The sequence below is a fragment of the Gammaproteobacteria bacterium genome (assembly GCA_016716465.1).
Classification (GTDB): Bacteria; Pseudomonadota; Gammaproteobacteria; order SZUA-140; family SZUA-140; genus JADJWH01.
In genome coordinates, this window is the sequence record JADJWH010000005.1 from 57,672 (window position 1) to 282,984 (window position 225,313).

Here is a 225,313-nt window from a genome sequence, read left to right on the forward strand (position 1 = left end):
GCATGTTGAGGATGTGCGCCGAGCGGAACAGGCGGTCGGTATGCGCCTGCAGGCGGAAGATGGCCGTGCCGCGGGCCGCCTTGTAGGCGCGGACGCCCTCGAACACGCCGAGTCCGTAATGCAGGGTATGGGTGAGGACATGCACCTTGGCCTCGCGCCAGGGCACCAGTTTGCCGTCCAGCCAGATGACCCCGTCGCGGTCATCCATCGTCGCCATGTTCATGCGAAAGCTCCTGCATTCATTCTCAAGTGATTCGAGGGGAAACCCGCGTCCAGTGCCGGGCGGGGAGGGTCGATTGTAACGAATATCCCGCCGTTTTTCACCGTCTTTCCCCGTCCGCAGGGGCGTCCGAGGGTGGCAGGAGCCGGTTCCAGATGCGCGCGATCTCCGCCCGCTGGACCTCGAATTCCGCGCCATCCACCACGGTATCGTCGACCTCCTGCAGGGCCAGCCGGTGCACCACGGCGCGGTAGTTACGGTAGGCCTCGGTCAGCAGGCGGGTGTCCTCACTGGGGAGCAGGCCGAGGCGGGCCAGGGTTTCGAGCAGGCGGATGTTGTCGGTCCAGCGCAGCAGTTCCGGGTGTTCACCCGCCCAGCGCAGTACCGCGTACTGGACGATGAACTCGATATCGGCGATGCCGCCGCGATCCTGTTTGAGATCGAAACGGTCTTTTCCACCGCGGGCGAGTTCACGGCGCATGCGTTCGCGCATGTCGCCGACCTCGTCGCGCAAGCGGTCGGGATCGCGCGAGCGGGTCAGGGCTGCTGCCCGGATGCGGTTGAATTCCACCGTCACGGCGGGATCGCCGGCGACCACGCGGGCGCGCACCAGCGCCTGGTGCTCCCAGGTCCAGGCCGCGTTGCTCTGGTAGTCCTCGAAGGCGGACAGGGAGCTGACCAGCAGGCCGGAGCTGCCGCTGGGACGCAGGCGAAGGTCGACCTCGTAGAGGATGCCGGCCGGGGTATGGGTATTGAGCAGGTGGATGATGCGTTGCGCGAGGCGGGCGTAGCCCTGAGCCAGCGCGGGATCATCGTCCGCCGCATGCAGGAACACCAGGTCGAGATCGGAGCCGTAGCCGAGTTCGATCCCGCCGAGCTTGCCGTAGGCGATGATCGCGAAACCGCGATCGAGTGGGCGTCCGGCGCCGGATCCGCGCCGCGCCAGGTGACCCGCGGCCTGGTTCAGCACCTCCGCGAGAACGACCTCGGCGATCTCGGTCAGATGATCACTGACCACCATCAGGGGCATCGCCGCCATGACATCCGCGGCGGCGACGCGCAGCACATTCGATTGTTTGAAGTGGCGCAGGGTTTCCATCTGCTGTTCGAGATCGTCTGGCGCGATCGCGTCCAGGGCGATCCGAAGTTCACGCTCGAGCGCGCCGCGATCCAGCGGGGCATAGAGTGTGCGCGGATCGATCAGCTCGTCGAGCAGCAGGGGCTGATGGGCCAGCATGTCCGAGATCCAGGGACTGGCCGCGCACAGGCGGACCAGCTGGGTGAGTACTACGGAATTTTCCCCGAGCAGGGCCAGATAGGCGGTGCGGCGCGCGATCTGTTCGATCAGATCGAGCAGCCGGATCAGGGTGACATCCGGCCGTGGCGTCGCGGCGGCGGCATCGAGTAACGGCGCCATGACGCGATCCATGCGTGCGCGGCCGCGCTCGCTGAGCGCGCGATAGGTGTGGCCGTCGCGCAGCAGGCCAAGGCGGCGGCGAATCTCCCCGCCGTCCTGGAAGCCGGCCTGTGTCAGCAGCGCGATCCCCCGCGCCTCGTCGAGTGCGCCGGACCACAGGGCGGCGTAATCCGGCGTCTTCTGTGCTTTCTGCGCCGACGTATCCGCATCCTGTCGCGGCATGTTGAATACCTGATTGAAATGTCGCTGCACGCGTGCGCGATGCTGAGCGAGCGTGCGGGAAAACCCTTCCCAGTCCGGGTAATCCATCGAGCGGGCGAGGCGCAGGCGACCCGCCGCATCATCCGGCAGCTGGTGTGTCTGCCGGTCGGCCTCCATCTGCAGGCGGTTTTCCACCCGGCGCAGGAAATGATAGGCGCGCTCCAGTTCGGTCGCGGCCTCTTCCGGCAGGTGTCCGGCGCGGGCGAGCCGATGCAGAATGAGCAGGATCTGCTGTTCCTGCAGGGCGGGCTCGCGGCCGCCGCGGATCAACTGAAAGGTCTGGCCGATGAACTCGATTTCACGGATGCCGCCCGGCCCCAGCTTGATGTTGTCCTCCAGGTCGCGCTTCGCCACTTCCTGGTTGATCAGCGCTTTCATCTCGCGCAGGGACTCGAACACATTGAAATCCAGGTAGCGGCGATAGATGAAGGGGCGCAGGATCCGGAGCAGCTGACGGCCCTGCACCCGGTCTCCCGCGACGGGGCGCGCCTTGATCATGGCGTAGCGTTCCCATTCCCGGCCCTGGGACTGGTAGTACTCCTCCATTTGCTCGAAGCTCATGACCAGCGGGCCGCTGCTGCCGAACGGGCGCAGGCGCATGTCGGTGCGGAAGACGAAGCCTTCCTCGGTCGGCGTACTGAGACAGCGGATCAGCTGCTTGCCCAGTTCGGTGAAAAATTCCTCGTTATGCATCCGCGCGCGCCGGCCGCGGGTGGAACCCTCTTCCGGGTAGGCGAAGATGAGATCGATGTCGGAGGAGAAATTGAGCTCATACGCGCCGAGTTTACCCATCCCGAGCACGACCAGGCTTTGCGGGGCGCCGGTGCTCGCCCCGTGTGGCGCGCCGCGGGCGTGTGCGAGGTGCGCGTGCAGCCAGCCGGCGGCGCCATCGATCAGGGCCTCCGCCAGCCAGGACAGTTCCCGTAACGTTTCCTCCAGGCGGGCCCAGCCCGCGAGATCGCGCCAGGCGATGCGGGTCATTTCCCGGCGCCGCAGCTGCCGCAAGCCGCGATCCAGATCTTCCTCGCTGCGCAGCTTCGACAGCGTCCGCGCGGTCAGTTGCGCATAGCGATCGGGCGCGTAGCTCAGCAGCAGGTCGCCACTTTCCAGCAACTCCCGCAGCAGCCGCGGGTCTTCGATGCAATTGTGGGCCACGAAGCTGCTGTAGGACCACACCCGGCGCAGTACCCTCAGTGTTTCCGGATGCCGTGGCAACGGCAGGCCGGTTTCCCGCGCGGCAGCGGTGTACTGTTCCCAGAACAGTTCTACCCGCTGTTGCAGGGCGGCGGGTGGCGGGGTGTCGGTGGTGATGCGCTGATTAGAGGGGGCTGCGGGGTGGGACGAGTTCATTTGCACAGCATAAAAGACCGCCAGCGCCCCGGCAACCGGCGCCTGCCGACCGAAAAATGAGAACCCGATCGCTCAAGCCGGATTGCGATCCAGTCGATAGTAACAGCGGAGGAGTCGCCAAGTTTCTCATACCCGGTCCGGCGAAGAGGCGTTCATGGAATTCACCGATTATCTGAAGTTAATGGTCGCAAAGGAGGGATCTGACCTGTTTCTGACGGTTGGGGCCCCGCCTTCCATGCGTATCCACGGCCAGATCAAGCCGATCGACAAGTCGCCCATACCCCCGGGTGCCACCAAATTGATCGCATATAAATTAATGAATGCGGAGCAACAGGCGGTTTTTGAAAAGACCCCCGAGATGAATCTCGCGATCGCCGACCCGAATATCGGGCGTTTCCGCGTCAATATCTTCAAGCAGCGCAATCATATCGGGCTGGTCATCCGCAACATCAAGGTCAAGATCCCGAGCATGGAAGAATTGGGACTGCCCCCGATCCTGAGCAAGCTGGTGATGCAGAAGCGCGGCCTGATCCTGTTTGTCGGCGCCACCGGGTCGGGTAAGTCGACCTCGCTGGCCGCCATGATCGATTACCGCAACAGCACCAGCGCGGGGCATATCGTCACGATCGAGGATCCGATCGAATACGTGCACAACCACAAGCGCTCCATCATCACCCAGCGCGAGGTGGGCGACGACACCGCCACCTATGAGGATGCCCTGAAGAACACCCTGCGTCAGGCGCCGGATGTCATTCTCATCGGCGAGGTGCGCGACCGCGATACCATGGAGTATGCGATCTCCTTCGCCGAAACCGGCCATCTCGCCATCTCCACCCTGCATGCGAACAACGCGAACCAGGCCTTCGATCGCATCATCAACTTTTTCCCGGAGGATCGCCGCAACCAATTGCTGATGGACCTGTCGCTGAACGTGCGCGGCATCGTGTCACAGCGCCTGATACCGGCCCTGGACGGCAAGCGCGCCGCGGCCTTCGAGATCCTGCTGGGTACGCCGCTGGTCAGCGACCTGATCCTCAAGGGGGAGATTCACAAGATCAAGGAGATCATGGAGAAGTCGGAGAATCTCGGGATGCAGACCTTTGATGGCGCCTTGTACAAGCTGTACAAGGCCGGACGCATCTCCTATGAGGAGGCCCTGCGGAACGCCGATTCCCAGAACAATCTTCGCCTGCGCATCGACCTGGAGGAGAAGGATGTGGAGAAGAGCGCCGAAGTCAACGGGCTGCGCCTGGAGGACAACGAGGACGACGACAAGGGATACCGGGCGATCTCGCTTTCATAACGCGGCCATACCGGATAAAAAAAGCCCCGCCAGGCATCGCCCGGCGGGGCTTTTCACTTTCCAGCCAACCGGCTCGCGCCAGAGGCTGCTTACATCATGCCGCCCATGCCACCCATGTCCGGGGCGCTGACCGGCTTGTCGTCCTGCGGGATCTCGGCGACCATCGCCTCGGTCGTGATCATCAGGCCGGCGATCGAGGCCGCGTTCTGCAGGGCGGTACGCGAGACCTTGGTCGGATCCAGGATGCCGAACTCGATCATGTCGCCGAATTCGCCGTTGGCCGCGTTGTAACCGAAGCTGCCCTTGCCCTCGGCGACCTTGTTCAGGATGACCGACGGCTCATCGCCGGCGTTGGCGACGATCTGGCGCAGCGGTTCCTCCATCGAGCGGCGCGCGATGTTGATGCCGACGTCCTGATCGTGATTGTCGCCCTTGAGGTTCTTGATCGCCTGCAGGGCGCGCAACAGCGCAACGCCGCCGCCGGGCACGATGCCTTCCTCGACCGCCGCGCGGGTGGCATGCAGGGCATCTTCCACGCGCGCCTTCTTTTCCTTCATCTCGATCTCGGTGGCGGCGCCGACCTTGATCACGGCGACGCCGCCGGCGAGCTTGGCGACACGCTCCTGCAGCTTCTCCTTGTCATAGTCGGAGGTCGTTTCCTCGATCTGGGCACGGATCTGCTTCACGCGCGCCTGGATGTCGGCGGCCTTGCCGGCGCCGTCGATGATGGTGGTGTTGTCCTTGGAGATCTGCACCTTCTTCGCGCTGCCCAGGCTGTTGACCGTGGCCTTTTCGAGCGACAGGCCGACTTCTTCGGCGATGACCTGGCCGCCAGTCAGGATCGCGATGTCCTCGAGCATGGCCTTGCGGCGGTCACCAAAGCCGGGCGCCTTGACGGCCGCGACCTTGACGATGCCGCGGATGTGGTTGACCACCAGGGTCGCGAGCGCCTCGCCCTCGACGTCCTCGGCGATGATCAGCAACGGCTTGCCGGACTTGGCGACACCTTCCAGGATCGGGATCAGCTCGCGGATGTTGGAGATCTTCTTGTCGTGCAGCAGGATGTAGGGACTGTCCAGTTCACAGGACATGTTCTGCTGGTTGTTGATGAAATAGGGGGACAGATAGCCGCGGTCGAACTGCATGCCTTCCACGACCTCAAGCTCGTTGGCCAGGCCGGAGCCTTCCTCGACCGTGATCACGCCTTCCTTGCCGACCTTGGACATCGCCTCGGCGATGATGCCGCCGATGTCCTCGTCCGAGTTCGCCGAGATCGTGCCGACCTGGGCGATCGCCTTGTCATCGGTGCAGGGCTTGGAGATTTTCTGCAGTTCCTTGACCGCCGCGACGACGGCCTTGTCGATACCGCGCTTAAGGTCCATCGGGTTCATGCCGGAGGTGACGGCCTTCATGCCCTCGCGGAGCATGGCCTGGGCCAGCACCGTCGCGGTGGTGGTGCCGTCGCCGGCGATATCGGAGGTCTGCGAGGCGACTTCCTTGACCATCTGGGCGCCCATGTTCTCGAACTTGTCCTTCAGCTCGATCTCTTTCGCGACCGAGACGCCATCCTTGGTGATGGTCGGGGCGCCGAAGCTCTTTTCCAGAACGACGTTGCGGCCCTTGGGACCGAGGGTCACCTTGACCGCGTCGGCCAGGATGTTGACGCCGTTCAGCATGCGATGGTGGGCGTCGGTGCTGAATCTGACTTCTTTTGCTGCCATGATTTGAGTCCTCTTGAATGCTTGACTGAATAGGGGTGTGGGGCGGCGCTTAGCCTTCGATGACGGCCATGATGTCGTCTTCGCGCATCACGACCAGCTCTTCTCCGTCGACCTTGATCTCCGTGCCGGCGTATTTGCCGAACAGGACCTTGTCGCCGACCTTGACGTCCATGGGGCGGATGTCGCCGTTTTCCAGGAGCTTGCCCTTGCCGACGGCGATCACTTCGCCGCGGATCGGCTTTTCCGCCGCCGAATCGGGGATGACGATGCCGCCCGGGCTGGTGCGCTGCTCCTCCAGCCGACGAATCACGGCGCGGTCGTGTAACGGTTTGATTTTCATGTGGATGCCTCCATATTTATTTGTAAAACAATTGGTTGTTGTGGCTTAACGCGATGGAATCGCGACATTCCTGGCACTCATTCCCTGTGAGTGCCAGTAATAATAGGGGCGACTGCGCGGGAGTCAAGGGGTCGCCTCGACGGCAGGGCATGGGGAGGGCATTCCGGGGCCGGGACCCGGGGTGTCAATCCTTGATCCGTTCCTTCCAGTATTCTCCCTCGATCACGCGGGGGCCGTGCTCGCTGCGGGAACTTGCCGGGCGGTCATCAGGCCGGGGCGCGCGTCCCAGGATGCCGCTGACGAGCGCCCGGCGTAAGGCAGGGATCAGGCAGAGGATGGCGACGAGATCGGAGATGAAGCCGGGGATCAGCAGAAGCACCCCGCTGATCAGCACGAAGACACCGTCGAGCAGTTCCCGGGCGGGCAATTCGCCCCGGGCGAGGGTGGCACGGACCCGCTGCAGCGCCAGCCAACCCTGCCAGCGCAGCAGCAGGGTTCCCAGCACGGCCGAAAAAACCACGAGCGCGATGGTAGGGATCGCGCCCAGTATACCGCCAGCCTGGATCAGGACGTACAGCTCGAGCAGCGGAAACGCGATGATCAGGAGCAGGATCAGATAAGGCATGCCTCGCCACTATAACACCTTTGACCGCCGTTACCGATGGTGTATCGTGATGCGCATGGCGGCGGACCATTATCTTGTTCTCACCACCTGTCCGCATGAAACGGCGGCGCGCGAACTCGCCGGAGCGCTGCTCAATGAGCGGCTCGCGGCCTGCATCAACATCATCCCGGGTCTCCGGTCCGTCTATCGCTGGAAGGGTGAAATCGAGGAAGGGAGCGAAGTATTGCTCCTGATCAAGGCGGCGCGCGCGGTGTATCCACGGCTGGAGGAACGGATCCGCGCCTCCCATCCCTATGAGCTTCCCGAGATCATCGCGCTGGATATTGCCGCCGGATCGGCGGCGTATCTCGCCTGGCTCGCCGAGAACTGCCGCAAAGGCTGAGGGAGACGATGTGCGCCGGTTGGCAGAATCAGGGTGACATCATCAAGTTTTCATAGGCTTTTCCGACATTTTATGCGGGCCTCCGCGTTGTTCATCTGGTGTCCGGGGCGCGTGCCGGACATGTGCTAGTATGTGTGGCGTTTCGTGCGCCGCGTTTTGATACCACGCTGTGTTCCCGCAACCTGCGGGTGCCTGATCGTCGGTTGAGGTCCATTCGCTCCGGTCATTCTCCGGTCTCTAACGAGTCTCGTGCATACCATGATCAAGATTCCCGGGTTCAGTCTCCTTGTCTCGCTGCTGCTGAGTGCCTCCGCCGGTTTCGCTGCTGATGGCGGCGCCTCGTCCTCACCGCTCGCCTCCATCGGTGAGCGGCTTGGTCTGGGCAGGTCCGAGCCTGTCTTTCTCGAGCCGGACCGTGCCTTTGTTTTTTCCGCGGACGTTTCCGCTCCCGGTACGATCTCCGCGCGCTGGGAAATCGCGGACGGCTACTACCTCTACCGCGACAAATTCACGTTTCGATTGGTGGATCCTCCAGCCGGCGTGACGCTGGGGGAGCCCCGGTTTCCTCCGGGCGAGTTCAAGGAGGATGAATATTTTGGCCGCATGGAGGTGTATCACGGACCAGTGCAGGCCGAGGTGCCGGTGGAGCGGCGGGAGGCGGCGCCGATCCCGGTGATGCTGGAGGTGGGGTACCAGGGCTGCGCGGACCAGGGATTCTGTTATCCGCCAATGAAGCGGACACTGAGCCTGGAGTTACCGGCAGCGGATGCCGCAGCGGTTGCGCCCGCGAACCCGCTTGTGGCGGGCGGACTCGTGGAGGCCCCGCTGGAGGACCGGATCGCGCGTTCCCTGGCGGAGGGTAATCTGTGGCTGAACCTGGCCGGGTTCTTCGGTTTCGGCCTGCTCCTCGCGTTTACCCCCTGTGTCCTTCCGATGGTCCCGATCCTGTCCAGCCTGATCATCGGACAACGCACCCAGGTAACGACGCGCCGGGCCTTTCTGCTGTCCCTGAGTTATGTGCTCGCGATGGCTCTGACCTATACCCTGGCCGGAATCGCGGCCGGCCTGTTTGGCAGCAATCTGCAGGCGGCGTTTCAGAATCCCTGGATCCTCGGCAGCATAAGTCTCATATTCGTGCTGCTCGCCCTCGCCATGTTCGATGTCTACCAGTTGCAGTTGCCGCCTTCCTGGCAGGCGCGCCTGAACGAATTCAGCAATCGACAGTCCGCGGGAACCTATATCGGAGCCGCGGTGATGGGCCTTCTCTCGGCGCTGATCGTGGGGCCCTGTGTGGCGGCACCGCTGGCGGGGATCCTCCTGTATATCGGGATCAGCGGCGACGCCCTGCTGGGCGGGGCATCGTTGTTCGCGCTCAGCCTGGGCATGGGCCTGCCGCTGCTGGTGATCGGTACGTCCGCCGGCCGGCTTCTGCCGAAGGCGGGGGGGTGGATGACGACGGTCAAGTCGGTGTTCGGCGTGCTGATGCTCGCGGTCGCGGTCTGGTTTCTCGACCGGATCGTCCCGCCCCAGATCAGCATGATTTTGTGGGCGGTCCTGCTGGTTGGCACAGCCGTCTATCTGGGCGCCTTCGACCGTATGGAAGCCGGGGTCCCGGGCTGGCGGCGGTTATCGAAAGGCGCGGGTCTGATCGTGTTCATCTATGGTGTCCTGCTGATCATCGGCGCCGCCAGCGGCGGCAAGGATCCGCTGCGGCCCTTGCAGGGAACCTCGATCGCCGGCGGCAAGGTGCCGGCGGCGGAGGCGCTGGAGTTTGCTCCGGTCAAGGGCGTGGAAGGCCTGCGGCAGGCCATCGCGCGCGCGGCCGGCCGGCCGGTCATGCTGGACTTCTACGCCGACTGGTGCGTCGACTGCAAGATCATGGAGCGTCGCACCTTCACCGATCCCGGTGTGCGTGCCGCGCTGGCCGGTGCGGTGCTGCTGCGCGCGGACGTGACGGCGAATGACGAGATCGATCAGGAATTGCTCAGGCAGCTTGGACTTTTCGGACCGCCTGCGATATTGTTTTTCGGCGCGGACGGGAAGGAACTGAGATCGTTCCGCGTGATCGGCTACACCGGTCCCGAGGCATTTACACGCCATATACAACAGGCACTGATGTAACTCCCTGACCCCCGATGGCGGGCTGGCTGAAGCGTCCCAACCTGGTTTTACTGCTGATCGCGGTATTCGCAGTGGTCGCGGTCGCGGTGAACTTTTTCTATCGGCAGCACTTGCAGGACAAGCCCCAGGTAGCGACGGAATCCGGCACGTCTGCGAGCGCCGTTCTCGGCGAGAACAGGCCTGCATTTACCTTGCCGGATGACCTGGGCTTATCGCGCGACGTGGGCGAGTGGGACGGGCAGGTGCTGGTGGTGAATTTCTGGGCCACGTGGTGTCAGCCCTGCGTCCGCGAGATCCCGGCCTTCGTGGAGTTGCAGGGACAGTATGCCGGTCAGGGGGTACAGTTCGTCGGGATCGCCCTCGATACGCTGCCCCAGGTGCAGGCGTTTTTCGACAGGTTGGGGCTGGCGCTCAACTACCCGAACCTGATCGGCGGCACCAACGCGATCGCGGTAGCCGAGGCCTATGGAAACAATGTTGGTATCCTTCCTTACACCGTGCTGGTGGATCGGTCGGGCAAGATCGCCTATGCACAGTACGGCGAGTTGACGCGGGATTCCGCGGAGCAGATGATCCTGGAACTGCTGTGAGCGGCTGGTTTCAGTCGTTCACATTTCGCTGATCGGCCTCTAACTTCGTCGATCGGGTCGAGATTTCCAGGTCAGATAGACATTTCCCCGGGGACATTGCACAATAGCCGCCGTAATGGGCGACCGAAGTCCGGCTGAGCGGGCGGTTTTCGCATAATCCGTTCCGATCAGCGCTTATCGTGCCGGGAACGAACAGAATCGAATGGCGATGATCCTTGTACTCAACGGGCCGAATATGAACCTCCTCGGGCGGCGGGAACCCGGCCATTATGGCGGGCAGTCGCTGTCCGAGATCAACAAGCGGATTACGAGCCTGGCCAAGGAACTCGGCCACAAGGTGTCGTTCTTTCAAAGCAATGCGGAGCACGAACTGGTCGAGCGTGTGCACAAGGCTCCGGAAGAGTCGGTCCGCTTCATCATCATCAATCCCGCCGCCCTCACCCACACCAGCGTAGCCTTGCGTGACGCCCTCGCCGCCGTCGCGGTGCCCTTTATCGAGGTGCATCTGTCCAATATCCATGCGCGCGAGGCATTTCGCCGGACATCGTATTTCTCGGATCTCGCTGCCGGCGTGATCAGCGGACTCGGTGCTGCGGGCTACGAACTGGCCCTGCGGGCGGCGGCGCAACATCTAGACAAGCACAAGGATTCATAATTGCCGGTATGGATATTCGAAAGATAAAGAAGTTGATCGAGCTCCTGGAGGAATCCGATCTCGCCGAGATCGAGGTCCAGGAAGGCGAGGAGTCGGTACGCATCAGCCGCCACGGCAAGGCGGTGCAGACGGTCATGGGAGCCGCCCCGATGATGACCGCGCCCGCCCCGGCGGTTCAAGCTGCGGCCCCCGCGGCTCCGGCCGGCGAGCCGGCGGCGCCCCCGCCGCCCAAGGGGCACACCATCACCTCGCCGATCGTCGGCAGCTTCTATCGCTCGCCGGCCCCCGGTTCGCCGGCCTTCGTCGAAGTGGGCCAGCGGGTCAACGCCGGCGACACTCTGTGCATCATCGAGGCGATGAAGATGCTCAATCAGATCGAATCGGACAAGGCCGGTGTTGTGGCCGCCGTTCTGGTCGAGAACGGCCAGCCGGTCGAATACGGTCAGCCGCTGTTCATCATCGAATAGGCAACGGGTTTCATGTTCGAGAAAATCGTCATCGCCAATCGTGGTGAGATCGGGCTGCGCATCCTGCGCGCCTGCAACGAGATGGGCATCAAGACGGTGGCGGTGCATTCGTCCGCCGACCGTGATCTGATCCACGTCCGGCTGGCGGACGAGTCCGTGTGCATCGGGCCGCCCGCCTCGGCGGAGAGCTATTTGAATATCCCGGCCCTGATCAGCGCCGCCGAGGTCACCGACGCGGTGGCCATCCATCCCGGTTACGGGTTTCTGTCCGAGAACGCCGACTTCGCCGATCGGGTCGAGAAGAGCGGCTTTGTCTTCATTGGCCCGCGTCCCGAGACGATCCGCCTGATGGGCGACAAGATTGAGGCGATCAAGGCGATGAAGGCGGCGGGCATCCCCTGTATTCCGGGTTCCGATGGTCCATTGAGTGAGGATCCGGAGCGCAACCTGGAGATTGCGCGCAACATCGGATTTCCGGTGCTCATCAAGGCAGCCGGCGGCGGCGGCGGGCGTGGCATGCGGGTCGTGCACAGCGACGCTGCCCTGGCGAATGCCATCAGCATGACGCGTTCGGAGGCCGAGGCCGCTTTCGGAAACGCCACGGTCTATATGGAGAAGTACCTCGAAAATCCGCGCCACATCGAGATCCAGGTGCTGGCCGATGGCCAGGGCAATGCGATCCACCTTGGTGAACGCGACTGTTCCATGCAGCGGCGTCACCAGAAGGTCATCGAAGAAGCCCCCGCGCCGGGCATCAGCGAGGAACAGAGGGGCCGCATCGGCGCCCAATGCGTCAAGGCCTGCCTTGAGACCGGTTATCGCGGCGCGGGCACCTTCGAGTTTCTCTACGAGAAGGGCCGTTTCTACTTTATTGAGATGAATACCCGCCTGCAGGTGGAGCATCCGGTGACCGAGATGGTATACGGCATCGATATCGTGAAGGAGCAGATCCGCATCGCCGCGGGCGAGTTACTCACGCTCCGGCAATCCGACATCAGGCCGAACGGGCACGCGATCGAGTGCCGGATCAATGCCGAGGATGCGCGCACCTTCACGCCATCGCCGGGGACCATCGCCCAGTACCATCCGCCGGGCGGTCCGGGTATCCGCATCGATTCCCACATCTATAACGGCTACACCGTGCCGCCGTTCTATGATTCCATGATCGGCAAGGTTATCGCCCAGGGCCATACGCGGGATTCCGCCATCGCCCGCATGCGCATGGCCTTGACCGAATTCATCATCGAAGGGATCAAGACCAACCTCGCCCTGCATCGTGACCTGATGAACGACGCTGCGTTCCAGGCCGGAGGGACCAACATCCACTATCTGGAGAAAAAGCTGGCCGCCGCGGCGGCCGCGCGCGAGTGAGTCGCCGTCGACAGCGCACTTGTGACGCTTCAAAGCCTCTTGATGAGTACCTGGGAGTTGCGCTGATAGTTGTACATGGCCTGGCGCGCCACCGGCAGTTGGCCGCTTTCCCCCGCCTGAAAGCCGCGCTCCTGGAACCAGTGCGACGCGTGCGTGGTGAGCACGAACAGTCGGTCTATCCCCCGTTTCAAGGCCTCACTCTCGATCAGCCGCAGCAGGGCCTCACCGTGCCCGTTGTGGCGGTAATCGGGGTGCACCGCGAGACAGGCGAGCTCGCCGACCCGTTCCTCCGCGAAGGGTTGAAAGGCCGCGCAGGCGATCACCATGCCGTCGCGTTCAATGACGGTGAACTGACCGATTCCGATCTCCAGATGTTCGCGCGAGCGGCGTACCAGGATACCTTCCTGTTCCAGTGGCGCGATCAGGTTAAGGATGCCGCCCACATCCTCTATGGTCGCCTGGCGGGTCCCCTCGTAAAGATCCGTGGTGATCATGGTGCCGATACCGTCGCGGGTGAACAGCTCGAGCAGCAAGGCACCGTCACGGCGATGATCGATCAGGTGCGCCCGCCGCACGCCGGAACGGCAACACGCGATCGCATGTCGCAGCACCTCGACCATCGTCTGGGGCAAGTCAGGTTTGCCGGCGATTTCATGCTCGGCGGTGGAAGGGGTCAGTTCGCGCAACAGTCGCCCGCTTGAGTCTTCCAGTCCGTGTGCCTCGACCAGGCACAGCATCTTGTCGGCCTTGAGCGCGACCGCGGCCGCCGAGGCTACCTCGAGTGCCGTCAGATTGAAGATCTCCCCGGTCGGGGAGTAGCCGATCGGGGAGAGCAGCACGATGGCGCCCGCGTCGAGTTGCTGTTGTATCGCCTGATGATCGATGCGGCGCACCTTGCCGGTATAGAGATGATCGATGCCTTCCAGGATGCCGAGCGGTTGCGCCGTGACGAAGTTTCCCGAGGCGACACGGATGCGCGCCCCCGCCATCGGGGTATTGGCAAGCCCCATGGACAGCATCGCCTCGATCTCGACCGAGACCACCCCGGCAGCTTCCTTCACGCACTCGAGTGAATCCTTGTCGGTGATACGCAGGCCGTGCATGTACTGGATCCGCAGCTTTCGCTCACGCAGGCGCTGCTCGATCTGGGGACGGCTGCCGTGAACGAGGACCAGGCGAATGCCGAGACTGTTCAGCAGGGCGATGTCATGCGCGAGCCCCGTGAAGCGCTGTTCGGAGATGACCTCGCCGCCGAAGACGATGACGAACGTGCGGCCGCGGAAGGCATTGATGTATGGCGAGGAACTGCGAAACCAGTCGACGAACTGGGGATTGTCGGCATGCATCAGGCGAGTGTCTCCGAGTATTTTGTCTTCGCATTCTACGGCATCTAGGCGGACCGGTGATCTCCCCTGTGTCCGGCGCGTTTCATGCAGGGCGGGCGAAGCCTGACTGAAATGGTCGGAAATACCTTATTAAATATACAATTATAAAAATTGTAACTACAATGGGTGCCATGGCTGCATACGTCGGAAGTGAGTGACAACGGCCGTGTTTCAAACATCAAGATCCTAAACGAAGGGGAGAATCGCCATGGAGAATACAGTTTCAGTCCTGTTGAGCCTCGTGCTGATCGGCGTGTCGCTGGTACTGTTCGTCAGCCATATGTCCTGATCCGGTCATCGGATAAACATATTAAGAAAACAAGCACTTGATGCCAGGGATGGCGTCAGTTGCCCATCCCGGTCACAGCACGCCGGGTGCCCCTCCCGGGAGGGCGCCCGCAGTCGAGTCTCCCCCCGTTCCTATTTCCTTATTAATTTGCTAAGGTAAGCGCTCGCTTGGCCCGGAAATCGGGTGCGGGCGAATGCGTCTGGATACAGACTTAACGGGTCTAGGGGGAACTGAGAATGTTCGAGCAAAAAGTATCTGCCGTGCTGGGGGTGGTCGGGATCGCGGTTTCGGTGGCGCTCTTCGTCGCCCATCTCTGAGAGGGCAGCTCTCTGACGGTATACCCGCCTGCGGCGGGTGAGCTGTTGAAAAAAAGGCCGATCGCTGTGCGACCGGCCTTTTTTATCGCCTGACCGGCAGACCTGCGGGTTCAGCGCGCGGCGGTTTGAGACAGTCTCGTACGAATCAGGTGATCGAACGACAGTCTGCCCGGTCCGTGCACGAAGTACAACAGCAGCAATATTCCCCAGAAGTAATGATCCCGCAGTCCCGACTCGGAGAGTTCGGGGTAGGAAATCACTGCCGTGAGGTTCAGCATGAATAAAGCAGCGGCTCCCGCGCGGGCGCCCAGTCCCAGCGCCAGCAGCGCCGCGCCGCCGATTTCCACGGCGGTCGCCAGAACCGCAGCTGCTTCAGGGGGCAGCAGGGGCACCTGGTATTCGTAGTTGAACAACATCAGGGTGGTGGACCAGCTGCTCAGTTTGACGAGGCCGGATTTCCAGAAGACGTTCGCCAGCCAGAGCCGGACGAGGAGATCCGCTGCCGGACTGGCGCGATCCAGCATGCCGACTGTCCAGAGGCCAACACGGATGATGCGGGCAAATATGCGCATGATTTAGCCCTGTCTTGTGTCTGGTGGTAGAAACAACCCGATCAATACCCCGGCGCCGGACTGACGCGCCAGCGCAGCCGCGAGATCGAAATCCGGCAGGCCGTTGAGCGCCTGTTCCAGGCACATCCCCCGGCTCGACTGGAACAGCAGTTGCCATTCCGCGGGATCGAGACGCTCGATTTCGATTCCAGTGGACGTCCTGCGCACCAGCAGGGTATCGCTGCCTTGCGACAGGCTGACGGAGGGATCGCCATCGTAGGAGGACTGATTCTTCCGCCAGATGTCGAGAACCGGATAGGGGGATTTCAGCAAGCGCACGGCAGGATGCAGCCTCGGGACCAGGCGCCCGTAATCCTCCGGCGCGACGGTCGTCAGGTGGTCGAATGAGTCTTGACTCGCCTCGGGCGCGCCATGGACTTCGTGACAGGTCCACTCCAGGGCGGCCACATCGGCCAGGTATGGCAGCGCCGCCGCCGGCTGGAACGAGCGAAGGAATGCGGGGAATTCCGCTCCGTAGCGGTTGAGATCGCCACTGGTGGAGGGGGTAATGTCGATATGCTTCTCCGCGGCGAGTGTGAAGAATCCCGTCCCGACGAGCCGCTCGACGACCGGGTAAACCCCGCGCAGCGTATTGTGCAGGTTGGCGCGCGCGGTGTTGCAATAGGCCGCCAGGCCGCGGATGGCCCGCGCGCCCGGACGGATGAACGCAGGGATCTCCGCGTTTCCGCCCAGCGCCAGGACGCGCATGACTTCCTGTTGTATCTCACGCAGCGACGGCATCATTCGCCTCCAGCATCGCCGCCGCCTTGCCGGCCTCATCGAGCAGCACGTCCAGCGCGGGGAGATCGCTGTCCCATTCGATGAGGGTCGGCCGCGCGCCGAATCTGTTCAGCGCCAGACGATAAAGCTCCCAGACCTCGGTTCGTACCGGTCGGCTATGCGTGTCGACCAGCAGTCCGGCGCCTTCTTCGCAGCCCGCAAGGTGAATTTCACCGATCGAAGCCGGGTCGATGCTGCGCAGATAGACCGCCGGATCGTCACCGTGATTGATTGCGCTGACGTAGACATTGTTGATATCGAGCAGGATTCCGCAGCCGGTTCGGCGCGCGAGCTCCGAGATGAATTCCCATTCCGGGATCACGGAGCTGACGAACTGGAGGTAAGTCGAGGGGTTCTCGAGCAGGATCCGGCGGGCGAGATAGTCCTGGATCTGATCCACGCGTCGGCACAGATGGAGCAGCGCCTCTTCGGTATAGGGGAGAGGGAGCAGGTCGTTGGCGAAGCGTCCGGCGAAAGAGCTCCAGCTCAGATGTTCCGATACCAGGACGGGTTCGCTGCGGATGATGAGCTGCTTCAGTCGGCGCAGATGATCCGCGTCGAGCGGGTCGCAGGAGCCGGGTGACAGCCCGACACCGTGCAGGCTGAGCGCATAGTCGGCGCGGACACGTTCCAGCACGCGCAGGGAAGGACCGCCGTCGGCGAAATAATTTTCGCTATGCACCTCGCACCAGGCGATATCCGGCCGCGTGGCGAGGAATTCCGTGATATGCGGGGCGCGTAAACCGATCCCGGCGCGAGCCGGGATCGTATCGTGCCTGGATTGCTGCGCCGTCATGACGCGGTGGTTGAACCACCTGCGATCTTCTGGCAGGTGCCGGACGGTACATACACAAAGTCATAGGATGCCCGGTCCTGTGTGGATTGACCGGCGCAGGCATGGGGCGCGCTCTTGCCCGCACAGTCGTTCATTCCGGCCTTCGCGATGCCGAAACATTTTTCGGCCCCCTGCGGCATCTTGGCGGGCCCGGCCATTTTCATGGCCTCGTCCGCCATGGCCAGGTTTCCTGCGCCGGACAGGCCCAGGGCGATGAGACCGGCAACGGCGGAACGCAAAGCGGCTTGTTTGTTCATGGATGGCTCCCTATATGTAAGTGGTTTGAGAGTGGAAGCGTCGTCCGCCACAGGATGAAAAACGGTTCCGTGGCGGATGATGCCCCCGCGTCAGATAACGTGACGGCGTCACTGATCGCCGGCGTTACATCAGTTAGTCGGGAGGTGGTGCGAATACTTACAGCGGCGGCACAAACCGTCACGCGGTCCACGCCGGGGCATGCGCGGACCGCCGGCGCGGACTGGACGGTGGGGTGGATTTACCAGAGGGCCTGGGGGGATTCCTCGGAGCGGTGGGCCGGCGTCGTGCCATCGTCGTGCTCCATCAGGGATTCGAGCTCACGGAAGTTCCACAATGAGCGGTCCATGAGCTGGCTGACCTGAAGATTGCCCAAGGCATTGAGGATATTGCTCGGCACCTTCGGGTTGTCGCCGGCCAGGTCCTGGATCAGTTGCTTCACCTTGCGCCGCGTCATGTTTTCCTGCGAACCACACAGATTGCAGGGGATGAGCGGAAAGTCCCGGAGCTGCGCGTAGGCGAGGATATCGCGTTCCTGGCAGTAGGCGAGCGGCCGGATGACGATGTGCCGCCTGGTGTCCGTCAGCAGCTTCGGCGGCATGGAACGGATCTCGCCGCTGTAGAGTATCGACATCAGCAGGCTCTGGATCAGGTCGTCGCGGTGATGGCCGAGGGCGATCTTGTTGAAACCGTGTTCCGCCGCGAAGCGGTAGATGTTGCCGCGGCGCAGGCGTGAGCATAGTGAACAGTAGGTCTTTCCCTCTTCGATCTTGTCGATCACGACCGAATAGGTGTCGCGCGCCTCGATGACGTGGGGGATACCGCTGGCCTGCAGCCAGGCGCGCATGGCGCGGTCATCCCAGCCCGGCTGCCCCTGATCGAGGGTGTAGGAGAAGATCTCGAAACGACCGCGCGAACGCAGGCGCAGCTTGTTCAGCAGCGTGAGCAGGGTATAGGAATCCTTGCCGCCGGAGAGGCATACCAGGATGCGGTCGCCGCGCTGGATCATGCTGTAGTCGGCGATCGCCTTGCCCATGTAGTTGAGCAGCTTGCGTTCGAGCTTGTCCTCGTTCATGGCCTTTCCCCGGGATAACAATGGCTTGAAGTGACGTCTGAGCGGTGTCCGCGGGCCGCGCCGGTGCGGGAGGGCGGTCCGTACGCTGAGTTTCCGCATCACTCTTTGCTATGCTGTAGGGTCTGTATTATACGTTCAAATGTTTGCCCGTGGATTGGAGAAGACGATGTCCCGCAAGTTAAACACGTACAGCAGCCGTATCACCGCCCCGAAATCCCAGGGTGCCTCCCAGGCCATGCTCTATGGCACCGGTCTCCGCGAGGAGGATCTGGCCAAGGCCGAGGTCGGCATCGCCAGCGTCTGGTGGGAGGGCAATACCTGCAATATGCATCTCAATGACCTCGCGGCCTACGCGAAGGAGGGGGTGCAGGCGGCCGGGCTCGTCGGCATGCGTTTCAACACCATCGGCGTCAGTGACGGGATCTCGATGGGGACGGAGGGCATGAGCTATTCCCTGCAGTCACGCGAGATCATCGCCGATTCGATCGAGACCGTGATGGGCGCACAGTGGTATGACGCCAATATCTCAATCCCGGGCTGCGACAAGAACATGCCCGGCTGTATGATCGCGATCGGCCGCCTCAATCGCCCGGCGCTGATGATCTACGGCGGCACCATCAAGCCGGGACATATCGGCGAACGCACCCTCGATATCGTCTCGGCCTTTCAGAGCTACGGCGAATTTATCGCGGGTCGCATCGACGAGCCGACGCGAGAGGGTATCGTCAAGAACTCCTGCCCCGGCCCCGGGGCCTGCGGCGGCATGTACACCGCCAACACCATGGCCGCCGCCATCGAGGCGCTCGGGATGAGCCTGCCCTACAGTTCCTCGACGCCGGCCGTCGACCCGGGAAAGATCGAGGAATGCCGTCGCGCCGGCGCGGCGATACGCGTCCTGCTGGAGCGTGACATCACGCCGCGCGACATCATGACCCGGGCCGCATTCGAAAACGCGATGGTGGTGGTGATGGCCTTGGGCGGTTCGACCAACGCGGTGCTGCACCTGATCGCCATGGCCCGCGCCGTCGATGTCGGGTTGTCCATCGACGATTTCCAGGCCGTGAGCGACCGCATCCCGTTCATCGCCGACCTCAAGCCGAGCGGCAAGTACGTGATGGAGGATCTGCACAAGGTCGGCGGTACGCCGGCGGTCATGAAATATCTGCTCGCGCATGGACTGTTGGATGGCGGCTGTCTGACCGTTACCGGACGCACCCTCGCTGAAAACCTGGCTGAGGTCCCGGGGCTGGCGCCGGGACAGCAGGTGATCCTGCCGCTGGAGCACCCGATCAAGGAGAGCGGGCATATCCGCATCCTGAAGGGCAACCTGGCGCCGGGCGGCGCCGTGGCCAAGATCACCGGCAAGGAAGGCGTGCGCTTCTCGGGGCCCGCGCGCGTATTCGACGCCGAGGAGGACATGCTGGCCGCGCTCGAGCAGGGGAAGATTCTCAAAGGTGATGTGGTGGTGATCCGCTACGAGGGACCCAAGGGCGGGCCGGGCATGCCCGAGATGCTGACGCCGACCTCGGCGATCATGGGGGCGGGCCTGGGCAATGACGTCGCGATGGTCACCGACGGGCGGTTTTCGGGCGGCTCACACGGCTTCATCATCGGCCATGTCGTGCCCGAGGCCCAGGAAGGTGGGCCGATCGCGCTGATCCGCGACGGCGACCTCGTCACCATCGACGCCGCCGCAAACACCCTGTCGGTCGCGCTCGACGACGCGGAGCTGGCACGGCGCCGGGCCGACTGGCGCATGCCGCCCTACAAGGCGACGCGCGGCACACTGTACAAGTTCATCAAGAACGTGAAGGACGCCTCGCAGGGCTGCGTGACGGACGAATAGACGGGGCAGGGGGCGGATCAATCCCGTCCCGTTCATCATTTTCAGAAAATGGAAAATGGGGACAGATTTATTTTCCATCCATTTATGGATGTGTTTTCCCAGATGAGTGTGTAGCTATTAATGTCTGGGGACAGATTTGAAATCTGTCCCCAGACTGAATTTATTGCCGGTACCAGCGCATGCGCAGCGCGTCCAGTACCCGTTGCGGGTAGCTGTTCATGTTGATCAGCGGACTGCCGTTGTAGCGCGCCAGCGCGCGCCGGAGATCGCCGCGTTCGCGGTCGAGATAATGCCGCAGGATGGTACAGCCCAGGCGCAGGTTGATGTGCGCCTGCTGCAGGCTGTCGTCGGGGCGGCCTAGCTCGGACAGCCAGAACGGCATTACCTGCATCAGCCCCTGCGCGCCGGCGCTCGAGACCGCCCAGCGGTCGAAATTGCTCTCCACCTCGATCACCGCCAGCACCAGTTCGGGTGGTACGTTCACGCGGGCGGCCTCGTAGTGGATCATCTTCAGCAGCGCGATGCGTTCCTCCGTGTCCGGCACCTTCTTGCGCAGCCGGCTGGACATGTCCATCAGCCAGACTTCCGCCTCGAAACGATCTTCGAAGCTGTTGTTGTCCTGGATCGCCGCGAGCAGGGCGGTACGCAGTTCGGGGTCGTCCCGCTGCTCGACGACAGCGGCGTGCGCCGTGGCGGCCAGCAGGAGGGGGAGCAGCAGAATGGCAAGGTGTCGATACATGGCGAGGGTCGGGGCGCATGGGCCCGGTTACCGATCCGCCGCCCCGCCCGGTCTGGCGGGGCAGGGCGCGGATACCCTCTAAATATCGGTTGCGGCGCGCGCGGACTTGAGGAGGGGAATGAGCTCGGACAGGGGAATGTGTCGCACTTCCCCGCCGCGCCGGTGCTTGTATTCAATGGTGCCGGCGTCGAGGCCCTTCTCGGCCACCACCAGGCGGTGCGGGATGCCGATCAGGTCGGCATCCGCGAACATTACCCCCGGCCGCTCGCCGCGGTCGTCGTAGAGGGCCTCGATGCCCTGTTCCCATAACTCGCGGTACAGCCGATCCGCCGCCTCGCGCACGCGATGCGACTTGTGCGCATTGAGCGGGATCAGCATGACCGTGAATGGCGCCAGCGCCTCCGGCCAGACGATGCCGCGCTCGTCATGGTTCTGCTCGATCGCGGCGGCGACGATGCGCGAGACACCGATGCCATAGCAGCCCATGGTCAGCGTGACGCTGCGACCCTGCTCGTCCAGGCAGTCGGCCTGCATCGCCGTGCTGTATTTCTGGCCGAGCTGGAAGATGTGTCCGACCTCGATGCCGCGCCGGATGGCGAGCGTGCCGCGGCCGTCGGGCGACGGATCGCCGTCGACGACGTTGCGCAGGTCGGCGGTGCGCGGTTCGGGCAGGTCGCGGCCCCAGTTGACGCCGGTCAGGTGGAAACCGTCGCGGTTCGCGCCGCAGGCGAAGTCGGCGGCCTGCGCCGCGGCACGATCGACGATGACCGGAGCCTTGAGTCCGACCGGTCCGAGCGAACCCGCATTGCAGCCGGCGGCGGTGCGTATTTCCTCCGCGCTGGCGAAGGTCAGCGGGTCGGCCACTTCGGGCAGCTTCGCGGCCTTGATCGCGTTGAGCTCGTGATCGCCGCGCAGTACCAGCGCCACGACGCCCCCCTCTCGGCCTCTCACCAGCAGGGTTTTCAGGCACTGTCGTGGCGCGACGCCGAGGAAGGCGCTGATATCGGCGATACTGTGCTGGTCCGGCGTGGCGACCTCGCGCAATGCGGTCGCGGCCGCCGCCCTCGGCTGCGCCGGCGGCAGGGCCTCGGCCAGTTCGACGTTGGCCGCGTAATCGCCGTCGCTGGCGAAGGCGATGGCATCCTCCCCTGAGGTGGCGAGGACATGGAACTCATGCGAGTGGCTGCCGCCGATCGCGCCGGTATCGGCGCGCACCGCGCGGAATTCGAGTCCCAGCCGGGTGAAGATGCGCGTGTAGGTGCGATACATCTCGTCGTAGGTCTCCTGCAATGAGGCCTGGTCGAGATGGAATGAATAGGCATCCTTCATCAGGAACTCGCGCGCGCGCATGACGCCGAAGCGCGGACGGATCTCGTCGCGGAACTTGGTCTGGATCTGGTAGAAGTTCGCCGGCAGTTGCTTGTAGCTGCGGATCTCGCGCCGGATCAGGTCGGTGATGACCTCCTCGTGGGTCGGGCCGAAGCAGAAGTCACGCTGGTGGCGGTCCTTGATGCGCAACAGTTCCGGGCCGTAGTAGTCCCAGCGTCCGGATTCCTGCCACAGCTCGGCGGGTTGCACCGCGGGCATCAGGACTTCCTGCGCGCCGGCGCGGTCCATCTCCTCGCGCACGACGGCCTCGACCTTGCGCAGCGCGCGCAGGCCGAGCGGCATCCAGGTATACAGGCCGGCGGCGAGACGGCGGATCATGCCGGCGCGCAGCATCAGCTGGTGGCTGATGATCTCGGCATCGGCGGGCGTTTCCTTGACGGTGGCGAGGAGATAACGGGCGAGTTTCATGGGGTTCCGGTCGGGGGCTGGCGGCTATTCTGGCCGCCATTATGCAACGACCGGCACGTTTGCGAAAGCGCGCGGATCAGTCTTCCCGCGCGCGCAACTTGCGTTCCCAGCCCAGCGCCGTTTCGATGATGAAATCGAGGTTGTCGTAACGGGGTTCCCAGCCAATGACCTCGCGGATGCGGCGCGAGTCCGCGACCAGGGTCGGCGGATCCCCCGGCCGGCGCGGTGATTCGACGATGTCGAGCCGGGTTCCGGTGACGCGTTGCACCGCGTTCAGGACCTCGCGCACGCTATAGCCGTGTCCGTAGCCGCAGTTGAGCACGGTCGAGGCACCCTCGCCGCGCAGATAGTCGAGCGCCTTGAGGTGGGCGCCGGCGAGGTCCTCCACATGGATGTAATCGCGGATGCCGCTGCCGTCCGGGGTCGGGTAGTCGGTGCCGAAGACATGGACCTGTGCCCGCTTGCCGGTCACGGCCTCGCAGGCGATCTTGACCAGATGGGTACATTCCGGGGTGGACTGACCGATCCGCCCGCCGGGATCGGCGCCGGCGACGTTGAAATAGCGCAAGATGACGTAGTGCAGCGGGCTGATCCGCGCCAGGTCGCGCAGCATCCACTCGCTCATCAGCTTCGAGCTGCCGTAGGGATTGATCGGAGCGGTCGGAGTCTGCTCCGGAATCAGGTCAACCGGTGGCGTGCCATATACCGCGGCGGTGGAAGAGAAGACGAAATGCTCGATGCCGGCGCGCGCGCAGCACTCGAGCAGATTGCGCGTATTGGCGGTGTTGTTGCGATAGTATTTGAGCGGGTCCGCGACCGACTCCGGCACCCAGATGTGGGCGGCAAAATGCATGACCGATCGGATCCCGTTGTCGCGCAGTAAGCGCTCGACCAGCGCCATGTCCCCGCTGTCGCCCTGGACAAACTCGCCGTACAGCACGGAGTCGCGGAAACCGGTGCACAGATTGTCCAGCACCACAACTCTTTCGCCGCGCTCGCCCAGCTGTTTGACGACATGGCTGCCGATGTAGCCCGCCCCTCCGGTGACCAGGATTCCTGACTTGCTCATGGTGCTTCCACCCTCGTGAAGAAAAAAATGCCGCGCCGCCTGAACTGGCTTCCGCCCGGACGGTTTATCGACCAATCTAGCACGACACGGAGATGGTTTTCCGGCGATATGAGATGGGTAATGAGCGCACATCCCGTCATCTCGGTTGCCGCCCGGCGTCAACTCTCGTAAAATGGCGCACTTTGTTGCCTTTGCCGCCGGTCGATTAAAGGCCAGCGGATTCAAACACTTTTCCAGGTCTGCAAGCGGGGTCGCAAGCAATGCCGATACGCGTGGGCGTAGCGCGGGAGACCGTTCCCGGTGAGCGCCGGGTCGCCTTGGTGCCCGAGACGGTCGCCCGTCTGGTCAAGCAGGGCTTTGAGGTTCTGGTCGAGGCCGGCAGCGGGACGACGAGCTACTGCCCGGATCGGGCCTATACCGAGGCCGGCGGCCGCCTGGTGGCGGATGGCGCCGCGTTGTGCCGCGATGCGGAGGTGGTGGTCAAGGTCCAGGCGCCGACCACGGAAGAGATCGCGCAATACCGGCGCGGCCTGGTGCTGGTCAGCTATCTGCAGCCCCATCGCAACGACGAGACGATCCGGCGCCTGCGCGATCAGGGCGTGACGAGCTTCGCCATGGAACTGGTGCCGCGCATCACCCGGGCCCAGTCCATGGATGCGCTGTCCTCCCAGGGGACGGTCGCCGGCTACAAGGCGGCGCTAATCGCCGCGGACCTGTGCCCGCAGTTTTTCCCGATGCTGACCACCGCGGCGGGCACCATCCGGCCGGCCAAGGTCCTGGTCCTGGGCGCGGGTGTGGCGGGCCTGCAGGCGATCGCGACCGCGCGCCGCCTCGGTGCCGTGATCGAGGCCTATGATGTGCGCCGTGCCGCGCGCGAGCAGGTCGAGTCCCTGGGCGCCAAGTTTCTCCAGGTCGAACTCGACGCCGAGGCCGAAGGCGGTTACGCGCGCGAACTGACCGCCGAGGAGAAGGAGCGCGAACAGGTCCTGCTGCGGCGCGCCATTTGCCAGGCCGACGTCGTGATCACCACGGCGCAGATCCCGGGCCGCACCGCGCCGCAACTGATCGCCGCGGCGACCGTCGAGTCGATGAAGCCGGGTGCGGTGATCCTCGATCTGGCGGCGGAAAGCGGCGGCAACTGCGCCGTGACACGTCCGGGGGAAAAATTCGAGCATCATGGCGTGACGGTCTATGGGCCGCTGAACGTGCCGAGCATGCTGCCGGTGCATGCCAGCGCGATGTATTCGAAGAACATCCAGAACTTCATGGGCCTGTTGCAGGGAGAGGGCGGCGTGCTCCATATCGACTGGGCGGACGAGATCCTGGCCATGAGCGCGGTCACGCACGATGGCGCGATCCGTCATGCGGCAACCCGTGAACGCATCGAGGGAGGCGCGAAATGATCGAGGGTATCTGGGCGGCGCTGTTCATCTTCCTGCTGGCGGCCTTCACCGGCTACGAGGTCATCAGCCGTGTGCCGGTCATTCTGCATACCCCGCTCATGTCCGGGTCGAACTTCATCCACGGCATCGTGCTGGTCGGCGCGATGGTCGCGCTGGGGCATGCGGATACCGTGCTCGAGCAGGCGATCGGTTTCATCGGGGTTCTGCTCGCCGCCCTGAACGCGGTCGGCGGTTATGTGGTGACCGAGCGCATGCTGGAGATGTTCGAGGCCAAGAAGAAAGGCAGGGGGGCCTGACGTGGAGCATCTGATCCAGGGGGCCTATTTCCTCACCGTTTTTCTGTTCGTCCTCGGCCTCAAGCGGATGAGCTCGCCGGCGACGGCGCGCAGCGGTATCAAATGGGCGGGCGTCGCCATGGGGCTCGCCATCGTCATTACCATGCTGACGCCGGGCCTGCACAACATCGGGCTGATGCTGGTGGCGATCCTGATCGGCGCGGGCGTCGCGTGGTATACCGGCGGCAAGGTCGCGATGACCGACATGCCGCAGATGGTCGCCATCTACAACGGCATGGGCGGCGGCGCCGCGGCCGCCATCGCCGCCGTCGAGCTGCTGCGCGGCGAGATGGACCAGACCGGCATGATCCTGCTCAGCGTGATCGGCGGCCTGATCGGTGCCGTGGCGTTCAGCGGCAGCATGATCGCCTTCGGCAAGCTGCAGGGCCTGATCAGCGGACGCCCGATCACCTTCCCGGCCCAGCATGCGCTCAATCTCGTGGTGCTGATGGTCTCGCTGCTGCTCGGCGCGACGCTGCTCGGCGGCGATCCGATCACGATCATGATCGTGCTGTTCTTCGTCGCCGCGCTGGCCTACGGCGTCCTGATGACCCTGCCGATCGGCGGCGCCGACATGCCGGTGGTGATCTCGCTCTACAACGCCCTGACCGGCATGGCCGTCGCGTTCGAAGGCTTCGCGCTAGGTAACGCGGCGATGATCGTGGCGGGCACCGTGGTCGGCGCCGCCGGCACGCTGCTGACCCAGCTGATGGCCAAGGCGATGAACCGCCCGATCTCGAACGTCCTGTTCGGTGGATTCGGCAAGACCGTCGAAGGCGGGACAGGCGAGATCAAGGGCAGCCTAAAGCAGATCGAGACCGAAGACGCCGCGGTGATGATGCGCTATGCCTCCAAGGTGATCATCGTGCCCGGATACGGCATGGCGGTGGCGCAGGCACAGCACAAGATCCGTGAGTTGATGGACCTGCTCGAGGGACTGGGGGTTGAGGTGAAGTTCGCCATCCATCCGGTCGCGGGCCGCATGCCGGGTCATATGAACGTGCTGCTGGCCGAGGCCGGTGTGCCCTATGACCGGCTGCACGATCTGGAAGACATCAATGCGGAATTCAGTTCCGCCAACGTGGGTATTGTCATCGGCGCCAACGATGTGGTGAATCCCGCCGCGCGCACCGACGCCTCGAGCCCGATCTACGGTATGCCCATACTCAACGTCGACAAGGCGGAGAACGTGCTGGTGATCAAGCGCGGCCAGGGTACCGGCTTCGCCGGCATCGAGAACCAGCTTTTCTACAAGGACAACGCCCGCATGCTGTACGGTGACGCCCAGGGCGTGGTGAGCGAACTGATCCAGCAGTTGAAGCAGCTGGGCTGAGCGCGGGCCCGGCACTCGCCGGTATCATCGTCTACGAATCGTTCCCGGAGCCTTCTTGCCCGAGCGCGTGGCGGATGCGCACGGCCGCCGCGGGCGGCAAGTCCAGCTCCCCGGAGGCAAGCTGCTGCATTCGCATCACCAGCGCGCGCGCCATGTCCCGAATGATGACAGTCTGGCGGCGATAGGTGCGGCACATCGAGCAGGCGCACAGATGCAGGCCGAGGGCCAGCCGTTCGCGCAGGGCGAGCGGACGGTCCATCGACAGCGATATCAGTTCACTCGCCTTGCGGCAGGAAATCATGCGTCCCGGACCTCGGCCGTGTTGAACCAGTGTCGATCGAGACACTCGCGCAGGCGCATGCGCGCCCGTGAGAGCATCACCCACATATTATTAGTAGTCGAAATCTCCAGAACCTTACACACGTCCTGGCTCGGCAGGTCGTTGATTTCGCGCAGGATGAACAGGTCCGCCAGGTGCGACGGCAGGTTGTGGATACAGGCGCGGAAGACGCGCCAGAAGTCCTGCGACTCGAGCGCACCCTCCGGATTCGCCCAGGCCGCGGGCGGCTGGGCCCAATGACCCGAGGGCCCGAACAGGCCATCGACGAAGGCCGCGTCGTCCGCTTGCCCCTGTTCCGGGCGCGCGTTGGCCTGGCTGCGGAAATGATCGATCAGTTTGTGTTTCAGGATGCCGATCAGCCAGGTCTGTTCGGAGGACTGGCCGGAAAATCGCGCGCGGGCGCCGAGGGCGGCCAGGAAGGTCTCCTGTACCAGGTCCTCGGCCAGCGCCGCGTCCTGTGTGCGCAGCAGGGCGTAACGGTAGAGGACGTTGCCATGTCGTTCCACCCAGGTGGCGGGATCCGAGGTCGTCACGGTGGTGGCGCGGCCTAGAACACCACCGTGGCGGCGTCAAAGACCGGGCCGTCCACGCACACACGCTTCATCGCCGGTCCGTCCGCGGTCAGGATGCGTACCGTGCAGCCGGCGCAGCCGCCCACCGCGCAGGCCATGAATTCTTCCAGCGAGACCTGGCACGGGAGGGCATAGTCACGCGCCAGCCGTGCGGTCGCCTCCAGCATCGGATGCGGGCCGCAGGCGAAGATCTCGACTTCCTCGCGTTGCGCCGGCGTCAGCGCGTCGAGCCAGCGGCGGGCGAGATCGGTGACGTAGCCGTGAAAGCAGCCGGGGTAGCCCTGGAGCGAGGCGAGCCGGCTCGGGATGCCCCAGTCGTCCATCAGCGGCATCGCGGCAATGGCCCCTTCCGGCATGCCGGGCACGAGGATCTGCGAGGGGCGGGTGGTGAACGGGAACGGCACCTCCGAACCCATCAACACCAGCGGCGAGTGGCCGCCGCCGCGACGCATCTCCTCCACCAGGAAGATCATCGGCGGGATGCCTACCCCGCCGCCGAGCAGCAGCGCGCGGGGGCGCTCCGGGCGCGGCGTGAAGGGACGGCCGATCGGACCGATCAGGCTGAGCCGTGTCCCGGATTCGTGGGCGGACAGCAGGCGCGTCCCAGCGCCGAAGACCCGGTAGAGCAGTTCGATCCAGCCCGCCCGGGCATCCGCGCGCATGATCGACAGCGGACGGCGCATCGGCAGCAGGGGGTTGCACGTGAGGTGAACGAAGCTGCCCGCGCGCGCGCGCTGCGCGATGCGCGGCGCCTGCAGGCGCAGGATGAATTGTTCTCCGGGGTGTGCCTGGTGGCTGAGGATCTCCGCCTCTTCGACCAGCAGTGTGTCTCGATGGGTCATGGCGCTTGGTGCGGGATCAAGATTTGTATTCGAAGACCGGCACGCCGCCGAGCAGGGTGTGGGTGACCCGCCCCTTGAGCTCCCAGTCCAGGAACGGCGTGTTGTGTCCCCGGCTGACCAGGCGGTCCCGGCTCAGCACCCAGTAGTGGTCCGGGTCGAAGACGCAGACGTCGGCCCGCCGCCCGGGTCCCAGGTCGCCGGCCTCGACGCCGAGGATGCGTGCCGGGCGCAGGGTCAGGCTCGCGATCATCTCGTTGATGGTCAACACACCGTCGTCGACCAGGCGCAGGCTGAGCGGCAACAGTGTCTCGAGGGCGGAGATGCCGGTCGCCGTTTCGCCGAACGGGGCCAGCTTGGCGTCCGCTTCGTGCGGTTGATGATCGGAGCAGATCGCGGCGATGGTCCCGCGTGACAGCCATTGGCGCAGGCCGTCGCGATCGCGCAGCGTGCGCAACGGAGGCATGACGTGGCACTGGCTGTCGAAATCGAGCACGTCGTTTTCCGTCAGGTGCAGGTGATGGGCGCTGACGTCCGCGGTGACCGGCAGCCCGTCGTGCTGCGCGCGCGCGATCATCTGCGCCGCCCGCGTCGTCGAGAGCAGCGAAAAATGGGTGCGTACGCCGATCTGCTCGACCAGGGCGAGGCAGGACGCCACCGCCACCGTCTCGGCCGCCGCCGGGATACCCGCCAGTCCGAGACGGCCGGACACCGCGCCGTCATGCGCGGTGCCGTTGTTGGCCAGGTGTGGATCCTGCGCGTTGACGAACACGGTGAGATCGAAGGTGGCGGCATATTCCATCGCCCGGCTGAGGATCAGCGGATTGTCGAATGCGCAGAAGTCGTTGCTCACGCCGGTGCAGCCGGCCTGCCTGAGCGCCGCCATCTCGCTCAGATGCCTGCCTTCCAGTCCGCGCGTCAAGGCGCCGAGTGGGAACACGCGGGCCTGGCCGGCGATCTCCGCGCGACGGATGATCAGCGAGGCGACCGCCGGTGTGTCGACCGCCGGTGTCGTCGTGGGCGGACTGCACAGCGTCGTGACCCCGCCATGGGCGGCGGCGCGGGTCTCGCTCGCGATCGTGGCCTTGTGCTCCTGTCCCGGTTCGCGCAGGTGGGCGCGCAGGTCGACCAGGCCGGGGCAGACGACCCGGTTGGTGGCGTCGATGTCGATGTCGGCAGTGAAGCCGTCAGGGGCGCGGCCGAGCGCGACGACCTTCCCGTCCGCGATGAAGAGATCCTGGCGGCCGTCGACGTCGTTGGCGGGATCGATGACGCGGCCGCCGCTGATCCGCACGCGCATCAGTGCAACTCCCTCGCGGGCAGGCTCGGCAGCCGCTGCATGGCCTTGGCCATGATCGCCATGCGTACCGCGGTGCCGTGCGCCACCTGATTCAGGATCACCGAGCGGGGACCGTCGGCGACGGCGGAATCGATCTCCACACCGCGGTTGATCGGTCCGGGGTGCATGATGATCGCATCAGGTTTCGCGAGGTCGAGTCGCGCCTCGGTCAGGCCGTAGAGCTGGAAATATTCGTGTTCACTTGGCAGCAGCGCGCCGGTCATGCGTTCGTGCTGCAGCCGCAGCGTGATGATGACATCAATGTCGCGCAATCCGCTGCGCAGGTCGTGATGGACGTGCACACCCAGGGTGTGCGCCTCGAGCGGGATCAGGGTCTTGGGCCCGATCACGCGGATCTCCTCCACCCCCAGCGTCGAAAGCGCGTGGATCTGCGAACGGGCCACGCGCGAGTGGAGGATATCGCCGACGATCGCGACACGCAGCTTGTAGAAATCGCCCTTGTGACGGCGGATGGTGAACATGTCCAGCATCGCCTGCGTCGGATGGGCGTGGCGGCCGTCACCGGCGTTGATCACGCTGACGTGGGGGGCGGCATGGCGCGCGATGAAATGGGCGGCCCCGCTCACGGCGTGGCGCACCACGAACATGTCGCACTGCATCGCCTCGAGGTTGCGCTGCGTGTCGAGCAGTGTCTCGCCCTTGGTCGTGGCGGAGGCATTGACGTTGATGTTGAGCACGTCGGCGGAGAGCCGCTTGGCGGCGAGCTCGAAGGTGGTGCGCGTGCGCGTGCTGGATTCAAAGAACAGATTGACGATGGTCTTGCCGCGCAGCAGCGGCACCTTCTTCACCGTCTGTTCGGTCACGGACGTGAACGATTCCGCGGCGTCGAGGATGTCGACCAGCATCTGTCGTTTCAGGCCTTCGATGGTGAGGAAATGGCGCAGCTGTCCGTCGTCGTCCAGCTGGATGTTCCGCTTGTCCATCGGTCCTATCCCTTCATCGCGCGCCGCTGACCCGGCTCAGGCGCAGCGGCTGCGGTCCGTGCAGCTTGATGTGTTCGCCGGCGGCGAGATCGATCCGGGTGCCGACCACATCGGCCTGGATCGGCAGTTCGCGGCCGCCGCGGTCGACCAGCGCGGCGAGCAGGATGGAGGCCGGCCGGCCGTAATCGAACAGCTCGTTGAGGGCGGCCCGGATGGTACGGCCGGTATTCAGCACGTCGTCGACCAGGATCACATGGCGATCCTCGATGTTGACGGGCAGCAGCGAGGGTTTGACGGTCGGGTTCATGCCGACGCGGGTGAAGTCGTCACGGTAGAAGGAGATGTCGAGGGTGCCGAGCGGGTTTTCCAGGCCAAGCAGGCGGTGCAGACGCTGGGCGACCCATACGCCCCCGGTATAGATGCCCACCATGAGGGGGTCGGTGATCCCCTGGCCGGCAAGCAGCGCGCGCAGGGCCGCGGCCATGTCGGCGATGAGCTGTTCCGGGTTGAGGGAGTCGATATCCACGCGGGTCTTACCGTCGTCGGGTGCCTAATCTTACTATGATTCTTCCGCCGCGTCCCGGTGTGAAGCTGCATCCCGCGCCTGCTGGCTGAACCAGGTTTGCAGGATCAGATGCGCCGCCACCTCGTCCAGCTCGCGACGGCGGCGCGAACGCCGCGTGCCGGAATCGGTCGCGGACTCGCGCAGGAGCCGGCCGGCCTCGACCGTCGAGAGCCGTTCGTCCGCGAGATGCACGGGGAGCCGGTAGCGGCCTTCCAGACGGCGCGCGAAACGCCGCGCCGATTCGGTCATCGGCTGTTCCGTGCCGTCCATGTTGAGCGGGATGCCGACGACCAGCGCGGCGGGCCGCCAGGCCTCGATCAGCCGGGTGATAGCGTCCCAGTCGGGGTTTTCATTGCGGCTGGCAAGGGTTGCCAGCGGCGTGGAAGTGGCGGTCAGTTCCTGTCCGACGGCCACGCCGATCTGTTGGGTTCCATAATCGAATCCGAGCAGCGTGCGGCCGGATTCCGTCATGCGTGGCCGATGTGGCTGGAGATGCGGTTCAGATCCACGCCGGTGAGAGCGGCGGCCGCCTCCCAGCGCTGTTCATAGGGCACGTCGAAAAAGATGCGGTCATCGGCGGGGACGCTCAGCCAGGCATTCTCCCGCATTTCGCGTTCGAGCTGGCCGGGACCCCAGCCCGCGTAGCCGAGCGCCACCAGACACTGGTCCGGGCCCTCGCCCGCGGCGATGGCCTCCAGGATGTCGCGCGAGGAGGTTACCGCGATCTCGTCAGTCACCTTCAGGGTCGCCTCCCAGTCGCCGTGCGGCTTGTGAATCACGAAGCCACGTTCGCATTGCACCGGCCCGCCGAGGAAGATCGGCTGCTGGATGACGGCATCGATGCGGGTCTCGATGTTCATCTGGCTGAGGACCTCGCCCAGGCTGATGTCGAGCGGCCGGTTCACCATGATCCCCATCGCCCCCTCCGCGGTGTGCTCGCACAGGTAGGTGACGCCATGAAAGAAATTGGGATCCTGCAGCGCGGGCATCGCGATCAGGAACTGGTCGATCATGTAGGTCGATTTGGCCATGATGGTATTAGTATCGGTCGAATGCGGGCGTGTTTACAAGTGATCGGGCAGCACCGTTCAGCGCGAGGCATCGAGACGGTGGCTGTCGAGGAATTCCCACGTGCGGGTGATGTGAAGCACGTCGGTGTCACTGCGTAATTCATCCGGAAACTGCGCGAAGGGGGCGGCCAGCTTGACAATGCGCATGGCGGCGTCGTCGAGAACCTTGCTGCCGGAGGAGCGCAGCAGGGTGATGCTGTTCAGGCTTCCGTCCGAGTTGATGGCGACATCCAGCAACAGGCTGCCCGAGATGTTGCGCCGTTTGGCTTCCTCGGGGTAATTGAGGTTGCCGATGCGTTCGATCTTGGCGCGCCAGGCGTCGAGATACGCGGCGTCGCGGTACTCGCGTGCCTGGGCCGAGATGTAGCGGTGTTTGTCGCGTTTGGCATAGGCCTCCATCGACTGGCTGATCTCGGCGCTCAGGGTGGCGATCTCCATGCTGCGGGCCACCATTTCCTCCGCCGTCATGGGCTGACGCGGCCGTTCCGCCGGCGCCGTGTCCTTGTGAACAGCACGTGCGGACTCGCTCTGGGTCAGCGGGGTGTCCTGCGCCGTCTGCGGTGCGGGCGGCGGGGCGGCCGGGAGTGTGACCGCCATGCCGGCGCCGGCACTGGGCTGCGGCAGCGGGGTGTAAGAGGGGCTCTGCGGGCTGATCTCGTCCGCCGCGCTGCCACCACCCTCCAGATTGGCCTGGGCGAGGAGTTTGGCGTCCTCGGGGGCCTTGTCGCTGCGCTGATGCACCAGGGTGATTTGCAGCGGCGGGGATTGCTCCGGCATCGCGCGTTCGAGCAGGCCCGGGGTGAAGGTCACGCCCAGAATGACCACGGCGTGCAGGACGCCGGCCACCATCAGGCTCAGGCCGAGACGGTCCGACGCCAGTGCCGGTTCAGGCGGTGGGAGCGCCAGGGCTTGCATCGCGGTTGATGTGGGCCATCATGGCCTGGACCAGGAGACCGCTCGCCAGACCGAACCCGACACCCGCGGTCATCAGCACCGGCAGCAGGCCGAACAGCGCCTCGTGCGGGATGAACAGGCGGTAGGCGACGAAGAACTGCGCGGCGATGTGCGCCATCGAGGCCAGCAGACAGTAGCCGATCGGGCCCAGCCCCCGTCCTGGCAGCAGGCTGCCCAGGCCGATGACGGCGACGGCCGCCACTGCCCCGGAGAAGCTCAGTACGAAGGTTGGCGTGAGGAAGGTCCCGATCAATATGCTGCCGACCACCACGCGCAGCAGGGATACCCACACCGCGGCCCGCCAGCCGTACAGGAGCAGCGCCGCGATGGTGACGACGTTGGCGAGTCCGGGTTTGATCCCGGGCAGCGGGCTGGGCAGCATGCTTTCGGCGATGTGGATCGTGATGGCGAGCGCGGCCAGCCAGGCGACGCGATAGTCTTCCCGCGTCGCGGTGAATGTCAGGGTATGCTCGCCGGTGTCGTTGTGCATGGATGGATCAGAAATTGATGGTGTCGTAGCGCAACTCGGGTCCGACCACCGCCAGGCTGATGTGATTGGGCAGACAGGCGGTGAATTCTCCACCGAGGTGGAGCCAGCCGGCGTGCACGCAGAACTGGCCATGGCAGGGGGATGAGGCGAAGCGCGCCTTGCCGTCGCGGATTTCGATCACGCTGGTGCCGAGCGGTCCCGGAAGACGGATCTCGCGATCCTCGTGCAGGGACGCGAGGATTTCCTTGCCGTCGGCGTCGACGATGCGCACCTCCTCGCCGGCCCCGCCCCGATGCCAGTAGCTGGCATACAGGTAGGGCAGTAACAACAGGGCCCCCGCCAGGACGAAGTAGTCGGCCCGGGTCATTGGAGCGGTTCTACGACCATCTTCGGGGGCGGGTCGGTTTCCATGCGCAGGCGATCGGCCAGTTGCGGGGTGATGTGTACAGTCATATCGGCGTCGATGAGCATCACCTGAGTGACGCCCATGCGGCGCGCGACTTCCTTCCAGCCGGACGGGCCGGCGATGAACAGCGCGTCGTCGGCGGCGTCGGCGAGGGTCCCGTCGGGGTGTACCACCGTCACCGACAGTACCCCCTCGGCGGGGTAGCCGGTGCGCGGATCCAGGATGTGATGGTAGCGCTTGCCCTGGTAGTCGAAGAAACGTTCGTAATTGCCGGAGGTATGCACGCTCTCGTTGTCGCCCATCTCCAGCGAGGCGATGATGCCGGGCTGGGCGGGGTTGCGGATGCCGACACGCCAGGGGCGGTCGCCATGGGCGCCGATGGCATGCAGCCCCCCGCCGGCATTGACGATGGCATTCCCGATACCCAGGGCGCGCAGGGCGTCGATCGCCTTGTCGACGGCATACCCCTTGGCGGATCCGCCAAGGTCGAGCTGCACCAGCGGATTGCGGCTGTGTACCGCCGTGCCCTCGATCACCAGATCCTCCATACTGGGGTGGGCATCGACCAGTTCTTGGATGCGTTCGACCGCGGGCGGCGGACCTTGCGGCGGGTCATCGCTGTGAAATCCCCACAGCCCGATCAGGCGGCCGATGGCGGGATTGAACAGTTGCTCGCCCGCGCGCGCGAGTTCCTGCGTCCTGAGCAGCACGGCCGCGTCCTCGGGACTGACCGTTACGGTTTCTCCGGCCGCAAGCCGGGTATTGAGATCGGTGAGCATGCCGGGTTCCCAGGCATGCCAGTGGACATGGATCTCGTTCAGCACGTCCTCGACCGCCTTGACCGCCTGCTGGGCCTTCGGCTCATCGATGTTCCACAGGCTGATGTCGACAATGGTGCCGAGCGTCATCAACTGGGTCTTGTAGACTTCGGGGGAGTGCCTGCCGCATCCGGTCAGCGCCAGCAACAGGCAGGTCAGCAGTGCGCAGGCCGCGGAGCGCCGCCTCATGACAGCCTTTCCGCGATGCGATCCATCAGCAGCGCGCTGATATTGAGGCCGAACTGGGCGTCGAGTTCGCGGATGCAGGTCGGACTGGTGACGTTGATCTCGGTCAGATACTCGCCGATCACGTCCAGCCCGACGAACATGAGTCCGCGCCGTTTCAGTTCCGGGCCGACCTGGGCGCAGATCCAGCGATCACGCTCGCTGAGCGGCACCCCGACGCCCTGTCCGCCTGCCGCCAGGTTGGCGCGCGTCTCGCCCGGCGCGGGGATACGTGCCAGTGCGTACGGCACCGGCTCGCCGTCGACCATCAGGATGCGCTTGTCGCCCTGGCTGATCTCGGGAATATAGCGCTGTGCCATGGTCAGCCGCGTGCTGTGCCGGGTCATGACCTCGAAGATGACGTTGAGATTCGGGTTATCGGGAGTGACGCGAAAGACCGACTCGCCGCCCATCGCCTCCAGCGGTTTGACGATGATATCGCGCTGCTCCAGCAGGAACGCGCGCAGGCGGGCGCTGTCGCTGGTGACCAGCGAGGGCGCGCTGCACTGCGGGAACCATGCGATGGAGAGTTTTTCGTTGGTATTGCGCAGTCCCTGCGGGCGATTGACCACCAGGACCCCGGCCGCTTCGGCGAGCTCGAGCAGGTAGGTAGTGTAGACATATTCGATATCGAAGGGCGGATCCTTGCGCATCAGGACGACGTCGAGCTCTTCCAGACCGGCATCGCGTTCCGCGCCCAGCGTGAACCAGTCGCGCTTGTCGTCGCGCACGGCGAGCTGCCGCATGCGCGCGCGGGGGCGGGCGTCGCGCAGGTAGAGATCGCCCTGTTCCATGTACCAGAGCGGCCAGCCGCGCGCCTGCGCCTCGATCAGCATGGCGAGGGTGCTGTCCTTGCCGGGTTTGATCCCGGCGATGGGATCCATCACGACACCGAGTTCGATCATGTGAGCGGACAGCAGCGGCCAGGATGAATTGCAATCATGGATAGGCAAGCGGGTCGTTCTCGCCCAGCGCCGCTTTTTCGCGCGCGGCGGCCAGCAGGGCCAGCCGGGCGATCACGCCGTAGGCGTAGAACCGGTTCGGGTGCGCATCCGGCGCCAGATTGCGCTCGGGCATGGTGCAGCAATTGGCGAAGGCAAGCGGCTCGAAATGCATGCCGGGCGAGTTGAGATTCTCGTTGGGGCCGCGCCGCGTATGCACGCGATAGAAACCGCCGACCACGAAGTGGTCGATCATGTAGACCACCGGCTCGCTGACCGCCTGGCCGTCGCCCCAGGTCTCGAAGGTGTAGACGCCTTCCTGCAGGATCACCTTGGTGGTCTCGGCGCCGCCCTTGGTCGCCGCCATGCGCGTGCGTTCCTTGCGATTGAGCGAGCGCACATCCTCGGGCGAATGTACGGTCATGATGCCCATGCCGTAGGTGCCGGCATCGGCCTTCACCATCACGAAGGGTGGTTCCTTAACCCCGTATTCGTCGTACTTGCGCTGGATCGAGCCGAGCAGCGATTCGACGTTGCGCGCCAGGCACTCTTCGCCCTCGCGCTTCATGAAATTGATCTCCCCGCACTTGAGCGACAGCGGCGTGATCAGCCAGGGGTCGACCTCCATGATCGCGGCGAATTCCTCCGCGACCGTCTTGTACTGCGCGAAATGCTGCGACTTGAGACGGTTGGACCAGCCGAGTTCCAGCGGCGGGATGACCGGTTGCCGAAGGTTCTGCAGGATCGGCGGATGGCCGGAGGAGAGATCGTTGTTGAGCAGCACCATGCAGGGCGTGAACCCGTCGAGGTGGACCTTGTCGCCGCTGCGCTGCAGCGGTTCGAGCCGCAGGCGACGACCGGACGGCAGTTCAATGTCGCGCGCGCCGTCGAGATCCTCCAGCAGGGAACCGATGCGGGTCTCGAAGCCGGACTTGGTGATGATGTCCTGCAGGGTGGCCAGGCTCTCCATGTAAAACGGGTTGCGGGTGTGGCTCTCGGGCACCAGGATGATGCGGTTGGCGCTGGGGCAGACACGCTCGATCGCCGACTGCATGGCCTGCACGCAGAGCGGGATGAAGGCCGGATTGAGATTGTTGAACCCGGCGGGAAACAGGTTGGTGTCCACCGGGGCCAGCTTGAAGCCGGCATTGCGCAGATCGACCGAGGCATAGAATGGCGCCGCGGTCTTCTTCCATTCCTGCCGGAACCAGGACTCGATCTCGGTCTGGCGGTCGAGCAGGTGCTGCTCGATCAGCAGCAACGGTCCGTTCTGGACCGTGGTGAGATGGGGCACGGGTTGAAGATGCTGAATGGACATGAGTTCCCTGCTACCCGATGGGATCGACTATGGTAACTTAAAACCCTCTTTGAAAATAGAGGGTTAGATTCGACTGACTGCAGGGACGCTCAACCCAGGTCACCCTGCAGGGCCTGCAGCGCGGCGAGGGCCGCGATCCCGGCCGTTTCGGTGCGCAGGATGCGCGGACCGAGGCGCAGGCCGGCGAAGCCGGCCCGTCGGGACTGCTCGATCTCCCTGTCGCTGAGCCCGCCTTCCGGGCCGATCAGCAGTGTGACCCGTGTCGCCGGCGGAAGTTGCAACTGGCTCAGCCCGGTCTCGGCGGCGGGATCGAGCACCAGTCGCAGCCCCTCCGCGACCGTGGAGGGGGAAACCAGCCAGTTGCCCAGCGACGTGACGGGCAGCAGTTCAGGCAGGCGCGTGCGCCCCGACTGCTCGCACGCGCCCGCGATCACGCCCTCCCAGTGCCGGCGCCGGCGCTCGCGGCGCTCCCCTTCGAGGCGTACCTGGCTGAATTCGGTCTCCAGCGGAATGATGCGCGTGACACCGAGTTCCACCGATTTTTGCAGGGTGTAGTCCATGCGTTCTCCGCGCGAGATGCCCTGCGCCAGCGTGATGGACAGCGGGGATTCACGGCTGATGTCGATGAATGCGCCCACGGTGACGACCGCCGTACCCCGTTCGACTGCGCTCAGCGTCGCCTCGTACTCGCCCCCCGCGCCGTTGAAGAGGGATACGGGCGCCCCGGGCTTAAGCCGCAGCACGCGCAACAGATGATTCGAGGCGGTCTCCTCCAGCGCCACACGGGAACCGGCGGTGAGCGTCTGGGACAGGAAGATGCGGGGTATGCGCATGGCGTCAGTCCCGCGTGGCTGCCGCGAGTCCGTCCCAGGCGACCTGCGCCATGTATTCGATCTCTTCCGCCGTGATCACGTAGGGCGGCATGAAATAGATCACATTGCCGAGCGGGCGCAGGAGCACGCCGTGTTCCAGGGCATGGCGATAGACGCGCAGCCCACGCCGTTCCTGCCAGGGATAGGGTTCGCGGGTGCGCCCGTCACGGGCCATCTCGATCGCCAGGATCATGCCGCATTGACGCACCTCGGCGACATGGGGGTGGTTCACGAAGCGCGATCCGGCGGCGGCGAGGGATTCCGAGAGGGCGGCGTTCCGCTCGATGACGCGGTCCTGCGCGAAGATGTCGAGCGTCGCAAGCGCCGCCCGGCAGGCCAGGGGGTTGCCGGTGTAGCTGTGGGAATGGAGGAAGGCGGTCAGGCGGTGGTAATCGTCGTAGAAGGCCTGGTAGACCGCTTCACGGGTGAGCACCGCGGAGAGCGGCAGATAGCCCCCGGTCAGCCCCTTGGACAGACAGAGGAAATCCGGGCTTATGCCGGCCTGCTCACAGGCGAACAGCGTGCCGGTACGGCCGAATCCGACGGCGATTTCGTCGGCGATGAGGTGCACACCGTATTCGTCGCAGGCGGCGCGCAGCAGGGCGAGATAGACCGGATCGTACATGCGCATGGAGCCCGCGCATTGCACCAGCGGCTCGACGATGACGGCGCAGACTTCTTCATGGTGGCGGTCCAGGGTCTCGCGCATCGCCCCGAAAAGGCGCGTGGAGTGTTCAGCCCAGCTCTGGCCGGGTTCGCGCCAGAAACAGTCGGGCGAAGGCACGGAAATGGACTGCATTAAGAGCGGGCGGTAGGTTTTTTTGTACAGAGGGATGTCGCCCACTGACAGTGCGCCCAGGGTTTCCCCGTGGTAACTATTTGTCAGGTTTATAAATTTATTTTTACGTTCATGGCCGAGATTGCACCAGTAATGAAAGCTCATCTTCAGGGCGACTTCCACCGCGGAAGATCCGTTGTCGGCGAAAAAGCAGCGCGCCATTCCGGCCGGGGCGATCCGCACCAGACGTTCGGCCAGTTCCAGTGCGGGCAGATGGGTGAATCCGGCCAGCATCACATGTTCGAGTTCGGCGAGCTGATCGCGCACCGCGGCGTTGATGCGCGGGTTGGCGTGGCCGAACAGATTGACCCACCATGAGCTGATGGCATCCAGGTAGCGCCGGCCCTCGAAATCCTCCAGCCAGACGCCGGCGCCGCGCCGGATCGGGATCGGCGGCAGCGACTCGTGATCCTTCATCTGGGTGCAGGGGTGCCACAGGACGGCGAGATCGCGCTGCGCGATCGCGGCATTGCCTGCCAGCGGTTCCAGGGCGAATGTCATAATGCGTCGGGGACCCCGCTTGATGGCTGGTCAGGAATTCTGAAATCGTAAGGGTTTAACTGTCGTCTCACTTTAGTATTATGTTCGGCGTAACGAGCGGGTACTTGCAAGCCTCCCGGAATTCGTTAGACTAAATGAGATCGTTTCTCAATATCGAGATCTTCATCCGAAGGATCGATTCGGATGATAGCGGCTTAATTTTTGAAGGAGAGATGTAATGACCGTATTGGTGGCGAAACCGGCCCCAGATTTTACCGCGACCGCTGTGATGCCGGACAACAGTTTCAATGAAAGCTTCAAGCTGTCGCACTACCGTGGCAAGTACGTGGTGCTGTTTTTCTATCCGCTCGATTTTACGTTCGTGTGTCCGTCCGAGCTGATCGCCTTCGATCACCGCCTGGATAAGTTCCAGAAGCGCAACGTGCAGGTCATCGGCTGTTCGGTGGATTCCCATTTCAGCCATCTGGCCTGGAAGAACACGCCGGTCAACAAGGGCGGCATCGGCAACGTTCAGTATCCGCTCGTCGCCGATCTCACCAAGGGCATCGCCCGGGACTATGACGTACTGGTGAGCGATGCGGTCGCGTTGCGCGGTTCCTTCCTGATCGACAAGGAAGGCATCGTGCGGCACCAGGTGGTGAACGATCTGCCGCTCGGCCGCAACATTGACGAGATGCTGCGCATGGTCGACGCCCTGCAGTTCACCGAGAAGCACGGCGAGGTCTGCCCCGCGGGCTGGCAGGAAGGCAAGAAGGGCATGAAGGCCTCCACCAGCGGCGTGGCGGAATACCTGGCCGAGGAAGCCACCGAGCTTTAGATCATGCTGAACCGGGAGGCGGCCTCCGGCCGTCTCCCGCCCATCGCGGGCATCATCCGGTACTGCGGGTCTTCTCCTCGAAGATGAGGTCGATCTCCTCCACATTGAGATTCTTCAGGTGGTCGTCGACCTCTTCAGCATCCGCAGAGCGGTTATCCTCTTCCATGATCAGTTCGGGGGACGAGTCCTGGTATTGGCGCGGTCCCGCCGGGGGCGCCGCTTCCTCCAGGGTTTGCGCTGGCTCCGGTTCCATAGCATCCGCCTCCGTTTCTTCCGCGGCCTGCTCCTGTTCGGCTATGGCGACGTCAGGGTCCGGGGGAGTGGATTCCGCGGCAGTCGCCGCTTCGGCGATTTGCGTCACGATCGATGGCTTGGAGTTGTCGAACGGCGTGGGCGCGGTGTCCGCCGCGGTAGCGCTTCCCGCGGTAGTTTTATCTTCTGCCGCAAGTTTTTCCGGGGCGTCTCCTTCTACTGCCGCCGTTGATTCCGCGTTGTTGCCGAAGAGCTTCCGGTAAACCAGGTACAACGCGCCGCCGACGATCACATTCAACAGAGTCACGAGCGTGATGACCAGTATCCAGTTGACGGGAGCCGGTCCGTTGTCCGTCTCCGCGTCATCATCCACGGCATCCTCTTCGAGGATCGCTTCCCCGTCGTCCGATGGCGCCTCCGCCACGTCAGTGTCGGAGGCTTCCACGGACGGCGATACGGCGTGGCCGAAGTACAGCGGCCTGCCCTGATAATGGATCGGTTTTCCATTCGGGCGCTCGGCCTCGATGTCGAGCACGACCTGATAACGCCCGTCCGATGGATATGAATCGAGTCCCAGCCTCCACTCGCCGGGGCTGGTGCGTAGCATCTGATGGACCTCGGCCTGCTCATCCTCGCCGGTAATCGTGGCCGAGGCACGCAGGGTTTCCGGGTCGATGATCCCGGCGCGCGGAATCATGAACAGCGCGGTGCCGTTTTCGTCCGCGCGGATGTCGGCGATGACCGGGCTCTCCACGATCTCGACATCCTGTCTGTGCTGGCGCTTGAACGTCGTGCCGTCGACATCTACGACGACGCTATGCGCCCCGGGTTCATCAGTCCCCGACAGTTGCGTGCTGAATATTCCGTCACCCGGCATGATGTCGCCGTCGCGGCCGTTGTCGAGCAGCAACCGTTCTGACGCGACATCGTCTCCGGACGTCTCCTGGACCTTCACCGTGATGAAATGCAGGAACTCCTCGCGGGTGACGGGCTGATTCTGTTCCGTAAAGCGGATCAAGAGATCCTGCGTGTCTCCCGCCAGGATCTGGTTGGGAAGCTGGGTCGCCACGACCCGCAGGTTGCTCACCACCATCACGCGGTTGTCGGGATCGATTTCCGCGTTGACATGCCAGGTGCCGGTCGCCGGTTTCTCGAGGGTCACCAGATCGTAGTGTGCGTCGCTGTGCCAGCGCGCGTTGGGCGGCAGCCGTGTCGCGCTGAATGACGCGCCGTCCGGCGCGGTCAAGGTTGTCGCCGGGGCATTTTCCGCGCGAAAGACCAGCAGGGTGAGTTCCTCGATGCTGTCGTCGACCAGGACCTGATTGTCGATCAGCGGCAGGGTGTCGGGATTCGCCGCCTTCTCGAACATGCGCAGGAAGATCCGTTCGAGTTGATCCGCGTCATCGGCGCGCTCGAACCAGCCGCCGGTGGAGGCCGAGAGCTGCCGGAGGAGATGCTCATCCGCGCCAGTGGACAGGGCGATGGAATACACTTCCACCCCGGCGGCGTGCAGGCGGGGCAGGATCGCGTCGGTGATGCGCGCGCGGGACTTCCGGTCCGATTCCGCGGCGTCGGATACATCAACCAGTCCGTCGGTGAGCAGAATGATGCTGCGGCGGACGCCGGGTGCTGCTTCGGACCAGTTCCAGCTCGCCTTGTCGAGGGCTGACTCCATGTCGGTGAACAGCCCAGCCGAGCCGATCTGATCCGCCGAGTCCATGGCCTGTTCCCGCCAGGCGGAGTTTACCTCTCCATAGCGGACCATCATGTTCACGTAGCGTGCGAAGGTCCACACGCCAGCCTGTGTCCCGGACGGGAGCAGTCCGGTCAGCAACCGCAGCGCGGGTTTGCGCAGATTGGCCGGGTCGTTCTGCTTCATGCTGCCCGAGACGTCGATCAGGATGCGGATGTCATAGGCCGGAGCGGTCGTCTCGGGCGGCGGTGTCGACGCCACGGCGAACCCGGCCACGGACAGGAACGCAAGCAGGCTGAAAATGAAGTGGGATGTTTTCACCGTACGCGCCAGGACCTATTCGGGCTTCTTGTACCGGGTTATCGGAATTAACTGATTGATTCTTTAAGTGCGTTATAATCACGCGCGATTGGTGGCTAATATCAACATGCACCGGCACTTGAGCCGGCCGGTGGCGACAGGGAGGCGGGGATATGCAAGCGTTTTTCACCGGCGGCAAGGGGCGGCGCGCGCTCGATGGTGTCAAGCAGTTTACGACCCTGATCGGGAACGGCACCCATCTGACGGGGGCCCTGCGCGGGAGCGAAAACTGCATCGTCAACGGCAGCGTCGAGGGTAACTGCGAAATCGACGGTACGCTGGTGCTGGGCGAGACGGGGCGCTGGCACGGCAATATCACCGCCACGATGGCCATCATCTCCGGCGAGATCGTCGGCGATATCGTGACGGGCGAGAAGCTGGAATTGAGTGCGTCCGCCCGTATCACCGGCAACATCACCAGCCCGGTGGTGGCCATGGCCGAGGGCGCGATTCACCAGGGGGGTATCAAGATGACCCGTGGGGGCGGCGCTGTGTCCAATTTCCAGGAGAAACGCAAGGGATCTGCCGACCGCGAATCCTGATGGGCGGACCTGGCCCGGCTTGCCTTATTTCCCAGTTATTTGCTAGGGTATGTCAGTCAATACTTTCCGCCGTCGCACCGGTCCGGGAGGGTTGGCGTGGGGAATAATCTGCTTAAAACCAACGATAGCCACCCAAGCGGAGGTAGGCATGTCTGCTCGTGTCAAATCGGCAAGTGATCATGATGGAACCCTGGTAATCGCTCTCTGTGTCATCGTCCTGGCATTGGGTCTGTTCGCCAAATACGTGCTGGTGGGTTAAGCGCGGCGCGGCGCGGGTCATCCCGCGCCGTCTCACCTCAGTTGCAGCCAGAGCGTCTGCCCGCAGGACGGGGGTATGCTGGCGTGACCATCGACTCGCTTTCAGTTCCGGCGCATTCGCGTCGCTCTGAACCGCGGGTTTCTGAAGAAAGAGCGGCGGTGAAGGCTTTAAGGTCCTATCGCGCCGCCCGTTTGGCTCCGTTGACCCGCGGGGGCAAAGGACGCTCGATGCGTGCGAGCCTCGGGTTGATCGCGTCCTCGGTGATCATGATCGCCATCCCGAGCACATTCATCATTGCTTCGGTGTCCTCCGGATCCGCGAAATCCTGTTGCAGGTGTTCGAAGTGGAACCGGCTGAGATAGAGCACGTTCGGTCCCCGGCCATGCAGTCGCTCGAAAGCGTTCGCCAGGCGATAGATGAAACTCAGCATGGATGTGCTCCTGATTTTGTGGCTTCCGGGACTGATGCCGCTAGCGGCATGCCTGCCGCAGACCTTTAAATTCATTTCTCTTTTGTTGCCGGCAAGTCATCGGTCCGGCCGGCGGTTGCGCGGAGGCCAAGCTTATCAATTGAAAATATAAGGATTTTGTACATATATTGACCAAATACCTTTGTTTATATATGGTATTCGCGTAGTCATACTGAAACGGTGCGACGGCGTTTGAGTTCGGAATACCACATTTAAAGGAGGTGACGTATGGCCAGTCAGAGAGATGCGGCGACGGATGACGGAGTACTCTGCATCGGGATCGTCGTGATTACGCTGATCTGCGCGTTTGTCGCAGTGGCCTTGGCGGGTTGAAGACTCCCGTCCAATCGGAAGCCTGCCGACGGCGGTCGCGGCGGTAGGCGGGTCCGGAGGACTGGCCGGTTCCCACAAGGGACCGGCCTTTTTATTTGGATGAAATTGATCGCTCCGGTCGCGCGGTCGCTGCCATCGATGCCGGCTGTTACACTATCGCGATGCAAGGGAGCGCATTACTGAACATACTCGCCGACGGGCAGTTCCATTCCGGTGAGGTGTTGGGGCAGGTATTGGGAATCAGCCGTGCCGGCGTATGGAAGCATCTGCAGACGCTGAAGGCACGCGGTATCGAAATCGATTCTGTGCCCGGCAAGGGTCACCGCCTCGCCGTTCCGATCGAGCTTCTTTCCGAAGCGCAGATACGCGCCAGTCTGAGTGAGACTGCGCGTCAGTACCTGCACGGGCTGGAACTGCACCAGCAAATCGATTCCACCAACAGTGAACTGCGCCGTCGCGCGGCCGCCCTCCCATCTGCTTTCGCATGTATCGCAGAAGCACAGACCGCCGGACGTGGACGCAGCAACCGTGCATGGCTGTCTCCCTATGCGCGCAATCTCTATCTCTCGCTGCTGTGGCGTTTCGATGCGGGGCCGGACGCGCTCGCGGGCTTGAGTCTGGCTGTCGGCGTCGCCGTATTGCGCGCTTTGCGGCGCCTGGGCGTGGCGGACGCGGGACTCAAGTGGCCCAACGATCTGCTCTGGCGGGGGGCGAAGTTCGCCGGGATCCTGATCGAGATGAATGGTGAAGCATACGGCAATTGCAGCGTGGTGATCGGGATCGGAATCAACGTCCGGATGCCGCGGGCGCTGGGTGCGCCCATCGATCAGGCATGGACGGACCTCGCCACCATCATCGGAACGATTCCCTCGCGCAACCGGCTGGCCGGGACACTGCTGAGTGAACTGATCGAGATGCTCGCCGGGTTCGAAAGCAAGGGTCTTGCGCCGCTGCTCGAAGAGTGGCGGCGTTACGATATCCTGCGCGATAGCCTGGTGACGGTGACCACGCCGCATGGCGAGTTGAGCGGCATTGCACGTGGCATCGATGCCGGTGGAGCGCTGCTGGTTGAGGAGGGCGGCATCATCAAGCGTTATCTCTCCGGCGATGTCAGCCTGCGCGCCGCCCGTGGTGATCCGGCGTGCGGGACGCACCGCGCCAACGGTGACGTGCACGCATGATTCTGCTGGTGGACGCGGGCAACACCCGCATCAAATGGGCGGAACTGGGAAACGGTGCGCTGAAACCGGGCCCGGCGCTGCTGCGACGTGGTGGAACAGAGGATATCGATGCCCTGTCCGCGTCTTGGGGCGGGCTGTCCACACCCGCCCGGGTTCTCGTTGCTAGTGTTGCCGGCACGGAATTCGCCAGCCTGTTCACGGCCTGGTCACGGCGGACCTGGGGGATCGAGCCCGAATTCATCCTTTCCCGGCCGGAAGGTTTCGGTGTCACCAATGCCTATCTGGAACCCCAACGGCTGGGTGTCGACCGCTGGCTGGCACTGGTCGCCGCGCGCCGCGCCCTTGCGGGTCCGGTCTGTGTCATCGACTGCGGTACCGCGCTGACAGTCGACGCGATGGCGAAAGATGGCGTGCATCTGGGCGGGCTGATCATGCCGGGGCTCGGCCTCATGCGGCGCGCCTTGCTGGAGAATACCGCGGATATACGGGTGACGTTAGAGGATGCCGCGCCGCCACGGATAGCCGTGCTGGCGAAGGATACGCGCGGCGGTGTGATGGGTGGCACACTGTATGCTGCTGTCGCCACGATCGACCGTATCATGCGTGACCTCGAAGCTGGGACCGATGAGCGGCCCACCTGTCTGCTGACCGGCGGCGACAGCGGCGCGATACTGCCCCTGCTGTCTACGGATTTCGATTTCCATCATGAGCCCGACTTGGTATTGCAAGGGTTGGCCATTGTCGCGGAGGCCGGGCGATGAGATTGTTGTTCTTCGTCCTGTTGCTCGCCAATCTCGGTTTCTTTGCCTGGCAGTATCAGGCGCGTGGCGGGCTCACCGATCAAGAGGCCGTCTACGATAAGATCCCGGCCGTGGATCCAGGGGTGTCACCCCTTGTGCTGCTTAGCGAGCGCGAGGATGCTTCGCCGATGCAGCCGGCGACCGGCGCCGAGACGCTGCCCTTATCGCAGACACCATCGAGCGATGCAAGCGCCGACGCCATGCCGGAACCGGCGGAGGAGGCAATACAGCCTGAGCCTCGGGAGACCGAACTGGTCATCGAAGATGCGCCCGTGCCCGGAGAGGCCAGGGCCGCGACCGTGATCGCCCGATACTGTTTCGAGATTGGCCCATCCGAGGACCGGGCGATGATGGAGCGACTGCAACACGAGGCGCAAGAGTCAGGCGCACGCGCAGACCTCAGTGAGCAGACGAGGACCGTCCAGGACGGGTACTGGATACGCCTGCCGGAATATCTCTCCTACGATCAGGCGCGGTCCAGATATCGGGAGTTGCAGAAGAAGGGGGTGGATGACATCGCCATCGTGCCCCTGCCCGACAAGCGTTACTTCATCTCGCTCGGTGTCTACAAGCGAAAGGATACGGTGGAAGATCGTCGCAAGGAGGTCCTCGCCGCCGGGATTACCCCCATGATCGAGGATCGCATGGTCGACAGGGCGGAGTATTCCGTGACGGTCGAGTATGAGACACCCGATCCCGCGCAATTGCGCGAACTGCGGGGAAGGCTCACGACCCGGGCGCCGAAACTTCCCTCGCGCGAGACCGAGTGCCGCTAGGCGCGGTCCATGAATCGGATTCCAGGCGGGTTTGCTATAATGCGCCGAGTCCAACCGAACACGCTGGCGTAGCTCAGTCGGTAGAGCAGCTGATTTGTAATCAGCCGGTCGGGGGTTCAATTCCTCTCGCCAGCTCCATCTTGATTTAACCTCCGCAGTAACAACCCGTCTGGTGACGGGGGCTCAAACCGCTTCCGCGACCTGGTGGGCGCCGTCCCACATCATGTCGAGCGCGATATACAGGATGATGATCAGGCCGATGTAGCCGATCCAGCGATGGCGTACCAGCAGTCGCGCCATCACGGTGGAGGCGATACCCATCAGGGCCACGGACAGGGCTAGGCCGACGATGAGTACCCAGGTGTGTTCGCGGGCGGCGCCAGCGACGGCGAGCACATTATCGAGCGACATCGAGATGTCGGCCACGATGATCTGGGTGACCGCCTCGCGGAAGGTTTTGGGCTTCCCTCCGGCGACTTCCTTGCCTTCCAGGATCGCCTCGCCTTCCTGCTCGGCATGCGTCCGCGGCGCGCTCAGTTCCCGGTACAGCTTCCAGGAAACCCACAGCAGCAGGATGCCGCCGGCCAGCATCAGACCAATGATCTGGAGCAGTTGGGTGGTCAGGACGGCGAACAGGATGCGCAGTACGGTGGCGCCGATGATGCCGTAGAAGATGGCCTTGCGGCGCTGCTCAGCGGGCAGGCCGGCCGCGGCCATGCCGACCACGATGGCGTTATCGCCCGCCAGGACCACGTCGGTCATGATGACGGTGGCGAGCGCAGACAATTCCTGGGGGGAGATGAGTGAGAACAGATCCATGTGCGCGTTTTAATAGCACATTCACCGGGTGTTGTCAGCCAGAGAGGGTGTTGCGCGCTTAAAGTTCGTGGGTAAATCATCCGCTATTTCCATGGGATTCCATCCGAAGCGTGAAGCCGCAATATTGAGGCCGAACGATCATGCGGCAAATGGCCATGAGCAAACCTGGCGACTTTCCATACGACTTCAAATACGTCCGTTTTCTGATCGTGGACGAGTCCGCGGCCACCCGCGGGTTGTTGGAGTCGATGCTGGTGGAGAGCGGGGCGGAGCGGATCGATCAGGCGGCCTATGCGGCCGAGGCCATCCGGATGATGGGGCAGTCCGTTTATGACATTGTTCTGTGTGATTACCGCCTCGGGACCGGGCGTGATGGTCAGCAGCTGTTGGAGGAAGTGAGATACAAGGGAATACTCAAGGCGCACACCCTGTTCGTCATGGTGACGGCCGAGAGTACCGCGCAGGTGGTCATGGGCGTGCTCGAGTGTCATCCGGACGATTACCTTTCCCTGCCGGTCACGCGTCAGCGCCTTGCCGCGCGACTCGCACGCCTGCTGCGGCGGCGTGACGAGATTGGTACCATCGAGGAAGCGCTGGAGGAACAACGCTACGAAGAGGCACTGGCGCTGTGCGAAGAACGCATGACGGCGGGATGCACGGAGGTGCTGGAGCTGCTTCGCCTCCAGGCGGACGCCTTCGTCGCGCTGGGGAGGCTGCCCCAGGCGGAGGCGATCTACTCCCAGGTCTTTGCCCGCCGCAAGGCGGTTTGGGCGGGCCTCGGGAGCGGTCGGGTCTGTTATCTGCGCGAGGATTACGCGGGCGCGGCACATGCCTTTGAACAAACCCTGAAGGCCCATCCACGCCAGCTCGAGGCGTACGACTGGCTGGCCAGGACCCAGGTGCAGTTGGGCGATCACGATACTGCGCGCCAGACCCTGGGCACCGCGCTCGAGTTGTCGCCGCGCTCGATCCGCCGGCAGATGGTGCTCGGCGAACTCGCGTTGCGCGATGGGGAATACCGGGTTGCGGCGCGCGCCTTCGGCGCTGCGGTTGCCCTGGGCGGCCGTTCCATTTACCGCACCGCCACCAATTACATCATGCTGGCGCGGGCCCTCATGCATTTCGACACCGGTGGCGCCCTGCGCGTGCTGCACGACCTGCGTCGCGATTTCAGAACCGATCCCGAGGCACGTCTGCGCGCGGCGGTGGCGGAGTACATGGTGCATCGCCAGGCGGGCGAGGAGGCCGGGGCGCAGGCCTCTTATGATGAGGCTATGAAGATTTATCGCGGGATCGATCAGGGCATCTCGGCCGAGGCGATGGTGGAACTGGCGCGCATGCTGCTCGCGCGGGGTGAGCATGCGGCGGCCATCGAGCAGATGCGCAAGGCAATCGGCAACCGGCACGAGGATGAGGCGTTGTTGCAGGAGGTTCGCGCGGTCTTTCGCGCGGCCGGCAGGGAACGGGAAGGCGAGGAGATCATCGGACAGGTGCGGGCGGACGTGGTTCGGCTCAATAACGACGGCGTCCATCTGGCGGAGGCGGGGCGCCTGGATGAGTCCGCCGAACTGTTCCGCAAGGCGCTCGGTGACCTGCCGGAGAACCGCACTATCAATATGAACATGGCCAAGGTCCTGCTGCTGCGCATGAAGCGGGACGGAAACGACGAACACGATATGCATCAGGCGCATGAGTGCATCGAGCGCTTGCGTCGGCAGGATCCGGTCAGCAGCGCGGTGCAGCGTCTGGCCACGATGTATCGCGAAGCGGCGGAACGAGGGTGAAGATGCCCCATGATAAGGACCGCCACCATGGCACCATGCTGGTGCGTCGAGGCCGGATTATCACGAAAAAATCGATAGTTATATTCTAAAGATCCCCGAATCGGCTGCCGTTAACCAAGGACAAGGACAGCGGCGGCACGATGGCTATCTCATCTAATTTAAATCCTGTGCACTCAGCCACGGACGGCCTTTCCCAACGGGAAGAGCCGGCGGTGATGGAGTCGGCCATCTACCAGGACGCCGACCGTACCTATGCGATGTTCAACGGGCTCAGGGTGGACTCGCATTTTCAGCCGATCTTCAGTCTGGCCCATCAGCGCGTGATCGGATTCGAGGCGCTGATGCGCGCGACCGGTCCCGACGGGCGGCCGCATGGGCCACATGAAGTGTTCGCCGGGACACGCAGCTATACCGATACGGTGTTGCTCGACCGCCTGTGTCGCGCGACGCACCTGTACAACTTCGCACGCCAGGACACGGCTTCCTGCTGGCTGTTTCTCAACATCAATCCCCGCGTCATCGCCGAGGGACGGCGCTCCGGTTCCTTTCTGCAGTCGAAACTCGAGCAGCTGGGGTTCCCGCCGCAGCGGGTGGTGATCGAAATCGTCGAGGCCGCGCTGGCGGATGAGTCGCCGCTGGTGGATTCCGTCCACCATTACCGCGACCTCGGTTGTCTGATCGCGATCGATGATTTCGGGGCGGGCCATTCCAATTTTGACCGCATCTGCCGCCTGCGTCCGGATATCGTCAAACTCGACCGCTTGATCGTCGCCCAGGCGGCGGTCGATCCCGGCATCCGTTCCATCGTGCCCGGCATGGTGTCGCTGCTGCACGAGTCGGGTTCGCTGGTCGTGATGGAGGGGATCGAAACCGAGAATGAGGCGATGGTGGCGATGGATGCCGACGCGGATTTCGTACAGGGCTACTACTTTGCGCGTCCCGCTCCGCACGCGGCCGTGGTCCGGGAGCCCGGATTCGACCAGCTTTTCGATCAGTTCCGGGATCTGACACAGCGGGAGCGCACCGGCTACCGCACCGAGATTGCGCCCTATCTGAACAGCCTCGGATATGCCTCCGTGCTGCTGCAGTCGTCTCATCCGCTCGAGGTCGCCTGCAAGGGTTTTCTCGAGCTGCCGCGCGCGGAGCGCTGTTTCCTCCTCGACAGCGAAGGTCGCCAGATCGGGGCCAACATCAATTCGCCGACCTCCCAGATGGTGTCCAATCTGCGCTTCGCTCCGTTGCGCGCCGCGGACGGCGCCAACTGGTCGCGACGGCACTATTTCCGCCGCGCCATATCGCGGCCGGAAAAGGTCCAGGTCACGCGTCCCTATCTCTCGGCCGCCACCGCCACCCCCTGCATTACCGTCTCAATCGCCTTCAAGGTGCGTGGAGAGCGTCGTGTCCTGTGCGGTGATCTGCGCTGGGACGAGCGCCATGTACAGCCCTGATCTCGGCATAATTTCCCTGCAATATTGATCGTTAAGGGCGGCTTAAGCCCGATCTGTTCCAATTTCCCCCTGGGGACGATGTACAATCGGGGACGCGCGACGCCAGGTTGCGTGAGTATGGGGACGCATGCGCTTACTTCTCGTGGAAGACGATGAGCTGCTGGGCAACGGCTTGCAGGTCGGTTTGCAGCAAAGCGGCTATGCGGTGGATTGGGTCAAGGACGGACAGTCCGCCGAGCTCTTTCTGGGCGCCGGGACCTACGACCTGATGATTCTCGACATCGGTCTCCCCAAGCGATCCGGGCTGGAAGTCCTGAAATCGCTGCGTGGCGCGGGTGATCCCCTGCCCGTGCTGCTGCTGACCGCGCGCGATACCGTGGAAGACAAGGTCGCCGGGCTCGACAGTGGCGCCGACGATTATCTGGTCAAACCCTTCGATCTGGATGAGCTGGCCGCTCGCATCCGTGCCCTGCTGCGCCGGCGCAGCGGACGCAGCGAGCCGGTGATCCGTCACCGCGACATCGTCCTCGATCCCGCGTCCCATGCGGTCACGCACGCCGGTCGTCCGGTGGAGCTGGCGCCGCGCGAGTTCGCCGTGCTGCAGCAATTGCTCGAGAATCGCGGCCGGGTATTGTCGCGTGCCCAGCTGGAGCAGAACCTGTATTCCTGGAAGGACGAGGTAGACAGCAACGCGGTCGAGGTCCACATCCACCATCTGCGCAGGAAGCTGTGGCCCGAGCTGATCCGCACCATCCGCGGCGTCGGCTACGTCATCGACAAGGAAGCATGAATCCGTCCCTGCGTAACCGTCTGTTATTCACTCTTCTGCCCATCACGCTGGTGCTGTGGGCGATCGTGGGCATCGTCATCTATGCCGCCACCCAGAGCGAGGTGGACGAGCTGATCGATGCCCAGCTCGCGCAATCGGCGCGCCTGCTGCTGAATCTCATGGGACATGAGCTGGAAGAGGAAGAGATGAAGCCGGGGTACATGAGCGAGGACGACATCGCGGAGCAGTTCGCCGAGTTCTCTCACAAGTACGAGCAGCGTCTCGCCTTCCAGATGTGGATCCTGGCGGAGAATCGCATCTGGCTGCGCACCGACACCGCGCCGAGGTACCGCATGTCGGAGCGCAGTTCCGGCTTCGAGGACCGGACCATCGAAGGCGATCCCTGGCGCGTCTATGTTCTGACCGATCCCGCCGGCCGTCTCCAGGTGCAGGTTGGGGAAAGCTCCGCGCGACGGGAGGAGCTTCGCAACTATATCGCCTGGCGCGTGCTGATACCGATACTGCTGTTATTGCCCCTGCTTGCCGTCATGATCTGGTATAGCGTCGGCCGGGCGATGATGCCCTTGCGCAGGATTGCCGACGACGTCAAGAACCGGCGGCTGGATAACCTGCATCCGATCCCCGGCGTCGCGGTGCCGGTCGAGGCGAAGCCCCTGATCGATGCGCTCAACGCGCTGTTTCAGCGCCTGCACCAGGCTTTCGAGACCGAGCGCCGATTCACTGCCGATGCCGCCCACGAGCTGCGAACCCCGCTGGCCGCACTGAAGACCCAGGCCCAGGTCGCCCTGCGTGCGACTGCGGATGAGGAGCGTCGTCGGGCGCTACACCAGGTGATCACCGGCGTCGATCGGGCAACGCATCTGGCCCAGCAACTGCTCACACTGGCCCGTATCGACCCTACCCTGTGGGTCGGTCGCGACAAGGTGGATCTGGGCGATCTGGCCTCCGGGGTGCTGGCCGAGATCGCGCCGGTCGCGCTGGCCAAGGATATCGAGATCAGCCTGGATGCCGGTGTCGCTACTCCGGTCCAGGGTGATCGGGCAATGCTCGGCATCATGCTGCGCAATCTGGTCGATAATGCGATCAAATACACGCCGGCCGGTGGCAGGGTCGAGGTGCGTGTCGAACGGCGCGGATCCGCCACCGTGCTCAGCGTGGCCGACAGCGGTCCGGGGATACCGCCGGAGGAGCGAACCCGCGTGTTCGAACGATTCTATCGTCAGATCGGCGCCAGCGCGCCGGGGAGCGGTCTCGGTCTTTCCATCGTCAAGCGCATCACCGACCTGCATCAGGCGGAGGTGCGGCTGGAAACCGCGGAACTGGGTGGTGTGCGTGTCGAGGTGATCTTCGACGGTTCAGCCTGAAGTCCGGGGCCGGCCAGCTTCGTGCCGGTGCGCATGGCGCTTGCGCCGGCCTCGGGGCTAGTCGTCCGGACGCAGGGCGCGGACGCGGGAAGGCGACGCCGGGGTGCGCTTGGCCAGCCGTTTCTGCAGCTCCTTCATCGCGGTGGCCAGCACGCTCTCGCCGATGAGTTCGGCATTGATGTGATAGTAATGCAGCAAGCAGGGGACCACCTCGTGGATCGCCTGCCGCGCCGCCGGCCTGAAGTCGGTCCAGGCGATGACCGGCAGATCGTACAGGGTGCGATCCACGCATACCCAGGCCTCCTTGTCCACCAGCAGATCCATCCCGCGCAGTCCGGCGAGCGGCAGGCGCAAAGGACCTTTCAGGCGACGCAGGCCAAGCAGTACCTGATTGTAGCGGCGGCCGTCGACGACTGCGTCCTGCGTCTTCAGCTTGGGGACTTCGTCGATTCGTGATTTCATCGCGGATGCTTGCTTGTAGGGCTGCGGCTCGTAGCGTTGTTACCATGTTAGCGGCATGGGGGCCGGCTTCTGAAGCGGGCGGGGCCCCCGTTTTCCCGCCGGTTTCCGGCCCGAATGTACCATAATTCGGGCGCCCGTTCCGGCGCGAAACCCCGGCGGCGTATTCATTCCACCGACCCGTTGTGAGAGAATCAGGCGGGTTTATGAGAGAGCCTTGAAGCATATCACGGGATCCGGGGCGCATTCGTAATGACGTATCGTTTGGGCACGCCGCTGTCCCCGTCCGCCTTGCGGGTGATGCTGCTCGGCAGCGGTGAGCTCGGCAAGGAGGTCATCATCGCTCTGCAGCGACTCGGCGTGGAGGTGATCGCCGTCGACCGGTATCCCGGTGCGCCCGGACATCAGGTGGCGCATCGGTCGCACGTGATCGACATGACCGATGCGCGCGCGTTGCGCGCCCTCGTCGAACAGGAACGTCCCCACCTGGTCGTGCCCGAGATCGAGGCGATCGCCACCCCGGCGTTGCTCGACATCGAGTCCGAGGGACTCGCGGAGGTCATTCCCACGGCGCGCGCGGCCCATCTCACCATGAACCGGGAGGGCATCCGCCGGCTCGCGGCGGAGGAACTCGACCTGCCTGTCTCGCGCTACGCCTTCGCCGACGGACTCGACGAGCTGCGCCGTGCGATCGAGGACGGCGTCGGCTATCCCTGCATCGTCAAGCCGGTGATGTCGTCCTCCGGCAAGGGGCAATCCACCGTCGGTGACGCCGGTGATGTCGCCGCGGCGTGGGATTATGCCCAGAGCGGCGGGCGCGTCCGGCAGGGCCGCGTCATCGTCGAGGAGATGATCGACTTCGATTTCGAGATCACCCAGCTCACCGTGCGCGCGGTGGGCGCCGGCGGGGCTGTCGAGACCTTTTTCTGCGAGCCGATCGGTCACCTGCAGCAGCGCGGAGACTATATTGAGAGCTGGCAGCCGCAGCCCATGTCGGCGCTGGCGCTGGAGCGTGCCCGCGCGATCGCCGGTGCGGTCACCGCCAGCCTGGGCGGCCGCGGTATTTTCGGCGTGGAGCTGTTCGTCAAAGGGGACCAGGTCTGGTTCAGCGAGGTCAGTCCGCGCCCGCACGATACCGGTATGGTGACCATGGCCACGCAGCGCCAGAGTGAGTTCGATCTGCATGCGCGCGCGATCCTGGGCCTTCCAGTGGATGCCAGCCTGCTCTGTCCCGGGGCGAGCGCAGTCATCTACGGCGGGGCCGACGCGGTCGGCATTGCCTTCGACGGGATCGGCGAAGCCATGAGCGTGCCCGGGACCGACCTGCGCCTGTTCGGCAAACCGGAGGCCTATACGCGCCGCCGGATGGGAGTTGCACTCGCGCATGGCGGTGATGTGGACGACGCGCGCCGGCGCGCGCGCCTGGCCGCTTCCCGGGTGCGGCCAGTGATTCCTGCTTGAACGGACGGGACTTGCGGCCCGCCCGGGGGTACGCGGAACGCGCCCTGTCCTTCACCCCGATCGTCCAGCGCCGGGCGGAGCGGCGGCGATGAAGCCCGGCGTGCTCGAATCGGTCCTGGTGCTGCTCGTCGTATCCGTTCTCACCGTTTCCGTCTTTCGTCGCTTCAGGCTGCCGGCGATCCTCGCCTATCTGTGCGTCGGCGTCATGGTCGGACCGCACGGTCTGGCCTGGGTGCAGGACAGCGAGGCGACACGCCTGTTCGCCGAATACGGGGTGGTGTTCCTGCTGTTCACCGTGGGACTGGAGTTTTCGCTCCCGCGCCTGCTTGCCATGCGGCACGCGGTGCTGGGCCTGGGCAGCGCGCAGGTCGTACTGACAACCCTGGCGGCCGGTGGCGCGGCCTGGGCGCTGGGCCTGTCCAAGGCCGCCGCCTTCGTCGTGGGTGGTGCGGTCGCGATGTCATCCACCGCGATCGTGATCAAGCAGCTCACTGAGCGGCTCGAGCTGAATTCACGTCATGGCGGATTGTCGGTAGGTATCCTGCTGTTCCAGGATCTCGCCGTGATCCCGTTTCTGATCCTCATCCCCGTGCTGGCCGGAGGTGATCAGGATGCGGTGGTGTGGGAGTTGTTGTGGGCGCTGGTGAAAGGCATCGTGGTGGTGGTGCTGATGCTCGCGGCCGGGCACTGGTTGCTGCGTCCGCTGTTCCACGAGATCGCCTCCTCCCGATCTTCCGAGCTGTTCACGCTCACGGCCCTGTTGATGGCGCTGGCCGCCGCCTGGTTCACGCATTTCGCCGGGCTGTCGCTCGCGCTGGGCGCCTTTCTCGCCGGCATGATGCTCGGTGAGACCGAGTTCAGGCACCAGGTGGAGGCAGATATCCGTCCGTTCCGCGACGTGCTGCTTGGCCTGTTCTTCATCACCATCGGCATGCTGCTCGAACTTTCCGTTCTGCCTGGCATCCTGCACTGGACGGTGCTGGTCCTGGTCTGCATCGTTGTCGTCAAGCTGGCCGTCGTCGTGGTGCTGGCGCGAATCACGGGAGCGGAACCGGGCGTGGCGGTGCGCACCGGTATTGCCCTCGCGCAGGGCGGCGAGTTCGGACTGGTGCTGCTGTCTCTCGCCCTGGGCGCGCGCCTGCTTGATCATCACAATGCCCAGATCATTCTGGCGGCCGTGATCCTCAGCATGGCGCTGAGCCCGCTGATGATCAGTTACAACGGGGTGATCGCGAAGCGTCTCTTCGCCGGGAGTTATCTGCGCCAGCGCGAGCAGATTCTGCACGAGGTCGCGCAGGACGCGAGCGGTCTCAAGGGACACGTCATCATCTGTGGTTACGGGCGCATCGGACAGAACATCGCCCGCCTGCTGGCCAAGGAGGGTTTCGAACACATCGCGCTCGATCTCGATCCGGTGCGGGTACGTGACGCGCGCACCGCCGGCGAGCGCGTCTTCTACGGCGATTCGACCCATCAGGAGATGCTGGAGGCGGCCGGGATCGCGCGTGCCCGCGCGCTGGTGGCGAGTTTCGACGACGTGGCCGCGACCCTGAAGATCCTGCCGCAGGCGCGGCGCCTGCGGCCCGATATCCCGATCCTGGTGCGTACCCGCGACGATACCGATCTGGAACGCCTGCAGCACGCGGGTGCGACTGAGGTCGTGCCGGAGACGCTGGAGGCGAGCCTGATGTTGTCCTCTCACCTGCTGTTGCTGCTCAATGTGCCGGTATCGCGCGTGCTGCGTGAGGTGAAGGAGGTTCGTGACGGGCGTTATCGGCTGTTGCGTGAATACTTCCACGGCCAGGAAGACACTGAGGCCGGGCCGGAAACGGACGGTGGCGCGCGACGCCTGCAGATCGTCAAGCTTGAAGCCGGCGCCCACGCCGTTGCGCGGACGCTGGGCGAGATCCGGCTGGGGATGCTCGGCGTCGAGGTGACCGCGCTGTTGCGCGACGGCATTCGCAGAGAGGCGCCGGAACCGCTGACGCAACTGCGCGCGGGGGATACCCTGGTGCTGTTCGGTACGGCCGGCGCGATCGAGGCGGCGGAGGCGCGTCTGCTGCGCGGCTGAAACGCCTCAGACAGGCGCCGGATCGAAGCGGGCCGTGCCGTTCTCGATGCGCGGAATGAGTTGCCCCGCCATGAGTTGCAGCAGGCCGTCTCCGATCAGGTCTTTCTTCCAGCCCTGCAGGATTTCCCCGTCCCGCTCGCCGAGGATGAGGCGGGCCAGATCGTCGCGCGATGCCAGCATGCCCGGGTTGATCGCATGCTCCGCCCCGCGCACGCGGACGAGCGCCATCATGATATCGGCGAGCGCTTCCTGGCGCGGATCGAGCGGACCCGCGCGATCCGCGGGGGGCGCATCCGTCCCGGAGGCAGGAACGGCCTTGGCCTGGCGAACCCGCGCGAGGATCTCCCCGCCGTATTCCTGCGCGGTCTGGCGCTTGACCGAACGCAGGCTGGCGAGCTGTTCCGCATCGACGGGTCCCATGCGCGCAATGTCGATCAGCGCTTCGTCCGGCAGTATCCAGCCGCGTGGCCGATCCTCCGTCCGGGCGCGCTCCTCGCGCCAGGCCGCCAAGGCCTTCAGTATCTCCAGCCGCCGGCCCGAGAGTCTGCCGGCCGCGCGGATCCGGCGCCACGCCAGCTCGGGCGGGGTGTGATAGCGCGCCGGATCGGACAAGGTGGCAAACTGGTCCTGCAGCCAGGCGAGGCGACCGCGCTGTTCCAGTTCCGCCCGCAGCTTCAGGAACAGCGGGCCGAGGTAGCGCACATCGTCGAGCGCATAATCGATTTGCGCCGATGCGAGGGGGCGGCGCGACCAGTCAGTGCGCGTGTGGGATTTCGCCAGTGCTTTCCCCAGCAGTTCCTGCACCAGGCTGGCATAGCTCGCCTGGCTCGGCAGGCCGAGCAGCGGTGCCGCGAGTTGGGTATCGAATACCGGGCCCGGCAGCCGGCCGTGGTCGTGATAGAAAATTTCCATGTCCTGGCCGCAGGCGTGAAACACCTTGATGACGGCGGGATCGAACAGGATTTCCATGAGCGCATCGAGGCGGGTGATCGCGAGCGGATCGATGCAGGCGATGGTGTCATCGGTGGCGAGCTGAAGCAGACACAGGCGCGGATAATAGGTGCTCTCCCGGATGAACTCGGTATCGAGCGCGAGCCAGGGCTTCCCGCTGATGCGTCCGCACAGTTCTTTCAGCGCCTCTGCGCTGTCCACGTAATAGATCTTCTGGTCCATGAGGTCGTTTCCGGTTGGGTGGGGGCGGCGGGTTCAGGCGGGTGCCGCCTGCATTTTCCATACGGTGGCGAGAAACGGCTGCTGCGCGCGTGGCAGTCCGGGCGGGCGGTAGAAATGCTCGAGCTCCGTGAAGCCGGCATCGCCCAGGTAGCGGCGCCATTGTACGAGATCGTGATAGCAGCCGTAACGCTCCCCCTGCCAGCCTTCCTGATTGTCGCCATGAGGGTTGGAGCTGAACAGTACTCCGTGCGTGCGCAGGGAACGGCGCAGTTCCGACAGCACGCGCGGCAGCTCCTGTGCGGGGACATGGAACAGCGACGCGTTGGCGAACACCCCGTCGTAGGCGTCCGCTGGCAGGTCCAGCCGCAGCAAATCCTGGCATAGCACCTCACAGCCGGACAACCGGCGCGCGAGTGCGCACATGCGCGGCGCCCCTTCCAGTCCGGTCGGCTGGTGTCCGAGACTCCGGAAGGCGATCAGGTCGCGGCCGGGGCCGCAGCCGAGATCGAGCAGGCGCAGCGGCGGCGCCGAGCGGATGTGCCGCAGCAGCGCGGCGCGGTTCTGGCTGACATCGTGATCGCGGGTGCCTTCCCAGAATTGTTCGGCCCGTCCATCGTAATGACCCAGTGTGCGGCGGGAGATTTCGGCAAGCTGGTCAGCCCTCAGCATGGGCCCGCCCCGCCGTGCGGGAACCGCGTCATGGCGTCGGGACGGGCGGTTCCGTCCCAGGGTCGCCCCGGCCTTCGATTTCCTCGATGCGTTCCTGGATGCGGCGTTGTCGTTCCGCCACCTCCGCCGCGTCCGGATCACCGCTGTCCGTGCGTTCGAGCACCTCCGCGCGGGTGAGTACCGGGAAATCCGCCGGCAATGCGAGCAGCGCGGGCTGAGCCGGGGCATCGAGCCGGATCCGCACGATTTCATGAGTCGTCTTGCCGTCGTGATCGGTGCTGCGCAGGGGTATGCCGAGTTGCGGGTAATGATCGTCGATCAGATCGTCCGCGATGTCGCATAGCCGATCCGGCTCTGTCAGCAGGGTCAGGATGCGGTGATCGCGGTCCTCGGATGCGGCGGCCATCAGCTCGATGAAGCGGCGGATGCCGGGCTCGGCCAGGGGCGCGATGGCGAGATATTCATCGCGGCAATGCGTGCCCTCGACCATGACCCGGTAGCGCCGGGTCGGGTAGCCGGCGATAGCGGGACCGGCGCCGGCGTCATCGAATCTCACCTGCGGCTCGGTGATGCCGCCCGCGGTCGTGCGCGCGTGTTCAGAACGCTGGGGCCGGGGCGAGGCGAGGTCCATGGCGAAGCCGTCGTGCGCATTGACCGCGAGCACGCGGCGCGCCGCCAGATCGAGCAACATGTAAAGATCCGCGTCCTGTCCGTCGATCCTGGCCATGTCCGCGCCGATCGTGACGCGACTGGTCCGCCCGGCGGCGTCCGCGCCCTCGATGACGATATCGCCCTGCGCCGTCGTGCAGACCGCGCAGGCAAGGGCAATGGATAGCGGGAGCTGGGGGTTGCGCATCGAGCCTCCGGGAGGGATCTGCCGTGACAGCGGGCTTACAGCGGCAGGATCTCCATGCCGAGGTCGCCGCCCCGTCGCTGCGCGACGCCGGCGCTGCTGATGACCGCCACGCTGGCCCGTTCCGGTTTGAGGTAGGTTTCCCCGACCCGGCGCAGATCGTCCAGCGTGACCCGGGTCACGCGCATGCGGTAACGCTGGCGCTGCGCCGGGGTGCGTCCATAGAGATTGCTGTGGAAGGCCGACTTGGCCTCGCCGGCGGGCGAGCCCGGTTTGTCGATCGCGCCAACCACACCGAGGATCGCCTCTTCCAGCTGACGCGGCTCATGGCGCGTGTCCAGCAGCCAGTCGATCGCGCGGTCGAAATCCTGCAGCGTTTCCTCCAGGCGCGGATCGCGGTAGGAGTAGAACCGGAAGGCGGCGATGTCGGGGTCATGGCCGGCGCCACCGCCGTAGGCCCCGCCCTGTTCGCGCACCGCGCGGTGCAGGAAGCCGTTGCGCAGGAAACCGCCCAGGACTTCGAGCGCGGCGGCGTCCGCGTGCTCGATCGGCACCGTCGGGTAGGCCTTGGCGCAGAAATTCACCTCGGTGCTGGTGGTCCAGAGCTGTCGCACCGAACGGCGCACCGGGGGGCGTGTGAATGATACGGCACCGGCCGCCGTGGGTGCCGCGGGCGCGCCGTTCCAGACGGTCTCCAGATCGCGCCGCAGCTGATCGTGGCGCTCGCGTTCGCCGATCAGGACGAACTGGCGCGGCGCGCGCAGGATGAGCCCGTGAATGCGGGCGAGTCGCGCGGCGAAGCGCTCGAGTTCCTCCGCCGAATCGAGCGAGTCGTCGAGCCGTTTCAGCGCGCGTATACCGGCCAGTCCGCGCAGACGGTGATTGATGTCCGCGCCCGGGCTCATGCCGCTGGCGGCGGCGCCCATGGCGAGCGAGTGGCCGCGCCCGGTGACCCCCTGTTCCATGCGCGCCCGTTCCTGCGCGATGATCTCGCGCAGGCGACCGAGTTCGTCGAAATGGACGGTCTCGAGCGTCTCGCGCATGAGCGCGCTGAACTCGGCGTGCCGGCTGGCGAGGGCCTTGCCGGAAAGGATGAAATGGGCGCGGATGTCCTGTACGTCGTCGATGCGTCCGCGCAGGCTGGTGTAGGCGTTGATGTCACCGCACACCTGCGACTGCCGCAGCTGGGTCGCGAGGTAGTCGCGGCCGCCGCAGCCGAGTTCGGACAGCGCGCGCGTGTAATAGGGCAGACAGGCGAGCAGTTCGTCATCCAGTTGTGGCAGTTCGATCACCAGCTGCTGGTATACCAGTCCGTTCGTGCCCTGGGGATAGAAGGTCGTTTCCCATCGACCAACCGGCTCGCGCGCACCCTCCGGGATGTAAAGGTCGGCGGGGATGTCGTCGAGCCCGACCTTGGGCAGGATCGCCGGGTCGTCGTGGCGTGCCTGGCGCTGCTGCAGCTCGGCGGCGCGCGCGACGATACGCCGCTGTTCTTCGGTTGAAAGCGCGGCGCGGACCGCGTCAAGTCGCGCCGCTTCCGCGGCAGCGCGGCGGGCGCTCAGTCCGGCGTCGGGCTTCATGGTCAGGCGCACGCGATGCGGATTGTCGAGCAACAGGGCGCGCACCTGTCGTTTGATGAAGTCGGGGTCGCGGATTTCCGCCCGCAGACGTTCCAGCACCGGGTCGAGGTTGAGCACCGCGATGGGATCGCCGCGGTGGATAGCGGTCGGCAGCGCACCCAGGATCAGTTGCAGGCCGTAGGGATAGGAATCGCCGCCGATCTCGCGCTGATGCAGCTCGAGCTGATGCAGCGCGGCGTCGACCATTTCCTGCGGCACGCCGCGCTCGGCGACGTCGCGCAGCACGCCGAGGATCAACGCCTCCACCTCGGCGGCGTGTTCCGGCCGGCTGCCCTCGAGTCCGCACACGAAGGCCATCTCCCGGTTGGAATCCTCGAGCCCGCACAGGGGCGAGGGCGCGCTGCCGAGCTTCGTGGTTTCGAGCGCGTGGCGCAGCGGCGAGGCGCCGTTGTCGAGCAGGATGTTGGACAGCAGGTGGGCCTTGAGCAGGTCCTCCAGTTCGGTGCTGCGGCCGAGCAGCCAGCCCAGCACGATGTGCGTCTTGTTGGCCCCGGTATCGTCGTCCTCCAGCGCATAGCTGTCCTCGGCCGTGATCGGCCGGTCAAGGCGGGATTCGTCCGCTACGGCGATGACATCGTCGAGACGCTGGAATCGCGCGAGCGCGCGTTCCTCGAAACGGGCCTGGTGTTCGTGCGCCGGGATGTTGCCGTAGGTCAGGAACACCGCGTTGGAGGGGTGATAGTGCGTGCGGTAGAACTCTTTCAGCTGGGCATAATTCAGCTCGGGGATATGTTCCGGATCGCCGCCGCTGTTGTAGTGATAGGTGGTGGTCGGATAGAGGCGCTGGCTGAGGCCCTGCCACAGTGCGCTGACGGGAGAGCTCATCGCCCCCTTCATCTCGTTGTAGACCACGCCTTTGTAGACCAGACGGCTGTTTGGGTCGGCGGCATCCTCGAACTCGACGCGGTGGCCTTCCTGCGCGAAATCCAGCTCGTCCAGTCGCGCGAAGAAGGCGGCATCCAGGTAGACATCGAGCAGGTTGTTGAAATCCTTTCGGTTCTGGCTGGCGAAGGGGTAGGCCGTCCAGTCGCTGCTGGTGAAGGCGTTCATGAAGGTGTTGAGCGAACGCCGGATCATCATGAAGAAGGGGTCGCGCACCGGATAGCGCTCGCTGCCGCACAGCGCGGTATGCTCGAGGATATGCGCCACCCCGGTTGAATCCATCGGAACCGTGCGGAAGGCGACCAGAAAGACGTTCTCGGGATTCTCCGCGCTCAGATGGTAGTGGCGGGCCCCGGTGCGCCGGTGTTCATATTCCTCCACCGTCAGGTTGAGCGATTCGATGCGCTCGCTGCGGATCCAGGTGAACGTCTCGTGGGCCCGGGCGGATGCTCCCGCGTCCGCGGGGGCGCGGTGCTGGGCCGGCGTTGCAATCTTCATGTGTCTTTCCGATTTCCGCTGCTGATCAAGGGCATTCTACGTGTTCGCGCCGGCCTGCGCCAATGCGCGTCAGCCGGGGGTGAGTGATTGATATTGGGGGAGAAATGCCCGAATGCAAGCGTGGTGGCCAGTTGCAACCACGCGGCGAACGGCCCGGGGCGGTTCAGAAACCCAGGACGTTGACGGCTTCCCGGTACTGTTCCCGGGTTTCCTCACTGATCATGTCGAGCAGGTCGGGGGTGGGGGAGAGGCCGGTGGTTTCCCACACGTCGGCGTCAATGAACAGCTCCGTCGAAGGTTCGCCGCTGAAGGCGCCCTGCTCGCCGTGATTGGCCAGCGCGTCGGCGATATGCAGGATCGCCGCTTCCAGGCGTCCGTGTCCGGCGGCGGCCGGTTCGTGATGGTGGCGCACCGCCTGCTGCAGGGCGCCCGGCAGATGCCATTGGTCGAGCATGATACCGCCGAGTTCCGCATGGGTGAACCCCAGGGCCTTGCACTCGGTTCGATACAGGACGGCCTCGTTGCCGTGCGCGGCCAGGACCAGATCGCGTGCCGTCTCGGGCACCCGGTTGTAAATCAGCAGGCTGCCAATGTCGTGCAGCAGGCCGGCGACGAACAGCCGTTCCGGATGGAGCACCCCGCAGCGCCGGGCCAGCATGCGTGCGATGATGCCGCAGGAGATGCTGTGGCGCCAGAACGTGTCGATATTCACGACGAAGCTCGGGATACGCGAGAACGACTTGACCGCCGCTACCGCGATCACGAGATTGTACAGCTCGCTGATGCCGACCACGGTGATGGCGCGGGATACGGTATCGATGCGGCGTGAGAACTGGTAGAACGAGCTGTTGACCAGGCGCAGCAGGCGGGCGGTCAGGCTCGGATCGCAACCGATGATCTCTCCCAGTTTCTGCGCGGTGGCCGTGTTCGATTCGACCAGTTCGAAGACCCGGATGCAGATATCCGGCGGGGAGACCAGACTGGAGACATCCTGGACCCAGCGCAGCGCGGTATCCCGCGTCGTTTCGATCCGGTCAGTGGCGGTGTGCGCATTTGCTTTCATGGTCGGTTATGTACAGATCCGGTGACGGATAATCTTGTCCCCTTGTTAGCGCCCGCTCCGGACAATTGTTGAGTCGCCAGGGGGGCAGATGACAGCGTGCTAGACTCGGCATGCCCGTGATGGCGGGAGGAAAGGATGGTATGGGCTCGATGACGTGGTGGCAGCAGGTGGTGCTGGCGGGTGTGGTTCTGCTGGTGTTGTGGTGGACCCTGCCCGGGGTGAAGGCGGCCCTGGCACGGAGCCGTCAGGCGGAGCGGCGGGACTGGCGCGGTGTCCTGCTGCCGGTTGGCGTCGTCGTGATCTTCGTGCTGCTGCTGATCGCGCTGGTGCGCTAATCGATCCAGCCGATCTCCCGCGCCGTGGCGGGACCGACCACTACCAAGGGCAATCCGGGCGGGGTTTCCGCGCGGTTCGGCGCGAGCGGCGTGCGCCCTCCCATGATCTCGGCGCGAGTCTGCGGGTAGCGCGGTTCCCGCTCCGGTTCCGCATAACCGTCCGGATAGCGCGGGAGGTTGGTGGCCGGATCGTACTTGTCGCTGGCGCCCAGCGTGTGCAGCAGCTCATGGGCGATGATGACGTTGTTCTGCGCGTTCATCATGCGGGTGGCGAAGGCCTTGATCAGACCGAGGGCGCCCTTGGAGAGGCCGACGGAATGGTCCAGGCGCGGAAAGCGCTGGGGATCGTAATACTGCACGAACAGGCGCACCTGCGGCGCCGGACCCGGATTGTCGTCCGTCGTCCATGCCCAGTAACGCAGGCGCAGGCTCCACAGCATGATCTGCGGTACCTGGCGCTTCTGTGGCAGTTCCGGCGGCATGGAGGCGGGCTCCGACCCCAGGACGATTTCCACCGGCCGTGACCGGTCGCGGCCGTAGCGGCCGATTTCACGGCGGAAGAATTCCTCGATGGGGCGGAAGGTGTCCGCCTGCAGCCCGGCAATGTACTGTGCGGTCGCCGGACTCCGATCGGCGTTGATCGGATAGATCGCAACCCGCAGCGGCTGCTCCCAGGCGGTGATGTCCCGCTGCGAGAACCAGGTGTTCAGCGCGACCAGCAGCAGGATCAGGCTGAGCAGTGCTATGCGTAATCGTTTTGCCATCGAATGCCTGTATGGCCGGAATGCGCGGATGTGGCGCGAACGCCGTCTTCATATAGCGACCATGGCGATGGAATATTGACAGCCGGTGCCGGCTTCGGGCGGCCATCACGGCCGTGATATAGTGGCCCCGACGTCAGGAGGTGAATCATGCGCGCAAACTTCACGCCGGCCGTGCGGGCCGGAATTCTGCTGTTTACCCTGTGCGGGTCCGTGGCAGCGGTTCCGGCCGCGCAGTTCGAGGATGTCACGCGGGAAGAGCTGCGGGCGCAGCTCGACGGTCCCGCGCCCCCGCTGGTGCTTGATGTGCGCACGCCGGAAGAGTACGCGGCGGGCCATGTCCCCGGGGCCGTGAACCTGCCGCACGATCAGGCCGCCGCGCGCATCGAGGAACTGCGCTCCCATCAGGGTCAGACGATCGTGCTGTACTGCAAGTCGGGCCGGCGCGCCGGGATTGCCGCGGAGGTGCTGGCGCAGGCGGGTTACGGTCCACTGCGCCATCTGGCCGGCGACATGCCGGGATGGATTGACGCAGGTCTGCCGGTCGAGAAGACTGCGCCGGATTCGCCGCATTGATTCCGCGGTGACTCACGGACGAGAGGCGGCGGTCGGTCGCGCCGTACCCATGCGGTTGCGCCGGGCGGCGCTGCTCCTGACGGGTCTGGTCCTGTGCGGATCATCCGCGGGCGCTGGCTTCGTCCTGCCCGCGCCCGGGATGGACGTGGTCGGCGAAATCGGCAGCGCAATCGTCGCCGAGGGCGAGACCCTGCTCGATATCGCCCGCGCGCATGATCTCGGTTACAACGAGATTACGGCCGCCAATCCCGGCGTGGATCCCTGGCTGCCGCCGCCGGGCAGTACCGTCGTCCTGCCGACGCGATTCGTGTTGCCCGCCGCGCCGCGCCGCGGGATCATTGTCAATCTCGCCGAAATGCGACTCTATTATTATCCGGAGCAGGCCGGAGCCCCGCCGGAGGTGCTGACCTTTCCGATCGGCATCGGACAGGAGGGCTGGGGCACGCCACTTGGGGTCACTGAGGTCATCAGCAAGATCAAGGATCCGTCGTGGACCGTGCCGGTATCGATCCGGGAGGAACACGAACGCATGGGCGATCCTCTGCCGGGGATCGTGCCGCCCGGCCCGGACAATCCGCTTGGGGCCTATGCCCTCCGGCTCGGCATGAGCAGTTATCTGATCCACGGCACCAACAAACCGTATGGTATCGGGCGGCGCGCCAGTCATGGTTGTATGCGGCTGTATCCGGAGGACATCGAGACGCTGTTCCAGCGCGTGACCTTGTCCACGCCGGTGTGGATTATCGACCAGCCCTACAAGCTGGGGCGCAATGGTGCGGAGCTCGTGCTCGAAGCGCATGCACCGGTCGCCGATCCTGACCATCCGCCGGCGGACTACTTCAGTCCCCTGTTCTCTGCGGCCGCGGCGGTCAGCGCCGCGGGCGATCACGATCGCCTGCGCGATCGAGTCGCCGAAATCGTGAGGCGGGAATCGGGTATGCCCGAGGCGGTGGCGGAATTGGCGGCGACCCAAACCGCTCAGACACAGGGCTGGATGCTGCAGCTCGGGGCCTTCGCCCAGCGCGGCAATGCCGCACGGCTGGCGGAAGAACTGCGGCTCCAGGGCGCCACGGTAACGGTATCCGCCAATCTCAGTGACGGCTACTGCCACGTCCTGGTCGGTCCTTACTCCGGCCGGGAGGGGGCGCTGGCGGCATTGGAAGAGATCAGACAGGCCACCGGTTACACCGGCAGCGTCGTCGCGGCGGACCGCCCCGGCGCGCTGGCCGAGTGCCGGCCCTGAAGCGCGCGGGGCGGACGGATGTCCGGATTACTTGCTGACCGCCTTGGTGAACATACGCTCGGCCTTGACCTCGGCGCGCTCGGCCGCGTCGCGGGCGGCGGCGGCGTCTTCCTGGGCCTTGTTGGCCACGGCTGCGGCCTGGGACGCGTTGTCGAGCGCGTTGTGGGCCGTGGCGTTGGCATTGGCCGCCTCGCTGCGCGCCTTCTTCGCGGTGTCGAGCGCTTCCTGGGCGACGCCCATGGACTCATCGGCGCTGCGTTGCGCCGCCGCTACCGCGTCGGACAGGCGCTGCAGCTCCGCCGAATTGGTCGCGCAACCGCCGAGTCCGAGCAGGATCACACCCGGCAGGATGACAGCAAGGGATCTGCGAATAGTCATGTGAGTGAACCTCCTTTTCAATCGCGCCTACGGTTTGAGACGCTAAGGTAATGGATTGCGCACCGTTTGTCACGAGCGCGCGCTATTCCGGCCCGATACTTGCGCGGTGCGGGATACCCTTGGCCACTACCATTCGGACGGGCGCGATGTCACACTGCGCGGAATCGCCCGGGCCATCGGGGCGCATCGACCGCGGTGACGGGTTTGGCGATTCACTGGAAGGCGTGATCAACGGGATGTTGTCAGACGAAAACAGGCGCGGTTTGGGGTTCGGCAAGGCGAGTGTCTTGCCCGCGATGCAATGGCGATCACTCGGGGTGATGCTGTGTCTGTGCGCCGCCTTGCTGCATGGGCGGGCCGATGGCGCGGAACCTGTGGCCACCGACGGCACCGTTTCCGATGATGCAGGGGACTTCTACGACGATGCATATGAAGACGACGGCGAGATCATCGCGGATCCGCTGGAGCCATTGAACCGGGCCATCTTCGTCTTCAATGACAAGCTGTATTTCTACGTGCTCAAGCCGACGGCGCGCGCCTACCGCGTGTTGCCCCAGGGCGTTCGTGTGTCGGTGTCGAATTTCTTCTCCAATCTCGCCGCGCCGATTCGCATGGTGAACGCGCTGTTCCAGTTCAAACTGCTCGATGCCGGCGGCGAGCTGTTGAGATTCGGCGTCAACACCACCGTCGGGCTCGGCGGGCTGTTCGATCCCGCGCAAAAATATCTGGGACTGCGGGAAAAGGATGAGGATTTCGGGCAGACCCTCGGCAGTTACGGCATCGGCCAGGGGTTCTACCTGGTGTTGCCGGGGCTTGGTTCGAGCAGCGCGCGTGATGGAATCGGCCGTCTGGTCGACGGTTATTATTTCGATCCGGTCGTGATCGTGCCCGACGAGACCTCGGAAGTCGTGGCCCTGAAGGCGCTCGACATGGTGAATTTCATTTCGCTCGACAAGGATACCTACGAGATCATCAAGCGCGAGTCGCTGGATCCCTATACCTTCATCAAGAATGCCTATGCACAGAGCCGCGCGGGCAAGGTCGAGCGGTAAGCCGGCGTCTTCTCAACGCAGACGCGCGCCGAAGCGCAGCCCGCCGGGGGCGGGGAAGCGGTAGACCAACAGCGTCAGTGCCAGCGCGCCGAATCCGATGAAGGCCACCAGCGTCCAGCCCGGTATGCTCAAGCCGAGCAGGGTCCAATCGAGGGCGGCGCAATCGCCCGAGCCGCGCAGGATGATGGCGAACGCCTTGGAGAGGGGAAAGGTGTCCAATATGTAATCCATCCCGGGGCCGCAGGGCGGTACCTCCTCCGGCGGCAGATGTTGCAGCCAGATGTGACGTCCCGCCACACCGGCGCCGGCGGCGGCGATGACCAGGCAGACGGCGGCGTAGACGCGGCGTCCGAGGACGGCGGGATTGTGCAAGGCCGCGATCAGGAATACCGTGCCGAGCAATATGACGGCCACCCGCTGCAGGATGCACAGGGGACAGGGTTCCAGGCCCTCGACGTATTGCAGCACGAGCGCTGCCGTCATCAGGCCGACGCAGGCCGCGAAGCCGAGCAGATTGAGGACGCGGGGCGTGAGCAGGGACGTGAGCTTCATGGCGTATTCCGGATCGGCCTTTTCGGGTCTGGTGGGTGGCTGTCGTCGCGACGGATGCTCCGGCAGGGGTGTCCTTGCCTGTCCGCAGTGAAATCTTCAGGCATAGATGTCGTCATCGAGCACCGTGCCGGCGGGCGGACCGCCGTCCGTGTCCGTGCCGCGCCGGGGCGTCCGGCGATCCTCGCCCCGGCGCGCCGAGCGGCGCCGGTTGCCGACCGGGTTGCGCGTATCGAGCAGGACGGCCTCGCGCCGGCGCCGGCGCTCCTGCGTGCGCCGCTCGGGGCCGCGCAGCGACCGTGACTGGCGCGCGCCGTCGCGGGCCCGAGGGGGATCTTCCCGCTGTTCCGGGACGGCGCGCGGTGCGGGCTTGGGTGCACTGCGGCGCAGTTTGTCGACCGGCGCCGTGTCGGCGCGCTGCAGGCGCCGGCGCACATTGCCGTCGTCGTCACGCGGCGGGGTGATCGATGTCATACGGCGCGTTCCCGGGCATCCGTCGATTGTAACGCAATCTTCCCTGCCCGCGGATCAATCGTCCTCCATCAGCGGCGTCCAGCCGAGCGAACGCGCGCGCGCGATGGCGGCGCCGTGGATATGCTCGTGGCGTTGCGCCAGCTCCGGCGGCAGTCGGCTGGCCAGATGCCCGTAGGGTTCCCACGCGGTGTAGACCTGATCGTAAAGCTGCTGCATCTGCGCGGGTGTCCAGCCGACGCAGGTCTCCTGCTCGGGCAGCAGACCGAAGACCCAGGCGTCGCGAATGAGCGTCCCGGCCGGCGTCATGCCGCCGAAATTATCCTGGTCGATTCCGACGTACCTGTCTGCGCGCGGTGGTTTCATCTGTCTTGGCCTACCAGTAGTTTTCGGTTGTGATCTGTCCGGAGTCCGTGCGGCGGTTCTTCTTCAGGCCACGCTCCTCGAGCACCGCAGTGGTATCGCGCACCATGTCGGGGTTGCCGCAGATCATGACCTGACAGGTGGTAGCCGTGAGCGCGATACCCGCGCGCCGCTCCAGGCGGCCGTCGCGGAGGGCGTCCGGGATGCGCCCGCGCAAGGCGAAATCGGTTTCTTCGCGGCTGACGAACGGGATATAGACGAACTGTTCTGCGTAATTACCGGTGAAACGCGCGATCTCGTTCTGATAGGTAAGCTCGCCTGCCGTTCGTACGCCGTGTACCAGGATGACCCTGCTGAAGCGGCGCCAGGGTTCCCCGGTCTTGAGCTGGGACAGAAAGACGCCGAGCGCCGTACCGCTGGCGAACAGCCACAGGTGGCGCGCGTCGGGCACGGACGCGAGTGTGAAGAAACCGCCGGCGCGCGTGCCCACCCAGATCGGGTCGCCGACCTGCAGCTGGCGCAGACGGTCGGTGAGCGGGCCGTGCGGGATGGTGATGAAATAGAACTCGAGCGGACGCTCGTCCGGGGCGTTGACATAGGAATAGGGACGGCCGACCCGTTCGCCGTCGATATCGAGCGCGAGCCGGGTGAACTGGCCCGCGCGGAACGGTTCGACGGCGGCATCGATGCGGAGAGAATACAGTTCGTCGGTCCAGTGGTGTTTGCCGACCACGTGTCCTTGGATCCAATGACTCATGTTGTCTGCTTTCAGCTTGCGGATGTTTGATGATGGCCGCCGCGCGGGCGGGCCGGACCTGCCGCTTCCGCGTTTCCGCCGCCCGCCATGCCGTAACGGCGGGCGAACGTGTCCGGGGTGGAGCGCCGGGAAACCGGATATACTGACGATCTCGAAAGGCCGTGACGCGCGGCTGACGGCCAAGTATAACATCTAAACCACGGGCATGAAGGCAATGCGGCCACAGCGAACAGCGGGATACGGGACGCCATCCCGCCGGAATGCGGCCGGGTAGCCGGTGGTGAACCCTGTCATCATCGTCGGCACGGGGCTCGCCGGGTACTCCCTTGCGCGGGAATTCAGGAAGCTCGACGCCGCGACGCCCGTGACCATGTTCACGCGTGACGGCGGCGAATTCTATTCCAAGCCGATGCTTTCCAACGCGCTCGCCCATGACATGAGTCCCGCCCGGCTTGCCAGCGCGGATGCCGCCCGTATGGCCGAGCAGCTCAACGTGACGATTCGCGCCGGTGCCGAGGTCGCCGCCGTCGACATCGCCAATGGCCTGCTTCAGGTCGACGGTGCGTCGGTTCCGTATTCCAGGCTGGTGCTCGCGCTCGGTGCGCGGCAGCTGGCGCTGCCCGCCGAGGGCGACGGTGTCGCTGCCGTGCTCACGGTGAACTCATTGATGGACTATGCCCGCTATCGTGCCGCTGTCGCGGAGGCCGGGCATGTCGCCGTCATCGGTCCCGGCCTGATCGGCTGCGAGTTCGCCGATGATCTGCGCAGCATCGGCAAACGGGTGACGGTCATCGGGCCGGACGCGATCCCGCTCGGGCGCCTGTTGCCGCCGCGGGCGGGGGCCGCGTTCCGCGCCGCGCTCGAGGCGGCTGGCGTGGTCTGGCGATTGGGGACCACGGTGCGCTCGATCACGCGCCGGGACGGTGCCTGTTCGATCGCGCTCACCGACGGCACGGTGCTGGAGGCGGACGTGGTGCTCTCGGCGATCGGCTTGCGCCCGGAGACCGCTCTTGCCGCGGCGGCCGGTCTGGCGGTGCGCCGCGGCATTGTGGTCGATCGCTACCTGCAGACCAGTGCCGCGGGCGTGTACGCCCTCGGGGATTGCGCGGAGGTCGAGGGGCATGTGCTGCCCTTCGTGATGCCGATCATGCATGGTGCCCGCGCGCTCGCACGCACCCTGGGCGGCGACCCCGCGCCGGTCGTCTATCCGGCGATGCCGGTGCAGGTCAAGACGCCGTCCTGTCCGGCCGTGGTGTCGCCCGCTCCGTCCGACGCGGCAGGGGAGTGGCGGGAGGATAGCGTCGAAGGTGGAGTGCGGGCACGGTTTCTCGCGCCCGACGGTGCCTTGCTCGGTTTCGCCCTCATCGGCTCGGCGGTCGCCGAGAAGCAAACGCTGATCGCGCAGTTGCCGCCCGTGCTCGCCTGAACGCGTTCAGCGGCATTCGCTCACCGATCCGGGGCGACAGCGGCGCCGGTTGGTCCATTGCGCATCGTCGAGCACCGCATCTTCGAAACGCGCCTTGGAGATTTCCGCGTTGACGAGACTGGCCCGGGAGAGATCCGCTCCGCTCAGGTCGGCGCCCAGCAGATTGGCCTTCTCCAGGTTCGCGCCCCGCAGCACGGCCTTGCCCAGCTTCGTCTCCTCAAGGGAGGCCTGCTCAAGCGTGGCATCGGAGAGGTCCGCCGCAGCCAGATCCGCGCCGCTGAGATCGGCCTGGCTCAGATTGGCCTTCTGCAACTGGGCGCCACGCAGGGTCGCGTCGCGCAGATCCGCCTGGTAGAAGGAACTCGCGCGCAGCCGGCTGCCGTCGAGGTTGGCGCCGGTCAGGATCGCGCGATCGAAGGAGCTCCCGTCGAGGATGGCGTCCCCGAGATCCGCCCCGCCCAGGTTCGCGCTGACGAAGCGGGCCTTGTCCAGGCGGGCGTCATCGAGCTGCGCCGCGCGCAGGTCGGCGAAGTTGAACTCGGCGCCGGACAGACGGGCCCGGCTCAATTTGGCGCCTTCCAGGTTGCTGCGTGTGAGGATGGCACCGCGCAGATCGGTATCGCTGAGATCGGCCCCTTTCTTGTCGCAATTGATCCATATCACGTCACGGGCGGGCGGATCGTCACAGGCGGCCAGGACCGGCGCTGCGGGATTCAACAGCAGGAGCAGGAGTCCCATGTGGGGCGTCAGTGTTTTCATCGGTCACCGAATTCAGAGTTTGATCATGTGGATAGCAGGGCCGAGCGGGGCGATTGCGCCCCGGTGTTGTGCTTGCGCCGGGATCCGTCGGCTTGCGGAGCGACCGCGATTTGCAGTGAAATTCGCTGTCAACCCGGGGCAAAGCGTGGATAATAAGCCACGATATCACAGCGCCACAGTTGACGGAGGTTACCATGGAAACGATCCCGTATCTTGCGGGGTGGGCACCGGTTGCGGATGAGGCAAGCCGAATCCTCGCCGGTACTTGCGCGTCGGGAGTGTGCCACGTATGAGCTGGGAGGGCAGACCGGAAGGGACGAGTGGGGGCCAGGGCGGCGCGCCCTCTGCGCCTGGCCCGCGTGCCGGGGGCACGCCTGCCGCGGTGCCGATGACGGTCCGGCGCGCGGTCGAGATGAAGGAAGGTGCGGGCGTGGATGTGCGGCGCCTGATGCCGGTGCCGGATTGGCACAATTACGATCCCTTCGTCTTCTGGGATCATTTCGTCATCAACCCGGAGACCGGGTTTCCCGAGCATTCCCACCGCGGCTTCGAGGCGATCACCTACGTCTTCGCGGGCGCGCTGCGCCATGAAGACAATCTGGGCAATCGTTCGACGGTGATCGCCGGCGGCGCCCAGCGTTTCACCGCCGGACAGGGCATCACGCATTCAGAGCAGCCGGTGGGTCGCGGGACGATCCGCGGCATCCAGTTGTGGATCAATCTGCCACAGCGCCTGAAGGGGATCGCGCCGGATTACCAGCAGGTCGATGTGGACGCCCTCCCGGTGCATCGTTTCACGGGCGGTCACGCGGTCGAGATCGCCGGCAAGGGTTCTCCGCTGCGGCTCCACACACCCGTCGAATACCTTGCCGTGCATCTCGATCCCGGCGCCGTTCATCGCGCCCCGGTGCCGGCGGGCTATCGCGGCTTCATCTATGTCGTGGAGGGCGCCGCCGCCGTCAACGGCCGCGGACTCGATGTCGGAGAGGCCTGTTTCATGGCGGATCCCGGCAGCGTCCATGTGGAAGGGTGGCAGGAAAGCCTGCTCATGTTCTGTTTCGGCCGCCCTCACGGGGAACCGATCCGGCAGAACGGTCCCTACGTGGACTGAGCCGCGGCGGCGGTCAGTGCTGCGCGAGCTGGCGCAGGATCAGCGCGCCGGCGAGATACGTCCCCGAGGCGGCGCCGATCGAACTGAACAGGAACACCAGCAGGGTGCGCGCGACGCGATTGTGCCACCACCCCTTCAGGCGGGATACGTCCGCGCGCAGGCGCGAGAAATCGCCGATGCTGGGTCGCCGCAGCCAGGCCTCGACCGCCGCCGTGATCATGCCGACGCCGATCAGCGGATTCAGCGTCGTCAGTGGGGCGGCGAGAAACGCACTGCCGACGGTCAACAGATGTCCGCCCGCGAGCAGTGTACCGAGCGCCGCCAGGCCGCCGGTGATCAGGATCCAGTCGGTGACCATGCCCCAGCCGATGGCGGAATCCTGGGTGAAACCCACGGCGAAGCCCCCGAGGATCAGCGCGACGATGAGCCATGAGATCAGCGCCGGCCAGCGGCTGGGCGCGGGCGGGGTGTCGAGCTGTTCGATCAGGCTCGAAAGTCCCGCCGCAGGCGGGTGCTGGAGGTATTCGTCCAGATACCGCCGGATGCCCTTCAGGTGGCCGGCGCCGACCACGGCCAGCAGGTTGCGGTGGCCGCCGGCCGCGCCGGCCAGTCGTGCGGCCATGTAACGGTCGCGCTCATCGATCAATCCGATATAGAGGCCTTGCGCCTGTTCGGCGAACTGGGTGAAGGCGGACTCGAGCATGTCGCCTTCCTTCAGGCGCTCGATTTCCGCTTCGGTGACCTTGCGTTGCACGAGTACGCTGGCGACGAGGCCGGACAGCAGATGAATGCGCTGCCACCAGGAGACGCTGTGATAGCAGCGTTTGAGCGTCACCGCGATCTCGCGGTCGATGAGCAACACCGGCAGGTGGTGCTCACGCGCGCAGTCGATCGCCATGCGCATTTCCGCGCCCGGGGTAATGCCGAGCTGCTCCGCCATGCGCTGCTGGAAGGCGCCGAGCGCCAGATTCGCCGCGACCATCAGGACCTTGCCGCGGCGGATCACCTCGAACAGGTCCATCTTGGCCAGGGCGTCCGGATTGACGATGGCATTGTGCCGGCTCGGGCACAGCTCGATCGCGACAGCGTCGTAGGCCCCGCTCGCGATCAGCTCGCGCACGGCGTCCGCGCTGGCCCGCGAGACGTGCGCGGTGCCGAGCAGGGTGAGGCGGCACCCGTCGTGTTCGATGGTGTGCAGAGGTTCGCCGTCCGCGGCGGCGCGGGTCTCGGTCGGGTTCATGCTGATCCAGTCTGCGGTGGATTGACGGTGGCGCGGGGCTGTCGGGTCGGAGCGGCGGCAGCGAAACGGCCTCAGTCTAGCAACAAACCGCGCCGGGTGACAGCCTCGTGCTCAACCGGTCAGGCTGGCGAACAGGGCGGGGAGCTGTTCGGGCAGGCGCTGCACGTGGTCGATCACCGTGTAATTGCCGGCGCCGAAGATGCGGCGCACGTACCCGTCCGCCTGCGGGTCGAGCGAGAGGCAGTAGGTGACGATGCCGCGGGTGTGCAGTTCCTCGACCGCCTTCTTGGCGTCGTAGCGCAGGTACTGCGGATCGCGCTCGTCGATGTCGGCAGGTTCACCGTCGGTCACCAGCAGCAGGAGCTTGCGGCGCTGCGGCTGATGCAGCAGGTGTTGTCCCGCGTGGCGCAGCGCCGTGCCCATGCGGGTCGACAGTCCGCCGCGCATGCCGGCCAGGCGCGCCTTGGCTGTATCGTCGAACGGCTGCTTGAAATCCTTGACGCGGAAATAGCGCACGTCGTGGCGGCCGTCGGAGGCGAAGCCGTGCACCGCGTAGGGGTCGCCGATGCCCTCGATGGCGGTGGCCACCAGAGCGCAGGCCTCACGTGTCAGCGCCAGCACCGTTTTGTCGGCGCCGGTCACCGTCTCATTGGTCGACTCCGACAGGTCGAGCAGCAGCAGCACGCACAGGTCGCGCGTGTTGAGCACGTTGCGCAGCGTGATGCGCGGATCGGGCGACAGGCCGAGGCGGAGATTCACCATCGCTTCGACCGCCGCGTTGACGTCGATCTCGTCGCCGTCCTCCAGCTTGCGCTGGCGGACGACCCCGGCGGGACGCAGCAGGTCGACGATCTGGCGGATGCGCGCGGCGATCGGCCGGTGTTCGCGCAGGATGCGTTCGATTTCGGCCGGATCGCCGGCGGGGGCGCGGCGTTCATAGACCGTCGCCCAGTTCGGGCGGTGCAACTGGACCTGATAGTCCCATTCCTGGTAGTGGAAGGGATCGGAGACCGGTTCGCGGCCCTCGATCTGGTTCATGCTCACGCCTTCGGGGTCGCCATCGCGGAAGAATTCAGTCGCCAGCGCCCAGATCTCCTGCGCGTCGTCGCCCGCCAGCTCGCAGTCGACCTCGTTCACCATGTCCATCACCGAGACCTTGCGCCGCACCTGGCGCGTCGCGGCGGCGAGGGTGTCGGCCTCGGTCCAGGCGAACTCCTCGAAACTCCAGCTGTAGCGGTTGTCATCGCGATAGGGGATGCGGATGCCCTGCAGGATGCGCAGCGCGGGAACGGCGCGGCGCGTGGCGAACAGATGGAACAGCTCGAGCCCGATTTCCCAGGCCAGGCCGGTATCGCTTCGGCGCGCCTCGATCCCGGCGTGGAAACGCGCCGCCAGCGCGTCGAGTTCCGCATCGCCGCAGCGCGCGTCGCCGTCGAGCAGGCACAGCGCGAGGCGCTCCAGCAGGCCGAGCGCGGGGTGTTCAGCGGGCTCGTCGGCCTTCAGCGCATGCAGCGCGCGCCACAGCCTGAACAGGCCGGGGAACTCGCGCACCGCGCAGTATTCCACGCGCGCGTCCTCGACCAGGCCAATGAAGAACATCTGCGCTGGACTGAGCTGTTCCGCGCTCAGCGGGCGGTCGGTGTAGCAGATGTGCGCCGCCATGTGCGCGGCGATCGCGCGGTAGAGTTCGAGTCCGCCGACGCCGGCGAGGTCGTCGACCGCATCCGGAAGATGCAGCGTGCGGGCCTCGATGTAGGGGCGGAAGTCGGCGTGGTCGGCCGCCGTCGGACGCAGCTGGAAGTCGCGCGCCCACAGTGCGCGCAGGTAGAAATTGAGCTTACGCTGGCTGTCGATGAAGAGCGTGCCGCGGCGCTCCTGCTGCAGAACGGCGCGGCTGTCCTCGGTCGCCAGGCTGAAGTAGTTCACCAGCTTGTTGAGATCCTGCCGGTAGGCGTGCGCGCCGAAGTTGGCCCAGCGCCGCAGCCCGCTCAGCGTCAGCTTGGACAGCAGCTCGTCGATGTGGCCGAGCAGCGGGCGCAACCCGCGCGGCGCCTTGGCCGACATCTGGTGGAGCAGGTTGAGATAGCTGCGCAGCAGTTCGGGATCGCCCAGCCGCTGCGCCGCCATCGGCAGGCTGGCGAACAGCAGTGCGATGACTTCGCCCGAGGTCATCGACGATAGCTTGAGCGCGGCATGGACGCAGTCCGGAATGATGTCCTCGCCGCATTCCTGCACCACCGCCGGCATTTCCTCCAGATAGGAGACGATGAGGTCGTTGCCGCGGCCAAGACCGGCCAGGCCGCGCGCGCCGTCGAGATAGTTCTTGAGTCCCGCGGGAGACATGACGCGCGCCGCTTCCGGGAAGATAGCGTCGAGGGCGGTCGCCAGCGCGGGCGCCGCCTGCGCGAATCCCGCGCGGTATTCGTCGAGGTTGAAGCTCATGGCGGTGCCTTGCTGAGCTTGCGCCGCGCCGATGACGGCTTACGTTCCGGGCCGGTCATCCGCGGGCGCTCATCCGAAGAAGGTATGCACCGCGGCGTCGAGCGTGTCACGCATGTCGGGGTCGTCGGTGAGCGGCCGCACCAGCGCCATCCGGCACGCCGCCACCGGCTCGATGCCCTTGGCGATGAGCTGGCCGGCGTATACCAGCAGGCGGGTCGAGATGCCTTCGTCCAGCCCGTGGCCCTTGAGGTTGCGCGCACGCTGGGCGATCTGCACCAGCTTGCCGGCGATCGCCGCATCGACGCCGGTTTCATGCTGTACCACGCGGGTCTCGATCTCGGCGGCGGGATAATTGAAGTCGAGCGCGCCGAAGCGCTGCTTGGTCGACTGTTTCAGGTCCTTCATCAGGCTCTGATAGCCGGGGTTGTAGGAGATGACCAGATGGAAATCCGGGTGCGCTTCCACCAGTTCGCCCTTCTTGTCGAGCGGCAGCGTGCGGCGGTAGTCGGTCAGCGGATGGATCACCACGGTGGTGTCCTGGCGTGCCTCGACCACCTCGTCGAGGTAGCAGATGGCGCCGATGCGCGCCGCCGTGGTGAGCGGCCCGTCCTGCCAGCGCGTGCCGGTGACATCGAGCAGGAAGCGGCCGACCAGGTCAGAGGCCGTCATGTCCTCGTTGCACGCCACGGTGATGAGCGGGCGTCCGAGTTTCCATGCCATGTACTCGACGAAGCGCGTCTTGCCGCAGCCGGTGGGGCCCTTGAGCATGATCGGCATGCGGGCGGCGTAGGCGGCCTCGTACAGCCCCACCTCGTCGTGCACCGGCAGATAGTAGGGTTCCTTCTTGATCTGATACTGCGCGCTGTCGGTCTTGCTCATCGTTTCTCACTCCGGCCGGGGGATAAAGAGGAAAGGGCGCAAACGGGAACGCGGGATCGTCATGCCCGGCTGTGCGCTTTGCTCTGCATCAAAAAAAACCCCCTGCGCGGCGATCCCGGGCAGGGGGTGCTGGCTACAGCATACCCGCGGCGGGATCAGTTCATCGGGCCGCGGTAGATCACCATCGCGGTCCCCTGCGACTGGGCGTAGTTGTCATAGCCGACCAGGCGCACGTGGTTGCGCGGGTGCGCCTTGTGGCAGGCCTCGGCCTCGGCCAGGATCTTGTCGACGTTGGTCTCGCCGAACATCGGCAGTTTCCACATGTACCAGTAATGATCGAAGGCGTTTTCCGGCTCGCTGTGCTCGATGGCCGGGTTCCAGCCCTGCTTGACGATGTATTCCACCTGCTTGCGGATGTTGTCCTTGCTCATCTCCGGCAGGTAGGAGAAGGTCTCGAACTTGCGGCTCGAGAAGTCGGTCAGGCTCGACTTGTAATCTTGCATTTCGCTCATTGCACGCTCCTTAAAATTTAATCAGGTGAGGAGTCAGGCGTGAGGGGCGGGGCGGAACCCAGGGTTTAACACCCGGCTCCTTGCCCCTCACGCCTCACGGGTTCTTACTTGTGCGCCACGTCCAGCTTGTCCACGGTGTCGAACTCGAACTTGATCTCCTTCCAGGTCTCCAGCGCCATCTTCAGCTCGGGGCTGCTCTTGGCGGCGTTGAGGAGGATCTCCTTGCCTTCCTTCTCGAGGGCGCGACCCTGGTTGCGGGCCTCGACGCAGGCCTCGAGCGCGACGCGGTTGGCCGCCGCGCCGGCCGCGTTGCCCCACGGATGGCCGAGGGTGCCGCCGCCGAACTGGAGCACAGAGTCATTGCCGAAGATCGTGACCAGCGCCGGCATGTGCCAGACGTGGATGCCGCCGGAGGCCACGGCGAAGACGCCGGGCATGGAACCCCAGTCCTGATCGAAGAAGATGCCGCGCGAGCGGTCTTCCTTGATGTAGCGGTCGCGCAGCAGGTCGATCCAGCCCAAGGTCGCGGCGCGGTCGCCTTCCAGCTTGCCGACCACGGTGCCGGTGTGCAGGTGGTCGCCACCGGACAGACGCAGGATCTTGGCCAGCACGCGGAAGTGGATGCCATGCTTCGGGTGGCGGTCGAGTACGGCATGCATGGCGCGGTGGATGTGTAGCAGCATGCCGTTGTCACGGCACCAGTTGGCCAGGCCCGTGTTAGCGGTAAAGCCGCCGGTGATATAGTCGTGCATGATGATCGGCGCACCGATCTCCTTGGCGTATTCCGCGCGCTTGTACATCTCTTCCGGGGTCGGCGCGGTCACGTTGAGGTAATGTCCCTTGCGCTCACCGGTCTCTCGTTCGGATTTGTCGATCGCATCCATGACGAAATCGAAGCGCTGGCGCCAGCGCATGAACGGCTGCGAGTTGATGTTCTCGTCGTCCTTGGTGAAATCCAGACCGCCACGCAGACATTCGTAGACGGCGCGGCCGTAGTTCTTGGCCGACAGGCCGAGCTTCGGCTTGATGGTGCAACCGAGCAGAGGACGGCCGTACTTGTTCATGATATCGCGCTCGACCTGGATGCCGTTGGGCGGGCCGCCGCAGGTCTTCACGTAGGCGATCGGGAAACGGACGTCTTCCAGGCGCAGGTGACGCACGGCCTTGAAGCCGAACACGTTGCCAACCAGCGAGGTGAACACGTTGACGACCGAGCCTTCTTCGAACAGGTCGATCGGGTAGGCGATGAAGGCGTAGAAGGATTCGTCGTCGCCCGGCACGTCCTCGATGGCATAGGCGCGGCCCTTGTAGTAGTCGAGATCGGTCAGCAGGTCGGTCCACACCGTGGTCCAGGTCCCGGTCGAGCTCTCCGCGGCGACGGCGGCGGCAGCCTCCTCGCGCGGCACGCCGGCCTGCGGGGTGATCTTGAAGCAGGCGAGGATGTCGGTATCCGCCGGGGTGTACTCCGGCATCCAATAGGTTTCGCGGTATTCCTTCACTCCCGCTTTGTAGGTTTTCACTGCCATGGCCAGTTCTCCTGAGAGCTAGTTGATGATGTTATGCAGCTTGGCGCGACCGGATACCCGCGTGTTGGCGGCGCGGGTGCCTCTACCTTCCCAGCCGGTTGACGCCCCTCCCGTCGGCTGGATGGGATGATTATAGGAGGCAGACATATAATGTAAAATCAATATTATTAATTGATAGCATAAGTTAAATCTTATATATTGTTGCCATGCATGTGACCCTTCGCCAACTCAAGGTCTTCGCCTCCGTCGCGCGTCACATGAGCTATACCCGGGCGGCGGAGGAACTGCATCTCTCCCAGCCCGCGGTCTCCATGCAGATCAAGCAATTGGAGGAGAACGTCGGCCTGCATCTGTTCGAGCAGCTGGGGCGGGGTATCCATCTGACCGAGGCGGGTCACGAGGTATATCAGTGCAGCCGTGTGATCCAGCAGCAGCTCGACGACACCGAGGCGGCGCTCGAGCAGATGAGGGGGATGCAGCGCGGACGACTCAGCCTGGCGGTCGCGAGTACCGCCAACTATTTCGCCACGCGTCTCATCGCCACCTTCAGCCGGCGGGTGGAACACCTGACGGTCAGTCTCGATGTCACCAACCGCGAGGGCCTGCTGCACGATCTGGAGAATAACGTCACCGATCTGGTGATCATGGGGAAGCCGCCGGAAGAGCTGGATCTGGTCGCCGAGCCCTTCATGGACAATCCGCTGGTGGTCATCGCCGCGACGGAGCATCCGCTCATCCGCCGCCGGCATATCCCGTTGGCCGAGCTTCAGGGCGAGACCTTCGTCGTACGTGAGCCTGCCTCGGGTACGCGCATCGCCATGGAGCGATTCTTCGCTGAACAAGGCGTGCGGCTCAGAACGGGGATGGAGATGCGCAGTAACGAGGCGGTGCAGCAGGCGGTGCAGGCCGGCCTGGGCCTGGGCATCGTATCGATCCATACCCTCGAGCTCGAACTCGAGACGGGACGGCTCGCCGTGCTCGACGTCGAGGGGTTTCCCATCATGCGCCAGTGGTATATCGTCCACCGGGCGGGCAAGCGTTTCTCCCCGGTGGCCCAGGCGTTCAAATCCTTCGTGCTGGAGGAGGCCGCCACGTTGTGGCATCCCCCCGGTCAGGTGGCGGACGCGGAATCCCGCGCGGATTGACGAGGTGAGGCATGCCGATCGATGAATTCAGCTCCGGCTGTTCGCGCCGCTGCGGCGTGGTGCGCGGGGTGGCGTGATGAGCTGGTGGGGCAAGCTCCTGGGCGGGAGTTTCGGGTTTGTGCTCGGCGGTCCGCTGGGCGCCCTGGTCGGCGCGGCGCTGGGCCATACCATGGACGCGCACCGGTCCAGTTCCCCCAGCGTCCGCGAACGCACCCAGACCGCGTTCTTCACCGCGACGTTTTCCGTGCTGGGTCACCTGGCCAAGGCGGACGGGCGGGTCACGCGTGACGAGATCCGCCTCGCCGAGGCGGTCATGGTCCAGATGCAGCTGGGTGAAGAATTGCGCGACCTGGCGAAGAACCTGTATCGCCAGGGCAAGCAGCCCGATTTCGCGCTCGATGAGGTGCTCGATCAATTCAAGCGCGAATGCCACCGCAGCCGCCTGTTGCTGCGGATGTTCATCGAGATCCTGCTGCAGGCGGCCTATGTGGACGGCGTGCTGCACCCGGCGGAACGGAAAATCCTGCTGCATATCTGCGCCCGCATCGGTATCACACCCGCACAGTTCGAGCACCTGGACGCAATGGTGAGCGGAGCCCGCGGGCGCTTCCCGCGCGGCGGGCTGCGCGGGGACGAACTCGCCCGCGCCTACGCGGTTCTCGGGGTGTCCGCGGAAGCGAATGACGAGGAGATCAAACGCGCCTATCGGCGCCTGCTGAATCAGCATCATCCGGACAAGCTGGTGGCCAAGGGCCTGCCGGAGGAGATGATGAAGCTGGCGAGCGAGAAGACGCATGAAATTCGCAAGGCATACGAAAGGATACGCGCGGCGCGCGGTTTCTAGGGCGGCACCGGGCGGCACGTTCCGGGAAGTTCCCGGCGGCCGTCGGCTTTGTGACGCCCATCCGGCGGGTATGCTATATTTGGTCGGTCGGTCCCACCGCGTAAATCATACTGGGGAGATCCATCTTAATGGCGATATCAGCCGCGCGCAGGCCTGTGATGACTCTCTACTCGCGGGCCGATTGTCCGCTCAGTCATCGCGTCCGCATCGTTCTCTCCGAAAAAGGCATTACCGCCGATGTCGTGGATGTCGACATCAACAATCCACCGGAAGATCTGATCGACATCAACGCCTACAACACCGTCCCCACCCTGGTCGACCGCGATCTCGTGCTCTACGATTCGCTGATTATCATGGAGTATCTCGATGAGCGTTTCCCGCATCCCCCGCTGATGCCGGTGGATCCGGTGTCGCGCGCGCGTACCCGCATGATGCTGCACCGGATCGACGTGGACTGGTACAGCATGATCGCCGACCTCACCGGGGGCGAACGGGACAAGGCGGAAAAGGCGCGCAAGGCCCTGCGCGACGACCTCACCATGCTGGCTCCCATGCTGGTGAAGAAGCCCTATTTCATGAGTGACGAGTTCGGGCTGATCGAATGCAGCATGGGCCCCATCCTGTGGCGCCTGCCGCATTACGGCGTGGAGATACCGACGCAGGCGAAACCCGTCCAGCGCTATGCCGAGCGTATATTCAAGCGGGACTCCTTTCTGTCCAGCCTGTCCGAGGTCGAGCAGGAATTCGTCAAGTAAGACGATTCCGCCTTCTTCCCAATGACCGTCATGACTTCCAGTCGGCCCTATATCCTGCGGGCCATCCATGAATGGATCGTCGACAACGGATTGACGCCGCATCTGCTGGTGAATGCCGGCGTCGAGGGGATACGCGTCCCGGAGCAATATGTCGAGAACGGCAAGATCATCCTGAATATCAGCGCGCGCGCCGTGAGCGGCTATCATCAGGACAACGAGTGGATCATGTTTCAGGCGCGTTTCGGCGGACGCAGCCAGGAGATCGTCATTCCGGTGTCCGCCGTGCTGGCGATCTACGCGAAAGAGAACGGCAAGGGCATGGTATTCGGGCAGGAGGAGAACGGCGGGGAGGCCCCGCCGCCTCCGCAACCCCCTTCCGGCGCGCCCACCAAACCCGGCAAGCCGCGGCTGCAGGTGGTGAAATAGCCGGGGTCCCGATCAGGGTCCGGCGGACGGATCTGCAGTCGGCAGCGGAAACATCTTGTCCGGGTTGAGTATCCCGCGCGGATCGAATTCCCGTTTCAGGCGCCGCATCAGGTCCAGCGTGACCGGATCGATCTCGCGCCCGATGTAATCGCGCTTCTCCAGTCCCACCCCGTGTTCGCCCGACAGCGTGCCGCCGAGTTCCAGCACCAGATCGAATACGCGTGACAGGCAGGCATGCGCCTGTTCCATCTGGCGCGCATCGTCCGGATCGACGAGCAGATTGACATGGATGTTGCCGTTACCCGCGTGGCCGAAGTTGACGATCGTCACGCCGGACTCGATGGACAGCCGCTCCAGGCCGCCGATGAGCTGCGGGATGCGCGACACGGGCACCACCACATCCTCGTTGATCTTCTTGGGCGCCACCTTGCGCAGCGCCGGAGACAGCGCCTTGCGGGTCGCCCACAGCGCCGCCGTCTCGGCCGGATTCGCCGCCGCCTTGAAGGCGACCAGGCCCGGCAGGGTACAGGCGATCCGGATCGCCTCAATCGCGGCGTCCATCGCCACTGCGGGTCCGTCCGCCTCGATCATCAGCATGGCCCCGGCGCCCGCCGGCAGGTCGGCGCTGGAATAGTCGCGGATCATCTCGATGGCGCGCGCATCGATGAATTCGAGCGCGCAGGGCGTGACCGGCTGCGCCATGATACGCGAGACGGCCTGCGCCGCGGCATGAATGGAGTCGTATACGGCCTGCATGGTGCGGCGCGCCTCGGCGAGCGGGGTCAGCTTCAGGGTTGCTTCGGTGATGACGGCGAGCGTGCCTTCCGAGCCGATCAGGAGCCGGGTCAGGTCATAGCCCACGACCCCTTTGCTGGTGAAAACCCCGGTCCGGATCTCCTCGCCGGCACCGGTCACGGCACGCAGGCCGAGCACGTTCTCGCGCGGCGTGCCGTATTTCACGCTGCGCGGTCCGGCCGAGTTGTAGGCGAGGTTGCCGCCGATGGTGCAGTAGGCCGCGCTGGTGGGGTCCGGCGGCCAGAAGAAGCCCGCGGCGGCGGCGGCGTCCTGCGCCTCCTGATTGGTCACGCCAGGTTCGACCACCATCAGTCGATCCTCGGGTGCGACCCGCAGGATGCGGTTCATGCGTTCCAGCGACAGCACCAGGCCGCCACGCGTCGGTACCGTGGCCCCGGTGGTGCCGGTGCCGCGTCCGCGTGCCACCACGGAGACATCCGCGTGAATGCACAGACGCAGTATGTCCCGCACATGCGCGTGGGTAGTGGCGAAGGCGACCGCTTCCGGCGGATGGTGGCGACGGCTGTTGTCATAGCCGTAGGGCCAGCAATCGGCGGGATCCTGCAGGACGTTGCCGTCCCCGACGATGCGGGTCAGCGCGCTGATGAACCCCGGAGGCATCGTCCTCTTTAATCGAGATATTCGATGACGAGCACGACGCGCACGACGCCGTCGACCTGCTGGACGATGCGGGCGATGTACTGGGCGTCATTGCGCCGGGCGATGCCCATGAGATAGACCACGTTGTTCTCGGTGACCACCTTGACGTGGACCGAGGGCAGGCCCTGTTCGCCGAGCAGTCGGCTCTTGACCTTCGCCGTGGTCAGCGAGTCGATGCCGCGCTGCTTCATGCTGATGGAGGGGCCGATGGTCAGCTCGTCATGGATCGAGCGCACCTTGTCGACGGTGTTTACGTGCGCAATCACCCGGTCGCGCAGTTCCTGGGCGGGCACCTGGCCGGTCAGCAGTACTATGCGGTTGTAGCTGGTGATGGAGATGTGCGCGTCCTTGAGGGTGTCGTCCGCATTGACCTCCCCGCCGGCCTTCAACTCGATCGACTGGTCGTCGAGCACGGCGCCGGTCGTGCGTTTGTCGGTGGCCATCGCGGCGCCGGCCGCCGCGCCGGCGACCAGTACCGGCGCGACGCAGCCTGCGCACGGACCGAGGGCGAGCGCCGCCAGTGCCAGGGCCAGCCAGTTGCTTTTCATGGTGATGCGATCCTCCTGCCTTGAACCTGCGGCGGCCCTCAGGCGCCGAATGCGTCCCTGATCCATTCGATATTCGCCTCGTCCACGTCCGGTGTGACGGATATGACATCGAAGCGGGCGGAATGTTTTGTCGCGCGCGCACGGGTCTGCAGATAGTGCTGGGCCGCGACGATCAGCCTTTCCTGTTTCCTGCGGTCCACGCTTTCCAGTGCGCTGCCGTAGCGGGCGCTGCTGCGACAGCGCACCTCGACGAATACGATACAGGTTTTTTCCAGCATGATCAGGTCTATTTCCAGCTGGCGATGGCGGAAATTCCTTTCGAGCAGGGTCAGTCCCCGGCTGAGCAGGAAGCGGCACGCCGCTTCCTCGGCCATGCGCCCGAGCGCGTGCGCATCTGAGTTGCCGCGAGCGGTGCGAATGCGCGTCATCGGGGTTCAGTTATAGGGCCGGGGCAGTCCGTTGCTGAAGCGCGACCATTGCAGCTGCCGGAACAGGCGGTTGGTGTCGCCGAGCTGCAGCAGACCTGTTTCGCCGCTGTACTGTTCGTAACGGAACTGTCTCAGGTTGTTGAGATAGGGAATGATGTTATAGGCGTCGAGGCCCAGGGCATAGAAGCGGGTGTACTGCTGGAAACTTTCGGGCCAGAGCCGGGCGACCCGGGTCTTGACGGCATTGCCGCCTTCCTCCGCGAGCACCCACGGGATGTCGCAAAAGATCACGTCGTCCATGTCGCGATCCGCATTCTGGTTGCGCACGCCGGTGAAGACGTGAGAGGTGCTGTAGACGGGCAGGTCGCCGGCGTAGTGGAATTTCAGCTGTGGCCGGATCAGGCGGCCCTGGCGCGGGAATGCCGCCATGAAGATGACGTCCGCGTCCTGGCGCCGCCGTGGCTCGAATTTCACCGGCGACTGCAGGACCTTTTCCAGGGCCTGGCGTCGCCGCAGGCTCTGGTCCAGATCGAGCAGGGGCTCGATCTGGGCGGAGAAATCATTGTTGTCCGCCGGATAGCGCTGCGCCTCGAGCAGCACGCCGCCGTGTTGCTGCCAGTCCTCGGTGAAGGACTGCAATACCCGGTCGCCCCATTCGCCTTCCGGCACGATCGCGAGGGCATGGTTGTGTCCATCGAGCCAGGCCCGCTCCGATACCTGGCGCGCCTCGTCTTCCGGCGCCAGGCCAAACTGATAGAGACGGTCGCTGACCAGGCGGTCCGTGTCGCTGTAATTCAAGGTTAATGTGGGGACGGGGATGCGTCCGTTGCGGGCGATCCGGTTGACGGACTGCTTGATCAGGGGACCGACCACGAAGTCGCTGCCGTCCGCGATCGCCCGGCCATAGGCCTCGGCGGCGGTATCCGGTTCGGTGCCGGAGTCATAGACGCGGATGACAGGCGTATAGTCCATGTCCGTGCGTTGGTAATAGGCCGCGAAAAATCCGTCGCGCAAGGCCTGCGCGAGTTCCTGAACGCCGCTGCTCAGCGGCAACAGCAGGGCGATCCGGCTCGGGCGCTGGATCTCCTGCTGCCCGCGCGCCAGCACCAGGTCGACGATCTCCGTAGCGGCCGGATGTTCCGGGTAGAGTGAGCGCCAGTGGTCGATTTGCGCAGCGATGTCGCCCGGCGCCGTCGCCTTGGCGATCCGGGCCAGTTGCACCCAGCCGCCGTATACGTCCGGCGCCGCCTCGGTCCTGATCTTTGCCAGGCTTTCGACCGGCAGGCGGATGAGCGTCTGCCAGATGGTCTGCCGGTTGCGGTCCAGGATTTCCTGTTCAGAGGGGTCGATGAACGGTTCGCGCAAGACCCGCTGATAGGCGGATTCGGCCAGCTTGCCCAGGCGCTGGTAAGCGTCGGCGCGCAGCTCGTGCAGATCGGATCGCACCGCGGCCGGTGTATCGGCGGGGGGATCTTCCCGCAGCAGATCGAGCGCCGCCTGCGGCTTGTTGTCCGCCAGCGCGATGCGTGCCGCGATGATCCGGTACTGTACGCGCTGATGGGGGTTGAGCGTGGCGGAATCGATCCCTTCGAGCACCCGGCGCGCCTGCTCGATATGGTTGCCGCGCAGCAGCACTGCGGCCGCGCGCAGCAGATAGGCCGGGCGCTTCAGTTCCGAAAACTGCGCTGCGAGCGAGGTGTATTCCCGCGCCGCCGCTTCATAATCGCCGCCCTGCTCCGCGCGTTGCGCCCGCTGCAGCGCCTCGTGCTCGCCCGAGCGGACACCGCTTTTCTGCGTGTCCAGAGCGCATCCGGCAATGACGAGTGCTATGATCGCGGGTGCGAAACGGTACAGGGTGGGGGATCGGCGCATTACGATCTGCGTGGCGGTTCGGACGTATGGAGGCTCAAGTATCTCGATGAGGGCGTGTAGTGTCAATTGTTGAGGGCGCGCTGTATGTGGTGGCGACGCCCATCGGCAATCTCGGGGACATCAGCGCGCGCGCGCTTGAGATCCTCTCCGGCGTCGATGTGATCGCGGCCGAGGATACCCGCCATAGCCGCCAGTTGCTGCGCCACTACGGCATCGACAAGCCGGTTGTTGCGTTGCACCAGCACAATGAGCGCGCCCAGGTGGAACAACTGATCGAACGCCTGGGCTCGGGTCAGACGCTCGCCCTGGTGAGCGATGCCGGTACACCGGTCGTGAGCGATCCTGGGTATCACCTGGTGCGCGCGGCCCACGAGGCCGGTTGTCGCGTGACGGCGATCCCCGGTCCGAGCGCGGTGATCGCGGCCCTGTCCATTTCCGGCCAATCGGCCGAGCGCTTCGTGTTCGAGGGGTTCCTGCCCGCCCGCCCGGCGGCGCGCCTGGACAGGCTGGAGTCGCTGCGCGCTGAAAGCCGGACCCTGGTGTTCTTCGAGGCCCCGCATCGGGTGCTCGACACGCTGGAGGCGATGGTGCAGGTGTTCGGTGCGGACCGGGAGGTTACGTACGTGCGCGAGCTGTCGAAGCTCTTCGAAACCTCGCGCTTGACCCGCCTGGGGGAACTGCTCGACTGGGTGCGCGGCGACCCCATGCAGCAGAAGGGCGAAATCGTCATCGTTTTGCGCGGCGCGGCGGCGGGCGCCGCCGATCCGGGGCAGGCCGATGATGTCCTGAGACCGCTGCTGGAGGAGCTGCCGCTCAAACAGGCGGTGGGGCTGGCGGCGAAGCTAACGGGCCTGAGCCGTAACCAGCTCTACGAAGCGGCCCTGCGCCTGCGCGGCCCCTGATCCGCCCCAGGCCTCAGACCTTGCTTGTGGCCCCGTGCCGGGATCCTGTATCTTATGCGCGGGAGTCGGCCGGACAGTCGCTTTCCCTGCCGCTACGCGCGGCAGAGGGGGAGGAAAGTCCGGGCTCCATAGGGCGGGATGCCAGGTAACGCCTGGGCGGCGTAAGCCGACGGCCAGTGCAACAGAAAATATACCGCCCGCTGCCGCAAGGCGGCGGGTAAGGGTGAAATGGTGCGGTAAGAGCGCACCGCGCTGGTGGTAACACCAGTGGCAGTGTAAACCCCATCCGGAGCAAGACCAAATAGGGGAACATTGGTGCGGCCCGCACTGTTCCCGGGTAGGTCGCTTGAGGCACGCGGCGACGCGTGTCCCAGATGAATGACTGTCCTCGACAGAACCCGGCTTACAGGCCGGCTCCCACTCCTCTTTAAAATTTATCCCCCGCCCCATCCCGCGGTTGCACCGCACCCTTTTGTCGCATTGACCGCCTGCTGTTGATCGTCCGGTCGGTGATTCGTCACCCCTTTGCTTAGAAAGCACTGGACGATGTCCGGGCAACTCAATGATTTGCTGCATGTTCGCTGAATCACGGTTCGCCGAGGTTCGCTATCCACGTCTGTAAGTTACTGTGAGATAGAGAGAAAATTGTTAATCCGAGGGGCGGATTTCGGCTTGACAGTGGATTTGCGCGGTATATAGTGTCACGAAGTGGGAAATTGTGGGGCGTAGTGGGATATGGGCGCGGAGAGGGAGCCTACCTCGTTTCGCGGGGTCAACGTCTTGAGTCTGGATGCCAAGGGCCGGATCGTCATCCCGACCAAGTACCGTTCGATCCTGTCGGAAACCTGTCAGGGGCGGGTCGTGATCACGGTCGACAGTGATCCCTGCCTGCTGCTGTATCCGCTTCCGGAGTGGGACAAGATCCAGCAGGCCCTGACCCGCCTGCCGAATCTCGATCTGCAGACCCGGCAGTTGCAGCGTCTGTTGCTCGGGTACGCCTCCGACTGTGAGATGGACGGCCACGGCCGCATCCTGCTGCCGCCGGCGCTGCGCGGCGTCGCACGGCTGGAAAAGCGCATTTGTCTGATCGGTCAGGGCAACAAGTTCGAGCTGTGGGATGAGCAAACCTGGGATGAATTTCGCGCGAAATTATTGGCCCGTAACGAACATGAGCAACCCCTGTCGGAGCAATTGCGATCGTTCTCCCTATGACATGGCGGCGGTAGACGAGTATTCGCATCGGCCGGTACTGCTGGCCGAGGCGATCGATGCCCTGGCTGTCGTATCCGATGGGGTGTACATGGATCTGACCTTCGGGCGGGGAGGACACGCCTCCGCGATCCTCGCGCGGCTGGGTGCGGACGGGCGCCTGCTCGTCATGGACAAGGACCCCGAGGCGATTCGGGCCGCGCGGGAGCGGTTTGGACAGGACGATCGCGTGACCATCCTCCACGGCTCCTACGCCGGCGCCGCCACGGCGGCGGAAGCGCGGGGGTTGAGCGGCCGAATGAACGGCATCCTGATGGATCTGGGGGTTTCCTCGGCCCAGCTCGACGACCCTGGCCGCGGTTTCAGTTTCCGGAATGACGGGCCGCTCGACATGCGCATGGATCCGGCCGCCGGGGAGAGCGCCGCAGAATGGCTGGCGCGCGTTTCCGAGCACGAACTCATCCGGGTCTTGCGCGAATACGGTGAGGAGCGCTTTGCGGCGCGCATCGCGCGCGCGATCACGGCGGAACGCCGTCTCCACGCGATCGACACCACCGCCCGGCTGCGCGCGATCGTCGCCGCGGCCCATCCCGCCTGGGAGCCGGGCAAGGATCCCGCCACGCGCGCGTTCCAGGCCATCCGGATCCAGGTCAATCACGAACTCGAGGACCTGCGCCGGTGCCTCGACCGGCTGGTCCCGCTGCTTGCCCCCGGCGGCCGGCTCGCGATCATCAGTTTCCATTCGCTCGAGGATCGCATGGTGAAGCGGTTCATCCGCGACGAGTCGCGTGGGGATCCCTATCCCTCCGGACTGCCGGTGCCGGAAGCCATGCTCCAGCCGCAATTGCGGCCGGTGGGCGGAGCCATCCACCCCGGGGAGGAGGAGGTCGCGGACAACCCGCGCGCGCGTAGCGCGGTGCTGCGGGTGGCGGAAAGACTGCAATGACGCGCATGCGGCAGGGACTGGTTGCACTGCTGGCCGTGGCCGTACTGGCATCGGCCCTGGGGGCCGTTTACACCAAGCATCGCAGCCGTCAGTTGTTCGTCGGGTTGGAGGCGCTGAAGGCGGAGCGGGATGATCTGAACATCGAATGGGGGCAGCTGATGCTCGAGCAGGCCACCTGGGCCACGCCGACCCGCGTCGAGCTGATCGCGCGCCAGCGGTTGGAAATGACGGTGCCGCCCGCCGATACCATCGTGATCGTGACCCCATGAGCCGCGGCGCGCCCATTGCCTATCCGATGCGCCTGATTACGCTGCTGGCGCTGCTCGGCGCCATCGTTATCGCGCTGGTCTGGCGCGCGGTCGACCTGCAGGTCATGAACCGGGATTTTCTGCAGGACCAGGGTGACGCCCGGCATCTGCGCGCGCTCGCCTTGCCGGCCCACCGCGGCATGATCACCGACCGCGGCGGCGAACCGCTCGCGATCAGTACGCCGGTGGACTCGGTGTGGGTCAATCCGAAGGAACTGGTGCTCGAGCGCGAGGGCTGGCGTCCGCTGGCGCGTCTGCTCGGCATGGACGTGGCGGAGCTGCGCGACCGAATCATGCAGCGCGCCGACCGCGAGTTCGTCTATCTCAAGCGGCGCATCGATCCCGAGCTCGCCCAGCGGGTGATGGCGCTGGAGATCCCCGGGGTTTCGCTCCAGCGCGAATACCGCCGTTATTATCCGTTGGGCGAGGTGGCGGCCCATCTGGTCGGGATGACCAATGTCGATGACGCCGGACAGGAGGGCATGGAGCTCGCCTATGACAACTGGCTGCGCGGAACCTCGGGCTCCAAGTGGGTGCTCAAGGATCGCCTGGGTCATGTAGTCGAGAATGTGGCGGGTATCAAGGAGCCCGATCCGGGCAAGGATCTCGTCCTCAGCATCGACAACCGGATCCAGTATCTTGCCTATCGCGAGCTGAAGGCCGCCGTGCAGCTCCATCATGCGCACTCCGGTTCGGCGGTCGTGCTCGATGTGGCCACCGGGGAGGTGCTGGCGATGGTCAACCAGCCGTCCTATAACCCGAACAACCGCGAAGGCATGCGCGGCGAACTGCTGCGCAACCGTGCCGTCACCGATCTGTTCGAGCCGGGATCGACGATGAAGCCGTTTACCGTGGCGGCGGCGTTGGAATCCGGGAAATACCGTCCTGGCACCTTCATTGATACCGCCCCGGGGTATTACAAGATCGGCCGGCATCTGGTGCGCGATAAACATAATCTCGGATATATCGACGTCACGACGATCATCGAGAAATCCAGCAACGTGGGCATCAGCAAGATCGCGCTCGCGATCGAGCCGGCGCAGATGTGGAAGATGTTTTCCGGCGTGGGCTTCGGCCAGCCGACCGGCGGGAACTTCCCGGGCGAGGTCACCGGCCTGCTGGCCGATTACCGCGGCTGGAAAGAGATTGAGCGGGCCACGCTGTCCTTCGGTTACGGGCTTTCGGTAACCCCGCTGCAGCTGTGTCTGGCCTACACCGTGCTCGGCGACAAGGGTCGGCTGAAGCCGGTTTCCTTCGTCCCTATCGCGGGTGCGGTCGAGACCCGCGAGATCATGAGCGAGCGCACCGCGACTGAGATCATCCGCATGATGGAGACCGTGGTCTCGGAGCAGGGCACGGCGAATCTCGCCCGGGTGGCGGGTTACCGCGTCGCGGGCAAGACCGGAACCGTGCAGAAACTGGGCGCCGAGGGGTATTCGGACAAGCATTACGTCGCCGTGTTCGCCGGGCTCGCTCCGGCGAGCAACCCCCGCCTCGCCATGGCGGTGGTGATCAACGACCCGCAGGGGGATGAATATTACGGCGGGCAGGTGGCGGCCCCGGTGTTTTCCCGCGTCATGACGGGCGCCCTGCGCATGCTGGGCATGCTGCCGGATGAGCTGCCGCGCCAGTGGCGCGCGGACGCGGGTCGCGCCGGGCAGGCGGGCGGTCGGGATGCGGGTGCCCCCGCGAGCACGGTCGCCGAATCCTACGCGCGCCCGGTGCTGGCCGGCGACCAGGGGGTGATGTGATGCCGGGGCGGAACCTGGCGGTGAATCCCAGGCCGCAGCGGCTGAGCACGCTGCTGCAGGGGCTTGTCGCCGTCGACGCCGGGAATGATCCCGAGATCGCGGGATTGGAGACGGACAGCCGGCGGGTGCTGCCCGGGGATCTGTTTCTGGCCTGCGCCGGTGGACACGCGCACGGCGCGGAGTATATCGATGCCGCCGTGCGCGCCGGCGCCCGCGCCGTCGTATACGAGCCGGACGCGCGTGTCAGTCCGTCGCTGCTGGAGCCGCGCGGGGTGCCGTTGGTGGGCGTTGCCGGCCTGGGTCACCAGCTCGGGGTCATCGCCGCGCGATTTTACGAAGACCCGTCGCGCGACATGCTGGTGATCGGTATCACCGGCACCAACGGCAAGACCTCCGTTTGCCATTACCTGGCGCAGGCGCTGTTGAGGGACGGGGCGCCCTGCGGCGTGATCGGCACGCTCGGTTACGGCGCCTACGGCGCGCTCCGCGCGGGCGCCTACACCACCCCGGACGCCGTGACCCTGCAATCGGAGCTCGCCGCCATGCGCGCCGCGGGCATCCGTCGCGTCGTGATGGAAGTCTCCTCGCACGCGCTGGAGCAGGAGCGCACGCGGGGAGTCGCCTTCGACGGCGCGATCTTCACCAACCTCACTCGCGACCATCTCGATTATCACGGGGATCTTACCGCCTACGCGTGCGCCAAGCAGAAGCTGTTTCTGGTCCCCGGCCTGAGTTACGCCGTGATCAACGAGGACGATGCCTTCGGGCGCGAGCTGTTGGCCGGGCTGGCGCGCCCGATCGTCGGGGTGCGCTACGGCCTGGATGAGGGAGCCGGCCGCGAGGACGGGTTGCGTTATGTGCACGGGACCGTGGCGCGGCGCGACCTCGCGGGAATGGAATTGCGTATCCGTTCGAGCTGGGGCGACGGCGTGCTGAATACCGCCCTGCTCGGGGGCTTCAATGCCAGCAATCTGCTCGCGGTGCTCGCGATGCTGTTGCTGATGGAGCTGCCGCTCGAGGAGGCGCTGGCGCGGCTGGAAAACCTGCGCGCGGTGCCGGGGCGGATGGAGCGTTTCGAGCGCGCCGCCGGGCCGGGGCCGCTGGTCATCGTCGATTATGCGCATACCCCCGATGCCCTCAGGCAGGCGCTGCAAACCCTGCGCCCGCACTGCGCGGGCAGGCTGTGGTGCGTGTTCGGCTGCGGCGGCGACCGCGATCGTGGCAAGCGACCGCAGATGGGGGCCGTGGCCGCGCATTACGCCGATCGCATCGTCGTGACCAGCGACAACCCGCGCCATGAGGATCCACAGGCGATCATCGGGGAGATCCTGGCGGGCGTCGAGCGTGCGGAAGACGTCGCGCGCGTGCCGGATCGCGCGGCTGCGCTGCGGCGCGCGATCGAATCCGCTCGCCCCGAAGACATCATCCTGGTGGCTGGCAAGGGCCACGAGGATTATCAGCAGGTGGGGGACGAGCTTCTCCCGTTCAGCGATCGCGACCAGGTGCGCCGCCTGCTGGAGGAGACGGTATGACCGTGTTGCATGACGTGGCGCTGGAAGGCGGCATGATGCTGAGCGAATTGGCGCGTCTGGTCGACGGAGAACTGCGCGGTGCGGACCGGCGTTTTGATGCCATCGGCACGGATACCCGTACGCTGGGCGCCGGCACCCTGTTCATCGCCCTGCAGGGGCGCAACTTCGACGCGCATGAGTTCCTCGCGACCGCGGCGGCGCGCGGCGCGGTCGCCGCGCTGGTGCAGCGCGATGTCCCGACCGAACTGCCCGTCGTGCGTGTGGCGGATACCCGGCTTGCGTTGGGCCGGCTCGCCTCCGCCTGGCGCGACCGCTTTGCCATCCCGCTGGTTGCGGTGACCGGCAGCAACGGCAAGACCACGGTCAAGGGGATGCTGGCCGCCATCCTGGCGGCGCGGGGCGCCGTTCTCAGTACGCGCGGCAATCTGAACAACGACATCGGTGTACCGCTCACGCTGCTCAACCTGCGCAGCGATCACCGCGCTGCGGTGATCGAGATGGGCGCGAACCAGCCCGGCGATATCGAGTACCTGACTCACCTCGCGCATCCTACGGTCGCGCTGGTCACCAACGCCGCGCCGGCGCATCTGGCCGGGTTAGGGGATATCGCGGGGGTCGCGCGCGAAAAGGGGCAGATTTTTTCCGGGCTGGCGCCGGACGGTTGCGCCGTGATCAACGCCGACGATCCGCGCGAGGGGCTGTGGCGGGTCATGGCCGCGCCGCATCGCAGCGTCAGCTTCGGCCTGCGTTATCCCGCTGACGTGACGGCGCGTGATCTGCATCTCAACGCCGCCCTCGGCTGCTCCTTCACGCTGACCACGCCGGCGGGCGAGGCGGCGGTCGAGCTCAGGCTGTCCGGCCGCCATAATGTGATGAACGCGCTGGCCGCGGCGGCGGCGGCGCATGCCGTCGGGCTCGGGGTGGCGGACATCGCGTACGGGCTGGAATCCATGCGCGCGGTCGAACGACGCCTGCAGCTCAGGCGCGGGATCCGCGGGGCGCGCGTCATCGACGATACCTACAACGCGAATCCGGGCTCGGTGAAGGCGGCGCTGGAGGTGCTGGCGGTGGGCGGCGCCGACGGTGAGAAGATCCTGGTGCTGGGGGATATGGGCGAGCTCGGCAACGCCAGTCAGGCGCTGCACGAGCAGGTCGGACGCCAGGCGCGCGCGATCGGGGTCTCCCGTGTCTATGCGGTCGGCGAACTGGCGCGCACCGTCGCCGGCGCCTTCGGCAAGGGCGCCGCACACTATCCGGATCAGGCTGCGTTGATCGCCGCACTGGAGGCGGATCTCGCCACCCTCGCGCCCGCGCCGGTCACCGTTCTCGTCAAGGGTTCGCGCAGTATGCGGATGGAACACGTGGTCGATGCCATCACGGTCGCCGATGAAGCAACCGCTGCCGGCAGCGCGGGTGTTGGCCCGGGTGGTCCCGCATTGGCGCGACAGGTCGCGCAGGGAAGCTGAGATGCTGCTCTATCTGACCGATTACCTGACACAGATCTACAGCGGATTTGGCGTGTTCCGCTATCTCACGCTGCGCTCCATCCTGGGAATACTGACAGCGCTGCTGATCTCGTTCGTGGTCGGGCCGCTGATCATCCGCAAGCTGGCCCAGTACCAGATCGGACAGATGGTCCGCAGCGACGGCCCCCAAAGCCATCTGGGCAAGGCCGGCACGCCGACCATGGGCGGTGCGATGATCCTGGTGGCGATCGGGATCAGCACCCTGCTGTGGGGCGACCTGTCGAACCGGCACGTCTGGCTGGTGCTGGCCGTGACCCTGCTGTTCGGCATCGTGGGCGGGGTGGATGACTACAAGAAGCTCATCCTGAAGAACTCCAGGGGGCTTTCCGCGCGCCAGAAATTTTTCTGGCAGTCGCTGATCGGCATCATTGCCGCGGTCTACTTGTTCAACAGCGCGGTGTCTCCGATCGAGACGCGCTTCATCGTGCCGTTTTTCAAGGACGTTTCCCTCGATCTGGGCTGGTGGTTCATCCCGCTGTCCTATTTCGTCATCGTCGGGACCAGCAATGCGGTGAACCTGACCGATGGCCTGGACGGTCTCGCCATCCTGCCGGCGGTGATGGTCGCCGGGGCGTTGGGCATTATCGCCTATGCCACCGGGCATGCGCGGTTCTCGGAATATCTCGGCATACCGTATGTACCCGGCGTGGGCGAGATGGTGGTGTTCTGTGGCGCGATCGTGGGCGCCGGACTCGGTTTCCTCTGGTTCAACACCCATCCCGCCCAGGTGTTCATGGGAGACATCGGCGCCCTGGCGCTGGGTGCGGCGCTCGGCATGCTCGCCGTGATCGTGCGTCAGGAAGTGGTGCTGGTCATCATGGGCGGCGTGTTCGTGATGGAGACGCTGTCGGTCATCATGCAGGTGGCCTCCTACAAGCTGACCGGGCGGCGTATCTTCCGGATGGCGCCGTTGCATCACCATTTCGAGCTGAAGGGATGGCCGGAGCCGCGGGTGATCGTGCGGTTCTGGATCATCACGGTCATCCTGGTCCTGATCGGCCTGGCCAGCCTGAAGATACGCTGATGAACGCACAGCCCGTCGACCGCGATTTCCCCGTCACGACGCGCTCCGATCCGGCGTGGCGCCAGGCGTTGCGCGCGCGCCTCGGTTTCGACGGCACGACCCTGGTGGTCGGTCTCGGTCTCACGGGGCTGTCGTGCGCGCGTCTGCTGCATGACCTCGGCCTGCCGGTCGAGATCACGGACAGCCGCGCGGAACCGCCCGGCATCGAGTCCGCCCGGCGCGAACTGGCGGACGCCCCGCTGCATCCGGGAGAGTTCTCCGCATCGGCGCTGGAGCGCTGCGCACGTATCCTGCTCAGCCCGGGCGTGGCGCAGGACGAGCCCTATCTGCGCCGCGCGCGTGAGCGCGGCATACCCATCCTGGGCGATATCGAAGTGTTCGCGCGCTGCGCGGATGCGCCGGTGGTCGCCATCACCGGTTCCAATGGCAAGAGCACGGTGACCGCCCTCCTCGGCGCCATGGCGCAGGCGGATGGCCGCGACGTGCGCGTGGGCGGAAATATCGGCACGCCGGCGCTCGATCTGCTGCGGGCATCGCCTCCGGATCTCTACGTACTGGAACTGTCGAGCTTCCAGCTGGAGACGACCGGGAGCCTGAATCCGCGCGCCGCGGCGATACTCAATCTGAGCCCGGATCATCTCGATCGTTATCCCGATATGCAGGCCTATCTGGATGCCAAGCTGCGCATCTACGCCGGCGACGGCATCGTGGTCGTCAATCGCGACGATCCCAGCCTCAGGGTCTGCATCCCGGAAGGGCGGGATGTCAGAAGTTTCGGCGCCGGCGTCCCTGAAGACGGGGAATACGGTCTGGTTGATGCTGCGGGCCAGACCTGGCTGGCGCTCGGAAGCGAGCGCCTGATCGCGCAGGACGACCTCGGTCTGCGCGGCAGTCACAACGCGCTCAACGCGCTGGCGGCGCTCGCGCTGGGCGACGCCGCCGGTTTGTCCCGCGCCGGAATGCTGGCCGCCTTGCGCACGTTCACCGGCTTGCCGCACCGCACGCAACTGATCGGCGAGCGGCGCGGGGTGCGCTGGTACAACGATTCCAAGGGCACCAATGTTGGGGCCACGCTGGCGGCCCTGGGTGGCTTGCCCGGGCGCGTGGTGCTGATCGCCGGCGGGCTCGGCAAGGGGCAGGATTTCTCTCCGCTGCGCGAGCTGGCCGCGACCAAGGCGCGCGCCGTGGTGTTGATCGGGCGCGATGCGCCGCTGATCGAGGCCGCGCTGCACAATGTCGCCTCGATCCATTACGCGGGTGATATGCGTGAGGCCGTCGCGCGCGCCGCCGCGCTGGCGCGGCCCGGTGACAGCGTGCTGTTGTCGCCCGCCTGCGCGAGCTTCGACATGTTCAGCGGTTACGAGGACCGCGGCCGTCGTTTCGTGGCCGCCTACGAGGAACTGGCCCCATGATCGCGCGGCTGCTCTCACGCGGACAGCGCGCCGTGCGCGGGGACGATTCCCCGGGCACCGATGCGGGCCTGCTCTACGCCGTGGTGATCGCCCTGGGCTTCGGCCTGGTGATGATGGCCTCCGCCTCGTTCGGCGTCGCCGAACGCGAGCTGGGCCAGCCGAGCTACTATCTGATGCATCAGCTCGGCTATATCGGCGTCAGCGTGCTGGCGGGATTCCTGGTCTATTCCTCCCTGTCGCTGGAATTCCTCGAGCGGCACAGCGGCAAGCTGCTGATCGCCGCCTTCGCCCTGCTCATCCTGGTGCTGATGCCCGGGGTCGGACGGGAGGTGAACGGCAGTACGCGCTGGCTGTCCCTCGGCGTCGTCAGGGTGCAGCCGTCGGAATTCGCCAAACTCTTCACGTTCATTTATCTGGCCGGCTATCTGGTGCGGCGCGGTGATGAGGTGCGCAACGCGGTGCGCGGCTTCGTCAAGCCAATGGCCGTGCTGGCCGTGCTGTGCGTACTGCTGCTGGCGGAGCCCGATTTCGGTGCGGCCGCCGTGCTCATGGGTACCGCGATGGGCATGATGCTGCTGGGCGGCGTGCGCATCTGGCAGTTCGGTGTGCTGCTGGTCTTCGTGGTGTGCGCCTTGGCCGTGCTCGCGGTCTCGTCGCCGTATCGCATGGCGCGCATCACCGCGTTCCTGAATCCGTGGGCCGATCCCTTCGCCAGCGGTTTCCAGCTGACCCAGGCGCTGATCGCGTTCGGCCGCGGCGAATGGTTCGGGGTCGGGCTGGGCGGTTCAATCCAGAAACTGTTTTATCTGCCGGAGGCGCACACCGATTTCCTGTTCGCGGTGATCGCCGAGGAACTCGGGCTCGCCGGGTCGATCGCGGTGATCGCGCTATTCACCTTCATCGTGGCGAGGAGTTTCATGATCGCGCGCCGCGCCGAGACGGCCGGCCGGCCGTTCGCGAGCTACCTCGCCAGCGGGCTTGGCCTGTGGTTCGGTCTGCAGGCCTACACCAACATCGCGGTGAACATGGGGTTGCTGCCCACCAAGGGGCTCACGCTTCCCTTGATGAGTTATGGCGGCAGCAGCATGCTGGCCGCCTGCATCGCCATGGGTCTGCTGCTGCGGATCGATCGCGAAACGCGCCGCGTCCTGCAGCGTCATGTGGGGGCATACTGACGTGGCGGCGCGCATCCTGATCATGGCGGGCGGGACCGGGGGACATGTCTTTCCGGCGATCGCCGTGGCACGCGAGCTGCGCGCCGAGGGCGCTGATATCCTCTGGCTCGGCACGCGCGCCGGCCTGGAGGCGGAAGTCGTGCCGCGCGCCGGCTTCGAGCTCGCAACCGTCGCCATCGGCGGCCTGCGCGGGAAGGGGTTTTTGCGCTGGTTGTCACTGCCGTTCCGGCTGGCGTGGGCCATGCTGCAATCCCTGCAGATCATCCTGCGTTTCCGGCCGATGGCGGTGCTCGGCATGGGCGGTTTCGCGGCGGGTCCGGGGGGGCTGATGACCTGGCTGTTGCGCAAGCCGCTGCTGGTGCATGAGCAGAACGCCGTTGCCGGGCTGACCAATCGCTGGCTGGCCGTGCTCGCCGACCGCTGCATGGTGGCGTTCCCCGGGGCCTTGCCCGCGCGGCTGCATCCGCAGCTGATCGGCAATCCGGTGCGCGCGGAGATCGCCGCGCTGCCCGAGCCCGCCGACCGCATGCGTGGCCGCACGGGTCCGCTGCGCCTGCTTGTGCTCGGCGGCAGCCAGGGAGCGCAGGCGCTGAACGAGACCCTGCCGCGCGTGATCGCGGCGCTGCCCGCGGCGGAGCGTCCGCAGATCCGTCATCAGAGCGGCCGCGCTCAGGCCGCGGCGGTGGAGCGGAGTTACGCGGGTCTCGGCGTGAAGGCCGAGGTGCAGGTATTCATCGACGACATGGCGGCGGCTTATGCCTGGGCGGACCTGGTGGTCTGCCGGGCCGGTGCATTGACCATCGCCGAGCTGACCGCCGCCGGGATCGGCGCGCTCCTGGTGCCTTTTCCACAGGCGGTGGACGATCATCAGACGCGCAATGCCGCCTACCTGGTCGACACGGGCGCGGGCCTGTTGCTGGCGCAGGATTCCCGCCTGGAGGCGCGGCTGATCGAGTTGCTGGGCGGATTCTGCCGCGCCGCCATCGACGGCGGACGTGATGACATCCTGCGGATGGCGCGGGCCGCGCGGCGGCTGGCGCAGCCGGAATCGGCGCGGCAGGTGGCGCGCCTGTGCCTGGAGGCCGCGCATGGCTAGTGCGGGCGCAAGCGGCATGGTGCCGGGCTCCGGTGCGCAGCCCGCGGTGCGCATGGGTCGGGTGCGCCATATCCACTTCGTGGGTATCGGGGGTTCCGGGATGAACGGCATCGCGGAGGTGCTGCACAACCTGGGCTACACGGTGTCGGGTTCGGATCTGTCCGATGGCGCCGCCATCCGGCGTCTGCGTGACAATGGCATCCGGGTCGCGATCGGCCACGATGCCGGCCTGATCGAAGACTGCGACGTGGTGGTCAGGTCGAGCGCCGTCGGTGACAGCAATCCGGAGATCGTCGCCGCGCAGCGGCGCCGTATCCCGATCGTGCCGCGCGCCGCCATGCTCGCCGAGCTGATGCGTTTCCGTTACGGCGTCGCGGTGGCCGGCACGCACGGCAAGACCACCGTCACCAGCCTGATCGCGAGCCTGCTGGCGGAAGGCGGGCTCGATCCCACCTTCGTGATCGGCGGGCGACTCAACAGCGCCGGCGCCAATGCCCGCCTCGGCGGAAGCAACTACCTGGTCGCCGAGGCCGACGAGAGCGACGCCTCCTTCCTGCATCTGCAGCCCTTGCTGGCAGTGGTCACCAATATCGATGCGGATCACATGGAGACCTATCACGGCGATTTCGCCCAGTTGCGCCAGGCCTTCATCGATTTTCTGCATAACCTGCCATTTTACGGACTGGCGGTCGTCTGCGTCGACGATCCCGTGATTCGCGCGCTGCTGCCCGAGATCTCCCGCCCGCTGGTCACCTACGGCATCGCGGAACAGGCCGACTTCCGCGCCGGGAACCTCGTGCATGAGGGTTCCACATCCCGCTTCACCGTCAGCCGTCCGGGCGGCCAGGCCCCGCTAGAGGTGCGGCTCAATCTGGCCGGTCGGCACAATGTGCTGAACGCGCTCGCGGCGATGGCGGTGGCGGGGGAGCTCGGTGTAACGGACGAGGCGGTCCTGCACGGACTGCTGGGTTTCCAGGGCATCGGGCGCCGCTTCCAGTCCTACGGCGAGATCGCGGCCCCGGGCGGTCGCGTGATGATGCTCGACGACTACGGTCATCATCCGCGCGAGATCCAGGCGGTGATACAGGCGATCCGCGCCGGCTGGCCCGGACGGCGCCTGGTGCTGGTCTTCCAGCCCCATCGCTATACGCGCACGCGCGACCTGTTCGAGGACTTCAGTTCCGTGCTGTCGGAAGCGGACGAAGTGCTGATGCTGGAGGTATATGCGGCCGGCGAGGAACCGATCCCGGGCGTCGACGCGCGCACGCTGTGTCGCGCGATCCGCGCGCGCGGCCGTATCGAGCCGGTGTTCGTGCAGGACGGCGCGGAGCTCGCGCGCGTGCTGCGCGCGACGCTGGTCGACGGCGACATTCTGCTCACCATGGGTGCCGGCGATATCGGTGCGCTGGCGGGGCGGCTGGCCGAGCAGTTGCGCGCGGGAGGCAAGGCATGATGGCGTTGGACGAGTCGTCCCCGTCCCGGCACGGCGCAGCGACGCCGCGCGGTGTCCTGCGCCGCGGCGAGCCGATGGCGCGCCATACGTCGTGGCGCGCGGGCGGTCCGGCCGACCGTTTTTACGAGCCCGCGGATCTCGACGATCTGGCGTGCTATCTGAAGGGATTGCCGGCGGACGAGGCGGTGTTATGGATCGGTCTCGGCAGTAATCTGCTGGTGCGCGACGGCGGGATCCGCGGCAGCGTGATCGCCACCAATGCCGCGCTCGACGACATCGCCACCCTGGACGGTAACGTCGTGCAGGTCGGCGCCGGTACGCCCTGCGCCAAGGTCGCGCGCCATTGCGCGAATGCGGGCCTGGCAGGGACCGAATTCCTGATCGGCATCCCGGGGACCCTGGGCGGCGCCCTGGCGATGAACGCGGGCGCCTTCGGCGGCGAGACCTGGCCGCTGGTGCAGGCCGTCGACACGATCGACCGCAGCGGCAACATCACGCGGCGCACACCGGACCAGTACACGGTCGGTTATCGGAGCGTGCACGGGCCCGCCGGCGAATGGTTCGTCGCCGCACTGCTGCGGTTGCAGTCCGGCAACGCCGAGGTGGCGCGCGCACGCATCAAGGAACTGCTCGCCCGCCGTACCGACCTGCAGCCGATGGGGCAGCCGAGCTGCGGCTCGGTGTTCCGCAATCCGCCCGGCGATTACGCCGGACGGCTGGTCGAGGCCTGCGGTCTCAAGGGCATGCGTATCGGCGGAGCGGAGGTATCGCGCAAGCACGCCAACTTCATCGTCAACGACGGCACGGCCACCGCCGCCGACATCGAAGGCCTGATCCTGCACGTGCGGGATACCGTCGAGCGGATGCAGGGCGTGCGGCTGGTGCCGGAAGTGCGGATCGTCGGTGAGCCGGCGGCGGAGGGCGGCCATGAGTGAGCGCCTGCAGGGTGTCCGGGTGAGCGATCCGGCCGTGTTCGGTCGGGTCTGCGTGCTGATGGGCGGCTGGTCGGCGGAGCGCGAGGTGTCGCTGTGGAGCGGCCGGGCCGTGCTCGACGCCCTGCGCGGGCGCGGTGTGGATGCCCATGGCGTGGATCCCGACCGTGAACGCCTGTGTGGCCTGAAGCGCGAAGGCTTCGACCGCGCCTTCAATGTGATGCATGGCACCGTTGGTGAAGACGGTACGCTGCAGGCGGTGCTCGATCTGATCGACCTGCGCTGTACCGGCAGCGGTGTGCTCGCTTCGGCGCTGGCCATGGACAAGCTGCGCTCGAAACGGATGTGGCGGGCGGAGGGTCTGCCGACACCGGATTACCGTCTGGTGGATTCCGTCGCGGACCTGCGTGCCGCGGCGGAAGCGCTGGGCTACCCGTTCATCGTCAAGCCTTCGGATGAGGGCTCCAGCGTCGGCGTGACGAAAGTGAAGGAGCCCGGCCAGATCGAGGCGGCGTTCGCGCTTGCACGTGGCGATGGCGCCCGGACCGTGATGGCGGAGCGGTTCATTTCCTGCGGCGCGGGCAACCCGGAGTTCACCTGCGCGATCCTGGGCCGGAACGCCCTGCCGACGATCCGCATCGAACCCGACGGGGAGTTCTACGACTATCGCGCCAAGTATCTCTCCGACGAGACGCGCTACGTCTGCCCCAGCGGTCTTTCCGCCGCGGTCGAGGAGCGCGTCCGTACGCTGTGCCTGCAGGCTTTCGACCTGCTCGGCGCGCGCGGCTGGGGCCGTATCGATTTTCTGATGGATGCCGGCGACGAACCGTGGCTGCTGGAGGCGAATCTGGTGCCCGGGATGACCTCGCATTCGCTGATGCCGATGGCCGCGCGCGCGGTGGGGATCGGCTTCGACGAGCTCGTGTGGCGCATCCTCGAGGAGACGCTCGATCTGCCGGCGGCAACCGCGGCGGAGGTGTCATGAAACGTCGACGGCGGCGCGTTCGCGCATGGGGGGGGATGTGGCGCCATCGTTACCTGCGACGGGGACTGGTCGGGCTGGCCGGACTGACGGTGATATTCACGGCCCATACCTTGTGGGGCAGTGTAAGCCTGATGGAGCGCACGCAGTTTCCCTTCAGGGTGCTGCGGGTGGAAGGAAGTTTCGCGCACATCAGCGTCCCGGAGTTGTCGGCGATCGTCGCGCCGTATACCACGACGGGATTTTTCGAGACCGACGTGCGGGCGATCAAGCAGGCGCTGGAGGAACTGCCCTGGGTCGAGCGTGCCTCGGTCCGGCGTGTGTGGCCGGACGTGCTCCAGGTCACCGTGACGGAGGAGCGGGCGGTGGCCCGTTGGCAGGAAGGGGGACTGGTCAATCCGGCCGGTCAGGTGTTCCATCCCGCCGAACTCGACGCGGAGGCGAGGAAGCTGCCCCTGCTGGAGGGGCCGTCACGTACCTCGACGCAGGTCATGGCCGCCTATGTGAGGATGGGGGAACGGCTGGCGCCGCAGGGACTCGCCATCACCAGTTTGAGCATGGACGCGCGGCGTTCCTGGCGCCTGACGCTCGACAACGGCATGCGTCTGACTCTGGGCCGCAAGGACAGCGAACGACAGCTCGAGCGCTTCGCGCGATTCTATCCCGGAGCGCTCGCGGGACGCGTCGCCGACGTGGAGGAAGTGGATCTGCGCTACACCAACGGCTTCGCCGTGAAATGGCGCCTGTCCGGCACTGACGCGGTCCGCCGGCCGGGCGCGAAGAATACTGGAGACAAAGCATAAATGCCTAAGAAAGACGGAAAAGATCTGATCGTTGGACTGGACATCGGCACCTCGAAGGTCGTGGCGATCGTGTGCGAGGTGACCGAAAACGACGAGATCGAGGTCATCGGGATCGGCTCGCATCCTTCGCGCGGCCTTAAGAAGGGTGTCGTCGTCAATATCGAGTCCACCGTGCAGTCCATTCAGCGCGCGGTGGAAGAGGCCGAGCTGATGGCGGGATGCGAGATCCATTCGGTGTACACCGGCATCGCCGGCAGCCATATCCGCAGCATCAATTCGCACGGCATCGTCGCAATCCGCGACGAGGAAGTCGCGCCCGGAGACGTCGACCGCGTGATCGACGCCGCGCGCGCCGTCGCGATCCCGGCCGACCAGAAGATGCTGCACATACTGCCGCAGGAATTCATCATCGACAACCAGGAAGGCATCATGGAGCCGGTAGGCATGTCCGGCGTGCGCCTGGAGGCGAAGGTGCATATCGTGACCGGCGCGGTCAGCGCGGCGCAGAACATCATCAAGTGCGTGCGCCGCTGCGGCCTGGAGGTCGATGACATCATCCTCGAGCAGCTCGCGTCGAGCTATGCGGTGTTGACCGATGACGAGAAGGGGCTCGGCGTATGTCTGGTGGATATCGGCGGCGGCACCACCGATATCGCGGTGTTCACCGACGGCTCCATCCGCCACACCGCGGTGATCCCGATCGCCGGCGATCAGGTCACCAACGACATCGCGGTCGCGCTGCGCACCCCGACGCAGTACGCCGAGGAGATCAAGATCAAGTACGGCTGCGCGCTCACCCAGCTGGCCAATCCGAACGAGACCATCGAGGTGCCCGGCGTCGGCGAGCGCAAGCCGCGGCGCCTGGCGCGGCAGACGCTGGCCGAGGTGGTGGAGCCGCGCTACGACGAACTGTTCACGCTGGTCCAGGCGGAGCTGCGCCGCTCCGGTTTCGAGAGCCTGATCGCCTCGGGCGTGGTGCTGACCGGCGGCAGCGCGAAGATGGAAGGCGTGATCGAACTCGCCGAGGAGGTGTTCCACACGCCGGTGCGGCTGGGTCTGCCGCAAAAGGTGAGTGGCCTGGTCGACGTGGTGCGCAATCCGATCTACGCCACCGGCGTGGGTCTGCTGCTGTACGGACATCAGCAGCGTTATGGCGGCAGGAAGGCCCCGGTGCGGGTGAGCAACGGGGTCAAGGGAGTATGGGGCAGGATGAAGGGCTGGTTTCAGGGCAATTTCTGAAGTGCATGACGGAATGAATCAAATTTAGAAAAGGAGGTAATAAATATGTTCGAGCTGATGGATTCCTACAGTCAAAACGCCGTGATCAAGGTCATCGGCGTGGGAGGGGGCGGCGGCAATGCCGTCGAGCATATGGTGTCGGCGCAGATCGAGGGCGTCGATTTCATCTGTGCCAACACGGACGCCCAGGCCTTGAAGGCCTCGTCCGCGCGCACCACGCTGCAACTCGGTACGGGCATCACCAAGGGGCTGGGCGCCGGCGCCAATCCGGAGATCGGACGCCAGGCGGCGCTGGAGGATCGTGACCGCATCGTCGAGGTATTGCAGGGCGCCGACATGGTCTTCATCACCGCTGGCATGGGCGGCGGCACCGGCACCGGCGGCGTCCCGGTCGTGGCGCAGACCGCGCGTGAACTGGGGATCCTGACGGTGGCCGTGGTGACCAAGCCATTCTCGTTCGAGGGCCGCAAACGCGCCATGATCGCCGAGGAAGGCATTCGCCAGCTGAGCCAGTACGTGGATTCGCTGATTACGATCCCGAATGAGAAGCTGCTTTCCGTGCTCGGCAAGTCGGTGACCTTGCTGGACGCCTTCAAGGCCGCGAACAATGTCCTGCTCGGCGCCGTGCAGGGCATCGCTGATCTCATCACCCGCCCCGGCCTGATCAACGTCGACTTCGCGGATGTGCGCACGGTGATGTCGGAGATGGGCATGGCCATGATGGGCTCGGGCAGCCATCGCGGCGAGAATCGCGCGCGCGAGGCGGCCGAGGCGGCGATCGCCAGCCCGCTGCTGGAAGATATCGATCTGCAGGGCGCGCGCGGCATCCTGGTGAACGTCACGGCCGGCATGGACATGTCGATCGGCGAGTTCGAAGAGGTCGGCAACACCATCAAATCGTTCGCCTCGGAAAATGCGACCGTGGTGGTGGGCACCGTGATCGATCCCGAGATGAGCGACGAGTTGCGCGTGACCGTCGTGGCGACGGGCCTGGGCCTGCCCCAGGAACGGGTGCAGAAGCCGGAGGAGATCCAGCTCAAGGTGGTGGAAAAGGCGGTGGAAAAGGTCGTCGAGCCGGTACGCAAGGCGAGTGGCGAGGTCGATTACGCGCCGTTGGACCGGCCGGCGTTCGCACGCGGCCGGACCGTCGAGGAGGCACCCATGCTCAAGGACGGGACGACCAATATGGACTATCTGGACATCCCGGCCTTTCTGCGGCGGCAGGCCGATTGATGGGCTGAGGAGGCCCCGGCAGTCGATGGACCGGCCGCGCGGGAAATGAGAACCCGTCGCTACAGGACGCGCCAGCGCGGCCGATAACCATTGCGGTTATTCCTAGGCAGGCGTAAGGTGCTGTGCTATAGTCGCCGCAAATTTGCGGGCAAGGTGCCCGCGGTGTATTCAGGGACAAGGATTGATGCTAAAACAGCGTACGTTGAAAAACGTCATACGGGCCACGGGAGTCGGTTTACACACCGGAAAAAAGATCTTTCTCACGTTGCGTCCCGCTGCCGCGGATTCGGGCATCATCTTTCGGCGGGTGGATCTCGATGAGCCCGTCGAAATTCCGGCGCGCGAAGAGAATGTCGGTGAAACCACGCTCTCCACTACCCTGGTGAAAGGGGATGTCCGCATCTCCACCGTCGAGCATCTGCTGTCCGCCTTCGCCGGGCTCGGCATCGACAATGCCTATGTCGATCTCAGCGCGCCCGAGGTGCCGATCATGGACGGTAGCGCGGGTCCGTTCGTATTCCTTATACAGTCGGCCGGCATCGAGGAACAGAACGCACCCAAGCGCTTCATCCGGATCAAGCGCTCCGTCGAGGTGCTCGACGGCGACAAATGGGCGCGTTTCGATCCCTTCGAGGGGTTCAAGGTTTCCTTCTCCATCGATTTCAATCACCCTGCCTTTCGCGGTCGGAACAAGGAAGCCTGCATCGATTTTTCGACGACCTCCTTCGTCAAGGAGATCAGCCGTGCCCGCACCTTCGGTTTCATGCGTGACTACGAGCGCCTGCGCGAGATGAACCTTGTGCTGGGCGGAAGCCTGAGCAATGCCGTGGTGGTCGACGATTACCGGGTCCTGAACGAGGATGGCCTGCGTTACGAGGACGAGTTCGTCAAGCACAAGGTTCTCGACGCGATCGGCGACCTCTACCTGCTCGGTCACAGCCTGATCGGGGCCTTCAGCGGCTACAAATCGGGGCACGCCCTGAACAATATGCTCCTGCGCAGACTGATGGCCGATCGCGACGCCTGGGAACAGGTCACGTTTCAAGGGGACCAGCCGGCGCCGATTTCGTACATGCAGCCGGTATCCGCGGGCTGATCAGGGCCCCCGGCGCGAAAGCGCTCTAATTTGTTGTTTCTTGGTTAAGAATTTGTTTTTTCCCGGGTCGCCAGGCGAAGCAGCGCTGCCTTGAGCGGCGCGTTTGGGGTCACGGCGGCCACCTCCCGCAGCAGACGCGCGGCGGATGGGGGCAACGATCTCCGTAGAGTCGGGCTTATCTGGCGTGATGCTTGCAGGAATTCTGGCGGCACCACCTTGATGCGGAGGTCCTTCAACTGGCTGAAATCCGGCAACTGACACAGTTCGGCGGGCAGTTGTGGGCAATAATAACGCAGCTTGGATGCCCACGCCGGTGAGTCCGCGTGCAGGATCAGGGTCTGCCGTGCGATTCCGGCAACCCGACAGTGCGGCTGGAAAGAGGGTGGGAGCCGGTCCAGCAGCATGCGGGACATGCGTTCCAGTCGTTTGCAGTGTTCTATAAGGTATCCGAACTCTCCACCGGCGCCGTGCAACAGGGCGCCGCAGGATTTGCCTGAGTCATGACGGCGCGCGCGCTCAGAGTTCATGGCAAGGGTCCGATGATCCGCGCACGGCGTGTTTGCTGATGGGGTTGCATACGAAATGAATATTATCGTATTTACCAAGCGCGCGGGAAAACCCGCCTGTTTCCAGCTGGAAGGCTGGAGGATGGTCACCGCCCTGGTCGGTGTCCTGGTGCTGGTCCCGATCATGGCGGTCCTTGCCGGCGTGTACCTGGGCAAATCCCGGGCGCACACGGCGCTGATTCCCGGTGAATGGGCGCAGGAACTGGTGCAGTACCGGCAGGAGATCAATCGGGCTTCGGAGCAGGCGCGTGAGGAAGTGAGCGCGCTGGCGACCCGTCTGGGTCATCTGCAGGCGCAGGCGGTCCGCATCAATGCATTAGGGCAGCGCCTGGTCGAGGTGGCCAAGCTCGACAAGGGCGAATTCAATTTCGACGCGCCGCCGGCCCAGGGCGGTCCGCAGGCCGATATCGAACTGGCGCAGGAAATCGATCCGCCCAGTTTCATGAAGTCCCTGGATCAGCTGGCGGACCAGATGGACAGCCGTGAACAGCAGCTGCGGGTGCTGGAGTCCTTCTTCATGAACCGCAGCCTGGATGCGCAGGTCCTGCCCACCGGGCGCCCGATCCAGAGTGGATGGATTTCATCCTACTTCGGCATGCGGACGGATCCCTTCACGGGGCTGCGCGAGTTCCACAAGGGCATCGATTTCGCGGGGAAGGACGGCATGGAGATCCAGGCCGTGGCCTCGGGTCTCGTTACCTGGTCAGCGGAACGCTACGGCTACGGCATGATGGTGGAAATCAACCACGGCAACGGTTATATTACGCGTTACGCCCATAACCGGAAAAATCTGGTTAAGGTCGGGGACGTTGTCACAAAGGGGCAGGCTCTGGCGCTGATGGGATCCACCGGGCGCTCGACCGGGCCCCATGTCCATTTTGAAGTTCTCAAGAACGGCCGCGTGGTAGATCCCGCGAAATTCGTTTACGCGGCCAAGTAGGCCGCCGCGCCACGGGCGGTGGTTTGTCACATTCAATTTCCCGTCACCGCTAAATGGTCAGCAAGTTTCTCAGCAAAATCTTCGGTAGCCGCAACGAACGCCTGCTGAGGCGGCTCCGCGCCGTCGTCGGAAACATCAACGGACTGGAGTCGGCCTATACCGCGCTGTCGGATGACGAGTTGCGGGCCAAGACCGACGAATTCCGCCGCCGCATCGCCGATGGGGCGACCGTCGACGATCTGCTGCCGGAAGCCTTCGCGGCGGTGCGCGAGGCCTCGAAGCGCACCCTGGGGATGCGTCATTTCGACGTCCAACTGATCGGCGGCATGGTGCTCAACTCCGGCAAGATCGCCGAGATGCGCACGGGTGAAGGCAAGACCCTCGTCGCAACCCTGCCCGCCTATCTGAACGCCTTGCCCGGTAAGGGCGTGCATGTGGTGACCGTCAACGATTACCTGGCGCGACGCGACTCTGCCTGGATGGGCCGGGTGTACGGATTCCTCGGCATGACCACCGGCGTGATCCATGCCGGCCAGTCGTCGCAGGAGAAGCGCGCGGCCTATGCCGCCGACATCACCTACGGCACCAACAACGAGTTCGGTTTCGATTATCTGCGTGACAACATGGCCTTCCGCCCCGCGGACAAGGTCCAGCGCGGCCTCAGTTACGCGATCGTCGACGAGGTCGACTCGATCCTGATCGACGAGGCGCGCACGCCGCTGATCATCTCCGGCCCGGTGGATGAAACCTCGAACCTGTATTCCGAGATCAACAAGCTGATTCCGCGCCTGCAACGCCAGGAGTCGGAGAACGGCCCGGGCGACTATTCCGTCGACGAGAAGGCGAAACAGGTCCACCTCACCGAAGCCGGATTCGAGAAGGTCGAGGAGCTGATGCTGAAGAGCGGGCTGCTGAAGGAGGGCGACAGCCTCTACAGCGCGGCCAACATCCGCCTGATGCACCACCTGAACGCCGCCTTGCGCGCGCACGTGCTGTACCACCGCGACGTGGAATACATCGTCAAGGACGGAACGATCGTCATCGTCGACGAATTCACCGGCCGCACCATGCCGGGACGCCGCTGGTCCGAGGGTCTGCACCAGGCGATCGAGGCGAAGGAAGGCGTGCCGATCCAGAACGAAAACCAGACGCTCGCCTCGATCACGTTCCAGAATTACTTCCGCATGTATCAGAAGCTGTCCGGCATGACCGGCACGGCCGACACCGAAGCCTACGAGTTCCAGCAGATCTACGGACTGGAGGTCGTGGTGATCCCGACCCACCGGCCGATGACGCGCAAGGACATGGGGGACCTCGTCTATCTGACCGCGGGCGAGAAATACGATGCCATCATCCAGGATATCTCCGAGTGCAATTCGCGCGGTCAGCCGGTGCTCGTCGGCACGACATCGATCGAGACCTCGGAATATCTGTCGAAGCTGCTGCGCAAGGGCGGTGTCAAGCACGAAGTCCTGAACGCCAAGCAGCATGAGCGCGAGGCCGAGATCGTCGCCCAGGCCGGCCGGCCCGGGGCGGTGACCATCGCCACCAACATGGCCGGTCGCGGCACCGACATCGTGCTGGGCGGAGCGCTGGAGTCGGAGCTTGCGGCCTTGCCGGAAACGACGGGCGATGCGGACCGGCAGGGACTGCGCGCGGCGTGGCAACAGCGTCACGACCAGGTGCTTGCCGCCGGCGGACTGCACATCATCGGCACGGAACGCCATGAGTCGCGCCGCATCGACAATCAGTTGCGGGGCCGTTCGGGCCGGCAGGGTGATCCCGGGTCCAGCCGGTTCTACCTGTCACTGCAGGACAATCTGATGCGCATCTTCGCCTCCGAGCGCGTCGCCGCCCTGATGCAGAAGCTGGGCATGCAGGAGGGCGAGGCGATCGAGCACCCGTGGGTGACCAAGGCGATCGAGGGCGCCCAGCGCAAGGTCGAGGGGCACAATTTCGATATCCGCAAGCAGTTGCTCGAGTATGACGACGTCGCCAATGACCAGCGCCGCGTGATCTACGAGCAGCGCAATGAGTTGATGGAAGGGACCGATATTTCCGAGACCATCCAGACCTTGCGCCACGATGTCCTCAACGGGTTCATCGACGGCTACATCCCGCCCGAGAGTCTGGATGAGCAATGGGATATCCCGGGGCTGGAGAAGGCGCTGGAACAGGAGTACGGCCTGCGCCTTACGATTGCCTCCTGGCTCGAGCAGGATGACAACCTGCACGAGGAATCCCTGCGCGCCCGCATCCTGGCGGCGCTGGAGGACGCCTACGCGGAGAAGGAGAAACTGGTCGGCGCCAAGGTCATGCGCGAGTTCGAGAAGGCGGTCATGCTGCAGGTGCTGGACAGCAACTGGAAGGACCATCTCGCCAACATGGATCATTTGCGCCAGGGCATCCACTTGCGCGGATACGCGCAACGGAACCCCAAGCAGGAATACAAGCGCGAGGCCTTCGAGCTGTTCAGCTCGATGCTGGAGCGCCTCAAGCAGGAAGTCGTCACCATCCTGTCCCGCGTCCAGGTTCGCACCGAAGAGGATGTCCAGGCGGTGGAGGAACAGCGTCGCTCTCACGCGCGCATGCAATACCAGCATGCGGAAGCCAGCGCGCTCGCCGCGGCCTCTGGCGGGGGCGCGGTCGCGGGCGATGATGACGGCGCCGAATCCGCGCAACCCTTCGTGCGCCCGAACCCCAAGCTCGGCCGCAACGACCCCTGTCCGTGCGGGTCGGGGAAAAAATACAAGCAGTGTCACGGCCGTCTCGAATGATGCCGGTGTGCCGCGCTTGCGCGGCGCCGGCTTGAATATCCGCCCCGCTTTCTCTATCGTCTGTTCTTTCCCTCGGTCGAGGCGATACCGGTGATTCCATCATGGCTGTAGGTCTGTCCGGCGTGTTGCCGCCGCTGCAAGCGGTGGGCGGCATTCGAATCAGCGCGACGGCGGCGGGCATCCGCAAGGCGGGCCGGCTCGATCTCGTCCTCATGGAAATCGATCCCGGCAGCGAATGCGCCGCGGTGTTCACGCGCAACGCTTTCTGCGCCGCGCCCGTGACCGTCGCGCGCCGGAACCTCGCGACGCGCAAGCCGCGCTACCTGCTGATCAACACCGGCAATGCCAACGCCGGCACCGGCGCGCTCGGCCTGCGCGGGGCCGAGGAGTGCTGCGCCGCCCTCGCCGCCCAGGCCGGCTGCGATCCCGCCGAGGTGTTGCCGTTTTCGACCGGCGTCATCGGCGAGCCGCTCCCCGTGGACAGGATCGTGAGCGGCATCCCGGCCGCGCGCGCGGCCGTGCGGGCGGAGGGCTGGAACGACGCCGCCACCGGCATCATGACCACCGATACCGTGCCCAAGGGCGTGTCGCGGCGCATCCAGCTCGGCGGGCATAGCGTGACGATCACCGGCATCGCGAAGGGCGCCGGCATGATCCATCCCAATATGGCCACCATGCTGGCCTTCATCGCCACCGATGCCCGCCTGCCCGCGGAATTGCTTCAGCGCTGCCTGCAGGAGGCGGTCGGCGCCTCGTTCAACAGCATTACGGTCGATGGCGACACCTCGACCAATGATGCCTGCGTCCTGATCGCCACCGGCGCCTCGTCCGCGCCGCCCCTGGTCTCGGACCGGGACGCGCATTACCCGCCGCTGCGCGATGCGATCGCCTCTGTGTGCGTGGAACTCGCGCAGGCGATCGTGCGCGATGCGGAGGGAGCGACCAAATTCATCACGGTCGAAGCGGTGCAGGGCCGGGACCCGGAGGAATGCCGCGCCGTGGCCAACGCCGTGGCGCTCTCGCCCCTGGTGAAGACCGCGTTTTTCGCCAGCGACCCCAACTGGGGGCGAATCCTCGCCGCCGTGGGTCGCAGCGGGCTGTCCGATCTCGACGTCGATGCCGTTTCCGTCTATCTCGACGAGGTCTGTATCGTGCGCGGCGGCGGCCGGGCGCCGGATTACACCGAGGAACGGGGGCGAGACGTCATGCAACGCAGCGAGATCACGATCCGGATCGAGCTCGCGCGCGGCCAGGCCCGGGCCTGTGTCTGGACCTGCGATTTCTCCTATGATTACGTGCGCATCAATGCGGAGTACCGTACCTGAGCGAGGCCTGGCCACCTGAAACCCTGTGGTTGGTGGGTGAAATCGGCGGTCCGCGCCCCTATAATTCAGCAAGACGGCTCGGAGGGTGCGATCGGGAATAGCCCTCGCCGCGATCATTCATTGCAGGAGGCTCGTATCCACATGATAAACGGCATCACCGGTTTCTCACTCTGGCAGTCGCTGCTGGCGGCGCTGGTTCTGACCCACGTCACCATCGCGGCCGTCACGATCTTTCTGCACCGCCACCAGGCCCACCGGGCGCTGGAACTGCACCCCCTGGTCAGCCATTTTTTCCGCTTCTGGCTCTGGTTGACCACCGGCATGGTGACGAAGGAGTGGGTGGCCGTCCACCGCAAGCACCACGCCAAGTGCGAGACCGAGGAAGATCCACACAGTCCGCAGGTGCGCGGCATCAGAAAGGTCCTGCTGGAAGGGGCCGAGCTGTACCAGGTCGCGGCCGCGGACCGCGAGACCCTGGCCAAGTACGGCCACGGGACCCCGAATGACTGGATCGAGCGCAGGCTCTATACCCCGCACTGCGTGCTCGGGATCGGTGTGATGTTCCTGGCCGATGTGTTCCTGTTCGGCCTCGCGGGCGTGGCCGTATGGGGCATCCAGATGCTGTGGATCCCGTTCTTCGCGGCCGGCGTCATCAACGGGCTCGGCCACTGGTGGGGCTATCGCAACTACGAGGTGTCGGACGCCTCCACCAACATCGTGCCCTGGGGCATCCTGATCGGCGGTGAGGAGCTGCACAACAATCATCACACCTTCGCCTCATCGGCCAGGCTGTCCTCCAAATGGTGGGAATTCGACATCGGCTGGCTGTACATACGCCTGTTGAGCCTGTTCCGTCTGGCGCGCGTGCGCAAGCTCGCCGCCCGGCCGCTGCTCGATCCGGGCAAGACGGTCGTCGACATGGATACGCTGGCCGCGATCATCAGCAACCGCTTCCAGGTCATGTCCCGCTATGGTCGTGATGTCCTGCGGCGCGTGCATCGCGATGAGATGCGGCGCGCGGCCGGCGCGGCCCGGCCCCTGCTGCGCAAGGCGCGCCGCCTGCTGATGCGCGACGAGTCGCTGATCGACGCGCGGGCGCAGCGCCAGCTGGAATCGATCCTGAGCGACAGTCAGAAACTGGAGACGGTGTACCGTTTCAAGCAGCGCCTGCAGGCCATCTGGCGCCGCTCGGCGGATTCCAACGAGCACCTGCTGCAGGCGCTGCAGGAATGGTGTCGCCAGGCCGAGGCCTCGGGCATCCACGCCCTGCAGGACTTCGTCCGCGTCCTCCGCAGTTACTCGATGCGGCCGGTGCCGGCATGAACGGCGGATCGTGAGTCATAAAAAAACCCGCCTGGAGCGGGTTTTTTTATGACATTGAACAGAAGCAGCGACTACTTCAGCTTGGTTTCCTTGTAGACGACATGCTTGCGCACGACGGGATCAAATTTCTTGATCTCCATCTTGTCCGGCATGGTGCGCTTGTTCTTGGTCGTGGTGTAGAAGTGCCCCGTTCCGGCGGAGGAGGCGAGCTTGATCTTTTCACGCATGGTCGTGCCCCTTAAACCTTGACGCCGCGGCCGCGGATATCGGCGAGGACGTTATCGATGCCCTGCTTGTCGATGATGCGCATGCCCTGGGTGCTGACGCGCAGCCTGACCCAGCGCTTCTCGTTTTCGACCCAGAAGCGGTGCGTCTGCAGATTGGGCAGAAAGCGGCGCCTGGTCTTGTTGTTGGCATGAGAAACGTTGTTGCCGACGGTCGGCCGCTTCCCGGTTACCTGACAAACCCTGGACATGACATCAACTCCCGATGAAAGACGGAAACGGAGCTTTATACCAAATCGCGGCGCCGACCACAAGCGCGCCGACATGGGTGATATTTGTTCAGTATTTATATCAATGACTTAGACGTTTTTTGGCCATCTACAGCAGGCCCAGCTCCGCGAACGAGGCGGCCTGGCCATCGCCGATCACGATGTGATCGATCACCCGGATATCGACCAGCCGGAGCGCATCGCGCAGGCGCTCGGTCAGGCGCAGATCGGACTGGCTCGGTTCGGCCACGCCGGAGGGGTGATTATGGGCCAGGATCAGCGCGGCGGCATTGTGTGCCAGGGCGCGTTTCACGATCTCACGCGGGTGCACGCTCGCCCCGTCGATGGTGCCGCGAAACAGCTCCTCGAAGGCGATGACGCGGTGGCGCGTGTCCAGGAACAGGCAGGCGAAGACTTCGTGGGGACGATCGCGCAGCTGTGCGGTCAGGTAGTTTCGGGTGTCGCCCGGGTTGCTCAGCGCGTCGCCGCGCTTCAGGGTTTCGTTCAGATGGCGCCGGCCGAGTTCCAGCGCGGCCTGCAACTGGACGTACTTGGCCGGGCCGAGGCCGGCCCCGCGGCAGAACCGCGCGCGGTCCGCCTCGCACAGCGCGCGCAGGCCGCCGTATTCCTGCAGCAGTTCGCGCGCGATGTCCACCGCCGTCCTGCCGCGCACGCCGGTGCGCAGGAAGATGGCCAGCAGTTCCGCATCGGACAGGCTGGCCGGGCCGCGCAGGCACAGTTTTTCCCGCGGCCGTTCCGCCGCGGGCCAATGAGAGATCGCCATGATCGACACTCCTTGTCGTCCTGGAGGGTGGCCCGCCGCCGCTTCCTGCGACGGGGTTCGCGCGCGCCCATGGCGATTAAATGCTATCTTATGGCGTTCCGGGCGCGCTGTACCCGGACCGGAAATCAAGCTTAGCGGCACGATATGCGTCTGGCAAACAAAAAGATTCTGCTCGGGGTCAGCGGCAGCATTGCCGCCTACAAGGCCCCCGACCTGGTGCGCCGGCTGCGCGCCGAGGGTGCCGAGGTGGAGGTGGTCCTGACGCGGGCCGGCGCCGAGTTCATCACCGCCCTGACGCTGCAGGCGGTCTCCGGCCGCCGCGTGCACACGCGCCACCTCGACCCCGAGGATGAGACGGTCATGGGGCATATCGAGCTGGCGCGCTGGGCGGACCTCGTCCTGATCGCTCCGGCCTCCGCCCATATGATCGCCAAGCTCGCCGCGGGATTCGCCGATGACCTGCTGTCGACCCTGTGTCTCGCGACCACCGCACCGCTGGCGCTGGCGCCGGCGATGAACCGGGTGATGTGGGAGCATCCGGCCACGCGTGCGAATATCGCGACGCTGGCACAGCGCGGCGTGCGGCTGTTCGGCCCCGGCAGCGGTGATCAGGCCTGCGGCGAGAGCGGCGCCGGGCGCATGCTGGAACCGGAAGAGCTGACCGCGTTGACGGCGGATCTGCTCGGAAGCGGTCCGTTGCAGGGATTGTCGGTGGTGGTGACGGCCGGACCGACACGGGAACCGATCGACCCGGTGCGGTTCGTGTCCAACCGCAGCTCGGGCAAGATGGGCTATGCCCTGGCCGACGCCGCGGCGGCGGCGGGTGCGCGCGTGACGTTGATCAGCGGGCCGGTCGAACTGCCGCTGGCGTCGGGGGTGCGTCGCATCGAGGCGGTTACGGCCGAGGAGATGCGGCGGTACGCGCTCGAACAGGCCGGCTGCGATATCTTCATCGCGGCGGCGGCGGTGGCGGATTACCGCCCGCGCCGGCCCGCGCCGCGCAAGCTCAAGAAGGGCGAGCCCGAACTGACGCTGGAAATGGAGCGGACGCCCGACATCGTGAGCGAAATCGCGGCCCTGCCCGCCGCGCCCTTCATGGTGGGATTTGCGGCGGAGACCGAGGACCTCGCGCGCCATGCCGTCGCGAAACTGCAGGGCAAGGGGCTGGACATGGTGGTCGCCAACCTGGTCGGGGAGCGCGGCATCGGCTTCGACAGCGACGAAAACGAGGTGACCCTGTTCTGGGCCGGCGGAACGGCGGAGCTGCCGCGCGCCTCCAAGCGGACGCTGGGGCACGACATCATCAGATACATAGCGGAGAGATATCATGCACAAGGTGCAGCTCAGGATCCTTGATGCCCGGCTGGGCAAGGAATTCCCCCTGCCGGAATACATGACCGCGGGCGCGGCCGGGATGGACCTGCGCGCCTGCCTCGAGGCGCCGCTCGAGATCCGCCCGGGCGAGACGCACCTGATCCCGACCGGTCTCGCGATCCACATCGGTGACGACGACGTCGCCGCGGTGCTGCTGCCGCGCTCCGGACTGGGACACAAGCACGGCATCGTGCTGGGCAATCTGGTCGGGCTGATCGACTCCGATTATCAGGGGCAGGTGTTCGTATCGTGCTGGAACCGCGGGCGGGAGCCGTTTTCCATCGCCGTCGGCGAGCGTATCGCGCAGATGGTGTTCGTGCCGGTCGTGAAGGCGAAATTCGAGATCGTGGATGAATTCGAGCGCAGTGATCGCGGCGCCGGCGGCTTCGGCCACTCCGGTCGTCATTGAATACGATAGTCTGACCATGTCATCCCGCAGAGACGGCGCGCCACGCCGGCCCGCGACGGACGGGCGGCGGCGTCATGCCTGAATCCGGTCCCAAGCTCAGTCTTGCCCGCTGCGGCGTCGGCCTGTTCATCGCCGCGGCGCTGGCCGTGGGCGCGACGGCCTATGTCGCCGTCGACGGCATGAACCGGGCGCGCGCCGATCAGCAGGCGCGCACCGTCGCCGTCGAGACCGTAGCGCTGCAGCAGGCGCTGACATCCCGGCTGCAGGGCCTGCGCCGGCAGGTGCAGGCCTTCGCCGCGGAATCGGAGACCCTGCGGGCTTTGCAGGACGATGATGCGCTGGCGCTGCGCGCGCGCGAGCAGGAGATCGTCCGCCTGATCCCCGGCGCGACCCGGGTCAGTCTGACGGTCGCCGGCCGCGAGCTGCCGCCGGCGGGCCCGTTCCCCCAACTCGGCTTCGCCGATCTCGAGCTGATCGCGCGCATGGAAACCGATAGTGAGCCGCCGCTCGAGGTCCATCTGTTCCAGAGCCCGGAGCAGCACTTCGACATCGTGGCGGCGGTGCGGGCGCCCCGCGGCGATCGCTCGCTGGCGGGCAGCCTGCTGGTGTCGTTCGATCTGGATCAGATCCAGGCGCCCTTGCGGGACCTGCATCTGGCGGCGGGATATGCGGAGCTGCAGCAGGCGCTGGGCGATGGCGGCATGCTGGTGCTCGCGCGCACGTCGGGACAGCCGGCGCCACAGGCGGCGCCACGGGAGATCGCGCTGGAAGGTACGCGCTGGCGTCTCAGTTACTGGCCGCTGCCCGCCGGGGCACCGGTCGGGTTCACGGCCCTGCTGATCACCGCGGGTGCGGCACTGGCGCTGATGGCCCTGGCGATCTACGGCGGATTCGCACTGCTGACGCGCGTGCTCAAGCGCGATCTGCATATGCTCGAACGCGCGGCGTATGATGTATGGCGGCTCGATGCCGCGCGGACCCGCTATCCGGTGGGCCTGCGCGAGCTTGCGCCGGTGATTGAACGGATTGCGGCGGGTCGCCCCCCGGAAGACAGCGAAGGTGGAGGAACAGTGATGGTGCGGGAGAATACAGCGGGGGGAGAGGGCGGCATCCAGGTAACCGAATTACCGCAGCTGTCCGCTGCGATCTTCAAGGCCTATGACATCCGTGGCATCGTCGGACAGACGCTCACCGACGAAATCGTGTACGCGATCGGCCGGGCCATCGGCAGCGAGGCGCATCAGCTCGGCCTGAATGCCGCCGTGGTGGCGCGTGACGGCCGCCTGTCCGGTCCCGGGTTCCTCGCGGCGCTCGCCCGCGGCATCCGCTCCACCGGCATCGACGTGATCGACATCGGGCTGGCGCCCACTCCGCTGTTGTACTACGCCACGCATGCGCTCAAGACCGGCACCGGGGTGATGGTGACGGGCAGCCACAACCCGCCCGAGTACAATGGCTTCAAGATCATGATCGGCGGCGAGACGCTGGCGGGCGAGGGCATCCAGCGCCTGCGCCGGCGCATCGAGACGGGCGACCTCGTCACCGGCGAACGGGAGGGCGGCTACCGCACGCAGGACATCAGCGGCGATTACATCCAGCGCGTCGCCGGCGACGTCCAGCTCCAGCGGCCGCTGAAGCTGGTGGTCGACTGCGGCAGCGGCGTGGCCGGCGCCATCGCCCCGGACCTGCTGCGCGCCCTGGGCTGCAATCCGATCGAGCTGTTCTGCGAGGTCGACGGCAATTTTCCGCATCATCACCCCGATCCGAGCCAACTGGAGAATCTCGAGGACCTGATCCGCGCGGTGAAGACGCACAAGGCCGATCTCGGTCTGGCCTTCGACGGCGACGGCGACCGTCTCGGCGTGATCGACGCCACCGGTCACGTGATCTGGCCCGACCGGCAGATGATGCTGTACGCCATCGACGTGCTGAGCCGTAACCCGGGCGCCGAGATCATCTTCGATGTCAAATGCTCGCGCCATCTCGCGCGGGTGATCGCGGAGCACGGCGGCCGTCCGCTCATGTGGCGCACCGGCCATTCGCTCGTCAAGGCCAAGATGAAGGAGACCGGCGCCCCGCTCGCCGGCGAGATGAGCGGCCACATCTTCTTCAAGGAGCGCTGGTACGGTTTCGACGACGCGCTGTACACCATGGCGCGCCTGCTTGAGATCCTGGCGGCCCAGCCGCGCTCCGCCACCGAGGTCTTCGCCGGCCTGCCGGATGCGGTGTCGACGCCGGAACTGCGGGTCGACTTCGCCGAGGGGATGCATCACGCCTTCATGGAGAAGTTCCTCGCCGCGACCCGTTTCCCCGATGCGAAGGTAGCGACCATCGACGGCCTGCGGGCGGACTTCGCCGACGGCTGGGGCCTGGTGCGTGCCTCCAATACGACCCCGTGTCTGATCATCCGCTTCGAGGCGGATGATGCCGCCGCGCTGAAGCGCGTGCAGGAGGCCTTCCGGCGCGCCCTGCTGGCGATCGATCCGACACTGGTACTGCCGTTCTGAGTGTCGTCTTTTGCGCGCGCGGCGCGCCTTGGTTTACTATTTGCGCAGGCACGCCGCCGTGCTCGATGGGAATTTGGGGTCAGAGTAAAAACTCTGCCGCTGTTCCGCGCCTCGGCTTCGATACTCGGCGAGTTTTTACTCTGACCCCAAATTGCTGAGATACGCGCTCATGACACTGACCGCCGATTCCGCCATGAACATCGCCCGGGTGCTGACCGAGGCGCTGCCCTACATCCGCCGTTTCGCCGGCAAGACCATCGTCATCAAGTACGGCGGCAACGCCATGGTAGATGACGTCCTCAAGAGCGGTTTCGCCCGCGACGTCGTGCTGATGAAGCTGGTCGGCATGAACCCGGTGGTGGTGCACGGCGGCGGCCCGCAGATCGGCAAGCTGCTCGCGCGCATCGGCAAGCAGAGCGAGTTCATCAACGGCATGCGCGTCACCGACAGCGAGACCATGGACGTGGTGGAGATGGTGCTGGGCGGACTCGTCAACAAGGAGATCGTCGCGCTGATCAACCGCCACGGCGGCACCGCGGTCGGCCTCACCGGCAAGGACGGCTCGCTGATCCACGCGCGCAAGATGACCTTCACGCGCCAGGCACCGGAGATGGACGTGCCCGAGATCATCGACATCGGCCACGTCGGCGAGGTCGCCAGCATCAACGCCAACGTCATCAACATGCTGGTGCAGAGCGACTTCATCCCGGTCATCGCGCCGGTGGGCCTGGGCGAGGACGGTCTGTCCTACAACATCAACGCCGACCTGGTGGCGGGCAAGGTGGCCGAGGTGCTGAAGGCGGAGAAGCTGATCCTGCTGACCAACACCCCCGGCGTACTGGACAGGGACGAGCAGCTGATCTCGCGCGTCAACGCCCAGGACGTCGACCGCCTGGTCGCCGAAGGCGCCATCTACGGCGGCATGCTGCCGAAGGTGCGCTGCGCGCTGGAGGCGGTGCAGGGAGGCGCCCATACGGCGCACATCATCGATGGCCGCGTCGAACACGCGGTGCTGCTGGAAGTGTTCACCGACGAGGGCGTGGGGACGCTGATCCGGCGCTGAGGAATTTGGGGTCAGAGTAAAAACTCTGCCACCGTTCCGCGCTCCGACTTCGATACTTGGCGAATTTTTACTCTGACCCCAAATATTTGAGGCCGTGGCGAGTCAGGGCTGCTGGTTGCGTTCCGCCTCGAGCCGCTCGGCCTGCAGCTGTTCGAAGCGCGCGATATCCTCCGCGGCGGTTTTCTCGAGCTCCCGACGTTCGTCGCGCCGTTCCTCAATGTAGCGACGCTGGTCTTCCATCTGCTGGTCGATGTCGCGGATCTCCTCCTCGAGTTTCTGCGTCATCTCGCCGCCCCGTTCATTCTCGGCCGCCCTGCTCGCGAGCGCGTCACGCCGGGCGCCCAGTTTTTCCAGGACCGAATCGGCGAGCGTGATGGAGGAGTCGAGGCTGGCCAGATTGGCGTCGTACGCCGCCTTGACCTGGTCCCGCGTCTGGTAGGTTTCGATCAGATACTGGTCGCGAATCGCATTCCGGCGCTCCGCTTCCTGCGCCGCCGCCTGTTCCTGCGCGCGCCGCCGCTGTTCCGCGCGCTCCTGCGGACTCAGCGCGGCGTCGACCCGTTTACTGACCTGGCCCTGCTTGTCCAGCTGCTCATAGGAACGGTGGATCTCCGCCGGGGGGATGGTATCCCCATAGTGGACGCGGCCCTGCTCGTCGGTCCATTTGTAGGCGGCGCCGTGGGCCTCCGCGGCGGCCAGGCACAGGCACAGGAGGATCGCCGCCGGGTACGGGCGCCGGGGTATACTCGGGACCGGCCACGAGGAATCGCGGGGGCGGGACAGCCGGGTGATGAACGGACGATGCGATGATTTCATCTGAGTGTGTGCCATGGACTGGCTGAGCCAGTTGATCCTGTTTGCCATATCACTCCTGGCGAACATGTTCTCGGCCCTGTCCGGGGGTGGGGCCGGGCTGATCCAGCTGCCGGTGCTGATCTTTCTGGGCCTGCCCTTCGGCATGGCGCTGGCGACGCATAAGATAGCAACCGTCGCCTTGGGTATCGGCGCGACGCTGCGGTATCTGAAGGCCGGCGGGGTGGAACAGCGCTTCGCCGGCTTCATGCTCGCCGCCGGTCTGCCCGGGGTGGTGCTGGGTGCGCGCCTGATCCTGCAGGTGCCCGACCGGGCGGCTCAGGTCACGCTCGGCCTGCTGACCCTGGGGCTGGGGGTCTATTCCTGGTTCAAGCCGGACCTCGGCCAGGAGCACCGGCCGCTGCACCGCGACCGGCGCGGGTATCTGATCGGCGGGGCGGGCCTGTTCCTGATCGGGGTCATCAACGGCTCGCTGTCCTCCGGGACGGGGCTGTTCGCGACCCTGTGGCTGGTGCGCTGGTTCGGGCTGGACTACAAGCGCGCGGTCGCCTACACGCTGATCCTGGTCGGCCTGTTCTGGAACGGCGCCGGCGCACTGACCCTCGGCCTGCAGGCTGCGGTCCGCTGGGACTGGCTGCCCGCGCTGCTGCTCGGCTCACTGATCGGCGGCTACCTCGGTGCGCACATCGCGATCGCGCAGGGCAACCGGCTGATCAAGCGGGCGTTCGAGGTGGTGACGTTGCTGGTGGGGGTGAAGCTGGTGATGGGGTGAGGGCACGGTTACATTGGGATATGACAGGTAATGGGATACGGATAAAGATAATGTTTTTTATATGACCCGCTCCATCTGAAACAATGAGTTGAAGATGATGTGAATGTGTTCTACGGCGAGCAGCTGCATTTATACATCACTTATGATGTCGAATTATAGTTAGATTTCCGTGACTGACCCAAGAGATATTCTGAAGCGAGAAGATATGGAACTTGCGCGGTCACCGCGTGACCTCTGCGCCTGGGTTGATGCCAAGGCTTCTGAGTTGTCACAAACCAAAGAAGCTAAGGCATATGCGAGGTCGGGTGAGCTCTTGCCGAAAAAGCTCATGGAGGAACTTCGACCCTTTGGCCTGTTCGCGAGTCAGCGATTCGGATCTGAGGGTGTAAAGTGTATCCCCAATTTAGGCAATGAGGGTTTCGATGGTGAGATCCAATTCTCGGATGCATCGACACCACCGATCTATGTTGAAATCACATACGCAAAAGATGGCTACGACGAGCGACTGAGACTCGGGATACTAAATGAGAAAGGGTCTGTTAACGTACTAGGAAAACTAACCGTGTCCGGAACGAAGGCCGCTCGAACTCAGTGTGTTGAAGTTGAAAACGAAGCTGTTGATCACGATTCAACGGTTAGTGCGGGACTTGCGCTTGTAAAGGAGCGGCTGACCGGAAAGAGCGGAAAGAAGTATGGACCTCAGCATGTTTTGATTTTAGTCGTCGAAGACTACATCGCCTTTCGATCCGACGAAGACAGATCTGCGTTGCGACGTTGTGCTGAGGCGGCGATCGCAGACCTCCGTTTGGATTTCGGAGGTATCTACCTGCTTGGATCTTCTGGAGGTTATCTTGAGTGTGTCGACGGAGAAATCTAACAATGCGCTCAACAAAAATGCGGCGAAAGAACACTGCGCCTGTTAGCGCGAGCGTTGGGCTTCATTTCATTCAGCCCAACCTACGGTAATAATGCGGAGTGACGTAGCCCGGATGAAGCGTTGCGGAATCCGGGGATGGACTTGGTAAATGCTCCCGGATTTCGGCGCCTTGCGCCTTCATCCGGGCTACATTTGATTTTTCAGGCAGTGGTTTTTGCGCCGTATTCCTTCCGGTAGGCCTCGATGCGTCCCAGCACCGGCCCCAGATCGTCGCGTTTTGACAGATAGCGGATCAGTGTATCCAGATTCGCGATGCTGGCGACCTTGATGCCGAACTGCGACTCGACCTCCTGGATGGCGGACTGCGCGTGATTGCCGCGCTCCTGGCGGTCGAGCGAGATGGCGACGCCGGCGACGGTCGCGCCGGCGTGGCGGATGATGTCCACCGATTCGCGCACCGAGGTGCCGGCGGAGATCACGTCGTCGATGATCAGCACGCGGCCCGCGAGCGCGCGGCCGACGATGATGCCGCCCTCGCCGTGGTCCTTGGCCTCCTTGCGGTTGAAGGCGAAGGGGACGTTGACGCCGTGGCGGTCGCTGAGCGCGATCGCGGTGGCGACGACCAGAGGGATGCCCTTGTAGGCCGGGCCGTACAGCATGTCGAAGGCGAGGCCGGAGCCGCGGATCGCCGCCGCGTAGTAGCGTCCCAGTTCGGCGATGGCATCGCCGTCGTCGAACAGACCGCTGTTGAAAAAATATGGGCTCAGGCGGCCCGACTTGAGGGTGAACTCGCCGAAGCGCAGCACGCCGCGGGCGATGGCGAAGTCGAGAAAGGCCTGCTGGTAGTCCTGCATCGATCACTCCCGGGTTCCGTGTCCGCGTTATTCTAGCGGGCCGGCGCCGGCGGGGGAATCGCAGACTTCAGGCATCGGCGAAGTGACGTTCCTCCTCGGCCGAGAGCTGTTGCTCCATATCTAGGCCGCAGCGGAACGGTGCGGTTCCAGTCGCCGGCGCGTGTTCGTCCGCGCGCGGCCCGGACGCGACCGGGTCGATCAGCAGGCCGATGTCTCCGCCGATGTCCAGGACGCGGAAGGTGTACACGCTCAGGGCGGGAAAGGCGCGGGCGAGGTAGCCCATGCCCCGGGGGTGGTTCCGGCGCGAGCAGCACGAGGCGAAGGGCACCGTCCGCGAGCGTGCCGCCGTCGCCCTGGAACAGCGCGGGATAGAGCCGGTACAGCAGGCCGCGGTTGTCGCCCAGCCGTTCCACGGCGAGCAGGCCCGAGAGCAGCGCTCGGCCGCCATCGCGGGCATCGAAGCTGACCAGAGCCGGGCGCCGGTTCGCGTCCAGACACAACAGGTGCCTGCCCTCGAACGGAAGGTCGTCACTGACGACCGAGCAATCCTCGCCGAGGACCTGCGGCAGCGCATCCACGATCAGTTCGCGCAGGATCTGTTCGGACGTCAGCGCGAGGGTCTTCAACCGCATACCCATGGGGCCTCCTGGCGCGGCGCTGGCGCCGGCGGATCCGATGCCTTCGTGCGGCGCAGATCGGCTAGCAGCAGGCGCGCGATATCGTTGAGGGACGCCTCGTCCTCGCCGCGTGAGCGGCCGGCGGCGAGATACGAGTAGCTGAGAAGGTCGATGCCGAGAAAGCGCCGCGCCGCGGACGCGAAGCGGGTGAAGCCCGCCGCCGCTTCGTCGCGCGTGCGCGCGCCCGTCAGCGTGGCGCCGATCACGGGCATCGGCGCCAGCCGCGCCAGCGCCTTGAGCATCAGATAGGCGGCGCGCATGCCGCGGGCCTGCAGCGGGACACCCAGCAGAACGAGGGCGCAGGGCTGTGCGTCCGTCGGCGGCGCCGTGACCAGCATCAGATCGGGGCGCGGCCCGCGGCGCAGTCTTGCCAGCACGTCCCCGATGTCCGCTTCCGGCGGCGCGTCGTCCGGGGCGGAGGTCATGCCCAGTTCCCGCTGCACCAGCGCGAGCAGGCCCGCGGTCGTATCGGCAACGGCGACCGGGACGCCGCGCGCGGCCAGCGCGCGCGCCAGTCCGTCGACGGGCAGGGCATCGGCATCGCCCGCGATGCCGAGTACGGCGATGCGCGCGGGCGCAGGCCCCTCATCGAGGAAATGACGGCTGATCCGCTGCAGCCGCTCCTTCGGGCCGGCGTCCTCCAGGCCGCGAATCATGCGGGCACGAGCTGTGGGATGTCCTCCACGTCGAGCACGGAGTTGATCTCGCCGTATTCATTGGTCACGAAGCGCGGGTTGGTGGGATCGGCGCGCCATTCCCCGTTGACGACCAGGCGGTACTGATAGCGTCCGGGACCGACGCGCAGGGTCTTGATCAGCACGTCGTCATGGCGTTCCGTCGTCACCCCCTGGTCGGGCGCCCAGCCGTTGAAATCGCCGGCGATCCGGATGTCGATCCCGGCGGGCCCATGGAAGATCAGGCTGATCTCCCGCGCATCGCCCGTTTCAACCTCCGGTTCCGCGCCGGCGGGGACGGCAAGGGTATCGTCCTCCGCGTCAGGCCCGGGCCGGGTATGCGGCGGGGTGTGCGCATGGAGGCGCAGGATCTCCGCGGCCAGGGCGCGGTAATTGTCGCTCGCCACCGAAGCGGGCGCATGATCGATGATGGGAATCCCGCGCGCCGCGGCCTCCTTGAGCCGCACCGTATAGTGAATGCTGACCGGGAGGATCTCGTCACCGAAGCGCTCCTTCAGGCGCTGCAGCGTGTCCTGGGTGAAACGGGTGCGGTGATCGACCAGGTTGGGCAGTATCCGTACCGGTATGTCGAGCTCGTATTTTTCCGCCAGCAGTTCGATGGTGTCGCGCAGGCGGTCCACCCCGTCCAGCGCGAACACGCTCATCTCCACCGGGATAAGCACCAGGTCGGCGGCGCGCAGGGCGTTGAACGAGAGCAGTCCGAGCGTGGGCGGGCAGTCGATGACGGTGAAATCGTATTTCGGCGGCAGGCCCTCCAGGTGCTGGGCCAGCTGGCGTTCCCGGCGGGGCAGATCCGACAGCAGGTGTTCGATCGCGGCGAGCGATATGGTCGAGGGCACCAGGTCGACGCCGGGGGTTACCGCGGGGATGATGACCTCGCGGAGGTCCGCTTCCTGGATGAAGACCTCGTACAGTCCGTTTACATTGGCGCACTGTTGTCCCAGTCCCAGCGAGGCGTGTCCCTGGGGGTCGGTATCGACCAGCAGTACGCGCTGGCCGTTGCGTCCCAATGCGGCGGCCAGATTGATGGCGGCGGTGGTCTTGCCGCAGCCTCCCTTCTGATTGGCGATGGCGATCGTGATCATGTGTCGTGTCCCTCCACCCGTGGCGACGGCGATTATGGGCATGAAAAAAGCGGCGCCGGGGCCGCTTCTTTTCCTGTCATACCGTTGTCCGGTCGCTGCATGTTCGCCGGCGGATGACCGCTGCCCGTTGCGTGTTGCGGGTCATCGGCGCCCTGCGCATGCAATGGCCGGATCTGCTGAGGATTGCGGACGGGCGAGCGCCTCCCAGGCGGTACGACCGGTGGTGTGCCTGCGTTCCGCCGGGGTGGCGGGATTACGGTACGGTCCGGCGGAGATCCGCCGGACCGAGCCGGTTTCCCCGATGGACATCCTTGCCCGGGGAGAAACACGGTTGCACTCATGCGCCCGACGCGCGGCCGGATCAGGTGTGAGTGGGTATGCGGGAGTTTGGGTAGCGGGCGGTAGTGACCGCGGGGTTGCCATGCCGGGGGGGAAGCTGGGCCCGGGACTGCATCCTCGTCGCCTCGGCAGTCGTGCCGGGACCGGATCAGTCCAGTGCGTGCGGGTGTATGACGGCGGAGCGCGACCGTTTCATCCCCCTCAGCCCCCTCTGCGGGGAGCGCTGATCGGTCTAGTGTGAAATGAAAATTTCAGATGTCAAGCCATCCGGCAAAAATTCCCGCATCTTCCAAATTCACGCGGCGCGCCGGCTCCAGTATCATCGGGGCCTTCGACAGTTGTAGGGATGGCATCGATGCGCATCATCACCCTGAATGCCAACGGCATACGCTCGGCGGCCCGCAAGGGCTTTTTCCCCTGGCTCGCGCGGCAGGACGCCGACGTGGTCTGTCTGCAGGAGACCAAGGCGCAGGAGCATCAACTGAACGACGAGCTGCTGCGGCCGGCGGGATATTCCGCCTATTACCACGATGCGGAGAAGAAGGGTTACAGCGGCGTGGCGCTCTACTGCCGGCGCGAGCCGGACCGGGTCACGATAGGGCTCGGCTGGCCGGACATGGATCGCGAGGGGCGCTTCATCCAGGCCGATTTCGGCACGCTCAGCGTGATCTCACTCTATCTCCCGTCGGGCTCCAGCAGCGAGGAACGCCAGGCGGTGAAATTCGATTTTCTGGAACGCTTCGTGCCGGTGCTCAAGGGTTTCCGCCGCCGGAAGCGCGAGTATGTCATCTGCGGCGACTGGAACATCGCGCATACCAAGCTGGACATCAAGAACTGGCGCGGCAACCAGAAGAACTCCGGCTTTCTCCCCGAGGAGCGGGCCTGGATGGACCAGTTGTTCGGGCCGCTTGGCTTCGTCGACGCCTTCCGTGTCGTCAATCAGGAGGCGGACCAGTACACCTGGTGGTCCAATCGTGGTCAGGCCTGGGCCAAGAACGTCGGCTGGCGCATCGACTACCAGGTGATCACGCCCGGACTGAAGGACCGGGTCAGGCAGGTGTCGATCTACAAGGACGAGCGCTTTTCCGATCACGCCCCGCTGACCATCGACTACGAGGGCGGGCTGTAATGTAGCCCGGATGGAGCGTAGCGGAATCCGGGGCAAGGTCTACAAGGAGGATTCCCCGGATTCCGGCGCTTCGCGCCTGCATCCGGGCTACATCGACGTTTGTCAGCGCGTCACGGCGCTGCCACCACCGCGCGGGTCACTCGCGGCGCTGACGCGGTTGTCCGCGCGATCCCACAGGATCGCCTGCATGTTGCCGTAGGGACGCGTGCGTTCCTCGAGCGTGTGCCCGCGCGCGGTCAGGGCGGCCGCTTCGTCCGCATCGAACGCGCCCGCTTCGTAGCTCACGACATCCGGCAGATACTGATGGTGATAACGCCGCAGCCCCACCCAGTCCTGCGGCGGGGCGCCGCGCTGAAAGTCGAGCGCGGCCAGCAGCACCATGGTGATGATGCGGCTGCCTCCCGGCGTGCCGAGGATCGCGATCCGGCGGCCGTCGTCGAGGAAGGTCGGCGTCATGCTGGAGAGCGGCCGCTTGCCCGGCGCGATGGCGTTGGGCTGCGCGCCGACCAGGCCGTAGGAATTGCCCACCCCCGGTTTGAGGGAGAAGTCGTCCATCTCGTCGTTGAGCAGGATCCCGGTGCCGGGCGGCATGAAGGCGGCGCCGAAGGGGAGATTGATCGACAGTGTCGCGGCCACGCGGTTGCCGGCGCGATCGAGGATCGAGAAGTGGGTGGTGTCGGCGCCCGTCGCGTCGGCCTCGACGCCGGGGAGCAGCGCGCTCGGCGTGGCGCGGTCGGGGCGGATGGCGTTGCGCAGGCCGGCCGCGTAGGCCGGGGACAGCAACAGGTCGGCCGGGACCTCCGTGAAGTCCGGGTCGCCGAGGTAGACGGCACGATCGCGATAGGCGCGGCGCATCGCTTCGATGACGAGGTGGTCGCGGTCGGGCGCGGCGAGATCGTCGAGCGGATAGCCGGCGAGGATGTTCAGCATGGTGACGAGCGCGATGCCGCCGGAGGACGGGGGTGCGGCGGTGGTGATGCGCGTGCCGCGATACTCGCCCCGCACCGGTTCCCGTTCGACGACGCGGTAGTCGGCCAGGTCGCGCAGTTCCCAGATCCCCCCGGCCGCGCGTACCCCGTCGACCAGGCCCCGGGCCACCTGACCGTCATAGAAGCCCGCGTTGCCGTGTTCGGCGATCGCCTCCAGCGCCCGCGCCAGATCGGGCTGCTTCACGATGTAGCCTTCTTTCGGGAGTTCACCCTGTTCGAGGAAAACGTCCGCGGCGGCGGGCGAGCGGCGCAGCGCCTCCAGCCGGAAGCGCGCCAGCCGGAGATAGTGCGCGTCGACGGGAAACCCCTCGCGGGCGGTGCGGATGGCGGGGGCGAGGCTGCGCGCGAGCGGCAGGCGTCCATAGTGGCCGGCCAGGTGCACCAGGGCGGCCGGGGTGCCGGGGATGGCCGCCGCCAGCGCGCCGTCGATCGATGCGGCGGGGATCACCGCGCCGCTGTCGTCCAGATACATGTCCGGGTGCGCGGCGAGCGGAGCGCGTTCACGTCCGTCGAGCATGACCTCGCGGCCGTCGGAGGCGCGGTGCAGCAGCCAGAAGCCGCCGCCGCCGAGCCCGGAGCCGGTCGGCTCCACGACCGCGAGCATCGCGCCGACGGCCACTGCGGCATCGAAGGCGTTTCCCCCCGCCTGCAGGATGTCGTGGCCCGCCCGGGTGGCGAGCGGGTGGGCGGAGGCGACCGCGGCCGCGGAGGGTGCAACCGCGTCAGCGGCCTGCGCGAACGTCCAGGGGAGACCCGTGGCGAGCCAGAGCAGGCCCGCGAGGAGCGCGCCCCCGGCGCGCCGGAACCCCGCTCCGTCGTCACGGGCGCGGGACGGGGGTGCCGCACGCGCGATCATTTCACTCCTAGGCCGACTTGCCGGTCAGCGCGAGATACTTCTGGTGGAGCTCGTCGTGGGTTTCCACGCGGTCGGGGTCCTTGGGGATGCAATCGACCGGACACACCTCGACGCACTGCGGCTTGTCGAAATGGCCGACGCATTCGGTGCACAGCGCGGGGTCGATCACATAGATCTCGGGGCCCTGCGAAATGGCGCCGTTGGGGCATTCCGGTTCGCACACATCGCAGTTGATGCATTCATCGGTGATGATTAATGACATGGACCTGCAACCTCACATCGGATTGGGCGGTAGAGCGAAATAAAGAAGCTTAACGCAACTTTTTGTACAGCGCAGCCATGACGCCCTCGTCAACGAAGGCCGAGATGTCACCGCCGAGGGAGGCGATCTCCTTGACCAGGCTGGACGAGATATAGGCGTACTGTTCGGCGGGCATCAGATACAGGGTCTCGATCCCCGGGTCCAGCTTGCGGTTCATGCCGGCGAGCTGGAACTCGTATTCGAAGTCCGATACCACGCGCAGGCCGCGCAGGATGATGGAGGCCTTGCGTTCCCGCGCGTACTCCACCAGCAGTCGGTCGAAACCGCATACCTCGACGCCGGGAAGTCCGCCCAGCACGGCCTCGGCCATGTCGATCCGTTCCGCGAGCGAGAAGGTCGGCGCCTTGACCGGATTGGCCGCGACCGCGACGATGACCCGCTCGAATACGCGGGTGGCGCGTTCGACCAGATCGGTGTGCCCATGGGTGATGGGATCGAAGGTGCCGGGATAGATCGCGGTCTGTTTCATCATTCCTCTGCCGGTTTGTGACCGGTGCCGCCAGTGTAGCAGCAAATGGGCGCGGCCGCGTGGGCCTACCGAGTGGTCGCGGCGTCGCGGCGGGCGAGCCGGTAGGCGACCTGGCCGGCGGATTTCTCATGCAGCAGCCGCCAGTTAGCCGGCAGTGCGGGTGGGTCGCGCTGCTGATCCGATTCCAGATAGATCCAGGCCGGGCTGGCCAGCAGGTCGTGGTGTTCCAGGCGGCGGCAGAGTTCCCCGATCACGTCGTCGCGGAAGGGCGGATCGAGAAAGACCACATCGAAGGCGGGCCTGCCGCCCTGCGCCAGGAATTCCAGCGCCTCCGACCAGACGATCTCCGCGTCCCGCGCGTCGAGCCGTTCGGCGTTGGCCTGCAACTGCTGCACGACGCGGATGTCCTGGTCGACGAGGACGACGCTGCCGGCGCCGCGCGAGAGCGCCTCGAAGCCGAGCGCGCCGCTGCCCGCGTAGAGGTCGAGGCAGCGCGCACCGGGGATCACGTCCCGCAGCCAGTTGAACAGCGTTTCGCGGATGCGGTCGGCCGTGGGGCGAACACCCGCGACGGCGGCGAATTCGATCCGGCGGCTGCGCCACCGGCCGCCGATGATGCGCAGCCGCCCGCTGTCCCCGGTTCCGGCGGCGTTACGGTGTCGTGGTGCCAACGGTCACCGTCACCATCCGATCGGGATGCACGCGACGCTTGTAGGCGGCACGGATCTGGTCGGCCGTGACGGCCTCGACGTGTTCATTGAACCGATCGAGATAATCCAGCGGCAGGTCGTAAAAACCGATCATGGCGAGATTGCCCGCGATATTGCTGTTGCTGGCGATGCGCAGCGGGAATCCGCCGGTGATGTTTTTCTTTGATGCGGTCAGTTCCGCCGCGGTGGGGCCGTCCTTGATGAAATCGTTCAGGGTTTGTTCCAGGATTTCCACGGCCTGTTGCGCCTGATCGCCGCGCGTCTGCAGCCCGAGGGTGTACGGGCCGGCCGCGCGCATGGGGGAGAAGTAGCTGTAGGCGCTGTAGGCGAGCCCGCGTTTCTCGCGGATCTCATTGCTGATGCGCGATACGAGCCCGCTGCCGCCGAGGACATGGTTGCCGACATAGAGCGGGAAATAGTCAGGGTCGTCGCGCGTCATTCCGGCCGCGCCCACCAGTATGTGGGTCTGCGACGACGGGTATTCGACGTGCACCGTCGTGGCTTCCGTGAGCGGAGTGACTGCGGGCAGCGGCGCCGCGCGGGCTCCTGCCGCGAGTCCGTCGGCCAGGCGCTGGGCGATGCGCTCGGCGTCCGCGCGGTCGAGCGCGCCAACCAGGGCGATCACCGCATTGCGCGCCACGTAATATTGACGATAGAAGTCCTCGAGATCCGAACGGGCGAGCCCCTGCAGCGAGTCCGGCGTACCGAGCGGGTCGGCGGCATAGGGGTGGTCGCCGTAGACCGCCCGGAAGAACGCGTTGTTCGCGATATCCTCCGGCGACTGCTCCTGTGACTGCAGCGCGATCAGCATCTGGTTGCGCTCGCGTTCCAGGGCGTCGGCGGGAAAGGTCGGGGCGCGCAGGATCAGCGCGAGGAGGTCGAGCGCCGGATCCAGATGGGCCGGGTCACTCAGGCTGCGCAGGGTCACGGAGCCCATGTCGCGCAGCGAGCTCGCGCCGAACTGCGCGCCGAGATTCTCGAATCCCGCGGCGATCGCATCGGCATCGAGCTCGCCCGCGCCGTCATCGAGCAGGGAGCTGGTCAACTGGGCGAGTCCGGGCTTGTCCCCGTTGCGGGCGCTGCCCGCGTCGAACACCAGTTGGATGTCGACCATCGGCAGTTCCATCGCCTGGACGAAATAGACGCGCGCTCCGTTCGAAGTGTCCCAGTGCTGGATCTGGGGCGCGGCGCCGGCGTGCGCCATGAAGGCCAGACACACGGCCCACAAGGCGATGCGCGCAAGCCTCCGCGGCATGACGATGAAGAGAGGGGGGTTCGCGCTATGGCCTGTCATGGTTGGAATTACTCCGAATTAAGTGGACGCCGGTCCCGGGTGCGGATTCGTGTCAGCGGAGATCGTGGCCGCCGGCGCCCATGGCCGGCGGCGGCCGCGAAGGATCGATCGGCTGCGGGTCCAGCACCGCGACGGTCAGGCGGTCCGCGTTCAGGTATTTGCGCGCCACGGCCTGCACCTGTTCCGCCGTGACGGCGCGTACGCGCCCGACGTAGGCATCCGCCAGACGCCAGTCCAGTCCGACGGTCTCGAGCATGCCGAGCTGCATCGCCTGGTAGAAGACCGAGTCGCGCTGGTAGACATCCGCCGCGATGACCTGGGTCTTGATGCGGTCGAGTTCCTCCGCCGTGACCGGCTCTTCGCGCAGCCGCTGTATCTCGCGAAGCAGCGCCTGCTCCAGTTCGGCCGCATCGTGTCCCTGGGCGGGGGTGCCGCTCAGGATGAACAGGTCGTCGAGCCGTGAATAGGGGTTGTAACCGGCGCCCGCGCTCGCGGCGATGCGCTGATCCCGGATCAGGCGCGTCGAGATGCGCGCGCTGTCTCCGCCGTCCAGTATCCCGGCCAGCACCTCCAGCGCATAGATCTCGTTATCGTCTTCCACCGTGCGCAGGATCGGGACCTTGTAGCCCATGACCAGATAGGGGAGCTGGGCCGGCGCCTTCACCGTGATGCGGCGTTCGCCGTGCTGCGTGATCTCCAGTCGCGGTTTCTGCGCCGGGATCCGGCTCGGCTTGAGCGCGCCGAAATATTTGCGCGCCAGCTTGTAGACCGCCTCCGGGTCGACATCGCCCACCACGACCAGGGTGGCATTGTTGGGCGCGTACCAGGTCCGGTACCAGGCGCGAAGATCGTCGATCTGCATGGCGTCGAGGTCGTTCATCCAGCCGATGACCGGATGATGATACGGGCTGGTGACGAAGGCCGCGGCCATGAACTGCTCGTAGGTCAGCGCCTCGGGATCGTCCTCGGTGCGCAGGCGGCGCTCTTCCTGTACCACCTTCAGTTCCTTGGTGAATTCGTCCGCGGGCAGGGTCAGGTTGCGCATGCGGTCGGCTTCCAGCTCGAAGCTGATCGCGAGCCGGCTCTGTTCCAGCTGCTGGTAATAGGCGGTATAGTCGCGGCCGGTGAAGGCGTTCTCGCGTCCGCCGTTCTCGCTTACGATGCGCGAGAATTCGCCGCCCGGATGCTTTTTGGTGCCCTTGAACATCATGTGTTCGAGGGCGTGCGAGACGCCGGTGATGCCGTCGTGCTCGTAGCTGCTGCCGACCTTGTACCACACCTGCGAGACCACGACCGGCGCGCGGTGATCTTCCTTCACCAGAAGCTTCATACCGTTCCCCAGCGCATATTCGTGAACAGCGGGCGCGGTTTCGGTCTTCTCCTCCGGCGCGGCATGCACGGTACCGACGAGCAAGGCGCCGGCCAGCAGCAGGATAAGGGTAGTGAGGGTTCCGGCTCGTCGCCGGCCGGCGCGGGTTAGTTGCGCCATTTTCGATGTGGTAGGATACCTGCCTGAAGTCACGCGTTACTCCTGCCGGTAGATGGGTGCGGTGAAAATTCCCCGATTGTACACGATTTCAACTCGATGATTGGATCGCCAAATCCTGACAAAGTTTCCGGCAAGGGGCCGGGATTCTTCGGCCGCCTGAAGGAGCGTCTGAGCCGCACGCGCAGCGGGCTGGTCGAGGGCGTCGCGAACCTCGTGCTCGGCCGCAAGAAGATCGACGCGGACCTGCTGGAGGAGATCGAGGCCGTGCTGTTGCGCGCCGATGCCGGCGTCGAGGCGACCCGCACCATTGTCGATGACCTCGCGGCGCGTATCTCGCGCAAGCAGCTCGATGACGCGCCCGCGCTGTTCGCGGCCCTGCGCGAGGACCTCCAGGCGATACTCGCGCCGTGTGTCCGCCCGCTGGAGGTGTCCGCGGCGGCGGGCCCCTATGTGATCATGATGGTCGGGATCAACGGCGCGGGCAAGACCACGACCATCGGCAAGCTGGCCCGGCGTCTGCAGGATCAGGGACGCAAGGTCATGCTCGCGGCCGGCGATACCTTTCGCGCCGCGGCCGTCGAACAGCTGCAGGCCTGGGGCGAGCGCAACGGGATTCCGGTGATCGCGCAGGCGCGCAGCGCCGATCCGGCCTCGGTGGTGTTCGACGCGATGCAGGCCGCGCGCGCGCGCGGGATGGACGTGCTGATCGTCGATACCGCGGGGCGCCTGCACACACAGACCAACCTGATGGCGGAGTTGAGCAAGATCAAGCGCGTCATGGCCAAGGTCGATCCCGCCGCGCCGCATGAGGTCATGCTGGTGGTCGATGCGGGCACCGGGCAGAACGCCGTCGCGCAGGCCGGCCAGTTCAATGAGGCCGTCGGGCTGACCGGGATCACGCTCACCAAGCTCGATGGTACCGCCAAGGGTGGGGTGATCCTCGCCATCGCCAGGAAGACGGGTATTCCCATCCGTTTCATCGGCGTAGGCGAGGGGATCGAGGACCTGCGCGTATTCGATGCGGCGGAGTTCGTCGGGGCCCTGTTCGACACCTGAGCCGCCCGTGCCTATTCATGCGGGCGGCGAACTTTGCTAACCTGAGCCGCTGACACACGGCGGTCCCGAGATCTATGCTCCAGTTCATCAATGTGGGCAAGCGCTATCCCGGCGGGCAGGATGCCCTCAGCGGCATCAATTTCCATTTGCGCGTCCAGGAGATGGCGTTCCTGACCGGCCACTCCGGCGCCGGCAAGAGCACGCTGCTGAAGCTGATCGCGCTGATCGAGCGTCCCAGCTACGGTCAGATCCTCTTCAACGGATCCAGCTATGCGGGCGTCGGCCGCCGCCGGATTCCGTACCTGCGCCGCGACATCGGCATCATCTTTCAGAATTTCAAGCTGCTGTACGATCGCACCGTGTTCGACAACGTCGCCCTGCCGCTGGTCATCGCGGGCCATGAACATCGCGAGATCCAGCGTCGCGTGCGTGCCGCCCTCGACAAGGTCGGGCTGCTCGACAAGGAAAAGCGCTATCCCATCATGCTGTCGGGCGGAGAGCAGCAGCGCGTCGGCATCGCGCGGGCGGTGGTCAACAAGCCGCCACTGCTGCTCGCCGACGAACCGACCGGCAATCTCGATCCGCAGCTGTCCGAGGAGATCATGCATCTCTTCGAGGAGTTCAACCGGGTGGGCGTGACGGTGTTGATCGCCAGTCACAACCTCGACCTCATTACGCGCATGGGTTACCGCATCCTGACCCTGGAGAACGGGCGCATGCAGGCGGACAGCGATCCGGTCGCGGCATGAAACGCGCACGGGAGGAGGCGGACCTGTTTCCGGCGGGGACGACCGGACCCGGGTCGGACGCCGGAGGGGATCCGCCGGGATCGAGTCCGGAACCCGCCTCGCGTCCGCGCACCGGTCTGCGTCGCCTGGGTCTGCTGCGGCGCTGCAGGGCCTACGGCGAACACCACCTGCAGTCTTTGCTCGACAGCCTGGGGCGACTCGCGCGCAACCCGGTGGCCAGCGCGATGACGGTGGCGGTGATCGGCATCGCGCTGGCGCTGCCGACGGGACTGCATGTGGTTCTCAAGAACGTCCAGGCGGTCAGCTCCGGATGGGAGAATGCCGCCCAGATCTCCCTGTTCCTGCGCAAGGATCTGCGCGAAGAGCGGCTCCGGAAACTGGTTTCCGAGCTGAAGGCGATGCCGGAGGTCGCGGTGGTGACCTATGTGTCTCCGGACGAGGCGCTGCAGGAATTCCAGCGCATGTCGGGTTTCGGCGAGGCGGTGAACGCCCTGCAGCAGAATCCGCTCCCCGGGGTACTGATCGTGCAACCGGCTCTTGCCGCCAGCGCGCCGGCCGCGGTCGAGGGCCTGCTCGAGCGCCTGCGCGGCCATCCCGACGTCGAGCTGGCCCAGCTCGACATGGAATGGATCAAGCGGCTGTATGCGATGATGGAGATCGCCAAACGCGGCGTGGCGGTCCTGGCCAGCGTGCTCGCGCTGGCCGTGCTGCTGATCGTCGGCAATACCATCCGGCTGGCGATCCAGAACCGGCGTGACGAGATCGAGGTGCAGAAGCTCATCGGCGCGACCGACGCCTTCATCCGCCGCCCCTTTCTCTACAGCGGGCTCTGGCATGGGGTGCTGGGCGCGTTGATTGCATGGCTGCTGGTCAATATATCGCTCTGGGTCCTGAGCGCCCCGGTGGCCCGGCTGTCCTCACTGTATGACAGCCGCTTCCAGCTGGACGGACTCGGGTGGGGATCGACCCTTTACCTGATGCTGTTCGGCGCCCTGCTGGGGTATATCGGGGCCTGGCTGGCCGTCGACCGCCATCTGCGTACCATCGAGCCGAGCTAGCGGGGCACATCTCCATAGAAAAAGTAGGCTTAAAAATTAATAAGTTATTTTGTATGAAGAAAATCAGAATACCCCTAAGCGGGAACTTTCCAGACGTCCTGGCACTCATATTCCCTGAGTGCTAGTATTTTTTCCGTGAACCCGAGAGCGTGGGGGAGGGGTTGATGAATTCGAAGACGAAGGAAATGGGCCTGGTACTGCACAGCGGCAGTCTGGAGTCCTACGTGCAGAGCGTCGGAGCGATCCCCGTTCTGAGCGCGGAGGAGGAGCGCCGTCTTGCCCTGCAGTACCGGCGGGAAAGCGACCTGAATGCCGCGCGGCAACTGGTCATGTCGAACCTGCGTTTCGTCGTGCACATCGCGCGTGGTTACAGCGGTTACGGGCTGTCGCAGGCGGACCTGATCCAGGAAGGTAACATCGGCCTCATGAAGGCCGTGAAGCGCTTCGATCCCGATATGAACGTGCGGCTGGTGTCCTACGCGGTGCACTGGATTCGCGCCGAGATCCACGAGTTCATCCTGCGCAACTGGCGCATCGTCAAGGTCGCGACGACCAAGGCGCAGCGCAAGCTCTTCTTCAACCTGCGCGGGGCGAAGAAACGCCTGGCGTGGTTCGGACGCGAGGAGGTGAACGCCGTCGCGCGGGATCTCGGCGTGCGTCCCGAGGATGTGCTGGAGATGGAGGCCCGCATCAGCGGCTACGACACTTCCTTCGATCCCTATGGCGACCGCGACGAGGAATCGGAGCGCAATCTGGCGCCGGCGGCCTACCTCGCCGACACGCGGATGGACCCGACCGTCCAACTGGAACAGAGCGAGTGGGAGCAGCAGAACGAGGCGCGCCTGCATCAGGCCCTCGACGGGCTCGACGAGCGCAGCCGCGACATCCTGCAGCAGCGCTGGCTCGCGGACGACAAGATGACGCTGCAGGATCTGGCGGACAAGTACCAGGTCTCGGCCGAGCGTATCCGCCAGCTCGAAAAGAGCGCGATCAAGAAGCTGCGGAGCAGCCTCGAAGCGTAATCAGTCACTCTGTGATGATGACCCGCGCGGGCCCGGTACAGCCGGGCCCGCGCATTTTCGGGGTCAGGTCCGCGGCGGTTCCGCAGCCGCGCGCAACAGTGCGTCGAGGTCGATCCGTTCCGCCAGTGCATCCGCGTCGTAGTCCCGCAGATGGGGCAGCACGCCGAGCAGCGGTGCGTCGATCCGTTCACGCAGGCTGGCGATGTTCTCCTCCGGATGCGCCGTGTCCGCGTCCACGCGGTTGGCGATCCAGCCGGCCAGACCGGGGCCGCGCCGGATGGCCTCGGCGCTGAGCAGGGCATGATTGAGACAGCCGAGGCGGACGCCGACGACCAGGATGACCGGCAGGCCGGCGGCGCCGGCCAGGTCGGCGACCGTCTCCCGTCCGTTGAGCGGTACCCGCCATCCCCCGACCCCTTCGACGACGGTGAAGTCGGCCCGCCTGCCCAGTTCGTCGAGCGCGGCCAGGATGCGCTCGAGGCGGATCTCCACGCCCGCGAGCCGTGCCGCCAGGTGTGGCGCGATCGGCGCGGCCAGCGCATAGGGGTTGATCAGTTCATAGGGCGGCGCGGGCAGTGTCCCCTGCGCCAGCAACAGGAGGGCATCCTCGGAGCGCAGGCCGTCCGGGGTTTCCGCGCACCCGCTGGCGACCGGCTTCATGCCGAGCGCGGAATGGCCGCGGCGGCGCAGCGCGGCGAGCAGCGCCGCCGAGCACCAGCTCTTGCCGATCCCGGTGTCCGTGCCGGTGACGAAAAAGCCGCGATGTTTCATCCGCGTCGCACCCGCTGAATCCGCGACACGGGCACCGTCACCTCGCCCGGTCGCGAGGGATGGGGCGGAGGTTCCATCGTCGCCCAGCAATGACCGTAGACGACCTCGTAGGTGGCGGGCAGGCGGCCATTGTCACGAAAGCGCTCGTAGGACTCGGCCACCCGTGCAAACCGGCCACGGCCGGTCAGTCCGCGCGGGCGGCCGTGCGTGCTGTTATGCGCCCCGAGTGCCTTCAGATCGCGCATCAGGCCGGCAACGTCGGGATAGGTCAGGGTGAAGTCCTCGCGATCCATCACGGGTTCACCCAGGCCGACACGCAGCAGGGCGTCGCCGAGGTCGTGCATGTCGACGAAGCGGTTGACGTGGATGCGGCCGTCGATCCCGCTCCAGCTCGCGCGCAGCTCACGCAGCGTGTCGGGGCCGAAGGTGGTGAACATCAGCAGGCCACCCGGCCGCAGCACGCGGCGAAACTCGGCGAGCACCCTGTCCGTGTCGTTACACCACTGCAGCGCCAGATTGGAAACGACAAGATCCATGCTCGCGTCCGCGCACGGCAGGTTTTCCGCGTCGGCGCAGACGAAACCGCAGCGTCCCCGCAGGCGCCTGAACAGTCCGGCGCGGTCGCGAGCCAGTTGCAGCATGCGCGCGGAGAGGTCGAGCGAGATCACGCGGGCCGCAGGGTAGCGCCGGCCGAGGGCCATGCTGAGCCGTCCGGTGCCGGCGCCGACGTCGAGCACGAGGGAGGGTTCCAGTCGAATCAGTTCCAGGCGGTCGAGCAGGCGCCGTCCGACCTCGTGCTGCAGGACGGCGACCTTGTCATAGTCCGCCGCCGAGCGGTCGAAGGCGGCACGCACGCGCGCCTTGTCGACGTTGAAGGGTTCGATATCGAGAGCGTCACCGCGGTCCATCGGGCGCCTCCCGCGCGAGGGTGAGAAATTCCCCGGGGTGGGACAGGAAGGGGGCATGCGCCGCCCGCGGCATCAGGTGCAGCCGGGCTCCGGGGAGGCGTTCCCGCAGGGCCTCGGCGGCCGTCCACGGGATCAGGGTGTCGCGTCGTCCATGAATCAGGGTGACGGGCTGGGTGATCCGGGCGAGCAGCGGCAGCAGCGAGTCGGAACGCAGGATCGAGAGCCCGCCTTCCAGTGCCGCGGGCGTGGGCGGCGGCGCCTCGGACATCAGCGCGCGCAGGCGCGCCAGCGTGCGCTGCTCCTGTTCACCACCCTTGACCTGCAGGGCGAGAAATTGCCGCACCGTGGCGGTCGTGTCGGCGCGCAGGCGACGGGCGAAGTCTTCCAGCACCTCCGGTGTCAGGCCATGTTCCCAATCCGGCCCGGTCACGAATCGGGGCGTCGAGGCAACGAGCAGCAATTGCGCGACGCGATCGGGGTGGTCGATGGCGAGCCGCATGGCGACCATTCCACCCAGCGACCAGCCGACGACCCGGCTGTGCGCCGGCACGACGCCGGCGATTGCGGCAGCGAGCGCGGGCAGTAAGTCCTGGTCCGGCAGGGGGGCGCTGTGGCCATGCCCGGGAAGATCGATGCAGGTGACCCGATAATGTCGCGCCAGCTCCCGCGCCGTTTCCCGCCATACACCGCCATGCATGCCCCAGCCATGCAACAGCATGCAGGGCGGCCCCTCACCACGGGTCTCGGTGTGAATCAGCACAGCACCTCCGCCAGGGCGTCGAGCAGGCGGTCGACCTGTTCTTCCGTGTGTCCGGCGCTGAAGGTGATGCGCAGGCGCGCGCCGCCCTGCGGCACGGTCGGCGGGCGGATCGCGCTGATCAGGAAACCGCGCTGCCGCAATGCCTCCGCCGCGGTCAGCGTCGCGTCCGCCGCGCCGATGAGCAGCGGGACGATCGGCACGGCTGGCGCCGTCGCCGGCAGTGGCGGGACGGCAAGTCCCAACTGGCGGGCGCCACGCTGGAAACGTTCGACCAGCGTGCCGAGTCTTTCGCGGCGCCAGCTTTCCGTTTGCGCCAGGCCGAGCGCGGCGGAGACCGCGCAGGCGACCGCGGGCGGCAGCGCGGTGGTGTAGATGTAGGTCCGGGCGAACTGGATCACGGTCTCGATCAGATCCTCGTCGCCCGCGACGAAGGCGCCGGAGCCGCCGAGGGCCTTGCCGAGCGTGCCGACCAGGATCGGGACCTCATCTGCGCCCAGGCCGAAGTGCGCAAGCGCACCGCGGCCGCCCGGACCGATCACGCCGAGGCCGTGGGCATCGTCGACCATGAGCCACGCGCGCTCCGCGCGCGCGAGCGGGGCGAGCCGGTCGAGCGGGCCGAGGTCACCGTCCATGCTGAAGACGCCGTCAGTCAGGATGAAACGTTGATCGGATGGGACGTCGCGCCGCAGCCAGGCCTGCAATTGCTCGGTGTCGGCGTGGGGATAGCGGCGGAAACGTCCGCCCGCGAGCAGCGCCGCGTCGATCAGCGAGGCGTGGCTCAGGCGGTCCGCGTAGACGCGGTCGCCGCGCTGTGCGAGCGCGCCGACCGCGCCGAGGTTCGCCATGTAGCCGGTCGAGAACAGCAACGCGCGCGCGCGGCCGGTGAAGGCCGCGAGCTGTTCTTCCAGTTCATGGTGCGCGCGGCTGTGACCGCAGATCAGATGTGAGGCGCCACTGCCGACGCCGTAACGTTCGGCGCCGCGCGTCATTGCGGCGATCACGGCGGGATGGTTGGCCAGTCCGAGGTAATCGTTGCTGCAGAAGGCGATATAGCGTTGTCCATCGAGCGAGACCTCCGCCGCCTGTGGACCGTCGAGGATCGGGCGGGTGCGATACAGCCGGTCGAGCCGTCGCTGCCGCAGGCGGCCCTTGAGATCGATCATGGGCCGATCAGGCGGTCATGGCGGCAGGCCCGGCGGACTGGCGGCGCTGCTGGGTATCCTCTCTCGGCGCGAGTCGCAGGTCGCGCAGCATCTGCAGGTCGTCCTCCACGCGCCGGCCACGGGTGGTCAGATAGTCGCCGATCATGATGCCCGAGGCGCCGGCCATGAAGATCATGGACTGCAGGTCGCGCAGGAACTGGCGGCCGCCCGCGATGCGGATCTCCGCCCGCGGCAGCAGATAGCGGAACACGGCGATGTTCCTGAGGATCTCCAGCGGCGACATCGTTTCGAGCTGTCCGAACGGGGTGCCTTCCTGGGGCGAGAGGAAATTGAGCGGAACCGATTCGACGCCGAGTTCCCGCAGCGTCAGTGCGAGCTCGATGCGTTGATCGAGGCTCTCGCCCATGCCCAGGATACCGCCCGAGCACACACGCAGGCCGGCGTTCACCGCGTGGCGCACCGTGTCGATGTTTTCCTGGTAGCTGTGCGTGGTGCAGACACGGTCGAAGTAACTCTCGGAGGTTTCCAGATTGTGATGATAATTCTCCAGGCCCATCGCCTTGAGTTCGCGCGCGCTCTCCTGGTCCAGCACGCCGAGACTGGCGCAGCGGCCGATGTCGCTTGAATCGCGCAGGGTGCCGAAGTATTCGGCCAATTGCCCCCGCTCGCGGGCCGAGCGTATTCCCCATCCCTTGGAGACCACGCCGAAATCACTCGCCCCCCATGTACGTGCGCGCCGGGCCTGGGCGGTCAGCTCTTCGCTCGTGATGTAGTCGTATTTCGGGGCGCTGGTACGATGATGGGCGCTCTGGGCGCAGAAGCTGCAATTCTCGGAGCAGTTGCCCGAGCGCACATTCGAGATCGCACAGACCTCGACGGCTTCGCCGCGGAATTTGCGGCGGATGCGGTCAGCCCCGGCCATCAACCAGGAGAGATAGTCATCCTCGAGCCGGATCAGCCAGCGGCCGTCGTCGGCGCTGGCCTCGCCGCCGTCCAGGACCTGCCGCGTGATCTCGTCGATGCGCTGATAGATGGCGTCGTTCATGGTTATCCTCTCCATTGATAATGTCACGGCGTCAGCCGGCCGGACGCTTGCCCGGGTCCCGGCGCAGTGCGAATATGCGAGGAGATTCCCCGGCTGTCAACTCAGGGAGGAGTTGCATGGTTTACGGGTGGCCTCGCTCTGGCGGGGGTTCCGGCTGGTGTGCGCTCTGCGGACAGCATTGCGATGACCTCGGGCTGTGCCCGGGGTGTCAGGCCGATCTGCCCTATCAGGGGCCGGCCTGCCGGCGTTGCGCGCTGCCGCTGGCTGCGTCGGCGGGAGGGCTGTGCGGCGGTTGTTTGATTGCCCCACCGCCGTACGACGAGGTGGTCGCGATCTTCGATTATGCCGAGCCGGTCGACATCATGATTCAGCGCCTGAAATTTGACGGCCGTCTGATCTACGCGCGCATCCTGGGGAAAATCATGGCGATTGAGCTCGAACGCCGCGGTGCGCGTCTGCCGCGCATGATCCTGCCAGTGCCCCTGCATCCCGATCGACTGGCCGCGCGCGGATTCAACCAGGCGGTTGAGATCGCGCGCCCGCTGGTGGCCCGGTACGGGATCCGGCTGGCCCGCACCCTTTGCCTGCGCACGCGCGCGACGGCGGAGCAGACCGGACTGGATGCGGTGGCGCGGCGTCGGAACATGCGACGCGCGTTCAGCGTGACGTCCTCCATGGCGGGCGCGGACGTGGTGCTGCTCGATGACGTCATGACCACAGGCAGCACGCTGGAATCGCTGGCGCTGGCCGTGAGGCGCGCGGGCGCGCAGCGCGTGGCGGTATGGGTTTGCGCGCGCGCGGCGTCCTTCCGCCGCGGCTGATCCGTGGGCGGGACACCGTGAAGATGTTTTGGGAATGCCGGCGGCTTGTGTTAAATTGCGCCCTTGCCGGGAAATACATCCGTCCGGGCAAGGGTTTGTTCATCTCAGGATGCCTTTAAAAACAACCGCGGGTCGAGGTAATGAGCGGAATATTTTCATCCCTTGCGCGTACGGCGGTCGTGGTGATGCTGTTGGCCGGGAGTGCGGCCGTGTCTGCGCAGACCCTCGATCTCAACATCAGCAATGACAGTGCGCAGTTTCGGTATATCGTTCAGGATCGTGACAGCAGCGGGTTTGGAAACAAGCAGGTCGACCTGGGATTGGTATACACCACCGATGATGTTATCGTCGGTATGTTCGGGGCGCAGCTGGTGGCGGAGGCGGGCAGCCGCACGCCGGGTCTGGATGCGGGGCTGGGCTTGAAGCTTTTCGGCGCCAATGCCAGCCCGGACAGCCTGGATGAGGATGTCAGCCTGTTCGCGCTGACGCTGGGCGGGCAGCTGCATTTCGTGCCGCCGCCGTGGCCGCGTATCGGTGTCTCCCTGCAGGGATTCTTCTCCCCGGACGTGGTTACCTTCGGCGATGCGGACAAATTCGCCTATCTCAGCGGCGCGCTGGAGTATCGCGTGCTTCCCCAGGCCATGGTGTACCTGGGATACCGCAAGATGCGTGCCGGACTCGAGGATGGCGGCAACGTGACGCTGGAGAGCGGCGGTCACCTCGGTTTTCAGCTCCAGTTCTGAACCGGGTGTGAATTCATAATTCTGCGACGGGTGGGGCGGGATGCGCATCAATCCGCTGGGATCATCGGTTGCCGTGGCGCCGGCGGGCGGACGCCGGCCGGCCAATGATCTCCATCCGCATCATGAGACACTGAGTTCCGGAGGGATGCCTGTGGAACGGGTGATCGAAGGCGAACTGCTCAACAAACGCCCCGTGCCGACCGCGGGTGACGTAGCCCGTCTCTGGCCGTTCGGCGCCGAACGCGCGGGCGGCGCCCCGGGGGTTGGTGATCTGTACGCCACTCGCGCGAGCGCGGCCATCAGTCGCTACCTCGATACCGCCTTCATGAGCGCGGCCCGCGCCGAAGCCCGCGCCGCACTCGATCTGTACGCCTGAGAACAGCTCGACACCCGCTTTCTTCCGCCGCGGTACCGTATATGCTTGACTCCACAGAATCCACCGCCGGGCGCGTCGTGGTCCACGTCGCCGTGGGCGTCATCTCGAATGCCGCCGGCGAGGTGCTCGTGAGCCTGCGGCCGAATCATGTGGACCAGGGCGGGTGCTGGGAATTTCCCGGTGGCAAGGTCGAGACGGGGGAAGGCGCGCGGCAGGCGCTGGCGCGTGAGATTGAGGAGGAAGTGGGCTTGCGGATCGAGTCCGCGCATCCGTTGATCCGTCTGCGCCATGAATACCCAACCCGCTCCGTGCTGCTCGATGTGTGGCGGGTCGGCGCCTATCATGGCGAGGCACACGGACGCGAAGGCCAGCGCCTGGCCTGGCGCGCGCCGCAGACGCTGGATCCGGCGGACTTTCCGGCGGCCAATCCGCCGATCATCACCGCGGCGCGGTTGCCGCCCCTGTATCTGATCACACCGGAACCCGCACCGGGCTGTGATGGCTTTCTCGCCCGGCTGGAATGCCTGCTCGACGCCGGAATCCGTCTGGTGCAGCTACGCGCGAAGTCTCTCGGCGCGGCGGAATTTCGCGGCCTCGCGCGAGAGGCCATCGCGGTGTGCCGAACCCGCGGGGCGCAAATCCTGCTCAATGCGGACCCTGAACTGAGTCTGTCGCTGGACGCGGACGGCGTGCACCTGAGCGGTGAGCGCCTGGCCCGGTTGTCGGCGCGCCCGCTACCGGCCGGCAAATGGGTCGCGGCGTCCTGTCACGATCGTCATCAGATCGAACGGGCCGGACGCCTCGGCGTCGACTTCATTGTGGTGTCGCCGGTACGCCCGACCCAAAGTCATCCCGGAATGACTCCGCTGGGATGGGGCGGCGTGCGGGAATTGCTGGACCCGGCCGTGATACCGGCGTATGCCTTGGGCGGCCTCGGACCCACGGATCTGGAGTCCGCCTGGGAAGCGGGTGCCCAGGGGGTGGCCGCGATACGCGCGCTGTGGGAGGCCGCGGGCGACCTCGCCCCGATCCGTGCCACCGCCGAGCTGGGCTGACTCAGGTCAGTTCGGCGGATCCGCCGCCACGAGTTCGGATTCGTCTCGTTCGTCCGCGGGCGGGCCGGCCTGACCGGCGATGCGATATTCCTCGCTCGCCCAGGCCCCGAGATCGATCAGGCGGCAACGCTCGCTGCAGAACGGGCGTTGCGGCCAGCGGGCCGACCATTCGATCTCCCGCTGACAGGACGGGCAGGACACCGTCCTCATATCGCGCAGCAGTTCAGCCTGAAGGGGATGTCGCGCTGGCTCTGGGATGGCCGTCCGAAGTCGCGCATCTCCATGAACCGGACGGTGAAACGGTGCTTGCCCCCGCTGATCTCGGCGAAGCAGTCGAGGTCGACGGGGAGGCTGACGCGGATGAGCTGGTACGGTGTCGTAGTGTCGAGCGATTGCTGATAGAAGCCGGCGTTCGCCGTTTCCTGCGTGGCAGGGGCGCTTTCACGCACGAGTCTCAGAATAAGATCGATCGCAGTGCGAAAGGTATCGAAGGCTGACAGCCAGCGGCGCAATTGCGTGTCCCGCTCCTCGGCTTCGTGTTTCAACCAGAAATGATAGACCGGCAGGTCGAAGTCGCAGGTCCCGCCCGGGATGCTGCTGCGCTGCTTGATGGCGGTGAGGAACTCGTTGTCCTTCAGCTCCTGTCCGACCTGTCCCTGGTAGCTGTGCAGGCGGTCGACCAGCAGGTCGATCTTGTCCAGGATCGCGTTGAGTTTTGAGCCATCGACGTCAGGGTTGGCTTCCAGGCGCGATAGGGTGGCGGTCAGCCGCTCCAGTTCCTTGATGACTTCGGTCTTGAGGTCGGTGCGGCCGAAAACATTGAGGATCTCGATCAGATTGGTCAGGCTGGCGCGCGTATCCCAGGATGAACGATGCTGCAGGCCGTGGTTTGCCTGCTGAAACAGGAATTCGAGCCGCAGAAAGGTTCGGATTCTCTCGTTCAGGGGTTGTTCGTAAGTGATGATGTTCATCGCTGCCGATGTCGGGCGCTGCCTCGTGACGGATACGCCCGGGCATGGCGCCGGGTTCGCGGGCGTAATCCGGCACATTCTCCATAACGGCGGGGTGGATAGCAAATCATCGTGCGCGAGCGCGCTCAATTCGGCGCGGCATCCGCCAGATCGAGATAGCCGCGATGGAGTGTCGCTATCGAGCGACGGAGTGAGTCCAGATCGCCGTCATTGACGATGACGTCGTCGGCCGCCCGCAGGCGCTGTTCGCGCGAGGCCTGAGCCCGCAGCGCGCCCTCGATTTCTTCCATGGGCCAGCCATCGCGCCGCGCGATGCGTTCACGCTGCAGCTCGGACGGGCAATCGACCACCAGAACGCGGTCGACCAGGTCGCTCTGTCCGGTTTCGACCAGGAGCGGGATGGAGACGATGCAGTAGGGGGCATCCAGTTGCCGTATCCGCGCCAGGATCCCAGTACGGATGCGGGGGTGCAGGATCGCCTCGAGCCGGCGCCGTTCCCCGGGGTCAGTAAAGATCCGCTGGCGCAGGCGGGCGCGGTCCAGGCCGCCGTGACCATCGAGGATCCCGGACCCGAAACAGGCGACGATTTCCTTCAGCGCGTCCCGGCCGGGGGCCACCAGATCGCGGGCGATCTCGTCCGCATCTATTAATGGGACGCCCAGTGCCGCGAAACCGTTCGCCACGGTGGTCTTACCACTGCCGATCCCGCCAGTCAGGCCGACGACGAGCATGAGGGAATTGCCATGGTCATAGCGGGGATCATACGTTGGGAGAGGTTAATAAAGCGGGGGTGAAATCCCAGGAAACCCATGGCCTGGGGCCGCTGCTCCAAGTCCTGATGGAATTATTTTTAGCCGATGCCCATCCATCCCCAGTACGCCTCCATGAGATCGTGTCCCCACAGCAGGGTGATCCAGCCGGCCGTGGCGAGGTAGGGACCGAAGGGTATGGGGATGTTGCGGTCACGTCCGCGCAGCAGCACCAGCGTGATGCCGACGACGGCGCCGACCAGCGAGGACAGCAGCACGATCGGCAGCAGATAGGTCCAGCCCAGCCAGGCCCCGAGCATGGCGAGCAACTTGAAGTCACCGTATCCCATGCCTTCCTTACCGGTGAGCAGCTTGAAGAGCCAGTAGACGGACCACAGGCTGAGGTAACCGGCGAGCGCCCCGATGATGGCGCCGTGGCTGTCGGTGAAGAGATTGAACAGGCTGACAAGCAGGCCAAGCCACAACAGCGGCAGCGTGATGCCGTCAGGCAGCAGGTGGTGGTCGAAATCGATGACGCTGAGGGCGATCAGGGACCAGGTCAGGACAAGCGCGCCTGCGGTCTCCCAGGAAACTCCGAACCGCCAGGCGACGACCATGGAAAGTATGGCGGTCGCGGCTTCGATCACGGGGTAGCGCGCCGGGATGTGCGTGCCACAGGCGGAGCAGCGCCCGCGTAACATCAGATAACTCAGGATCGGGATGTTTTCGAGCGCCGTGATGGCGTGACCGCAGTGCGGGCAGCGCGAACGCGGGGCCGCGAGATTGAAACGCTTGGTCTCGTCTGTCGCGGCCTTCTGTAAGTCTTCGAGGTATTCCGCGCATTGCGCGCGCCACTGGCGTTCCATCATCACCGGCAGGCGCAGGATCACCACATTGAGAAAACTGCCGATCATCAGGCTGAACAGGCCGACGACAGTTATGAAAAACGCGGGGCTTTCCTTGAATATCGCGACAAGTTCCATCTTGAGCTCATGCAGGAGCAGTTTTCACCTGGGCATGGGGGCAGATTTGAAATCTGTCCCCTACACTGATACGGAGAGTAATCCGCCCCGGCAGGGTTAAACCACCTGGCCCATCTTGAAGATCGGCAGATACATTGCCACGACCAGGCCGCCGATCACAACACCCAGGAAGGCCATGATCATCGGTTCGAGCAGGCTGCTGAGTCCGTCGACGGCGTCGTCGACCTCCTGCTCGTAAAAATCGGCCACCTTGCTGAGCATGGCATCGATCGAGCCGGCCTCCTCGCCGATCGCGACCATCTGCACCACCATGTTGGGGAACAGCTCGGTTTGCTTCATGCTCTGGTTGAGCGGCGAACCGGTGGCAATCTCGTCGCGGATGCGCAGGATGCCCTCGGAGTAGACGATGTTGCCCGAGGCGCCGGCCACGGTTCCCATCGCCTCCACCAGTGGCACACCGGCGGCGAACATGGTCGACAGCGTGCGGGCGAAGCGGGCGATGGCGGCCTTGGTCAGCAGGTCGCCGAACACCGGCAGCTTGAGGACCAGGCGGTCGAGCGTGTGCTGGAACTTGCGCGAACGCTTCTTTGCCTCGATGAAGGCATAAATCGCACCGCCGATCCCGCCGAAGATCGCCCACCACCAGTTCTGGAACAGGATGGACAGGTTGACCACGAACATGGTCATCGCCGGCAGGTCGGCGCCGAAGTTGGAAAACATGTCCTGGAACTGCGGGATTACGAACAGCAGCAGGATGGTCGTGACGATGAAGGCCACCACGATCACGGCGAGGGGATAGAACATCGCCTTCTTGATCTTGCTCTTCATCGCCTCGGTCTTCTCCTTGTAGGTGGCGATCTTGTCGAGCAGTGTCTCCAGGATACCCGCCTGTTCGCCGGCATTGACCAGGTTGCAGTAGAGGTCGTCGAACTGCAGCGGACGCTTGCCGAGTGCGTCCGCGAGCGGGTTGCCCGCTTCCACGTCGGCCTTGATGCCCAGGATCAGCTCGGCCATGGCCGGGTTCTCGTGGCCGCGCCCGATGATATCGAAGGATTGTACCAGCGGCACGCCCGAGGACATCATGGTCGCCATTTGGCGACTGAAGATCGCGATATCGCCCTGGCTGATCTTCTTCTTGCGCTTGCCGCTGAATAACGCCTGTGCCTTCTTTTTCACCCGGGTCGGGTTGATGCCCTGGCGCCGCAGCTCGGCCTTGGCCAGCGACAGGCTCGCGCTGCGGGTCTCGCCGCGCACCTTGTTGCCGGACTTGTTGGTGCCTTCCCAGGCGAACAGTGTGAGTTTCTGTGCCTTTTCCGCCATATGTCTACTCCGTAATCACGCGGTGCAGTTCTTCAAGGCTCAGGATGCCGGCCTTGACCTTTTTGAGTCCCGACTGGTGCAGGTCACAGATGCCTTCCTTCCGTGCCTGTTGGGCCAGGTCGATCGAGTTGCCGCCGTCCATGATGATGCGGCCCATCTCACTCGAGATCGGCATGACCTGGTAGATGCCGACACGGCCCTTGTAGCCGTCGTTGCACTGATCGCAGCCAACCGGCTTGTATACCGTGAAGGTGTCCAGTTCGTCTTCCCCGAAGCCTTCGTCGATCAAGGCCTGACGTGGCAGTTCGTGCGGCTGCTTGCAGTGCGAACACAGGCGTCGGCCCAGGCGCTGCGCGATGATCAGCGAGACGGCGGAGGCGATGTTGAACGGTGCGATGCCCATGTTGACCATGCGGGTCAGGGTCTTCGGCGCGTCGTTGGTGTGCAGCGTGGACAGCACCATGTGGCCGGTCTGCGCTGCCTTGATGGCGATGTCGCCGGTCTCCTTGTCGCGGATCTCACCGACCATGATGACGTCGGGATCCTGGCGCAGGAAGGCCTTCAGCGCGCTGGCAAAGGTCAGTCCCGCCTTCGGGTTGACGTTGACCTGGTTGATGCCGGGCAGGTTGATTTCCGCCGGGTCCTCCGCGGTCGAGATATTACGGTCTTCGGTGTTCAGGATGTTGAGTCCGGTGTACAGCGACACGGTCTTACCGCTGCCGGTCGGGCCGGTGACGAGGATCATGCCGTAGGGTTTCGCCAGCGCATCCATATAAAGTTTCTTCTGATCCGGCTCGTAACCGAGTGCGTCGATGCCGAGCTTGGCGCTGCTCGGGTCCAGGATACGCATGACGATTTTTTCGCCGAACAGCGTCGGGCAGGTGCTGACGCGGAAGTCGATGGCGCGGTTCTTGGACAGCTTCATCTTCATGCGCCCGTCCTGCGGCACCCGGCGTTCGGAGATGTCGAGTTGGGACATGACCTTGATGCGCGCCGCGATCTTGTTGGCCAGCGCCTGCGGCGGCGCGGCGACCTCCTTCAGGATGCCGTCCATGCGGAAGCGCACGCGGTAGATCTTCTCATAAGGCTCGAAGTGCAGGTCGGAGGCGCCCTTGTTGATGGCATCGAGCAGCACCTTGTTGACGAAGCGCACGATCGGCGTGTCGTCGACCTCGATCTCGCCCCCATTGGTCTCGGGCTCTTCGTCGCCGGTCGAGATGTCGAGCCCGTCGAGGTCGGCATCCTGCAGGACTTCCATCGTCGTGTCATTGGCCTCGATCAGCCGGGCGATGATCTGACTGAGTTTCTTGTCCTCGACCAGAATCGGTTCGGTGGTGGCGCCGGCGTGGAACCGGATGTCGTCCAGCGCCTGCAGGTTGGTCGGGTCCGAGACCCCGACGAACAGGCGGCTGCCGCGTTTGAACAGCGGCAGCACATTGTGTTTGGTGATGAGCTTCTCGCTGACCAGTTTGAAGGCGCAGACATCGAGGTCCATCGCGTCGAGGTCGAACAGCGGGATGCCGAACTCGCGCGAGGCGGCGGAGGCGATGGCGCGGCTGTCCAGGAGGTTGTTGTCGACCAGGTGACGGACCAGAGGTAGCTTGTGGCTGGTGGCCTCCTCAAGTGCCGAGGCCGCCTCGTCGGCGGACAGCAGGTTTTCCTCGACCAGCCGGCGCGCGAGGCCATTGAGCTGGAGGTGGGTATGACTGGCCGGCATGCTCATTATCTACTGATCCATCAAGTCCTTTTAGTGACAGCTAAGGTATCGGCCCGCGGACATCGGAATTTAGTCGAATCCTTGGGCTGTGATGCGCATCACACCACAGTTGCCCCTGTAAACAAAAAAGCGAGGCACCCGTAAGGGTGCCTCTTCTAAAGGATCAAGCTTGATTCTTATTAGACGCGGCAGTTGGCCGGGACATACTTGTTGTTGGCAGCGTCGTCGACTTCGCACTTCCAGGTGATGGCTTCATCCGGCGGTGTACCAGCAGCAATAGCCGTGCCCACCGGCGATGCGGGGGTCAGCGTCAGCACGACATCTTTGGCTTCAGGCGTATACGTTACGGTAATGACGCCAGTAGCATCATCAACTTCCACAGAATCGACGATATTTGTCGCCGTGTCAAAGCTCCAGCCACGGGTCAGGTCATCGCTGCCCGAGACGGCATTCTCGGCCACAGTGGATTTGGCGGCGGAAGCTATGGTCAAACCTTCCGAGATCTTCGCGCGCACGGTGTAGTCCTGATACGCCGGGATCGCGACGGCGGCCAGGATGCCGATGATCGCGACGACGATCATAAGTTCGATCAGGGTAAAGCCTTGTTGCATCTTCTTCATTGGGATCTCTCCTAAAAATGGGGTCGGTGTCTCGCGTCACTGAAAACTATTTATGACTTTGCTCTTTGGTCCAGGCTCATCGCTATTTGCATGCCTTGCGCAACAGGGTGCACGAAGCGTGCCAATTCAAAGGCCGTGGGCAAAATCGGGAGGGAGACCGGTGCAGCAGAGTGGAAATCGTGACTGACGTCACAAATATTGCCCGCCGCCCCATGCCCGCGCATGGAAAAATCCGTAAGCGGCCGTGCTCCCTCCCTGGATTACGGCCGCGGACCTGCGGATCTTGAGCAGGTGTTGCTGATTTTCAGCACATTCTGCTCAGCAAGGGAATACGGATTATTGGTTAAGGATTTGGTGTTAAGGGGTTTGGGGTATTAAGGGTAATGGGGTAAATCGCTGAGGCGAGGGGACAGATTTGAAATCTGTCTACGAGGGATCGGTGTGTCCCCGGGGCGGTGCCAGGGGACGGATTTAAAATCCGTCCCCGATTTCGCTTTTCGTTATTCCAGCCCCAGCTTCTTCAAGCGGTAACGCAGCGCGCCGAAGGAGATGCCGAGCAGGCGGGCGGCGGCCGTCTTGTTGTGCCGCGCCTGTTCCAGCGCGCGCAGGATGGTCTCCTTCTCGATGTTTCCCAGATAGGGTTCGAGCGGGGTCTCGACAGCCACCGGCACGGCGATGTCCGTGTTTCCCCTGGGTGTGATGAGCTGCAGATCCTCTTCCCGGATGATGCCTCGTTCGCACAGTGTCATCGCACGTTCGAGTATGTTCTCCAGTTCGCGCACATTGCCGGGAAAGGGATAGCGCGTCAGCGCCGCCAGCGCGGCATCACTCAGTTGGGGCGGCTTCTCCCCGCCCTGGGTGGAGAGTCTGTGCAGGACGTGTTCGACGAGCTGCGGGATGTCTTCCGCACGATCGCGCAGCGCTGGCATCGGGAGCTCGATCACGTTGATGCGGTAGAACAGGTCCTGGCGGAAGGCATTGTCCTGCACCAGCGCGGCGAGATCCTTGTGGGTGGCGCTCAGGATGCGCACGTCGATCGGAGATTCCTTCTGCTCGCCGACCGGGCGTATGGCCTTTTCCTGGATCGCGCGCAGCAGCTTGACCTGCATGTGCAGCGGCAGATCCGCGACCTCGTCGAGGAACAGCGTGCCGCCGTGCGCGGCCTGGAACAGGCCTTCCTTGTTGCCGGCCGCGCCGGTGAAGCTGCCCTTTCTGTGGCCGAAGAATTCGCTCTCCATCAGCGCCTCGGGGATTGCGCCGCAGTTGACCGGGACGAAGGGCTTGTCCGAGCGCGGCCCCTGCTCGTGAATCAGGCGCGCGGCAAGCTCCTTGCCGGTGCCGGATTCGCCGCTGATATACACCGGCGCCTGGCTGCGTGCCAGTTTCGCGATGGTAGCGCGCGTGTGCCTCATTGCGGGTGAATCACCCAGCAGCGCGAGCGCGGAGCGTTCCGCCATGTGTCGGTGTTTGAGCTTGAGGGCGGTATTAACCAGGGCGCGCAGTGCCTGCAGGTCCACCGGCTTGGAGACGAAATCGAAGGCGCCTGCCTTCAGGGCCTGCACCGCGGATTCGACGTTGCCATGGGCGGTGATGACCGCGGTGGGGATTTCGGCATAGGCTTCCTGGATGTATTCCACCAGTTCGATGCCGTTGCCGTCGGGCAGCCGCATGTCGGTCAGGCACAGGTCGAAGCGTTCGCGGCCCAGCAGCGCCTTGGCCTGGGCGACGTCTGCGGCGTCGCGGCAATCGATTTCCATCCGTCCCAGCGTCAGCGTGAGCAGTTCCCGGATGTCGGGCTCATCGTCGACGATCAGCGCCAGTGCGCGCGACATGGTCAGGCCACCTGTCTGCGCCGGGGATCGGCGAAGGTGATGCGGAAGCGGCCGCCGCCGAGCGGGTTGGCCAGATAGTTCAGGCGCGCCTGGTTGCTGGCGCAGAGCTCGCGTGCGATATACAGGCCCATGCCGGTACCGTCACTCGCGGTGGTGAAGAAGGGCTCGAAAATCTGCTGCTGAAGCTTCGGCTCCACGCCTGGACCGCTGTCGATCACATCCAGATAAGGGTTGTTCGAGTCCGCGACAATGCCGGCGCGCAGTATCAGCCTGCCATCGGCGGACCCATGCTTGATGCCATTCTGGCACAGGTTCCACAGCACCTGGTGCAGTTGTCCGGGATCCATCTGTACGCGGATGTCGCCGGGTGTCACTTCCAGCCGGATCCGGCCTGGGACCAGCCCCTCACCGGCGGTGAATTCATTGATGAACTGGTTCAGCCAGGGCTTGAGCATCAGCTCTTCTGGTTGGGTCCGTCCGCGGCGGCTGAGCTGCATGATGTTTTCGATGATCGCGTTCACCCGCGCGGAATGCTCCTGGATGATTTCCGTCAGGCGGGTGTCGCCGGGATCCAGTTGCGGGGATTCCGCCAGCAGCTGGCTGGCGTGGCTGATCGCACCGAGCGGGTTCCGCACCTCGTGCGCGATACTCGCGGTGAGACGCCCGAGTGAGGCGAGCTTGAGCTGTTGCGCCTGCTGGGTCAGCGCCGCCATGTCCTCGAGAAAGATCAGTGTGCCGGCGGAAGGGTCGGTGCCGAGACGGGCGAATTTCGGCAGCACCTCCGGCGCGGATTCCGACAGACGGAAGCTCTGCGGCTCGTAGATGTCGTTGTTCCACCATTCGCGCAACTGACGGTCGAGTTCGGCCGAGGCCTGCTTGATCGGTCTGCCTTCGGCCCTGGTCGTAAGTTCGAGCAGGCGCGTGGCCGAGGCATTGATCAGGCGGATGGAAAAATTGTCGTCGACCACCAGTATCCCGGTTTGCATGCGCTGGATCACATACTCGGTGAGTTGCGCCATGTTCGCAAGATCCACCCCGCGGCGTTCCGCCAGCGCCTGGCTCTCGCGCAGCCGGCGCGCGAGCACGTGGGCGAGGATCGCCGTGGCGAAAAAGCTGGCACCGAGCAGTCCGGCGTGGGTGTAGTTGGGGGACAGCGCGGTACCTTCCAGCCAGGAGTACGCCTGTTCGATCAGTACCGCGAGACTCGCGATGGCGGCGAACAGGCGCGAGGTGCGCCCCGCCATGATCAGGCTGCCGCCCGCGATGGAGATGATCAGCAGCATGCCGAGGCCGCTGCGCACCCCGCCGCTGGCGTGCATCAGCAGCGTGATCGCCAGGATGTCCGCCATGACCTGCAGATAGGCCTGGGCATTGAATCCGGGGCGCCGCCACTTGATGGTGAAGAGCGCGCAGACGGCGAGCAGCGCGTAGGCCATGCTGGTCGTTGAAAACAGCGTGCTGCCGTATTCGCCCGTCGGCAGCCGCGGGCGGTCGACCAAGCTCAACAATACGAATACGCTCGCCAGACACACGCGGAAATAATTGAGATAGAGGAGCTGCTTCCACTCCATATCACCGGCGTGGTGCGGGAGCGCAGCTTCACCAGAGCGCGCGGGGCGACCCTTATATCGCGCCGGATTGTCGACGGAGGCATTCATATGGGGGGCATTGTGCGATGTGTGGTCGTAGTGATGTCCGACAGGTATTCGGTCGGCGCAGGGGGGAAGTTTAGGGATTGGCCGCTTATGACATCGCGCGTGATCCAGGCGGTCGGCTTGATGGTCAAAATTCCGGCTGTCTGTGGACTTCTGTTGATTGGCAGGCGATGGGGTATTCGTGACGGATCGCCGGACTTCGATATGCACCGTCATTTATTTTATTTAATATTTACATAGAGTTACATATTTTTCTGGTGTTGCCTTGGTTGGCGTGCAGCCGTGTCCTGGGAGTCTTGGCGCAGGCCGGTCTTGCCGGGATATTGACGGAGGGATAGAATTCTATGTGCGTTGCCTGTATTCGCAACGGGTCAATTATCTAATGCCACAGGATGTGGGAAGAGGCTTAGGGGTATTAGACATGAACGGGCTGAAAGACACCTCCAGACGTGATTTCCTCAAGAAGACGACGTATGTGGTGCCGGTGGTTCTGACGTTGAGCGCCACTCCGGCGCTGGCGGGCAAGGGCTCCTACCACAAGAAGAAGTGCAACAACGGAGTCGGCAATGGCCCCGATTGCTTGCCGCCGGGCATTGAAAAGAACGGCAAGCACTATCTGGACAACGACGACAAATGGGGTAAGCCTGGCAAGCCCCAGAATCGTGGCGGGTTCAAAAAATACAAGTAAGGCAGGTTTGAAACTTCTGCTGAGGGCCCCTTCACGGGGCCCTTGTTTTTTCCGGGGGGTCCGCCCTGGTCGTGTGAACGTCGCTTCACTCGACGTACGTCATCCCGCCTCTCAATTGATCATCCTGCTGTGTCTATGGCCTCGACGATGCGATCGCGCAGGTCATGGGGCACACGCTTGGAGGTCGAGCCGAGGATGATCAGCAGGAACATCGCGGTTATCACCACCTCGCGCACCAGCGCGGAAAACGGCGAGTAGCCGCCGGGGGGATGTTCGCCGTAGCCGTAGGCGAAGCCGGTCGACGCGCCGAAACCGGCCTGGCCGCTCGCGATGATATACAACACCCCGACCGCCACCAACCCGCCCAGCACCTGGGCCGCGATGTATGGCGCCAGTTGCGCCGCCGGGAAGCGGCCGCCCGCCCATAGGCCGATCGATACCGCGGGGTCGAGATGGCAACCGGAGATGTGGCCGATGCCGGCCTTTGGGAATGCCATCGCCAGCACCGCGCTGCCGCAGTCGCCCGGCATCAGCCAGAAGGTACCGAAAAACTCCGCGCCGTATGGTTTCATGGTGATGTTTCTTGCATCACGACCGATGGGTAACATCCGGGACACGGGACGCAAGTACGCCCATCTACCTTACACCCCCTGTGCCACGACTCCGGGATCCGTTCAGCTTCGTTTCAGCCTGCCGCGCTAAGGTGGGCGCATCGAACAGGTCTACAGAAGGGCGTCCGATGCGCAACTCATTCACTGTATCCGTATGGGATCCGCTGGTCCGGGTCTTCCACTGGCTGCTGGTCGCCGGCTTCTTCACCGCCTATTTCAGCGAAGACGATTTCATGACGCTGCACGCCTGGGCCGGCTATCTGGTGCTGTCTCTGCTGGCCTTTCGTATCGCATGGGGATTCGTTGGGCCGCGCCATGCGCGTTTCAGCGATTTCGTCGCCTCGCCGTGGCGGGCGCTGCGTTATCTCGGTAGCCTCTTCACCGGCCGCGCGCCGCGCCACCTCGGCCACAACCCGGCCGGCGGCCTGATGATCATCGCGCTGCTGATCGGCCTGACCCTGACCGGAGTGACCGGGCTGGTGGTGTACGGCGTCGAGGAACACGCCGGCCCGCTGGCGACGTACGTCGCGCACTGGTCCCGTTCCACCGGCAAGTCGTTCGAGGAAGTCCACGAATTCCTGGCGAACGGCGTACTGCTGCTGGTGTTCGTCCACGTCGCCGGCGTCCTGATGGAGAGCCTCCTGCACCGGGAGAACCTGGTCAAGGCGATGTGGACGGGTGAGAAGCGCCTCGATTAGAGAAACCGCGGAGGAAAGCGAGATGAAACGACAGGCCCTGGTTCCACTCCTGCTGCTTGGCCTGACGCTGAGCGCGACAGCGCGCGTCACTGTGGTGGACGAGCTGCTGGGAGAATATCGCACCGCCGGCGCCGGCGGGTTTTCCGCCGACCGCGGTCGCGCGCTGTGGGCACGGGAATTTACCGGCGAGGCCGGTGCGCCGCGCTCGTGCGCCACCTGCCACGGCAACGATCCGACTCAACCCGGCCGACACGTAAAAACCAATAAGCCCATCGATCCTCTTGCCCCATCGGTTACGCCGCGGCGTCTGACCGATGGGAAGGAGATCGGGAAGTGGTTCAAACGCAACTGCGACTGGACGCTGGGGCGCGAATGCACACCGCAGGAGAAGGGCGACGTGCTGACTTATCTGAGACAACTGTGATGCCACGACAGGAGGATACCGCCATGAGGAAAACCATAGCCTTGTTCATGATCGTCGCGACGCTGTCAACCTTCATCGGGCTCGCGGCGGCGGATGACGACCATCGCCCGTGGCGCCGCGGCTCGGAGGTCGCCCCGGTGACCGATCCCGTTTATCTTCGCGAATGCGGCGACTGTCATCTGGCCTACCCGCCGGGCTTGTTGCCGGCGCGATCCTGGCAGGCAATAATGAACGGCCTCGAGGATCATTTCGGCGATAACGCCGCACTGGACGCCGCCACGCAAGGCCAGCTGCTGGACTACCTGACGCGGAACAGCGCCGACCATGCCGACTACCCGCGCTCACGCAAGATCGCGCGCCAGCTCACCGCGGGCGATACGCTGCTGCGTATCAGCGAGTTGCCGTTCTTCCGCAGTGAGCACGATGAACTGACGCCCGCGATGGTGCGCGACAACCCCGAGGTCGGCAGTTTCAGCCGCTGCAACGCCTGTCACAGGCGGGCCGAACAAGGCTCGTTCCGCGAGCACGAGATCGACATTCCCGGCTACGGCCGTTGGGAGGATTGAGCCATGCGCCATCTCGTCCTGCTGTCCCTGCTGCTGATCAGCCTGGCGCCGCCGGCCTTGTTTGCGCGCGACGACGACCATGAGAAGGCGCGCCGACTGCGCGAGGCTGGCGAGATCCAGCCGCTGGAAGCTATCCTGGAACAGGTGCGCCGCGTGCAACCGGGCAAGGTGATCGAGGTTGATCTCGACCGCGAGCACGGCATCCACGTCTACGAGATCGAGGTGCTCGACGCCGACGGCGTGGTGTGGGAACTGGAGCTCGATGCGCGGGACGGCGCGGTGCTGAAGCACAAGAGGGACTGAACGCTGTGCGTCTGCTGCTGGTGGAGGACGATGACCGGCTGAGTGCGCAGCTCAGGAGCGACCTGGGGCGCGCCGGCTACGCCGTGGACGTGGCGGGCGACGGCGAACGGGGCGAGTTTCTCGGTGACACCGAGCCCTACGACGTGATCGTGCTGGATCTCGGGCTGCCCCGCCGCCCCGGCCTGCAGGTACTGGCCAACTGGCGCGGCCGCGGCAACCGCACGCCGGTGATCGTGCTCACCGCGCGCGATGCTTGGCACGAGCGGGTGGAGGGCTTCAAGGCCGGCGCCGACGATTATCTCGGCAAGCCGTTCCACGTCGAGGAGCTGCTCGCGCGCCTTGCCGCCCTGATCAAGCGCAGCAAGGGCCAGGGCGGCGGACGGTTGCGGTCCGGAAGTCTCGCGCTGGACGAGGAACGGCAGTGCGCGATCCGCGGCGATGGGGAACCGGTCGCGCTCACCGGCACGGAATTCCGCCTGTTGCGCTATTTCATGCTGCATCCCAACCGCATCCTGTCCAAATCGACGCTGGGCGAGCACGTCTACGACTATGACGGCGAGAAGGACAGCAACGTGCTCGAAGTATACGTCAACCGCCTGCGGCAGAAACTCGGGCCGCGGATCATCGTGACCCGGCGCGGCCAGGGCTACGTCTTCGCGCCGCCGGAATGACGCGCTCGCTGCAGTCCCGTCTCGGCCTCGGCCTCGCCCTCAGCCTGGCGGCGATCTTCGTCGTGCAATGGCTGGCTGTCAGCGCCGCCATCCGCTACGTCGTCCATGGGCAGATACAGACGCGCCTGCAGCACGATGCCGAGACGCTGCTGGCCCTGCTGGAGGTCCCGCCCGCGGGCGCCCCGCGGTTTCCCTTCGATACCGTGAGTCCGATCTACCACCAGCCGTTCTCCGGCCACTATTACCGCGTCGAGATCGACGGTGCGGTCGCGCGCTCCCGCTCGCTATGGGACGAGGAGTTGTCGCTGCCGGCCGGCGGCGTGAATGAAACACAGGGTCCGCGCGGCCAGCAATTGCTGGTGCTGGACCGCGCTTATCAGAAAGGCGGCCGTCCCGTGCGCATCGTGGTCGCCGAGGACATGACGCCGCTGAGCCGGGAGATCCGCCGGCTGCAATACGTTTATGCCGCCATGTCGCTCGTCTTTTTCACCGTCCTGCTCGCCCTGCAGGTGGTGCTGCTGCGGCGCAACCTGGCGCCGCTGCAGCACCTGCGCGCCGAGGTGTGCGAGCTGGAACAAGGTGGGCGCGCCGCCCTGAGCGAGGACGTGCCCGGCGAGGTCGTGCCGCTGGTGCGCGAGATCAACCGCCTGCTCGCGGCGCTGACCGAGCGCCTGCGGCGCTCGCGCAACGCCGTGGGCAACCTCGCCCACGCCGTCAAGGCGCCGCTCACCGTTATTGCCCAGCAGGCGCAGCGCCCGGAACTGGAGGCGTTTCCGGACCTGCGCGACGGCCTGCGCCGGCCGGTGGAGCAGGTCCGCGGGCTGGTCGCGCGCGAACTGAAGCGGGCGCGCATCGCCGGCGCCGCCGGCACGCGCGCGCTCGCCGAGCTGCCGCGCGACGTCGACGATCTGGTCGCGACGCTGCGGGCGATCTACCGCGACAAGGCGCTCGACATCCGGGTACAACTGCCGGCGGAGACGCGCTGCGCGATGGAGCGCGAGGACCTGCTGGAAATGCTCGGCAACCTGCTCGACAACGCCTGCAAGTGGGCGGCCGGCGCGGTGACATTGACGATCAGCCACGACAATGGCGACTGGCGCTTCGCGGTGGAGGACGACGGCCCCGGCGCCGAGCCGGTCGACTATGCCGAACTGACGCGGCGCGGCGTCCGGCTGGACGAGACCGCCGACGGCCATGGCCTGGGGCTGGCGATCGTGCAGGACATCGTCACGGCCTACCGCGGCCAGCTCGTGCTGGAGCGCTCGGAGTGCCTGGGCGGCTTCGCCGCCGTCGTCACGCTGCCTCTGGCCGGCGACACCGCAGCCTAGGTATTCTCCACCCGGTATTCACCGCTTCAGCGCCCCGGAGAGGTTCTAAGTGATTCTATTGGTCGGGGTGACACGATTCGAACGTGCGACACCTGCCTCCCGAAGGCAGTGCTCTACCAGGCTGAGCTACACCCCGCGACGGGATCGGTCAATATGATCGATTGACGGAAAATTCGGCCAGGGCGTACATAGCCTCCCGATAGGGGGATGCCGGGAGAACCGCGAGGGCCGCGGCCGCCTTGGCGGCTTCGTCCCGGGCCGAGCGCGCAGTGTAAGCCAACGCCTCCGTGGATTCAATGGCTTTCAGCACCTCGGCGATCTTTTCCCGGCCGCCGTGCACGATGGCGTTGCGGATGATCGCAGCCTCCTGAGGGTTGCCCCGGCGCAGGGCGTGGATCAGGGGTAGCGTGGGTTTGCCGGCGGCGAGGTCGTCGCCGACGTTCTTGCCGATGTGCTGGGAGCTGCCCGAATAATCCAGCACGTCATCGATCAATTGGAAGGCGGTGCCAAGGTGCCGGCCGTACGCGGCCATGGCCTCCTCCTCCGCGGCCGATGCACCGCTGACGATGGCGCCGACCTGGGCCGCCGCCTCGAACAGTTTGGCGGTCTTGCAGCGGATCACCTCCAGGTAGCGCTCCTCCGTGGTGTCGGCGTCGTTGCTGCTCAGCAGCTGCATGACCTCGCCTTCGGCAATGACATTGGTAGCGCGGGCCATGATTTCCATCACGCGCATGCTTTTCACGGTCACCATCATCTCGAAGGCGCGTGAATAGAGGAAATCCCCGACCAGGACGCTGGCCTCGTTACCCCATACCGCATTGGCGGTCTCCTTGCCGCGGCGCAGTTCCGATGCGTCCACGACGTCGTCGTGCAGCAGGGTCGCGGTATGGATGAATTCGATGATGGCGGCGAGGTCGATGTGACTTGCCCCCGGGTAGCCGAGGGCGCGCGCGCTGAGCAGCACCAGGATCGGGCGCAGGCGCTTGCCTCCACTGTTAACTATATAAAAACTCAGCTGATTTATTAGCGCGACCTCGGTCTGCAGGCGTGCGTGGATCAGTGCGTTGACCGCCTGGAGGTCGGACGCGACACAGGACTGGATCTCGTCGAGGTCCATCGAGGTCGGAGCGATTTTCAGCGGCGAGTTCACCTGAGGCCATGACCCCGTTTGCAAGGGATTGCGGGTTGATAGTCGCGGAGAAGGAAGTCAGTGTAGAGGGTGTCCGCCGGTGTGGCAAGTGGGGGCGGGAACGGCGTTGACCTCTTCGGGGCGATTGGTTAAAATGCCCTCCTTTTGCATTCCCTCATTGGTTTTTGGCGATTTTTTTCACGGCTGGAGCTGGATATGTACGCGGTTTTCGAGACAGGCGGTAAGCAGTACCGGGCCCAGGAAGGCGATGTCATCCGGGTCGAGAAGCTGGATGCGGGCGAGGGCGCGGCGATCGCCATCGAGAAAGTGCTGATGGTCTCGGACGGGGATTCGGTGCGGATCGGTACCCCCTATGTCGCCGGCGGCAAGGTCAGCGCCACCGTCAAGGCGCACGGCCGCGGCGAGAAGATCCGCATCGTCAAGCACCGCCGTCGCAAGCATTATCATCGCGAGATGGGGCACCGGCAGCACTATACCGAGCTGCAGATCACCGGCATTTCCGCAAGCTGAAGATTTTAGAGGCAGGGCACCATGGCACATAAAAAGGCAGGCGGCAGTAGCCGCAACGGACGCGATTCAGAGTCGAAACGCCTGGGCGTGAAGCGCTTCGGTGGCGAGAGCGTGGAGGCGGGCAACATCATCATCCGTCAGCGCGGTACGCGTTTCCATGCGGGCCGGCACGTGGCCATGGGGCGCGACCACACGCTGTTCGCGGTCGCGGATGGCACCGTTCAGTTCGAGATCAAGGGTCCGCACAAGCGCCGTTATGTGAGCGTAGTGCCGGCCTGAGCCGGGTTCGGCGTCAAGCAGACACGAGACCCCGTCCCAGGACGGGGTTTTTTGTTTAGGGGATACGGGATGGACGCGAGGGCGTGGCTGCGCCCCGTCGGTCGATTCCGGTAGCGTGTTTCCGAGATCAGCGCATGAAATTCGTCGACGAAGCCACCATACAGGTCAGAGCCGGGGACGGTGGGAACGGTTGCGTGAGCTTCCGGCGGGAGAAGTTCGTCCCGATGGGCGGGCCCGACGGGGGCGACGGGGGCGATGGCGGCAGTGTCCTGCTGTTCGGCGATGAGAACATCAATACCCTGGCCGATTTCCGTCATGCGCGTTCCTTTGGCGCCCCGCGCGGCGAGAATGGCGGTGGCGCGAATTGCACTGGCCGCAGCGGCGATGACCTGCAGATCCGGGTGCCCATCGGCACCATCGTAACCGATGAGGAGACCGGCGAGTGCATCGGCGAGTTGCTGGCGCCGGGCCAGTTGCTGCGGGTGGCGCAGGGCGGTTATCACGGACTTGGCAATGCCCGCTTCAAGAGCAGTACCAACCGCTCCCCGCGCCGGGCCACGCCCGGCACGCCGGGCGAGGTGCGTCGCCTGCGCCTTGAACTCAAGGTGCTGGCGGATGTTGGCCTGCTCGGCCTGCCCAATGCCGGCAAGTCCACCCTGATCCGCGCGGTCTCGAGCGCCCGCCCGAAGGTGGCCGATTACCCCTTCACGACGCTCTATCCGCATCTCGGCGTCGTGGCGGTGGGCCCGCATCGCAGTTTCGTGGTGGCGGACATCCCCGGGTTGATCGAAGGCGCTTCCAGCGGCGCCGGACTCGGGGTGCGTTTCCTCAAGCATCTCGCGCGCACGCGCCTGCTGCTGCATCTGGTCGATGTCGCGCCGCTGGATCCTGCCGAGGATCCGGTGCGCGCCGTACGCGGCATCGAACACGAGTTACACGAATTCGGCGCTGATCTCGCCGCGCGGGAACGCTGGCTCGTGCTGAACAAGGTCGATCTGATGCCCGAGGATGAGCGTGCCGCGGTCTGCCAGGAGATCCTGCGTCGGCTCGACTGGCAGGGACCGTATTTCATCGTCTCCGCCCTTTCCGGTCTCGGCGTGCGGGAGCTCAGCGAGCGGGTGATGGCCTGGCTCGAACAGCAAGGCAAGGATTGAGGTTGTAAACGCGCTGCGCGCCGGGGGGGTGCGGAGTCGGTGCCCTGAGCGGCTGGACTTCGGTCCCGTGTTTTTTCCGCGTGGCGCGGCGGAATGCCGGGGCGAATTGGTATAATCCGACCGGATTACCACACCGTGCGGCTGCATGTGGCCGACGCGGTTTTGCGGGCGGCAGGTCCCGACTTATGACCCGAATCTTGAGACCCGTTCGATGAAAACCCGTGAACAACTCGGTCGATCCCGGCGCTGGGTGGTCAAGGTCGGCAGCTCCCTGTTAACCAACGAAGGCCGTGGACTGGATCGCGCGCTGATGGCGCAGTGGGTGGAGCAGATCGCCGCGTTGCGCGGCGACGGCGCGGAGGTCGTCCTGGTGTCCTCCGGCGCTGTGTCCGAGGGCGTGAAGCGGCTGGGCTGGGATCGCCGGCCGCAGGCCCTGCATGAATTGCAGGCGGCGGCGGCGGTGGGGCAGATGGGCTTGGTCGAGGCCTATGAAAACAGTTTCCAGCGCTTCGGTCTGCGCACGGCGCAGGTGCTGCTGACGCACGACGATCTGGCCGACCGCCGGCGTTATCTCAACGCGCGCAGCACGCTGCGCACCCTGCTCGGTCTGGGTGTGGTGCCGATCATCAACGAGAACGACACGGTGGCGGTGGAGGAGATCCGCTTCGGCGACAACGACACCCTGGCCGCCCTGGTAGCGAACCTGGTCGAGGCCGAACTGCTCGTGCTGCTGACCGATCAGCCCGGGATGTACGACCTCGATCCGCGCAAACATCCGGAGGCCCGCATGATCAGCGAGGGTCGTGCCGGCGATCCCGAACTCGAGCGCATGGCCTCGGGCGGCGGCATCGGCGCCTGGGGGCGGGGCGGCATGGTGACCAAGGTGCGCGCGGCGACCCGCGCCGCGCGTTCGGGCGCGGCCACGCTGATCGCCTGGGGGCGCACCCCCGGGATCCTTTCCAGTATCCGACGCGGCGAGGAGGTCGGTACTCTGATCCGTCCGGCCCAGGGGCCGCTGCTGGCGCGCAAGCAATGGCTGGCCGGCCAGTTGCAGGTGCGCGGACAATTGATCGTGGATGATGGCGCCGCGCGCGTCCTGCGCGAATCCGGTCGCAGCCTGCTGCCGGTCGGGGTGGTCGAGGTGCGGGGGGAGTTCGAGCGGGGTGAACTGGTGGCCTGCGTCGATCAGCAGGGCCGCGAGGTCGCGCGCGGGCTGGTCAATTACAACGCCGACGAGGCGCGCCGGATCATGCGGCAGCCGAGCGAGCGGATCAAGGAACTGCTCGGTTATGAGGACGAGCCGGAGCTGGTGCACCGGGACAATCTGGTGCTGATCTGATTAGGGCGCGGGTCGCACCGGTAAACATGCAGGTAAAAATAAAGCCGGCACATGGCCGGCTTGCAAGCAGCAGCAGTAAATCTGAATTCGGTGTCAGCTCTGCAGGGTCTTGAGCTGGGCGTTGAGGCGGCTCTTCTGGCGCGCGGCCTTGTTCTTGTCGATGAAACCCTTGCGCGCCATCTTGTCGATGACCGGCACGGCACTCTGGTAGGCCGCCGCGGCGCGATCCTTGTCCTTGGCATCGATCGCCTTAGTGACGCTCTTGCACGCCGTGCGCAGCGCCGAGCGCAACGAGGCGTTGTGGGTGCGGTGTTTCTCGGCCTGGCGTGCCCGCTTTCTGGCCTGTGCTGTGTTAGCCAACGATCGACTCCTGTGATTAACTGTCCGAAAGGCGCACTACTATGCGGATTTTCATCTCTCTTGTCAATTGAAAAGACGCCCACGTGATTCAGCCGGAACGGGTCGCCGGGGCGGCGGGTTTCGTGCAAAATTAACAATAAATAATTGATAATTAAATAATAAATGATTTTATCGCCGAGACTGGATCAGGTCCCGCTCGGGGCGGCAGGGGGGTGTATCCGGTGAGCCATGGCCTGCTGAAATCGACTGCGGTCGTGAGCGGGATGACCTTCCTGTCGCGCATCCTCGGGCTGATCCGGGACATCGTCATCGCGCGCGTCTTCGGTGCAGGCACCGGCGCGGACGCCTTCTTCGTCGCGTTCAGGATCCCGAATTTCCTGCGACGACTGTTCGCGGAAGGTTCCTTTTCCCAGGCCTTTGTCCCGGTGCTGGCGGAGTATCGCGTGCGGCATGGCGCGGAGGAGGTGCGGGAACTCGCGGCGGCCGCCGCCGGGATCCTGGGCGGATCGCTGCTCGTGATCACCGCGCTCGGCATCCTGGCGGCGCCCTTGCTCGTGCTGGTATTCGCGCCGGGATTCCTCGCGGATGCCGCGAAGTACGATCTCACCGTTCAGATGGTGCGGCTGACATTCCCGTATATTCTGTTCATATCGCTGACCGCCCTGGCCGGCGGTATCCTGCACAGCTTCGGGCGCTTCGCCGTCCCCGCGTTCACCCCGGCGCTGCTCAACCTGTGCCTGATCGGTGCCACGCTTTGGCTGGCCCCGCGTCTGGAAGAGCCGGTGACCGCACTCGCCTGGGGGGTGCTGCTCGCGGGAATTGCCCAACTGGTGTTCCAGTTTCCGTTCCTGCGCGCCATCCGCATGCTGCCCCGTCCACGCTGGCGACGCGACCACCCCGGGGTGCGGCGCATTCTGGGCCTGATGCTGCCGGGCATCTTCGGTTCGTCGGTGGGGCAGATCAATCTGCTGATCGACACGCTGGTCGCATCGTTCCTCGTCACCGGCAGCGTGAGCTGGCTGTATTACTCCGAACGCCTGATGGAGTTCCCGCTGGGTGTCTTCGGCATCGCGCTCGCGACGGTGATATTGCCGCGGCTGTCCGGCCAGCACGCGGCCGACGCGCCCGACGATTACGCGCGTACGCTGGACTGGGCCCTGCGCATGGTGATCGTGATCGGCATGCCGGCGGCGGCTGCCCTGTATGTGCTCGCCGGGCCGATGCTGGCCGCGCTGTTCCAGTACGGCGAATTCACCACGAATGACGTCCGCATGGCCGCCCTGAGTCTGCAGGCCTATGCCCTAGGCCTGCTCGGCTTCATCCTGGTGAAGGTGCTGGCGCCGGCCTTTTACGCGCGGCAGGACGCCGTGACACCGGTCCGCGTCGGCGTCGTCGCGATGCTGGCCAATATCGTCATGAACATCGTCTTCGTGGCGCCCATGGTGGTCTGGAACATCCCCGCGCCCCATGCGGGCCTGGCACTGGCGACCACGCTGGCGGCATTTCTCAACGCGGGGCTGCTGTTTTCGCGACTGCATCGCAAGCAATGGTATCGCCCCGCGCCCGGCTGGCGTCGCCTTATTCTTCAGGTGGCTGCCGCGGTTTCGGTGATGACTCTCTCACTCGTGTTGATCAGCGGAGATGACTCGACCTGGGCCGGGCAAGGCTGGCACGACCGCGTGTTCCGGCTGGCGCTGTGCACGTCGACGGGCTTGGTCGTGTACGTCCTCGGTCTGTGGGTGCTGGGTCTGCGCTGGCGCCACATCGCGCATCCCCCGGGCCCGCGCAAGGACGCCGTGTGAAACCGCATCGCCTTGTTTATAATGGATCCTTTCCGATTAACAGGTCACGGTTCGAGCGGCCACGACAGTCATGCGATTGATGCGGGGTTTCCGGCAACGTCATTTCCGCCACGGCGGATGCGTCGCCACGATCGGTAATTTCGACGGCATCCACCTGGGTCACCAGGCGGTGCTCGGCCAGCTTGCGGAGAAGGCATCGGAACTCGGACTGCCCTCGGTGGTGATCACCTTCGAACCGCACCCGCAGGAGTTTTTCCGGCCGGACGATGCCCCGATGCGCCTGACCGGGTTCCGCGAGAAGATGCAGACACTGCGCCGTTATGCGGTCGATCATGTGCTGTGCCTGCGTTTCGATCGCGCGCTGGCGGACATGGCGGCCCAGGACTTCATCCGCACGGTGCTGGTCGAGTCGCTCGGTGTGCGTTGCCTGGTCATCGGGGGGGATTTCCGTTTCGGACGGGAGCGGCGCGGCGACGTGGCTCTACTGCAACAGGCCGATTTCCAGGTGCTGGTGATGCGCGCCTTCGAGATCGGGGGCGAGCGGGTGAGCAGCACGCGCATCCGCGCGGCACTGCAACAGGGGGATCTCGCGGCGGCGGAGAAACTGCTCGGGCGAAGCTATCGGCTCTCCGGACGGGTGGTGGAGGGCGACCGGCGTGGGCGCCAACTCGGATTTCCGACCGCAAACATCCATCTGAACCGGCGTATCCGCACCCAGTGCGGTTCACGTCGTGCGCCTGTCGCCGGAGTCTTCGCCGTGCAGGTGTTCGGGCTCGAGCGCGAGCCGCTGCCCGGTATCGCCAATATCGGCATGCGCCCCACCGTGGACGGTGGCCAATGCCGTCTCGAGGTTCACCTGCTGGATTTCGCCGGGGACCTCTACGGGCGCCATCTGCAGGTGGAGTTTCTGACCCGGCTGCGCGACGAGGCGCGCTTCGAGTCCCTGGAGGCGCTCAAGCAACAGATTCGCCGCGACGAGATGCGCGCGCGCGAGTTCTTCGAGCACCGTCTGATCGAGCAGCGGCGTCTGTCCGGCATCAGCTGAACCGCGGCACGAGCCCCTGACCTGACGAATTCTATTCAACGGCGACCATCGAATGTCCGATTACAAAGACACACTCAATCTTCCCCAGACCGGCTTCGCGATGAAGGCAAACCTTGCTGCGCGCGAACCGGAGTTCCTCGCCGAGTGGGAGCGGATGAACCTCTACGCGCACCTGCGCGAAGCGCGGCAGGGACGGCGCCAGTTCATCCTGCACGACGGGCCGCCCTACGCCAATGGCGAGATCCACATCGGACACGCCGTCAACAAGGTGCTGAAGGACATCATCGTCAAGTCGAAGACGCTGGAAGGTTACGACGCCCCCTACGTGCCCGGCTGGGACTGTCATGGCCTGCCGATCGAACTCAATGTGGAAAAGAAGGTCGGCAAGGCCGGGCACAAGGTGGACGCGCGCGCCTTCCGTCAGGCCTGCCGCGACTATGCCGGCAAGCAGGTCGAGCAGCAGCGCGCCGATTTCCGCCGGCTGGGCGTCATGGGCGACTGGGAACATCCCTATCTGACCATGGGCTATGCCTTCGAGGCCGGCATCATCCGTGCGCTGGGACGCATCATCGAGCGGGGGCATGTCCATCAGGGCTTCAAGCCCGTGCACTGGTGCGTGGATTGCGGTTCGGCGCTGGCGGAAGCCGAGGTCGAATACGAAGAGCGCACTTCGCCGGCGATCGACGTGCGTTTCGAGGTGCTGGACGAGGAGTCGGTGCTGGAGCGATGCCGCCACGTGCCCGGGCACGAGGGCCACGGTCCCGTCTCGATCGTGATCTGGACCACCACGCCATGGACCCTGCCCGCCAACCAGGCGGTGGCGCTGAATCCCGACTTCGATTACGTACTGGTTCAGTGCGAGACGGCGCGCGGCAGCGAGCGCCTGCTGTTGGCGGACCGGTTGCTCAAGGATGCCATGGTGCGTTACGGCATCGAGGATTACCGCGTCCTTGCCTATTGCAAGGGCGCCGACCTCGAGGGCGCCAGGCTCCGTCATCCGTTCTATCAGCGCGAGGTGCTGGTGATCGTGGGTGACCATGTCACTGCCGAGACCGGAACCGGTGCCGTGCACACGGCGCCCGGGCACGGCCAGGAGGACTACGCGGTCGGACAGCGTTATGGACTGCGGGTGGACAATCCGGTGGACGGTCGCGGGTGTTTCCTGCCGGAGACGCCGATCTTCGCCGGCCTGCACGTGTTCGAGGCCAACGACCGCGTCATCGAGGAACTCAAGGCGCGCGGCGCGCTCGTACACGCGCAATCAGTCCGCCACAGCTATCCGCACTGCTGGCGCCACAAGACACCGATCATCTTCCGCGCCACGCCGCAGTGGTTTATCAATATGGATCAGCGCGGCCTGCGCGGGGAAGCGCTGCGGGCGATCCGCGGCGGGGTCGACTGGATCCCGGCCTGGGGCCAGGCGCGCATCGAGGGCATGGTCGAAAAGCGCCCCGACTGGTGCATCTCGCGCCAGCGCACCTGGGGCGTTCCCATCGCCGTGTTCGTGCACCGGCAGAGCGGCGCGCTGCATCCGCGCACGGCGGAACTGATCGAGCAGGTCGCGCGGCGCGTTGAGCAGGGCGGCATCGACGCCTGGTTCGATCTCGATCCCGCCGAGCTGCTTGGCAGCGAGGCCGGGGAGTACGACAAGGTCACCAATATCCTCGATGTCTGGTTCGACTCCGGCGTGACGCACTTCTGCGTCTTGGGCGGCGAGATGCCGTTCCCTGCCGACCTTTATCTGGAAGGTTCGGATCAGCACCGCGGCTGGTTCCAGTCCTCGCTGCTGACCTCGGTCGCGATGCACGGGCATGCGCCGTACAGGGCGGTGCTGACTCACGGGTTCACGGTCGATGCGCAGGGGCGCAAGATGTCCAAATCGCTCGGCAATGTCGTTGCGCCGCAGAAGGTGGTCAACAGTCTCGGCGCCGATATCCTGCGCCTGTGGGTGGCGGCGACGGACTATCGCGGCGAGATGAACGTGTCCGACGAGATTCTCAAGCGCACGGCCGATGCCTATCGGCGCATCCGCAATACCGCGCGCTTCCTGCTCGCCAACCTCCATGGTTTCGATCCGGCGGCACATTGCCTGCCGCGGGAGGAATTACTGGGCCTCGATCAATGGATCCTGCTGCGGGCCGGGCAACTGCAGGAAGAGATCCGCCAGGCCTATCAGGGGTACGAGTTCCACCACATCTATCAGAAGGTGCATAACTTCTGTTCCGTCGATCTCGGCGCCTTCTACCTCGACGTCATCAAGGACCGCCAGTACACCACGCGCGCCGACAGCCGTGCGCGCCGTTCGGCGCAGACCGCGCTGTATCATCTGGTCGAGGCCATGGCACGCTGGATTGCGCCGATCCTGAGTTTTACCGCGGAGGATATCTGGCGCCATATCCCGGGCAAGCGTGGCGAATCGGTATTTCTGGAGGAGTGGTATCAGTTGCCCTCCGTCGATCGTGAAGTGGGAGACGCTCTCGATTGGGAGCAGATCATCGAAGTACGGGTAGCAATCAGCAAGGAACTGGAGAAGCTACGTGTCGACGGCGCCATCGGTTCCTCGCTCGATGCCGAGGTGGATCTGTACTGCGAAGAGAATCTGCGCCGACGGCTCACCGGGCTGGGGGACGAGCTGCGCTTCGTGTTGATCACTTCCTATGCGCGCGTGCATGCCGCCGGAGACCGTCCCGCTGACGCCATCGCGGCGACGGGTGCGGGCGAGCAATTCTGGATCAGGGCGCAGGCATCGAGTCATCCCAAGTGCGTGCGCTGCTGGCACCATCGCGCGGATGTGGGATTTGACGAGTCGCATCCCGAGCTGTGCGGCCGCTGTGTCGAGAACGTGGTCGGGGCGGGCGAAGAGCGCCGTTACGCATGAGCGAACTTGGGGCCGCACGCGCGGGTAGTCTGCGCTGGCTGTGGCTGACGGGCGTCGTGCTGGTGCTCGACCAGATGACCAAGGCGTGGATCGCCGCGACGCTGAGTCTTTACGAACGCATCCCGCTGCTGCCCTTCCTGGACATCACCCGGGTACATAACCGCGGCGCCGCCTTCAGCTTCCTCAGCACGGCCGCGGGCTGGCAGCGCTGGTTCTTCACCGCGCTGGCGTTCGCCGTCAGCGTGGCGATCCTGGTCTGGCTGCGGCGGCTCCCCGGGAGCCAGCGGCGCCTGGCCGCCGGGCTTGCGCTGGTGCTCGGCGGGGCGCTCGGCAATCTGTGGGACCGACTCCAGCACGGCTATGTGGTGGATTTTATCGATGTATATTATGGAGCCTGGCACTGGCCGGCGTTCAACGTGGCCGATTCCGCCATCAGTATCGGGGCCGCGCTGCTGATCCTGGATGCGCTGGCTGTCAGGAAAAGGGGCGAGGTATAATCATCGCTTCACGCATCGGCAGGGCATCCCTCCTGCCGGACAATTGGGGTCAAGGTCGTTCATGCAAGTTATTCTGGCCAATCCGCGCGGGTTCTGCGCCGGCGTCAACCGCGCCATCGAGATCGTCGAGCGCGTGCTGGAAATCTTCGGGGCGCCGGTCTACGTGCGTCATGAGGTGGTGCATAACCGCTTCGTGGTGCAGGACCTGCGCGAGAAGGGCGCCGTCTTCGTCGAGGAACTGCACGAGGTGCCCGACGGCGCCAGCGTGATCTTTTCCGCCCACGGCGTTTCGCAGGCCGTTCGCAGCGAGGCCGACCGACGCGGCCTCAAAGTGTTTGACGCCACCTGTCCGCTGGTGACCAAGGTCCATCTCGAGGTGGTGCGCCACGCCCAGGCGGGGCGCGAGTGCATTCTGATCGGCCATGCTGGCCACCCCGAGGTCGAGGGTACGCTCGGACAATATGCCGGCGGTCGACACGGGCGCATCTATCTGGTCGAGTCCGCGCAGGACGCCCGGCGTCTGGACGTGTTGAATCCCGAGGATCTCGCCTTCGTGACGCAGACGACACTGTCCATGGATGATACGGCCGAGATCATCACCATCCTGCGTGCGCGCTTCCCCGCCATCCATGGACCGCGCAAGGATGACATCTGTTATGCGACCCAGAATCGCCAGGACGCGGTGAAGCTGTTGGCGAGGCAAAGCGATCTGGTGCTGGTGGTCGGTTCACGCAACAGCTCGAACTCGAACCGGCTGCGCGAGATCGCCGAGAAGAGCGGTGTCCCCGCGTATCTGATCGATTCCGCCGGTGAGATCCGGCGCGAGTGGCTGTCAGGACGCAAAATGATTGGTGTCACCGCCGGGGCTTCCGTGCCGGAGATCCTGGTCAGGGAGGTGATCGCGCGCTTGCGCGAGTGGGGCGCCGACTCGGTCGAGGACATCGACGGCAATCCCGAGCATGTGATCTTCACCCTGCCGCGGGAGTTGCAGGTGATCAAGACAGAGCTGAGGAGTTAGGCCTTGGTGAAAGTCAGAAACACCAAATCTCGTAGCAAAGCGCGAGGACAGATTTGAAATCTGTCCCCGCGTTACCCAGCGCTGTTTTTTGAATCACCATTTGTCCGCGGGCAGCTTCTGTCCACGCGAGTTCAGGGTCAGATTGCCGTCACTGGATTGAGCCGTTCCGGCGGTCGCCGTCAGGATCACGCAACTGTCGATGGTCGATCCACCACACGCGGCGGCCGAGATCGTGTAGTAACCCTCGGGTGAACTGGTCGCCGCCGGCAGGTTGGCGAGATTCGTCGTGTAGGTGTTGTTCTCGGTGTAGAAGCGTTCCTGCCGTACCATCACATCCATCAGGGCGGTCTGCCCGTCGGCGCGGCGTGCCTTGGTGGTGCTGCTGGTATATGCAGGTATTGCGATCGCCATCAGTATGCCAATGATGGCGATGACCATGACCAGTTCGATCAGGGTGAAGCCCAGGTCTCCTTTCTTATTCACGGCCCTTTCTCCTTTCATTCTCCATCGGGGTTTCGGTGCCGGGCGGCGGTGGTGTGTAGTCAGCGGGGAGTATCCACAACTCGGAGACGGCGCCGGTGAGCGCCCGGCTGCCCGTCGTTCCGAAGCCGACTTTCATGCCTCGCTTCAGAGATTGCGGCGCGGCAAATCGGGTGTTCATCGTGTAAACGTGCAGGTCATGTGCAATCTTGACACTGACGTCGTTGATCACGAGGATGCGACTGTCGAGATCAACCTGGTCGATTATCCCCCAGCGATCGAATCTCTGCGGATAGTAATCCGGCAGGCCGGCGGCGAAGGCCGGTGAACCGAGCGCCAGGGCGGCGGCCATCAGTATGAGTTTATGAAATCTTATTTTCATAGGAATATCTCCATTACGATTTCGGGATACGATCGCAGATCCCGGGTCGGTCACTGGCTGACCTCGCGCCAGGACAGACGGCCGCGGGTCGTGGTTTCTCCGGCATCGATCATGCGCACATCGATCTTGCCATCGTCATCCGGCGTGTACATGTAGTCATCCAGGAAGTTCGAGCCTGCCGGGATGCCGTCGAGGCGAACGCCGCTCGGGTTCTTCTTGTCGTCATCGTCGCCGATCTGGTCGTTCTCATCGATTTCGCCATCATTATTGATGTCGTAGACGGGTTTCTTCGGTTCGCCGCCGTTGACCATCCTGAGCGCCATCAGCCAGCCGTAGCCCTGCGTATTGCAGGTGTTGGGATCCGGGATCAGTGTATTGAAGAAGACGTACTCGCCGCGAATCTTGGGGTCGACAACGACGCGCTCGCCCGAGGTCGGCAGGTCGAAGTACCAGCCATACTGGCTGCCGTAGTTTCCGTCCTCATAATCACCCGTTACTACCCGGATATCCGTGGTCGAGCTTCCATCCAGTTCCTGTTCCCACAGGCTGGAGCGAGTGAGCGTAGAGCCGCTGCCCACATCGTTGTTGTCCCATACGCCGTAGAAGGTCTGTGTGCTGGTGCTGGTCTTGTCGCCATTTACTATGTATTGACCGGTGCCGAAGAACACCAGGATGTTGGGGCTATTATCGACGGTGAGCGAGGTCGCCGGGTTGCGCGCGACCACGGGTTTGGAGGTGATCGGCTGCGGAGTCCCGGCGGGCTCAGAGGCGTTGAAAAGCGCCTTGCCGTAGGCAACGCTCCAGGTCGCATCGGTGTCGGGATCCGACAGATCGAAGGCCCACAGATTGCCCTTCAGGTCGCCGGCGTAGACCCGATCGGCCTTGCCATTGCCGTCGGTATCGACCAGGGCGGGCGTGGACAACCCATTGGGGTCGCCCGAAGAACCGACGCCAGTCGAGATTACCTTGTAGTCGCCGACGCTCCATGTGCGGTCCATGCCTTCCTGCAGGTAAAGAATAAACAGCTTGGCCTTGCCGTCGCCCTGGTCGTTATAGCCGTTTCCGAACACGGCCGCCCACTTGTTGTTTTCCATCAGCGCCATGGTTGGTTTGCTGAAGGTGTAACCGAGATCAATGTTGTCATTGCTGGTGAACTCCCACAGTACAGTGGAGTTCGCATTCGAATCAGTAATGCCGTCGGGGTCAGTGACATCAAGGGCGAACAGTCCGCGGGCGCCGGCCCGATAACCGCCGATCAGGACCGTCTTCCAACCGCTAAGATAGACATCCGCTACCGTTGGGCTCAGGTCGACGTAATAGCGATGTCCATAGGCCGGATCGGTAAGATAGTGCAGGCCCTCGTTTGCGGCGCTCGAGAAGAGCATGTTCGGGACATAGGCAAACACCTCCTGGCCATCGGATTCCGAGAATCCGTGCAACATGCCATCGTTCGATCCCACGTAGATAACCGGGGCGCGGGAAGGATTGAAGCTGCTGTATGTGCCGCCGCCGAAGGCGGCATTGTCGCTGTACCCCGATTGCGGAGTGCCGACATAGACCGGGTTGGAATAGACGATGTCTCCGAGGACATTGGTGCGCTCACGGAAAAAGTTTCCGGCATCCTCGTCCGTGCGTACACCGCGCAGGTAATCCAGGCGCGCCTGACCGAGCCCGTCGGCACTGCCGGAGGGGCTCATGTTCAGATCGTTCTGCTGCTTGGTGGACAGGTTCGCCAGGGTTTTGAACGCGATGCCCTGCTTCGTGGTCTCGTTATAGGTGAATATCACCCGATTCGCCGGGGTCATGGTGTCGAGCACATCGGAGGCGTGCCAGGCCGGGGTTGTCGCGATCGTGCCGTCCATGGAGAGTTCATAGGCGAGCAGGTCGCCGTGCCAGTTGTCGGATGGATTGAAGGTTGCCTGGTAGACCCGGCTTCCGGTATCGAGCGTGGTGGTGTTGAAGGCCACGGCCGAGGAGGAACTCGTCCCGCGCGTGACGCTGGCAAAGGCGTCCGCCAATCCTTTCGCCAGGGTCGTCGCATCCTGTGCGCTGTAGAACTGGCCGCGACCGTTGTATGCGGTATGCCAGAGATCGTCGATTTTCTCAGCATTCCCGCTGGTGGGATTTGGCCAGCTGAAGCCCGCCGCGGTGGGATCGGTATCAGTGAGGTCGCCGGGAGTCTTGGTGCCAAACGGGTCCAGTGTGCCTTCGACGCCAAAGGCGACGGTAAAGGTGTTCATGTGCTGATGCTTTGCCTGGTCGACTGAATCCGCCCATACCGGGACCTCGTTCGCGAGCGACGTCGCGAGGTCGCGCTCATAGTAGTGCATGGCGACATCGGCCAGTGTATTGCTGTATCCATCAGCGTACGTCGATCCATCAAAGTCGGTATTGCCGTCACCATCGCTGTTGGAAGGACTCAGGCTCGGTGAGCTGCCGTTATAAAAACCGTCCGTCATCAGGATGGCGAAGTTCTTTTGGCACTGACCGCCTTGAGCCGCGGGCAGGATCGGACAATTCGATCCGCTGACGCCCAGGATGTTGCCGGATTTGCACTCGAAGTATTTGCCGGTGTCGCGCAGTTCTGTCTGCAGCGGAGTGCCGCCGCTGGAATCGGACTTGAACAGCTTTTCATAGAGCTTCTTTTTGTTTCCGGTCTTCGGGTCGAGGTTCATGGAGGCAACCTTGATGCCGACGCTGTTATTGTTATTGATGGTGGCATATCCCATGCGAACACCGGTGATTCCCGCGGCGGACAGGCTGATCGCGGCCTTGGTGGTCAGTTCGCGCTTGCGGTAGTAGGAGAACCAGTTGGCGAAATTCTTGATTTCTTCCGCGTAGGTACATACCGGCCGGGCCGCGCAGTCGGTGCGATCAGCACTTCCGGTGTAGCTCGAAGGCGGCGTTGGGGTCATGCTGGTGGAGATGTTGGTGATCTCCACCAGGGTATGCGCATCTCCGGCATCGACGACGCCGTTACTATTGCTGTCGGTCCAGGTGTAGTAGCGCGCCGGATAGAAGTTGGTGACCGTGAAACTGGAGAACCCCGGGTAGTCCGAGGCATAGGAAGTGGTCTTCTTGGTCAGATCTACCGTGCTGGATGAGGACGAATAGGGGTTTACACGCGCCGCTGTCGGGCTCGCATTGGCATAGGCAACACCGCTGCTGTTCAGGCCCGCCCATGGGGTATAGGTCACCGCCGGATTGTAATACAGCGTGTTGTAATTGTGGTTCCAGGCGCGCCAGACACCTTGAGCGGGCGCGGCGACACCCTTCACATTGATCATGTACTCCTCAGAAGGGACGACCCAATACCAGTCGAGGGTGCTCGGCCCCGCTTCCGGTTGGCTGTAATAATAGTCGTTTCCACCCAGGTACATGATGCCGTCGGTCTCCGATGTCATGAGTCCCCAGTCCATGCTGCCCGAATCGTCCGCCAGGAACATCACGTTAGGCTCGACCGAGGGGCCAACGTAGAGAGGGACCTGAGAAATGGTGCCGGGCGCCGCCATGACCTGCGTGATGCCTGGTGCGAAGCTCAGAGCCAGTACGCCGAAGGCGGACAGGTAGCGCTGCAGGGTAGGTTTGATCGTGTTCATGACGTGACTCCTGAAAGGAAGCGACGATGAGATTTTCTTTGGTCTGTGAACTTACAGGACATTCGATTGCAGGATAACGACGGTATTGTCCGTGCCGCCCACGGCGCGCGCCGTAACACGCGCCACGAACGGGGTGGACAAGCCGCTGGATTCGCCATAGCCGCCGATATTGAGATCATCGGTATTGGTCTGTATCTGTCCCAGCAGTTCGATGATAAAGTGCGGCTGCTCTTTGACACCCGCAATCGTGCCGGTATAAGTTCTGGAGTTGTCCCAGGTGTCTTCATCGAGAACGTCGGGGTGATTGCCCTGGGGATAGAGTCCCGCGGTGGCCCCATTGAACGCAGCCGCGAGCGACACGATATTGCCCCAGTACTGCTCGCCATCCCGCAACGCCGCCTCCGCCGCCTGGAAGGCGAGCGCCTGGTCGCGCGTGTTGCCGGCCATCTTCTCCTCGAGGGTGGAAGAGGCGATGCCGGTAATGCCGATCAGGGTCATCACGATCAGGATCATCAGGCTGATGACCAGGGTGGATCCTTGTTGACGTGCGAACTTGGTGTTCATCGATATTCTCCGTGACAAAGCCTCAGAGCAGTCCTCTGTTGCGGATCTTGATGGTGGTGTTGAAGATGCGGCGCACACGCCGGTCAGCCGCCGTGGTTTCGGTATCGTTGTAGGTGTAGGTCTGGGCGGAGGACGAGATATTGTCTTCGCTGCGAATCAGCAGGCTGACGCGCACACTTACGACATCATTCCACGTGCCGACGTTGTTGGCCGTGACATAGCGGTTGGCAACACCGTCGTTATCGGTGTCTTCTCCGTAGAGAACCTGCATGTTTTCGACATCTTCGGCCAGCTCCTGTGCCTGTATGGCTCCGCCTGGCTGAGTCGACTGGCGGAACAGGGCGGGAGAGCCGCTGGCGCCGGTGCCGATGTAATAGACATTGGTGACCAGACGTCCCACCTGGGCATCGACGCCATAGAGCCGCGCCAGGCTGGAGCTGGCGTTACCTGGCGTCCAGGCCCCTCCGGTGGCATGGTTTAGGGTTACGCTGCCAGCGGCGCTGGTCTGGCTGGTCACCTGGAAGACCGACGATTGCGTACAGTCGCTGACGATCATGATGTCGCCATTGGTGATGTTGCTGGTATCGGAGGCGAAGATCTGGGTCGAGGTCGAAGTCGCGGTCAGGTTGACCCCGTCATCTGCAAGTCCGCGCGTGATCAGCACGTCGCTTCCATTCACCACCTGGCCGGCGACCAGGGCGTTCAACCCCGGGCTCCAGGCCGCGCCGGTCCATTCATTGCCCTGGATTGCGGTCGCATAATCCCAGTTGAAGGATGTCGGGCTGCTGATTCCGGCCTCGATGTTTGCCGGAGTATCCCGGTAGCAGCCGCGGTAGCCGGCCATGCGCACGTCCTCGGTGATGAAGCCGACGGCGAAACGGCCGTTCTCCTGGACGCGGGACGTTGCCTCGAGCAGTCGGTAGGACGTCTTGCTGCTGAGGAAGATCTGCACCACGCCGGCGAGCAGGATCAGGCTGATGGTGATCGCCACCATCAATTCGACCAGGCTCAGGCCCCGTTGACGGTGGATGGATGAGATATCGAATCGGGACGGAGTCATAACACGGTATCCACGGCTAGTGTCTTGGCGGCTTCCTCACCGCGGGTATCATCCCACTGGATCGTGATCGTGAACGTACCGCCGTTGTTCGCGATCGCGCCGTCGCCTGCGGGCAGCGTATCCGCCAGTGACTGTTTCCATTCAAAGAGGTCGGCGTCCGCCATGGTTGCCGCGGAACAGTTCGCGCCGGTGCCCGTGCAGTCTTCCTCGCCGGGATCGTCGCCGAGATCGATGTCATAACCGCCCGCTTCGGCGACGGTGCGATTGGCGCGCATGCGGTCGACGATGTCGTTTGCCATGATGGTTGCCTGGGAGCGCTGGTAGGCGCTGAAGCTGTAACGCAGTCCGCCGAGCTGAAGTCCGGCCAGTCCCAGCAGGCCAATCGCCAGGATGATCACGGTGACCAGGACCTCGATCAGCGTGAAGCCGCGTTCCTTGCCGGCCGCTTTGTGATGTCGCAGTGTGAGCATCCTCGAATTCCTCCTCAACACTCGGGGTACGGCGTCAGGTTGTTCGGACGGCCGGTGGCGGTAATATCGATCTGCCGACCCTGGTCGCTGCCGTCCATGCAGATCCCGATGGAGACCGCTGCGCCGCCGTTCAGGAACCCGGCCGCGGTGTACTGCACGCTGTCCGCCGTGCTGTCGATCGTCGGATGGCCCTTCATGGCCGAAAAAACCTGGATCACCTCATTCGTGCCGTCATCCAGCACGATCCAGCCGTCGTCCCAGCTGTCGCCATTGCAGCTCGTCTGATTCGTGCTGGGGCACACCGTGACCGTGGCGCGCCGCTTGACGGCCTCGGAGCGTGCGATGTTGAACGCGGTCACCAGATTGTTGGCCTCCGCGGTCAGCCGGTTGTTCCGGATCGTGGCGGTGAAGGACGGCACCGCCATGCCCAGGAGTATTCCGGCGATGACCAGCGTGAGCATCAGCTCGATCAGGGTGAAACCTGTATGTGTCTTTTTCATGGCTACAGTGATATCACTCGCCCCGCAACGGGTCATTTGAATTCGGACGGACGGTTGCCATCGCCGGACGAACGGCTTTATTACTTGAATAATCAATGAAATTCTCTCCGGTCGAGACCTTGCGTCCCTTTCATATCGGCCGCATTTGTGAAATATTTCATGTTCCGGTGCGGCGCCCGCGCTGGGGTGGAAAAGGGCAGGATTCTTAATGGAATGCATCGTCGTAGGAGGCGGAATCATCGGGATGCTCAGCGCGCGCGAACTGGCGCGGGCGGGTTGCCGCGTACGCATCGTCGAGCGCAGTCTCCTCGGCGGCGAGTCGTCCTGGGCGGGTGGTGGCATCCTCTCGCCGCTCTATCCCTGGCGCCTGCCCGACCCGGCCACCGCGTTGGCGGCTTGGGGGCAGCGGCACTACCCGGGGCTGGCGCGCGAGCTGGCCGCGGATACCGGCATCGACCCGGAATGGGAACCCAGCGGCTTGCTCGTGCTGGATACCGGTGATGCCGAGGCGGCGATGGCGTGGGCAAAGCAACATCGCGCCGCGCTTGAACTGATCGATGATCCACGTCGGATCGCTGCGCTCGAACCCGCCTGCCGTCCGGTCGAGCGTGCATTGTGGCTTCCCGACATGGCGCAGATCCGCAACCCGCGGCTGATCCGCGCCATGCGCGCCGACCTTGAACGCCGCGGCGTCGAGTTGCATGAACAGACCGCCGTGACTGACATCCTCCAGCGTGAAGGTCGCATCGACGGCGTGCGCACGGAGCGCGAGACCCTGCGTGCCGACGTTGTCATCATCGCCGCCGGCGCCTGGAGCGGGCGCGTGCTCGATACCTTGTCCATTCATATCGACGTCGCGCCGGTGCGCGGTCAGATGCTGCTCTATCGCGCCAGGCCCGGATTTCTCCGCCGCATCCTGCTCGCCGCGGGGCATTATGCAATCCCGCGCCGCGATGGTCTCGTCCTGGTCGGTAGCACGGTCGAGGACGCCGGGTTCGCCAAGGAGACCACGGCGGAGGCGCGCGCGGAACTTCAGCGCGCGGCCGAGTTGCTGGCGCCCGGCCTCGCCGAGTGCGAGATCGAGCACCACTGGTCCGGCCTGCGCCCCGGCACGCCGAGCGAGATACCTTATATAGGCGCTGTCCCCGAAGTGCGGGGCTTGTTTGTCAATGCCGGACATTTCCGCAATGGCCTACTGCTCGCCCCGGCGAGCGCGCGGCTGATGGCGGATCTGGTGCTGGGTCGTAAGAGCGAGCTGAATCCGGCGGATTACTCGATCCTGCGCTAGTTCTTCACCTCTAACTCAGATTATTGAACGTCAATGTCCTCGTTTTGCGGGGTTGTCAGGATGATCTGTGCGTTCAGCCCTGGTTGCCAGAGATATTCTGGCTCAGTCTCCTCAAATATTCTTAGACCGTCACGGTTAGGACTCATAGGTAATGGATCCAGGCGCAGAGTTGCGCCATAAATAGGCTCCACGCCCGGCCGCATCGGGCGAAGACATCCTCAAGGAATGAGGATGCAATGACAGGGAGTGTCATGTAATGGATCAGATCATCCTGATGGAGATCATTGTTCTGCATGCGCGTGTGTCAGCCCGGTAGCTCGGGCGTGCATCCGACACGCTGAAATCGCAGTCATCCGGTCCGGATAATCTTCGATCTCCGCTCCCCGTATCGCGCTTCCGCTAGTCCCGAATAAATTCCTCGGGATGGCGGAGGCATGGTAATCACCCAGGGAATCTGAACGGGGGGCGAGATGAGCGTGTCTGATCGTGGATCCAGCACCGGAATATGGATCGTTCTGTGTCTCGGGATTCTGATGATGAGTTCGCGCGCGTACGCAGCGATCTCCTTCAGCGGGATACAGCCGGACGACAACGTATCAATCACATCGATCAAAACCGATTTCAACCCGTTCAACAACTATGAAACCTATGTGGTGACATTCTTCAATACTGGAAGCGCGCCGCTTCTCGGGCCTGCCTATCTTGCGATCGAAGGTATTGCTCCCGCTGCCACCTCGGTGATCTGGCCGGGATCAGTCAGTGCGGAAGGGATTCCATTCCATCGTATCCTCGATCCGGTGCTCGCCCCCGGAGAGCGACATGCGCGCGTGGTGATCTTCAAGAAGCCGAAGAGAAACACCGCCCTGGTATTTTCTCCCCGGATTTATCGACCCGGGTCCGTGTCGCCAAATGCACCACCCGTGGCCGACGCCGGGCCGGACACCACGGCGCGTGTAGGCGAGACAGTCGTCCTGGATGGGACCGGTTCCACGGATGTGGACGGGGATCTGCTGAACTACCACTGGAGTTTCCTCGCCATCCCGCAGGGAAGCGCCGCTATGCTTTCAGGGGACGACGGGCCGACGCCGAGTTTCACGCTGGATGCCTTCGGTGACTATCGGCTGGAGTTGACCGTCAACGACGGACGGGCAGACAGCGTCCCAGACACGGTGAGGATATCGACGTTGAATTCGATCCCGGTAGCCCACGCCGGGCCGGACCAGACCGTGTTTGTGGGTGATACAGTTCTGCTCGACGGAACCGGATCCAGCGATACGGATGGGGATCCATTGACTTATCAATGGGTTCTCTCGGCGCGTCCCGAGAACAGCGCCGCGGCACTGGATAATCCTTTCATCGAACGTCCTGCTTTCTACGTGGACCAGCCGGGGGCGTACGAGCTGGATCTCATCGTGGATGATGGAAGCCTGGTCAGCGTACCGGATCGTGTTGTGATCACCACGCAGAATTCCCGTCCAGTCGCAAGAGCCGGGAATGATATCGATGCCTTCACCGGCGACAGCATCACACTTGATGGTAGCGGTTCCACGGATGCCGATGCCGATGTCCTGGGTTATCAGTGGTCTCTCGTGGCCATGCCTTCGGATAGCAGTGCATTTATTCGCGATGGAAACTCGGAGTTCGCCGAACTGGTCGCGGATATTCCGGGTATCTATGTAGTTCAGCTGATCGTCAGCGATGGTCTCCTGGATAGTGATCCCGATACCGCGCAGATCAATGTGACCGAGGTTGTCATTCCGGACTCCGATGGCGATGGTCTCTCCGATATGGAGGAGCTTGAACTCGGAACTGACCCGGGATCCCTCGATTCCGATGGCGACGGTCTCAGTGACGGTGATGAGGTCAATCTTCATCACACCGACCCGCTGAATGCGGATTCGGACGGTGATGGGCTGTCGGATGGAGTAGAAGTCAGTCAATTTTTTACCAATCCACTTCAGACTGACACGGACGGAGACGGTTTCGAAGATGGCAGGGAAATCGCAGGAGGGAGCGACCCAAACCGGAGCGATGATATTCCGGGTGCGCGATTGCCCCCAGACCCGAGTGCAATAGCCTCTCCGCTCGATCCGACCGTGGCGACAAATCTCTTCGAGTCCACCGAGTTTCTCTACGCCGGGAACAATCCTGTCCAGACCGGGATGTCCGCCGGCACCATCGAGCCTCGGAGGGCGGCGGTGCTTCGCGGTCTGGTCCTGGATCGTGGCAATAATTCGATTCCCGGTGTCGTAATTTCAGTGCGCTTGCACCCCGAATACGGTCAGACCCTGACCCGTACGGATGGCATGTTCGATCTGGCGGTCAACGGCGGCGGCTATCTGACCATCGACTATCAGCGGGAAGGATATCTACCCGTGCAGCGTACGATAAGTGTTCCATGGCAGGTCTACACGGTGCTGCCTGATGTAGTAATGGTGCCTGTCGATTCCGCGGTCACAACGATCGATCTGGATCATTCCGTGATGCAGGTCGCGCGTGGTAACGAGGTGTCCGATCCCGACGGATTCAGACAGGCCACCCTGCTGTTCCTGCCGGGAACGGTAGCGGAATTGGTAATGCCGGACGGTTCAGTCCAGGCATTGGAGACCATGAATGTACGGGCAACTGAATATTCGGTGGGGGAGAATGGACCCCAGGCCATGCCCGGGGAGCTGCCGCCGGCAAGCGGTTATACCTATGCAGTGGATTTCAGTGTGGATGAGGCGATGGCGGCAGGCGCCGATAGCATTCGATTCAATCAGCCGGTGATGTCGTATGTGGAGAATTTTCTCGACTTCCCGGTCGGCTGGATCGTTCCCTCGGGATACTATGACAGGCACAAGGCCGCGTGGATAGCGTCCGGGAACGGATTGATCGTCCAAGTCCTCGCTGACGATAACGGCATGGCCAGTCTTGATGTGGATGGCAGTGGCGAGCCCGCCGATGCTTCTGTCCTGGCCGAGCTGGGTATCAGCCCCGAAGAACGGCAACAGCTCGCATCGTTGTATTCCGCAGGGCAGAGTCTGTGGCGTGTCCCGGTTTCTCATTTCTCGCCCTGGGACTATAACTGGCCCTATGGGCCACCCGCAGACGTTGACTGGCCTGATGTCGAAATACTCGATGAAGGTTCGGAAAAGCTGGATGACCCGGAATGCCGGGGCGGTTCGATTATCGAATGCCAGAATCAGGTGCTGGGAGAGATGCTGGATATCGCAGGTACTCCGTTTTCCCTGCATTACCGCAGTGATCGTGTCCCGGGCCGGACGACGGCGAACAGATTGCAAATACGGATCAGCGGCGATACGACACCTTCCTCGCTGAGGAGAATTATTCTCCGCGTTCATGTGGGTGGCCGGCGCATTGAGAAGACCTATTCGCGCGCGACAAATCAGGTGGTGACCTTTACGTGGGATGGGTTGGATGTCTATGGTCGTCGCATGCAGGGCCTGCAGAATGCGTTTGTCCAAATCGAGTATGTCTTTCCGCTGATTTATTATCCGCCGACCCTCGAAGGTATGCGAGCCTTTGCCAGTTTACCCGGCGGCTTCAATGAGGCGCGTGCTCGCGAGCGTGGCGATGTTCGTACGAGTTATGCCAAATGGATGAAACTGGCTCCGGCAGATACCTGGGACAGCCGGAGCCATGGTATGGGAGGGTGGACGCTTTCAGAGCACCACTTCTACGACCCGAATGGTCAGGTACTGCATAAGGGAAACGGCGAAAGGCGCAGTGCCGATAGCCGCTATCTGAATCTGAACCGTATTATTGTGCCTATGGCTGGCAACGGGGTTTCCGGGCATGGGGGTGATGGGGGATCTGCGTTGACCGCCCAACTCACCAGTCCGCGGGACGTCGCGGTCGGGAATGATGGCAGTGTGTACATCGCCGATCCGTTCGACTATCGCGTTCGGCGTATCACGCCTGATGGGATCATTACCACCTATGCAGGTAATGGCAGTTCCGGCTTTAGCGGTGACAATGGGACGGCAACATCCGCGGAATTCGATGAGCCCTCACGGGTTGAGATCGGGGCGGACGGCTCACTGTATATCAGTGATACCGGCAACAATAGAATACGCCGAGTAGACGCCAACGGCAGCGTAACTACAGTGGTTGGTTCTAGCGTGACTCCGAGTGATGGTTCTACTGTGTCAGGTTGCCCGGGTGAATTGAACCCAAGAACCGGTCGACCATCCGGTATCAGTGCCACGGACGGATGTCTTGCCACGGATTTCATTCTGTTCTTCCCGGGCGCGATGGCGTTCGGGCCGGATGGGCGTATATACGTTTCGAGCCTCGGTACAGAGGGAAACAGGATCTTCGAGGTCACGCCTGACGGCCACGTCAGGTATTTCGCGGGTTCCGGCGAGCATGGCTATAACGGTGACGGGATACCGGCGTCGGAGGCATGGCTGACGACTGTCGGTGATATGGTCGTTGCGCCCGATGGCAGCCTGATCTTCTCGGAGCCGAATAACCAACGCATCCGCCGTATCGATACCACCGGCATCATACATACCTACGCAGGAACCGGGGAATTCGGATTTTCCGGCGACGGAGGGCCGGCAAACTCGGCAACGTTCCGAAACCCTGATGGACTGGCCCTGAACGCGGATGGTGAATTGCTCATTGCTGACGCCACCAACCAGAGAATCCGCCGGGTTCGTTCCGACGGCACGATCATTACGATTGCCGGAAACGGGGAAAGCGGGTCTGTGTCAGATAACGGACTGCCGATCAACACAGCACTGACATCCGCGGGAAGTCTGGCAGTGGGTCCAGATGGAGATATCTATCTTCCGCAGCCGGATGACAGTCGTGTCTATGTCATCGCGGCATTGTATCCCCGCTTCAGCGGTGAGGATATCAGCATCCCATCGAGTGACGGCGGTGAAATCTACCAGTTCGATCAGTATGGGCGTCACCTGGGTACGGTGAATGCCTATACGGGATCGCTCATTTACCGGTTCGACTACGACGGTGCGAACTATTTAACGCAGATCATAGACGGTGACAATAATACAACGCTCATCGAGCGAAATCCGCTTGATCATGGCTTCGTCGCGATCGACAGCCCCGATAATCTCCGCACCACCGCGACTCTGGGCGGAGACGGCTATCTGGCGAGTATGACGAATCCGGCCGGGGAAACCTACGGGTTCTCCTATCTGCCCGGCGGGCTCCTGCAGAGGGTGACAGATCCACGCGGCAGTAGTTCACTGATGCAATATGATTCGTTCGGAAGGCTGGTACGCGATGAAGGTCCTTTGGGTGGGTATTGGGGCCTGTCCAGGAGTATCCTGCCCAAGGGGCATCGAGTGAATATGACGTCTGCGCTGGGGAAAACCACCATTTACCAGACGGAAGAGGTCGTCTTCAATCCCCTGGATGTGCTGGCGGTGGGTGGAGTGGTTAAAGGAATTACCTATCCAGACGGCACCCAGACAAGACGAACGACCTATAACGACGGCCGGGCGATTTCGATTGATACCGATGGAACCACAATATCGACACGGTCGGGCCCCGACCCACGTCTTGGGATGCTGGCTCCGATCCTGACAAACCTTGCATCGGCGACGCCGTCTGGCCTGAGTTCGAGTACCAGTGTCCAGCGCACCATCATTCCCGCAACTGACCTTTTCGTGAGTGACGTCATCGACGTCAACGGGCGGATCTCGACCAGGACCTACGACGTGGCGGCGCAAAGCATTTCTGTCACGAGTCCGGAAGCGCGCGCCATTCTGACGAAGGTGGATGATCAGGGGCGCATCCGGCAGAGGGACGTCAATGGACTCGACCCGATATCGTATGAATATGATGCGCGCGGCCGGCTCGCAACGATCGTCCAGGGCGACGGAGTGGGCGCGCGGACGACCATCCTGTCTTATGATGCCAGCGGTTTCCTGGATACGGTCACCGATACACTGGGGCGAGTCGCCGATTTCGATCACGATCCGGCGGGGCGCGTGACTCGTCAGACACTGCCCGACGGCCGCGTGATCGACTACCGCTATGATCCGGGCGGAAATCTCGTATCGATTACCCCGCCGGGCCGGGAAGCACATCTGTTCGAATACACGGCGCTGAATCAGGAGGAGCAGTATGTCCCGCCGCATCTCCCGGGCGTCGACACCGTAACCCGTTATCGCTATAACCTGGACAAACAACTGACCCGGATCGAGCGTCCAGATGGTCAGTCGGTGACATTCGATTATGATTTCGGCGGACGGTTGAGTGTGCTCGGCTCGCCCCAGGGACAATATCTTTACGCTTACGCGTCCGAGACAGGCCGATTAAGCCAGCTCACGACCCAGGAATCCCGCCTGGACTACACCTGGGACGGTTTCCTGCCGATGTCCGAGACGATGAGTGGAGACGTGAGCGGCGCGGTGAGTTATGTCTATGACACCAACTTCTGGCGGACCGGGGTCGGAATCAACGGTGATATGATCGCGTATGGCTACGACAATGATGGCCTGATGACCCGTGCAGGGGAGTTGGGCATCACCCGGGATGCCGCCAATGGCTTGTTGAACGGAACTGAACTGGCTGGCATCACCACGACCGACTCATACAACGGTGCTGCCGAATTGATCGGGCATACGGCGAGTATCGATGGAAGCCTGATAGCCGGGTATGCCTACAGTCGTGACGCACTGGGCAGGATCACGGGCAGGAGTGAAACCCTGGATGGCGCCAGTGTCGCCGAGAGCTACGCGTACGACCTGGCAGGGCGCCTCATAGGCGTAACCCGCGACGGTGTCACAACCACCTGGGGGTATGACGCCAACGGCAATCGCACCCACCAGAACGGTACGCCGGTCGCCGCTTACGACGCACAGGACAGGCTGCTGACCTTCGGCAACAAGACCTACAGCTATTCCCTTAATGGCGACCTCGCGGGCAAGATGGAGGCGGGCATGACGACCTCCTATGACTACGACGCGCTCGGCAATCTGCGTCATGTCATCCTGCCGGGGGATGTCGACATCGAGTACGTCATCGACGGAAGAAACCGCCGGGTCGGAAAGAAGGTGAACGGTACCCTGGTTCAGGGTTTCCTGTACCAGGATCAATTGAATCCGGTGGCTGAGATCGACGGTGCGGGTGACATCGTTTCTCGTTTCGTCTATGCCGAGAAACCCAATGTGCCCAGCTATATGATCCGGGACGGCGTGGTTTATCGCATTCTCTCCGATCATCTGGGAAGCCCAAGGCTGGTCATTGATGTCAGCGATGGCTCGATCGTTCAGCGCATCGACTATGACGTCTGGGGCAGGATCATCAATGACACCAACCCCGGCTTCCAGCCCTTTGGCTTCGCCGGCGGGTTATACGATCAACATACAGGCCTTGTCAGGTTTGGCTCGAGAGATTACGACCCGGAAACTGGAAGATGGACAGCGAAGGATCCAATAATATTTCAGGGTGGTGATGCGAATCTCTATGGATATGTGTTAAATGATCCAACTAATCTTTATGATCTTGATGGAGAAATAGCGCTTAACCCTATTACAGGCGCCGCTGCTGGGGCAATTGGAGGTGCCGCAGGCGCATTTTTCGGCACCTATTTGGGTGGTGGTGGAAGCCTAGGTGATGCTTTTGCTAATGCGGGGGAAGGTTTCCTCACCGGTTTAGCGAGTGGTTTTATAGCGGGCTTTCCCGGAAAAAGCGCTGTAGCTGTTGGCATTGGTTTGGATTTGTTGCTCAATGGCGCCGCAGGAGCCGGAGCGGAGGAATATTGCAAGTGACGCTCGGCGACGAAATATGGTTTAGGGTGCTCATTTTTTTATTTGTTCCTTCCTTTGTGTTGATATTTCTCCGGTATAAAAATGGCGATGAGTTGGCAAGAATCAGGAAGTATTTGATTGTACTTTTCTCCTTTGTAGCTTTTTATAGAATATTTTTCACGTTCCCTCAAATTAATGCAGGTATAGTTTTTGGCGCGTTTACTCTTGTGGCAGCGTTTTTTATGTGGAATAGATGGTTATATGAAGAATTATTTCTTTCTACACGGGCGTCATTCACAATTTCTTATAAAGTATACGAAATGGTTGGGTTGTATCTGATAGTAGCCTGCTTGGCATTGGCTATTATTGCTAAATGAAGGCATCAACTGAACCACCTAGGTTTCCGGAGCTTGTTAACAAGCATAGGTTTGGACTGAACGCTTTTAGTGAAGTCTAACTTGTAGCCGAAATCGAATATTAAAATACAATATGCAAGATGCACGTCGTCGTGAGCTAAGAATCGTCGAAATCTGAGTGTTGGGCTTCATTTCATTCAGCCCAAACTACTCTTCTTCTATTCTTCTTCTATTCTCGCCATGCGCTTGAAACAACTATCAAGTGAGAATTGCTCCTGAAATATGTTCAGAAGCTTTTCACATATTTACCGCCAGTGGCGCCCTCAATCGAGTACGATTATCATAATTTGATGTTGATGCCGGTGTGGATGCACCGGAGTTCGTTCTTTCGGCGCGTTTCAGGGGCATCCCGGGTGAATAAATATCTGCTTGTATTGCTGACTCTCGTCGGCGTTACGCCGGTCTACGCCGATACATCCAATGTGCCGGATGCCGCCGCCCTTGGCCGGATGCTGTATTTCGACGCGAATCTCTCCCGCAACCGCACGCAGGCCTGCGCCACCTGTCACGCGCCGGAGTCGGGTTTCGTGGACAAGCGCGGCAGCGGTGTCCTGGCGGCGGTCTCTCTGGGCGATGACGGGCATTCGGTCGGCGATCGCAGCGCACCGACCACCTCCTATGCCAGATTCAGTCCGGCCTTCCACAAGACTGACGATGGAAAATATGTTGGTGGCCAGTTCTGGGATGGACGCCGGCCGGATCTCGCGAGCCAGGCGGGTGACCCGATCCTGAACCCGATCGAGATGGCGATGCCCGATAAGCACAGCGTGATCGAAAGGCTGCGGGAGAATCAGGTCTATGTCGATGCCTTCAGGCGGTTCTATGGCGAGGCTGTCTGGGATGACACCGAGACTGCCTATGCGGCGATGACGCGGAGCATCGCCGCCTTCGAGGAGACGGACTTCTTCGCGCCCTTCGATTCCAAATACGACCGCTACCTGCGCGGCGAATACGAGATGACCGCGCAGGAGAACTTGGGCATGACGCTGTTTTTCTCGCGCCAGTTCACCAACTGCAATCTGTGCCATCAGTTGAGACACAGCCAGGTGGATGTACAGGAAACCTTCAGCAATTATCAGTACCACAACATCGGCGTGCCGGCGAACGACGGGCTGAGGACCCTCAACGGCAAGGGCGGGGACTACGTCGATCGCGGACTGCTGGAGAATCCGGCGGTGCATGAGGCGGGCGAGGCGGGCAAGTTCAAGGTCCCCACGCTGCGCAATGTCGCCGTCACCGGCCCGTACATGCACAACGGGGTCTTCAACGACCTGCGCACGGTGATCCTGTTTTACAACAAGTACAACAGCCGCAGTCCCAGGCGCCAGATCAATCCGGAAACCGGTATGGAATGGGGTCAGCCCGAAAACCCCGCGAGTATTTCACGGCAGGAGCTGGAGACCGGCCCCGCCCTCGATGACAAACGGATTGATGCGCTGGTGGCGTTCCTGAAGACCCTGACTGACCAGCGCTACGAGCCCCTGCTGGAACGCGACGAGACCCCCGAACACAATTGATAACCCCGGCTTGGCGTTCGTACTTCGCCGGATCCTGCCGGCGGCCATTCACCCGTTTTCGACACCCCCGGTTTTTCTTCCGAATTTTGCCCCAGGTCAGTTTTTTGCACCGTAAGGACTGGTTTAATTAACTCCTTGGGGCGGTTTGCACCATTGTTTGGCGCGGTCACTGCGTTGAGCGATTTTGCCGAAATTCAATAAGTAATTGTTATTGTTATCTATATACCGAATATCCGGCTATTGGCACGGCTAATGCAAGACAGAGGGTGAGTCTGCACACGGGCGACGAACAGGAAATTCAGGAGGATTGCTTATGGTACGCCACGTAAAGGTCAACAAGTCCGGTTCCTCGCGGGATTCGCTCCCGGAGGGGCAGGGCGCAGGTTCCGCACCGGTCACCATGCCGGCCAAGACGGTCCACATCCCGGCGATGTATATGCGCCCGTTGGGGGACCGTGAGTTTCAAGGGTGCCTGAAATCGAGGGCATAACGAGTTTTTGTGGTGTGGAGCGGTACCCCTAGGGATAGGGCATTGTAGTTTCTCTCCTGGCAACATCCCCTCATTCACCCCGCGCCCCCCGCGGGGTTTTTTTTGCCTGAATTTCATTCAGATACGGGACTCCTGGAAATGCACGGAACCTTTTCCCGTGGGGCCGGTCTCATTAAGTAACAATTTGTCTCCTGCCTGATCCTTCGCCCCCGATCTCCTCCAATCGGGGGCTATTTTTTTGCGGGGTTCACAGGGCCGCTCTCCAGTCATTAAGCCGGGGTTAAGCCGGGTCTGTTTTACTATCCACGGTGACGGCAAGTTCACTCACTCGCATCACCGACCCATTCCACGTTTACACCCCGACGGCTCACCCCTCCCCCTCCATTCGAGTCGTCGGGGTACTTTTTTCCCCGGTTCTTTGTCATCCTGATGTCGCGCGGACGTTCCCGTGGGGCGACCGCATCCTAAGTGGCGAATCCGGGGTGAATCAGCGGAAAGGGGGGGCGATGAACAGAAAGCGCGTCGTAGTGTGGGGCGTGGGCGGGATGGCGATGGCGCTGACCGCCGTGCTGTGGGCGGGCAGGGATGGCGTGGCCGCGGAGGGCTCGTTGGATGAGCGTGTACGCACCTTGCGTACTGCGCCGACCGGAAGCATCGTGTCGCAGGAGGAGCGGGAGCGCAACTATCGCAGTTGCCTGTTCAGCTTCCTGCCGCGGGTTGGCAGCGATGTGGCGGCGGAGATGCTGCGTGACGCCTGCCGGGACGAGTATTTGTCACCGGACTCGAGATAGTTGCGGTGGAGAGTCCCGCCCCGGCTAGCGGCCGCCGGAATCGCCAATGCGCTTGAAATGATCGATCATCTCCTTGAGCACGCGCTCGCCGGCCTCCTTGTTGCCGAACGGGCCGTGTGTTTTGCCACCGCGCAGGGAGAAGTACCAGCCGGCCTTGATCCCGGTTTGCGGTGAGGACTGGTAGAACACGCGGTCAGCATCGTAGTGCGGCTGCTCATGTGACCCATCCGTCTCTCCGTGCGGACCGTCCAGGCTCATGTCCTCGTAGTCGAGTTCTTCCACGTTGATGCCCGTATTCGCGGCGCCCGGGATGAACGAAGGCGTAGTGAACAGATCATCGATCCGCGCGGGATCGAAAGCGAACTGCGGTTCTTCGACCGATGATTTTTCCGGATGCGCGACAGCCTGCGTCAGCACGGCCGCCGACCTCGCGGTGTTCATCGTCACCGGCGCCGCGATGGCCTTGGGCGTGGCGGAGACGCGGCGCGGGACCTTCGCCTTCATCCGCGCCGTCTGCGATCTGACCGCGGGCGGCTGCTGCGCCGCGGCCGACTTCATTACATCGTCCAGCTCATTGAGCACGGATGCGGGCAAGGTGAAATCGTCTTTGTCCGTCGCATCGAGGGAGTGCATCGAAGCCGGGGCCGTCGATGAGATGGGTGCGCGGGCCTCGGTCTTCGCCTGGACCGTGGAATCCCTGGCCGCGAGACGCTCGATCTCGGCGCGCAGCAGGTGCAGATTCTGTTCGAGATTCGCATGCCGGGTCCCGAGGTCGTGCAGTTCCTTCTGCAGCGCGAGGATGAGGCTATCTTCCTGTCCGATCTTGCGGTCGAGTTCCTCATCGCGCAACACGTCCTGGTGGTGGGCCTGGCCGAGCTTCACATCGAGCCGGGCAATGGCCTCATGGAGGTCACCGATGCTGCGGCCGGTGCGCTCAACGAATTCCTCGTAGGCGGATTCGGGCGGGGCGGCGGGAACGGAGCTCGATTGCGATTGCCCCGTATGACGCGCAAGGCCGATCATGGCGCCGAGTTCGTGCTGGTGGATCCTGTTTCTGCGCAGATAGCGCCAGGTTCCGGCGATGAGCGCGCACAGCAGGAGCGTGATCACCCCGGCCAGCATGATGATGAGTGAGGGCTGCACGTTATTCATCCCCGTGAGTCAATGGTGCGGCGAGATCGGAATACTACGGCCCCGACCTGGGATCAGGGCCTATCTCTTTGAAACTCACATGGTTAGCGGCAGGTCGTCGGGAAAGTTGATCGCCGGGGAGGGAGGCTCAGCGCCCGCCGGTGTCGCCGCTGCGTTTGAATTTCTCGATCAGGCCCGCCAGCATGCGTTCGGCGAAGCCCTGGGTGTCGAACGGCCCGTAGACCAGGCCGCCCCGTACCGTGAAGCACCAGCCGCTGGAATTGGCGTCCAGGGCGTTGTGATAAAAGATGCGTTTGCTGCGAAAATACGCCCTGCCACCCGCCACCGCCTCGGTGCCGACCAGATTCATCTCCATATTTCCGTCCTCCCTGCGTCGGGAAATTGTGACGTCTGTCACAATCTTCTCTGTGCGGGTTAACGGCTTGATCGGGACGAAACCTTAACCCGATCATCGATCTGGCAGCCGGGGCGGGCGTCTGCCAATGCGGGATAACCCTATTTTATTAGTCAGATCAAAATGTTAATCATTGACAGGGTTTGCCCGATGCATAAAATAGATGAAACCTTCGGGTCGATTTCATAAAATTGTCGAGTATGACGCTATAGTTATGCCTCTATATATACGGATGTCCGTAGAGATAGAGCACGGCGCAGGACGCTGAACGACGATATTCAGGCAGTGGTGAGAGAATGAGCTATCCGCAAACGAATGCCGAGTTGATCCAGATGCTCCATGAGCATGATGTCAAACCTACTCAACAGCGCATGCAGATCGCGTCCGTTCTGTTCGCCCGACCGCAGCACCTCTCCGCCGATCAGGTGCTGGAACAGGTCAACAAGATGGAAGGCGCCTACGTGTCGAAGGCCACGGTGTACAACACGCTTGGCCTGTTCACCCGCAAGGGGCTGATTCGCGAAGTGATCATCAACTCGACGAAGGTATTCTACGACTCGACCACCCACCCCCACCACCACATCTACAACGTGGATACCGGTATGCTGATGGACCTCGATGCCGACGAGATCAACATCGAGGGGCTGCCCACGCCGCCGGCGGGGACGCGTATCGATGGGGTGGACGTCGTGGTCCGGGTGCGGCCGGCGAACTGACCCGATTTCCGCTGTCGTTGCGTGCGCGGCGCATGTGGACGCCGCGCTTGTCGCTCATGGATCGATCTTTTATACTGCCCCCGCCCTGAAGGGTTTTGTCTTTCCCGCACCACCAGTCCCACCCATGCCGGTGTAGCTCAGTCGGTAGAGCAACTGATTCGTAATCAGTAGGTCGGAGGTTCGATTCCTCTCGCCGGCACCAAGACGCTGCGCTCATTACCGGCCGGCGTTCGATCGGATTGATGATGTCCGCGCGTTCAGGTCCCCTGGGGTTGTGCATCGACCTTTTTATCAGAGGGAGCGCTGTGCACGAATTTCTTCGACAGCATCATCAGGAATGAACTGATCAATACGATCAACATCGCCGATCCCGTCAGGTATTGCGGCAGCGTGAAGGCCTCCTTGGCATAGATGAACAGCAGCACCGTGATGAGTCCCCGCGGGGCGAACCACAACAACACTTTCGTGCGCTCGCGCCCGACGATCAGACGCAACAGGACGATCCGCACCGCGTAGATGATTGCGAGTCCGATGACGGCGGCGAGCCAGGCCTTGATGGACAGGAAGTCGCGCGGGTCCGTCCAGTAACCGAGCAGGACGAAAAAGAAACCGCGCACGACGAAGGTCAGCTCCTGGACGAGGGTGCGAAACTCAGACAGGGTCAGGCTGTAATCCGCCGGCACCCAGTGGCTGAGTGGCTTGAAGCGCGTGATGATCGTCGGCTTGTTGAGCAGCAGTCCGAGGATCAGCACCATGATCAGTGGCGAGAAGTGCAGCAGCTCACCCAAAGAATACAGGGCAAAGAGACCGGCGAGCAGCGGGGTGAAGCGGATATGGCTGTCGGTGCGTAACAGCAGCAGCATCAACACGACCGCGCTGACGATCGAGAGCAGGATGGAGACCAGCCCTCCGCCGACGAGATTGAGCAGTATCCCGCCCACCGTTCCGTTCGAGCCGAGCAGCGCGAAGAACAGCAGCACGCCGAGAATATCGGAGATCGAGCTCTCATAGACGACGAATTCCTGATCGTTCTTGTTCAGGACGCCGCTGCCGGAAATCGCCACCGCGCTGCTGATGACCGCGAACGGCGTGGCGAGCAGCAGGGTCTGTACGAGATTCAGCGACAACACCGTGGCCGCGACGGGATAAATGAGCAGGATGCACAGCGTGATGCTCAGCACCCCCATGGCACTCGTCGTCGTCAGCACGCGAAGATGATCCTTGCGGAAGTCGATGTCGAGCGCGCCCTCGAGGACGATCAGGACGAGACCGATGGCGCCGACGATCGGGATCAGCGTGTTGATTCCTTCCGGATCGAATCCGTAGTAGCCGAGCACCGGCTTGGCGAGCAGGCCGCTCAACACGAGCACGATGACGGAGGGGATGCCGCGGTGGCGGCAGACCTGTTCGATGGCGAAGGCAAACAGCAGAAAGATCGATGCGGCGAAGATGGTCTGATAGGTCATGGAGATTTCAGCGTGGCGCGCGGGTCGCGATACGCCATTGTCTCACAGTCCGGTGTCCGGGGATCGTGTCGGGTGGAATCACGGGCAATGAGGAATGCGGGATGGAGTAACCGCGCCGCATACCGGGTGGCGCGCGTACGCGGCCCTCGGGCGGTCAGTTGGGGAGACCGGGCGGATCAGTTGATGCAGAGTTGCCGCGTGCGCGCCTTGGCGTCGTTACACTTGCCGGTGCTGGCGTCGTCACCGGAGCAATAGCGGGTGACATCGTCGATCGCCGCGCGGCAGCCCGACAGTTCGGCATTGGCCGCGGCGCTTTCGCCGGACTGTCCGGCGGCCGCCGGCTTCTGCATGGCGGCGGAGCCAGCGCAGCCGGCCAGGCAGGTCAGCAGGATGCCCAGCGCGAGGGCGGGTGCGATTGGTGAGGCGGTGAACATATATATAGAGGAAATGGCGCGTTTGGTCTTTTTCATGTTTGGCCTCCCCTGGAATGTCTCGCTATTGTGCAAGATTTCACCCGTGATGCAACCCGGCGCAGTCCTGGGGAGCGTCCACGCTAAAAACAGGCACTGATTTTGCAACGATATGCCCGCCATGATGAGATTCATGTCCAATATGCTGGGGGCGGGCCGCGCCGGACGGAAATCTGCCGAACTGGGGGCGGTGCTCGATCCGCAGCGTCTGGTGGAACTGATGCGGTGTTTTCCGATCGGCAGCAAATTCCGTTATTACCCCGAGTATCATAAGGAAATCACCTTCGAATCCATCATCATCGCCTACGGCATCAACAGCCATTTCGTCTATACGCAGCGCGATATCCGCGTTGAAAACGCGCGCGGCGCGCCGGTGTTCGTGCTGGAAGATGACGTGAAGGATCGCACGATCGGCCAGGTACACCACTTCAGCCTGCTGATACCGGATGTCTCCGTCGGGGATACGCGGGACTATCGCCGTCAGTCGGGCAATTCGCAGGATGGTCGATTCCGTCGCGGCGATATTTTGACGTTGATGTCGATTTTCAACGAGAAGGGCATCCCGCACGTCAATACCATGGTGCGCAAGCGTGTCCTGATGCGGGAGGGGTATTACGCCAACCACGGCGTAATCCAGCTCGAGGTGCTGCTCGATACCCTGAATCACATCGACCAGCGACAGCAGCGACGGGTCAAGACTTCCATCCCGGCGACCATGCAGTTTTCCGAGGATTCGCCGCATTATCCCTGCACGCTGGTCGATTTCACCGAGACCGCCCTGCGTGTACGCCTGGATGAGTCGGGCGAGACGGGCGTCGTGCCGCTGATCGAGCGGCGCACCATGATCGTCAGCCTGGATCTGCCGGCCCAGTCACGCCGTTTCGTGCTCACCGGCAAGGTGCTGCGGCGCGACACCGGCCATTTCGTCATCGCGCTGAACGGAAAGTTGAAGGACGGTCAGGTACGCGATTTCGAGCTGATAGACGCCTTCGATCTCAAGGCCACCTTGCTGCAACATCCCGCCACCCTGGCCTGAACAGGCGCCGGCGGAGATCGTCCGCCACGATTTCACCGCCGATTTACGGTATCTTGATGGATGGTATTTGGAGCCGGTGGATACGGAATGAAGTTTTCCCTCAGCGATGGCTGGCTGGTGCCCGCACGGCGCATCCTGTCTCCCAACCGGGACGAGCGACCCGCCGGCTGCGGGATCGACCTGCTGGTGGTGCATGGCATCAGTCTGCCACCGCGCGAATACGGCGACGCCCGCTGGATCGATGCCCTGTTTACCAACACGCTGGATCCGCGCGCGCATCCGTATTTCAGCGACATCCACGACAGGCGCGTGTCGGCGCATGTGCTGATCGGACGTGACGGCTTCGTGACGCAGTACGTGCCATTCGAGCAGCGTGCCTGGCATGCCGGACTGTCCTCGTTTCAGGGTCGGGCAGCGTGCAACGATTTTTCCATCGGCATCGAGCTCGAGGGCTCGGACGACGATCCCTATGAGGATATTCAATATGAACAACTCGCTGCGATCGTACGCGTATTGATGCGTCATTATCCAGGAATCAAACGAGAGCATATCGTCGGGCACAGCGACATCGCGCCCGGGCGCAAGACCGACCCCGGCCCCCATTTCGACTGGAATCGGTTGTATACTTTGCTCGATCACGCAGACCGGAGACCGGCCTAGAGCCCTGTCATGAACCTGATCGCCATGCTTATCACCCTGGGGACGGAAAGCCTGTGGAAATCCTTCCGCGGCGTGCGCCCGTACCAGTGGCTGGTCGATTACACCGCCTGGCTGTGGCAGCGCGTCGGCAGTGAGCGCTGGTTTGGCCGTCCCGCCGGCGTGGTGCTGGCGCTCGCCCCCGGCGTGCTCGTCGTCGGATTGATTCAGCTCGCGCTCGCGAGCGGTGAGGGCTTCATTGCCTGGCTGATCAAGCTGGCATTCGCGGTGGCGATGCTGATCGTCAGCATCGGGGTACGTAGCATCGAGCCTGATCTTGGGGAATACCGGCGCGCGCTCGAACGCGATGACGTCGACGCGGCCTACCTGCATGTGCGCGAGCTGTTGCGCGAAGGTCCGCCGGCGAACCCCGGCGAAATGAACCGCACGCTGATCGAGGTGATGCTGATCCGAAATAACGAGCGCCTGCTCGCGATCCTGTTCTGGTTTGCATTGATCGGACCGGTCGGCGCCGTTCTCTATCGTTCGATCTGCCAGCTCAAGGGCATACGGCAGAGCGGCAACGTGATGAGTCCGGACTTCCTCGACTCCGTGCTGCGGATACACGCCGTGCTGGACTGGATCCCCGCGCGCATCACCGCCCTTTGCTACGCCATCATCGGCAGTTTCGTCGAGGCGATGCAGCAGTGGCGTGTCGCGGGGCAGAACTGGAACGCCGACCTCTATAACGGCAACCGCCTTGTGCTGATCAACAGCGGATTGGGTGCGCTGCGCCTGGTCAATCTCGAGGCGGGGCGCGAGAACACGGCCTTGCGCGACGACATCATCGATGCCGAGGCGCTGATCAACCGCACCGTGATCGTCTGGCTTACCGCCTTCGCCCTGCTGACCATCGCCGGCTGGCTGAGTTGACGCGGCGATGGCGGTCATCGATCTGATCCGGCACGGTGAACCGGAAGGGGGGCGGCGCTACCGCGGCGCGACCGATGATCCGCTGACCGCGGCGGGATGGCGCCAGATGGAGGCCGCCGTCGCCGGGCTTTCCTGGCAGCGCATCTATTCCTCGCCGCTGGTGCGCTGCGCGGATTTCGCCCGCAGGCTCGGTGAGCGCCTGGCGGTTCCGGTGCACGAGGACGCACGCCTGCAGGAGCTCGGCTATGGCGTATGGGAAGGGCTGACGCCGGAAGAGATCCGTCGGCAGGATCCCGGTCAGTTGACGCGTTTTTTCAACGATCCGCTCGCGTACCAGCCTGCCGGCGCCGAACCGCTCGCGGACTTCCAGCGCCGCGTGCTCGCGGGCTGGGCCGATATCCTGCGGCGCAGCGCCGACGAGCGGGCGCTGCTGGTCGCGCATGCGGGCACCTTGCGCGCCGTGCTCGGTCATGTCCTCGGCATGCCCTTGCAGAACATGTTCCGGATCAATATCGCTTATGCGGCGCGGATTCGCATCCGCAGCGAAGGCGATCGCCCGCCCGCGCTGGTCATCGAAGGAGTGGAATGATGAGACGGACTCTGCTGATCCCTGGTCTGATGCTGGCGCTGGCATGCGGCGCGGCACAGGCCGTCACGGTGCCGGACGACCGCGGCCGTGAACTGACCCTGGAGCGGCCCGCCGCGCGTATCGTCAGCCTGGCGCCGAATCTGACCGAGCTGTTGTTCGAGGCCGGCGCGGGTGAGAAGCTCATCGGTGCGGTGGCCTACAGCGATTTCCCCGACGCGGCGCAGCGCATACCGCGCATCGGCGAGGCCTCGCGGCTGAATATCGAGGAGATCCTGGATCTGAAGCCCGATCTGGTCGTCGCGTGGAAGACGGGCAACAATCGCGAGGACTACGAGAAGCTGGAACGACTGGGGCTCAAGGTGTATGTGCTCGAACCCGACAGGATCGCGCGCATCCCGAACATCATCGAGGACCTGGGCCGGCTCACGGGGACTGAGACGGTCGCGGATGCCGCCGCCGATACCTTTCGCGTCAGGTATGCCGACCTGCAGCGGCGCTATGCCGGGCGTACGCCCGTGCGGGTGTTCTACCAGATCTGGGAGCGGCCGCTGATGACCATCAACGGCGCGCACTTCATCAGCGACGTGCTGCGTCAGTGCGGGGGTGAGAACATCTTCGCCTCGCTGCCCCTGCTCGCGCCGACCGTGGATATCGAGGCCGTGATCGCCAGCGACCCGCAGGCGATACTGATCAATGCCTCGGCCGGCGACCCGGACAACTGGCGCCGCTGGCCGACCGTCACGGCGGCGCGTCTGGGCAATCTCTTCACCATCCACGACGACCTGATCTCGCGCCCGACCTCGCGCCTGCTCGACGGTATGGAACAGCTGTGCGACATCCTCAACACCGCCCGCATCCGCCTCGGCGCGGACGCGCGGCAATGATCACATGTGATTAAGTGTGGGGACAGATTTTAAATCTGTCCCCATTCCCCGCCGAAAATCTGTCCCCGTAACAGCTTGTAAGCGACAGCCCTACGAATCCGACTTGATGCGCGGCGAGCGCCAGTAGGTCTCGCGACCGTTGCCGAGCCGTGTCAGCACGCGCGCGATGACGAACAACAGGTCGGACAGCCGGTTCAGATACGCGAGGATATGCTCGTTGACCGGCTGGATGCGGCTGAGGGCGTAGACATGCCGTTCCGCCCGCCGGCAGACGGCGCGCGCGAGGTGACAGCGCGCCGAGGTCTCGTTTCCACCCGGCAGGATGAATTCGCGCAGCGGCGTCAGTGTCGCGTTGTACATCTCGAGCTGCTTTTCCAGACCGGTGACCGGCTTGGCCTTGAAGGTGCTGGTGCCGGGCAGGCTGAGTTCCCCGCCGATGTCGAACAGCGTCTGCTGGATCTCGGTCAGGCTGTGGTGCAGGTCCTTCGGCATCTCCTGGCTGTTGAGCAGCAGGCCGATCATGCTGTTCAGCTCGTCGATGTCGCCGATGGCCTCGATGCGGGGGTGGTCCTTGCCGACCTGCGTGCCATCGCCGAGGCCGGTGGTGCCCTTGTCACCCTTGCGGGTGAATATCCTGGAGAGACGGTGTCCCATGGTGCGCTGCCTGTGGTGAACGGATGTCTATTGTACCCGTTCGCCTGGCCGCTTCGATATGCCGGCGCCGGCGGGCGGGGTCAGACCCGCGTGTCGAGCAGGCGATAGCGCACCGGCAGGAGCATGTCCAGGCCGCCGTCCAGCGTGCCGCCCGGGAGGGGCAGCGCATGTGCGCGCGACAGGCTGTCGATCGCGGCATTGTCGAGCACCCGATGGCCGGAGCTGTTGACCACGTGTATGCCGGTCAGGCGACCGTCGATTTCCACCCGCAGGGCCAGCGTCACATCACCTTCCCAGCCCTTGCGGCGGGCGAGCGCGGGGTAATAGAAATGGATGGAGAAGGCCTCCTCGAGCGTGGCCATGATCTGGCTGCCGGTGTAGGTGGCGGTACGCGCGGGTTCCGTCGGACTTGATGAGGCCTCCGTGTCGGTCGCGCGATCCGCGCTTGTCGGGGCAGGCGCGGCAGCTGCCAGGGAGGTGTCCGTCGGGGTCTCCGTGGTGGCGGGTGCCGGTACCGCAGGGAACGGGGCGGCCGAAGATTCCGGCCGTGGAGCGGGGCTTTCGGTCCCTGCCGCCGTCGATGGCACGAGGGCGTGCCGGTCTCCCCCAGTTGACGGCGATGGCGAGCGGGCGGCGAGTGGGGACATCGCCGGCGAGACCAGGGTGACCTGGAGCGGCCCCGGATGCAATGGGGGGGATGGCGGCGGCGATCGCCACACCAGTGCGAACGCGCCCGCGTGCAGGGCGAGCGAGGCCGCGACGGCGAGCCAGCGATTGCCGCCGCCGTGTCTCATTCGGCCGCCTGCCAGGCCAGTTGCAGGAAGTACGCGCGCTCGGCGGTGTTATACCCGTCGGCGATCACATAGTCCTTGTCGAACAGGTTTTCCACCCGTCCGCGCAGCGTCCATTCCGCGCCCAGGCGCGCGGTGGCGGTCAGGTTCACCAGGCCGTAGCCGCCCATCACGGTATCGGTAAAGTCGGAGTCCTTGCGTTCGTCCGTCAGCAGCAGGTCGGCGCCCAGTTGATACGATCCGATATCGCGGGTGACGGACGACGTCAGGCTGTGGCGTGCGCGGCGTGGCAGCGGATCACCGGTGATATTGTTCTCCGGATCCTGCGCGATCGCCTCGATTCGGGCCCGCCAGTATTCCCCGGTGACGCGGTAGCCGGCTTCGACGCCTCGGATCCTGGCCTCGCCGATGTTGATCGTCTGCGAGGTGCCGAAGTCAAATTCGATCAGATCCTCGATGTCATTCTGGAAGGCGCTCAGCGTCACGGCCTGGCGCGGCGTCAACGCATGATGCAGGCCGAGCTCAAGGTTGCGCGCCTCCTCCGGATCCAGGTCGGGATTGCCGCCGAAGCCGAAGCGGTCGGTGCCGTCCGGGGCGCGGAACGCCGTGCCCGCGGCCGCGGTCAGGCGCGTCGCGTCGGACAGGCTGAAGCCGTATTCCACGTCCCAGGTGGTATTGCCACCGAAGGTTTCGTGGTCGGTATGGCGCGCGGCGAACAGCCAGCGGTGCCGGCCGGCTTCGATCGCATCCTGCAGGTAGATCGCGTTGACGTCGGTGGTCTCGTCAAACAGGCTGCCGAAGCTGAGCGCGCGGACGTCCTCCTGCGAGAGCAGGATGCCGGCGGTCAGCAACTGCGCTGCGCCGAGCTGGATATCGTTCTGCCAGTCGAGTGTCGTGCGTTCGGTATGCGCGTAGTCGTCGCTCTGGTTCTGGTCGATCTCGTCGATCGCCCGCCCCAGTTGCAGGTGGCTCGCCCAGCCGGAGACGGGTTCCGCGCGGAGATTCAGCGCGGTGACGGCGTTTTTGTAGTCTTGGTCGATGGGGGTGAGAAAGAAGTCGAGGTATTCGATCGTGCCGGCGGCCTGGAAATGGCTCAGTTCCGCATCGACCGCGCCCACGCGCGTGCCGGCGAACACCTTGACGTTGGTATTGTCGTATCCGCTTTCGATATCGGAATCGGCGCGCGGGGCGTAGCCGTCGCTGTCGAGGCGCGCGGCATCGACGCCGAGCCGGCGGTCGCCATCGCGGTAGGACGCGGCGCCGGCCAGCTCGCGTGTGCCGAAGCTACCCGCGCCGACGGTCGCTTCGAGACGGCCGCCTTCCGGAGCGTCGCGGGTGATGATGTTGATGACACCGCCGATGGCATCCGAACCGTACAGCGCCGAACGCGGGCCCTTCACGATCTCGATGCGCTCGATCAGGGCCGGATTCAGGTTGTTTATCGCGGCGCCGCCGATGGTGCCGGGGTTCATCCGCACGCCGTCGATCAGCACCAGCGTGTGGTTGCTGTCGGTACCGCGCAGGAACAGCGAGGTGGGCTGACCGGGGCCGCCGTTGCGGCCGATGTCCAGGCCGGCGTGGAAGCGCAGCAGGTCGGCGACGTCCTTCGCCTGGCTGCGTTCAATCTCGTCGCGCGTGATGACGATCACCGGCGCGAGCGCCTCGTCGGCGATCTGTGCCGTGCGCGTCGCGGAGACAATCACCGGCGGGGCCTGCTCGGCGGCGTTGATGACGGTGGATGACAGGCAGGCGAACAGCCCGCCGCTCAGACAGAACAAGGATATTTTCACGTGACACTCCCGGCTTTCGCGCACACCCGCGCGCGGATTATCGTTGTCGACCGGCAGTGCGTGGCTGGCTTACGGGCAGGAGGGATGGAGACCTGACCATGCCGCCCGCCGCGACACTGCATCGCTTCGTTCGGGCCGGTCTCCGGGCTCGCAAGCGGATCTCCCGATCCCGGGCTGACGCCTTCCCGTGCTTGCGCACAGTGGCCTGATGTCAGCCCTTGTCTTGCTTACCGTTGCGGGGGCAGCATCGGAATTGTCGTGGACACAAAGGTCCGGACGCACCGATTTCCCGTTTCATCCCGAGTGCGAAACGCCGTCGGGACACCTGAACGAGCCCCAAAGATACAAGAGTCGTCGCGAAAGGGCAAACAGTTCGAAAATTTGAGCATCAATAACCGATGCTTGAGGATTGTAGTTGAAATGACCGTCCAGCGTGGTGGAGATGAATTAGATGACTCGTGTTTCTGAACGCAAAGACTTCAGGAGATATAGTGTACAGGGGGGATTGATCGGGTCAGGGAGTATTTCGATCCAGGGCGGTTCTTCCGGCCCAGTCGCGCGCGAATTGCCAGGCAACGCGGCCGCTGCGCGAACCCCTGGCGAGGGCATAGCGCAACGCCTCGCGGCGGATGTCCTCGGGATCATCCTGCGGGGCGCCGAGCTGTTTCAGCCAACTGAAGCAGATGTCGAGATAATGGTCCTGGCTGAAGGGGTAGAACGACAGCCATAACCCGAAACGCTCCGACAGCGAGATCTTCTCCTCCACCGCCTCGCCGTGATGGATCTCGCCACCGCGCAGGCGCGCCTCCTCGTTTTCTCCCATGTATTCCGGCAGCAGATGGCGGCGGTTCGAGGTTGCATAGACCAGCAGATTGTCCGTCGCGCCGGCGAGAGATCCGTCGAGCACGGCCTTGAGCGCCTTGTAACTCGAGTCGTCCGCCTCGAAGGAAAGGTCGTCGCAAAACAGGATGAAGCGTTCGGGGCGGCCGTGAACCAAGTCGACGATGTCCGGGAGATCGGCCAGGTGCGCCGCCTCAACCTCGATCACGCGCAATCCGCGGCCGGCGTATTCGGTAAGCAGCGCCTTGATGAGAGAGGATTTCCCTGTGCCGCGCGAGCCCCAGAGCAGTACATTGTTCGCAGGCAGACCGGCGAGAAACTGGCGCGTATTGCGATCGATCTCGGCCTTTTGATCGTCAATATTGTGCAGGTCGTCGAGCCGGACGCGGTGTGGGTGCCTGACTGTCTCCAGGTATCCTTTTCCAAGACCATGACGCCAGCGGAATGCCATGGCGCTTTCCCAGGTGGTCTCTCTGACATCCAACGACAGCAAGTGCTCGATCCTTTCCAGGAGCCGTTCGGCGCGGGCGAGGACCTGTTCGGATTTGTCCATCCACATCTCTCAAACGTTTGTTAAGAGAGATTATGATATCAGAGCGAAGTGAACTGAACCGAGACGAGATCCAAAGGATATTGGATGATCCGAGCTTGGTGATGAGTCGAAAAAATGACCAGGATTGCGCGCGTTACCCGCGGCAATCCTGTCACAGGGAAAAGAGTTATTCAGTTTTCTGGCTGATGGTCGTCAGAACGCGAAGCTGAACCCGGCCGAGAAGGCGTTCGGTGTATCGCCGTCCGTGGTGGCAACCTTGTCACCGTGCCCGCCATCGACTCCGCTGTACCGGGCGTTTTGCTCGTTGTCGGTCATGCCAAAGGCGGCGTAGATCTGTGTCTGCGCATCGAGCTGACGCGTGACGCCCAGTCCAAGCCTGAATGCCCCGGAATCTCCCTGATCGTCGTTGCTGTCGGCGATCAGAACCTGGGCGGCGTAGGTATAGGTCCCGACATTGTACGTACCGTTCACGCCAAAGACGTTGCGATCCAGGGTGGGGATGTCGTCGGCACTGATGGTTTCGAAGATCAGGCCGAGCCGGCCGGCGCGGGTGACCTGATGGCTGGCCGCGAACCGGATACCGTTGACATCGCTGTTGCCCCCGGTGGTTTGGAGATTGGACCAGTCCTCATACGCCAGCGATACTTGCAGCAGGCCGAGGGTATACCAGACAGCGGCACTGAACAGGTCGTTGTCATTGTCATCCACGTTATTACTGTCATTGTCCTGCGCATCGGTCGCGTACATGGCTTGCACTTCCAGCCCCTGGAAGGTGTTTGTGTACAGCAGCGCATTGCGGGCGCGCTGATTCATCACGTCACCGTCGACGGCGCTCGCGCCGAGGATCGCGCGGCTGTCGCCCACTGTCGTGCCGAGCACATCCCAGCGTGTGCCGACGGTCTTGTACGGCGTATCGTAGTAACCGAACAATACGGTGCCGAACCTGCTGCCGTGGAAGCCGGCGTAGGTGTTGCGGGTGGCGAACTCACCGCCGCCTTCATCGGTGCGGTATTCCTGCTCCAGTTGCCAGACCAGGGAAAGCTGGGGATTGATGTCGTGCTGTCCCTTCAGGCCCAGATGGCTTTCATTGCTGGACAGGCTCAGGTTGCTCGAATCACCGGGGCTGTCGGTATCGCTCAGGTCGAGAGACAGATCGATCTGTCCGTAGGCCTCCAGCGCGGGACCCGCCAGGGGCACGCTGGCGTAGGCGTGGCCCGACAGGGCGAGTGCGGCGCCGGAAACGAAGGTCGCGCCGATGGCGTTCATGAGACGTGTGTTCATCAAAAGTCATCCCTCCAGTTGACGTTGCCGGCATTATAACGGCGCGGTGCCCGGAACTGAACCTCATCATCTTTCTGATTGCACTAATAATTAAACGACCGGGTCCGTGTCCTGGGAGCGGCTTCGAAGTGCTTTCAGGCCATGGCGACGCGCATCATCGCATCTTGGTGCGACCCTGTATTTGATCGAGACTTCATGATCACTATTGGTGCATTAATTTATCCTTCTTCACATTTATAGTGCATGAAATTGGCCTGTCAGACTGGAAAATAAACAATATGTGACTGTTATTTAATTAAAATTTAATAATGGTGCAATTCTTGCTGCCAAAACCCCATTTTGATGCGCAGCATGTTCAGAGGAGAGCACCATGGAGAGTTTGCAGGCCGGTAATGATGTCCTGTTTCTGTTGATGGGCGCTGTCATGGTGCTCGCCATGCACGCCGGGTTCGCATTCCTGGAGGTCGGGACCGTACGACGCAAGAATCAGGTCAACGCGCTGGTGAAGATCATCAGCGATTTTTCCGTTTCCACCGTCGCGTATTTCTTCATCGGTTACGGCATTGCCTATGGCATCGATTTCATGCAGGGGGCGGCAGCCCTGAATGAGAAAAACGGCTATGACCTGGTGAAGTTCTTCTTCCTGCTGACCTTTGCCGCCGCCATCCCGGCGATCATCTCCGGGGGCATCGCCGAGCGGGCACGGTTCTACCCGCAGCTGGCCGCGAGCTTCCTGCTCGTCGCCCTGATCTATCCGCTGTTCGAAGGCATCAGCTGGAACGGTTTATTCGGCGTCCAGGACTGGCTGGAGGCTCAGTTCGGTGCCCGGTTCCACGATTTTGCCGGTTCCATCGTGGTGCATGCGATGGGGGGCTGGCTCGGTCTGGCCGCCGTGCTGGTGCTGGGCGCGCGGCGTGGGCGCTATGGAAAGGACGGGACCATGAGCGCGCACCCGCCATCCAGCATTCCGTTTCTGGCGCTGGGCGCCTGGATCCTGTCCGTGGGCTGGTTCGGATTCAATGTCATGTCCGCGCAAAGCGTGCAGGCGGTGAGCGGGCTCGTTGCCATCAACTCCCTGATGGCGATGATCGGGGGCGTGCTGGCGGCGCTCGTCATGGGCCGCAATGACCCGGGCTTTGTGCATAACGGCCCACTCGCCGGCCTGGTGGCGGTGTGTGCCGGATCGGACGTGATGCATCCCGTCGGGGCGCTGCTGACCGGAACGGTCGCGGGGGCGCTGTTCGTCTGGACTTTCACGCTGACGCAGAACCGCTGGCGCATCGACGACGTCCTGGGAGTCTGGCCCTTGCACGGCCTGTGCGGGGCCTGGGGAGGCATCGCCGCCGGCATATTCGGGCAGGCCGCGCTCGGCGGTGCCGGCGGGGTTGCCTTCATGTCCCAATTGGCCGGCACCGGCCTCGGCATCGCGATTGCCTTGGTCGGCGGGATGACGGTCTATGGTGGCCTGAAGCTCCTGGTCGGCATCCGGCTGAGCCCCGAGGAAGAATATCAGGGGGCGGATCTCAGTATTCACAAGATCAGGTCAGAATCTCCATATAATGAATGAGTTAAGTTCGTGTCGCGGGGTCGTTCGCGGCGCCTGTCACATTACTTCAGTGGAAAAGCGGGCGACAACGTAGTAGCTTTAGAAGTCCGTTGGCAAGTGCTATTCGGGAGTATGGGACGCAAGCTATATATAAAGACCTTCGGCTGTCAGATGAACGAATATGATTCCGCCCGCATGGCAGACGTGCTGGCGGAGTCTCACGGACTGGAACTCACCTGCCGCCCGGAAGAGGCGGATGTCCTGTTGTTGAATACCTGTTCCGTGCGCGACAAGGCGCAGGAGAAGGTATTTTCCGAGTTGGGCCGCTGGCGCGAGTGGAAAGGCCAGCGCCCCGGGCGGATCCTCGGCGTCGGGGGATGCGTCGCCAGCCAGGAGGGCGCGGCCCTCCATCAGCGGACGCCCTATGTCGACCTCATCTTCGGCCCGCAGACCCTGCACCGCCTGCCGCAGCTGCTTGAGTCGGCGCGCGCCCGCAGCGGTCCGGTCGTGGACATCTCCTTCCCGGAAATCGAGAAATTCGATCGCCTGCCGCAGCCCTCGGCGTCCGGCCCGGGTGTTTTTGTCTCCATCATGGAAGGCTGCAGCAAGTACTGCACCTTTTGCGTCGTGCCCTACACGCGTGGCGAGGAAGTCAGCCGCCCGTTCGAGGACGTGCTCGCCGAGGTGGCGCTGCATGCCGGGCGCGGCGCGCGTGAGGTGACCCTGCTCGGCCAGAACGTCAATGCCTACCGCGGCGTGATGGCGGACGGCGCCGAGGCGGATCTCGCGCTGTTGATCCACTACGTCGCGGCGATCGAAGGGATCGAGCGCATCCGTTTCACCACCTCGCATCCGCTCGAGTTCAACGCCAGCCTGATCCAGGTCTACGCCGAGATCCCCAAACTGGCCGACCACGTGCATCTGCCGGTGCAGAGCGGATCGGACCGCGTCCTCGCCCTGATGAAGCGCGGGCATACCGCGCTCGAGTACCGTTCGATCGTGCGCCGGCTGCGCGCCGCGCGCCCCGGTATCAGCATCTCCTCGGATTTCATTGTCGGCTTTCCGGGCGAGACGGAGTCCGACTTCGCGGCGACGCTGGAACTCATCGAGGCGGTGCGCTTTGACCATTCCTACAGCTTCATCTACAGCCCGCGTCCGGGGACGCCGGCGGCGGGCTATGCCGACGACGTGCCGCCGGAGGTGAAGCAGGAGCGGTTGCGGCGTCTGCAGGACCGGATCGGCGAGTTCGCCGCCGCCTACCGCGCGGAGATGGTCGGCAGCGTGCAGCGCGTGCTGGTCGAGGGCCGTTCGCGCCGTTCCGAGCGACAGCTGTCCGGCAAGACTTCCAACAACAATACGGTCAACTTCACCGGCCCGGCGGAACTGATCGGCGGCATGGCCGATGTGCTGATCACCGCGGATGCCGGCAGCTCGCTACGCGGCGAACTCATGGCATCGCACACATCCGCGGCGCCAGGACAGACCACGGTCAACTGGAACTGAATTGACAAAACGCAACCCTGATATGGACCCTGCACTCGCGAGATCCGCGAGCGTCCACCCCCAGTCCAGCGATCTGGTGCTGGAGCCCGCCGACAACCAGCGCCTGGCCCGGCTGTGCGGCCAGCTCGACGAGCATATCAAGCAGATCGAGCGCGGCCTCGGGGTGGAGATCAGCAACCGCGGCAACATGTTCCGTATCACGGGTCCGGCGACCTCCGCGCAGGCGGCGCGCCGCCTGCTGAAGCAGCTCTATGACGAGACCGCGAAGGCGCCGCCGCTGACACCGGCGCGGGTCCATCTGTTGCTGCAGTCGGTCGATGCCGAGCCCGCGGTAGGCGAGTCTTCCGCGCAGACGCAGGATATCACCACCCGTAACGCCTACATCACGCCGCGGGGAACGAACCAGCGCCGTTACGTGGAGAACGTGCGCAGCTTCGACATCAATTTCGGCGTCGGGCCCGCGGGGACGGGCAAGACGTATCTGGCCGTCGCCTGCGCCGTGGAGGCGCTTGAGCGTGAAGAGGTACGTCGCATCCTGCTGGTGCGGCCGGCGGTGGAAGCGGGTGAACGGCTCGGATTCCTGCCGGGCGACATGGCGCAGAAGGTCGATCCCTATCTGCGGCCGCTGTACGACGCCTTGTACGAGATGCTCGGTTTCGAGCGCGTCTCCAAGCTGATCGAGCGCAACGTGATCGAGGTCGCGCCGCTGGCCTTCATGCGCGGACGTACGTTGAACGAGTCCTTCATTATCCTGGACGAGGCCCAGAATACCACCGTGGAGCAGATGAAAATGTTCCTGACCCGTATCGGTTTCGGTTCGACCGTGGTGGTGACCGGTGACGTGACCCAGATCGATCTGCCGCGCGAGCGCGTATCGGGTCTGCGTCACGCGATCGAGGTGCTGCGGGATGTCGAGGGCATCAGTTTCGTGTTCTTCCAGGCGCGGGACGTGGTGCGCCACCCCCTGGTGCAGAGCATCGTCGCGGCCTATGACCGCGCCGAGGGCGGGCGGAGTGGCGGCTAGATCCGGAGCGGAGGCCGTGGCCCTGGAGCTGGACGTGCAGTACGCGACGGGATCGCTGGCCGGACTGCCGGCCCGGCGCAGCATCGAATCCTGGGTGCGGGCGGCGCTGGCCGGACGCCGGCGCGGCGCGCAACTGGCGGTGCGCATCGTCGCGGAAGCGGAGGGGCGTGCGCTCAACGAACGTTACCGGCGCCGCGCGGGACCGACCAATGTGCTGTCGTTTCCGTTCGAGCCTTCGGGACGGATGCGGCCACCGCCGCTGGGCGATATCGTGCTGTGCGCGCCGGTGGTGCAGCGTGAGGCGGCCGAGCAGGGCAAACCGGCGCGCGCGCACTGGGCGCACCTGGTCGTGCACGGCGTGCTGCATCTGCTGGGACACGATCACGAGAATTCACGCGAGGCGGAGCACATGGAAGAACTGGAACGCAAGATACTCGCCCGGCTGGGGTATCCCGATCCGTATGCGTCAGAACGGGCGGCGATGCGGCAAAATTCAAAACGACAGGCATTGACCAATGAACGAAGTTGATTCGGGTTCCGAAACGGCCCCCCGCTCCTGGCTGGACAAGATCAGCAGGGCGTTGACCGGTGAGCCACGCAGTCTGCAGGACCTGATCGAGGTCCTGCGCGACGCGCAGCAGCGCGGCTTGCTGGACGTCGACGCGCTGGCGATGATCGAAGGGGTGCTGCAGGTGTCCGAGATGCGCGTGCGCGACATCATGATCCCGCGTGCCCAGATGGTGGTGGTCGAGCGCGACGCGACCCTGCAGCAGATCCTGCCGATCATCACCGAGTCGGCGCATTCGCGCTTTCCGGTCATCGGCGAAAGCAAGGATGAGGTGGTCGGCATCCTGCTGGCGAAGGACCTGCTGCCCTATCTGATCGGTGGCCGCGAGCATGAGTTTAACGTGCGCGACATCCTGCGTCCGGCGGTATTCATCCCCGAGAGCAAGCGTCTGAACATGCTGCTGAAGGAATTCCGGTCGGCGCGCAACCATATCGCTCTGGTCGTCGACGAGTACGGCGGTATTGACGGCCTGGTCACCATCGAGGACGTGCTGGAGCAGATCGTCGGCGAGATCGTCGACGAGCATGACATCGACGACAACCTCTACATCATGAAGCACAGCGAGAAGCGCTACACCGTAAAGGCCCTCACGCCGATCGGTGACTTCAACGAGTACTTCAACACCCAATTCAGCGACGAGGATTACGACACCATCGGCGGGCTCGTGATGCGCGAATTCGGTCGCCTGCCCCGGCGCGGAGAGGTGCGCGACATCGGTTCGTTCCGCTTCAAGGTGCTCCATGCGGACAGCCGCAGGATCCATCTGCTGCAGTTGACGCTGGTCGACCTCGAGGCCGGCGAGACCGGTGCCGGTGTGTCCGCGGCGGAACCTCCGCGCTGACCGCCCCCGCTTGATGATCCTGGCGTCCCGCTGGCGGGGCAGTCTCCTGGCGCTGGTTGCCGGCGCGCTACTGCCCCTCGCGTTTTCCCCCTTCGATCTCCCTCTGCTGGCCCCGGCATGCGCCGCCCTGCTGTTCGCCTCCTGGCGCGGGGCGGAGCCGCGTCAGGCCTTGGGGCGCGGTTACCTGTCCGGTCTCGCCCTGTTCGGCCTCGGCGTGAACTGGGTGTACGTCAGCATGCACGATTTCGGCGGCATGAGCGCGGCGATGTCCGTGGCCGTGACCGCCCTGCTCGTTGCGGTGCTGGCGGTGTTTCCCGCGCTCGCCGCGTATCTGTCCGTGCGCCTGTCGCGCCCGCGGGGTCGTGAGTCGCGGGTGGCGATCCTGCTGATATATCCGACAGTATGGACCCTCTTCGAATGGGTCCGCGGCTGGTTTCTGACCGGATTCCCTTGGCTGAACCTCGGCTACAGCCAGATCGATGGGCCGCTGGCGGGGCTCGCGCCGCTGATCGGGGTCTATGGCCTCTCGCTGGCCGTCGCGCTGAGTGGCGCCGTGCTGCTGGCCCTGTTCGAGCGCCGCGTGTCCACCGCTTTCCGCGCGGTTTGCCTGGCCGCGCTGGCCGGCCTCTGGCTGGGCGCGGTGTTTGCCGGCACGCTCGAATGGACCGAGCCGGAGGGCCGACCCCTGCGCGTGAGCCTGGTGCAGGGCAATGTGTCACAGGATATGAAGTGGCAGCCGGGAATGATGGAGCCGACCGTCGCCCTGTATCGTGAATTATCGCGCGCCCACTGGGACAGCGACCTGATCGTCTGGCCGGAGACCGCGATGCCGATGTACTACCTGCAGGCCGAGCCCTACCTGGACGAACTGGGCGAGGAGGCGCGCGCGCACGGGTCCGAGTTGCTGGTCGGGCTGATCTACCTGGATCCCGCCTCCGGCAATTACTACAACAGCATGGTCAGCGTGGGCGGAGAGTCCGCGTCCCGCCAGGTGTATCACAAGCACCATCTGGTGCCGTTCACCGAGTATCTGCCGTTCAACGCGGTGCTGGGCGGCTTGGTGGATCTGCTCGACGTCCCGATGTCCGACTTCAGCGCCGGTCCCGCGCGGCAGGCCCCGTTCGAGGTGGCGGGACAGCAGGTCGGGATGTCGATCTGTTATGAGGACGCCTTCGGCGAGGAGATGATCCGCATGCTGCCGCGCGCCACGCTGCTGGTCAACGTCAGCAACGACGCCTGGTTCGGCCGTTCCGTGGCGCCCTTCCAGCACCTCCAGATTGCGCGCATGCGCGCGCTCGAGACCGGCCGGCCGCTGCTGCGGTCCACCAATACCGGCATCTCGGCGCTCATCGGATATCGCGGCGAACTGCTCGCCACCTCTCCCCAGTTCGAGGTTCATGTCCTGAGCGGCGAAGTGCAGCCGCGGCAGGGCTCGACACCCTATGTGCGGATGGGGAATGCGGCCTTTCTGGCGCTTGCCGGCGCGATGCTGCTGGCGGGTATGATGGCGGCGGGACGCCGGCGCTGAATAAATTCGGGGGCAGACTTCAGTCTCTCCCCCTTTCTGTGCGCGGATAGTTAAGTGGCTAGGGCCGAGCAACGCGAAGCCCGGCGTTTCCGATGCCATCCATGCCGGGCTTCACTTCGTTCAACCTGATCTACCGGGCTATACTGCACGGCGCAGGTTCACGCCTCGCCGTCCGCGGCCCGCATAAACGTTGTGCCACGGCAGCGGGGGCACGGCGGGATATGGCTGGTGGCGTGGAAATGCAGTTCCTCGCCGCAGGCGGCGCACCGCAGCGTGCCGATGCCGGTGATCTCGCCGGTATGGTACTCGGAGGCGAGGCGCGCCTGTCGCTCCAGGGCGAGCAGGCCCAGCCGGGTCTGGTCGGCGACGCCGGCGAACAGTTCCAGCAGGCGTGATTCGATCAGGCCGACGTCGAATCTGAACCAGTCGATCAGTTCGCGATTCTCCGGGCGGTTGAGGTAGTCGGCGGCGTGCTCGATATCGCGCTGGATGAAGGCGCCGATCTTCACGGCCTCCTCGCGTGTCAGCTCGTTGAGCTCGATCATCTTCAGCTCGGCGGCGTCGATCAGGTGCCGCAACGCGGGCCGCGCATGTTTCCCCGCCTGATCGCCCAGGTGCCTGATGTGTTCCAGCATGCGGTCATACGCATGGATGTGGCGTTCGTCGCCGCCGTGTCTGCCACTGTCGCTCATGGGCCGGCCTCGCTTTCTCAGGAGTGGGTCGTGTTGTCCATTTTACCCGCGCTACGGTATGCTACCACCATTTATTTACCCACTTTCCCCCAGGCAGTTGTCGCAGATGAACCAAGTAACTCCACGCGGGGATTACGTCCCGGCGGAATTCGAGGGGCGCGTCCAGCGCGCCTGGAGCGAGGCGGGCGTGTACCGGGCGGTCGAGGATCCCGCGCGGGACAAATACTACTGCCTGTCGATGTTTCCGTACCCGAGCGGGCGCCTGCACATGGGTCATGTGCGCAACTACACCATCGGCGACGTGATCGCGCGCTATCAGCGCATGCAGGGCAAGAACGTCCTGCAGCCCATGGGATGGGACGCCTTCGGCCTGCCGGCGGAGAACGCGGCGATGAACAACGGCGTGCCGCCGGCGCGCTGGACCTACGAGAACATCGAGTACATGCGCGGCCAGCTCAAATCGCTCGGCTTCGCCATCGACTGGGAGCGCGAACTCGCCACCTGCCAGCCCGAGTACTACCGCTGGAACCAGTGGCTGTTCCTGCGCATGCTGGAGCAGGGCATCGTCTACCGCAAGACCGGTACGGTGAACTGGGACCCGGTGGACCAGACGGTGCTCGCCAACGAGCAGGTGATCGACGGCCGCGGCTGGCGCACCGGCGCGCTGGTCGAGAAGCGCGAGATCCCGATGTACTACATGGCGATCACGCGCTACGCGGAGGAGCTGCTGGCCGATCTCGACACGCTCGCCGACTGGCCGGAGCAGGTGCGCCTGATGCAGCGGAACTGGATCGGCAAGAGTTTCGGCGTGCGCATCGGCTTCCCTCACACGATCGATGGCGGCGGCGTGCTGTGGGTGTTCACCACGCGTGCCGACACGCTGATGGGGGCGACCTATGTCGCGGTGGCCGCCGAGCATCCGCTCGCGTTGCATGCGGCGAAAAACGATCCCGCGCTCGCCGCCTTCATCGAGGAGTGCAAGCGCGGCGGCGTCACCGAGGCCGAGCTCGCGACGCAGGAAAAGAAGGGCATGGCGACCGGGCTCACCGTCACCCATCCGCTCACCGGCGAGGCGCTCCCGCTGTGGGTGGCCAATTACGTGCTGATGGGTTATGGCGAAGGCGCGGTGATGGCGGTGCCGGCCCACGATGAACGCGACTTCGAATTCGCGATCATGAATCGCCTCCCTGTTAAACCCGTCATCGTTCCTGAAAGCTGGCGCGACTCCGATTATGATCTCGCCCCCGGGGTTTTCGAGCAACGCGATGGGGACCCCTCGAATCGGGATTTTCCACTCTTCTATAATAAATCGGCCGCCGATTCACTCGGCTGGGCCTACTGGGACGATCGCCATGCGGAGCACGGCATATGCGTGAATTCCGGTAAATACGACGGCCTCGATTTCGACCAGGCCGTCGACGCCATCGCCGCCGATCTCGCGGCCAAGGGGCTGGGCGAGAAGAAGGTCACCTGGCGCCTGCGGGACTGGGGCATCTCACGCCAGCGCTACTGGGGCACGCCGATCCCGATGATCAAGTGTCCCGCCTGCGGCGACGTGCCGGTGCCGGACGATCAGCTGCCGGTGGTGCTGCCCGAGGATCTGGTGCCGGACGGTTCCGGCAACCCGCTGGCGAAATCCCCAGCGTTTCTGAACTGCACTTGTCCGCGGTGCGGCGGCGCGGCGCAGCGTGAAACCGACACCATGGACACCTTCGTCGATTCGTCCTGGTACTTCCTGCGCTACGCGAGCTTCGACGGCAAGACGATGGTGGACCGGCGCGCTGATTACTGGATGCCGGTGGACCAGTACATCGGCGGCATCGAGCACGCCATCCTGCACCTGCTCTATTCGCGCTTCTGGACCAAGGTCATGCGCGATCTCGGCCTGACCTCTGTGCGCGAGCCGTTCCGCAAGCTGCTGACCCAGGGCATGGTGCTGAACCACATCTTCTTCCGCAAGGGCGCGGCCTCGGGCATCACGTATTTCGCGCCGGACGAGGTCGAGGTGACGCGCGACGAGCAGGGCCGCATCGTCGCCGCGACGGCGAAGAAGGACGGCCGGCCGGTCGAGTACGGCGGCATCGGCACCATGTCGAAGTCGAAAAAGAACGGCGTCGATCCGCAGGAGCTGGTGCGCCGCTACGGCGCCGACACGGTGCGCCTGTTCATCATCTTCGCCGCCCCGCCCGAGCAGACGCTCGAATGGTCGGACGCTGGCGTCGAGGGTGCCGCGCGCTTTCTGAAGCGCTTGTGGAAGCTGGTCAACACGCATGTCGAGCAGGAGGACGGGTCCGCTCCGGCGCCGCTGAACGCGCTCACCGATGCCCAGCGCGGCCTGCGGCGCCAAGTACACCAGGCCATCGCCAAGGTGAGCGACGACCTCGGCCGGCGCTACACCTTCAATACCGCGATCGCCGCCGTCATGGAGTTGGTCAACGCGATGAGCCGCTTCGACGATACCACCACGGCCGGTCGCGCGGTGATGCGCGAGGCAGTGGAGGCCGTGGTGCTGCTGCTGGCCCCGGTGGTGCCGCATGTCTGCGAGGTCCTGTGGGAGTCGCTGGGCAAGGAAGGTTCTGTCGTCGGCGCCGCCTGGCCACGGGTGGATGCCGCCGCCCTGGTGACGGATACGCTGGAGATCGTGGTGCAGGTCAACGGCAAGCTGCGCGGCCAGGTCAGCGTGCCCGCCGGCGCCGACAAGGCGGTGATCGAGCAGGCCGCCCTGGCGGAGGAGAACGTACGCCGTTTCATCGACGGCAAGGCGGTGAAGAAGGTGATCGTGGTGCCGGGCAAGCTGGTGAATATTGTCGTATGAGGCGCGAGGCGGACGGAAGATGGATCGCGCAGGGCTTGCTGGCCGCGCTGATGCTGTTGGCCGCCGGCTGCGGGTTCCACCTGCGCGGTTCGCAGGGAGACTTCGCGGCCCTGCCGCCCGTGCTGGTAAAGGGCGACGGTGCCGCGGCGACGGAGCTCAGGCGCGCCCTGCTCAGTGCGGAGACGCCGGTGGTCGATGACGCCGCGCAGGCCCGGCTGGTCGTGACCATCGTCGACGAGCGGCGCGAGCGCCGGGCCTCCGCGGTGGGTACCACGGGACGGGTGCAGGAGTACGAGCTGAATTATACGGCGCGTTTCCGCGTCGACGATCCCGCCGGCGCGGCGCTCGCGCCCGAGCAATCCGTCACCGTCCAGCGCAGCTATTCCTTCGACAGTACGGATGTGAACGCCAAGAGCAATGAGGAAGACGGTCTCTATCGGGACATGGTGTTCGATACGGTGCGCCAGATTCTGATCCGCCTGCAGGCGATCAACGCGGGCCTCCAGCAGCCGGGTCCCGCCGGGGCGGCGCCATGAAGCTCAAGGCGGAGCAGCTGGAGGGGCATCTCGCGGGCGCGCTGGCCCCCGTCTATGTGATCAGCGGGGACGAGCCCCTGCTCCTGCAGGAGGCCTGCGATGCGATCCGTGCCGCGGCGCGCGCGCAGGGCTGCGCCGAGCGCGTGGTGTTCAGCGTCGAGCCCGGGTTCGACTGGGGCGAACTGGCGCAGGCGACGGCCGGGATGTCCCTGTTCGCGGCACGTCGACTGATCGAACTGCGTATGCCGGGCGGAAAACCGGGTGACGCGGGCGCGCGGGCGTTGAGCGAGTATGCCGCGCATCCCGCGGACGGTGATGTGCTGCTGATCAGCCTTCCGCGTGCGGACAAGGCGATGCAGGCGGCCAAATGGTTCTCGGCGCTGGAGCGTTGCGGCGTGCTGATCCAGCTCTGGCCTCCCGCGCCGGCGCAGTTGCCCGGCTGGATCGCCCAGCGCATGCGCGCGCGCGACATGCAGCCGACGCCCGCGGCGGCGGCGGCCCTGGCCGGGCGCGTGGAGGGCAATCTGCTCGCCTGCGTGCAGGAGATCGAGAAGATGCTCCTGCTGCACGGGCCGGGCGCGATCGACGAGGCGGATGTCATGGACGCGGTGGCTGACAGCGCCCGCTTCGATGTCTTCACCCTGGTCGACGGCGCCCTCGCGGGCGATGCCGCGCGCTGCGTGCGCGTCCTGCGCGGACTGGAAGGGGAGGGCGTGGAGCCGGTCCTGGTCGGCTGGGCGCTGACGCGCGAAATCCGGTTCCTGGCCGCCGTGTCACAGGGGATCGCGCAGGGCAAGAAGCCCTTTGCCCTGTACCAGCAGCACCGTGTGTGGGAGAAGCGCCAGCCCCTGCTGGAGCGCGCGCTGAAACGCCATGATCTGGGGCGCTGGCGCGTACTGCTGGGGTGCTGCGCGCGCCTGGATCGCCTGGCCAAGGGGCAGGCGGCGGGCAATGTATGGGATGAATTGCTACAATTATGCCTACTTACCGCAGGGGTACGAATCGAGGCGCTGGCACGGCCGGCGATGCAGTGATGGACATCCAGGCATACATGACCGCAGTCGGCCGCCGCGCGCGTGCGGCGGCGCGCGCCATGGCGCGCGCCGGCACGGCGGAGAAGAATCGCGCGCTGGCGGCGATCGCCGCGGCCATAAACCGCGCGCGCGCCGACATCGTCCGTGCCAATGCCGCCGACCTCGAGGCGGGACGCGCGGCCGGGCTGGATGCGGCGCTGCTCGACCGCCTGACCCTGGACGACAGGCGCGTCGATGCCATCATCGACGGCCTGCATCAGGTCATGGCGCTGGCCGACCCGATCGGCGAGATCAGCCATATGGCCTATCGCCCCTCCGGGATCCGGGTCGGGCGCATGCGCGTCCCGCTGGGGGTGATCGGCATCATCTACGAATCGCGGCCGAACGTCACCGCGGATGCCGCCGCGCTGTGCCTGAAAGCGGGCAACGCGGCCATCCTGCGCGGCGGCTCCGAGGCCTTGCGCTCCAACCAGGCGCTCGCCGCCTGCATCCGCGCCGGTCTGGCCGAGGCCAATCTCCCCGCCGATGCGGTGCAGGTCATCGAGGTCGCCGACCGCGCGGCGGTAGGCGAGCTGCTGCGCATGAAGGAGTATGTCGACATCATCGTTCCGCGCGGCGGGCAGGGCCTGATCGACCGCGTGATGCGCGAATCGCTGGTCCCCGTCATCAAGCATTATCACGGCATCTGCCATGTCTATATCGACGACCGCGCCGACCTCAACAAGGCGATCAAGGTGGCCTTCAACGCCAAGACCCAGCGCTACGGCACCTGCAACACGATGGAGACCCTGCTGGTCGCGCAGGGCGTCGCCGCCCAGGCGCTGCCGCCGCTCGCGCGCCTGTACCGGGAGAAGGGTGTCGAGCTGCGCGGCTGCGCCGCGACGCGTGCGATCCTGCCCGATATCGCCGCGGCGACGGAGGCGGACTGGATCACCGAATACCTGGCGCCGATCCTTTCGATCCGCGTCGTGGCCGGCCTGGACGAGGCGATGGAGCACATCTTCCGCTACGGTTCCGGCCATACCGACGCCATCCTGACCGAGGACATCGGGCGCGCGCAGCGTTTCCTGCGCGAGGTCGATTCGAGCTCGGTGATGGTGAATGCCTCGACCCGTTTCGCCGACGGCTACGAATACGGGCTGGGCGCCGAGATCGGCATCAGCACCGACAAGCTGCACGCGCGCGGCCCGGTCGGGCTTGAGGGGCTCACCTCGCAGAAGTACGTCGTTATCGGCGATGGCCATGTGCGGACCTAGGGCGATGATGATCGGCCCCTTCCGGACGGAGTGACATAACGGCATGCCGATGCGGCGCCTCACCCCTCACGCCTCCCGCCTCGCCCGATCCTCATGATCGGCATCCTCGGCGGCACCTTCGATCCCGTTCATCTCGCGCATCTGCGCTGTGCCCTGGAAGTGCAGCAGGCCTTGCGCCTGGCGGAGGTCCGGTTCGTGCCGTGCGGCCAGCCGCCGCATCGCCCCGCGCCGGCAGCGGACCCTGCGCAGCGGCTCGCGATGCTGCGGCTCGCGCTGGAGGGGCAGACCGGTTTTGCGATCGACGAGCGTGAACTCAGGCGGGCGGGTCCGTCCTATATGGTCGATACCCTGGCATCGCTGCGTGAAGAGCTGCCCGAACAGCCCTTGTGCCTGATTCTCGGCATCGACGCCTTTGTCCAGTTGAACACCTGGCACCGCTGGGAACGGCTGATCGGGCTGGCGCACCTCGCGGTGATGACGCGGCCCGGGCCACAGGCCGGGCCGGGCGGCGCGGTGGCCGCGCTGCTGCAACGGCATCGGGTCGATGACCCCGGGGTGCTGCACGAAACCCCGGCGGGACACATAATTCTCTGCCCGGTTACCCGCCTGGAGATCTCGGCGACCCGCATTCGCGCGCTGCTGGCGCAGGGCGCGGATGCGCGCTATCTCACGCCCGACGGCGTGCTGGAGTACATTCGCCGGACGGGTCTGTACCGCGAGGCACACATCATGGAGGCCGGACAATGACGCCGGAACAACTGAAAGACATCGCGGTGGCCGCGCTGGAGGATATCAAGGCGGTGGATATCCGCGTCCTCAACGTCAGCGGCATGACCGGCGTCACCGATTTCATGATCGTGGCGGGGGGCACCTCGGCGCGTCATGTGCGTTCGCTGGTGGACTCCGTGGTGGTCAAGGCGAAGGCGAGCGGCGTGGCGCCGCTCGGCGTCGAGGGGGAACAGCACGGCCAGTGGGCACTGGTCGATCTGGGTGATGTGGTGGTGCACGTCATGCTGCCCGAGATGCGCGATTTCTATCAGCTGGAAAAGCTGTGGAGCTTCGACGCCCGGGAAAAACGGGTCTGAGCCGGGGCGGCCGCGATCCCGCGCCGGGCAATCGATGCGCATCCATTTCCTCGCGGTCGGACAACGCGTCCCGGCATGGGTCGAAGAGGGTTATCAGGAGTTCGCCCGCCGGCTGCCCCCCGAGTGCCGCCTGCAATTGACCGAGATCGCCGCCGCCCGGCGTGTCAAGGGCGCGGATATCGAGCGCCTGCGCGCGGAGGAGGGCGAACGCCTGCTGGCCGCCCTGCCGCGCGACGCCCATGCCGTCGCACTCGATGTGCGCGGGGCGGGCTGGAGCACCGGGCAACTGGCCGCCCGCCTCGCCGAGTGGCTGCAGGGCGGACGGGACGTCGCGCTGATGGTCGGCGGTCCCGATGGCCTGGCGCCGGAGTGCCTGCAACGCGCCGACGCGGCCTGGTCCCTGTCCGCCCTCACCCTGCCGCATGCCCTGGTCCGCATCGTCGTCGCCGAACAGATCTACCGCGCGTGGACGATGTACAAGGGGCATCCGTATCACCGGGCGTGAAAAATACAGGACTCAGTGCTGAGGGACCAAGGACCACGTTAAGGATACAGCCATGGGATCAGTGACCGTTGAATCTTGGATGCCGGCCTTTAGTATGGTTATTGATTTCACTCAGACCTTGGTCCTACCTCCTTAGTCCTGTCCTTTATGGATCCTTTGATTTTGGCCTCATCCTCCCCCCGCCGCCGCGAGCTGCTGACGCAGATCGGGGTGGCGTTCGAGGTCGTCGCGGTGACGGTCGATGAGGGCCTGCGTGCGGGCGAGGCGCCGGAGGACTACGTGCTCCGGCTGGCGCTGGAGAAGGCGCGCGCCGGGGTCGCGGCGGCGGGACGGGCGGAGACGCGCCTCGCGCTCGGCGCCGACACCGTGGTAGTCCTGGACGGCGAGATCCTGCAGAAACCGTCCGGGCGCGCGGAGGCGCTGGCCATGCTCGCCCGCCTGTCCGGCCGGACCCACCGGGTGCTGAGTGGCGTCGCGCTCGCGGGACGCTGCGAATGCACGCGTCTCAGCGATTCGCGGGTGACCTTCCGCCGGATCGCTACGCGTGAACGCGAGATCTACTGGGAGACCGGGGAGCCGGCGGACAAGGCCGGCGCCTACGCCATCCAGGGCCGGGGGGCGGTATTCGTCGAGCGCCTGGAGGGGAGTTACAGCGGGGTGGTTGGTCTGCCCCTGCGCGAGACGGCCGAGATGCTCGCCCAGTGCGGCGCGGATCTGTATCACTCACCGCCGGAGTAAGACCAACGCCGCGAACCCGGGGCGGGGCCCTGTGTCATAATTGGGGCGTCCGTCCGGTCCCGATCCCATCCAAACAAGGTCCACAGCGTGAGTGACGAAGTCCTGGTCAATGTGACGCCGCGCGAAACCCGCGTCGCCATCGTGGAGAACGGCCTGTTGCAGGAGGTGCACGTCGAGCGGGCCAGCAAGCGCGGCCTGGTCGGCAACATCTATCGCGGCGTGGTCAGCCGCATCCTGCCCGGGATGCAGGCCGCCTTCGTCGACATCGGCCTCGAGCGCACCGCGTTTCTGCACGCCGCCGATATCCAGTCCGCGGGCGATAACGGCGAGGAGGGCGCCCCGCGCAAGGCCCCGGAAAACATCGCGAACCTGCTGCAGGAAGGGCAGCGGGTGCTGGTGCAGGTAATCAAGGATCCGCTCGGCAGCAAGGGCGCCCGCCTCACCATGCACATCACCATCCCGTCGCGTTACCTGGTCTACGTCCCCGATATGAACGGGGTCGGCGTCTCCCAGAAGATTGAGCGGGAGGAAGAGCGCGTCCGGCTGCGCGACTTCGTACTCGAGCTGCGCGGCGAGGGCGCGACCGGGGGCTACATCGTGCGTACCGCGGCGGAAGGCGTGGCCCGGGACGGGCTGCAGGAGGACATGAGCTTCCTCTCCCGGCTGTGGACGTCGATCAGCCAGCGCGTGGCGGAGGGCGGCGAGGACGGACTCGTATACCAGGCGCTCCCGCTCGTGATGCGCATCCTGCGCGACTCTCCCGGCAACCGCATCGAAACCGTCCGCATCGATTCGCGCGAAACCAGCCAGGCCGTGCTGGAGTTCGTCCGTAATTTCATTCCCGAGCTCGTGCCCCGCATCGAGCACTATCCCGGCCAGCGCCCGATCTTCGACCTGTATTCGGTGGAGGACGAGATCCTGAAGGCGCTCAGGCGCAAGGTCCAGCTCAAGTCCGGCGGCTATCTGATCATCGACCAGACCGAGTCGATGACCACCATCGACGTCAACACCGGCGCCTTCGTCGGTCACCGCAATCTCGAGGAGACCATTTTCAAGACCAATCTGGAGGCCGCGCAGGCCATCGCGCGCCAGCTCCGCCTGCGCAATCTGGGTGGCATCATCATCATCGATTTCATCGACATGCTCGCGGAGGAGCACAAGCGACAGGTGCTGCGGGCGCTGGAGAAGACGATGGAGTCGGACCGCGCCAAGCGCTATATTTCCGAGGTCTCACCGCTCGGCCTGGTGGAGATGACGCGTGAACGTACCCGCGAGAGCCTGGAGCATGTGCTGTGCGAGCCCTGCCCGTCCTGCGAGGGGCGCGGGCTGGTCAAGACGCGCGAGACCGTGTGCTACGAGATCTTCCGCGAGATCCTGCGCGAGTCGCGCCAGTTCGAGGCCCGCGAGTTTCTGGTGCTGGCCGCCCAGGGCGTGGTCGACATGCTGCTGGATGAGGAATCGACCAGCCTGGCCGAGCTCGAAGCCTTCATCGGCAAATCGATCAAGCTGCAGGTCGAGTCGCTGTATACCCAGGAGCAGTTCGACGTAGTCATGCTGTGAAGGCGGTTCCCCGTCATGCCTTACCCCCGTTCAATCCCGCGCAGGGGATTTGCCCTTGATCCGCCTCTTGTATAGCCGCTTGTGGCTGTTCGGGGCGGGCCTGATCATCCTGTTCGCCGCGCTGCTGTCCGT

216 protein-coding genes, 3 tRNA genes, 1 other RNA gene and 1 riboswitch (2 of these 221 only partly in view) are annotated in these 225,313 nt (G+C 64.6%); of the genes, 115 read left to right on the top strand and 105 right to left on the bottom strand.

Annotated features, from left to right (window positions below):
* Positions 1-217, bottom strand: partial view of a branched-chain amino acid transaminase gene (locus IPM20_11095; protein MBK9132165.1) — the start only. It extends 707 nt beyond the left edge of the window; the window shows 217 of its 924 coding nt (coding positions 1-217); the start codon lies at positions 215-217; its stop codon lies off the left edge, out of view.
* Positions 218-320: 103 nt separating this feature from the next.
* Positions 321-3,248 carry a bifunctional [glutamate--ammonia ligase]-adenylyl-L-tyrosine phosphorylase/[glutamate--ammonia-ligase] adenylyltransferase gene (glnE, locus tag IPM20_11100; protein MBK9132166.1) on the bottom strand — a complete coding sequence of 976 codons (2,928 nt, stop codon included), beginning with the start codon at positions 3,246-3,248 and terminating at the stop codon, positions 321-323.
* Positions 3,249-3,402: 154 nt separating this feature from the next.
* Between glnE and IPM20_11105 the strand changes: the two genes are divergently transcribed.
* A complete protein-coding gene (locus IPM20_11105; protein MBK9132167.1) occupies positions 3,403-4,551 on the top strand; it encodes a PilT/PilU family type 4a pilus ATPase in 1,149 nt (382 codons plus the stop codon).
* 89 nt (positions 4,552-4,640) lie between these two features.
* Here IPM20_11105 and groL read toward each other — a convergent pair whose 3' ends face one another.
* The 3 genes from groL to IPM20_11120 form a co-directional block, all read right to left on the bottom strand.
* Positions 4,641-6,272, bottom strand: coding sequence for a chaperonin GroEL (gene groL, locus IPM20_11110; GenBank protein ID MBK9132168.1), 1,632 nt, complete (start codon positions 6,270-6,272; stop codon positions 4,641-4,643).
* A gap of 49 nt (positions 6,273-6,321) precedes the next feature.
* On the bottom strand, positions 6,322-6,612 hold the full coding sequence (groES, locus tag IPM20_11115) for a co-chaperone GroES (GenBank protein ID MBK9132169.1): 291 nt from the start codon (positions 6,610-6,612) through the stop codon (positions 6,322-6,324).
* Positions 6,613-6,796: 184 nt separating this feature from the next.
* Positions 6,797-7,237, bottom strand: a complete 441-nt coding sequence (locus tag IPM20_11120; protein MBK9132170.1) for an FxsA family protein — start codon at positions 7,235-7,237, stop codon at positions 6,797-6,799.
* A 55-nt stretch (positions 7,238-7,292) separates the two neighbouring features.
* Here IPM20_11120 and IPM20_11125 point away from each other — a divergent pair, with 55 nt between their 5' ends.
* The 6 genes from IPM20_11125 (at position 7,293) to accC (ending at position 12,823) form a co-directional block, all read left to right on the top strand.
* The gene (locus tag IPM20_11125; protein MBK9132171.1) at positions 7,293-7,619 is read left to right on the top strand and encodes a divalent-cation tolerance protein CutA; all 327 of its coding nucleotides are present in this window, start codon (positions 7,293-7,295) and stop codon (positions 7,617-7,619) included.
* Positions 7,620-7,877: 258 nt separating this feature from the next.
* Positions 7,878-9,740 carry a protein-disulfide reductase DsbD gene (locus IPM20_11130; GenBank protein MBK9132172.1) on the top strand — a complete coding sequence of 621 codons (1,863 nt, stop codon included), beginning with the start codon at positions 7,878-7,880 and terminating at the stop codon, positions 9,738-9,740.
* A gap of 14 nt (positions 9,741-9,754) precedes the next feature.
* Positions 9,755-10,330, top strand: coding sequence for a TlpA family protein disulfide reductase (locus IPM20_11135; GenBank protein MBK9132173.1), 576 nt, complete (start codon positions 9,755-9,757; stop codon positions 10,328-10,330).
* 202 nt (positions 10,331-10,532) lie between these two features.
* Positions 10,533-10,985: a type II 3-dehydroquinate dehydratase gene (aroQ, locus tag IPM20_11140; protein ID MBK9132174.1), complete on the top strand. Its 453-nt coding sequence runs from the start codon at positions 10,533-10,535 to the stop codon at positions 10,983-10,985.
* Between the two features lie 8 nt (positions 10,986-10,993).
* Positions 10,994-11,452, top strand: coding sequence for an acetyl-CoA carboxylase biotin carboxyl carrier protein (locus IPM20_11145; GenBank protein MBK9132175.1), 459 nt, complete (start codon positions 10,994-10,996; stop codon positions 11,450-11,452).
* 12 nt (positions 11,453-11,464) lie between these two features.
* Positions 11,465-12,823, top strand: a complete 1,359-nt coding sequence (gene accC, locus IPM20_11150; protein ID MBK9132176.1) for an acetyl-CoA carboxylase biotin carboxylase subunit — start codon at positions 11,465-11,467, stop codon at positions 12,821-12,823.
* Between the two features lie 29 nt (positions 12,824-12,852).
* Here the strand turns inward: accC and argA are convergent, their stop codons facing one another.
* The 6 genes from argA to ttcA all read right to left on the bottom strand — a co-directional run bounded on the left by argA (position 12,853) and on the right by ttcA (position 18,370).
* Positions 12,853-14,169: an amino-acid N-acetyltransferase gene (argA, locus tag IPM20_11155; GenBank protein ID MBK9132177.1), complete on the bottom strand. Its 1,317-nt coding sequence runs from the start codon at positions 14,167-14,169 to the stop codon at positions 12,853-12,855.
* 755 nt (positions 14,170-14,924) lie between these two features.
* Positions 14,925-15,386: a DoxX family membrane protein gene (locus IPM20_11160; protein ID MBK9132178.1), complete on the bottom strand. Its 462-nt coding sequence runs from the start codon at positions 15,384-15,386 to the stop codon at positions 14,925-14,927.
* 3 nt (positions 15,387-15,389) lie between these two features.
* Positions 15,390-16,166, bottom strand: a complete 777-nt coding sequence (locus IPM20_11165; protein ID MBK9132179.1) for a putative DNA-binding domain-containing protein — start codon at positions 16,164-16,166, stop codon at positions 15,390-15,392.
* Entirely contained in the window at positions 16,150-17,001 is an 852-nt protein-coding gene (locus IPM20_11170; GenBank protein MBK9132180.1) for a DUF692 domain-containing protein, read from the bottom strand. Before IPM20_11170 ends, IPM20_11165 begins: the two co-directional genes overlap by 17 nt.
* Positions 16,998-17,297, bottom strand: coding sequence for a DUF2282 domain-containing protein (locus tag IPM20_11175; protein ID MBK9132181.1), 300 nt, complete (start codon positions 17,295-17,297; stop codon positions 16,998-17,000). Before IPM20_11175 ends, IPM20_11170 begins: the two co-directional genes overlap by 4 nt.
* 239 nt (positions 17,298-17,536) lie before the next feature.
* Complete coding sequence (gene ttcA, locus IPM20_11180) at positions 17,537-18,370, bottom strand: tRNA 2-thiocytidine(32) synthetase TtcA (protein MBK9132182.1); 834 nt, start codon at positions 18,368-18,370, stop codon at positions 17,537-17,539.
* A 166-nt stretch (positions 18,371-18,536) separates the two neighbouring features.
* Between ttcA and ilvD the strand changes: the two genes are divergently transcribed.
* Positions 18,537-20,216 (top strand): dihydroxy-acid dehydratase, encoded by a 1,680-nt coding sequence (gene ilvD, locus IPM20_11185; protein MBK9132183.1) that lies wholly within the window; start codon positions 18,537-18,539, stop codon positions 20,214-20,216.
* A 160-nt stretch (positions 20,217-20,376) separates the two neighbouring features.
* Here ilvD and IPM20_11190 read toward each other — a convergent pair whose 3' ends face one another.
* The 3 genes from IPM20_11190 to galE form a co-directional block, all read right to left on the bottom strand.
* Positions 20,377-20,955 carry a lytic transglycosylase domain-containing protein gene (locus tag IPM20_11190; GenBank protein MBK9132184.1) on the bottom strand — a complete coding sequence of 193 codons (579 nt, stop codon included), beginning with the start codon at positions 20,953-20,955 and terminating at the stop codon, positions 20,377-20,379.
* 78 nt (positions 20,956-21,033) lie between these two features.
* Complete coding sequence (locus IPM20_11195) at positions 21,034-22,752, bottom strand: proline--tRNA ligase (protein ID MBK9132185.1); 1,719 nt, start codon at positions 22,750-22,752, stop codon at positions 21,034-21,036.
* Between the two features lie 76 nt (positions 22,753-22,828).
* A complete protein-coding gene (gene galE / locus IPM20_11200) occupies positions 22,829-23,821 on the bottom strand; it encodes a UDP-glucose 4-epimerase GalE (GenBank protein MBK9132186.1) in 993 nt (330 codons plus the stop codon).
* A gap of 260 nt (positions 23,822-24,081) precedes the next feature.
* On the opposite strand from galE, the gene IPM20_11205 reads away from it, so the two are divergent.
* The 3 genes from IPM20_11205 to IPM20_11215 are packed head-to-tail and all read left to right on the top strand — an operon-like array spanning position 24,082 to position 26,892.
* Positions 24,082-25,224, top strand: a complete 1,143-nt coding sequence (locus IPM20_11205; protein MBK9132187.1) for a Re/Si-specific NAD(P)(+) transhydrogenase subunit alpha — start codon at positions 24,082-24,084, stop codon at positions 25,222-25,224.
* A complete protein-coding gene (locus IPM20_11210; GenBank protein MBK9132188.1) occupies positions 25,221-25,520 on the top strand; it encodes an NAD(P) transhydrogenase subunit alpha in 300 nt (99 codons plus the stop codon). The genes IPM20_11205 and IPM20_11210 overlap by 4 nt, the downstream gene beginning before the upstream one ends.
* Position 25,521: 1 nt before the next feature.
* A complete protein-coding gene (locus IPM20_11215) occupies positions 25,522-26,892 on the top strand; it encodes an NAD(P)(+) transhydrogenase (Re/Si-specific) subunit beta (protein ID MBK9132189.1) in 1,371 nt (456 codons plus the stop codon).
* 31 nt (positions 26,893-26,923) lie between these two features.
* Here the strand turns inward: IPM20_11215 and IPM20_11220 are convergent, their stop codons facing one another.
* The 16 genes from IPM20_11220 to IPM20_11295 all read right to left on the bottom strand — a co-directional run bounded on the left by IPM20_11220 (position 26,924) and on the right by IPM20_11295 (position 39,924).
* Positions 26,924-27,193, bottom strand: a complete 270-nt coding sequence (locus tag IPM20_11220; protein ID MBK9132190.1) for a zf-HC2 domain-containing protein — start codon at positions 27,191-27,193, stop codon at positions 26,924-26,926.
* Positions 27,190-27,738 (bottom strand): sigma-70 family RNA polymerase sigma factor, encoded by a 549-nt coding sequence (locus IPM20_11225; protein MBK9132191.1) that lies wholly within the window; start codon positions 27,736-27,738, stop codon positions 27,190-27,192. Before IPM20_11225 ends, IPM20_11220 begins: the two co-directional genes overlap by 4 nt.
* Positions 27,739-27,779: 41 nt before the next feature.
* Complete coding sequence (locus IPM20_11230) at positions 27,780-28,646, bottom strand: dihydroorotate dehydrogenase electron transfer subunit (GenBank protein ID MBK9132192.1); 867 nt, start codon at positions 28,644-28,646, stop codon at positions 27,780-27,782.
* A 16-nt stretch (positions 28,647-28,662) separates the two neighbouring features.
* Positions 28,663-29,943, bottom strand: coding sequence for a dihydroorotase (locus IPM20_11235; GenBank protein ID MBK9132193.1), 1,281 nt, complete (start codon positions 29,941-29,943; stop codon positions 28,663-28,665).
* A complete protein-coding gene (locus IPM20_11240) occupies positions 29,943-30,926 on the bottom strand; it encodes an aspartate carbamoyltransferase catalytic subunit (protein ID MBK9132194.1) in 984 nt (327 codons plus the stop codon). The genes IPM20_11235 and IPM20_11240 overlap by 1 nt, the downstream gene beginning before the upstream one ends.
* 13 nt (positions 30,927-30,939) lie before the next feature.
* A complete protein-coding gene (gene pyrR / locus IPM20_11245; protein ID MBK9132195.1) occupies positions 30,940-31,410 on the bottom strand; it encodes a bifunctional pyr operon transcriptional regulator/uracil phosphoribosyltransferase PyrR in 471 nt (156 codons plus the stop codon).
* Between the two features lie 75 nt (positions 31,411-31,485).
* Positions 31,486-31,962: a Holliday junction resolvase RuvX gene (gene ruvX / locus IPM20_11250; GenBank protein MBK9132196.1), complete on the bottom strand. Its 477-nt coding sequence runs from the start codon at positions 31,960-31,962 to the stop codon at positions 31,486-31,488.
* On the bottom strand, positions 31,959-32,522 hold the full coding sequence (locus IPM20_11255) for a YqgE/AlgH family protein (GenBank protein ID MBK9132197.1): 564 nt from the start codon (positions 32,520-32,522) through the stop codon (positions 31,959-31,961). The genes ruvX and IPM20_11255 overlap by 4 nt, the downstream gene beginning before the upstream one ends.
* 57 nt (positions 32,523-32,579) lie before the next feature.
* Entirely contained in the window at positions 32,580-33,476 is an 897-nt protein-coding gene (locus IPM20_11260; GenBank protein MBK9132198.1) for an energy transducer TonB, read from the bottom strand.
* Entirely contained in the window at positions 33,448-33,978 is a 531-nt protein-coding gene (locus IPM20_11265; GenBank protein MBK9132199.1) for a Gx transporter family protein, read from the bottom strand. The genes IPM20_11260 and IPM20_11265 overlap by 29 nt, the downstream gene beginning before the upstream one ends.
* A gap of 34 nt (positions 33,979-34,012) precedes the next feature.
* Positions 34,013-34,372 carry a NusG domain II-containing protein gene (locus tag IPM20_11270; GenBank protein MBK9132200.1) on the bottom strand — a complete coding sequence of 120 codons (360 nt, stop codon included), beginning with the start codon at positions 34,370-34,372 and terminating at the stop codon, positions 34,013-34,015.
* Positions 34,369-35,418, bottom strand: a complete 1,050-nt coding sequence (locus IPM20_11275) for an FAD:protein FMN transferase (protein ID MBK9132201.1) — start codon at positions 35,416-35,418, stop codon at positions 34,369-34,371. The genes IPM20_11270 and IPM20_11275 overlap by 4 nt, the downstream gene beginning before the upstream one ends.
* Positions 35,415-36,359, bottom strand: a complete 945-nt coding sequence (gshB, locus tag IPM20_11280; protein ID MBK9132202.1) for a glutathione synthase — start codon at positions 36,357-36,359, stop codon at positions 35,415-35,417. The genes IPM20_11275 and gshB overlap by 4 nt, the downstream gene beginning before the upstream one ends.
* A 34-nt stretch (positions 36,360-36,393) precedes the next feature.
* On the bottom strand, positions 36,394-37,713 hold the full coding sequence (gshA, locus tag IPM20_11285) for a glutamate--cysteine ligase (GenBank protein ID MBK9132203.1): 1,320 nt from the start codon (positions 37,711-37,713) through the stop codon (positions 36,394-36,396).
* Positions 37,714-37,802: 89 nt separating this feature from the next.
* Complete coding sequence (locus IPM20_11290; GenBank protein MBK9132204.1) at positions 37,803-38,546, bottom strand: 16S rRNA (uracil(1498)-N(3))-methyltransferase; 744 nt, start codon at positions 38,544-38,546, stop codon at positions 37,803-37,805.
* Positions 38,547-38,550: 4 nt separating this feature from the next.
* The gene (locus IPM20_11295; GenBank protein ID MBK9132205.1) at positions 38,551-39,924 is read right to left on the bottom strand and encodes an adenosylmethionine--8-amino-7-oxononanoate transaminase; all 1,374 of its coding nucleotides are present in this window, start codon (positions 39,922-39,924) and stop codon (positions 38,551-38,553) included.
* 217 nt (positions 39,925-40,141) lie between these two features.
* On the opposite strand from IPM20_11295, the gene IPM20_11300 reads away from it, so the two are divergent.
* Entirely contained in the window at positions 40,142-40,741 is a 600-nt protein-coding gene (locus tag IPM20_11300) for a peroxiredoxin (protein ID MBK9132206.1), read from the top strand.
* Between the two features lie 52 nt (positions 40,742-40,793).
* Here IPM20_11300 and IPM20_11305 read toward each other — a convergent pair whose 3' ends face one another.
* On the bottom strand, positions 40,794-43,007 hold the full coding sequence (locus tag IPM20_11305) for a VWA domain-containing protein (GenBank protein MBK9132207.1): 2,214 nt from the start codon (positions 43,005-43,007) through the stop codon (positions 40,794-40,796).
* Between the two features lie 152 nt (positions 43,008-43,159).
* On the opposite strand from IPM20_11305, the gene IPM20_11310 reads away from it, so the two are divergent.
* Positions 43,160-43,588, top strand: coding sequence for a polymer-forming cytoskeletal protein (locus IPM20_11310; GenBank protein MBK9132208.1), 429 nt, complete (start codon positions 43,160-43,162; stop codon positions 43,586-43,588).
* A 434-nt stretch (positions 43,589-44,022) separates the two neighbouring features.
* On the opposite strand, the gene IPM20_11315 is transcribed toward IPM20_11310, so the two are convergent.
* Positions 44,023-44,277: a hypothetical protein gene (locus IPM20_11315; protein ID MBK9132209.1), complete on the bottom strand. Its 255-nt coding sequence runs from the start codon at positions 44,275-44,277 to the stop codon at positions 44,023-44,025.
* A 533-nt stretch (positions 44,278-44,810) separates the two neighbouring features.
* Between IPM20_11315 and birA the strand changes: the two genes are divergently transcribed.
* From birA to IPM20_11335, 4 genes are all read left to right on the top strand, one after another.
* Positions 44,811-45,830 (top strand): bifunctional biotin--[acetyl-CoA-carboxylase] ligase/biotin operon repressor BirA, encoded by a 1,020-nt coding sequence (gene birA / locus IPM20_11320; GenBank protein MBK9132210.1) that lies wholly within the window; start codon positions 44,811-44,813, stop codon positions 45,828-45,830.
* Positions 45,827-46,591 carry a type III pantothenate kinase gene (locus IPM20_11325; protein ID MBK9132211.1) on the top strand — a complete coding sequence of 255 codons (765 nt, stop codon included), beginning with the start codon at positions 45,827-45,829 and terminating at the stop codon, positions 46,589-46,591. Before birA ends, IPM20_11325 begins: the two co-directional genes overlap by 4 nt.
* Positions 46,588-47,406, top strand: coding sequence for a hypothetical protein (locus IPM20_11330; protein MBK9132212.1), 819 nt, complete (start codon positions 46,588-46,590; stop codon positions 47,404-47,406). The genes IPM20_11325 and IPM20_11330 overlap by 4 nt, the downstream gene beginning before the upstream one ends.
* Positions 47,407-47,468: 62 nt before the next feature.
* Positions 47,469-47,544: transfer RNA gene (locus IPM20_11335), tRNA-Thr, on the top strand.
* Positions 47,545-47,589: 45 nt separating this feature from the next.
* Here the strand turns inward: IPM20_11335 and IPM20_11340 are convergent.
* Positions 47,590-48,225, bottom strand: a complete 636-nt coding sequence (locus IPM20_11340; GenBank protein MBK9132213.1) for a TerC family protein — start codon at positions 48,223-48,225, stop codon at positions 47,590-47,592.
* 155 nt (positions 48,226-48,380) lie between these two features.
* Here IPM20_11340 and IPM20_11345 point away from each other — a divergent pair, with 155 nt between their 5' ends.
* The 4 genes from IPM20_11345 (at position 48,381) to IPM20_11360 (ending at position 53,611) form a co-directional block, all read left to right on the top strand.
* The gene (locus IPM20_11345) at positions 48,381-50,009 is read left to right on the top strand and encodes a tetratricopeptide repeat protein (protein MBK9132214.1); all 1,629 of its coding nucleotides are present in this window, start codon (positions 48,381-48,383) and stop codon (positions 50,007-50,009) included.
* Positions 50,010-50,221: 212 nt separating this feature from the next.
* Positions 50,222-51,457, top strand: a complete 1,236-nt coding sequence (locus tag IPM20_11350; protein ID MBK9132215.1) for an EAL domain-containing protein — start codon at positions 50,222-50,224, stop codon at positions 51,455-51,457.
* Between the two features lie 127 nt (positions 51,458-51,584).
* Entirely contained in the window at positions 51,585-52,247 is a 663-nt protein-coding gene (locus IPM20_11355) for a response regulator (protein MBK9132216.1), read from the top strand.
* Positions 52,244-53,611, top strand: coding sequence for a sensor histidine kinase N-terminal domain-containing protein (locus IPM20_11360; GenBank protein ID MBK9132217.1), 1,368 nt, complete (start codon positions 52,244-52,246; stop codon positions 53,609-53,611). The genes IPM20_11355 and IPM20_11360 overlap by 4 nt, the downstream gene beginning before the upstream one ends.
* A 57-nt stretch (positions 53,612-53,668) precedes the next feature.
* On the opposite strand, the gene IPM20_11365 is transcribed toward IPM20_11360, so the two are convergent.
* Positions 53,669-54,073 carry a hypothetical protein gene (locus tag IPM20_11365; GenBank protein ID MBK9132218.1) on the bottom strand — a complete coding sequence of 135 codons (405 nt, stop codon included), beginning with the start codon at positions 54,071-54,073 and terminating at the stop codon, positions 53,669-53,671.
* A gap of 249 nt (positions 54,074-54,322) precedes the next feature.
* Here IPM20_11365 and purT point away from each other — a divergent pair, with 249 nt between their 5' ends.
* Both purT and IPM20_11375 read left to right on the top strand, forming a co-directional pair.
* Entirely contained in the window at positions 54,323-55,531 is a 1,209-nt protein-coding gene (gene purT, locus IPM20_11370) for a formate-dependent phosphoribosylglycinamide formyltransferase (GenBank protein ID MBK9132219.1), read from the top strand.
* 88 nt (positions 55,532-55,619) lie between these two features.
* Entirely contained in the window at positions 55,620-57,602 is a 1,983-nt protein-coding gene (locus IPM20_11375; protein ID MBK9132220.1) for a cation:proton antiporter, read from the top strand.
* Between the two features lie 6 nt (positions 57,603-57,608).
* Here the strand turns inward: IPM20_11375 and rnd are convergent, their stop codons facing one another.
* From rnd to IPM20_11400, 5 genes are all read right to left on the bottom strand, one after another.
* Complete coding sequence (rnd, locus tag IPM20_11380) at positions 57,609-58,775, bottom strand: ribonuclease D (protein MBK9132221.1); 1,167 nt, start codon at positions 58,773-58,775, stop codon at positions 57,609-57,611.
* Between the two features lie 33 nt (positions 58,776-58,808).
* Positions 58,809-59,444, bottom strand: coding sequence for a class I SAM-dependent methyltransferase (locus tag IPM20_11385; protein MBK9132222.1), 636 nt, complete (start codon positions 59,442-59,444; stop codon positions 58,809-58,811).
* 28 nt (positions 59,445-59,472) lie between these two features.
* Positions 59,473-60,300 (bottom strand): hypothetical protein, encoded by an 828-nt coding sequence (locus tag IPM20_11390; protein ID MBK9132223.1) that lies wholly within the window; start codon positions 60,298-60,300, stop codon positions 59,473-59,475.
* A gap of 35 nt (positions 60,301-60,335) precedes the next feature.
* Positions 60,336-63,317 carry an insulinase family protein gene (locus IPM20_11395; protein MBK9132224.1) on the bottom strand — a complete coding sequence of 994 codons (2,982 nt, stop codon included), beginning with the start codon at positions 63,315-63,317 and terminating at the stop codon, positions 60,336-60,338.
* A 163-nt stretch (positions 63,318-63,480) separates the two neighbouring features.
* Positions 63,481-64,380 (bottom strand): HDOD domain-containing protein, encoded by a 900-nt coding sequence (locus IPM20_11400; protein ID MBK9132225.1) that lies wholly within the window; start codon positions 64,378-64,380, stop codon positions 63,481-63,483.
* A gap of 149 nt (positions 64,381-64,529) precedes the next feature.
* On the opposite strand from IPM20_11400, the gene IPM20_11405 reads away from it, so the two are divergent.
* A complete protein-coding gene (locus IPM20_11405) occupies positions 64,530-64,715 on the top strand; it encodes a hypothetical protein (GenBank protein MBK9132226.1) in 186 nt (61 codons plus the stop codon).
* Here IPM20_11405 and IPM20_11410 read toward each other — a convergent pair.
* A complete protein-coding gene (locus IPM20_11410; protein ID MBK9132227.1) occupies positions 64,712-65,479 on the bottom strand; it encodes a hypothetical protein in 768 nt (255 codons plus the stop codon). The two genes, IPM20_11405 and IPM20_11410, sit on opposite strands and share 4 nt — an antisense overlap.
* A 147-nt stretch (positions 65,480-65,626) precedes the next feature.
* Here IPM20_11410 and IPM20_11415 point away from each other — a divergent pair, with 147 nt between their 5' ends.
* Positions 65,627-66,052, top strand: a complete 426-nt coding sequence (locus IPM20_11415; GenBank protein MBK9132228.1) for a rhodanese-like domain-containing protein — start codon at positions 65,627-65,629, stop codon at positions 66,050-66,052.
* Positions 66,053-66,059: 7 nt separating this feature from the next.
* Positions 66,060-67,295 (top strand): L,D-transpeptidase family protein, encoded by a 1,236-nt coding sequence (locus tag IPM20_11420; protein MBK9132229.1) that lies wholly within the window; start codon positions 66,060-66,062, stop codon positions 67,293-67,295.
* A 27-nt stretch (positions 67,296-67,322) separates the two neighbouring features.
* On the opposite strand, the gene IPM20_11425 is transcribed toward IPM20_11420, so the two are convergent.
* Positions 67,323-67,673 (bottom strand): hypothetical protein, encoded by a 351-nt coding sequence (locus tag IPM20_11425; GenBank protein MBK9132230.1) that lies wholly within the window; start codon positions 67,671-67,673, stop codon positions 67,323-67,325.
* A gap of 146 nt (positions 67,674-67,819) precedes the next feature.
* Here IPM20_11425 and IPM20_11430 point away from each other — a divergent pair, with 146 nt between their 5' ends.
* Positions 67,820-68,725 (top strand): VacJ family lipoprotein, encoded by a 906-nt coding sequence (locus IPM20_11430; GenBank protein MBK9132231.1) that lies wholly within the window; start codon positions 67,820-67,822, stop codon positions 68,723-68,725.
* Between the two features lie 12 nt (positions 68,726-68,737).
* Here IPM20_11430 and IPM20_11435 read toward each other — a convergent pair whose 3' ends face one another.
* The 4 genes from IPM20_11435 to IPM20_11450 all read right to left on the bottom strand — a co-directional run bounded on the left by IPM20_11435 (position 68,738) and on the right by IPM20_11450 (position 70,865).
* Positions 68,738-69,277: a disulfide bond formation protein B gene (locus IPM20_11435; protein ID MBK9132232.1), complete on the bottom strand. Its 540-nt coding sequence runs from the start codon at positions 69,275-69,277 to the stop codon at positions 68,738-68,740.
* Between the two features lie 96 nt (positions 69,278-69,373).
* Entirely contained in the window at positions 69,374-69,748 is a 375-nt protein-coding gene (locus IPM20_11440) for a hypothetical protein (protein MBK9132233.1), read from the bottom strand.
* A gap of 54 nt (positions 69,749-69,802) precedes the next feature.
* Positions 69,803-70,111 carry a hypothetical protein gene (locus IPM20_11445; GenBank protein MBK9132234.1) on the bottom strand — a complete coding sequence of 103 codons (309 nt, stop codon included), beginning with the start codon at positions 70,109-70,111 and terminating at the stop codon, positions 69,803-69,805.
* Positions 70,112-70,121: 10 nt separating this feature from the next.
* Positions 70,122-70,865, bottom strand: a complete 744-nt coding sequence (locus IPM20_11450; GenBank protein MBK9132235.1) for a ferredoxin--NADP reductase — start codon at positions 70,863-70,865, stop codon at positions 70,122-70,124.
* Positions 70,866-71,145: 280 nt separating this feature from the next.
* Here IPM20_11450 and IPM20_11455 point away from each other — a divergent pair, with 280 nt between their 5' ends.
* Complete coding sequence (locus tag IPM20_11455; GenBank protein MBK9132236.1) at positions 71,146-72,291, top strand: FAD-dependent oxidoreductase; 1,146 nt, start codon at positions 71,146-71,148, stop codon at positions 72,289-72,291.
* A gap of 6 nt (positions 72,292-72,297) precedes the next feature.
* Here IPM20_11455 and IPM20_11460 read toward each other — a convergent pair whose 3' ends face one another.
* Complete coding sequence (locus IPM20_11460) at positions 72,298-73,029, bottom strand: pentapeptide repeat-containing protein (GenBank protein MBK9132237.1); 732 nt, start codon at positions 73,027-73,029, stop codon at positions 72,298-72,300.
* A 409-nt stretch (positions 73,030-73,438) separates the two neighbouring features.
* Between IPM20_11460 and IPM20_11465 the strand changes: the two genes are divergently transcribed.
* Positions 73,439-74,161 (top strand): pirin family protein, encoded by a 723-nt coding sequence (locus tag IPM20_11465; GenBank protein MBK9132238.1) that lies wholly within the window; start codon positions 73,439-73,441, stop codon positions 74,159-74,161.
* A gap of 13 nt (positions 74,162-74,174) precedes the next feature.
* On the opposite strand, the gene IPM20_11470 is transcribed toward IPM20_11465, so the two are convergent.
* The 5 genes from IPM20_11470 to IPM20_11490 form a co-directional block, all read right to left on the bottom strand.
* A complete protein-coding gene (locus IPM20_11470; GenBank protein MBK9132239.1) occupies positions 74,175-75,401 on the bottom strand; it encodes a TraB/GumN family protein in 1,227 nt (408 codons plus the stop codon).
* Between the two features lie 111 nt (positions 75,402-75,512).
* Complete coding sequence (locus IPM20_11475) at positions 75,513-77,843, bottom strand: nitric oxide reductase activation protein NorD (GenBank protein ID MBK9132240.1); 2,331 nt, start codon at positions 77,841-77,843, stop codon at positions 75,513-75,515.
* 69 nt (positions 77,844-77,912) lie between these two features.
* Complete coding sequence (locus tag IPM20_11480) at positions 77,913-78,722, bottom strand: CbbQ/NirQ/NorQ/GpvN family protein (GenBank protein ID MBK9132241.1); 810 nt, start codon at positions 78,720-78,722, stop codon at positions 77,913-77,915.
* 155 nt (positions 78,723-78,877) lie between these two features.
* Positions 78,878-79,234 (bottom strand): ribulose bisphosphate carboxylase small subunit, encoded by a 357-nt coding sequence (locus IPM20_11485; GenBank protein ID MBK9132242.1) that lies wholly within the window; start codon positions 79,232-79,234, stop codon positions 78,878-78,880.
* 104 nt (positions 79,235-79,338) lie between these two features.
* The gene (locus tag IPM20_11490) at positions 79,339-80,760 is read right to left on the bottom strand and encodes a form I ribulose bisphosphate carboxylase large subunit (protein MBK9132243.1); all 1,422 of its coding nucleotides are present in this window, start codon (positions 80,758-80,760) and stop codon (positions 79,339-79,341) included.
* Positions 80,761-80,966: 206 nt separating this feature from the next.
* On the opposite strand from IPM20_11490, the gene IPM20_11495 reads away from it, so the two are divergent.
* From IPM20_11495 to IPM20_11510, 4 genes are all read left to right on the top strand, one after another.
* Positions 80,967-81,905: a LysR family transcriptional regulator gene (locus IPM20_11495; GenBank protein MBK9132244.1), complete on the top strand. Its 939-nt coding sequence runs from the start codon at positions 80,967-80,969 to the stop codon at positions 81,903-81,905.
* 76 nt (positions 81,906-81,981) lie between these two features.
* Positions 81,982-82,749, top strand: coding sequence for a co-chaperone DjlA (gene djlA, locus IPM20_11500; protein ID MBK9132245.1), 768 nt, complete (start codon positions 81,982-81,984; stop codon positions 82,747-82,749).
* A 128-nt stretch (positions 82,750-82,877) separates the two neighbouring features.
* Positions 82,878-83,504: a glutathione S-transferase N-terminal domain-containing protein gene (locus IPM20_11505; GenBank protein MBK9132246.1), complete on the top strand. Its 627-nt coding sequence runs from the start codon at positions 82,878-82,880 to the stop codon at positions 83,502-83,504.
* 30 nt (positions 83,505-83,534) lie between these two features.
* Entirely contained in the window at positions 83,535-83,930 is a 396-nt protein-coding gene (locus tag IPM20_11510) for a ClpXP protease specificity-enhancing factor (GenBank protein MBK9132247.1), read from the top strand.
* 12 nt (positions 83,931-83,942) lie between these two features.
* Here the strand turns inward: IPM20_11510 and IPM20_11515 are convergent, their stop codons facing one another.
* From IPM20_11515 to IPM20_11530, 4 genes are read right to left on the bottom strand one after another with little or no spacing between them, the layout of a single operon-like run.
* Positions 83,943-85,346: an FAD-binding protein gene (locus tag IPM20_11515; protein MBK9132248.1), complete on the bottom strand. Its 1,404-nt coding sequence runs from the start codon at positions 85,344-85,346 to the stop codon at positions 83,943-83,945.
* A gap of 8 nt (positions 85,347-85,354) precedes the next feature.
* A complete protein-coding gene (locus IPM20_11520; protein ID MBK9132249.1) occupies positions 85,355-85,933 on the bottom strand; it encodes a BON domain-containing protein in 579 nt (192 codons plus the stop codon).
* A 38-nt stretch (positions 85,934-85,971) separates the two neighbouring features.
* A complete protein-coding gene (locus IPM20_11525; GenBank protein ID MBK9132250.1) occupies positions 85,972-86,361 on the bottom strand; it encodes a YraN family protein in 390 nt (129 codons plus the stop codon).
* A gap of 6 nt (positions 86,362-86,367) precedes the next feature.
* Positions 86,368-88,233, bottom strand: coding sequence for a penicillin-binding protein activator (locus IPM20_11530; GenBank protein MBK9132251.1), 1,866 nt, complete (start codon positions 88,231-88,233; stop codon positions 86,368-86,370).
* Between the two features lie 65 nt (positions 88,234-88,298).
* On the opposite strand from IPM20_11530, the gene rsmI reads away from it, so the two are divergent.
* The 19 genes from rsmI to IPM20_11625 all read left to right on the top strand — a co-directional run bounded on the left by rsmI (position 88,299) and on the right by IPM20_11625 (position 108,852).
* A complete protein-coding gene (gene rsmI, locus IPM20_11535; protein MBK9132252.1) occupies positions 88,299-89,135 on the top strand; it encodes a 16S rRNA (cytidine(1402)-2'-O)-methyltransferase in 837 nt (278 codons plus the stop codon).
* 61 nt (positions 89,136-89,196) lie between these two features.
* Positions 89,197-89,557, top strand: an RNA gene (gene rnpB, locus IPM20_11540) — RNase P RNA component class A.
* Between the two features lie 313 nt (positions 89,558-89,870).
* Positions 89,871-90,347, top strand: a complete 477-nt coding sequence (gene mraZ, locus IPM20_11545) for a division/cell wall cluster transcriptional repressor MraZ (GenBank protein MBK9132253.1) — start codon at positions 89,871-89,873, stop codon at positions 90,345-90,347.
* A gap of 1 nt (position 90,348) precedes the next feature.
* Positions 90,349-91,290 (top strand): 16S rRNA (cytosine(1402)-N(4))-methyltransferase RsmH, encoded by a 942-nt coding sequence (rsmH, locus tag IPM20_11550; protein MBK9132254.1) that lies wholly within the window; start codon positions 90,349-90,351, stop codon positions 91,288-91,290.
* 5 nt (positions 91,291-91,295) lie between these two features.
* Positions 91,296-91,559 (top strand): cell division protein FtsL, encoded by a 264-nt coding sequence (ftsL, locus tag IPM20_11555; GenBank protein ID MBK9132255.1) that lies wholly within the window; start codon positions 91,296-91,298, stop codon positions 91,557-91,559.
* The gene (locus IPM20_11560; GenBank protein ID MBK9132256.1) at positions 91,556-93,349 is read left to right on the top strand and encodes a penicillin-binding protein 2; all 1,794 of its coding nucleotides are present in this window, start codon (positions 91,556-91,558) and stop codon (positions 93,347-93,349) included. Before ftsL ends, IPM20_11560 begins: the two co-directional genes overlap by 4 nt.
* The gene (locus tag IPM20_11565; protein ID MBK9132257.1) at positions 93,349-94,881 is read left to right on the top strand and encodes a UDP-N-acetylmuramoyl-L-alanyl-D-glutamate--2,6-diaminopimelate ligase; all 1,533 of its coding nucleotides are present in this window, start codon (positions 93,349-93,351) and stop codon (positions 94,879-94,881) included. Before IPM20_11560 ends, IPM20_11565 begins: the two co-directional genes overlap by 1 nt.
* 32 nt (positions 94,882-94,913) lie before the next feature.
* Positions 94,914-96,347, top strand: a complete 1,434-nt coding sequence (locus IPM20_11570; GenBank protein MBK9132258.1) for a UDP-N-acetylmuramoyl-tripeptide--D-alanyl-D-alanine ligase — start codon at positions 94,914-94,916, stop codon at positions 96,345-96,347.
* A gap of 1 nt (position 96,348) precedes the next feature.
* Positions 96,349-97,431, top strand: a complete 1,083-nt coding sequence (locus IPM20_11575) for a phospho-N-acetylmuramoyl-pentapeptide-transferase (protein MBK9132259.1) — start codon at positions 96,349-96,351, stop codon at positions 97,429-97,431.
* Positions 97,431-98,843 (top strand): UDP-N-acetylmuramoyl-L-alanine--D-glutamate ligase, encoded by a 1,413-nt coding sequence (locus IPM20_11580; GenBank protein MBK9132260.1) that lies wholly within the window; start codon positions 97,431-97,433, stop codon positions 98,841-98,843. Before IPM20_11575 ends, IPM20_11580 begins: the two co-directional genes overlap by 1 nt.
* On the top strand, positions 98,840-100,018 hold the full coding sequence (gene ftsW / locus IPM20_11585; protein MBK9132261.1) for a putative lipid II flippase FtsW: 1,179 nt from the start codon (positions 98,840-98,842) through the stop codon (positions 100,016-100,018). Before IPM20_11580 ends, ftsW begins: the two co-directional genes overlap by 4 nt.
* A gap of 1 nt (position 100,019) precedes the next feature.
* Positions 100,020-101,114 (top strand): undecaprenyldiphospho-muramoylpentapeptide beta-N-acetylglucosaminyltransferase, encoded by a 1,095-nt coding sequence (murG, locus tag IPM20_11590; GenBank protein MBK9132262.1) that lies wholly within the window; start codon positions 100,020-100,022, stop codon positions 101,112-101,114.
* 52 nt (positions 101,115-101,166) lie between these two features.
* A complete protein-coding gene (gene murC, locus IPM20_11595) occupies positions 101,167-102,567 on the top strand; it encodes a UDP-N-acetylmuramate--L-alanine ligase (GenBank protein MBK9132263.1) in 1,401 nt (466 codons plus the stop codon).
* On the top strand, positions 102,567-103,502 hold the full coding sequence (murB, locus tag IPM20_11600; protein ID MBK9132264.1) for a UDP-N-acetylmuramate dehydrogenase: 936 nt from the start codon (positions 102,567-102,569) through the stop codon (positions 103,500-103,502). The genes murC and murB overlap by 1 nt, the downstream gene beginning before the upstream one ends.
* Positions 103,503-103,536: 34 nt before the next feature.
* Positions 103,537-104,484 (top strand): D-alanine--D-alanine ligase, encoded by a 948-nt coding sequence (locus IPM20_11605; protein MBK9132265.1) that lies wholly within the window; start codon positions 103,537-103,539, stop codon positions 104,482-104,484.
* Positions 104,481-105,284 carry a cell division protein FtsQ/DivIB gene (locus tag IPM20_11610; GenBank protein ID MBK9132266.1) on the top strand — a complete coding sequence of 268 codons (804 nt, stop codon included), beginning with the start codon at positions 104,481-104,483 and terminating at the stop codon, positions 105,282-105,284. Before IPM20_11605 ends, IPM20_11610 begins: the two co-directional genes overlap by 4 nt.
* Positions 105,285-106,523 carry a cell division protein FtsA gene (ftsA, locus tag IPM20_11615; protein ID MBK9132267.1) on the top strand — a complete coding sequence of 413 codons (1,239 nt, stop codon included), beginning with the start codon at positions 105,285-105,287 and terminating at the stop codon, positions 106,521-106,523.
* Positions 106,524-106,568: 45 nt separating this feature from the next.
* On the top strand, positions 106,569-107,756 hold the full coding sequence (gene ftsZ, locus IPM20_11620) for a cell division protein FtsZ (protein ID MBK9132268.1): 1,188 nt from the start codon (positions 106,569-106,571) through the stop codon (positions 107,754-107,756).
* 184 nt (positions 107,757-107,940) lie between these two features.
* Positions 107,941-108,852 (top strand): UDP-3-O-acyl-N-acetylglucosamine deacetylase, encoded by a 912-nt coding sequence (locus IPM20_11625; GenBank protein ID MBK9132269.1) that lies wholly within the window; start codon positions 107,941-107,943, stop codon positions 108,850-108,852.
* 44 nt (positions 108,853-108,896) lie between these two features.
* Here IPM20_11625 and IPM20_11630 read toward each other — a convergent pair whose 3' ends face one another.
* On the bottom strand, positions 108,897-109,379 hold the full coding sequence (locus IPM20_11630; GenBank protein MBK9132270.1) for a DUF721 domain-containing protein: 483 nt from the start codon (positions 109,377-109,379) through the stop codon (positions 108,897-108,899).
* A 55-nt stretch (positions 109,380-109,434) separates the two neighbouring features.
* Here IPM20_11630 and IPM20_11635 point away from each other — a divergent pair, with 55 nt between their 5' ends.
* The 4 genes from IPM20_11635 to IPM20_11650 all read left to right on the top strand — a co-directional run bounded on the left by IPM20_11635 (position 109,435) and on the right by IPM20_11650 (position 115,783).
* Positions 109,435-110,358 (top strand): M23 family metallopeptidase, encoded by a 924-nt coding sequence (locus IPM20_11635; GenBank protein MBK9132271.1) that lies wholly within the window; start codon positions 109,435-109,437, stop codon positions 110,356-110,358.
* 53 nt (positions 110,359-110,411) lie between these two features.
* A complete protein-coding gene (secA, locus tag IPM20_11640; protein MBK9132272.1) occupies positions 110,412-113,135 on the top strand; it encodes a preprotein translocase subunit SecA in 2,724 nt (907 codons plus the stop codon).
* A gap of 101 nt (positions 113,136-113,236) precedes the next feature.
* Complete coding sequence (gene argJ, locus IPM20_11645; protein ID MBK9132273.1) at positions 113,237-114,460, top strand: bifunctional glutamate N-acetyltransferase/amino-acid acetyltransferase ArgJ; 1,224 nt, start codon at positions 113,237-113,239, stop codon at positions 114,458-114,460.
* 141 nt (positions 114,461-114,601) lie between these two features.
* Positions 114,602-115,783 (top strand): transposase, encoded by a 1,182-nt coding sequence (locus tag IPM20_11650; protein MBK9132274.1) that lies wholly within the window; start codon positions 114,602-114,604, stop codon positions 115,781-115,783.
* A gap of 71 nt (positions 115,784-115,854) precedes the next feature.
* On the opposite strand, the gene rpmG is transcribed toward IPM20_11650, so the two are convergent.
* The 3 genes from rpmG to radC form a co-directional block, all read right to left on the bottom strand.
* Positions 115,855-116,010, bottom strand: a complete 156-nt coding sequence (gene rpmG / locus IPM20_11655) for a 50S ribosomal protein L33 (GenBank protein MBK9132275.1) — start codon at positions 116,008-116,010, stop codon at positions 115,855-115,857.
* Between the two features lie 11 nt (positions 116,011-116,021).
* Positions 116,022-116,258, bottom strand: a complete 237-nt coding sequence (gene rpmB, locus IPM20_11660) for a 50S ribosomal protein L28 (protein ID MBK9132276.1) — start codon at positions 116,256-116,258, stop codon at positions 116,022-116,024.
* 127 nt (positions 116,259-116,385) lie between these two features.
* Complete coding sequence (gene radC, locus IPM20_11665; protein ID MBK9132277.1) at positions 116,386-117,060, bottom strand: DNA repair protein RadC; 675 nt, start codon at positions 117,058-117,060, stop codon at positions 116,386-116,388.
* Positions 117,061-117,204: 144 nt separating this feature from the next.
* Here radC and coaBC point away from each other — a divergent pair, with 144 nt between their 5' ends.
* From coaBC to argB, 4 genes are all read left to right on the top strand, one after another.
* Positions 117,205-118,416, top strand: coding sequence for a bifunctional phosphopantothenoylcysteine decarboxylase/phosphopantothenate--cysteine ligase CoaBC (gene coaBC / locus IPM20_11670; protein MBK9132278.1), 1,212 nt, complete (start codon positions 117,205-117,207; stop codon positions 118,414-118,416).
* Positions 118,385-118,843 (top strand): dUTP diphosphatase, encoded by a 459-nt coding sequence (gene dut / locus IPM20_11675; GenBank protein MBK9132279.1) that lies wholly within the window; start codon positions 118,385-118,387, stop codon positions 118,841-118,843. Before coaBC ends, dut begins: the two co-directional genes overlap by 32 nt.
* A gap of 701 nt (positions 118,844-119,544) precedes the next feature.
* Positions 119,545-121,350, top strand: a complete 1,806-nt coding sequence (locus IPM20_11680) for a phosphomannomutase/phosphoglucomutase (GenBank protein MBK9132280.1) — start codon at positions 119,545-119,547, stop codon at positions 121,348-121,350.
* A 169-nt stretch (positions 121,351-121,519) separates the two neighbouring features.
* On the top strand, positions 121,520-122,413 hold the full coding sequence (gene argB, locus IPM20_11685) for an acetylglutamate kinase (protein MBK9132281.1): 894 nt from the start codon (positions 121,520-121,522) through the stop codon (positions 122,411-122,413).
* Between the two features lie 102 nt (positions 122,414-122,515).
* Here argB and IPM20_11690 read toward each other — a convergent pair whose 3' ends face one another.
* Positions 122,516-123,229 carry a DUF4124 domain-containing protein gene (locus IPM20_11690; protein MBK9132282.1) on the bottom strand — a complete coding sequence of 238 codons (714 nt, stop codon included), beginning with the start codon at positions 123,227-123,229 and terminating at the stop codon, positions 122,516-122,518.
* Positions 123,230-123,242: 13 nt separating this feature from the next.
* Here IPM20_11690 and IPM20_11695 point away from each other — a divergent pair, with 13 nt between their 5' ends.
* Complete coding sequence (locus IPM20_11695) at positions 123,243-123,998, top strand: sulfite exporter TauE/SafE family protein (protein MBK9132283.1); 756 nt, start codon at positions 123,243-123,245, stop codon at positions 123,996-123,998.
* A gap of 205 nt (positions 123,999-124,203) precedes the next feature.
* A complete protein-coding gene (locus tag IPM20_11700) occupies positions 124,204-124,875 on the top strand; it encodes a hypothetical protein (GenBank protein MBK9132284.1) in 672 nt (223 codons plus the stop codon).
* Between the two features lie 200 nt (positions 124,876-125,075).
* On the opposite strand, the gene pyrE is transcribed toward IPM20_11700, so the two are convergent.
* The 4 genes from pyrE to IPM20_11720 all read right to left on the bottom strand — a co-directional run bounded on the left by pyrE (position 125,076) and on the right by IPM20_11720 (position 128,186).
* Positions 125,076-125,729, bottom strand: a complete 654-nt coding sequence (gene pyrE, locus IPM20_11705) for an orotate phosphoribosyltransferase (GenBank protein ID MBK9132285.1) — start codon at positions 125,727-125,729, stop codon at positions 125,076-125,078.
* A gap of 67 nt (positions 125,730-125,796) precedes the next feature.
* The gene (locus IPM20_11710; GenBank protein MBK9132286.1) at positions 125,797-126,012 is read right to left on the bottom strand and encodes a hypothetical protein; all 216 of its coding nucleotides are present in this window, start codon (positions 126,010-126,012) and stop codon (positions 125,797-125,799) included.
* Positions 126,013-126,351: 339 nt separating this feature from the next.
* Positions 126,352-127,062: a hypothetical protein gene (locus IPM20_11715; GenBank protein MBK9132287.1), complete on the bottom strand. Its 711-nt coding sequence runs from the start codon at positions 127,060-127,062 to the stop codon at positions 126,352-126,354.
* A complete protein-coding gene (locus IPM20_11720; protein ID MBK9132288.1) occupies positions 127,059-128,186 on the bottom strand; it encodes an AAA family ATPase in 1,128 nt (375 codons plus the stop codon). Before IPM20_11720 ends, IPM20_11715 begins: the two co-directional genes overlap by 4 nt.
* Positions 128,187-128,880: 694 nt before the next feature.
* On the opposite strand from IPM20_11720, the gene xth reads away from it, so the two are divergent.
* Positions 128,881-129,654: an exodeoxyribonuclease III gene (gene xth, locus IPM20_11725; protein MBK9132289.1), complete on the top strand. Its 774-nt coding sequence runs from the start codon at positions 128,881-128,883 to the stop codon at positions 129,652-129,654.
* 102 nt (positions 129,655-129,756) lie between these two features.
* On the opposite strand, the gene ggt is transcribed toward xth, so the two are convergent.
* The 6 genes from ggt to IPM20_11755 all read right to left on the bottom strand — a co-directional run bounded on the left by ggt (position 129,757) and on the right by IPM20_11755 (position 135,783).
* Complete coding sequence (gene ggt / locus IPM20_11730; protein ID MBK9132290.1) at positions 129,757-131,499, bottom strand: gamma-glutamyltransferase; 1,743 nt, start codon at positions 131,497-131,499, stop codon at positions 129,757-129,759.
* A 7-nt stretch (positions 131,500-131,506) separates the two neighbouring features.
* Positions 131,507-131,761, bottom strand: a complete 255-nt coding sequence (locus tag IPM20_11735; GenBank protein ID MBK9132291.1) for a YfhL family 4Fe-4S dicluster ferredoxin — start codon at positions 131,759-131,761, stop codon at positions 131,507-131,509.
* 49 nt (positions 131,762-131,810) lie between these two features.
* Positions 131,811-132,290 (bottom strand): pantetheine-phosphate adenylyltransferase, encoded by a 480-nt coding sequence (coaD, locus tag IPM20_11740; GenBank protein MBK9132292.1) that lies wholly within the window; start codon positions 132,288-132,290, stop codon positions 131,811-131,813.
* Between the two features lie 65 nt (positions 132,291-132,355).
* Positions 132,356-132,961, bottom strand: a complete 606-nt coding sequence (rsmD, locus tag IPM20_11745) for a 16S rRNA (guanine(966)-N(2))-methyltransferase RsmD (GenBank protein ID MBK9132293.1) — start codon at positions 132,959-132,961, stop codon at positions 132,356-132,358.
* Positions 132,942-134,255, bottom strand: coding sequence for an insulinase family protein (locus tag IPM20_11750; GenBank protein MBK9132294.1), 1,314 nt, complete (start codon positions 134,253-134,255; stop codon positions 132,942-132,944). Before IPM20_11750 ends, rsmD begins: the two co-directional genes overlap by 20 nt.
* Positions 134,256-134,346: 91 nt before the next feature.
* Positions 134,347-135,783 (bottom strand): insulinase family protein, encoded by a 1,437-nt coding sequence (locus tag IPM20_11755; protein MBK9132295.1) that lies wholly within the window; start codon positions 135,781-135,783, stop codon positions 134,347-134,349.
* A 96-nt stretch (positions 135,784-135,879) separates the two neighbouring features.
* Between IPM20_11755 and ftsY the strand changes: the two genes are divergently transcribed.
* From ftsY to rpoH, 4 genes are all read left to right on the top strand, one after another.
* Complete coding sequence (gene ftsY / locus IPM20_11760; GenBank protein ID MBK9132296.1) at positions 135,880-136,839, top strand: signal recognition particle-docking protein FtsY; 960 nt, start codon at positions 135,880-135,882, stop codon at positions 136,837-136,839.
* A gap of 74 nt (positions 136,840-136,913) precedes the next feature.
* Positions 136,914-137,588, top strand: a complete 675-nt coding sequence (gene ftsE / locus IPM20_11765) for a cell division ATP-binding protein FtsE (protein MBK9132297.1) — start codon at positions 136,914-136,916, stop codon at positions 137,586-137,588.
* Positions 137,585-138,646, top strand: a complete 1,062-nt coding sequence (gene ftsX / locus IPM20_11770) for a cell division protein FtsX (protein MBK9132298.1) — start codon at positions 137,585-137,587, stop codon at positions 138,644-138,646. The genes ftsE and ftsX overlap by 4 nt, the downstream gene beginning before the upstream one ends.
* A 164-nt stretch (positions 138,647-138,810) precedes the next feature.
* Positions 138,811-139,668, top strand: coding sequence for an RNA polymerase sigma factor RpoH (rpoH, locus tag IPM20_11775; GenBank protein ID MBK9132299.1), 858 nt, complete (start codon positions 138,811-138,813; stop codon positions 139,666-139,668).
* A gap of 63 nt (positions 139,669-139,731) precedes the next feature.
* On the opposite strand, the gene bioD is transcribed toward rpoH, so the two are convergent.
* The 5 genes from bioD to bioB are packed head-to-tail and all read right to left on the bottom strand — an operon-like array spanning position 139,732 to position 144,315.
* Positions 139,732-140,439: a dethiobiotin synthase gene (gene bioD, locus IPM20_11780; protein ID MBK9132300.1), complete on the bottom strand. Its 708-nt coding sequence runs from the start codon at positions 140,437-140,439 to the stop codon at positions 139,732-139,734.
* Complete coding sequence (gene bioC / locus IPM20_11785) at positions 140,436-141,347, bottom strand: malonyl-ACP O-methyltransferase BioC (GenBank protein ID MBK9132301.1); 912 nt, start codon at positions 141,345-141,347, stop codon at positions 140,436-140,438. The genes bioD and bioC overlap by 4 nt, the downstream gene beginning before the upstream one ends.
* Positions 141,334-142,107, bottom strand: coding sequence for a pimeloyl-ACP methyl ester esterase BioH (gene bioH, locus IPM20_11790; protein ID MBK9132302.1), 774 nt, complete (start codon positions 142,105-142,107; stop codon positions 141,334-141,336). Before bioH ends, bioC begins: the two co-directional genes overlap by 14 nt.
* Positions 142,101-143,270: an 8-amino-7-oxononanoate synthase gene (gene bioF, locus IPM20_11795; GenBank protein ID MBK9132303.1), complete on the bottom strand. Its 1,170-nt coding sequence runs from the start codon at positions 143,268-143,270 to the stop codon at positions 142,101-142,103. The genes bioH and bioF overlap by 7 nt, the downstream gene beginning before the upstream one ends.
* A 7-nt stretch (positions 143,271-143,277) precedes the next feature.
* Positions 143,278-144,315 carry a biotin synthase BioB gene (bioB, locus tag IPM20_11800; protein ID MBK9132304.1) on the bottom strand — a complete coding sequence of 346 codons (1,038 nt, stop codon included), beginning with the start codon at positions 144,313-144,315 and terminating at the stop codon, positions 143,278-143,280.
* 116 nt (positions 144,316-144,431) lie between these two features.
* Between bioB and IPM20_11805 the strand changes: the two genes are divergently transcribed.
* The 4 genes from IPM20_11805 (at position 144,432) to IPM20_11820 (ending at position 147,310) form a co-directional block, all read left to right on the top strand.
* Positions 144,432-145,136 (top strand): ComF family protein, encoded by a 705-nt coding sequence (locus IPM20_11805; GenBank protein ID MBK9132305.1) that lies wholly within the window; start codon positions 144,432-144,434, stop codon positions 145,134-145,136.
* Positions 145,137-145,276: 140 nt separating this feature from the next.
* Positions 145,277-145,879 carry a hypothetical protein gene (locus IPM20_11810; GenBank protein ID MBK9132306.1) on the top strand — a complete coding sequence of 201 codons (603 nt, stop codon included), beginning with the start codon at positions 145,277-145,279 and terminating at the stop codon, positions 145,877-145,879.
* Positions 145,880-145,919: 40 nt separating this feature from the next.
* The gene (locus IPM20_11815; protein ID MBK9132307.1) at positions 145,920-146,255 is read left to right on the top strand and encodes a hypothetical protein; all 336 of its coding nucleotides are present in this window, start codon (positions 145,920-145,922) and stop codon (positions 146,253-146,255) included.
* A 41-nt stretch (positions 146,256-146,296) separates the two neighbouring features.
* Positions 146,297-147,310, top strand: a complete 1,014-nt coding sequence (locus IPM20_11820) for a Nudix family hydrolase (GenBank protein ID MBK9132308.1) — start codon at positions 146,297-146,299, stop codon at positions 147,308-147,310.
* A gap of 6 nt (positions 147,311-147,316) precedes the next feature.
* On the opposite strand, the gene IPM20_11825 is transcribed toward IPM20_11820, so the two are convergent.
* The 9 genes from IPM20_11825 to IPM20_11865 all read right to left on the bottom strand — a co-directional run bounded on the left by IPM20_11825 (position 147,317) and on the right by IPM20_11865 (position 156,938).
* Positions 147,317-147,520, bottom strand: coding sequence for a DNA gyrase inhibitor YacG (locus IPM20_11825; protein MBK9132309.1), 204 nt, complete (start codon positions 147,518-147,520; stop codon positions 147,317-147,319).
* Entirely contained in the window at positions 147,517-148,281 is a 765-nt protein-coding gene (gene zapD, locus IPM20_11830) for a cell division protein ZapD (protein MBK9132310.1), read from the bottom strand. The genes IPM20_11825 and zapD overlap by 4 nt, the downstream gene beginning before the upstream one ends.
* A gap of 125 nt (positions 148,282-148,406) precedes the next feature.
* On the bottom strand, positions 148,407-149,012 hold the full coding sequence (locus IPM20_11835; GenBank protein ID MBK9132311.1) for a dephospho-CoA kinase: 606 nt from the start codon (positions 149,010-149,012) through the stop codon (positions 148,407-148,409).
* 119 nt (positions 149,013-149,131) lie between these two features.
* Positions 149,132-150,013 (bottom strand): prepilin peptidase, encoded by an 882-nt coding sequence (locus tag IPM20_11840; protein ID MBK9132312.1) that lies wholly within the window; start codon positions 150,011-150,013, stop codon positions 149,132-149,134.
* A gap of 96 nt (positions 150,014-150,109) precedes the next feature.
* Complete coding sequence (locus tag IPM20_11845) at positions 150,110-151,333, bottom strand: type II secretion system F family protein (GenBank protein MBK9132313.1); 1,224 nt, start codon at positions 151,331-151,333, stop codon at positions 150,110-150,112.
* A gap of 4 nt (positions 151,334-151,337) precedes the next feature.
* Positions 151,338-153,056, bottom strand: coding sequence for a type IV-A pilus assembly ATPase PilB (pilB, locus tag IPM20_11850; protein MBK9132314.1), 1,719 nt, complete (start codon positions 153,054-153,056; stop codon positions 151,338-151,340).
* A gap of 173 nt (positions 153,057-153,229) precedes the next feature.
* Positions 153,230-153,670, bottom strand: a complete 441-nt coding sequence (locus IPM20_11855; GenBank protein MBK9132315.1) for a pilin — start codon at positions 153,668-153,670, stop codon at positions 153,230-153,232.
* Positions 153,671-154,170: 500 nt separating this feature from the next.
* Complete coding sequence (locus IPM20_11860; GenBank protein ID MBK9132316.1) at positions 154,171-155,502, bottom strand: sigma-54-dependent Fis family transcriptional regulator; 1,332 nt, start codon at positions 155,500-155,502, stop codon at positions 154,171-154,173.
* Between the two features lie 2 nt (positions 155,503-155,504).
* Entirely contained in the window at positions 155,505-156,938 is a 1,434-nt protein-coding gene (locus tag IPM20_11865; protein MBK9132317.1) for a histidine kinase, read from the bottom strand.
* A 640-nt stretch (positions 156,939-157,578) separates the two neighbouring features.
* Between IPM20_11865 and IPM20_11870 the strand changes: the two genes are divergently transcribed.
* Entirely contained in the window at positions 157,579-157,845 is a 267-nt protein-coding gene (locus IPM20_11870) for a hypothetical protein (protein ID MBK9132318.1), read from the top strand.
* 119 nt (positions 157,846-157,964) lie between these two features.
* On the opposite strand, the gene IPM20_11875 is transcribed toward IPM20_11870, so the two are convergent.
* Complete coding sequence (locus IPM20_11875) at positions 157,965-158,417, bottom strand: aquaporin (protein ID MBK9132319.1); 453 nt, start codon at positions 158,415-158,417, stop codon at positions 157,965-157,967.
* A gap of 167 nt (positions 158,418-158,584) precedes the next feature.
* On the opposite strand from IPM20_11875, the gene IPM20_11880 reads away from it, so the two are divergent.
* The 6 genes from IPM20_11880 to IPM20_11905 are packed head-to-tail and all read left to right on the top strand — an operon-like array spanning position 158,585 to position 162,446.
* Positions 158,585-159,154, top strand: coding sequence for a cytochrome b/b6 domain-containing protein (locus IPM20_11880; GenBank protein MBK9132320.1), 570 nt, complete (start codon positions 158,585-158,587; stop codon positions 159,152-159,154).
* Positions 159,155-159,176: 22 nt separating this feature from the next.
* Positions 159,177-159,578 carry a DUF1924 domain-containing protein gene (locus IPM20_11885; GenBank protein ID MBK9132321.1) on the top strand — a complete coding sequence of 134 codons (402 nt, stop codon included), beginning with the start codon at positions 159,177-159,179 and terminating at the stop codon, positions 159,576-159,578.
* A gap of 23 nt (positions 159,579-159,601) precedes the next feature.
* Entirely contained in the window at positions 159,602-160,144 is a 543-nt protein-coding gene (locus tag IPM20_11890) for a diheme cytochrome c (protein ID MBK9132322.1), read from the top strand.
* Positions 160,145-160,147: 3 nt separating this feature from the next.
* Positions 160,148-160,447: a PepSY domain-containing protein gene (locus tag IPM20_11895; protein MBK9132323.1), complete on the top strand. Its 300-nt coding sequence runs from the start codon at positions 160,148-160,150 to the stop codon at positions 160,445-160,447.
* Positions 160,448-160,452: 5 nt separating this feature from the next.
* A complete protein-coding gene (locus tag IPM20_11900) occupies positions 160,453-161,118 on the top strand; it encodes a response regulator transcription factor (protein ID MBK9132324.1) in 666 nt (221 codons plus the stop codon).
* Entirely contained in the window at positions 161,115-162,446 is a 1,332-nt protein-coding gene (locus IPM20_11905) for a sensor histidine kinase (protein MBK9132325.1), read from the top strand. Before IPM20_11900 ends, IPM20_11905 begins: the two co-directional genes overlap by 4 nt.
* A gap of 59 nt (positions 162,447-162,505) precedes the next feature.
* Here the strand turns inward: IPM20_11905 and IPM20_11910 are convergent.
* Together IPM20_11910 and ispB are read right to left on the bottom strand one after the other, a co-directional pair.
* Positions 162,506-162,582, bottom strand: a tRNA-Pro gene (locus IPM20_11910).
* Between the two features lie 12 nt (positions 162,583-162,594).
* Positions 162,595-163,563, bottom strand: a complete 969-nt coding sequence (gene ispB / locus IPM20_11915) for an octaprenyl diphosphate synthase (GenBank protein ID MBK9132326.1) — start codon at positions 163,561-163,563, stop codon at positions 162,595-162,597.
* A 228-nt stretch (positions 163,564-163,791) separates the two neighbouring features.
* Here ispB and rplU point away from each other — a divergent pair, with 228 nt between their 5' ends.
* From rplU to IPM20_11935, 4 genes are all read left to right on the top strand, one after another.
* Positions 163,792-164,106 carry a 50S ribosomal protein L21 gene (gene rplU, locus IPM20_11920; GenBank protein ID MBK9132327.1) on the top strand — a complete coding sequence of 105 codons (315 nt, stop codon included), beginning with the start codon at positions 163,792-163,794 and terminating at the stop codon, positions 164,104-164,106.
* A gap of 21 nt (positions 164,107-164,127) precedes the next feature.
* Positions 164,128-164,385, top strand: coding sequence for a 50S ribosomal protein L27 (gene rpmA / locus IPM20_11925; GenBank protein ID MBK9132328.1), 258 nt, complete (start codon positions 164,128-164,130; stop codon positions 164,383-164,385).
* A gap of 134 nt (positions 164,386-164,519) precedes the next feature.
* Positions 164,520-165,539 carry an Obg family GTPase CgtA gene (cgtA, locus tag IPM20_11930; protein ID MBK9132329.1) on the top strand — a complete coding sequence of 340 codons (1,020 nt, stop codon included), beginning with the start codon at positions 164,520-164,522 and terminating at the stop codon, positions 165,537-165,539.
* A gap of 211 nt (positions 165,540-165,750) precedes the next feature.
* Positions 165,751-166,878, top strand: coding sequence for a glutamate 5-kinase (locus tag IPM20_11935; GenBank protein MBK9132330.1), 1,128 nt, complete (start codon positions 165,751-165,753; stop codon positions 166,876-166,878).
* Between the two features lie 93 nt (positions 166,879-166,971).
* Here the strand turns inward: IPM20_11935 and rpsT are convergent, their stop codons facing one another.
* Complete coding sequence (gene rpsT / locus IPM20_11940) at positions 166,972-167,238, bottom strand: 30S ribosomal protein S20 (GenBank protein ID MBK9132331.1); 267 nt, start codon at positions 167,236-167,238, stop codon at positions 166,972-166,974.
* Positions 167,239-167,459: 221 nt separating this feature from the next.
* On the opposite strand from rpsT, the gene murJ reads away from it, so the two are divergent.
* The 5 genes from murJ (at position 167,460) to ispH (ending at position 174,478) form a co-directional block, all read left to right on the top strand.
* Positions 167,460-169,040 (top strand): murein biosynthesis integral membrane protein MurJ, encoded by a 1,581-nt coding sequence (gene murJ, locus IPM20_11945; protein ID MBK9132332.1) that lies wholly within the window; start codon positions 167,460-167,462, stop codon positions 169,038-169,040.
* A 70-nt stretch (positions 169,041-169,110) separates the two neighbouring features.
* On the top strand, positions 169,111-170,085 hold the full coding sequence (ribF, locus tag IPM20_11950; GenBank protein MBK9132333.1) for a bifunctional riboflavin kinase/FAD synthetase: 975 nt from the start codon (positions 169,111-169,113) through the stop codon (positions 170,083-170,085).
* 52 nt (positions 170,086-170,137) lie between these two features.
* Positions 170,138-172,963 (top strand): isoleucine--tRNA ligase, encoded by a 2,826-nt coding sequence (ileS, locus tag IPM20_11955; protein MBK9132334.1) that lies wholly within the window; start codon positions 170,138-170,140, stop codon positions 172,961-172,963.
* Complete coding sequence (gene lspA / locus IPM20_11960) at positions 172,960-173,460, top strand: signal peptidase II (GenBank protein MBK9132335.1); 501 nt, start codon at positions 172,960-172,962, stop codon at positions 173,458-173,460. Before ileS ends, lspA begins: the two co-directional genes overlap by 4 nt.
* Before the next feature lie 61 nt (positions 173,461-173,521).
* Positions 173,522-174,478, top strand: coding sequence for a 4-hydroxy-3-methylbut-2-enyl diphosphate reductase (gene ispH, locus IPM20_11965; GenBank protein ID MBK9132336.1), 957 nt, complete (start codon positions 173,522-173,524; stop codon positions 174,476-174,478).
* Between the two features lie 93 nt (positions 174,479-174,571).
* On the opposite strand, the gene IPM20_11970 is transcribed toward ispH, so the two are convergent.
* From IPM20_11970 to IPM20_12000, 7 genes are all read right to left on the bottom strand, one after another.
* Positions 174,572-174,979, bottom strand: coding sequence for a type IV pilin protein (locus IPM20_11970; GenBank protein MBK9132337.1), 408 nt, complete (start codon positions 174,977-174,979; stop codon positions 174,572-174,574).
* The gene (locus IPM20_11975; protein MBK9132338.1) at positions 174,954-175,310 is read right to left on the bottom strand and encodes a hypothetical protein; all 357 of its coding nucleotides are present in this window, start codon (positions 175,308-175,310) and stop codon (positions 174,954-174,956) included. Before IPM20_11975 ends, IPM20_11970 begins: the two co-directional genes overlap by 26 nt.
* Before the next feature lie 80 nt (positions 175,311-175,390).
* Positions 175,391-178,939 carry a hypothetical protein gene (locus IPM20_11980; protein MBK9132339.1) on the bottom strand — a complete coding sequence of 1,183 codons (3,549 nt, stop codon included), beginning with the start codon at positions 178,937-178,939 and terminating at the stop codon, positions 175,391-175,393.
* A 51-nt stretch (positions 178,940-178,990) separates the two neighbouring features.
* Positions 178,991-179,503, bottom strand: a complete 513-nt coding sequence (locus tag IPM20_11985) for a pilus assembly protein PilX (GenBank protein ID MBK9132340.1) — start codon at positions 179,501-179,503, stop codon at positions 178,991-178,993.
* A gap of 22 nt (positions 179,504-179,525) precedes the next feature.
* Complete coding sequence (locus IPM20_11990; GenBank protein MBK9132341.1) at positions 179,526-180,563, bottom strand: PilW family protein; 1,038 nt, start codon at positions 180,561-180,563, stop codon at positions 179,526-179,528.
* Positions 180,560-181,033 (bottom strand): type IV pilus modification protein PilV, encoded by a 474-nt coding sequence (pilV, locus tag IPM20_11995; GenBank protein MBK9132342.1) that lies wholly within the window; start codon positions 181,031-181,033, stop codon positions 180,560-180,562. Before pilV ends, IPM20_11990 begins: the two co-directional genes overlap by 4 nt.
* 14 nt (positions 181,034-181,047) lie before the next feature.
* Positions 181,048-181,533, bottom strand: coding sequence for a GspH/FimT family pseudopilin (locus IPM20_12000; protein MBK9132343.1), 486 nt, complete (start codon positions 181,531-181,533; stop codon positions 181,048-181,050).
* A 208-nt stretch (positions 181,534-181,741) separates the two neighbouring features.
* Here IPM20_12000 and thiO point away from each other — a divergent pair, with 208 nt between their 5' ends.
* The 5 genes from thiO to IPM20_12025 all read left to right on the top strand — a co-directional run bounded on the left by thiO (position 181,742) and on the right by IPM20_12025 (position 193,765).
* On the top strand, positions 181,742-182,821 hold the full coding sequence (gene thiO, locus IPM20_12005; GenBank protein MBK9132344.1) for a glycine oxidase ThiO: 1,080 nt from the start codon (positions 181,742-181,744) through the stop codon (positions 182,819-182,821).
* A gap of 470 nt (positions 182,822-183,291) precedes the next feature.
* Positions 183,292-190,572 carry a hypothetical protein gene (locus tag IPM20_12010; protein ID MBK9132345.1) on the top strand — a complete coding sequence of 2,427 codons (7,281 nt, stop codon included), beginning with the start codon at positions 183,292-183,294 and terminating at the stop codon, positions 190,570-190,572.
* The gene (locus IPM20_12015) at positions 190,569-190,928 is read left to right on the top strand and encodes a hypothetical protein (GenBank protein MBK9132346.1); all 360 of its coding nucleotides are present in this window, start codon (positions 190,569-190,571) and stop codon (positions 190,926-190,928) included. The genes IPM20_12010 and IPM20_12015 overlap by 4 nt, the downstream gene beginning before the upstream one ends.
* Positions 190,929-191,275: 347 nt before the next feature.
* Positions 191,276-192,484, top strand: coding sequence for a methylamine utilization protein MauG (locus IPM20_12020; protein MBK9132347.1), 1,209 nt, complete (start codon positions 191,276-191,278; stop codon positions 192,482-192,484).
* 996 nt (positions 192,485-193,480) lie between these two features.
* Positions 193,481-193,765: a hypothetical protein gene (locus tag IPM20_12025; protein ID MBK9132348.1), complete on the top strand. Its 285-nt coding sequence runs from the start codon at positions 193,481-193,483 to the stop codon at positions 193,763-193,765.
* Positions 193,766-193,789: 24 nt separating this feature from the next.
* Here the strand turns inward: IPM20_12025 and IPM20_12030 are convergent, their stop codons facing one another.
* Together IPM20_12030 and IPM20_12035 are read right to left on the bottom strand one after the other, a co-directional pair.
* The gene (locus tag IPM20_12030; GenBank protein MBK9132349.1) at positions 193,790-194,908 is read right to left on the bottom strand and encodes a hypothetical protein; all 1,119 of its coding nucleotides are present in this window, start codon (positions 194,906-194,908) and stop codon (positions 193,790-193,792) included.
* A 136-nt stretch (positions 194,909-195,044) separates the two neighbouring features.
* Positions 195,045-195,272 (bottom strand): hypothetical protein, encoded by a 228-nt coding sequence (locus IPM20_12035; protein MBK9132350.1) that lies wholly within the window; start codon positions 195,270-195,272, stop codon positions 195,045-195,047.
* A 335-nt stretch (positions 195,273-195,607) separates the two neighbouring features.
* On the opposite strand from IPM20_12035, the gene IPM20_12040 reads away from it, so the two are divergent.
* A complete protein-coding gene (locus IPM20_12040) occupies positions 195,608-196,027 on the top strand; it encodes a transcriptional repressor (protein MBK9132351.1) in 420 nt (139 codons plus the stop codon).
* Positions 196,028-196,153: 126 nt separating this feature from the next.
* Positions 196,154-196,229: transfer RNA gene (locus tag IPM20_12045), tRNA-Thr, on the top strand.
* A 55-nt stretch (positions 196,230-196,284) separates the two neighbouring features.
* Here the strand turns inward: IPM20_12045 and IPM20_12050 are convergent.
* A complete protein-coding gene (locus IPM20_12050; protein MBK9132352.1) occupies positions 196,285-197,493 on the bottom strand; it encodes a sodium:proton antiporter in 1,209 nt (402 codons plus the stop codon).
* A 176-nt stretch (positions 197,494-197,669) separates the two neighbouring features.
* Positions 197,670-197,963: a hypothetical protein gene (locus IPM20_12055; GenBank protein MBK9132353.1), complete on the bottom strand. Its 294-nt coding sequence runs from the start codon at positions 197,961-197,963 to the stop codon at positions 197,670-197,672.
* 133 nt (positions 197,964-198,096) lie between these two features.
* On the opposite strand from IPM20_12055, the gene IPM20_12060 reads away from it, so the two are divergent.
* The 5 genes from IPM20_12060 to IPM20_12080 all read left to right on the top strand — a co-directional run bounded on the left by IPM20_12060 (position 198,097) and on the right by IPM20_12080 (position 202,041).
* Positions 198,097-198,999, top strand: a complete 903-nt coding sequence (locus tag IPM20_12060) for a hypothetical protein (GenBank protein ID MBK9132354.1) — start codon at positions 198,097-198,099, stop codon at positions 198,997-198,999.
* An 87-nt stretch (positions 199,000-199,086) separates the two neighbouring features.
* Positions 199,087-199,659 carry a 1,6-anhydro-N-acetylmuramyl-L-alanine amidase AmpD gene (ampD, locus tag IPM20_12065; GenBank protein ID MBK9132355.1) on the top strand — a complete coding sequence of 191 codons (573 nt, stop codon included), beginning with the start codon at positions 199,087-199,089 and terminating at the stop codon, positions 199,657-199,659.
* 9 nt (positions 199,660-199,668) lie between these two features.
* Positions 199,669-200,568 (top strand): regulatory signaling modulator protein AmpE, encoded by a 900-nt coding sequence (gene ampE, locus IPM20_12070; protein ID MBK9132356.1) that lies wholly within the window; start codon positions 199,669-199,671, stop codon positions 200,566-200,568.
* 7 nt (positions 200,569-200,575) lie between these two features.
* Complete coding sequence (locus IPM20_12075; GenBank protein MBK9132357.1) at positions 200,576-201,157, top strand: alpha-ribazole phosphatase family protein; 582 nt, start codon at positions 200,576-200,578, stop codon at positions 201,155-201,157.
* Positions 201,157-202,041, top strand: a complete 885-nt coding sequence (locus IPM20_12080) for a cobalamin-binding protein (protein ID MBK9132358.1) — start codon at positions 201,157-201,159, stop codon at positions 202,039-202,041. The genes IPM20_12075 and IPM20_12080 overlap by 1 nt, the downstream gene beginning before the upstream one ends.
* Positions 202,042-202,131: 90 nt before the next feature.
* Here the strand turns inward: IPM20_12080 and IPM20_12085 are convergent, their stop codons facing one another.
* The 5 genes from IPM20_12085 to IPM20_12105 form a co-directional block, all read right to left on the bottom strand.
* Positions 202,132-202,695 (bottom strand): cob(I)yrinic acid a,c-diamide adenosyltransferase, encoded by a 564-nt coding sequence (locus IPM20_12085; protein ID MBK9132359.1) that lies wholly within the window; start codon positions 202,693-202,695, stop codon positions 202,132-202,134.
* Between the two features lie 80 nt (positions 202,696-202,775).
* The gene (locus IPM20_12090; GenBank protein MBK9132360.1) at positions 202,776-203,489 is read right to left on the bottom strand and encodes an energy transducer TonB; all 714 of its coding nucleotides are present in this window, start codon (positions 203,487-203,489) and stop codon (positions 202,776-202,778) included.
* A complete protein-coding gene (locus IPM20_12095) occupies positions 203,486-205,276 on the bottom strand; it encodes a TonB-dependent receptor (GenBank protein ID MBK9132361.1) in 1,791 nt (596 codons plus the stop codon). Before IPM20_12095 ends, IPM20_12090 begins: the two co-directional genes overlap by 4 nt.
* 115 nt (positions 205,277-205,391) lie before the next feature.
* Positions 205,392-205,620: riboswitch (cobalamin riboswitch) on the bottom strand.
* A gap of 170 nt (positions 205,621-205,790) precedes the next feature.
* Positions 205,791-206,669: an ATP-binding protein gene (locus IPM20_12100; GenBank protein MBK9132362.1), complete on the bottom strand. Its 879-nt coding sequence runs from the start codon at positions 206,667-206,669 to the stop codon at positions 205,791-205,793.
* Between the two features lie 192 nt (positions 206,670-206,861).
* Complete coding sequence (locus IPM20_12105; protein ID MBK9132363.1) at positions 206,862-207,950, bottom strand: porin; 1,089 nt, start codon at positions 207,948-207,950, stop codon at positions 206,862-206,864.
* 370 nt (positions 207,951-208,320) lie between these two features.
* Here IPM20_12105 and IPM20_12110 point away from each other — a divergent pair, with 370 nt between their 5' ends.
* The 6 genes from IPM20_12110 to lnt all read left to right on the top strand — a co-directional run bounded on the left by IPM20_12110 (position 208,321) and on the right by lnt (position 214,960).
* Positions 208,321-209,517: an ammonium transporter gene (locus IPM20_12110; protein ID MBK9132364.1), complete on the top strand. Its 1,197-nt coding sequence runs from the start codon at positions 208,321-208,323 to the stop codon at positions 209,515-209,517.
* Positions 209,518-209,628: 111 nt separating this feature from the next.
* Positions 209,629-210,999, top strand: a complete 1,371-nt coding sequence (miaB, locus tag IPM20_12115; protein ID MBK9132365.1) for a tRNA (N6-isopentenyl adenosine(37)-C2)-methylthiotransferase MiaB — start codon at positions 209,629-209,631, stop codon at positions 210,997-210,999.
* Between the two features lie 22 nt (positions 211,000-211,021).
* A complete protein-coding gene (locus tag IPM20_12120) occupies positions 211,022-212,023 on the top strand; it encodes a PhoH family protein (protein MBK9132366.1) in 1,002 nt (333 codons plus the stop codon).
* Positions 211,989-212,552 (top strand): rRNA maturation RNase YbeY, encoded by a 564-nt coding sequence (gene ybeY, locus IPM20_12125; GenBank protein ID MBK9132367.1) that lies wholly within the window; start codon positions 211,989-211,991, stop codon positions 212,550-212,552. Before IPM20_12120 ends, ybeY begins: the two co-directional genes overlap by 35 nt.
* Positions 212,539-213,432 (top strand): CBS domain-containing protein, encoded by an 894-nt coding sequence (locus IPM20_12130; GenBank protein MBK9132368.1) that lies wholly within the window; start codon positions 212,539-212,541, stop codon positions 213,430-213,432. The genes ybeY and IPM20_12130 overlap by 14 nt, the downstream gene beginning before the upstream one ends.
* A 13-nt stretch (positions 213,433-213,445) precedes the next feature.
* Positions 213,446-214,960 (top strand): apolipoprotein N-acyltransferase, encoded by a 1,515-nt coding sequence (gene lnt / locus IPM20_12135; protein MBK9132369.1) that lies wholly within the window; start codon positions 213,446-213,448, stop codon positions 214,958-214,960.
* 158 nt (positions 214,961-215,118) lie between these two features.
* Here lnt and IPM20_12140 read toward each other — a convergent pair whose 3' ends face one another.
* The gene (locus tag IPM20_12140) at positions 215,119-215,652 is read right to left on the bottom strand and encodes a zinc ribbon-containing protein (GenBank protein MBK9132370.1); all 534 of its coding nucleotides are present in this window, start codon (positions 215,650-215,652) and stop codon (positions 215,119-215,121) included.
* A gap of 106 nt (positions 215,653-215,758) precedes the next feature.
* Here IPM20_12140 and IPM20_12145 point away from each other — a divergent pair, with 106 nt between their 5' ends.
* The 10 genes from IPM20_12145 to IPM20_12190 all read left to right on the top strand — a co-directional run.
* Positions 215,759-218,467 (top strand): leucine--tRNA ligase, encoded by a 2,709-nt coding sequence (locus IPM20_12145; protein ID MBK9132371.1) that lies wholly within the window; start codon positions 215,759-215,761, stop codon positions 218,465-218,467.
* The gene (locus IPM20_12150; GenBank protein MBK9132372.1) at positions 218,464-219,003 is read left to right on the top strand and encodes a hypothetical protein; all 540 of its coding nucleotides are present in this window, start codon (positions 218,464-218,466) and stop codon (positions 219,001-219,003) included. Before IPM20_12145 ends, IPM20_12150 begins: the two co-directional genes overlap by 4 nt.
* Positions 219,000-220,037, top strand: coding sequence for a DNA polymerase III subunit delta (locus IPM20_12155; protein ID MBK9132373.1), 1,038 nt, complete (start codon positions 219,000-219,002; stop codon positions 220,035-220,037). Before IPM20_12150 ends, IPM20_12155 begins: the two co-directional genes overlap by 4 nt.
* Positions 220,037-221,293, top strand: a complete 1,257-nt coding sequence (locus IPM20_12160) for a glutamate-5-semialdehyde dehydrogenase (GenBank protein MBK9132374.1) — start codon at positions 220,037-220,039, stop codon at positions 221,291-221,293. The genes IPM20_12155 and IPM20_12160 overlap by 1 nt, the downstream gene beginning before the upstream one ends.
* A 93-nt stretch (positions 221,294-221,386) precedes the next feature.
* The gene (gene nadD, locus IPM20_12165; protein ID MBK9132375.1) at positions 221,387-222,040 is read left to right on the top strand and encodes a nicotinate-nucleotide adenylyltransferase; all 654 of its coding nucleotides are present in this window, start codon (positions 221,387-221,389) and stop codon (positions 222,038-222,040) included.
* The gene (gene rsfS / locus IPM20_12170) at positions 222,037-222,378 is read left to right on the top strand and encodes a ribosome silencing factor (protein MBK9132376.1); all 342 of its coding nucleotides are present in this window, start codon (positions 222,037-222,039) and stop codon (positions 222,376-222,378) included. The genes nadD and rsfS overlap by 4 nt, the downstream gene beginning before the upstream one ends.
* Before the next feature lie 34 nt (positions 222,379-222,412).
* Positions 222,413-222,883, top strand: coding sequence for a 23S rRNA (pseudouridine(1915)-N(3))-methyltransferase RlmH (gene rlmH / locus IPM20_12175; GenBank protein ID MBK9132377.1), 471 nt, complete (start codon positions 222,413-222,415; stop codon positions 222,881-222,883).
* A 147-nt stretch (positions 222,884-223,030) separates the two neighbouring features.
* The gene (maf, locus tag IPM20_12180) at positions 223,031-223,621 is read left to right on the top strand and encodes a septum formation inhibitor Maf (protein ID MBK9132378.1); all 591 of its coding nucleotides are present in this window, start codon (positions 223,031-223,033) and stop codon (positions 223,619-223,621) included.
* Between the two features lie 87 nt (positions 223,622-223,708).
* Positions 223,709-225,181: a ribonuclease G gene (gene rng / locus IPM20_12185; GenBank protein MBK9132379.1), complete on the top strand. Its 1,473-nt coding sequence runs from the start codon at positions 223,709-223,711 to the stop codon at positions 225,179-225,181.
* 55 nt (positions 225,182-225,236) lie between these two features.
* Positions 225,237-225,313, top strand: partial view of a TIGR02099 family protein gene (locus IPM20_12190; protein ID MBK9132380.1) — the 5' portion only. The gene runs 3,778 nt beyond the window's last position; only the first 77 of its 3,855 coding nucleotides appear in the window; the start codon lies at positions 225,237-225,239; the stop codon falls past the right edge of the window.

Excerpts from the sequence above, each read along its gene's own strand:
- IPM20_11470 (MBK9132239.1), bottom strand. The coding sequence starts at position 75,401 with ATGAACCCGACCGAGACCCGCGCCGCCGCGGACGGCGAACCTCTGCAC.
- IPM20_11990 (MBK9132341.1), bottom strand. The coding sequence starts at position 180,563 with ATGACTCCGTCCCGATTCGATATCTCATCCATCCACCGTCAACGGGGC.
- IPM20_11465 (MBK9132238.1), top strand. The coding sequence starts at position 73,439 with ATGACGGTCCGGCGCGCGGTCGAGATGAAGGAAGGTGCGGGCGTGGAT.
- IPM20_11565 (MBK9132257.1), top strand. The coding sequence starts at position 93,349 with ATGCCGGGGCGGAACCTGGCGGTGAATCCCAGGCCGCAGCGGCTGAGC.
- IPM20_11735 (MBK9132291.1), bottom strand. The coding sequence starts at position 131,761 with ATGTCATTAATCATCACCGATGAATGCATCAACTGCGATGTGTGCGAA.
- IPM20_11520 (MBK9132249.1), bottom strand. The coding sequence starts at position 85,933 with ATGAAAAGCAACTGGCTGGCCCTGGCACTGGCGGCGCTCGCCCTCGGT.
- IPM20_11230 (MBK9132192.1), bottom strand. The coding sequence starts at position 28,646 with ATGACCCATCGAGACACACTGCTGGTCGAAGAGGCGGAGATCCTCAGC.
- IPM20_11270 (MBK9132200.1), bottom strand. The coding sequence starts at position 34,372 with ATGACCCGGGCCGACTACTTCGTCCTGGCGGGGGCCCTGTTGTTACTG.
- radC (MBK9132277.1), bottom strand. The coding sequence starts at position 117,060 with ATGGCGATCTCTCATTGGCCCGCGGCGGAACGGCCGCGGGAAAAACTG.
- pilV (MBK9132342.1), bottom strand. The coding sequence starts at position 181,033 with ATGCTCACACTGCGACATCACAAAGCGGCCGGCAAGGAACGCGGCTTC.
- IPM20_11695 (MBK9132283.1), top strand. The coding sequence starts at position 123,243 with ATGGACTGGCTGAGCCAGTTGATCCTGTTTGCCATATCACTCCTGGCG.
- argB (MBK9132281.1), top strand. The coding sequence starts at position 121,520 with ATGACACTGACCGCCGATTCCGCCATGAACATCGCCCGGGTGCTGACC.
- ispB (MBK9132326.1), bottom strand. The coding sequence starts at position 163,563 with ATGGACCTCGACGAGATCCAGTCCTGTGTCGCGTCCGACCTCCAGGCG.
- IPM20_11405 (MBK9132226.1), top strand. The coding sequence starts at position 64,530 with ATGACGTGGTGGCAGCAGGTGGTGCTGGCGGGTGTGGTTCTGCTGGTG.
- IPM20_12075 (MBK9132357.1), top strand. The coding sequence starts at position 200,576 with ATGGCGGTCATCGATCTGATCCGGCACGGTGAACCGGAAGGGGGGCGG.
- IPM20_11255 (MBK9132197.1), bottom strand. The coding sequence starts at position 32,522 with ATGGCCAAATCGACCTACATGATCGACCAGTTCCTGATCGCGATGCCC.
- IPM20_11610 (MBK9132266.1), top strand. The coding sequence starts at position 104,481 with ATGAAACGTCGACGGCGGCGCGTTCGCGCATGGGGGGGGATGTGGCGC.
- miaB (MBK9132365.1), top strand. The coding sequence starts at position 209,629 with ATGGGACGCAAGCTATATATAAAGACCTTCGGCTGTCAGATGAACGAA.
- IPM20_11205 (MBK9132187.1), top strand. The coding sequence starts at position 24,082 with ATGCCGATACGCGTGGGCGTAGCGCGGGAGACCGTTCCCGGTGAGCGC.
- IPM20_12150 (MBK9132372.1), top strand. The coding sequence starts at position 218,464 with ATGAGGCGCGAGGCGGACGGAAGATGGATCGCGCAGGGCTTGCTGGCC.
- galE (MBK9132186.1), bottom strand. The coding sequence starts at position 23,821 with ATGAGCAAGTCAGGAATCCTGGTCACCGGAGGGGCGGGCTACATCGGC.
- IPM20_11505 (MBK9132246.1), top strand. The coding sequence starts at position 82,878 with ATGGCGATATCAGCCGCGCGCAGGCCTGTGATGACTCTCTACTCGCGG.
- rlmH (MBK9132377.1), top strand. The coding sequence starts at position 222,413 with ATGCGCATCCATTTCCTCGCGGTCGGACAACGCGTCCCGGCATGGGTC.
- bioB (MBK9132304.1), bottom strand. The coding sequence starts at position 144,315 with ATGAACGACGCCATCTATCAGCGCATCGACGAGATCACGCGGCAGGTC.
- IPM20_12130 (MBK9132368.1), top strand. The coding sequence starts at position 212,539 with ATGAACGAAGTTGATTCGGGTTCCGAAACGGCCCCCCGCTCCTGGCTG.
- IPM20_11295 (MBK9132205.1), bottom strand. The coding sequence starts at position 39,924 with ATGACATTCGCCCTGGAACCGCTGGCAGGCAATGCCGCGATCGCGCAG.
- IPM20_11525 (MBK9132250.1), bottom strand. The coding sequence starts at position 86,361 with ATGACGCGCATTCGCACCGCTCGCGGCAACTCAGATGCGCACGCGCTC.
- IPM20_11375 (MBK9132220.1), top strand. The coding sequence starts at position 55,620 with ATGAAGCCCGGCGTGCTCGAATCGGTCCTGGTGCTGCTCGTCGTATCC.
- ftsZ (MBK9132268.1), top strand. The coding sequence starts at position 106,569 with ATGTTCGAGCTGATGGATTCCTACAGTCAAAACGCCGTGATCAAGGTC.
- IPM20_11515 (MBK9132248.1), bottom strand. The coding sequence starts at position 85,346 with ATGCCTCCGGGGTTCATCAGCGCGCTGACCCGCATCGTCGGGGACGGC.
- IPM20_11815 (MBK9132307.1), top strand. The coding sequence starts at position 145,920 with ATGCGCATCAATCCGCTGGGATCATCGGTTGCCGTGGCGCCGGCGGGC.
- IPM20_12010 (MBK9132345.1), top strand. The coding sequence starts at position 183,292 with ATGAGCGTGTCTGATCGTGGATCCAGCACCGGAATATGGATCGTTCTG.
- IPM20_12085 (MBK9132359.1), bottom strand. The coding sequence starts at position 202,695 with ATGGGACACCGTCTCTCCAGGATATTCACCCGCAAGGGTGACAAGGGC.
- rpoH (MBK9132299.1), top strand. The coding sequence starts at position 138,811 with ATGAATTCGAAGACGAAGGAAATGGGCCTGGTACTGCACAGCGGCAGT.
- IPM20_11570 (MBK9132258.1), top strand. The coding sequence starts at position 94,914 with ATGATGCTGAGCGAATTGGCGCGTCTGGTCGACGGAGAACTGCGCGGT.
- argA (MBK9132177.1), bottom strand. The coding sequence starts at position 14,169 with ATGCATGCCGACAATCCCCAGTTCGTCGACTGGTTTCGCAGTTCCTCG.
- IPM20_11980 (MBK9132339.1), bottom strand. The coding sequence starts at position 178,939 with ATGAACACGATCAAACCTACCCTGCAGCGCTACCTGTCCGCCTTCGGC.
- IPM20_12110 (MBK9132364.1), top strand. The coding sequence starts at position 208,321 with ATGGAGAGTTTGCAGGCCGGTAATGATGTCCTGTTTCTGTTGATGGGC.
- maf (MBK9132378.1), top strand. The coding sequence starts at position 223,031 with ATGGATCCTTTGATTTTGGCCTCATCCTCCCCCCGCCGCCGCGAGCTG.
- gshB (MBK9132202.1), bottom strand. The coding sequence starts at position 36,359 with ATGATCGAACTCGGTGTCGTGATGGATCCCATCGCCGGGATCAAACCC.
- IPM20_11905 (MBK9132325.1), top strand. The coding sequence starts at position 161,115 with ATGACGCGCTCGCTGCAGTCCCGTCTCGGCCTCGGCCTCGCCCTCAGC.
- ispH (MBK9132336.1), top strand. The coding sequence starts at position 173,522 with ATGCAAGTTATTCTGGCCAATCCGCGCGGGTTCTGCGCCGGCGTCAAC.
- lnt (MBK9132369.1), top strand. The coding sequence starts at position 213,446 with ATGATCCTGGCGTCCCGCTGGCGGGGCAGTCTCCTGGCGCTGGTTGCC.
- IPM20_11315 (MBK9132209.1), bottom strand. The coding sequence starts at position 44,277 with ATGCTGAGTTTCATCTATCGCCTGGCGAACGCTTTCGAGCGACTGCAT.
- IPM20_12020 (MBK9132347.1), top strand. The coding sequence starts at position 191,276 with ATGCACCGGAGTTCGTTCTTTCGGCGCGTTTCAGGGGCATCCCGGGTG.
- IPM20_11165 (MBK9132179.1), bottom strand. The coding sequence starts at position 16,166 with ATGCCGTCGCTGCGTGAGATACAACAGGAAGTCATGCGCGTCCTGGCG.
- groL (MBK9132168.1), bottom strand. The coding sequence starts at position 6,272 with ATGGCAGCAAAAGAAGTCAGATTCAGCACCGACGCCCACCATCGCATG.
- IPM20_11395 (MBK9132224.1), bottom strand. The coding sequence starts at position 63,317 with ATGAAGATTGCAACGCCGGCCCAGCACCGCGCCCCCGCGGACGCGGGA.
- bioC (MBK9132301.1), bottom strand. The coding sequence starts at position 141,347 with ATGGACCGCGGTGACGCTCTCGATATCGAACCCTTCAACGTCGACAAG.
- gshA (MBK9132203.1), bottom strand. The coding sequence starts at position 37,713 with ATGTCCATTCAGCATCTTCAACCCGTGCCCCATCTCACCACGGTCCAG.
- IPM20_11415 (MBK9132228.1), top strand. The coding sequence starts at position 65,627 with ATGCGCGCAAACTTCACGCCGGCCGTGCGGGCCGGAATTCTGCTGTTT.
- IPM20_11355 (MBK9132216.1), top strand. The coding sequence starts at position 51,585 with ATGCGCTTACTTCTCGTGGAAGACGATGAGCTGCTGGGCAACGGCTTG.
- mraZ (MBK9132253.1), top strand. The coding sequence starts at position 89,871 with ATGGGCGCGGAGAGGGAGCCTACCTCGTTTCGCGGGGTCAACGTCTTG.
- rplU (MBK9132327.1), top strand. The coding sequence starts at position 163,792 with ATGTACGCGGTTTTCGAGACAGGCGGTAAGCAGTACCGGGCCCAGGAA.
- IPM20_12055 (MBK9132353.1), bottom strand. The coding sequence starts at position 197,963 with ATGAAAAAGACCAAACGCGCCATTTCCTCTATATATATGTTCACCGCC.
- aroQ (MBK9132174.1), top strand. The coding sequence starts at position 10,533 with ATGGCGATGATCCTTGTACTCAACGGGCCGAATATGAACCTCCTCGGG.
- IPM20_11310 (MBK9132208.1), top strand. The coding sequence starts at position 43,160 with ATGCAAGCGTTTTTCACCGGCGGCAAGGGGCGGCGCGCGCTCGATGGT.
- IPM20_11840 (MBK9132312.1), bottom strand. The coding sequence starts at position 150,013 with ATGGAACTTGTCGCGATATTCAAGGAAAGCCCCGCGTTTTTCATAACT.
- zapD (MBK9132310.1), bottom strand. The coding sequence starts at position 148,281 with ATGAACATCATCACTTACGAACAACCCCTGAACGAGAGAATCCGAACC.
- IPM20_11440 (MBK9132233.1), bottom strand. The coding sequence starts at position 69,748 with ATGACATCGATCACCCCGCCGCGTGACGACGACGGCAATGTGCGCCGG.
- IPM20_11855 (MBK9132315.1), bottom strand. The coding sequence starts at position 153,670 with ATGAAGAAGATGCAACAAGGCTTTACCCTGATCGAACTTATGATCGTC.
- IPM20_11935 (MBK9132330.1), top strand. The coding sequence starts at position 165,751 with ATGAAAACCCGTGAACAACTCGGTCGATCCCGGCGCTGGGTGGTCAAG.
- IPM20_11700 (MBK9132284.1), top strand. The coding sequence starts at position 124,204 with ATGGAACTTGCGCGGTCACCGCGTGACCTCTGCGCCTGGGTTGATGCC.
- groES (MBK9132169.1), bottom strand. The coding sequence starts at position 6,612 with ATGAAAATCAAACCGTTACACGACCGCGCCGTGATTCGTCGGCTGGAG.
- IPM20_12035 (MBK9132350.1), bottom strand. The coding sequence starts at position 195,272 with ATGGAGATGAATCTGGTCGGCACCGAGGCGGTGGCGGGTGGCAGGGCG.
- glnE (MBK9132166.1), bottom strand. The coding sequence starts at position 3,248 with ATGAACTCGTCCCACCCCGCAGCCCCCTCTAATCAGCGCATCACCACC.
- murB (MBK9132264.1), top strand. The coding sequence starts at position 102,567 with ATGGCGTTGGACGAGTCGTCCCCGTCCCGGCACGGCGCAGCGACGCCG.
- IPM20_11750 (MBK9132294.1), bottom strand. The coding sequence starts at position 134,255 with ATGCCGCGGAGGCTTGCGCGCATCGCCTTGTGGGCCGTGTGTCTGGCC.
- coaBC (MBK9132278.1), top strand. The coding sequence starts at position 117,205 with ATGCGTCTGGCAAACAAAAAGATTCTGCTCGGGGTCAGCGGCAGCATT.
- thiO (MBK9132344.1), top strand. The coding sequence starts at position 181,742 with ATGGAATGCATCGTCGTAGGAGGCGGAATCATCGGGATGCTCAGCGCG.
- IPM20_11865 (MBK9132317.1), bottom strand. The coding sequence starts at position 156,938 with ATGGCCTACGCGCTGCTCGCCGTCTGCGCGCTCTTCACCATCAAGTGG.
- IPM20_11495 (MBK9132244.1), top strand. The coding sequence starts at position 80,967 with ATGCATGTGACCCTTCGCCAACTCAAGGTCTTCGCCTCCGTCGCGCGT.
- IPM20_11805 (MBK9132305.1), top strand. The coding sequence starts at position 144,432 with ATGGTTTACGGGTGGCCTCGCTCTGGCGGGGGTTCCGGCTGGTGTGCG.
- ftsL (MBK9132255.1), top strand. The coding sequence starts at position 91,296 with ATGCGGCAGGGACTGGTTGCACTGCTGGCCGTGGCCGTACTGGCATCG.
- IPM20_11260 (MBK9132198.1), bottom strand. The coding sequence starts at position 33,476 with ATGCAAGCCCTGGCGCTCCCACCGCCTGAACCGGCACTGGCGTCGGAC.
- IPM20_11170 (MBK9132180.1), bottom strand. The coding sequence starts at position 17,001 with ATGACGGCGCAGCAATCCAGGCACGATACGATCCCGGCTCGCGCCGGG.
- ilvD (MBK9132183.1), top strand. The coding sequence starts at position 18,537 with ATGTCCCGCAAGTTAAACACGTACAGCAGCCGTATCACCGCCCCGAAA.
- IPM20_11330 (MBK9132212.1), top strand. The coding sequence starts at position 46,588 with ATGAGATTGTTGTTCTTCGTCCTGTTGCTCGCCAATCTCGGTTTCTTT.
- ampD (MBK9132355.1), top strand. The coding sequence starts at position 199,087 with ATGAAGTTTTCCCTCAGCGATGGCTGGCTGGTGCCCGCACGGCGCATC.
- IPM20_11390 (MBK9132223.1), bottom strand. The coding sequence starts at position 60,300 with ATGCGCAACCCCCAGCTCCCGCTATCCATTGCCCTTGCCTGCGCGGTC.
- IPM20_11145 (MBK9132175.1), top strand. The coding sequence starts at position 10,994 with ATGGATATTCGAAAGATAAAGAAGTTGATCGAGCTCCTGGAGGAATCC.
- pyrE (MBK9132285.1), bottom strand. The coding sequence starts at position 125,729 with ATGCAGGACTACCAGCAGGCCTTTCTCGACTTCGCCATCGCCCGCGGC.
- rsfS (MBK9132376.1), top strand. The coding sequence starts at position 222,037 with ATGACGCCGGAACAACTGAAAGACATCGCGGTGGCCGCGCTGGAGGAT.
- IPM20_11825 (MBK9132309.1), bottom strand. The coding sequence starts at position 147,520 with ATGAGGACGGTGTCCTGCCCGTCCTGTCAGCGGGAGATCGAATGGTCG.
- IPM20_11235 (MBK9132193.1), bottom strand. The coding sequence starts at position 29,943 with ATGCGCGTGCGGATCAGCGGCGGCCGCGTCATCGATCCCGCCAACGAC.
- IPM20_11290 (MBK9132204.1), bottom strand. The coding sequence starts at position 38,546 with ATGCGCATACCCCGCATCTTCCTGTCCCAGACGCTCACCGCCGGTTCC.
- IPM20_12060 (MBK9132354.1), top strand. The coding sequence starts at position 198,097 with ATGTCCAATATGCTGGGGGCGGGCCGCGCCGGACGGAAATCTGCCGAA.
- birA (MBK9132210.1), top strand. The coding sequence starts at position 44,811 with ATGCAAGGGAGCGCATTACTGAACATACTCGCCGACGGGCAGTTCCAT.
- IPM20_11430 (MBK9132231.1), top strand. The coding sequence starts at position 67,820 with ATGTCACACTGCGCGGAATCGCCCGGGCCATCGGGGCGCATCGACCGC.
- IPM20_11690 (MBK9132282.1), bottom strand. The coding sequence starts at position 123,229 with ATGAAATCATCGCATCGTCCGTTCATCACCCGGCTGTCCCGCCCCCGC.
- pyrR (MBK9132195.1), bottom strand. The coding sequence starts at position 31,410 with ATGGCCGCGGCCCTGCGCGCGCTGCTTGCCGGCCAGGGGATCACCGAC.
- IPM20_11810 (MBK9132306.1), top strand. The coding sequence starts at position 145,277 with ATGAGCGGAATATTTTCATCCCTTGCGCGTACGGCGGTCGTGGTGATG.
- ribF (MBK9132333.1), top strand. The coding sequence starts at position 169,111 with ATGCGATTGATGCGGGGTTTCCGGCAACGTCATTTCCGCCACGGCGGA.
- rnd (MBK9132221.1), bottom strand. The coding sequence starts at position 58,775 with ATGGACCAGAAGATCTATTACGTGGACAGCGCAGAGGCGCTGAAAGAA.
- IPM20_11345 (MBK9132214.1), top strand. The coding sequence starts at position 48,381 with ATGAGCAAACCTGGCGACTTTCCATACGACTTCAAATACGTCCGTTTT.
- ftsA (MBK9132267.1), top strand. The coding sequence starts at position 105,285 with ATGCCTAAGAAAGACGGAAAAGATCTGATCGTTGGACTGGACATCGGC.
- IPM20_11985 (MBK9132340.1), bottom strand. The coding sequence starts at position 179,503 with ATGAACACCAAGTTCGCACGTCAACAAGGATCCACCCTGGTCATCAGC.
- ybeY (MBK9132367.1), top strand. The coding sequence starts at position 211,989 with ATGACCGCGCCGAGGGCGGGCGGAGTGGCGGCTAGATCCGGAGCGGAG.
- IPM20_12140 (MBK9132370.1), bottom strand. The coding sequence starts at position 215,652 with ATGAGCGACAGTGGCAGACACGGCGGCGACGAACGCCACATCCATGCG.
- IPM20_11445 (MBK9132234.1), bottom strand. The coding sequence starts at position 70,111 with ATGAAACCACCGCGCGCAGACAGGTACGTCGGAATCGACCAGGATAAT.
- IPM20_11125 (MBK9132171.1), top strand. The coding sequence starts at position 7,293 with ATGGCGGCGGACCATTATCTTGTTCTCACCACCTGTCCGCATGAAACG.
- IPM20_11630 (MBK9132270.1), bottom strand. The coding sequence starts at position 109,379 with ATGAACTCTGAGCGCGCGCGCCGTCATGACTCAGGCAAATCCTGCGGC.
- IPM20_11480 (MBK9132241.1), bottom strand. The coding sequence starts at position 78,722 with ATGAGCAAGACCGACAGCGCGCAGTATCAGATCAAGAAGGAACCCTAC.
- IPM20_12090 (MBK9132360.1), bottom strand. The coding sequence starts at position 203,489 with ATGAGACACGGCGGCGGCAATCGCTGGCTCGCCGTCGCGGCCTCGCTC.
- IPM20_11220 (MBK9132190.1), bottom strand. The coding sequence starts at position 27,193 with ATGATTTCCTGCCGCAAGGCGAGTGAACTGATATCGCTGTCGATGGAC.
- IPM20_11385 (MBK9132222.1), bottom strand. The coding sequence starts at position 59,444 with ATGCTGAGGGCTGACCAGCTTGCCGAAATCTCCCGCCGCACACTGGGT.
- IPM20_11325 (MBK9132211.1), top strand. The coding sequence starts at position 45,827 with ATGATTCTGCTGGTGGACGCGGGCAACACCCGCATCAAATGGGCGGAA.
- ftsE (MBK9132297.1), top strand. The coding sequence starts at position 136,914 with ATGCTCCAGTTCATCAATGTGGGCAAGCGCTATCCCGGCGGGCAGGAT.
- IPM20_12120 (MBK9132366.1), top strand. The coding sequence starts at position 211,022 with ATGGACCCTGCACTCGCGAGATCCGCGAGCGTCCACCCCCAGTCCAGC.
- IPM20_11360 (MBK9132217.1), top strand. The coding sequence starts at position 52,244 with ATGAATCCGTCCCTGCGTAACCGTCTGTTATTCACTCTTCTGCCCATC.
- IPM20_11410 (MBK9132227.1), bottom strand. The coding sequence starts at position 65,479 with ATGGCAAAACGATTACGCATAGCACTGCTCAGCCTGATCCTGCTGCTG.
- IPM20_11860 (MBK9132316.1), bottom strand. The coding sequence starts at position 155,502 with ATGTCGCGCGCACTGGCGCTGATCGTCGACGATGAGCCCGACATCCGG.
- IPM20_12025 (MBK9132348.1), top strand. The coding sequence starts at position 193,481 with ATGAACAGAAAGCGCGTCGTAGTGTGGGGCGTGGGCGGGATGGCGATG.
- IPM20_11530 (MBK9132251.1), bottom strand. The coding sequence starts at position 88,233 with ATGCGCCGATCCCCCACCCTGTACCGTTTCGCACCCGCGATCATAGCA.
- ttcA (MBK9132182.1), bottom strand. The coding sequence starts at position 18,370 with ATGAACGAGGACAAGCTCGAACGCAAGCTGCTCAACTACATGGGCAAG.
- IPM20_12160 (MBK9132374.1), top strand. The coding sequence starts at position 220,037 with ATGGACATCCAGGCATACATGACCGCAGTCGGCCGCCGCGCGCGTGCG.
- IPM20_11635 (MBK9132271.1), top strand. The coding sequence starts at position 109,435 with ATGAATATTATCGTATTTACCAAGCGCGCGGGAAAACCCGCCTGTTTC.
- IPM20_11970 (MBK9132337.1), bottom strand. The coding sequence starts at position 174,979 with ATGAAAGGAGAAAGGGCCGTGAATAAGAAAGGAGACCTGGGCTTCACC.
- IPM20_12155 (MBK9132373.1), top strand. The coding sequence starts at position 219,000 with ATGAAGCTCAAGGCGGAGCAGCTGGAGGGGCATCTCGCGGGCGCGCTG.
- IPM20_11105 (MBK9132167.1), top strand. The coding sequence starts at position 3,403 with ATGGAATTCACCGATTATCTGAAGTTAATGGTCGCAAAGGAGGGATCT.
- IPM20_11485 (MBK9132242.1), bottom strand. The coding sequence starts at position 79,234 with ATGAGCGAAATGCAAGATTACAAGTCGAGCCTGACCGACTTCTCGAGC.
- lspA (MBK9132335.1), top strand. The coding sequence starts at position 172,960 with ATGAGCGAACTTGGGGCCGCACGCGCGGGTAGTCTGCGCTGGCTGTGG.
- IPM20_11895 (MBK9132323.1), top strand. The coding sequence starts at position 160,148 with ATGCGCCATCTCGTCCTGCTGTCCCTGCTGCTGATCAGCCTGGCGCCG.
- IPM20_11580 (MBK9132260.1), top strand. The coding sequence starts at position 97,431 with ATGAACGCACAGCCCGTCGACCGCGATTTCCCCGTCACGACGCGCTCC.
- IPM20_11870 (MBK9132318.1), top strand. The coding sequence starts at position 157,579 with ATGAACGGGCTGAAAGACACCTCCAGACGTGATTTCCTCAAGAAGACG.
- IPM20_11190 (MBK9132184.1), bottom strand. The coding sequence starts at position 20,955 with ATGTATCGACACCTTGCCATTCTGCTGCTCCCCCTCCTGCTGGCCGCC.
- IPM20_11890 (MBK9132322.1), top strand. The coding sequence starts at position 159,602 with ATGAGGAAAACCATAGCCTTGTTCATGATCGTCGCGACGCTGTCAACC.
- rsmH (MBK9132254.1), top strand. The coding sequence starts at position 90,349 with ATGGCGGCGGTAGACGAGTATTCGCATCGGCCGGTACTGCTGGCCGAG.
- ftsY (MBK9132296.1), top strand. The coding sequence starts at position 135,880 with ATGATTGGATCGCCAAATCCTGACAAAGTTTCCGGCAAGGGGCCGGGA.
- ggt (MBK9132290.1), bottom strand. The coding sequence starts at position 131,499 with ATGATCGCGCGTGCGGCACCCCCGTCCCGCGCCCGTGACGACGGAGCG.
- IPM20_11490 (MBK9132243.1), bottom strand. The coding sequence starts at position 80,760 with ATGGCAGTGAAAACCTACAAAGCGGGAGTGAAGGAATACCGCGAAACC.
- bioF (MBK9132303.1), bottom strand. The coding sequence starts at position 143,270 with ATGATCGATCTCAAGGGCCGCCTGCGGCAGCGACGGCTCGACCGGCTG.
- argJ (MBK9132273.1), top strand. The coding sequence starts at position 113,237 with ATGGCTGTAGGTCTGTCCGGCGTGTTGCCGCCGCTGCAAGCGGTGGGC.
- IPM20_11715 (MBK9132287.1), bottom strand. The coding sequence starts at position 127,062 with ATGATTCGCGGCCTGGAGGACGCCGGCCCGAAGGAGCGGCTGCAGCGG.
- IPM20_11130 (MBK9132172.1), top strand. The coding sequence starts at position 7,878 with ATGATCAAGATTCCCGGGTTCAGTCTCCTTGTCTCGCTGCTGCTGAGT.
- IPM20_11875 (MBK9132319.1), bottom strand. The coding sequence starts at position 158,417 with ATGAAACCATACGGCGCGGAGTTTTTCGGTACCTTCTGGCTGATGCCG.
- IPM20_12000 (MBK9132343.1), bottom strand. The coding sequence starts at position 181,533 with ATGAAAAAGACACATACAGGTTTCACCCTGATCGAGCTGATGCTCACG.
- xth (MBK9132289.1), top strand. The coding sequence starts at position 128,881 with ATGCGCATCATCACCCTGAATGCCAACGGCATACGCTCGGCGGCCCGC.
- rpmA (MBK9132328.1), top strand. The coding sequence starts at position 164,128 with ATGGCACATAAAAAGGCAGGCGGCAGTAGCCGCAACGGACGCGATTCA.
- IPM20_11400 (MBK9132225.1), bottom strand. The coding sequence starts at position 64,380 with ATGAAAGCAAATGCGCACACCGCCACTGACCGGATCGAAACGACGCGG.
- pilB (MBK9132314.1), bottom strand. The coding sequence starts at position 153,056 with ATGAGCATGCCGGCCAGTCATACCCACCTCCAGCTCAATGGCCTCGCG.
- IPM20_12050 (MBK9132352.1), bottom strand. The coding sequence starts at position 197,493 with ATGACCTATCAGACCATCTTCGCCGCATCGATCTTTCTGCTGTTTGCC.
- IPM20_11435 (MBK9132232.1), bottom strand. The coding sequence starts at position 69,277 with ATGAAGCTCACGTCCCTGCTCACGCCCCGCGTCCTCAATCTGCTCGGC.
- IPM20_11650 (MBK9132274.1), top strand. The coding sequence starts at position 114,602 with ATGATAAACGGCATCACCGGTTTCTCACTCTGGCAGTCGCTGCTGGCG.
- cgtA (MBK9132329.1), top strand. The coding sequence starts at position 164,520 with ATGAAATTCGTCGACGAAGCCACCATACAGGTCAGAGCCGGGGACGGT.
- ftsW (MBK9132261.1), top strand. The coding sequence starts at position 98,840 with ATGATCGCGCGGCTGCTCTCACGCGGACAGCGCGCCGTGCGCGGGGAC.
- ampE (MBK9132356.1), top strand. The coding sequence starts at position 199,669 with ATGAACCTGATCGCCATGCTTATCACCCTGGGGACGGAAAGCCTGTGG.
- coaD (MBK9132292.1), bottom strand. The coding sequence starts at position 132,290 with ATGAAACAGACCGCGATCTATCCCGGCACCTTCGATCCCATCACCCAT.
- IPM20_11300 (MBK9132206.1), top strand. The coding sequence starts at position 40,142 with ATGACCGTATTGGTGGCGAAACCGGCCCCAGATTTTACCGCGACCGCT.
- IPM20_11680 (MBK9132280.1), top strand. The coding sequence starts at position 119,545 with ATGCTGGTGCTCGCGCGCACGTCGGGACAGCCGGCGCCACAGGCGGCG.
- purT (MBK9132219.1), top strand. The coding sequence starts at position 54,323 with ATGACGTATCGTTTGGGCACGCCGCTGTCCCCGTCCGCCTTGCGGGTG.
- IPM20_11625 (MBK9132269.1), top strand. The coding sequence starts at position 107,941 with ATGCTAAAACAGCGTACGTTGAAAAACGTCATACGGGCCACGGGAGTC.
- IPM20_11195 (MBK9132185.1), bottom strand. The coding sequence starts at position 22,752 with ATGAAACTCGCCCGTTATCTCCTCGCCACCGTCAAGGAAACGCCCGCC.
- bioD (MBK9132300.1), bottom strand. The coding sequence starts at position 140,439 with ATGAAACATCGCGGCTTTTTCGTCACCGGCACGGACACCGGGATCGGC.
- IPM20_11425 (MBK9132230.1), bottom strand. The coding sequence starts at position 67,673 with ATGACTATTCGCAGATCCCTTGCTGTCATCCTGCCGGGTGTGATCCTG.
- IPM20_11720 (MBK9132288.1), bottom strand. The coding sequence starts at position 128,186 with ATGATCACGATCGCCATCGCCAATCAGAAGGGAGGCTGCGGCAAGACC.
- ruvX (MBK9132196.1), bottom strand. The coding sequence starts at position 31,962 with ATGACGGAATCCGGCCGCACGCTGCTCGGATTCGATTATGGAACCCAA.
- IPM20_12105 (MBK9132363.1), bottom strand. The coding sequence starts at position 207,950 with ATGAACACACGTCTCATGAACGCCATCGGCGCGACCTTCGTTTCCGGC.
- IPM20_11835 (MBK9132311.1), bottom strand. The coding sequence starts at position 149,012 with ATGCTCGTCGTCGGCCTGACTGGCGGGATCGGCAGTGGTAAGACCACC.
- IPM20_11820 (MBK9132308.1), top strand. The coding sequence starts at position 146,297 with ATGCTTGACTCCACAGAATCCACCGCCGGGCGCGTCGTGGTCCACGTC.
- IPM20_11365 (MBK9132218.1), bottom strand. The coding sequence starts at position 54,073 with ATGAAATCACGAATCGACGAAGTCCCCAAGCTGAAGACGCAGGACGCA.
- IPM20_11340 (MBK9132213.1), bottom strand. The coding sequence starts at position 48,225 with ATGGATCTGTTCTCACTCATCTCCCCCCAGGAATTGTCTGCGCTCGCC.
- IPM20_11460 (MBK9132237.1), bottom strand. The coding sequence starts at position 73,029 with ATGGGACTCCTGCTCCTGCTGTTGAATCCCGCAGCGCCGGTCCTGGCC.
- IPM20_11450 (MBK9132235.1), bottom strand. The coding sequence starts at position 70,865 with ATGAGTCATTGGATCCAAGGACACGTGGTCGGCAAACACCACTGGACC.
- IPM20_12100 (MBK9132362.1), bottom strand. The coding sequence starts at position 206,669 with ATGGACAAATCCGAACAGGTCCTCGCCCGCGCCGAACGGCTCCTGGAA.
- IPM20_11575 (MBK9132259.1), top strand. The coding sequence starts at position 96,349 with ATGCTGCTCTATCTGACCGATTACCTGACACAGATCTACAGCGGATTT.
- IPM20_11240 (MBK9132194.1), bottom strand. The coding sequence starts at position 30,926 with ATGGACAAGCGGAACATCCAGCTGGACGACGACGGACAGCTGCGCCAT.
- nadD (MBK9132375.1), top strand. The coding sequence starts at position 221,387 with ATGATCGGCATCCTCGGCGGCACCTTCGATCCCGTTCATCTCGCGCAT.
- IPM20_11120 (MBK9132170.1), bottom strand. The coding sequence starts at position 7,237 with ATGCCTTATCTGATCCTGCTCCTGATCATCGCGTTTCCGCTGCTCGAG.
- IPM20_11475 (MBK9132240.1), bottom strand. The coding sequence starts at position 77,843 with ATGAGCTTCAACCTCGACGAATACCGCGCGGGATTCGCGCAGGCGGCG.
- accC (MBK9132176.1), top strand. The coding sequence starts at position 11,465 with ATGTTCGAGAAAATCGTCATCGCCAATCGTGGTGAGATCGGGCTGCGC.
- IPM20_11160 (MBK9132178.1), bottom strand. The coding sequence starts at position 15,386 with ATGCGCATATTTGCCCGCATCATCCGTGTTGGCCTCTGGACAGTCGGC.
- IPM20_11560 (MBK9132256.1), top strand. The coding sequence starts at position 91,556 with ATGAGCCGCGGCGCGCCCATTGCCTATCCGATGCGCCTGATTACGCTG.
- IPM20_11510 (MBK9132247.1), top strand. The coding sequence starts at position 83,535 with ATGACTTCCAGTCGGCCCTATATCCTGCGGGCCATCCATGAATGGATC.
- djlA (MBK9132245.1), top strand. The coding sequence starts at position 81,982 with ATGAGCTGGTGGGGCAAGCTCCTGGGCGGGAGTTTCGGGTTTGTGCTC.
- IPM20_11845 (MBK9132313.1), bottom strand. The coding sequence starts at position 151,333 with ATGGCGGAAAAGGCACAGAAACTCACACTGTTCGCCTGGGAAGGCACC.
- IPM20_11880 (MBK9132320.1), top strand. The coding sequence starts at position 158,585 with ATGCGCAACTCATTCACTGTATCCGTATGGGATCCGCTGGTCCGGGTC.
- IPM20_12040 (MBK9132351.1), top strand. The coding sequence starts at position 195,608 with ATGAGCTATCCGCAAACGAATGCCGAGTTGATCCAGATGCTCCATGAG.
- IPM20_11175 (MBK9132181.1), bottom strand. The coding sequence starts at position 17,297 with ATGAACAAACAAGCCGCTTTGCGTTCCGCCGTTGCCGGTCTCATCGCC.
- IPM20_11885 (MBK9132321.1), top strand. The coding sequence starts at position 159,177 with ATGAAACGACAGGCCCTGGTTCCACTCCTGCTGCTTGGCCTGACGCTG.
- IPM20_11975 (MBK9132338.1), bottom strand. The coding sequence starts at position 175,310 with ATGGCCGCCGCCCTGGCGCTCGGTTCACCGGCCTTCGCCGCCGGCCTG.
- rpmB (MBK9132276.1), bottom strand. The coding sequence starts at position 116,258 with ATGTCCAGGGTTTGTCAGGTAACCGGGAAGCGGCCGACCGTCGGCAAC.
- IPM20_11210 (MBK9132188.1), top strand. The coding sequence starts at position 25,221 with ATGATCGAGGGTATCTGGGCGGCGCTGTTCATCTTCCTGCTGGCGGCC.
- IPM20_12145 (MBK9132371.1), top strand. The coding sequence starts at position 215,759 with ATGAACCAAGTAACTCCACGCGGGGATTACGTCCCGGCGGAATTCGAG.
- IPM20_11710 (MBK9132286.1), bottom strand. The coding sequence starts at position 126,012 with ATGGGCTACCTCGCCCGCGCCTTTCCCGCCCTGAGCGTGTACACCTTC.
- rpmG (MBK9132275.1), bottom strand. The coding sequence starts at position 116,010 with ATGCGTGAAAAGATCAAGCTCGCCTCCTCCGCCGGAACGGGGCACTTC.
- secA (MBK9132272.1), top strand. The coding sequence starts at position 110,412 with ATGGTCAGCAAGTTTCTCAGCAAAATCTTCGGTAGCCGCAACGAACGC.
- IPM20_11275 (MBK9132201.1), bottom strand. The coding sequence starts at position 35,418 with ATGAGGCGGCGCTCCGCGGCCTGCGCACTGCTGACCTGCCTGTTGCTG.
- murC (MBK9132263.1), top strand. The coding sequence starts at position 101,167 with ATGGGTCGGGTGCGCCATATCCACTTCGTGGGTATCGGGGGTTCCGGG.
- ileS (MBK9132334.1), top strand. The coding sequence starts at position 170,138 with ATGTCCGATTACAAAGACACACTCAATCTTCCCCAGACCGGCTTCGCG.
- ftsX (MBK9132298.1), top strand. The coding sequence starts at position 137,585 with ATGAAACGCGCACGGGAGGAGGCGGACCTGTTTCCGGCGGGGACGACC.
- IPM20_11135 (MBK9132173.1), top strand. The coding sequence starts at position 9,755 with ATGGCGGGCTGGCTGAAGCGTCCCAACCTGGTTTTACTGCTGATCGCG.
- IPM20_12080 (MBK9132358.1), top strand. The coding sequence starts at position 201,157 with ATGAGACGGACTCTGCTGATCCCTGGTCTGATGCTGGCGCTGGCATGC.
- IPM20_11755 (MBK9132295.1), bottom strand. The coding sequence starts at position 135,783 with ATGGCGCAACTAACCCGCGCCGGCCGGCGACGAGCCGGAACCCTCACT.